Raw genomic sequence first — 230686 nt, 5'->3', positions numbered from 1 at the left:
GGTCCCGAACCCGATCAACCGCTTTGCCATCGGCGACCGCGACAATCTCACCTACAACGCCGACGGATCGCTCGACATCTATCTCCAGGCGGACTCGCCCGGAGCAGACAAGGAAGCGAACTGGCTGCCGGCACCGAAGGACGAGTTCCAGCCGACGATGCGCATCTATTCTCCGCGGCAGGAGGTTTTCGACGGAAGCTGGACCCCACCGCCCTTCAAACGCGTGAATTGAGACGCCACTTTCTTAGCGAAGAGTCGAGTTTCCCCACAGGAGGTACAATTGAGGAAAACACTTATCGCCGCATGCGCGTTGATGACGCTCGGAGCGCCGGCCGCCTTTGCGCAGCAGGCGGTTTCGCCGGACGAAGCCCGGGAGATCGCGCGAGAAGCGTATATCTATGCCTACCCGCTCGTCCTCATGGAGGTGAGCGGCCGCGTCTCGACGAATGTCGCCGAGCCACCCGGTAACACCGACGCGCCTGTCAACCAGTTCGGGCACGCGCGGGCCTTCCCCGATCCCTCCTTTATGATCGTCGTGCGGCCGAATGCCGACACTCTCTATTCCTCGCTGGTCTACGACGTGTCGAAGGAACCGCTCATCGTCACCGTGCCGGATTCCGGCAAGCGCTACTACCTGCTGCCCATGCTCGACAAATGGTCGGACGTATTCGCCGTTCCCGGCTCGCGCGCCACGGGCAGCGGGCCGCAGACCTTCGCCATCGTAGGCCCGGGCTGGACGGGTGAGCTGCCACCAGGCGTGACCCGCTATGACAGTCCGACGGCGGGCGGCTGGATCGGCGGGCGCGTGCAGACCAACGGCAAGGCCGACTACGAGGCCGTGCACCAATTCCAGAACGAAATGAAGGCCGTGCCGTTGAGCGCCTACGGCAAACCCTACACGCCGCCGAAAAGCGAGGTCGATCCAAAGCAGGATATGAGCTCGCCGCCCGAGCAGGTGGACAATATGGACGGCGCTGCCTTCTTCACGCTGTTTGCCGAATTGATGAAGGCGAATCCGCCGCATGCCAACGACTATCCGATCCTCGACCGGATGAAGCGGATTGGCATAGTGCCGGGCGAAAGCTTCTCGCTCGCAGACAAGTCCAAGGAAATCCAGGATGCGCTGAATGCTGCTCCTGCGGCGGCACAGCCGTCGATCAGGGCAGCATGGCAGAACGCAGGTGTCTCGCAGAATGGCTGGCGCACCAACCTCACCGCCATCGGCACCTATGGGGCGGACTATCTGCACCGGGCAGGCGTGGCCTATGGCGGGCTCGGCGCGAATGTGCCCGACGATGCGATCTACCCCAGGGCCTTCCAGGATGCGGACGGCCAGCCGTTCGAGAGCGACAAGCGTTACGTGATGCATTTCGAGAAAGATCAAATCCCGCCGGTGCGCGGCTTCTGGTCGCTGACGATGTATGACGAGCGCCAGCTCTTCACCGCCAATCCGATCGACCGCTATGCGATCGGCGACCGCGACGCGCTGGCCTTCAATGCCGACGGCTCGCTCGACCTCTACATCCAGCGAGAATCGCCAGGCAAGGACAAGGAAACCAATTGGCTACCGGCTCCGAAGAGCGGCTCCTTCACCATGAATCTGCGTCTCTACTGGCCCATGGCCGAGGCAACGAACGGCACCTGGGGGCCGCCGCCGGTGAAGCGGGTGGACTGAGCTTCACCGATCTGCTGAACACCGACCGATCCCCGCGCGTGACCCAGCCGAGGTTCAGGCTTGGGGACGGCGTGGATCGGAGGCTGCATTTGAGCTGAAGCGGGCCGTCTGAGACGGTTCGCTGGGGTCAACTTGCGACGGTGCCCACGCCAACCCGAATGTCGGCTCTTGAAGGTTCGCTGCCCGAAGCTTCCGGTCTGCTCTCGGCCCCGGATCGGTCACTCATCGACTCGATGCGAACGTCTCTGATGGGCGCTAGCCATACCTAATAGCGGCTAAATCAATCAATCGTGTTGTGACACCGGCATACAAAACTATGACAACTTTGATGTCTTTTACGCCAATGATTTCAAAGGGTTTTATTGGTTAATGTGTGGCAAAGTTCGTGTCATCCTACATTGAAAAACAAAGGCCAGCCCGAAGGAAACTTCGGGCTGGCTTGCGTATCGGAACAGACGGGGAACAATGAGTTCCTTGACGCTGAACCATTCCGCCCGACGAGGCCTGGTGCCCGTACCTCAAGTTGTTCCACCCGCCGCTCGAGAGCCCTCCCAAATGACAACTCCCATCATCGACATCATCCTCGAAGATCCAAGCAAGGACGATCTCCGCGCGATCGTCGCGACGCTCGATGCCTATAACGATGCGCATAGCGGCATGCTCGACCAGCAGGGTTTCGCCATTCTCATTCGCGATCCCGAAACGAAGGCGACAATCGGCGGGCTTTATGCGACGGATGGTTATGGCTGGGCTTTCATCCGCTATCTCGCGATACCGGAAAGTCTGCGCGGCCAAGGTCTGGGGCAGCGGCTGATCGCTGCAGCGGAGAAGATCGCACGGGACCGCGATTACATCGGCCTATGGCTCGATACGTTCGAATTCCAGGCGCGGCCTTTTTACGAGAAGCTGGGTTTTGTGGTTTTCGGCGAGCTGGAGGGCGGGCCGGGTGCGATACCGCGTTATTTTCTGAAGAAGCGGTTTGAGAACTAGCTGATTGTCAAAGACAGGTGGCATGCAGCTTCGCTGCGTATGATCAAGGCGGGATGGGATCAGCTACGCAGCGGGCCGCAGAGCTATGGCGAGTCGACAAGAGCTTTGCCGGTCGCGGCGCGAGTATTGCTTCGGTTGATCGGACCGTGGGAGATCGGACCCGTGCAACCGAAGCCTTTTTGGTGGAATGCCCATTCCCATGGGATTTCAGGCTGCCTTCACCGGATTATTTCGGTGAGACGATACCTTGGTAATAGTCGCCGTCGCCGCTGACATAATTCACACCACCGGCGCCACCCGTCGTTTGCGCACAGGCTGCCAAGGTGGAGAGAACGAGTAGCAACATCGCGGTTTTCATAGGCTTTTGCTCCTTCAGCGTCGTTTGATCTTCGGCCGTGCGCTACCGCCGAAGCGACGCATGACGATTTGACCCGCCAATTCTATGATACTCAATGGAGTGTCTATCAAGGGCATTGATTGTTTAAGGCTAATTTGTGCTTGCCTGTGATGTGTTCAACGCCTGCGCGTGCTGCTTGCGCGTCTTAGGTGTGTCAAGCGCCGGCGTTTTTCGGCTCACAAGCCAGCCTTTCAGCTTCTGAACTCAGTCGCCCCCGAGGGAAAGCCGAAACGAAATCTCACGTCGAAAGATGTTTTGCGGACTGTTCGCGCTCCCGCCAGTAACGCAGCCTGAGGCGTGGCGCCATCAGCCAGGCGATGAAGGGCGTTAGGATGAAACATGTGACCACCACAACAGGCAGAAAGTATTTGGCGTTGTCGGCCAGCACCGGGATGGAAAGCACGATCACCGCCCCGATGCCGAAGAGCACGGCGTTGATCATCAGTCCAACCATGATGGCAAGCTGCAGGTGTACGGACATGTCGGCCTCCGTTGAAAAACCACCCAATGGGAACGCTGCCTTTTTCGAATGGTTCCGAAGTCCCGATTGTAGCAGAAACGGCATACTCGCGAAATGAGAGCACAAACCGGCCGCTGTTCGTTTTCTCGCTGTCGTTTCCGCACGGGTGCCCTATGCTTGTAGTCAAGCGACCGATCACCCAACTGGATTGGGACATATGAGCTCTACCGCACGAATGTCCTCACTGCCGATCGCTTCAGTCTGAGGGAGACCCATGCCGAGCAGTCCATACGAAACCCTCGGCGTCAGCCGGGACGCCACGCAGAAAGATATTCAGAGCGCCTACCGCAAGCTCGCCAAGAAACTTCACCCCGATCTCAATCCCGGAGACAAGGGAGCCGAGGATCGCTTCAAGGCGGTATCGGCCGCCTATGCGCTCTTGAGCGATGAGGAGAAGCGCGGCAAATACGATCGCGGCGAGATCGACGAAACCGGCGCGGAGACGGCGCCTCGGAACTTCTACCGCGATTACGCCGGCGCCAACGACACCGCCGGTCGCTACGAAAGCGCTCACGGCTTTTCGGATTTCGGCGATGCGGACGATATTTTCTCCAGCTTCTTTTCTCGTCGTGGTCGGGGCCAACAATCCATGCGCGGGCGCGATGCACATTTCTCGATGGATATCAGTCTGCTTGAGGCGGTCAATGGCGCCAAGAAGCAGATCAGCCTGCCGGGTGGCGGGCCGGCCCTTGATCTGACGATCCCACCGGGCACGCGCGACGGCCAGACGTTGCGCCTACGCGGCAAGGGAGAGCCCGGCTCCAACGGCGCGGCTGCCGGTGATGCCCTGATCGACATCCGTGTGCGGCCGCATCCGCTGTTCCAGGTGGATGGCGAGGATGTGCGCTACGAGATCCCAATTTCGCTGAGCGAAGCCGTGCTTGGCGGCAAGATCCGCATTCCGACCCTGGATGGTGCCGTCAACGTCACGATCCCGCCGAACTCCAACACCGGCAAGGTCTTGCGGTTGAAGGGCAAGGGTATGCGCAAGCCGGGCGGTGGCCACGGCGATGCCTATGTGACGCTAAAGATCACGCTTGCCGCGCAAGCCGATCCAGCGCTCGCCGCATTCGTCGAGGGTTGGGCAGCCGGCAAAGCGGAGGATCCACGCAAGAACCTGGGAGGCAACGCATGAACGACAGCGAGTTTTGCGAACACCTCGAAATCGAGGTCACCGTGCTGCGGGTCTGGGTCGAGCAGCGCTGGCTTGTGCCACGCCAGGCCGACAGCGGTTGGATATTCGAGGACGATGATCTTGCCCGCGCTCGCCTGATACAGGACCTGACCGGCCCCATGGGCGTCAACGACGATGGCGTCGACGTCGCCATGCAGTTGCTCGATCAGATTCATGGCCTTCGCGCACGGTTGGGTGCGTTGATGACGGCAATTCGCAGCCAGGATCCAGATGTTCAAAGGCTGATAATGTCTCGGGTGGACGACGAATAATCGACCGCGATCACTGGCATCGCGACTAGACCGACGGTTTCGGCAACGAGCAAGGTGTCGACGAATTCCGTCAGGTCCGCCATCCGGCCGTCGCTGAAACTGAACCTGTCCAGGATTTCCGTATCGAACCATGTGTCGGAAGGAACGAAGCGGATGGGGCCAACCCGATGGGCGTAGACCGTGCTGCCGTCAACGTCGAGCTGAACCGTTTTCATTCGGCTCAAGTCCCAGGCGTCGACCAGGCCGCGAAAAGCGGAGCGCACTGATTCCGGATCACTGACCCTCTGGGTCATGGCCCCAAGACGGCCACTGCCGACAATCCGGAAACTGAAGGCCGGGTGCAAGCAGGCCAGCATGCCCTCAAGGTCGTTGGCATCGCGCGCTGCATAGAGCGAGCGCACGGTTTGCTCGAGCGCGGTGCGATCGGCCATCACATTGCTCCTTTGTGATATCTGGGCACGCCTTTGGTATCTGGGGCGAGTGTGCCCGTATTTAAGGGATGCTGCAAGTATATGCGAGGGCTGCAGCACAACCTCGGCCTGGCGTTGGCCTTTGCTGACATGCGGCGGCCGCGCCTGCCGTCGGGAGGACGAGTGACCCAAGCGTCGAGGCGAGAGGGCAATCAGGGTGGTTTTCAACATGTGCGTTCCTCCGTCGCGGGGTGACGCCGGAAATGTCCGGGCTTCATGCCCAAGGGATGGATCGCATGAGCGGCGCCGCCCCATGGACGCAATTGTTAGCATTCGACTAAAAGGCGACTGCCAATTTTCACCCGTCTTCAAGCGAAACGGCGCAAAAAGGAAAGGATTGATAACAAGTAAGGCGGGGGAAGAAGGTGGTACAGGTCGTCACGGTATCCGCGACCACAGCGGCTTATGCGGCGGAAGCCGTCAAGCCGAAGGCGCGCGTGTCCGGCGATGGCCCGGCCGACGAGGCGATCACCTTGCTTTCGGCCCGCCGTACCAGAGAGCCGGCGATAACGCCGGCATCTATCCCTAAGATGAAGGGCACCCTGCCCCTGTCGCTGATGCTGATGAGCGCCGACGGCCGCCTGCCCCAGCAGAGCGAGGCGGAAACCTTGCGCCGTTATCTCGAATATATGCGCGACGACGAGGACATGCCGGAAGAGCGCGAAAACGAAGGCCGGCAGGAAAATCCCGCCGGCCAGGAGGATGAGAACGGCGCCGCCGCCTGAGGCGAAGCCGTGCGTCAAATCAGGTTCTTCAGTGATGCTTTTGACCGCCGGCCGCGGCGCCACCGCTCGCCGTTCCCACGGCAAGCACGGCATCGACCTTGCCGGCCTTCTCGAAGACGAGCGTCACAGGCACCGTTTCACCCTCGGCAAACGGCTTCGAAACCTGCATGAACATCAGATGCAGGCCGCCGGCCTTGAGCTCCACGGTCTCTCCGGCGGGGATGGCAACGCCGTCGTCGAGCTTGCGCATCTTCATCACGTCGTTTTCCATCGCCATTTCGTGGATTTCGACGCGACCGGCGGCTGGGCTCTCAACGGCTACGAGACGATCATCAGCGCTGCCGCCATTCTTGATCGTCAGGAATCCGCCGCCGACCTTGGCGCCCGGCAACATCGCCTTGGCCGCGCCGCCGGAGATTTCGAGGTCGCCCAACTTGACCGGCTGGGGTGCTGCAATATGGCCGGCATGCTCGTCGCCGCCGGCAGCGAGCGTCACCGTCACCGTGGGTGCAGGGCTTTTAAGGTCATGGGCGCTCTGCCCGTCAGCGGCTACCTCGTTCCAGACCACCTTGCCGTCCGTGCCGCACAGCTGGACCGTCGGGAAGGCAAGCACGGTTTCCTTGTCGAAGCCCGAGATCTTACCCTTGACGACAAAGGTGTCATAGAACTCGTCAGGCAGATTGCCGCCCTTCCAGCGGATTTCGACCGGGCCGGACGAGACCTTGTCACCGTGATTGTCATAGGTCTTCTGGTAATCGCCCTTGATAATCTCCACCCCCCAGCCGGGCTTTGGCTGGGGCTTGGCGAAGACGAAGCCTTCGGGCAGCTTCATCTGCACTTCGGTCGTTGCCTTGCCGTCGCAGCCATGCGGAACCTGCAGCACCGCCTTGAAGCTCTTTTCCGATTGCGCGCTGTCGTTTTCGAACGTCGCATGAGCGTGGGCGATGCCTGCTGTTGCAAGTGCAATGCCGAGGGAAAGGCTAAGCGGAAGAGCAGTCTGTCTGGTCTTGTTCATGTCGTACACTCCTGACCACATGCCGGTGGGAGCCCGGTGCTGTCGTGGTCGATGCCGCCATCGCGGCGCATTGAAATTGAATGCGTGTGAAAGCGTTACGACTGGTGGGGAGGTCCGCGCGGCGGCGGCAGAAGGCGCAGGTGCCGGACGATGATTTCGTCTTGCACTGGATGTAGATCGGCGAGCCAGTTGCCGGTCTCGGCGCGTTCGCTGTGTTGCGGTGGCGTCGGCAGGAGGGCAGCGCCCGCAAGCCGGCATGCTTCGCAGACCGGCGCCATCGATTGCGACTTGCCGCTATCGTGGTCGATGCCATCCATGCCGAAGCAGATATCGGCGATGGTTCCGTCGGGGAGCTGGTAGGCTGCGATCTCTCCGGGCGTCAGGCTTTTCGCCATTGCCGGCTTGTGGGCGAAGGACAGGAAAACAAGCGCGAAGGCGGCGACGATCCGCACAGCGATCCGCAAATGTCCTTCGCACTTAGTCATTGTCGTCCCCGGTATCGATCCTGAGTTATCCTCAAGCGGAGGAGAATGCAAAGGCAGAATTGACGCACCCGTTTCCCGCGACGGAAAATCGCTGCGACAAAAATGTGTTTGACCGCGACACCTCCCCCTTGCCAAGTTCACGGGTTCGCCGTTATTTGGAGGCGATCTTGTTGGGAGAAACCGGTTCACTCCGGTGCCGAAGGAGCAACCGCCCCGGAAACTCTCAGGCCAAAGGACCAGCAAGGTGCCGGTAGGACTCTGGAGAGAAGCGTTTTTGCGCTCGCCGAAGGGATAACAATCTCAGGCAAAGGGACAGAGGGGGCTCGAATTTGACGGCGTCTGACGCCGGAAGTGTGAGCCGGCGCGCGTGCGCGCCAGACCTGGAGGCCGGAGTTGGAAGAGATTTCCCATTTGAAACATACGCCGCTGCGTGCGCTGCACCTGTCGCTGGGTGCCCGCATGGTGCCCTTTGCTGGCTACGAGATGCCGGTCCAGTACCCCGACGGCGTGATGAAGGAGCACCTGCACACGCGCACCGCGGCAGGCCTCTTCGACGTCTCGCACATGGGCCAGGTCATCGTTCGGCCGAAGTCCGGCAAGATCGAGGACGCAGCGCTGGCGCTGGAAAAGCTGGTGCCCGTCGACGTGCTCGGCCTTGGTGAAGGCCGGCAGCGCTATGCGATCTTCACCAATGCCGAAGGCGGCATTCTCGACGACCTGATGATCGCCAACCGCGGCGACCACCTCTTCCTGGTCGTCAACGCTGCTTGCAAGGATGCCGATTTCGAGCACCTGAAGAAGGGCCTCGCCGACACCTGCGAAGTCACGATGCTGGACGATCGCGCGTTGATCGCACTGCAGGGTCCCCACGCAGAAGCCGTGCTTGGCGAATTGTGGGCCGATGTCTCGGCCATGCGGTTCATGGATGTTGCCGAAGCCGACCTGCACGATGTTGCCTGCATCATCTCTCGCTCCGGCTACACCGGCGAAGACGGTTTTGAGATTTCCATTCCCTCGGTATCGGCCGCCGATGTCACGCAGCGGCTGCTTGAACACCCCGATGTCAAGCCGATCGGCCTTGGTGCGCGCGATTCGCTGCGCCTCGAAGCGGGCCTTTGTCTCTACGGCAACGACATCGACACCACGACCACGCCGGTCGAGGGCGCGATCGAATGGGCGATGCAGAAGAGCCGGCGTGCAGGCGGTGCTCGTGAGGGCGGCTTTCCGGGTGCGGACCGCATTCTTGACCAGTTCGCAGAGGGCGCCAAGCGCCGTCGCGTCGGCCTGAAGCCCGAGGGCCGTGCGCCCGTGCGCGGTGGTGCCAATCTTTTTGCCGACACCGAGGGCAAGACGCTTGTCGGCAAGGTGACGTCAGGCGGCTTCGGACCCACCGTCGATGGCCCGATTGCCATGGGCTATGTCGACGCCACCCATACCGACAACGGCACGACGGTTTACGCGGAGGTGCGCGGCAAATATCTGCCGGTCGTCGTCGCCGCCCTGCCCTTTGTCAAACAAACCTACAAACGCTGATCAGGAGAGAGCGCAAATGTTGAAGTTCACCGACGAACACGAGTGGCTGAAGGTCGAAGCTGGCGTAGCAACGGTCGGGATCACCGAACACGCGGCCGGCCAGCTCGGCGACCTCGTCTTTGTGGAACTGCCGGAAACCGGCTCCACCTTTGCCAAGGGCGAAACGGCGGCAACGGTTGAATCCGTCAAGGCGGCATCCGACGTCTATTGTCCACTTGATGGCGAAATCGTCGAAGTCAACCAGTCGATCGTCGACGACCCGTCGCTGGTCAACAGCGACCCGCAGGGCGCTGCCTGGTTCTTCAAGCTGAAACTCGCCGATCCGAACGCAGCCGACGCCCTTCTCGATGAAGCGGCCTACAAGGAGCTCGTCGCCTGATGAGCATGCCCAAGGACTTCACCTTTACCGACTACAAGCCGTATGACTTCGCCAACCGGCGTCATATCGGCCCGTCGCCGGCGGAAATGGATGAGATGCTGAAGGTCGTCGGTTATCCGTCGCTCGACGCACTCATCGATGACACCGTGCCGCCGTCGATCCGTCAGAAGACGCCGCTCGCCTGGGGCGCGCCGATGACCGAGCGCGAAGCGCTCGACAAGATGCGCGAAACGGCCAACCGCAACCAGAAGCTCGTATCGCTGATTGGCCAGGGCTATTACGGCACGATCACGCCGCCGGTCATCCAGCGCAACATCCTGGAAAATCCGGCCTGGTACACGGCCTATACGCCCTACCAGCCGGAAATCAGCCAGGGTCGCCTCGAGGCGCTGCTCAACTACCAGACCATGGTCTGCGACCTGACCGGCCTCGACGTCGCCAACGCCTCGCTGCTCGACGAGGCGACCGCTGCCGCCGAAGCCATGGCGATGGCCGAACGTGTCTCGAAGTCCAAGGCGAAGGCCTTCTTCGTCGACGAGAGCTGCCACCCGCAGACGATTGCTCTGTTGAAGACCCGTGCCGAGCCGCTCGGCTGGCAGATCGTCATCGGCAATCCGTTTACCGATCTCGATCCGGTCGACGTCTTCGGCGCCATTTTCCAGTATCCGGGCACGTATGGCCACGTGCATGATTTCACCGGTCTGATCGCCCGTCTGCACCAGACCGGCGCGATCGCGACGGTCGCTGCCGACCCGCTGGCGCTGGCACTCCTAAAGTCGCCCGGCGAAATGGGCGCCGATATCGCCATCGGCTGCACCCAGCGCTTTGGCGTTCCGGTCGGCTATGGTGGTCCGCACGCTGCCTACATGGCCGTCAAGGACGCGCACAAGCGCTCGATGCCGGGCCGCCTCGTCGGGGTCTCGGTCGATGCGCGCGGCAACCGCGCCTACCGCCTGTCGCTGCAGACCCGCGAACAGCATATCCGCCGCGAAAAGGCGACGTCGAACATCTGCACTGCGCAGGTGCTGCTGGCCGTCATGGCCTCGATGTATGCGGTCTTCCATGGACCGAAGGGCATCAAGGCGATAGCCCAGAGCGTTCACCAGAAGACCGTTCGCCTCGCCATGGGCCTCGAAAAGCTCGGTTACACCGTCGAGCCCGACGTGTTCTTCGACACGATCACCGTCGATGTCGGCAAGCTGCAGGGCATCATCCTCAAGACTGCGGTCGCCGAGGAAGTGAACCTGCGCAAGATCGGCGAAACCAAGATTGGCATCAGCCTCGACGAGCGCTCGCGCCCCGTCACGCTCGAAGCCGTCTGGCGCGCCTTTGGTGGCGACTTCAAGGTAGAAGAATTCGAACCGGGCTACCGCCTGCCGCAGCCGCTGCTGCGCACCAGCGAATACCTGACGCACCCGATCTTCCACATGAACCGCGCTGAAAGCGAAATGACGCGCTATATCCGCCGTCTTTCGGACCGCGACCTTGCGCTCGACCGGGCGATGATCCCGCTCGGTTCCTGCACGATGAAGCTCAACGCTACGGCGGAGATGCTTCCGATCACCTGGCCGGAATTCGCCGAAATCCATCCTTTCGTTCCGAAGGATCAGGCGGCCGGTTACCAGCACATGATCGAGGACCTGTCGGAGAAGCTCTGCGCCGTTACCGGCTATGATGCTATCTCCATGCAGCCGAACTCCGGTGCGCAAGGGGAATATGCCGGTCTCCTGACGATCCGCGCCTACCACCTGGCACAGGGCAACGACCATCGCGACGTCTGCCTGATCCCGACCTCGGCGCACGGCACCAACCCGGCGTCTGCCCAGATGGCCGGCATGAAAGTCGTCGTCATCAAGGTGAGCGACAACGGCGACATCGATATGGATGATTTCCGTGCGAAAGCCGAGCATTACGCCGAAAACCTCTCGTGCTGCATGATCACCTATCCCTCGACGCACGGTGTGTTCGAAGAGAACGTGCGTGAGGTCTGCGAGATCGTGCACAAGCACGGCGGCCAGGTCTACATGGACGGTGCCAACATGAACGCCATGGTCGGCCTTGCCCGCCCCGGCGACATCGGCTCCGACGTCAGCCACCTGAACTTGCACAAGACCTTCTGCATTCCGCATGGCGGCGGCGGTCCCGGCATGGGCCCGATCGGCGTCAAGGCGCATCTGGCGCCCTACCTGCCGGGTCACCCGGAAACGGACGGCAATGACGGTGCGGTTTCGGCAGCTCCCTTCGGCTCGGCTTCGATCCTGCCGATCTCCTGGAGCTACTGCCTGATGATGGGCGGCGAAGGCCTGACCCAGGCGACGAAGGTGGCGATCCTCAACGCCAACTACATCGCAGCCCGGCTGAAGGGCGCCTACGAAGTGCTCTACAAGTCGTCCAAGGGCCGTGTCGCGCATGAGTGCATCATCGACACCCGTCCGCTGGTCGAAAGCGCCGGTGTTACCGTCGACGACGTTGCCAAGCGCCTGATCGACTGTGGCTTCCATGCTCCGACCATGAGCTGGCCGGTTGCCGGCACGCTGATGATCGAGCCGACCGAATCGGAAACCAAGGCTGAAATCGACCGCTTCTGCGAGGCAATGCTGGCAATCCGCGAGGAAGCCCGCGCCATCGAGGAAGGCCGGATGGACAAGGTCAACAATCCGCTGAAGAACGCTCCGCACACGGTCGAAGACCTGGTCGGCGATTGGGATCGCCCGTATTCGCGCGAACAGGCCTGCTACCCGCCGGGCGCCTTCCGGGTCGACAAGTACTGGTCGCCGGTCAACCGCGTCGACAACGTGTTCGGTGACCGCAACCTCGTCTGCACCTGCCCGCCGCTGGAAAGCTACGCGGAAGCAGCTGAGTAAACGCATGAATAGCGGGGTGCGCTCCAATGGCGCGCCCCGTTTTCAGTCCTACTGATGATGTGCGGCACCGCTTGGTGGCAAGGTGTTCTCAACCCAGAAGCGGACGAACGCCTCGGCAAATTGCCGATAGCCTGAGAGCGATGACGGCTTGGCCGTATAGGCGTTTGCGCCGGCCTTGTAAGACCTGGCGACGTCGCTCGGATTGGTGGATGACGTCAGCACGATGACCGGCACCACCGACGTTCCCTCATTACTGCGAATGCGCTTCAGCAATTCCATCCCGTCGACGCCGGGCATCTTGATATCCAGAAGCACATAGTCGAAGTGCTCACGCTCCAGGAGTATCACGGCCTCGTCGGCGTGGGTGACATGGACGATGTCGAGCGTACCGTCGGTCTGCGAGAGCGCACGGGTAACGAAGCGTGCGTCGTGCACGTTGTCTTCCACCACAAGCAATCGCTTCGGTGACTTGGCCAATCTTGTCGCCCTACTTGGTCTTCCGCATGCGCTTGGGAAGCGTCACCACAAATCGTGCGCCTTCGGAAAAGCCCGTGTCAAGATGGATCGATCCGTTGTGGCTTTCGGCGATCCTCTTGGCCAGCGCAAGACCGATGCCCGTACCGCCATAAGTGCTTTCGTCGTGGTGCAGGCGCTGGAACACTTCGAAGATCCGCGTCGCGAATCGCGGGTCGATACCGATGCCATTGTCTTCGACGACAAGCTCCACCTGCTGGCCACAGGTGCGGCCGTTGACGCGCACGACGGGGCCGCGATCCGGATGGCGATACTTGATGGCATTGCCGATCAGGTTTTGCACCAGTCGGCGCAAGAGTTCCGGATCGCCCTGGACTTGCGGCAGCGCACCGATCTCGAAAGCCACATTCGCCTCGCGGGCATGGCCGCCCAGAACGCCCAGCGTGTCGGCGACGATGTCGCTGAGGTCGACATCGGACCATGTGCTGATCTGATAGGCGATCTGCGAATAATCGAGCAGGCTGTCGATCACCCGGTTCATCCGCTTTGCGCTGTCGCGCAGATGGCGCGCACTGGCAGAAACCTCATCCTGGTTGCCGGCGGCCAACTCGTCCTCGATCATTTCCGAGAACATCGAGATATGCCGCAAGGGTGCCTTCAGGTCATGGGAGACCGTCGCCGTGAACTGATCGAGGGCCTCGTTCTTGTGCTCAAGCTCCTGCCGTTGGCGTTCTAGCGCCAGTTCGGCGCGCTTCAGTTCGGTCACATCGACGCGCAGGACGACGGTGTTACCGTCCTTGGCCTTGATGTTTTCCACCCTCAGCCAGCGGTCGCCGGCGTAACGGTAGATCTTCGCCCTGTTGTCCGGTTGACGAAAGTCCTGCAGCCGGTGCGCCACCCAGGTCGGCCAGTCCGGGCTGCCGGGCAAGGCTTCGGGATAGTGACCCTCTTTCTGCGCAAGCAGAAGGATCTCTTCGGCGGTCATGCCAGGGTGAAGCAAGGGGCCGGCCGGGCCGCAGATCGTCACATAGGCGCGATTGTGGACCAGCAGCCTTTCCTCGGCATCGAAGATTGCGAAACCTTCGGGCATGACGTCGAGTGCAGCGTCGAGCATGTCGGACGCCTGCTGTCGCTCAAGCACGGCCTTCGCGAGATCCGACACGTCGCGAATGATACCGATCAGGGCCAGTTCCTGCCCGCCGCCATCGATAAGCGGCGTGGTGCGCAGGTGGCCCGAGAATGTCGAGCCGTCGCGCCTGATATAGGCGTAGGTCGAAGTGCGTGCGATCGTCTCGTCGACCTGCTCCGCGCGATTGCGCAGCCGCCTTAAGTATTCGTCGTCGTCCGCATAGATGAGGCGCGCCGGTTGACCGATGAAGGCATCGGCCGCATAGCCGAATTGCGCAAGTGCAGCCGGGTTGGCGGAGCGAATGATGCGTTCCGCATCGAGGATGATCACTGGATCCGGAAAGGTCTCATAGAGCGCCTTGAAGACAAGCTCCTCGTCGAACGCCGTCACGCCGATCTCCCCCAGTCACGCGCCCGCATATCAGCAGAAAAAAGGCCCGGCGAAAACCCGGGCCTGCTATCTCTCGAAACGCAAGGAACCTATCAGTTCGCGCGCACCACGGCATCGCCGCGCTCCGCAAGCGCGGCCAGATCGGCCGGCTTCAGCTCGACCGATTCGCCACATCCGCAGGCTGACGTCTGGTTGGGATTGTTGAAGGTGAAGCCGGAGCGAAGCGTCGTCACCTCGAAATCCATCTGCGTGCCGAGCAGATAAAGCACTGCCTCCGGCGCAACCCAGACCTTGGCATCACCATGCTCGATCAGATCGTCTTTCGGATTGGGCTCGGTGACGAGGTCCACGGCATATTCCATGCCGGCGCAGCCGCCCTTCTTGATGCCGACGCGGATGCCCAAGGCATCGCCACCTGCATTTTCAACGATCGACCTCACGCGCCCGGCGGCTGCATCGGTCAAGCTCATCACGGCAAAGCCCATCGGCCTTTTCTCCTTGTCGTCACCGGGGTAAAGGCCCGGCGCCTTCCAGAATCAAATGTAGTGTCCGCAGCTTAACGGATCAATACGGCGCCTTGCGGTCAGTACCAACCGATAGCCACCTGTGCCTCTTCCGACATGCGGTCAGGCGTCCACGGTGGGTCGAAGGTCATCGAGACCTCGACGCCCGACACACCTTCGACGGCGCCGACGGCATTTTCGACCCAACCGGGCATCTCGCCGGCAACAGGGCAGCCCGGCGCGGTCAGCGTCATGTCGATCTTGACCATACGGTCATCTTCAATGTCGATCTTGTAGATCAGTCCGAGCTCGAAGATGTCGGCGGGGATTTCCGGGTCGTAGACCGTCTTCAGTGCGCTGATGATATCGTCGCTGAGACGTGCCAGTTCTTCGGCCGGGATTGCCGAATGCACGATGCCCTCGCGGACGTCGATCTTGTCTTCCGTTGCATCCAGGCTCATGTCGGCCTCCTAGACTTTCTTTTTAGGTTCAGATGCTTGCGCAGAAAATCTGAACCATTTTGCAAATTCAATCAGGCGAAGAACTTCCGCGCGTGCTCCAGCGCGTCAGCCAATGCGTCCACTTCAGCCCGCGTATTGTAAAGGCCGAAGGATGCGCGGCATGTGGAGGTGACGCCAAAACGTTTCAAGAGGGGCTGCGCACAATGGGTGCCCGCGCGGACTGCGACGCCGGCGCGGTCGATCACCGTGGAGATGTCATGGGCGTGAACGCCTGCGATCTCGAAGGAAAAGATGCTGCCCTTGCCGGGTGCATCGCCGAACACTTTCAGCGAGTTGATCCTCGACAGGCGCTCGCGCGCATAGGCAGTGAGATCGGCTTCGTGGCTGGTGATTGCCGCCCGGCCGATCTTTTCCATGTAGTCGAGCGCATAACCGAGGCCGATCGCCTGAACGATCGGCGGCGTTCCGGCTTCGAAACGGTGCGGCGGGTCGTTGTAGGTGACACGGTCTTCGGTCACTTCCTCGATCATTTCACCGCCACCCATGAAGGGTCGCATTTCCTTCAGGCGGTCCATCTTGCCATAAAGCACGCCGATACCCGAGGGACCATAAAGCTTGTGACCGGTCATCACGTACCAGTCGCAATCGATGTCCTGCACGTCAACAGGCATGTGGACGGCGCCCTGGCTGCCGTCGACCAGCACCGGAATGCCACGCTCGCGGGCGATGCGGCAGATCTCCTTGACCGGTACCACGGTGCCCAGAGCATTCGACATGTGGGTAATGGCGATGAGCTTGGTGCGCTCCGTCAGGCACTTGACGAAATCTTCGATGTGGAACGCGCCATCGTCGTCGATCGGCGCCCAGACCAGCTTGGCGCCCTGGCGTTCGCGGATGAAATGCCAAGGCACGATGTTGGAGTGGTGCTCCATGATAGACAGCACGATCTCGTCGCCCTCGCCGAGCTTCGGCATGCCGTAGCCATAGGCGACAGTATTGATCGCCTCGGTGGAGGATTTTGTGAAGATGATGTTGTCGGCCGATGGTGCGTTCAGGAAGCGGCGCACTTTCTCGCGCGACGCTTCATAGGCCTCGGTGGCGGCATTCGAGAGGAAATGCAGGCCCCGATGCACGTTCGCGTATTCGTTGGCGTAGGCATGGCTCACCGCGTCGATGACTGACTGCGGCTTCTGCGCCGATGCGCCGTTGTCGAGATAGACAAGCGGTTTGCCATAGACGGTCCGGGACAGGATCGGAAAATCCTTGCGGATCGCTTCGACGTCATAGGCTGGCACCGGCACAGTGTGTTCCATGTCTTTCAATCCAATCAGTCGCGCCTGTCAGGCATGCTTCACGAGCCAGGCCGAGATTACGCCTTCCAGCGCCTCGACCAGCGGCTCGTCGTCGAGTTCCTCGACGATTTCGGCGACGAAGGCGTTGACGAGCATCGCTCGCGCCTTGTTTTCCGGGATGCCGCGCGCAAGCAGATAAAAGAGCTGCGTGTGGTCGATGTCGGTAACCGTCGCGCCGTGACCGCACTGCACGTCGTCGGCAAAGATCTCCAGCTCGGGCTTGGACGAAAGGTCGGCATCGTCCGAAAGAAGCAGCGTGTTGCACGCCATCCGCGCGTCGGTCTTCTGCGCGTCCTTGGCAACGAGGATCTTGCCCTGGAAGACGCCTTTGGCGCGATCGAAGACCACGTTGCGGATGATTTCCGTCGATGTGGTGTGCGGCACGTTGTGGCCAAGCGTGAAGGTCACGTCCGTGTGGCTTTCGCCGCCGAGCAGGTTGATGCCGCGCAGTTTGAAGTCTGCGCCTTCGCCGCTCGTCTTGCCGTGGATCTCCTGTCGCACCAGCTTGCCGCCGGCATTGATGACGAAAAGATACAGCTTGGCGTCCTTGGCGAGATCGAAGCGCATCTGGCCGAGATGGGTGTCTGCGGCTCCCTGCTGCTGCAGGATGATCCAGATGATGTCGGCGCCCTCGCCAACCGTCACGTCGCTGACCGTGGAGACCAGGCTTTCACCGGCATCGGTCGACAGGTGACGCTCGATCACGGTTGCCTTGGTGCGGGCACCGAAGGAAACCGGGAAGCGCGTATGCGACTGGCCGATGCTCTGCACCAGTTGGATTTCAAGCGGGTCTTCCAGCTCTGTGCCGTCTGCGATGGCAAGTTCCAGGCCGCCGCGCACAAGGCCGCCATTGATGCGGCCGATCGCGTCGTCCGAGCCGAGCACGGCAAGGCCGGCGGCGGCAGAACCGTCGAGCAGGCTGTCGGTGTAGGAACGGATCGTCACGCCCTCAGACGCGTTGCCCTTGAGGTCGGCATGGCCGTTGCGCACCGAAAGCACGGTCGAGCCGGCGACAAGTGCCTCGACGCGATCGGCGAACGCCGTCGGATCGGCGGCAGGCACCGCCCGCAGCAGTGTGCGGAGGTCCGTATAGTGCCAGGATTCGACGCGGCGCGTCGGCAGGCCGGCCGTCCGCAGTTCATGCACCAAGGTGTCACGAACCGACAGCACCGAGCCGTCGCCCGGCAGATCGCCGATCTGCGCGGTATAGGCATCGACGAGCGCCGTCTCGGCTGCCGTCATCTTGATTGCCTGTTGCATATTCATTCGAGCACTCCTTCAACAGGCCCTAGGCCGCCGCCTCGATGAGGTCCGCGTAGCCGTTGGCTTCGAGTTCGTGCGCAAGCGTCTTGTCGCCCGACTTGATGACCTGTCCCTTGTAGAGCACGTGCACGGTGTCCGGAATGATGTAGTCGAGCAGGCGCTGGTAGTGGGTGATGACGATCACGGCGCGGTCAGGCGAACGCAGCGCGTTGACGCCGTCGGCAACGATTTTCAGCGCATCGATGTCAAGACCGGAGTCGGTTTCGTCGAGCACGCACAGCTTCGGTTCGAGCAGAGCCATCTGCAGGATCTCGGCGCGCTTCTTTTCACCGCCGGAAAAACCGACATTCAGCGGACGGCGCAGCATTTCCGGCGCGATTTTCAGCTCGGCGGCCGCTTCCTTGACGCGACGCATGAATTCCGGCGTCGTCAGCTCGTCTTCGCCGCGATACTTGCGCTGCTCGTTCATGGCCACCTTCAGGAACTGCATGGTGGCAACGCCCGGGATTTCGACCGGGTACTGGAAGGCGAGGAAGATACCTTTGGCCGCGCGCTCGGAAGCCTCGAGCTCAAGGATGTTCTCGCCGTTGTAAAGGATCTCGCCTTCGGTGACTTCGTAGTCTTCGCGGCCCGACAGGATGTAGGAGAGCGTCGACTTGCCGGAGCCGTTCGGGCCCATGATGGCGGCGACTTCGCCGGCCTTCACGGTCAGGTTCAGGCCACGAATGATTTCAGTGCCGTCTTCGGCGATGCGGGCGTGCAGGTTCTTGATTTCAAGCATTTCTATCGTCCTCTTGGGAAACGAACGTCTGTTTGCGCGCAAAGCGGATGCGCGCCATTCAATAATCTGTTCAGGGCCTCAGCCGACCGAGCCTTCGAGCGAGATGCCGATCAGCTTCTGCGCCTCGACGGCAAATTCCATCGGCAGCTCCTGGATGACTTCCTTGACGAAGCCGTTGACGATCAGCGCGATCGCCGCTTCAGTCGGGATGCCGCGCTGCAGGCAGTAGAACAACTGGTCCTCGGAGATCTTCGAGGTCGTAGCTTCGTGCTCGAACTGTGCCGTCGAGTTTTTTGCCTCGATGTATGGCACGGTGTGCGCACCGCACTTGTCGCCGATCAGCAGCGAATCGCACTGGGTGAAGTTGCGGGCGTTCTCGGCCTTGCGGTGGGCCGAGACCTGGCCGCGGTAGGTGTTTTCCGAAACGCCGGCAGCGATGCCCTTGGAGACGATGCGGCTCGACGTGTTCTTGCCGAGGTGGATCATCTTGGTGCCACTGTCGATCTGCTGATGGCCGTTTGACACGGCGATCGAGTAGAACTCGCCGCGCGAACCGTCGCCGCGCAGGATGCAGGACGGATACTTCCAGGTGATCGCCGAACCGGTTTCCACCTGGGTCCAGGAGATCTTGGAGTTCTTGCCGCGGCAATCGCCACGCTTGGTGACGAAGTTGTAGATGCCGCCCTTGCCCTGTTTGTCGCCGGGGTACCAGTTCTGAACGGTCGAATACTTGATCTCGGCCTCGTCAAGGGCAACGAGCTCGACGACAGCTGCGTGCAGCTGGTTTTCGTCGCGCTGCGGCGCCGTGCAGCCTTCGAGGTAGGAAACGTAGGCGCCTTCTTCGGCGATGATCAGCGTGCGCTCGAACTGGCCGGTGTTCTTCTCGTTGATGCGGAAGTAGGTCGACAGTTCCATCGGGCAGCGAACGCCCTTTGGTACGTAGACGAACGAGCCATCGGTGAAGACGGCGGAGTTGAGCGTCGCATAGTAGTTGTCGGTCGGCGGAACGACAGTGCCGAGATACTTCTTGATGAGATCGGGATGCTCGCGGATCGCCTCCGAGATCGACATGAAGATCACGCCGGCCTTCTTCAGTTCTTCCTTGAAGGTCGTCACCACCGAAACGCTGTCAAAGACGGCGTCGACGGCGATCTTGGACTTCTGCACGCCCGCGAGGATTTCCTGCTCCTTCAGCGGGATGCCGAGCTTTTCGTAAACCTTCAGAATTTCCGGGTCGACTTCGTCGAGCGACTTCGGACCCGTCGTGCCCTTCGGCGCGGCGTAGTAATAGATGTCGTTGAAGTCGATCTTCGGGTAGTTGACGCGCGCCCACGTGGGCTCGTCCATCGTCAGCCAGCGGCGATAGGCCTCAAGGCGCCATTCCAGCATCCATTCCGGCTCGCTCTTCTTGGCCGAGATGAAACGGATGATGTCTTCGGAAAGGCCCTTCGGCGCCTTTTCGACTTCGATGGTGGTCTCAAATCCGTATTTGTACTGGTCCACGTCGATCTGACGGACCTGATCAATGGTCTCCTGCACGGCAGGCATGTCGTTCTCCAATCTTGCCGGATCCAAGGTCCGGTAGCTTGTCAACACGATGCGAACTTGGCGCACCGCTTATGTAATGGCTAAAAGGCGCTTTTCACCCCGTTTGCCAAGCGGAAAATTGCTTTTCCGCAATTTCGTTCAACCGCACGTTCTCATGCGGCCTGACCTGTCGTTCGGCGCCTTGCGGCGACCTTGGCGAACACCGCCGCGCACCGCGCGATCTCGGCTTCCGTCGTGGCCGGGCCGATCGAGATGCGCAGTGCTCCCTGGCGCGGGTCGTAACCCATGGCCGTCAGCACGTGGCTCTGGCCGACCTTGCCGGAGGAGCAAGCCGAACCTGCCGAAAGTGCGACGCCTTCGAGATCGAAGGCGATCTGTCCCGTTTCCGCCTTCATGCCAGGAAGCGTGAAGAAGATGGTGTTGCCAACGCGCGAAACGTCGCGGCCATGGATGACCACATCCGGCGCCGACGCCTGCATTTCCTGTTCCAGCCGATCGCGGAGCGCGGCAACCGATGCCATGCGATCGCTAAGGTTGTCGGCAGCCTTGCGCGCCGCTGCAGCAAAGCCTGCGATCGCAACCGCGTTCTCGGTGCCCGACCGATGGCCTTTTTCCTGGCCGCCGCCCCGGATCAACGGTGCCGGCATCATGATCTCACCCAGGGTGACAAGCGCGCCAGCGCCCTTGGGGCCGCCGATCTTGTGCGAGGAGATGATGAGAAAATCCGCACCCAGTTCTTCGATAGATAGCGGCAGCCGACCGGCCGCCTGTACGGCGTCGACGACGACAATACCACCATGGGTGCGAACGATCTCGGCAATCTCGGTGATCGGCTGAACGATGCCCGTTTCGTTGTTGACCAGCATCACCGCCACCATCGGCAACCCGCTTTCGCGGTCGTGGGCGGCGAGGAGCGCACGCAGGACTTCCAGATCGACGATGCCGGCGGTCGTCACCGGGATTTCCGAAACGTTCTCGCGCGCAAACCGCCCGCCTTCGCGCAATGCAGGATGCTCGATCGCCGAGGCATAGAGCCTGCCGATCTTCAGCGGCGTGCGGCCCATGCGGAAATCGGGCGTCAGCACCATGTTGGCCGCTTCGGTCGCGCCGCTGGTGAAGATCACGCTTGCCGCCTTGGCGCCGCAAAGCGCGGCCACGTCGCGTCGCGCATTTTCGATCAGCGTGCGGATCGTCCGGCCCTCGCCATGAACCGAGGAAGGATTGCCGACCAGGTCGAGCGCCGACAGGCACGCGTCGCGCGCTTCGGCAAGAAGCGGCGCCGTGGCGTTCCAGTCCATATAGATGCGCGAGGTCGACATAATTTCCTTCGCTAGAACAGTAGGCTCACCGCCGACAAGCACCGACGATGCATTTTCCTTGAATTTTCCGCACCGCTTGCCTTATGAGACGAAGCACACGGCGGAATGCCCGCACAGAAGTTTTGAACGGTTCTAAACTAGGTTTTAGAAAAGCTGAGTGCTTTCGTCAAGACTCATCGCGATCCGAAGCTTAAGATTCGAACCAGGAACACCCCCGGAGAGCCAATGCCCGAAATTATCTTCAACGGACCTGCCGGCCGCCTCGAAGGCCGCTATCAGCCTTCGAAGCAGAAAAGCGCCCCGATCGCCATCATCCTGCACCCGCATCCGCAGTTCGGCGGCACGATGAACAACCAGATCGTCTACCAGCTCTTCTACATGTTCCAGAAGCGCGGCTTTACGACGCTGCGTTTCAACTTCCGGGGCATCGGCCGCAGCCAGGGCGAGTTCGATCACGGCGCCGGCGAGCTTTCGGATGCCGCATCGGCGCTCGACTGGGTGCAGAGCCTGCATCCCGATTCGAAGAGCTGCTGGGTTGCCGGCTATTCCTTCGGCGCCTGGATCGGCATGCAGCTCCTGATGCGCCGTCCGGAAATCGAGGGCTTCATGGCCGTCGCTCCGCAGCCGAACACCTATGACTTCTCGTTCCTGGCGCCCTGCCCGTCCTCCGGCCTCATCATCAATGGTGATTCGGACAAGGTGGCGCCCGAGAAGGACGTGAACGGACTTGTCGAAAAGCTGAAGGCGCAGAAGGGTATTCTCATCACCCACAAGACCGTGCCGGGCGCCAACCACTTCTTCAACGGCCAGGTCGAAGGCCTGATGGCGGAATGCGAGGATTATCTCGACCGCCGCCTCAATGGCGAACTGACGCCGGAGCCGGCTGCCAAGCGCATCCGCTGATGCCGATGCGGGCGGCTCTCAGGGCCGCCCGATCCATTGTGGGACCAGTGGGTTGACCACATTCTGCGGCGCCACGGCGCACTCCACGCGATTGCGCCCGTTTTCCTTTGCCGCATAGAGAGCCTTGTCCGCGCGCTGCATCGCCTGTTCGAGCGGTTCGCCCTTGGCAATGGCCGCAACGCCGAAGCTCGCCGTCACTCTCGCCTGCTCGGCAAAACCGTCGATCTTCTGCGACATCATCGCAGCGCGCATTCCGTGCGCCACCACCCGCGCCTCCTCCAGATCGGTGGACGGTAGGAACACCGCGAATTCTTCGCCGCCCAGACGACCGGCAACCGCGTGGTTTGGCATCACATCCTTCAGGACGCGGGCAAACTGGCGGATCACTTCGTCGCCCGTGTGGTGGCCGTAGCTGTCGTTGACCAGTTTGAAGCGGTCGAGGTCGGCCAGTATCAAGGTGCCCGGCAGGCGGCCCTCGCGGAGCTGGAGCATGGGGATGACGCGCTCTGTGAAACCGCGCCTGTTATAGAGCCCGGACAACAGGTCGATTTCCGAGCGCGCGCGCGCGTCATCGACGATTTCCTTGACCATGACGCCGAGCATGGCAAGGCCGGTGCTGACGATCAGCACGGCGCCAAGCGCCTGGGAAATCAGCGCGAACGGGCTCAATACATAATCCTGGGCGGTTGCCCCGGAACCGGCCGCGACGGCCGCGTAGATTTTCAGAAGATGGTAGCCAGAGGTCAGTACCAGCAGCGAGAGCAGGATCCAATCGGCCGCCGAGCGCCGTTTGGAGCGGATGACGACGGAGGTCGACCACGCCTGGATGATGAAGAATGGCAGCTGGTAGAGGGCCGCATGCTGCAGTGTTCCCCTCGGCAGATCATAGATCGCGACGTCAAGCGCCACCGAAGCCAGGAAGAACGCGACAAGTATCTGCCAGTTGGCCGGTACGCGATAGAAAAGTCCGAGGCCGAAGCGCAGCAGACAGAAACCGGCAAGCACGCTCGCAAATGCACCGATAGCAAAAAATCGGGGAAAGGATGTAAAGGGCACGATGGCTTCGAACACCGCCGCGAGCGACGCAACGGCAAAGCCGCCCGCGCAAGAGAGCGCGGCGCGTCCGAACCGGCTCTTGGCGGCTATGACAAGAAATGCTGCAGTGAAAATCTGGGCGATGACGAAGTTCACAGCCAGCAGAGAAATCGCACCACCCATCGACGGAACCCGAATTGTCTGTTGCTACGGCAGGGCCGCTTTGCGCCACCTCACCTGGCAGCGCCGGACGATACTAGCCGCGGCAGGCGAAAATTTGATTAATCGGTCGAAGGGAACTGCGGTCCGCGGTACCTACCGTCAGCTGGCGGTACGAGATGCGTATTTGCCGCCGGTGACCGGCTGGCGCACCCCGGTCGTGCCGGGATAGGTCAGCGGCAATCCCCGCTGCGCACGCACCGCGAGATAGGCCCAGGCCTCGGCCTCCATCGAATCACCGTTGAAGCCGACTGCTTCGGCCGCAAGCACGCTTGCACCATGGGCTGTCGCCTCTGATGCCAGATCCCGCATGATCACCGGGTTGAGCCGGCCGCCGCCGCACACGATGTAGGTCCTGGGCGTCGTTGGCAGGTGACCGGCGGATTTGACGATCGCGGCTGCTGTCACATAGGCGAGCGTGCGCGCACCGTCTTCGAGATTGGCATCCTTTCCCTGTGGCGGTGCAAAATCGTTGCGGTCGAGCGAACGGCGCTTGTCCGAGGAGAAGAAAGGATTGAGCAGATAGCGTTCGGCAAGATCCGGCAGCACGTTGCCTTCGCTGGCGATCATGCCACCCTGGTCAAAGGGAATGCCGGCATGTGCCTCCACCCATTGATCGATCAGTGTGTTGCCTGGCCCGCTGTCGTAGGCAACCAGTCTGTCGTCCGATCCGATGAACGTCAGATTTGAGATGCCGCCGATGTTGACGAAGACGACCGGCGCAACCAGTTCGCCATTCGCTGCGGCGCTCCGGGCGAGCGCCGCATGATAGGCCGGAATGAGCGGTGCGCCCTGGCCGCCATGTTCCATGTCGTTGGCGCGCATGTCATAGACGACATCGATGTCCGTTTCGCGGGCGAGCAGCGCCCCGTCGCCGATCTGGACGGTCAAGGCGTCGTCTGGCCGGTGAAGCACGGTCTGACCATGAAAGCCAACGACATCAACATTCTCGTGCAAAATGTTGTTTTGTTGGAGAAAAGTTCGAACCGCCTCGGCATGCCTGAGCGTCAGTTCCCGTTCGAGATCGGCCAAAATACCCGGTCGTTGCTCGCGGCTCGCGATCGACTTTGCGTCCTCGAGTCCCTGTTTCAGCCGGTCGCGGAAGCGTGCCTCATAGGCGTAACCGTCCGAAGGACCCCGCTCGACAATCGCGTCGCCGTCGGTGCGTAGCAGCGCGACGTCGATACCGTCCATGCTCGTCCCGCTCATCAAGCCGATCGCGGTCATGATCTTGCCCATGCATTCCTCCAAGGCGTTGCCTGTCTACATAGCAAAAACATCGGCCAAGCAAAGACGTGCACTTTTGCCCAAACAGTGCTAAACGCCGCGCGCAGACGTTCTACCCAGCCGAAAGACACAGGTCATGTCCGAGTTCAAGTCCGATTTCCTCCACACCCTCAGCGAGCGCGGTTTCATTCATCAGAGTTCGGATGATGCCGGCCTCGACCAGTTGTTCCGGACGGAGACCGTGACTGCCTATATCGGCTTCGACCCGACGGCGCCTAGCCTTCACGCCGGCGGTCTCATTCAGATCATGATGCTGCACTGGCTGCAGGCGACCGGCCACCGGCCGATCTCGCTGATGGGCGGCGGGACCGGCATGGTCGGCGACCCCTCCTTCAAGGACGAGGCGCGTCAGCTGATGACGCCGGCGACCATCGACGCCAATATTGCCAGCATCAAGACGGTGTTTTCGAACTACCTGACCTACGGCGACGGCCCCAAGGACGCGTTGATGATCAACAACGCCGACTGGCTGCTTGGCATCAACTACCTTGAATTCCTGCGCGATGTCGGCCGCCACTTCTCGGTCAACCGCATGCTGTCGTTCGACAGCGTCAAGACGCGGCTTGATCGCGAGCAGTCTCTGTCATTCCTCGAATTCAACTACATGATCCTGCAGGCCTACGATTTCGTTGAGCTGCACAAGCGTACCGGCTGCCGGTTGCAGATGGGCGGCTCGGACCAGTGGGGCAACATCGTCAACGGAATCGACCTTGGCCACCGCATGGGAACGACGCAGCTCTACGCCCTCACCTCGCCGCTATTAACGACGTCGTCGGGCGCGAAGATGGGCAAGTCGGTCAACGGCGCCATCTGGCTCAACCCGGACATGCTGTCGGCCTACGATTTCTGGCAGTACTGGCGCAACACCGAGGACGCGGACGTAACGCGCTTCCTGAAGCTCTACACGACGCTGCCGATGGCGGAGATCGAGCGGCTTTCCAAGCTCGGCGGTTCGGAGATCAACGAGGTCAAGAAGATTCTCGCGACTGAAATCACCGCCATGCTGCACGGCCGCTCCGCTGCCGAGCAGGCGGCTGAGACGGCCCGCAAGACCTTCGAGGAAGGGGCCGTCTCCGAAAACCTGCCGTCGGTCGATGTGCCTGCGTCGGAACTTGAGGCCGGTATCGGCCTGCTGACGCTCGTCGTGCGTGCGGGGCTCGCCTCCTCCAACGGCGAAGCCCGCCGCCACGTTCAGGGCGGCGCGGTGCGCATCAACGATGAGGCAGTCAGCGACGAACGCCGGCTGATCGGCAGCGGCGACGTGACCTCGGATGGCATCGTCAAGCTGTCGCTCGGCAAGAAGAAGCACATTCTGGTTCGCCCGGCCTAAAGCATGGCGCGCAAAAGTGTGCAGCGGTTTTTCGATAACGACATGCGAAGAACAGGAGCTTGAAGCGCCACAAGCGAATCCTGGAGATCGCGACGCGCTTTAAGCCGAACGAACCTCAGCCAAAGGCCGGCCATTGCGCCGGCCTTTTTATTGAAACTCGAAGATGCTTCGGAAGACGCCGGGGGCGATGATCGAAAGCGGATTGATCGTCAGTCTTGGCTGGTTGAATGGGCCATTGAGCTTGAAGGTGATGCCGAGCAGGCCGCGGTCGCGGCCATTGCCGAGCAGGACGCCGATCAACGGTAGCTCCCCAAAGAGCCGGTTCAAGCCGTAGGCGGGCATGAAGGTGCCCGTCATGTCCATGATGCCGTTGCCATCGCGCACGGTACCCTGGAAAGTTGCGCCGACATCGGTTCCCCGGAGGACGCCGCCATCGACCCGAATGGCGCTGCGGTCGAGTGCAAGTTGCGCAAACCCCCGCTCGAAACGTGCCGTGCTGACGTCGATATCACGGCGGACCGCCTGATTGAGGCTTCGTCCGTCCTGTCCCGCCGGCGTCGACACCATCGACTGCAGGCGTTGTTCTCCGACAAGCGAAAACTTCCGAATATCGATCGAGCCGCGCCAGGACCGGCCGCCACGGTCACGCAGCTTCAGGTTCAAGAGACCGCCGCGCATGTTGCTGTAGATATCTGCAAAGCGGGCAAGCGAACCGGCGTCGCCAGTGGTCAGTTCAAGCGTGTTGTCGGCGCCTGATTTGGCCAGCCGCGCCACTACTGCTTGGCCGCTGCCGGTCACCGCGGACAGATTGATGTCTTCGATCTGCTGGCCGCGCTCCGAATACACCAGATTCACATTGGACAGCACTTCGCCGTTGAATCCGGCGACGCGACCGAGTTGGCCCTGGATAGTGATGTCGTCACCGCCGCCGCCGCCGTTGCCGTTCGCGCCGCTCTTCATCTGAGCAAGGATAGGACGGATGTCGGCTGCAGAGCCACTCAGCGTCACGACATGGACACCCTTGCGGCGATCGATCACGACATTGAAATCGTCACCCTGCGCCAGACGGACATTGGTGAGCTTTGCGCCGACCACGCCGGCACTGTCGACCTGCAGGCTGCCCCGTGCGCCGAAACCATCGCCGGCGATTGCGAAGTCCTTGATGGTTGTCACGCTGTCGCTGATGTCGGATGTGAAGCGCACCTCGGCGGGTATGCCTGCGCCCTTGTTCCAGCCGATCCAGGGTAGCGAGAGTTTGGCCCTCGTCAAATCGACGGTCACGTGCTGAACATCAGCCTCGTCGATCATCAGGTCCACGTCCATCGGGCCAAAGATGATTTTCGACAAGCCGGGTGTCAGCTTCTCCCGAGCTGCCTCATCGAGCGTCCCGCTGATTTCCCGTTTGCGCTTGACCTTCGATTTGCTGTCGACCGGCTCCGTGAGCGCAATCTTGACTTTTGCTCCCTCGACTACCGCATCGGCATCGAGAACCGCCTGTTCGTTGTCGACCCGGAACGTGCCTGAAAGATTGGAAACGCCGCGTCCGGCGATCGGGCGAGTGACCGTGACGTCTTCGAGTTGCATTTCTACCTGCCAGAGCGGTGGCGGCGGATGCTGGTCGGTGACAAGGCCAAAGCGCGCTCCGACCTGTGCCGTCAACGGACCAGCAAAGTCGCCCGGCACGAACGGTGTCTTTTGCAACGCCTGGATCGGCTTGTACGTGACAAGTTCGGCGATCGCGTCTGCCTCACCGCCAACTTGGATCTTCATCTCGGCGATCAGCGGTTTGGTGTAGACATCGGGAATGATGAAGTCGCCACCGTTGAGTGCGACTGATCGACCGGAGGGGAAATAGGCCGCCCCCTGCTTGACGCCCACGTCCATGCGCTGGCCGCTCAGCTTGAACGTGCCCGACGTGTCGCGCAGCGGTGGTATTTCGCCGGCAATGTTGATCCGCGTGTCGTCGATGTTGAACGTGATGTTCAATTCTTTCTCGCCGAGCTTCAACTCGCCTTCGTTCTGGGCGATCCGCCCCTCAGCGACCGAAACCTCGATGCGCGCGTCGGTGACCGTGCCGCCGAAGAGATTGCCGATCGCCCACCGGCGCGCGCCCTTGGCAAGCCACCACGGCCAGAGCTGCTTGACCGCTGTCGGCTCCATGCGATCGCTGATCGCGGCGAAGCTCACCTGCGGCGAAGTCTTGCCGAAGGCGACCGAAAGCGAGCCGAACATCGAACCGAGGGGGCTGGAAACGGCGAGCTGATCGAAGATCAGGCGGTGGCGCGCGTCGGAGGTGAAGCGACCGCTCGCCTTTGCGTCGAAGATCAAGGGGCGCTCTGCGATGTCTTCCGGCGCGGAGCTGGCATTCTTGAACAAAAGATCGATCGCAAACCCCTGATCGGTTGCGCCTGCTGTTCTGTCGAGATCCTTCACCGCGCCGGTAAACGGGAAGATCGAGCGACCGATGTTGACGGTCGACGGCAGGATCTCGACCGAAGCACGCTCGAAGTCATAGGCGATATCCATCTGGGACGGATTGATCGTCGAAATCAATCCGCCGGCATGGAACGCCCCTTCCGATGTCTTGACCGCCACGCGAAGGTCAGGCTTGGCACCTTCAGCGGCGCGCGTTGCCGTGAGCGTCAATCCCGCCGTGGCGTCGATGCCAAAGGCGGCCTCCTTGCCGAAGGGGCCGTGGTAGAAGAAGGGTTTCAACGGAACGTTCGAGATTGCCGCTTCGAAGCCGGACATATGACCCTTTGCACCAAGAGCGTTGGCGCTCAGATCGACATCGACTCCATCGACCGTGACGCTGCCTTTGACGTGCATGGAGCCATCGGCATCACGATTGAACTCGAGTTCCTTTGCATCGACCGGGACAACGCTGTCACGCGCACCAGCGACGGTGAAGGAAAAATTGGAAAGCAAGACCGTCTGGTCGCCACGCCCTGCCGCCATCTGCGACATGCGATCGACATGGGCAAAAAGCTGCTCCAGCGCGTCGCCGACATCCGCGATCTTGATCTTCGTCAGATCGATCGGTTCGCCGCGTGGCAGGAGGCCGGTGTCGAAATCGCCGCCTTCCGCTTCGAGCCGTGAAACCGCAATCCGCCCCGTCACCAACGCGAGAGGGTCGAGGGCGATGGATATCGAACTCAATTTTGCGACCGGCTGGCCGGATGTAGTTTCGCTCAGCGCCACTTCCCGCGCCTTTAGTGCCAGCGCACCGTTCGAGGTCATGCGTACGACGGTGCTGCCCACCTCGGCGCGATAGGCGCCGCCGAGCGCTGCGTTCAGCGCCGTGCGGGCGCGGGCATTGAGCGTGCTGTCGATCGCCCCGCTCTCGACAACGGCGATCAGGCTGGCTGCAATGATGAAGGCGAGCAAGAAACCGCAAAGGGCTATCTTGCTCAGAAGGCGCAGGAGCCCGCGTTTGTGTGGTGCATGCACGATGACAGGTTCGTGTGCCTGCGCCGAGGGCAACGCATGCAACGCGACGATGTCTTTCTTGCGAAAGCCGACTTTTTCGCCGCGGATCTCACTCATCGGCGCGGACGCCCTCCAGTTCAATACGGGAAAGCCCGCCTCTCCCGTCGACGCAGCATACGGCAACGGGTCGACGGATCATTTCACCGCCACGTAGACCACATCTAGCCGGACGGTGTCATCACGTCTCGCCGACCATGCTGTGGAAAGCATTCACACATCCGTCGGTTTCGTGTGCGCGAATGCCGGGCAAAGGGTCCTATCGACGCAACCCGTCCGGAACCTGTCAAATCTAGCACAAATCCGCTGGACTGCGGTTGGCGATTCTCGATATGCCCTAGCCGGCGATTGTTCACAAAACTTGGCGCAAGGAAGGTTTATTCATGGCAGGCCTTAACTCCGGAGATCTCGCTCCCGACTTCACGCTTCCCCGTGACGGTGGTGGCACGATTTCGCTCTCTGCCTTGCGCGGGCGCCCGGTCGTGTTGTTCTTCTATCCCAAGGACGACACAAAGAGTTGCACGCTGGAAGCGATTTCCTTCACTGAACTCGCCTCCGACTTTGCCGCCGCAGGCGTCGAGCTGATCGGGCTCTCGCCCGATTCGGTAAAGCGCCACGACCGCTTCGCGAAGAAATACGATCTGGCGGTTGCGCTTGCTGCCGATGAAGAAAAAACCGTCGTCAACGCCTATGGTCTCTGGGTGGAAAAGAGCCTTTATGGTCGCAAATACATGGGCGTCGAACGCACCACCTTCCTGATTGCCGCCGACGGCCGGATCGCGCGTGTCTGGGAGAAGGTCAAGGTCAACGGCCACGCCGATGAAGTGCTCCAGGCCGCCAAGGCGCTCTGAGTCAAAACGACGAGGCCGCAATGACGACGCTTCCCAACTTTCACAGTCTGCGCGGCGCCGCCGTCGAGGCGATCGGTGCCGCCGATCTCGCCGTCAAGACGGAACTGGCTCAGGAAGCTGCCCGGCGCTGGCAGCGCCGTGCGCTGTCGCTGCGTTCGCCGCTCGACCGTCCCGTTCCTCTGCGCCCGGGTCGGCCGGAAAAGCCTGTTCTGACGCCGCCCACCCAGGTGAAGAAGCGCTCGCTCGGCTCGCTCAAGGGTCGGATCGCGCTCTTGCATTCGATCGCCCACATCGAACTCAACGCAGTCGACCTGGCGCTCGATATTGTCGCCCGCTTCGCGTCCGAATCAGTGCCGAATTCGTTTTTCGATGGCTGGATGAAGGTTGCATTCGAGGAGGCCAAGCATTTCCGCATGGTTCGCCAGCGCCTGAACGACCTTGGCGCCGACTACGGGGACCTGCCCGCGCATGATGGGCTCTGGCAGGCGGCGCACGACACCCGCAACGATCTGACCGCCAGGCTGGCCGTCGTCCCGCTGATTCTCGAGGCGCGCGGGCTCGACGTGACGCCGGCGCTGCAGGCGCGCATGCGCGAGACGGGAGACTTCGAGACAGCCGCCGTGCTCGACGTCATCTACGAGGACGAGAAAGGCCATGTGGCCGTTGGCGCCAAATGGTTTCGCTTCCTCTGCGCGCGGGAAAGGAAGGATCCGGCGGCGACCTTTCAGCAACTCGTTCGCGCCAATTTTCGAGGCCCGCTCAAGGCTCCGTTCAACGACATAGCGCGCGCCGAAGCCGGGCTGACGCCGTCATTCTACCGCTCGATGACCGCTTCCACCAACCTCTCGTAGCGCGAGTGCTCAACCAAATATTAACCCTAACGAAGTGTAATGCCCGTCAAGCAATGCGAGCCAATTCGCAGGCAGCGGGAGTGGTGGAGTGTCTGAACGTTCGGCAAATCGCACCTTCGGAAAGCGCACGCAGAATCACGTTCTGATCCTGGCGAGCGGCGACAAGGTTCGTCACATGACCGTTCGTCCGTGGATGGCGGCCCTTGCCGTTTCTGCAGCCGGCGTCTTCAGCATCGGTTACCTCGCTGCCACTTCCTACCTCGTTCTTCGCGACGACCTGATCGGTGGCATGATTGCCCGTCAGGCCCGCATGCAGCACGAATATGAAGACCGAATCACGGCACTGCGGGCGCAGGTCGATCGCGTTACGAGCCGGCAGTTGCTCGATCAGCAGGTGGTTGAGGAGAAGGTCGAAAAGCTGCTTCAGCAGCAGCAGGCGCTTTCCTCTCGCAATGGCAAGCTTGGCGCGCTGATCGAACGGGCGGAAAATTCGGGTCTGTCGACCGATTTCATCCAGCCGGCACCGCTCGAGCCCCTCGCCTACGAAAAGCGTGCCGACGCTACTGGCGGTGTTCAGGCAATCGAAAAGCTGATGGGGCTAAGCAGCGCTCAGGGCGTCGTGCCTGCCCGCGTTGCAGCTCTTGCCTATGCTCGACCTGCGGCAAGCGAAAGCACCTCCGATCGCGCTGATCGGCTTTTCTCGAAAGTGACGCTCTCGCTGAAGGATGTGGAGCGCGACCAGATGTTGCGGCTTGAACAGCTGGCGGACGGAGCCGCGAAAACGTCCGAGGCGATCCGCAAGATCGTCGTTCGGACAGGCGTTGCCCTGCCGGAAAACGACGTTGCCGAATGGGTGCCCTCTGACGAAATCACGGGTGCGACGGATACGGCGATCGGCGGTCCCTTCGTTGAACCCGTCAATGACGGCGGTTTTGGCCGGTCGCTTGCCGCGCTCGATTCAGCCCTTGTCGAACTTGAACGGACGCGAGCGCAGGTTCGGGAGTTGCCATTCGGCAACCCGTCGCCCGCAAGCGATATCACCAGCGACTTCGGCAACAGGCTCGATCCTTTTCTGGGACGACTGGCGCTGCATGCAGGGATCGACTTTCGCGCCACGGTCGGCACCCGCATCCGTGCCACGGCTCCAGGCACCGTCACCAATGCCGGGCTGACGGGCGGCTATGGAAACATGGTCGAGATCGATCATGGCAACGGCGTATCCAGCCGCTACGCCCATCTCTCGGCGGTGCTGGTCAAGGTCGGCGACCGGATCAAGGCGGGTGATATCGTTGCCAAGTCCGGCAACACCGGTCGTTCGACAGGTCCGCACCTGCACTATGAGATCCGGCTGAACGGTCAGGCGGTCGATCCCATGCGGTTTCTCCACGCCGGCAGTAAGCTCGCGAGCTACATGAAATGAGCATCCCGCCGACCCGTTGCGTCGGCGCGACTTGACAAGAAACGCAACAGATTCGTTGTCGTTCACCTTTTCCTGCTTCAACGTGCTGGATTTCTTGACTTTCGACGGCATTCGGCTTAAGAGCCCGGCCACGCGGTGGTGTGTTTTCCACCGATCGAGCAGTGTTCTTACCGAACCGGAACGGAAACAGATTTCCCTTTGACCAATTTTGCTGACCTTGGCCTTAGCCAAAAAGTTCTCTCCGCAGTTACCGATGCGGGCTACACAATCCCGACCCCGATCCAGGCTGGCGCCATTCCCCCGGCACTTCAGCGCCGTGATATCCTCGGCATCGCGCAGACGGGAACAGGCAAGACGGCATCCTTCGTGTTGCCGATGCTGACCCTGCTCGAAAAGGGTCGTGCACGTGCGCGCATGCCGCGCACGCTGATTCTGGAGCCGACGCGCGAACTGGCGGCCCAGGTCGCAGAGAACTTCGACAAGTACGGCAAGAACCATAAGCTCAACATTGCGCTTCTGATCGGCGGCGTCTCGTTTGACGAACAGGATCGCAAGCTGGAGCGCGGCGCCGATGTGCTGATCTGCACGCCCGGCCGCCTGCTCGACCATTTCGAGCGTGGCAAGCTGCTGATGAGCGGCGTCGAGATCCTGGTCATCGACGAAGCCGACCGCATGTTGGACATGGGTTTCATCCCGGATATCGAGCGCATTGCCAAGATGATCCCGTTCACGCGCCAGACGCTGTTCTTCTCGGCAACCATGCCGCCGGAAATCCAGAAGCTTGCCGACCGTTTCCTGCAGAACCCGGAGCGCGTCGAAGTGGCCCGTCCGGCATCCACGGCCCAGACCGTGACGCAGCGCTTTGTCGCGACGCACGCCAAGGATTATGAAAAGCGCGCCGTGCTGCGCGATCTGATCCGCGCCCAGGATGAGCTGAAGAACGCCATCATCTTCTGCAATCGCAAAAAGGATGTTGCCGACCTCTTCCGGTCGCTCGAGCGTCATGGCTTCTCGGTCGGCGCTTTGCATGGCGACATGGACCAGCGCTCGCGCATGGCCATGCTTGCCGGCTTCAAGGACAACCATATCACGTTGCTCGTTGCATCCGACGTGGCGGCCCGCGGTCTCGATATCCCCGATGTCAGCCACGTCTTCAATTTCGACGTGCCGATCCATGCGGAAGACTATGTCCACCGCATCGGCCGTACCGGCCGTGCCGGCCGCTCTGGCGCGTCCTTCACGCTGGTGACCAAGCGCGACATGAAGTTCTCCGATGCCATCGAAAAGCTGATCGGCCAGAAGGTCGAATGGCTGAACGGTGATCTGTCGAGCCTTCCCGAGCCGATGGAAAGCCACGACACCGGTCGCCGCGACCGCGGTCGTGACGGTCGCAGGGACCGTAAAAAAGATGGGGACCGTGCACCGCGAGGCCGTTCCGATCACAAAACCGATACGGTTCGTGCCGATAGTGAGGCCGAAATTGAAGCAGTCGTGGAAAGGGTAGAATCGGTGAAACCGGCACGCAACGCAGAGACGAAGCAGGGCAACGGCCACCGTCCGGAACGCCCGGTCCGCGCGGCCAACCCTGCCAATGACGACAACCGTGATCGCCGCAATCGCCACCGTCGCGATCACGACGACGGCCCGACGCCTGTCGGTTTCGGCGACGAAATCCCCGCATTCATGCTGATCGCCGGCAAGGCCTGATCCACCCTATGGGTCGGCCAGGCATCGACTTTCCGGGCTTTGGCTGCGGACTAGCGATCATGCGCGACGGCAAGCTGCTGTTGTGCAAGCGTTTAAAGGCGCCCGAGGCCGGCCACTGGAACATTGTGGGCGGCAAGGTCGATCACATGGAGCGCAGCGAACTTGCTGCGCGCCGTGAGGCGGAAGAGGAAAGCGGCCTGTCGATCCATACGACCCGCTTTCTCTGCCTCAGCGAACAACTGATCGAAGCGGATCGTCAGCACTGGATCTCGATGATCTATGTGACCGACGATTTTTCGGGCGACCCGCAACTGACCGAACCGGACAAGCTGTCCGACATCGGCTGGTATGATCTCGATGCCCTGCCCCAACCGCTTTCGCGGTTTGCCGCCGACGCCGTCCGTGCCATTCGGGCGCAGACGAAGGCGCTGGTTGGCGCCGACTAAATCTCCTTCGTCGACCGCGTCAGATATCGGCGGGCGACTTTATTTCTTGGCCCGTAGCGCCGCCTCATAGGCGAGCCTGACCCATCGCGCCATTTCGTCCGGATCGTCGTATGCCTCTTCCGGAATGCTCCAATAGGGCATCTTCACCGGTTTTCCCTTGCCATTATAGGCCCACTGCCTGGATCCGGCTGCTTCGAAGGTCGCGCCCGTCCTGTCGTCGCCTTTCAGCAATATTTCGCCGTCGACTTCGAGCGCGAAGATGATGCCTTCGAAATAGACGCCCTTGCCCCCGAACATGCGTTTGATGGTGACCGGCCCGAGCGTTTCGAACATCTCTTCGATGGCAGTATTATCCACGCTTTCACTCCTCCAGAACGCCGCCGGCAGCGATGACCTGCTCCGGCGTGTCGAGGTCGAGCCGGGCGGCCGCACCGAGCTCGACGTCGATCACCGGCAGTCCGCATCTCTCGACGATATGTCTTGCGCCGACATCGCCAACCAGCAGGCTGACGGCGGCAAATGTCTGGCGCGGCAGGATTACCGGGTTGCCGCGCTGACCGTCGGCGGTTGCCCGGATTACCGCACGCCCACCTTCAGCGATAAATGTATCGACGAGCCGACGCAGGTCGCTCGCTGTTATCCCGGGCATGTCGGCCAGCATCACCAACATGCCGCCCGCTCCTTGATCGAGCGCTGCAAGGCCTGTTGTCAGTGACGACCCCATGCCGGACATGTAATCGGGATTGGAAACGAGCGTTACCGGCAGATCGCCCAGTGCTGCGCGGATTTCGGGCTCCCGGTGACCGGTGACAACGATCACGCGGCCGATATCGGCTGCAAGCGCGCTGACGACGGTGCGACGGATGAGCGGCACACCATCGAAGGTCGCGAGCAGCTTGTGGCCGCCCTCCGGCCCCATGCGGCTGGCGCGGCCCGCCGCCAGCACGACGGTTTCCATGGGGCCAAGTGCTGTGGAGGCGACTGGCTCGCGCGGTTGTGGTCGGGTGGGTATCTCCTTCAGCAGGCCGCCGACACCGAGCCCGGTAATGTCATGCGGGCTTGGCCATTCGCCGGCGAGAATGCGATCGAGTACCCAGTCGAAACCGTTTTCACGCGGGCTCCGCGCACAGCCGGGCGCTCCGACTACCGGCACCGTGCCGACGCGGCCAAGCACGATGAGATTGCCGGGATCAACAGGCATGCCGACATGATCGACAGTACCGCCCGCACGGCGGATGGCGGCCGGAATAACATCATGCGAATCGGCAACCGCTGCCGCGCCGAAGACGATGATGAGGTCGTGATCGACTTTCAAATCGCCGATGGCCACAGCCACGGCGTCTTCCGTATGGGCGACGCGCCGCTCGGTCGTTAGCCGGCTAGCGGATTGCCTCAGGCGCGCTGCGAGCACGGCATGGGTCTTGTCCATGACCTGGCGCTTCAGCGATGGCAGCTCGGTTGCTATTAGCGCCACGTCGCGCGGCGCGAAGGGTTTGACCTCGAAGGCTGCTTGTTGGCGCAGCAGCGTTTCCGCCTGCTGCACGAGCGAGCCTGCCACCGCGAGCGGTATGATCTTAATGGTCGCCACCATGTCGCCGGGCCGCACAGGGACGTGGTCTGCAAGGCAGGCGAGCGTGATGGCCGGATCGATGCGGTTCAGCCGGTCGACGGTTTCGCGGGTGGCGACGAACAGTCCGTGTACCCGCGAATAGATGTTCACGCGGCCGGTTGCCGCGGCCGAGAACCGCAGATGATCGGGAGCGATTGCCACGGCGATCCGTGCCGCCGCTTCATCCTCCAGTAGGTCGCCCTGCTCAGGCTGCGCAACGACAATCTCGTTGATCCCTGCCTGCGCAAGGGCCTCGATATCGGTTGAGGTCAGGACGTGCCCCTTCGGCAATCGCACATCGCCAGCCTTGACCGCATGTGCGAGTACTGCGGCTTCTGCCTCTGACGGCTTGAGGCTTCCAAATCTCATCGATGCTCCTCGCTGCCGGACATGATATCCCGACGCCGCAGCGCTTCGATGATTTCGGCAAGGATAGCAACGGCGATCTCCGCTGGGCTCGCCGCGCCGATGTCGAGGCCGATGGGCGCCCTGATCCGCGCGATCGCATCATCGGTGAGCCCCAGGCGACGCAGGCGTTCGACGCGGCTAACATGGGTCTTTCTGCTGCCAAGCGCACCGACATAGAAACAGCCGGCATCAAGGGCCGCCCGGATCGGTTCGTCATCGATCTTCGGATCATGCGTAACGGCGACCAGGGCCGTGAACCGATCAAGTGGCCGTACCTTGAGAACATCGTCGGGCCACTCCGCTATCAGTTCGACGCCAGCAAAGCGCTCGGCCGTCGCAAAGGCCGTGCGTGGATCGATGATGGCAAGGTCGAAACCCGCGACGGGCGCCATGCGCGCAAGCGCCTGGGAGATATGGACGGCGCCGACAATAAGGATGCGCGGCGGTGGGAGGTAGACATTGAGGAAAAAGGACCGCCCGCCTGCCACGGTTATTCCGGGTTTGCCGGAGCGAAGCGCTGTCGCCATCGCCTCGGTCCATTCGGCTGGACAGCGGTCACCTTCGACGCAGAGCACACTTTGGCCGGTCTCGAGATCGCTGAAGACGACAGCCGCTTGCCGCCCCGCACGGGCTGCATTCAATGCCTGAAGGGTTGTGAGATCCATGGTTCACCCGTCAACTCGCTCGACAAGCACCCGGATTCGGCCGCCACAGGAAAGACCGACACGCCATGCCATTTCGTCGGCAACGCCGAATTCGAGGATTTTCGGATTTCCCGTCTCAAGAATATCAGCGGCTTCGCTGATGACGGCACCCTCGACGCACCCACCGGAAACGGACCCTTCGAAATTGCCGGCGCCATCGATCACCAGGTGACTGCCGACTGGCCGCGGCGCAGATCCCCAGGTTTCGATCACCGTGGCAATCGCCACCTGGCGTCCTTCGCCGGCCCAGGTTTCTGCGACGGCGAGCGGATCAAGGATGTCGGTCGACCTCTGCATGTTACCTACCTTCCAGCACAGCGCGATGCTCGTTCATGAATCTTCGAGGGTCGGCCTCTCCTGATCTTTGACCCGACAGTGATTTGACCAGCTCGCCCACGGACTCAAGATTGTGCACGGCACGGAATTCGTCAACATGCGGCAGCATCGCCTTGACGCCGCGGGCCCGCGCCTTGAAGCCGTCGAACCGCAACAGCGGATTGAGCCAGATCAGCCGACGGCATGATCGATGCAGGCGATCGATCTCCTGCTCAAGCTCTGTCGTATCGTCCCGCTCGAGCCCGTCAGTAATCAAGAGTACGATGGCGCCCTGCCCCAAGACGCGCCGCGACCAGCGTCGGTTGAAATCATGCAGGGTTTCGCCGATGCGCGTGCCACCGGACCAGTCCTTGACGGCGGAGATGCATTCGTCGAGCGCGATATCCGGGTCGCGGTTTCGCATCGGCCGCGAAACATTGGTCAGCCGCGTGCCGAAGAGGAAGGTGTGAACGCGCTGGCGCCTTTCGCTCAAGGCATGGAGGAAATGCAGGAAGATGCGGGTGTATTGGCTCATCGATCCGGAAATATCCGCAAGCACGACCAGCGGCGGATGAACGAGGCGCCGTTCGCGAAAGCGCGGCAAGATCAGTTCGCCGCCGAAACGCATGGCGTCGCGCATCGTCGCGCGCGGATCGATTCGGATCTGGCGCGCGGAAGTGCGGTATCGACGCGTGCGCACCCGGTCGAGCGGCAGCACCAAAGACGATAGCGCCCGCCTCGCTTCTGTGATCTCGGTAGCCGTCATCTGGGCGAAATCGGCCTTGCGGAAAAGCTCCCGGCCCGAAACCGTGTAGCGCGCATCGACCTCGATCTCGGGTTCGTCGCGTGGCGGCCGCGCGTCATCGTGGCCGGACATCAGTGCGTCGCTGACGCGCGTCTCGCCGGCCCGTCGGCGCTGGCGCTCGCTCTCGCGTTCCGGTGCAAGCGGAGACATCATCGTGATCATTTTCTCGACGAGGCCGCGCGAACGCCAGAACAGGCGAAACGCCTCGTCGAAGACAGCCTGGTCCTCATGGCGTTTGACGAAGATGCATTGGAGGGCGGCGTAGAACTCGTCGCGGGCGCCGATGCCGATCAGGGTCACCGCGTCGATGGCGTCAGCCACGGCCCCGGGTCCGATCTTTATCCCGGCACGTCGCAAGGCGCGGGCAAAGTACACGATGTTGTCGGCCAGCTTTCCGTCGCCGGGCGGGATCGGCGGGAGAATGGCACCATCTGGCAGATGTTCTCCCGGCTCCATCGTCAACCAGCCGCCAGCAGTTCTGCCTTGACCTCGGCGAGTAGCTTGCGCCCCTCGGCTCCGTCGATCCTGGCTATGTCGTCCTGGTATTTGAGCAAGGTTCCAAGCGTATCCGCGATCGTTTCGGGGTCGAGTGCAAGCCGGTCGAGCTCCGTCAGGGCTGTTGCCCAGTCGATCGTCTCGGCGACACCCGGGTTCTTGAAAAGATCGATGGTGCGGAGTCGCTGCACATAGCCGATGATTTCGCGCGACAGGTCGGCGTTGCAGCCAGGAACTTTGCGGCGGATGATCTCGAGTTCCTGCGCAGCTCTGGGATAATCGACCCAATGATAGAGGCAGCGCCGCTTCAAGGCGTCGTGGATCTCGCGCGTGCGGTTCGTTGTGATGATGACAACCGGCGGCTCAGTGGCGCGGATGGTGCCGAGTTCCGGAATGGTCACCTGGAAATCCGAGAGGACCTCGAGCAAGAACGCCTCGAAGGCCTCGTCGGTACGATCGAGCTCGTCGATCAGGAACACCGGTGCTCGCCCGCTCTCAGCCGAAATGGCTTGAAGCACCGGGCGTCGGATGAGAAATCGTTCGGAGAAGATGTCGCTTTCGACCCTGCGCCGGTCGACCACTCCGGCCGCTTCCGACAACCGGATCTCCAGCATCTGCGCCGGGTAGTTCCACTCGTAGACAGCGGAGGCGACATCGAGCCCCTCGTAGCACTGCAGGCGTATCAAAGGTCGATCGAGGGCGCGAGCCAGAACCTTGGCGATCTCGGTCTTGCCGACACCGGCCTCGCCCTCGAGAAAGAGCGGGCGTTTCATCCGGAGCGCGAGAAACAGCACCGTCGCAAGCGCCGTGCCGGCGAGATAATCTTGTGCCTCCAGCATCGCCATCGTTTCATCGATGGATTGGGGCAATACGCCTGTCGCCGGTGCCGTCATGCATCCTCCGCCACGGCCAGTTTCAGTCATTAGGATCTGATATAAATTCTTTATATCAGATAGTTACAGGATTTCTCTTATGCTTTCCTAGAGGATGGATCGCTCCTCTTCAGAAACCTACAGCGAGTGATATCCGCGGTCTACATAAATGAGCGGCGGGCGTGCCGGGCCAAGCGCGACGTCTACGACCTCGCCGAACAGCACCAGATGGGTCGCAATGGTCTTGACTTCGATCAGCCGACAATCGAACGCGGCCGTCGCATTGACGAGGATCGGCGAACCGGTTGCCAGCTGCGTCCATTGGCCGAGCGCGAAGCGGCGATCCATGTCGAGCTGGTCACGGCCGGAAAAGGCGTGGGCGAGCGCGCGATGTCCGTCGCCGAGCAGGTTCAGCGCAAAGCTGTCTCCGCGCACAAAGATGTCGTTGCGCGGGTTGGCGCCGTTCAGGCAGACGAGAACTGTGGGCGGACTGTCGGAAACCGAGCAGGAAGCAGTTATCGTGACGCCGCGGCGCTCGCCGCCGTTGGCAGCGGTGATGAGTTGCACGTGGCCGGCCAAGCGGCTCATCGCGTCGCGATAACTTATCGGGTCCAGTCGGGTTCTCTCCAACACATCTCTCTCCGGGCGATGTCAGGCACATATAGCCGCTAGCGTAAAATATGAAACCCGCCGGCCGGAGATTCTTGCAGATCCGCGACATGGCCATGGCGCGGATCGGATGCCCGTTGTTTCCACTTGCATCTTTTCCTTTGACGCCGGTGGCCACATCCTTAAAACATGCGGCCACTACAGCGCTGCGGGTGATTGAGGTCATGCCAAGGTTTGCGGTAGCATTTTTGGACTCGCTGCATAATCTTTTCTTGAAACCAATCCGAGCTTGGGAATTATGCAGTAGCGGGGAATTGCATGCTTCGATCGATCGTTTTGAGCCTCATCGTAGCGGGAATGGCGCAAGCCGCACCTGCCGCCGCTGCCGGCGTCAAGGTCGCGGTCGTTGCCCCCGTGGAAGGCCCGTTCGCTCTTCTCGGCAAACAGATCATCGATGGCGCCTCTTTCCAGGCGGGCGATCGCGGCAGCGAAATCGTCGTCATCCCGGAAACATGCGACGCGGCCGGTGCCGAAGCCCTGACCAAGGCGCTTCTGGCAGCAGGTGCAGAGGCGGCCATCGGGTTCCTCTGCATCGAGAGCCTCGACGCGACGCTGCCGGCCCTCGCCGAGTCCAATATACCGGCGGTAACGCTGAGCGTTCGCTCCGACATCCTGATGGAAGACGTGCTCAAGAAGAACTGGCCGTTGTTCCGCCTGGCGCCGAGTGGCAAGGCCGAATCGGCAGCCGTCGTTGCTGCCATCACTGCGCGCTGGAAGGACAAGCCGATTGCTTTGATCGACGACGGGACGATCCATAGTCGCGAACTGGTCGAAAGCGTGCGCACAGCACTCGGCGAAATCGGGCTGACACCCGTCTTTACCGATACCTATCGCCCCGCCCAGGAACAGCAGATCAATCTCGTACGACGGCTCGTCAAGAGCGGCGCCACGCACGTCTTCACCGGCGGCGACCGGCAGGATACTGCGGTGATTGCGCGCGATGCGCAGGAGGAAGGCGCGAACCTGGTCTTGCTCGGCGGTGACACGCTGAATGCAGCCGACGTGGCCGTGCCGCTCACCGATGGTGTCCTGGCGCTGACGTTGCCCGATGCGGCGCAGTCGTCCGATGGCAAGCCCGTCGCGGACGCCATGCGTGCAGCCGGCATCGAGCCCGACGGCTATGTGCTGCAGGCATTCGGCGCCATGTCTGTTCTCGAGCAGGCCAAGGATCAGGCTGATAAGGATGAAAAACCGTTGGCGGAGGCGCTGCTCAAAGGCCCATACCAGACGGTTCTCGGGCCGATTGCTTTCAATGCGGGGCATGAGCGCGCCGATAATCCCTATCGCTTGATGCAATGGCAGAGCGGCCGCTTCGTGCCGGTTGCCGACGCCGCCGGAGTGCAATGATGCTGCCTGGACCACGTAACCTGATCACCGACGTCGCTGGCCTTTCTGTCGGCAATGCCGAAGATCATCGCCTGAAATCGGGCGTGACCGCTATCGTCTGCGATCCACCGGCAACGGCCGCCGTCCAAGTGCTCGGCGGCGCGCCTGGTACCCGCGAAACCGATCTGCTCGAACCGCACAACACCGTCCAGACCATCGATGGCATCATTCTGTCCGGCGGGTCAGCCTTTGGCCTGGACGCCGCCTCCGGCGCACAGGCGGCGCTAAGGGAAATGGGGCGTGGATTTGAAATCGGGCCGCACCGGGTGCCGATCGTGCCGACAGCCATCCTGTTCGACCTCATCAATGGCGGCGACAAGGATTGGGGGCAGTTTCCGCCCTACCGCGAACTTGGTTATGAGGCGGTGCAAAAGGCCGGCCAGAATTTTGCGACCGGTTCGACCGGCGCCGGCACGGGTGCGTTGACCGCGACCTTCAAGGGTGGTCTCGGTTCCGCATCGGTCGTTCTGCCGAACGGGGTCACGGTCGGCGCGCTCGTGGCCGTCAATGCCTTGGGTTCTGCGACGGTCGGCGGTACCAGGCACTTCTGGGCTGCTCCCTTCGAGAAGCAGGATGAGTTCGGTGGGCTAGGCCTGCCCCACCCCATGCCGGCTGACGCATCGGATATCCGCACGAAACTGCGCCCCAACCTGTCGGCTGCCGTCAACACCACGATTGCGGTCATCGCGACGGACGCGGTGTTGACCAAGGCCGAGGCCAAGCGCCTGGCGATCGCTGCGCATGATGGTTTCTCGCGGGCACTGTGGCCGGCACACACGCCGCTCGACGGCGACCTCATCTTCGCGCTTGCCACCGGCGCAAGCGGAAGGACATTGGAGCTCGAGGACTTCCTCGATCTCGGTGCAGCGGCCGCAGCGACCATGGCGCGCGCGATTGCCCGCGGTGTCCATGACGCCACGCCCGCCGAAAACGATCCTTTGCCGTGCTGGTCGAGCCGCGGCTAAAGCGCGATTAGCACGGCGCATGTTGTTTGCGCGGCTACGGAGTGCTATTGCGCGGGAAACAGCCGGAGCCTCTCATGACCCATCCCATCCGCATTGCACCGTCTATCCTGGCGGCCGATTTCTCCAAGCTCGGACAGGAAGTCCGCGACGTCGTCGATGCCGGCGCGGATTGGATCCATCTCGATGTCATGGACGGCCATTTCGTCCCGAACATCACCTTCGGCCCCGACGTGATCAAGTCGCTGCGCCGCTACACAGAAGCGACCTTCGATTGCCACCTGATGATCTCGCCCGCCGACAGCTTCCTCGAAGCCTTCGCCAAGGCCGGCTGCGATATCCTGACGGTTCACGCCGAAGCCGGGCCGCATCTGCACCGCTCGCTGCAGACCGTTCGGTCGCTCGGCAAGAAGGCCGGCGTTTCGCTCAATCCGGCAACGCCGGAAAGCGCCATCGAATATGTGCTCGACACCGTCGATCTGGTGCTGGTGATGACGGTCAACCCGGGCTTCGGCGGCCAGAAGTTCATCGACGCAACCGCAGAAAAGATCCGCCGGATCAAGGCGATGATCGGCGACCGGCCGATCGAGATCGAAGTCGACGGCGGCATTGCGCCCGAAACGGCAGCGATTGCGGCAGGCGCCGGCGCAAACGTGCTCGTCGCCGGTTCGGCGATCTTCAAGGGGGAGTCGGTCGATGCCTATCGCTCCGCGATCCAGGCAATCCGCACCCCCGCCGAAAAGGCCCGCTGATGATCTCGCGCCCGGCAGCGCCGGGGCTCTTCCTCCTGGCGGCGGTTACATTTGTCGCGTCGCCGGCATCGGCCGGTGACTATGCTGCATTCCAGCCGATCGGCTTTTCCTCCGACGGCAATGTCTTTGCTTTCGAGGAATACGGCGTTCAGGACGGTTCGGGTTTCCCCTATTCCACGATCTACGTCATCGATACCCGCAACGACACGTTTCTACCCGGTGCGCCGGTGCGAGCGGTCGGTCGCGAGGATGGCGCTCCGCTGCACCGGACGAGACACGAGGCGCATCGCCGCGCGGCCCCCTTGATCGACGCCTACAGGCTTGCCGACGCGCCGGGACTGCTTGCCGCCTACAACCCGATTACCGAAGCAAACGCAACGCCATTGGCTCTCACCTACGATGCCTTTGCTGCCGACGAAGCTTTCCGCGAAACCTACGGTCTGGTACTCGAGGAAAAAAGCTTCGAGCCCGGGGGGCTGTGCAAGGATTTCCTGAAGGAGGTCAAAGGCTTCCGGCTGTCGATGACGGTGAAGGCGGGAAAGCCGGCAAGCGATGTGCTGCAGGACGACACCCGTGTACCGGAAAGCCGTCGTTGCCCCACGGGCTATCGCATTGGCGGTGCGGTAACCCACATGAACGATGACGGCACGCAGACCCACATCGTCATGGTGTTGGTCAAATCGCTCGGGTTCGAGGGGACCACCGACGGACGATGGATTGCGGTTCCGACCCGGATCGCAAAATGAATGACGCGGGCGCCGGGGCTGACGTGAAATCAGCATACGCTTCTGCGCCGGCCCCGAAGCGATCGCGGTTCGTGCGGGCATTTCCGTCCGCGCCCGAACTTGTTTTCGGCACACCAGCCTGGGGCCTGGTGATGGTCGCGTCCGCCTGGGCAGCACTCTGGCTGCGCGAGAGCGGCTTGACCTTCCATCTGGCGGAACTGCTGGTGATGTATGGGCTCGGTGGCATGCTGGCCTGGCCGCTCGCCGTTTTCCTCGCGCGTTTCGCAACGCTCGGCCGTCCCGCCGAAACCCGGTTTGCCGCCTATTTGCTCTGTCTGTCTCTCGGCACGATCGCAGTGACGGCGATGCTGTTTGCGCTCGACTATCGCGTCTTCTACGCCCGCTGGCATGCCCATACCGGCACGCGAACCTGGTTTTACCAGTTCGGCTTCACCTCGCTCGTCGCCTTCTACCAGTTCCTGGTTCTTGGCGTCCGGCTCTATCTCCCCGTCGGTGGCGTCGCACTTCTGGCCGCCAGCCTGTGGCTTGCGGGCTCGCAAGGCCGTCAACAACGTTGAGCTTGCCGGGCATCTTTGCTAGAGGCACAGCATCCTCCACTGATGACGAAAGCTGAGAGCCCATGATCCCCCGTTATTCCCGACCGGAAATGGTGGCCATCTGGTCGCCGGAAACCAAGTTCCGCATCTGGTTCGAGATCGAGGCCCATGCCTGCGATGCGCTGGCCGAAATCGGCGTGATCCCGAAAGATGCTGCAAAGACGATCTGGGAAAAGGGCGGCGCTGCCAAATTCGACGTCGACCGCATCGACGAAATCGAAGCCGTCACCAAGCATGACGTCATCGCGTTCCTGACGCATCTGGCAGAGTTCGTCGGTCCCGACAGCCGCTTCATCCACCAGGGCATGACATCCTCCGACGTCCTCGATACCTGCTTCAACGTACAGCTGGTGCGCGCAACCGACCTGCTTCTGGCCGATATGGACAAGTTGCTGGAAGCGCTGAAGCGCCGCGCCTTCGAACACAAGGATACGGTGACGATCGGCCGCTCGCACGGCATTCACGCCGAACCGACGACCTTCGGCGTCAAGCTGGCGCTCGCCTATGCCGAGTTCGATCGCTGCAAGCAGCGCCTTATCGCGGCCCGTGAAGAAGTCGCGACCTGCGCTATTTCCGGCGCCGTCGGCACCTTCGCCAATATCGACCCGCGCGTCGAGGAACACGTCGCCAAGGCGCTTGGTCTGAAGCCGGAGCCGGTCTCCACTCAGGTCATTCCCCGCGACCGTCATGCGATGTACTTCGCCACCCTCGGCGTCGTCGCCTCGTCGATCGAGCGGCTGGCAACCGAAATCCGCCACCTGCAGCGCACCGAAGTCCTCGAGGCAGAGGAATACTTCTCGCCGGGACAGAAGGGCTCGTCGGCCATGCCGCACAAGCGCAACCCGGTGCTTACGGAAAACCTCACGGGTCTTGCCCGCATGGTCCGCGCCTTTGCCATTCCGGCCATGGAAAATGTGGCCCTCTGGCACGAGCGCGATATTTCGCATTCCTCGGTCGAGCGCATGATCGGCCCCGACGCGACGGTAACGCTCGACTTCGCGCTTGCGCGCCTGACCAACGTGATCGACAAGCTGCTCGTCTATCCCGACAACATGACCAAGAACATGAACAAGTTCCGCGGTCTCGTTCACTCGCAGCGCGTCCTGCTTGCCCTGACGCAGGCCGGCGTGTCGCGTGAGGATGCCTATCGCCTCGTTCAACGCAACGCGATGAAGGTCTGGGAACAGGGCAAAGACTTCCTCGAGGAGTTGCTGGCCGACGCTGAGGTTCGTGCGGCCCTGTCGGAAGCTGACATCCGTGAAAAGTTCGATCTCGGTTACCACACCAAGCACGTCGACACGATCTTCAGCCGGGTCTTCGGCTAACGCATGCCGCGCAAAAGTGCGTAGCGGTTTTGCGATAACGACATGCGCAAGAAATAAGAGCCGGGCGCGATAACCGCCCGGTTCGTGTCGGAACAAAGCACGTTTTTGTTGTAATGCTCTATTGTGCTCGCATTTGATGCAATTTGCTCGAATGCGGGCATTTTTGTTAGCAAGGAATTCAATCTTTGCGTGAGATGATCGAGGCTGATCAATTCAGATCGAGGGTTCACATGGCCTACAAGGACAGTGTTCAGCGCACGGCAGCGCGCACGCAGACGAAGATTACCGGAACGGTCACCTGCAAGACGGGCGCAAGCAACGGTATCGTCACGGATCTTTCCGCCGAAGGCATCTGCTTTCAGCTCTATTTCGACATCAATGCCCGAACCGGACAGGAAGTGACGATCCGCAGCGAAGAGCTCGGATTTCTGACCGGCATGGTGCGCTGGTATCGCGGTGACAAGATCGGCATCAAGCTCAATCTTTCGTCCAACACCGCCGCCCAGATTTCGTCCTACTACAAGTTTTTCAAGTAGTTCGAGCGATCATTGCGAGGCAAAGCGGCCAGCCTCCGGGAGGCTGGCCGTTTGTCGTTATCGCGTGCGGCTACGGGGGCCTGGCTCAACCATCTTGCGATACATGTGCCATGTCGCGTGGCCGAGGATCGGCATGATGACGGCGAGGCCGACAAAGACCGGGATCGACCCGATCAGCAGGCCGGCCGCAACGATCAGTCCCCAGAAGGCAACCGGTATGGGGTTGACGAGAGTTGCGCGGATCGATGTTTCGACGGCTGCCACTGCGCCGACGTCCCGATCGATCAGCAACGGGAACGACACCACGCTGATCGACAGCACGATCGCGGCAAAGACGAACCCGACGGCGTTGCCGACCAGGATCAGGTTCCAGCCTTGTTCCGTGCTGACGATGCCGTTCCAGAAGGCGACGATCGATGCCGGCGGTTCGGCGCTGAAGATCCTGATGTAAAGCGCCTGGGCCACCAATAGCCAGGCGATGAAGATGAAGAAGAGCATCGCTGCTACGGCCACGATGGAGGGCAGCGCCTTGGAACGATGCAGTCGGAAGGCGTGAGGCCACGACGTGTCCATGCCGAGTTCGCGACGCCTGCTGATCTCATAGAGTCCGATGGCCGCGACCGGCCCGATAAGGGCAAAGCCCGAGGCAAGCGGATAGAGCAACGGCAGCATGTTGGCGCCCGCGCTCCACGTCATGAGCACGGCACCGGCGATGGGATAGATCAAGCAGAGAAAAACGTAGTGAGACGGCTTTTCGCGAAAGTCGCTGAACCCAAGGCGCAACGCGTCCATCACGTCAGCCAGGCCGATCTTTCTTATTCCGGGATGGGCGACACTCGCGTCCGCTCCCGACAGAACATGGAATGTTGTCATGGCTCACACTCCTCAACCACCACAGAGCGGTCCCGGACCAGCGACAACGGCAAAACTCGAGCCGCATCGACCGCGACCTGCATTCTCGATTATACATAAAATGATGCCTCTGTCGCCTACGCCTTGACTTCGACGATTTTCGACGCCACATCGCGGCCATTATGAAACTTTCCGACGCCCATATCCTGATCGTTCCCGGCTACACCAACTCCGGCCCTGACCACTGGCAGTCCCGCTGGGAGAGAAAAATGTCGACCGCCCGCCGCGTGGAGCAGGCCGAATGGGCCAAGCCCGTGCGTGAGGATTGGGTGGCGCGCATGGTCGAGGAGGTCAATGCCGCAGAAAAGCCGGTGGTCATCGTCGCCCACTCGCTCGGCGTCGCGACCGCGGTCCATGCCCTGCCCCACGTCGAAAAGAAGATTGCCGGCGCCTTCCTGGTCGCCCCGCCTGATGTCGCCAATGCCGCGATCCGGCCGAAGCACCTCATGACCTTCGGCCCCTATCCCCGCGATCCGCTGCCGTTCCCATCGCTGATGGTCGCAAGCCGCAACGACCCGTTCGGCTCCTATGAGCATGCCGACGAAATCGCCAAGTGCTGGGGATCGCTGCTGGTGGATGCCGGAGAATCTGGCCATCTCAATACCGAGTCCGGGCATGGCCCCTGGCCGGAAGGCACGATGGTCTTTGCGCAGTTCCTCAGCCGCCTTCAATCCTGATCGCACTGCGAATAAGACGACACGGCATTAATCCGAAGTTCATGGTCCGCGATCATCATCGGCCGGCAACAAATGCTGGATCGTGGGATACGTGAGCGGACCGAAAGATCCCATCAGGAGCGAACGCCGCGCGTCGGCGAAGCCCAACATCGTCACGCAACCGACGCTGGACCAGCTGCCGGTGGCGGTCCTCGTTGTCGACGAAACAGGGACGCTCATTTCGGCAAACCCCTATGCCTGCGATCTTTTACGCCTTCTGCCGGCAGAGTTGCTCAATCGGTCTCTCCATGACCTTGTTCATGCTGACGATCGTCACCTGTTGATGCCCGCCGGTGCGTCGCAACCATCCTTGTCCGCCCAAACGATCCGCTTGCATGGCGCGGTCGACACCGTTTCACTGGTTTGCACCTGTTCTGCAATGGCGGGCAACCGCTTGTTGCTGATGCTGCCGGTCGACCACCTGATCGCCGAGATTGCGGGGCTTCGCAACGACGAGACGCGATGGAAGTATGCGCTGGAAAGTGCGCTTGAAGGCGTCTGGGATCACGATTTTTCGACCGGCAATCTCTTCTATTCCGCCACGTGGAAGCGCCTGCGCGGCCTTCCTGAAGACGCCCAGGTCGACGGCTCGCTCGATCGCTGGATCGAGAATGTGCATCCTGACGACCGTGCCCACGTGGTGGCCTCGATCGCACGCCAGGATTCAGGCGAAGTCACCTACAACACCTTCCAGTACCGCGAACGCCATGCGGACGGACATTGGGTCTGGATCGAAAGCCGCGGCGCATCCGTCGCCTATGGAGAGGACGGCAAGCCTACTCGCATCATCGGCACCGACACCGACATTACGCCGCGCAAGGAGGCCGAGGCGCGGCTGGAGGAAATTTCGCGGCGGCTGAGACTTGCCCTCGACGTATCGAAGATCGGGGTCTTCGACCATAATCTTGAAACGCAGGAGACGCTCTGGGACGAACGTATCCTCGGCATCTATGGCCTCGACCCCAAGGCCGGCGCGCCGAGCGGCCGCAACTGGGAAGACATGCTCCACCCCGACGACCGCGAAAAGGCGATCGCCCGCGTCAATGACGGCGTGGCGGCGGGTGCCCCCTTCACCAATGCGTTCCGCATCGTCCTGGCGAATGGAGAAATCCGGCACATTCGCGCCAACACGGCATTCTATGTCGACCGCGACGGTACCCGCAAACTGATCGGCGCGAACTGGGACGTGACCGAAGACATCGCGCTGCAGGAAGAACTGCGTAAGGCCAAGGCCGCAACCGAGGCCCGCAACCGCGAGCTTGAGGAAGCGCGCATCCGTATCGAATACAACGCGTTGCACGACTACCTGACGGACCTGCCGAATCGGCGCTATCTCGACCAGATCCTGGCGGACGATCCTACGCTCAACGCCATCCTCCACCTCGATCTCGATCGCTTCAAGCAGATCAACGACACGCTCGGGCATCAGGCCGGCGATGCGATGTTGACCCATGCGGCCGCAATCCTGCTGTCTCATGCCGACCAGGACGATTTCATCGCCCGCATCGGCGGCGACGAATTCGTCATTCTTTGCCGGCGCGGCCGTGGCCTGGATGAGCTTGGCGATCTGGCCGCCCGCATCGTGCATGCGTTCCGGCGGCCCATTCCCTATGACGGCCAGCTTTGCCGGCTCGGCGCCAGCATCGGTATCGCCTGGAGGGGCGACAGCGACACCGATCCAAAACAATTGCTGATGAATGCCGATATCGCGCTCTATCGGGCCAAGAGCCTCGGTCGCGACCGCTTCGAGGTGTTTTCCGAGCAGATCCAGAACCAGATCCTCAGCGCCAAGCGAACCGGCGACGACATCCGTCAGGCTATCGAAGAAGGGCAGTTCGTGCCCTACTATCAGCCGCAGTTCGACGCCCACTCGTTGGAGTTCACCGGCGTCGAAACCCTGGTGCGATGGGACCATCCCGAACGCGGCATCCTCGCTCCCATCCATTTCCTGAAGGTAGCCGAAGAGATCAACGCCCTGCCCGCGATCGACAGGAACATCGTCGAGATGGCCTATTCCGATTTTGCGGCCTGGCGGCGTGCCGGTCTCGCGGTCCCCAAGATCTCGGTCAATGTCTCCTCGCGCAGGCTGCGCGACCCGAGCCTGATCTCAGACCTTCGCGCCATGAACATCCCACCTGGTGTAATGTCTTTCGAGCTGCTGGAATCCATCTTTCTCGACGACCTCGAAGACGAGATTGCCGCGACGATCACCGCGCTCAACACGCTCGGTATCGAGATCGAAATCGACGACTTCGGCACCGGCCACGCCTCGATCATCGGCCTCCTCAACCTCAACCCGGCCCGCCTGAAAATCGACCGGGCGCTGGTGGGGCCGATCACCGAAAGCGCCAAGCAGGCAAAGCTCGTTCGCGCCATCATCGACATCGGGCATTCGCTCAATATCAAGGTGGTGGCCGAAGGTGTGGAGACGTGGGAGCACGCGGCGATGCTGAGGGAGCTTGGCTGTGATATTCTGCAGGGCTACGCACTGGCAAAGCCGATGAGCCGCACCGATTTTGAAGAACGCATCAGAAGCGGCTGGACACCGTCGCCGGCCGCCGAATCGACGCCGGAAAAAGGGCGCAGATACAAGGCAGCCAAATAAAAACCGCCCGGCTTTTCAGCCGAGCGGCCATGTCGCGAGCCGTCTGGCTGCCCGAAATTACTTGCTCTGAATCTGCTCGATCGCTTCGCCGAGAAGCTCGAGCATGCGCACGCGAATCTGCTCTTCGCTCTGCGCCACGCCGGCGGCATCGAAATCGGCCTTGATCTTGCGCACGACGTCCTCGTGGCCGACCTCTTCGAAATCGGCCGCAACGACTTCCTTCGCATAGGCATCTGGGTCGCTCTTGCCGAGCAAGCCGGCAGCCCAGAGACCAAGAAGCTTGTTGCGGCGCGCCTCAGACTTGAACCTCAGTTCCTCGTCCAGCGCAAACTTTGCTTCAAAGGCCTTTTCGCGATCCTGCATCGTCGTCATCAATTGATCTCCCGTGAGAATTCCATGCCGGAAATAGTTATGGCCATAAACCAAAACAGTGGTCAAAGTGCAATGCGAAGTTTTCTTGTTTCCTGACTTTCGTGGTACCGTAAGCATGTCGCGCAAAGGTGTGCAGCGGTTTTGCGATAACGGCATGCGGGAAATCAGAGATCTGAGTCGCAAGGAGCGAATCTGGCAGGTCGCGACACGCTTCAGGTAAATCAGGGGAAGGGAAGATACGCCGATTGTGAAATGCGTTCTTTTCAGCTATGGACCCCGTGAGAAGACTCCACTAGCGCGACCCAAGTGCGCCAACAACCACAGAGACAGTATCCATGAATCGTCGCCGCCGTATCTACGAGGGCAAGGCAAAGATCCTCTATGAGGGTCCCGAGCCGGGCACGCTGATCCAGTTTTTCAAGGACGACGCGACCGCCTTCAACAAGAAAAAGCATGACGTCATCGACGGCAAGGGTGTGCTGAACAACCGGATTTCCGAGTATATCTTCACGCATCTGAACCGTATCGGCATTCCAACGCACTTCATCCGCCGTCTCAACATGCGCGAGCAGTTGATCAAGGAAGTCGAGATCATCCCGCTTGAGATCGTCGTGCGCAATGTTGCCGCCGGCTCGCTGGCAAAGCGCCTCGGCATCGAGGAAGGCACCATCCTTCCCCGTTCGATCATCGAATTCTACTACAAGGCCGATGCTCTTGATGACCCGATGGTCTCCGAAGAGCATATCACCGCGTTCGGTTGGGCAAGCCCGCAGGAACTCGATGACGTCATGGCGCTTGCCATCCGCATCAACGACTTCCTGACCGGCCTGTTCCTCGGCGTCGGCATCCAGCTCGTCGATTTCAAGATCGAGTGTGGTCGCCTGTTCGAAGGCGACATGATGCGCATCATCCTGGCGGACGAAATCTCGCCGGACAGCTGCCGTCTGTGGGACATCGAGACCAAGGAAAAGCTCGACAAGGACCGCTTCCGCCGTGATTTGGGCGGGCTGGTCGAGGCCTATCAGGAAGTGGCTCGCCGTCTCGGCATCATGAACGAGAACGAGCCCGTGCGCGGCACTGGCCCCGTTCTGGTCAAGTAGTTTCTGGTCAAGTTAGTTCGGGGAAAGTGAAAGTGATCAAGGCACGTGTAACCGTGACGCTGAAGAATGGCGTTCTCGATCCGCAGGGCAAGGCAATCGAGGGTGCGCTCGGCGCACTCGGCTTCGACGGCATCGGCCAGGTCCGCCAGGGCAAGGTGTTCGATCTGCAGATCGAGACCGGCGACAAGGCCAAGGCCGAGGCCGACCTCAAGGCGATGTGTGAAAAGCTGCTCGCCAACACGGTGATCGAAAACTACACCATCTCCCTCGCCTAACGGCGGCGGAGCGCCGCGGATGGCCTGACGTGACGGCCAGCGTGATCTGGAAATAATGAGGGGGCCCATCTGGCATGGGCCATCCCCATTCAGATCAGCCGGACGACATCGAAGGCACATTCTGTCCGCGGCTCGATGGTTTCAAAGTAGCAGGATGCAGTGCATCCAATATCGGCCCCGAGCGCAGGCAACTGCGCTTCGGCCGCATCGGAAACCGCCTCGAATTGCATGAGCTTCAAGAGGCGCAGGCAGGGTTTGAACCGCACCATGAAGTCAGCCGTCGTCCAGCTTCCAGGCCTCAACCGCGATCGCGACATGATCGCTGCCCTCACCAAGATCTCCGGCAAGGCGCCCGTGACCGTCTGGCAGACGGAAACGGAGATCCCGGATGTCGACCTGATCGTCATCCCCGGCGGTTTTTCCTACGGCGACTATCTGCGCTGCGGGGCGATTGCTGCGCGCATGCCGGTCATGCAGGCGATCAAGGCGAAGGCTGAAAAGGGCGTCAAGGTTCTCGGCGTCTGCAATGGCTTCCAGATCCTGGTCGAGGCCGGTCTTCTGCCGGGCGCGCTGATGCGCAACGCGTCGCTCAAGTTCGTCTGCCGCGAGGTCAAGCTCGAAGTCGTCAACGCCGACACCGACTTTACCCGCGCCTATTCCAAGGGACAGATCATCCGCAGCCCGGTCGCTCACCACGACGGCAACTATTTTGCTGACGCGGAGACCCTGAAGACGATCGAAGGCAACGGCCAAATCGTCTTCCGCTACGCCGAAGGCACCAATCCGAATGGCTCGATGGGCGATATTGCCGGCGTGATGAACAAGGCCGGCAACGTGCTCGGCATGATGCCGCATCCGGAGAACCTGATCGAAGCGGCTCATGGCGGCGCCGACGGCCGTGGCATCTTCGCTTCCGCTCTCGAAGTAATCGCCGCTTAACCGTCCCGCTGATAGAAGGCATCCGACCATCCCCTTAACGCAAGCGAGACCGTCGATGCCTTCAATCTTCACTGGACGCCTGACCGGCCCCGCTTGCGCGGCATTCGCCTTGATGCTTCTGGCGTCGTGCCAATCGCCGCGCCCGCCGGCACCGACGGCAAGCTCGGCAGCCCTGCCGACGATGGAACGCGTTGCGCTTGGCGCCAACAGCTGCTGGTTCAAGTCAGGCGATCCGGCCTTCAAGAGCTACCGGCTCGCCCCTGAACTCAATTCCTTCTCGGGACGCCCCCGTATCCTGATCGTACCGCGCAAGTCACCCGAAGCACGGCCGCTTGCCGTCGTTCAGGCGGAAGGCCAGCCGGCACGACTCCAGGCATTCGGGCCGCTCATGAGCGAACCGGTCGGCACCCGCATGAGCGCAGATATCCGCCGTTGGGCTGCTGGCGGCCAGGGCTGCAACTGATCAAGCCACCGATTGAGCGTTCGGACGCTGCGGCCCTGGCGCGCTCAGCGTTCGCCAATGCGCGTCGCGATCTCTACTGCATGTTTCCTTAAATCGTATTCGATTTAAGGATAAAAACATGCAGCAATTCAATGTGCTACAGCGACCTTTGCGCGTCTGATAAGACGCGCGGCGCTGTAGGATACGCTTACTGCGCTTCGAGTTTTTGCCATTCGCATGCCGTTTCGCAAACCACTGCACAGTTTGCGCGGCGCCCGTTAACGCCAGAACGCCACAGACGATTCTCGCCGGGCATCCCTTTCGCAAACACCGATATCGCTCAATTGCCAGTCGCTCATTTCTTCGAGCGCCAAGCGGCTGCGTCTCTTGGCCGCCAGAAAACAATAGAGCCGCCAAAGGCGTTGAAGCGCGCTCTTCGCACTTCCCGAAAATTCGACGTCGAACCCGGCCTTGCGGCGCACGCGAGGGGCCTTGTCCACACTTGGCGAGCAAATTGTATCAATTGTACTCATTGTAGGCTCCAATGCATCGATTGAAATCATTGCATTGGTGATAATTGACATATTTCGCCCTGTAATCTAGATAATTGTCACTATGACAAATTGGCTCCCGGACATTCAGCAGGGTCATGGTCCGCTTTATGCGCGGATCGCCGACCAGATCGAACAGGCAATTGGCGAAGGCGCCCTGCCCGTCGGCGCAAAATTGCCGCCGCAGCGCAATCTCGCCTATGACATTGGTGTCACCATTGGCACCATTGGACGCGCCTACAATATCGTGCGCGAACGCGGCCTCGTCAGCGGCGAGGTCGGGCGCGGAACCTATGTGCTCGATCACCAGGAAAGCCGCCCGCCGGAACAGGCCGACCCGCTGACCACGTCCTTGGCCGGCACGCGGCCGCTCATCGCACCCGCGGGTAAGCTGCGGTTCGACAGCACTGCAGCACCGGATATCGGCCAGGGCCACGTCTTGAGTGAACTCTTGAGCGAAATCAGCCACGACCACCACGCCGACATTGCCAGCTACGCGCGCAATTTCCCGGATCACTGGTTCGAGGCCGGATGCCAATGGCTGGCACGTGGTGGTTTTCGTCCCTCGCCCGAAACGATTGTGCCGACGCTGGGAGCGCATGCGGCGGTTATCGCCGTGATCGCGGCAGTCACCTCGCCCGGTGATCGTATCGCCTTCGAGACATTGACCTATTCCCAGGTCAGTCGCAGCGCCGGCCTGATCGGGCGGCGCACGACCCTGATGGAATCGGATGAATTCGGCCTGATCCCCGACGATTTCGAGCGGGTCTGCGCGCAGCAGCATCCCAAGCTCGCCTTTCTGATGCCGAGCGCGCAGAATCCGACCGTCGCCGTCATGCCGCTTGCCCGGCGTCAGGCAATTGCCGACATCGCGCGCAAATACGGCGTCTGGCTGGTGGAGGACGATCTTTACGGTGCCATGACCGGCGATCCGACGCCGCCTTTGGCAGAGCTTGCGCCTGAACGGACCTTCCTGGTCGGAGGTCTTTCAAAGTCGGTCGCTGCTGGTGTGCGCGGCGGCTGGGTCGCCTGCCCTCCCCATTTCAGCCAGCGCATCCGCATTGCTCACAAAATGGTCAGCGGCGGCCTGCCGTTCATCCTGGCGGAGCTTTGCGCGCGGCTTGTTCTCTCCGGCTCGGCCACCATTCTGCGAAGCAAAGGTATTCAAGAGATCCGGGCGCGCGAGGCGATGGCGCGCGAAGTGTTCGACGGTATCGAGTTCAGCTCGCATCCGAGCGTTCCCTTCCTATGGATGAAGCTGCCGGAGCCATGGCTCTCCGGCACGTTCAAGCAGGCAGCACTACAGGAGGGCGTGCTCGTCGACGACGAGGACGAATTCAAGGCTGGCCGGGCGGACCGCGTCTTCCACCGTATTCGCATAGGCTTCTCCTCACCCGCCGACCGTGCCGAGGTGCGCCGTGGCTTTCAGACACTGAGGCGGCTGCTCGACAGCGGGCGAGCGGGCTACGATAGTTTCGACTGATAACCCGGATCCGTGGGGTGACTTTCGCGCAAGGCTGAGCATCATATGTTTTAGCAGTCTTGCGTAGATCGATTCACTTCAAGGATTCGGAATACCGAAATTGCTCATTTTCATTCGTCGTTCAGCCTCGCGACGGTGTCGCTTGTTCTTGCCAGTCTAGTTTCGACCGTACCTGCCATCGCCGGCGGCGGCATTTTTGATGAGATGCGGTTCGGAACGACCGCCTCGATCAGCAATGGTGACAAGCGCGAACACGGCGTCTTTCCCTCCGTCACCGTCTTCTTCGATCCGCTCGACGCTGACAGTGCCAAAGATCTCGGCGAGAAGTTGCTGCGACCGCGCATCCATGCGGGCGCTGCCATCGCGACTTCGTCCGACGGCGCCAATGAAGTCTATGGCGGTTTGAGCTGGACCTTCGATGTGACGAAACGCTTCTTCGTCGAGCTTGGCGCCGGCGGCACCGTGCATGATGGCGAATTGCACGCCGACGGCGCATCCGGGCCAAAGCTCGGCTGCCGCCTGCTCTTTCGCGAATATGCCGCGGCCGGCTTCAGATTCGACGAGCATTGGAACCTGTCAGCGACGGTGGAGCATGCCTCGCATGCCGAGCTTTGCTACGGTTCCAACGATGGCTTGACCCGTGCCGGCCTCGCGCTCGGCTACAAGTTCTGACAGGTCGGCACCACTGCGGCGCGTGAGGACCTCAAAAAGGGCGGCAACCGTTGTTGATCGCCCGTATTTTTCTGTCGCGCCGCGCCGCAGCATACGCTAAAGAAGCCGCAAAGCGCCCCCTGTGTCTGTTGCGGTTCGCACGCGCCATATCCCGTGGAAGGATTGCGCGCCGCCCGAAGGATTTGACGGTCGACGATGACGATTTCCAACACCCGCCCCATCACCCCGGAACTCATCGCCTCGCACGGGCTCAAGCCCGATGAATACGAGCGCATTCTCGGCCTGATCGGACGCGAGCCGACCTTCACCGAGCTCGGCATCTTTTCGGCGATGTGGAACGAGCACTGCTCCTACAAATCTTCGAAGAAGTGGCTGCGCACGCTGCCGACCAAGGGTCCGCGCGTCATTCAGGGCCCGGGCGAAAACGCCGGTGTCGTCGACATCGATGACGGCGACTGCGTCGTCTTCAAGATGGAGAGCCACAATCATCCGTCCTACATCGAGCCCTACCAGGGAGCTGCGACCGGTGTTGGCGGTATCCTGCGCGACGTCTTCACCATGGGCGCCCGCCCGGTTGCGGCGATGAACGCCTTGCGCTTCGGCGCGCCGGATCACCCGAAGACCCGTCACCTCGTTTCCGGCGTCGTCGCCGGCGTCGGCGGCTACGGCAATTCCTTCGGTGTTCCAACCGTTGGTGGCGAAGTCGAGTTCGATGCCCGCTACAACGGCAACATCCTTGTCAACGCCTTTGCCGCCGGCCTCGCCAAGAGCGATGCGATCTTCTACTCCAAGGCCGAAGGCGTCGGCCTCCCGGTCGTCTATCTCGGCGCCAAGACCGGCCGTGACGGCGTCGGCGGCGCGACAATGGCGTCGGCCGAGTTCGACGAATCGATCGAGGAAAAGCGTCCGACCGTGCAGGTCGGCGACCCCTTCACCGAAAAGTGCCTGCTCGAAGCATGCCTGGAGCTGATGCAGACCGGCGCTGTCATCGCCATCCAGGACATGGGTGCAGCCGGTCTCACCTGCTCGGCCGTCGAAATGGGCGCCAAGGGCGATCTTGGCATCGAGCTTAACCTCGACACCGTTCCGGTGCGCGAAGAGCGCATGACGGCTTACGAAATGATGCTCTCGGAAAGCCAGGAGCGCATGCTCATGGTGCTGGAGCCGGCCAAGGAAGAAGTCGCCAAGGCGATCTTCGTCAAGTGGGGCCTCGATTTTGCGATCGTCGGCAAGACCACCGACGACCTGCGCTTCCGCATCCTGCATCAGGGCGAAGAAGTCGCGAACCTGCCGATCAAGGAACTGGGCGACGAAGCGCCGGAATACGACCGTCCCTGGACCCCGGCCAAGGTCCCGACGGCACTTCAGACCAACGACATACCGCAGACGGATGTTGCCGACGCGCTCGTGCAACTGGTCGGTTCGGCCAACAATTCGTCGCGCCGATGGGTCTACGAACAGTATGACACGCTGATCCAGGGCAACTCCCTGCAACTGCCGGGCGGTGACGCCGGCGTCGTGCGGGTCGAAGGCCACCAGACCAAGGCGCTGGCCTTCTCCTCCGACGTGACGCCGCGCTACGTCGAGGCGGATCCGTTCGAAGGCGGCAAGCAGGCGGTTGCCGAGTGCTGGCGCAACCTGACGGCGACCGGCGCGTTGCCGCTGGCGGCAACCGATAACCTCAATTTCGGCAACCCGGAGCGTCCTGAAATCATGAGCCAGCTGGTCCATGCCATTAAGGGCATCGGCGAGGCCTGCACGGCCCTCGATTTCCCGATCGTTTCCGGCAACGTGTCGCTCTACAACGAGACCAATGGCCAGGGAATCCTGCCGACCCCGACGATCGGCGGCGTCGGCCTGATCAAGGACTGGTCGAAGATGGCACGCATCCGTTTTGCCGCTGCCGGCGAAACGATCCTTCTCGCCGGTGCGCCGGAAGGCCTCGGCTCGCACATCGCCCAGTCTGTCTATATGCGCGACGTTCACGGCCGCACGGACGGTCCGGCGCCGCATGTCGATCTGGCGCATGAGCGCAAGGTCGGCGACTTCGTTCGGAGCCTGATCGTCGACGGCCTGGCGACATCTGTTCACGACTGCTCGTCCGGCGGCTTGGCTCTCGCCGTCGCAGAAATGGCGATGGCTTCTGATATCGGCGCGAGGGTCGATGCGGTCGAAGGTCATGATCCGATTGCTGTTTTCTACGGCGAGGATCAGGGGCGCTATGTGCTGACGGTTGCGGCCGGCAACGTCGCTGCCGTTCGCACTCGTGCGGAAAAGGCGGGCGTTGCCCTGCCGGAAATCGGCATGACCGGCGGCGATGCCGTCAAGCTCGGCGCAGCGCGCGCCGTCGCAATTCAGCAATTGCGCTCGGCCCATGAATCGTGGTTCCCTGACTTCATGGACGGCGCCAGCAACGCTGCTGCCGCCGCAGAATAATAAAGGGAGTTGGCGTATCATGCCCATGGCACCAGGCGACATCGAAGACATGATCAAGGCAGGAATTCCCGGCGCCAAGGTCACGATCCGCGATCTGGCCGGTGACGGCGACCACTATGCCGCCGAAGTCGTGGCCGAAGCGTTTCGTGGCAAGACACGGGTGCAGCAGCACCAGATGGTCTACAACGCGCTGAAGGGTAACATGGGTGGCGTCCTGCACGCGCTCGCCCTTCAGACGAGTGCACCGGAGTAGGCCTAACATGGCCGACCTGATCAAGGAACTGGTCAGCGGCGTTGTCGACAGCGCGCTGAAGGAAATCCTGAAGAAGACCGGCGTCAAGCGGACCGCGACGAAGCGGACGAAGCGCCGGACGCGCAAGGCAGCGACTGGCGGCATTCTGGGCGATATCCTGGAAGCCGCCATCGGCAAGCCGGCCAAGAAACAGGTGAGCCGGCGGCGAACCGCCAGCGCACGCAGCAAGGCGCGGCGACGTTCGGCTTGAGCAGTTGTATTAAAACCACATCTTGAGGCCCATCAATATTTGTTGCACTCGGGTGATGAAAATCACCGATATGCATGCTATCTAAGGCCCAATCGATATCCGGTCCTTGAAACCGGGCGCAGGAAGGATGAAAAGATGAGCGAAATTCACGAATTCATCGCAAATGAAGTCAAGACCAACGACGTGGTGCTCTTCATGAAGGGTACGCCGCAGTTCCCGCAGTGTGGGTTCTCCGGCCAGGTGGTCCAGATTCTCGATTACATCGGCGTCGACTATAAGGGGGTCAATGTCCTTGCCGATGCGGACCTGCGCCAAGGCATCAAGGACTATTCGAACTGGCCGACCATCCCTCAGCTTTACGTGAAGGGTGAGTTCGTCGGCGGTTGCGACATTGTCCGCGAAATGTTCCAGGCTGGCGAACTCCAGTCGCATCTGCAGGAACAGGGAATTTCGGTCAAGGGCGCTGCTGCCTAAGTCAGGCCGCCACCTCCGATCTGGTCGGAAAAGGCGGGCGACCGCCTTTTTTGATTCCGGAAATAGATCCGGATCGTCTAATTTTCGTTGTTCTTTTCTAGGCGGAACACACTCTCGTTCTGTCATGAAGCGGTCGCGATAAATCGGCATAAGCAGCCTGAAAGGGCGTTCGCCCGTCCCCACGCTCCGGCTTGGCCCGGCTGCCCACCGCCGAAAGTCCCTTTCGCTTCAAATCGGATGCCGCTTGCACCGCTTTGCCGGACCAGGCCCGTCCCCTCAAACGACACTCGACATGCCGACCGGCATTTTGCCAGCCGACGTCGCCTCTTTCCGGAACAAACTCCGGTCTTGACCTATTTCGGTTGCGCTCGGCGCGCCGCAAGGATTTTGCCTATGACGACCATGACAGACGAAGCGGCCGCTCCCGGCCTCAGCAAGTTTCAGTTCATTGCCCTGATGGCGATGCTGATGGCGGTCAATGCAATCTCGATCGACATCATGCTGCCCGGTCTGCAGGAGATCGGTGCGAGCCTCGGCGTCACCGACGAAAACCATCGGCAATATGTCATCACCGCCTATCTCATCGGCATGGGCGTTGCGCAGCTGTTCTTCGGCCCGTTGTCGGATCGTTTCGGCCGCAAGGCGCCATTGCTCGCCGGGCTTGGCATCTACGGCATCTGCGCGGTCGCCATCGCCATCGTGCCGACCTTCAGCGCCCTGCTGGCGCTGCGTTTCGTCCAGGGCATCGGCGCTGCGGCAACCCGCGTCATCACCGTGTCGATCGTCCGTGACGTCTATGGTGGCCGTCGTATGGCCGAGGTGATGTCGCTGATCATGATGGTGTTCATGATCGTGCCGGTCATCGCGCCGAGCGTCGGACAGTTGATCATGATCTTTGCCGAGTGGCACATGATTTTCGTCGTCATCGCACTCTTCGCTTTTATGATGGCAACGCTCGTCGTGTTCCGGCTTCCGGAGACGCTCAATCCGGACCATCGCCGCGCCTTCACGCCGTCCGTGATCCTCAACGGCTTCAAGATCGTTCTGACCAACCGGTTGTCGCTTTTCTATACGTTGGCGACATCCGTCATCCTCGGTGCCCTCTTCGGCTTCATCAACTCAGCGCAGCAGATCTTCGTCGGGGTCTACGGGCTGGGTCTGTGGTTCCCGGTCGTGTTTGCGGCATTTGCCGGAATGATGGCGGTGGCGTCCTTCACCAACTCGCAGCTCGTTCGGCGCTTCGGCATGCGGGCGTTGTCGCATGCCGCGCTGCTCGGCTTCACACTCGCGAGCTTCCTCTGGATGGCGGCGTCGCTCTATGGCCCGGTGCCTTTTGCGCTCTTCGTGGTCCTTTATGGCGCTGCGATGTTCCAGTTCGGGCTGATCGCGTCGAATTTCAATGCGATGGCGATGGAGCCGCTCGGCCACGTCGCCGGCACGGCCTCCTCGGTGCTCGGCTTTACCCAGACCATCGGCGGCGGCGTCATCGGCGCCTTCATCGGCCAGGCCTTCGATGGGACGGCGACACCGCTTGCCATCGGCTACTTCACAGTGGCTGCGATCGGCGTCGTCTTCGTTCTCATCGCCGAACGCGGAAAGCTGTTCAAGGCACACAACCCGGCAGGCTGACCGCAGCCTGCCGTTCGGATTTCTCCTCCCAGATCTGCTCTTACGGGTACGCACAATGACCACGATCACCACACAGTCCGAACACGTCGATGGGGTTTCGGGCGCGGCCCGCCTCAACATGGGCATCCTCGAATTCATCATCACCATCGCCGTCATGACGGCGAGCGTGGCGATCGCCATCGACAGCATGCTGCCGGCATTGCCGAGCATCGGCCAGTCGCTGAACGTCGCCAACTCCAACGACACCCAGCTCGTCATTGGCGTCTTCTTCCTCGGCTTCGGCCTTTCGCAGATCTTCTTCGGTAGCCTTTCCGACACGTTCGGACGGCGCGCGGTGCTGCTCGGTGGCCTTGCCTTTTTCACCGTGTCGATGTTTGCCGCCGCCCTCACCCAGAGCTTCGAGATGCTGCTGGTGCTGCGCTTCGTCCAGGGCATCGGTGCTGCCGCCGTGCGCATCACCACCATGGCGATCGTGCGCGACTGCTTCGGCGGCCGCGAGATGGCGCGGGTGATGTCTTACGTCATGATCGTCTTCATGGTCGTTCCGATCGTCGCCCCGTCTATCGGCCAGCTCGTCATCCTCTATGCCAACTGGCACTGGATCTTCATCCTGATCGGTATCATCGGCGCCATCCTTTTCGTCTGGGCGCTGGCCCGCATGAAGGAATCGCTGCCCCACGAAGAGCGCCTGCCGCTTTCGGTCAAGTCGGTCACATCTGGCTTCAAGACGGTGCTGACCAACCACATCACCTGCGGCTATATGATCGGCATGACGATGTTCACCGCCGTCATCTGCGCTTACATCGTCACGGTTCAGCAGATCTTCGGCGAGGTCTATGGCCTCGGCGACTGGCTGCCGATCGCCTTTGCCGGTACTGCCGGCGGCATCGCCGTCGCCAACTTCGCCAACGGTTTCTTCGTGCGCAGCTTCGGCATGCGTCGCATCTCGCATGTATCGATGATCCTGTTCACGCTGATTTCCGCCATCGGCTTTGCCATGTCGCTTTGGGGCACGCCGGCCTTCGTCGTCAGCTACCTGATGTTCTCGGTGCTGTTGATGTTTTTTGCTGTCATAGCGACCAACTTCACCGCGATCAGCCTCGAGCCGATGGGACACCTTGCCGGTACCGCGACCGCGATCACTGGTTTCGTCTCGACGACCGGCGGTGCGCTGCTCGGGGGCGCCGTCGGCCAGTTGTTCAACGGCACGCTGCAGCCGCTGCTCGGGGGCTTTGCCCTCTTTGGCATCGTGACGATCCTTGCCACCCTCTGGGCCGAGAAGGGCAAGCTCTTCACCCATCCCGGTGACAAGGACGTGTCGCTCGACCACGGCGGCGGCCACATGTAATAGCGGCCAGACCAACAAAAAGCCCGCCTGGAGCGACCGAGGCGGGCTTTTTTGCTTTGATGATTTCGTCCGTTCAGACGGTGAAAACTTCGCGCCGCAGCGTTTCCCAGCTGTCCTTGTCGGTCGCCAGCAGCAGGCCGCCATTGAGATGAGCCGGCAGATAGGGCGAACCGTCGAAACGCGCGGCATAGGCGCCCGCCTCCTGTGCGATCAAGGTGCCGGCCAGGTGATCCCAGGGCATCAGCTTCTGGTACATCAGGAAGTGGATATAGCCGCCGGCAAGGATGCGGTATTCGTGTGCGGCACAACGGTAGCTCGTTGCAATCCGTACCTTGGCCATGTTGGCCATCACCTCGCGCCGCGCGTCTTGCTTGTAGAAGCCCGTCGATGCGCCGCCGACCATGCTTTCAAGCGGCACGCCTGCGGTCACCGACATGCGCTCCTGCGAGCCGTCAGGACGGCACATCCAGGCGCCTGAACCCTTCTCGGCGATTACCCAGTCGTTGCCGAGCGGATCATAGATGATGCCCGCAACCGTCTCGCCCTTGGAGACGACGCTCGCCATGACGCCGAACAGCGGCAGGCCGGCTGCGAAGTTGAAGGTACCGTCGATCGGATCGACGACGACGGCCAGATCGGCATCGGCCAGCTTGTCGAGCAGCGCCGGGTCAGCCGCGACGGATTCTTCGCCGATGAACACGGCGCCCGGCGCAATCTCGTCCATGCGCGCCTTGATCAGGCGTTCGGCTGCCTCGTCGCCCTCGGTGACGAGATCGATCGCTTCCGACTTCATCCGGACATCGCCCGCGCCGAGATTGCGAAACCGCGGCAGGATTTCTTTGACCGCGGCTTCCTGCAGCAGATTGGCAAGGGCGGCGATGTCGACGGAATGGCTCATTCTTTGGGCTCCGGTGAGAGGGACTGGAAGTCGAAAAGCTTGGGGTCGAGCAGATGCGACGGGTTCACATGGCCGAGCGCCCGCAGCATCGTGTCCTTGCGGCCCGGCATACGCCGTTCGAGGTCGGCAAGCATTGTCTTCATGGCATTGCGCTCGAGGCCATCCTGCGAGCCGCAGAGGTCGCAAGGAATGATCGGAAACTCCATCGCAGCGGCGAATTTCGCCAGGTCGTCCTCGGCCGCATAGGCGAGCGGCCGCAGCAGCATCAGATCGCCTTCGTCGTTCAGAAGCTTCGCCGGCATCGAGGCGAGCCTGCCGCCGTGGAAGAAGTTCATGAAGAAGGTTTCGAGAATATCTTCCCGGTGATGGCCGAGAACCAGCGCGTCGCAACCCTCCTCGCGCGCGATGCGATAGAGATTGCCGCGGCGCAGACGCGAACAGAGCGAGCAGTAGGTGGCCCCTGTCGGCACTTTTTCTTTCACGATCGAATAGGTGTCGCGATACTCGATGCGGTGCTTGACGCCGATCGAGGCCAGATATTCCGGCAGGATATGCTTGGGGAAGTTCGGCTGTCCCTGATCGAGGTTGCAGGCGACCAGCTCGACGGGCAACAACCCGCGCCATTGCAGGTCCATCAGCAAAGCCAGCAGGCTGTAGCTGTCCTTGCCGCCGGAAATCCCGACCAGCCAGCGCTTGGCGCCCTTCAGCATGCCGAAGTCGTCGAGCGCCTGCCGTGTCTGCCGCAGGAGCCGCTTGCGCAGTTTGTTGAAGGAGACCGACGACGGCATGCGTTCGAAGATCGGATGAAGACCCGTCTCGATATCGCCGTCTTCAACGGCATTGTCGATTGCGTCAGGCGAAAGGGCTGGCGAATGATCCATGGCAACGATCCTGGAATGGCCGGCTCGGGAGAAGAGAGCGCACGGCAAGTCACGGCCAGCACTTGCCCCGTTCCATCCTCAAGATCAAGGGAAAACGGCCCTTCGGCCGAAATCAGGATCCAAACACCGACCAGCCGGTGCGCGCGGCCAACATCTCGAGCGCCAGCGATCCCAGCAGCGAATTGCCGTTCTCGTTCAACCCCGGCGACCAGACAGCGACGGAGGCCTTGCCGGGCGCAACTGCAAGAATGCCGCCGCCGACGCCGCTCTTTCCCGGTAGGCCGACGCGGTAGGCGAAATCGCCCGAGCCGTCATAATGGCCGCAGGTCAGCATCAGCGCATTGATGCGTCGGGCGCGCTGCCGCGACACGACGGAGTGGCCGGTCAGCGGGTTGGTGCCGCCGGCTGCCAGAAACAGGCCGGCCTTGGCGAGCTGGCTGCAGGTCATCGCCAGCGCGCAATGGTGGAAATAGACGCCGAGCACATGCTCGACCGGGTGATCGAGCCGCCCGAAGGAGCGCATGAAGTTCGCAAGTGCGAAATTGCGGAAGCCGGTCGCCGTCTCGGAGCGGGCGACCTCGTGATCGATGACGATGGCATCGTCGTCTGCAAGATAGCGCACGAACTGCACGATCTCGCCGATCAGTTCCCGCGGCGTGTGGCCGGCAAGGATCAGGTCGCTGATGGTGATCGCGCCGGCGTTGATGAAGGGGTTGCGCGGCTTGCCGCCTTCCTGCTCGAGCTGGACGATGGAGTTGAACGCCGAGCCTGATGGTTCCCGGCCGACCCGGTGCCAGATGGTCTCGCCGTGTTTGCCGAGCGCCAACGTCAGCGTGAACACCTTGGAGACGCTCTGGATGGAGAACGGTACCTCGGCATCGCCGACTCGGTGCACCTGTCCGTCGGTTGTCACCACAGCCATGCCGAAGTGTTTGGGATCGACACGCGCCAGCTGAGGGATGTAGTCCGCGACCTTGCCCTCGCCGAGCCGTGGCGTCAGCTCTCGGTGGATGTCCTCGATGATCGCCTGCAGGTCTTGCGGCGTCTTCTGCTCCGGCATGCGATTTCCCCTTCGCCGCGCAAGTCATCGTCTCGTCCGCGACCACCGCGCCGCGCATCCATCTGGATATCCGACAGTCGCAGAAGCCGGACGAGTCGCGCGGCAGATCAAAGCGCCGCGATATCTGAAGAGACAAAAAAACCGCCCGTTTCCGGGCGGTTTCGATCGTTCACAAGGCCGAGACCTCGGATTAACGCGAGTAGAATTCGACGACCAGGTGCGGTTCCATAACGACGGCGTACGGCACGTCGGAGAGAACCGGAACGCGGACGAAGGTTGCAACCATCTTGTTGTGGTCGACTTCGATGTAATCAGGAACGTCGCGCTCAGCGAGCTGGACGGCTTCGAGAACCGTAACGAGCTGCTTGGACTTTTCCTTGACTTCGATGACGTCGCCCGGCTTGCAACGGTAGGAACCGATGTTGACGCGAACGCCGTTAACCTTGACGTGGCCATGGTTGACGAACTGACGTGCAGCGAAAACGGTCGGAACGAACTTTGCGCGGTAGACGATCGCGTCGAGGCGCGATTCGAGCAGGCCGATCAGGTTCTCCGGGGTGTCACCCTTGCGGCGGTCAGCTTCGGCGAAGATCGCACGGAACTGCTTTTCGCGGATGTCGCCGTAGTAGCCCTTCAGCTTCTGCTTGGCGCGCAGCTGCACACCGAAGTCCGAAAGCTTGGACTTGCGGCGCTGACCGTGCTGGCCCGGGCCGTATTCGCGGCGGTTAACCGGCGACTTCGGACGGCCCCAGATGTTTTCGCCCATACGGCGGTCAATTTTGTACTTGGACGATTCGCGCTTGCTCATCGCATTTCCTTTCAGTCGGTTACACCGGTCTGTTGCCAAACCGGATCAAGGAAACACGCCCTCCTCTGAACCCATTTTGAGAGTTCTGACAGGATTCTCACGATCACGCTGCCGGAGAAACCACGGGACATGTCTAATGAAACACCGGACATTTCTGCCCGGCGTTGGGCGGGTCTTTACTGAGAGAATGACGGATTGTCAACGGAATATGACAGTAAACGCAGGGATTTGCCCGCATTTCGCTGCGGCACGTCAGCTACTCCGCCGCGGCGCGGCCGGTTTCCGTGACATCGGGCCCGTTGGCGTCGCCCGGCGCCGTCTCGTGGCCGAGGTCAGGAAAGGCGACGATTCGCTTGCCGGAGAAATCGGCATGCACGACCACAAGGCCATTCTCCTCGAAATACCCGAGTAGACGCCGGGCGCGACGGGCGGAATGGGTGCCGTAGGCACGCGCAATCATCGCGTCCGATGGACAGGCAAGGCCGCGCACGGCCGCCTGCGCCATCATCAGGAACACGCCCTGCAGGTCCTCGGTGACGCGATCGGCAAGCCGGAGCGCCGACGCCCAGGCGTCTGTCGCCGCAGTCTCGGCATCGACGCCGGAGCGGGCAATTGCCATCTTGCGACGGAAGGCACTCAGGGACAGGGCTGCGCCCGGCACGCGACGGATGCGGCAGCGCACGAGGAAATCCTGGAACAGCTCGGCATCCGGCCGGAACGCGGCATCGGGATTGGAGAGAATCTCGGTAAACAGGCTATCGAGCAACGCACCGCGCTCTTCGGCCGACATTTCTGGCTGGGCCGGTCTGGCTTCAACCGGCGCGACCGGTTCGGGGCGCGGCCGCGACAACTCGGCGAGAATATCTGTTGTCGGGCGCGGCGGCGGCGCCGTGCGGCGCATGATCGGCCGTGTCAGCTCGTCGGCGTCGGGTGTGAAGATCAGGTCTTCCACATCCTGCGGCGCTTCCGGCAGCGGCATCAGCTTCGGGCTCGTCGAGCGCGCCGAGGTCTCGACGGCACCGATCGTCACCTTCAGCGGACGGCGCGACAGCGCCGGGCCAAGCGCGACGAAGGAGCCGCGTTTCAGATCGCGGAACATTTCGGCCGTGCGACGGTCCATGCCGAGCAGATCGGCGGCGCGCAGCATGTCGATATCGAGGAATGTGCGGCCCATCAGGAAGTTGGAGGCTTCAGCCGCAACGTTCTTGGCAAGCTTTGCCAGGCGCTGGGTGGCGATGACGCCGGCAAGCCCACGCTTTCTGCCGCGGCACATGAGGTTGGTCATCGCGCCGAGAGAGATCTTGCGGACTTCTTCGGTGACGTCACCGGCGACCGAGGGCGCAAACATCTGCGCCTCGTCGACCACCACGAGAACCGGATACCAGTATTCACGATCCGCATCGAACATGGCGTTGAGGAACACGCCGGCGCTGCGCATCTGCTGGTCGATATCGAGCCCCTCGAGCGACAGCACGCACGAGACACGATGCTGGCGAATGCGCGTGGCAATGCCGATCAGCTCTGCGTCGGTGCGTTCGCCCTCGACGACCACATGGCCGAACTTGTCGGCAAGCGTGACGAAATCACCCTCGGGGTCGATGATGCATTGCTGCACCCAAGGTGCAGACTGCTCGAGCAACCTTCTTAGAAGGTGCGATTTTCCCGAACCGGAATTGCCCTGCACCAGCAAACGGGTGGCCAGAAGCTCCTCGATATCGAGAGAGGCCGATGTCCCTTCGGACGTCGCTCCCATGTCGATGCCGACCTTCATTTCCACCTCTTCGTTTTGGATTGATTCGCGACCATGCCGAGTTCGCCAAACGAGCGACACCTAGCACGGTTTTGCCGGCGATCACGCAATCACTGCAGAAAACCCACAGGGAATACCGCGTTGCGGACGATCTGGAAAGATCCGTCTGCTCATCTGGTGCTTCGCGCGGAAAAGTTGAGTGAGACTATTGATACATCTTCCACAAGCGTCTGCCCCAGCCCATATATGTTTGAACGGCCGGGATTTTGCGGGCGAAAAATGGATCAGAACGAGACCGAAAACCATTTCCAGATGAACAATCTCGAGCAACGCATGCGCAAGGCTTACAAGGATGGGCAACGCATCGTCTCAAAAAAGGAAGCCGCGCAATTAGGCCGCGCGAACTTCCTGATTGCGATTGCCCTCGCCGCCTCGATTGGCGTGCTGCTCGCGATCTTCTTCTAGCCGATCGCTTCGCTGGCAGCCGTGGGTTCGGGGGCAATGACGTTCGACGTAACGGTCAAGCCGAAGCCCTGCATCAGCCGACGGGTCGAAAAATCCGGTTTTCCTGATGTGAAGATTGCCGGGTCCTCGCCGTTCAACGGCTCGAATCCGTTGGGCAGCGGCACCAGCGAACGGGCCCGTCGGGCGATGGCTTCGGCCGGATCCAGCCAGTCGACCGGCCACGGCGCCAGCTTGCGGAAAAGATTTGCCATGAAGGGGTAATGCGTGCAGGCGAGAACGACGATGTCGGTCTTGCGGCCGTCCATCTCGATGAAGCACGGCGTAATCTCGGCCAGCACCTCCGCATCGTCGAGCTGCTCGCCGCGGATATAGGCCTCGGCCATCTTGGCGAGGTTTTCCGAGCCGACCAGGCGAACATGGCATTGGCTGGCGAAGGATTGGATGAGGTCGCGCGTATAGGCGCGCTTGACCGTGCCCGGCGTTGCCAGAACCGAAACCAGTCCTGAACGCGTGCGCTCGGCCGCCGGCTTGATCGCCGGTACGGTGCCAACGAAGGTCATCTGCGGAAAGGCGGAGCGCAGATCAGCACCGACCAGCGTGAAGGCGGTGTTGCAGGCAATCACGCAGATTTCCGGATCATGCTCGGCCAAAAGCCGGCCAAAGAGCGCGATGACATGCGTGCGCAGCGCTCCTTCTTCCCAGCCGCCATAGGGGAAGCCGGCATCGTCGGCGATATAGATGAAGTGCCGCTCGGGCATCAGCACCCTCGCTTCGCGCAGGACCGTGAGTCCGCCGATGCCGCTGTCAAAGACGAGGATTGGTTTCAGGTCAGTCGCTGTCACCGCTGTCTGATGCTTTCTTGTTGTGCTCGGCCCTGCTGTGATCAGCGGGAGCGCCGGAACCTCGGGGATGTTCGCGCGAAAACCGATCGAGCGACGAGATCACGCCGCGCAGCACCCGGATTTCCGTTTCGGTAAAAGCTGGTCTGGTCAGAACCGTGCGCAGATTTTCGACCAATTTCGGCTTTTTGTCGGCGGAGCGGAAATAGTTGCGCGCTTCCAGCGCATCTTCCAGATGATCGAACAGGCCCTGCAGATCGTCCTTCTTCGCCGGTCGCTGCTCCAGCGCTTGGAAGGACGTCTGGTCTTCGCTTTCCATGCCGGTCTTCAGCCATTCATAGGACATAAGCAGCACGGCCTGGGCGAGATTGAGCGAGGCAAAGGCCGGGTTCACGGGAAAAGTCACGATCTCGTCGGCAAGCGCCACTTCCTCGTTGGTGAGGCCGGTGCGCTCGCGGCCGAAGATGATGCCGGTTGCCTCGCCGGCGACGAAGCGCTGCCTCAGCGTGCGCGCCGCCACGATCGGCGAGCGGACGGGCTTGTAGCCGTAACGGTCACGTGCCGTCGTCGCATAGACGAAGTTGAGGTCGGCGATCGCCTCCTCCAGCGTGTCGTAAAGCTTGGCGCCCTCGATGACATGGTCGGCGCGGCTGGCGGCAGATTGCGCCTTTTCGTTCGGCCAGCCGTCGCGCGGATTGACGAGGCGCAGTTCAGACAGGCCGAAATTGGCCATGGCGCGGGCAACCATGCCGATATTCTCGCCGAGCTGCGGATAGGCGAGAATGATCGCCGGTCCTTCGGTCAGGAGTTCTCGTTCGCTGTTGGTGCCTGCCATGTCTGTCGCCTTCGCCTTCTGTTCGGCGCTTCCCTCGCACAAAAGCCCGGAAAATTAAAGTCCGGCAAACATGTCGAGCGCCGCAGGCATCACGGTGTTGCCGGATGCAGACGGTTGAGGGAGATGCCGATCATCTCCAGCCCCAGTTCCGCATCGTCCTTCGATATCGGCAGATGCCGATCGACCGGCCCGGCGACGCGGCCGACGTCATAGAAATAGCCGGCCCCTTTCTCCTCGATCGCGTGAACCAGTGCGAGATTATCGTCGATGTCACTTTGGAAGGTCGAGCCGACGGCATCGGCTTCATCGGCGACGCGTCGGGCAAACACGCGGGCCCAATAGGTGCAGCCCATGAAGATCGCCAGCGTTTGCCGCACATGCCCCGGACGCGTGACGAGTTGCCAGGAAACGCCGAGCGGCTTTGCTGCAGCCGCAAGGTCGCGGTAGGCGCGGTCAAGCGCCTGCGACCGCACGATCAGCGCCATACCCGATGCACCGTCCCTCGCCGCCTGCAACAGCCCTGTGAGTTCGGTGCACCAGGCTTTCATGGCCGAATCCAGTGATGTCCGCGTTCGCGTCGGGAACACGACAAAGGCGACGCCGGCGCCGGCGATCGAGCCGATCAGGGTCTCCTCAAGGCGTAGCTGCAATAGCTCCGGCGTCAGCACGCCCATCAGGCTGTAAAGCAGCGACAGCACGACCGAGACGAAGAAGGTCATCGTCGCATAGGAAACGGCAAGGAAATAGAAGGCGAGAAAGATGCACAGCGCGCTCAGCGGCAGTACCAGATAGATGTTTCCGGCCACCACCGTGCCGGCGACGATGCCGACCACGATGCCGAACAGCGTTCCGGCCGAGCGCTGCAGTGCTTTCACCGCCGTATCGCCGCGCGAGCGGGTGTTGGTAAAGACGAGAAAGGCTGCCAGAACCGCCCAGAACCAGCGGTCGCGCGACAGCATCAGCCCGAAGACCATGGCAATGCCGGCGGCGAGCGTGATCTGGATGGCCGCCTTGAGGGCGGGATTTGACACCGTCAGCTTTGGACGCGCGGACGCCGGGCCAATGGTTGCCTCGATCGGATCATCGAGATCGCGCGCATCGAGTTTTTCCAGGCTATGGGCGAGGCGCTGGCGAACATTGCGCAGCCATGAAAGCGCCTTGACGGTCTCCACAAGCCTCTCGTTCGTGCGATCGATACGCGCCGTCTCCGCTTCGATCCCGACGGTATTGCGGGCGAGCATCGCTTCGACCAATGAAACCGGCGGCATGGCCTGAAGGCTCAGAACGATCACGCTCTCTGCCGCCAGATGCAGGTCGAAAAGGTTGATCACCACATCCGACGAGGCAAGGCCCGGCTCGGGTTCCGGGCGTCGGTTTTCTGTCGGAATGAAACTCTCTGCCATCAGCACCGCCTCCTTGAGGCGCTCCTCCCTCCGGTGCAGTCGGGTGCGATCCGTCTCGATCAGGGCTGGCTTGCGCGCGACATCAACCAGTTCCTCCAGCATCTGGTCGACGCGCTGCTGGACGCTGGCCGCGGCGCGCATGAGGTCGCGATAGCGGTTGTCGGGCAGAAGGACGGTGCGGACCAGGTGAGCGACCGTGGCCGAAACCGCCGCGCCGAAGACGAGTGCAGGCAGTTGGTCGATCGTCGGCCGAAGATAGGCTCCGATGAAATATGACATGAAGGCGAACATGCCGACGGCAAACCATCTGGGCCCGAATGTGCGGCAGTAGACCGCCAGGAAGATGATCAACAGGAAGACGACATCGGAGACATGGCGGTGGCTCTCCAGCACCGAAGCCAGCGCAACCATCATGACGCCGACGATGACGGCGATTACGCGTGTCACCAGCTGCGCGCCGTGGGTGCTGTCGCGCACGGCAAGACCGCCTTCGATCGAAAGGGAAACGGCAAGGCCGTAAGCTGCCGGCGGCAGCGGCACTACCAGAAAGTGGAAGGCCATCAGCAGGCAAACCGACGCAACGATCGTCGCAGTGATCCGCGTCGCCTGGCGCAGCCTGGAAAAGGCGGGGTCGTTGGCCAGAAGCCAGTCGCGCGCGCGGGAGCGAATTTCCATCGGATACCTTTTGCCTGCTGCGGCCACCATCGACAGGTGCTGCGTCACCGCTTCTTCCTGATTAACGCTGCCTCCAATCTTTTCAAGGCGCAGGCCAGCTAAAAAGCGATCAAAAACCGATCCTCGGCCCCTGCCCGTCGGGCGATGAAGTCTCCACCCAAAGTTTCAGCCAAGCATGCTTTGCCTTGCCGTTTCACAATGCTATAGGGCTCTGGATTTTTCTAAAGAGGAAGGGACATCGCTCCCGTTGTCCCGCTAAGCTACGAGGCATATTCATGGCAAAGATCAAGGTCGCCAATCCGGTCGTCGAACTCGACGGCGATGAGATGACCCGCATCATCTGGCAGTTCATCAAGGACAAGCTGATCCATCCCTACCTCGACGTCGATCTCGAGTATTATGACCTCGGCATGGAAAACCGCGACGCCACCGACGACCAGGTGACAATCGATGCCGCCAACGCCATCAAGAAGCACGGCGTCGGCGTCAAGTGCGCCACGATCACTCCGGACGAAGCCCGCGTCGAAGAATTCAAGCTCAAGAAGATGTGGAAGTCGCCGAACGGCACCATTCGCAACATCCTCGGCGGCGTCATCTTCCGCGAGCCGATCATCTGCAAGAACGTGCCGCGCCTGGTTCCGGGCTGGACCAAGCCGATCATCGTCGGCCGTCACGCCTTCGGCGACCAGTACCGCGCCACCGACTTCAAGTTCCCGGGCAAGGGCAAGCTGACGATGAAGTTCGTCGGCGAAGACGGCAAGGAAATCGAATACGACGTGTTCGACGCACCGTCGGCTGGCGTTGCCATGGGCATGTACAACCTTGACGATTCGATCACCGAATTCGCCCGCGCTTCGCTCAACTACGGCATCCAGCGCAAGGTTCCGGTCTACCTCTCGACCAAGAACACCATTCTCAAGGTCTATGACGGCCGCTTCAAGGATATCTTCCAGAAGGTCTTCGATGAGGAATTCGCCGACAAGTTCAAGGAACTGAAGATCTGGTACGAACACCGCCTGATCGATGACATGGTTGCTTCGGCGCTGAAGTGGTCCGGCGGCTACGTCTGGGCGTGCAAGAACTACGACGGCGACGTCCAGTCTGACATCGTCGCCCAGGGCTTTGGCTCGCTCGGCCTGATGACCTCGGTTCTGATGACGCCGGATGGCAAGACGGTCGAAGCAGAAGCCGCCCACGGCACCGTGACCCGTCACTACCGCCAGCACCAGAAGGGCGAGGAAACCTCGACAAACTCGATCGCCTCTATCTTCGCCTGGACCCGTGGCCTCGCCCACCGCGCCAAGCTCGACAACAATGCCGAGCTCGCCCGCTTCTCCGAGACCCTGGAAAAGGTCTGCGTCGACACCGTCGAAGCCGGCTTCATGACCAAGGACCTGGCGCTGCTGATCGGCCCCGACCAGCCGTGGCTCTCGACCACCGGCTTCCTCGACAAGATCGACGAAAACCTGAAGAAGGCAATGGCTGCCTGATCGGCACCAGCCTTTGACCCGAATGCGAAACCCGGCCTTGTGCCGGGTTTCTGTTGCTGTCTGTCTGCTTGGGCCTGCGGCCGGCTATTTCAGCGGCAGGTAGATCTCGCTCAGAAGCTCCGTGGGCGGTACGTCGCGCGGATTGTTGAGATATTTCTCGAACATCAGGCTGTCGCGTACCTCGCGGCCGGACTGCGGCAGCCAGGTACCGTAGAGCCATTGGTATGCCAGAGGCATATCTGCATAGGGGCCCTTGTGGCGTAGAACGGCGTAACGCCCACCGTCGAGCGTCTGCTGTGTCAGCGGTGCATCCGCTGGCAAATCCCCTTTGGCAGACACGCAGGCAAAGGAGCGCAGCTTGTCCGTTGGCACCAGCTCCGGATCATCCAGATAGATGCCGACCATCTCCATGTCGGGTCTAAAGAGGTTGCGCGAAAACAGCGTGCCGTAGAGCGTCTCGAATGCCTTGCCGATGCCCATATAGGAACCGGTATGGGCAACGCCGACGAGATCGAAGCCGTCGATCTCCTTGAGGGTGACTTCATACATGTCCGCAATTCCTTCCGATGAAGCGGTTTCGAAGGTTTTGTGGCTGCCCTCCCTCCGATACCGCGCCGGCGGCAGCCCGTAGACTGCCTTGAAGGTGCGGTTGAAGGATTGAATGTTCGGGTAGCCAGAGCGCTGCGCGATCGCTTCGACAGGAAGATCGGTCTGAACGAGATCGGCGGCGGCCCTCTGCAGCCGAAGCCGCTTGACGGTTGCCGCCAGCGTCTCGCCATGAACGGCCCGGTAGATCCGGTGCCAGTGATGCGGCGACAGGCAGGCGATTTCAGCGAGCCGATCGAGATCGAGCTCTTCGTTGAGATGGCCGTAAATGTAGTCGCTCACCCTGTGCAGCCGTCTTTCGTAGGTCGCCCAGGTTGCCTGCTCGTCCATGTCTAACCTTTCGCGTTTTGCTTACGGATCGGTAGACCATAGACGACTTTGACAAATCCTGCGGAGTTTTGCGGCGCAGGCAACAGACCGGACTGAAGGTCTATCGCTGCCATAAAAAAGGGCGCCCGAAACGGACGCCCCTTTGAGTTTCCTGTTTCTGTGCCCGGCCTTAGCCGGCCAGCGCCACGGCAACAGCCTCGATCGCTTCGGCTGCTTTCTCTCCGTCAGGGCCGCCGGCCTGCGCCATATCGGCGCGACCGCCGCCACCCTTGCCGCCGAGGGCGGCCGAGGCGACGCGCACGAGATCGACGGCGCTGACCTTGGAGGTCAGGTCGTCGGTGACGGCCACGACAGCACTTGCCTTGCCATCGCCGGAAACGCCGACGAAGGCGACGACGCCGGAGCCGAGGCTCTTCTTGCCGTCATCGGCCAAACTCTTCAGATCCTTCGGTTCGACACCGGAAACGACCTTGCCGAGGAAGCGCATGCCGGCGATGTCGCGGGCTGCATCGCTCGATCCGGCCTGACCGCCGCCACCGAGCGCCAGCTTCTTCTTGGCTTCCGTCAGTTCGCGCTCCAGCTTGCGGCGCTCGTCGAGAAGCGCCTCGACGCGACCGAGCACGTCGCCCGGCTGAACCTTGAGCGTGTTGGCAAGCGTCTTTACCCGCTCGTCCTGCTCGTTGAGGTAGGCGCGCGCCGCTTCGCCCGTCAGCGCCTCGACGCGGCGAACGCCGGCGCCGACAGCACTTTCAGAGACGACGCGGACGAGACCGATGTCGCCGGTCGCCGAAACATGGGTGCCGCCGCAGAGCTCGACGGAATAGGGACGATTGGCCTTGGAGCCGTGGATGCCCTGTCCCATCGAGACGACACGCACTTCGTCGCCGTATTTTTCGCCGAACAGCGCCATCGCGCCTTCAGCGATCGCATCATCGACGCTCATCAGGCGGGTGGTGACCGGCGTGTTCTGAACGATGATCTCGTTTGCCATTTCCTCGACGATCTTCAGCTCCTCGGCCGACATCGGCTTCGGATGCGAGACGTCGAAGCGCAGGCGCTCGGGCGCGACCAGCGAACCCTTCTGCGCCACATGAGTACCGAGCACTTCGCGCAGCGCCTCATGCAGCAGATGGGTGGCGGAATGGTTGGCGCGCAGGCGCGAGCGGCGGGCGTGATCGACTTCGAGCTGAGCCGCATCGCCGGTCTTGATCGTGCCTTCGGTAACGACGCCGAAATGAACGAACAGCCCCTCGCCGCGCTTCTGCGTGTCGGTCACGACAAGCTTGCCAGCATCGGTGATGATCGTGCCGGTATCGCCCATCTGGCCGCCCGATTCGCCGTAGAACGGGGTCTGATTGAGGACGATCTGGACGGTTTCCCCCTTGGCGGCCGACTGAGCGACAGCGCCATCGCGCACGATCGCCTGGATCACGCCTTCGGCGACTTCCGTGTCGTAACCGAGGAATTCGGTCGAACCATGCTTTTCACGCAGCTCGAACCAGATGGTTTCCGTTGCCGCTTCGCCGGAACCTGACCAACTCGCACGTGCCTCGGCCTTCTGGCGCTGCATGGCCGTCGTGAAGGCGTCGGTATCGACGGAGATGCCCTTGGCGCGCAGGGCGTCCTGGGTCAGGTCGAGCGGGAAGCCGTAGGTGTCATAAAGCTTGAAGGCGGTCTCGCCGTTGAACTGGTCGCCTTCGGAAAGGTCGGCCGAGGCCTCGGACAAGAGGTTGAGGCCGCGCTCCAGCGTCTTGCGGAAACGGGTTTCCTCAAGCTTCAGCGTCTCGGAGATCAGCGCTTCTGCGCGCATCAGTTCCGGATAGGCGCGGCCCATCTGGCCGACAAGCGCCGGCAGCAGCTTCCACATCAAGGGATCGCGCGCGCCGAGCAGTTGCGCATGGCGCATGGCGCGGCGCATGATGCGGCGCAGCACGTAGCCGCGGCCCTCATTCGACGGCAGCACGCCATCGGCGATCAGGAAGGCGGACGAGCGCAGATGGTCGGCAATGACGCGGTGGCTGGCACGCTGGTCGCCCTCGGCCTTGACGCCGGTTGCTTCCTCGGACGCGGCAATCAGCGCGCGGAAGAGATCGATGTCGTAGTTGTCGTGCTGGCCCTGCAGCACCGCTGCCAGACGCTCGAGGCCCATGCCGGTGTCGATCGACGGACGCGGCAGGTTGACGCGTTCTTCCTTGGTGATCTGCTCGTATTGCATGAAGACGAGGTTCCAGATCTCGATGAAACGGTCGCCGTCCTCATCGGCAGAACCGGGAGGTCCGCCCCAGATCTTGTCGCCGTGGTCGTAGAAGATTTCCGAGCAAGGACCACACGGGCCGGTATCGCCCATAGCCCAGAAGTTGTCGCTGGTCGGAATGCGGATGATGCGGTCGTCGGAGAGGCCGGCGATCTTCTTCCAGAGGTCAAATGCCTCGTCGTCGGTGTGATACACCGTCACCAGCAGGCGCTTGGCGTCGAGGCCATATTCCTTGGTGATCAGGTTCCAGGCAAGCTCGATGGCCTTTTCCTTGAAGTAATCGCCAAAGGAGAAGTTGCCGAGCATCTCGAAGAAAGTGTGGTGGCGGGCGGTGTAGCCGACATTGTCGAGGTCATTGTGCTTGCCGCCGGCGCGCACGCATTTCTGCGCGGTCACTGCCGTCGAATAGGGACGCTGCTCAAGCCCGGTGAAGACGTTCTTGAACTGCACCATGCCGGCATTGGTGAACATCAGCGTCGGGTCGTTGCGCGGCACCAACGGGCTCGACGACACCACCTCATGACCATTCCTGCGGAAATAGTCGAGAAACGTCGACCGGATTTCATTCACGCCGCTCATCTTGCGTCCTATCTGTGCACCAATTCAGGCCCAAGCCCCGGCATTTGCCGCGCCACTCGCCGTTGTCCTTCAACCCCGCAGCCATCGCTGACGGCTACGCCCTCCAACGCCCTCGGTCGCCGGAACCACAGGCTTTTATCGTTCGCGTATCATGCTGTCCAGACGCCAGCAAAAAACCGGCCGCCGATGAGGGCGACCGGTTTTGAAAGCTTGAACCTGGCTTGCTGCTTATGCTTCGGCAGCGTCGTCGCCGTCGTCCGGTTCCGGACCGCCATTCTCGAGGAACCGGTCGGCGATCAGGCCGGCGTTCTGACGCAGAGCCGTCTCGATCTCGCGCGAAAGATCCGGATTGTCCCTGAGGAACGACTTGGCGTTCTCGCGGCCCTGGCCGAGGCGCTGGCTGTTATAGGAGAACCAGGCGCCGGACTTCTCGACGATGCCGGCCTTGACGCCGAGGTCGACGAGTTCGCCGGTCTTGGAGACGCCTTCGCCATACATGATGTCGAATTCGACCTGCTTGAAGGGAGGCGCCATCTTGTTCTTGACGACCTTGACACGCGTCTGGTTGCCGACGACCTCTTCGCGCTCCTTGACGGAGCCGATACGGCGGATGTCGAGGCGAACCGATGCATAGAATTTTAGCGCGTTACCGCCCGTCGTCGTTTCCGGCGACCCGAACATGACGCCGATCTTCATGCGGATCTGGTTGATGAAGACCACCATGCAGTTCGACTTCGAGATCGAGGCCGTCAACTTGCGCAGCGCCTGGCTCATCAGACGGGCCTGCATGCCCGGCAGGCTGTCACCCATTTCGCCTTCGATTTCGGCGCGCGGTACAAGCGCTGCGACAGAGTCGATGACGAGAACGTCAATCGCCCCGGAGCGCACCAGCGTGTCGGTGATCTCAAGTGCCTGTTCACCGGTATCGGGCTGCGAGATCAGCAGGTTTTCGAGATCGACGCCCAGCTTGCGCGCATAAACCGGGTCGAGTGCGTGTTCCGCGTCGACGAAGGCGCAGATGCCGCCCTTCTTCTGTGCTTCTGCGATGGTCTGCAGCGCCAGCGTCGTCTTGCCCGAGCTTTCGGGACCATAGATTTCGACGATGCGGCCCTTCGGCAGGCCGCCAATGCCGAGTGCGATATCCAGGCTGAGAGAGCCGGTCGAAACCGTCTCGATCTCGATGATGCTGTCCTTCCCACCGAGCTTCATGATCGATCCCTTGCCGAACGACCGTTCGATCTGGGAAAGTGCCGCTTCAAGTGCCTTGCTTTTATCCACCGATTTGTCCTCTACGAGCCGCAAAGAGTTTTGTGCCATTTGGTCCACCTTTAGGTTATTGAAGCTACCGAGGCAATGAAGCCGCCGCATGAGTTTTTGTACATGTTTTGTTCCTGTTTTGCAAGGGCAGGACAAGGCATTGAAAAATATGAACTATTCGGATTGTGTTCGATTCATGTTCACGCTTTGCGGTGTAATTTTTTCGGCAGCGCCAGCCGCACCTTGAGATGATGAATGCTCGCGATCCGATTCGCCTGAGAGACAGCAGAGGAACATTCATGACGGAAGGCGAAATCGCCGTCTTCGGCGGCGCCCATATCGACCGGCGCGGCCGCATCACCGGCACGACGGCGCACGGTTCGAGCAATCCCGGCACCTGGTTCGAAGAGGCAGGTGGCGGCGGCTTTAATGCTGCGCGCAACCTGGCACGACTGGGCCACAGCGTCCGGATGATCAGCACGCGCGGCGGCGATGCGGCCGGAGAGATGGTCACGGCGGCTGCAGCGGCGGCCGGCGTCATCGACAATCCCCTCACCTTTCTCGACCGCCAGACGCCGAGCTACACCGCGATCATCGAAAATGACGGCAACTTGGTGATCGCGCTCGCCGACATGGATCTTTATCGGATATTCTCGCCGCGCCAGTTGCAGCGGCGCGCATTGCGTGACGCCATCACCGATAGCCGGGTTGTGCTGACCGATGCCAATCTGCCGGAGGAGACTATTGCGGCCCTCGTCGAGGCGGCTTCGACCAATGGGCGCATTGTCGCCGGTATCGCCGTTTCGCCGGCAAAGGTCGTCCGCTTCCAGCCGAGCCTGGCCAAGCTCAGTTTCCTCTTCATGAACGAATCCGAGGCCCGCGCCCTGACAGGCAAGGATGCCGCGGATGCCGAAGGCTGGCCGCCGCTACTGCGCGCGGCGGGTCTCAATGGCGGCATCGTCACCCGCGGCGGCAGGGCAGTGGTTGCCTTCGATCACGAAACCGTCTGCGTCACGACGCCACCGGCTCTGCCGGAGCTCGCGGATGTCACCGGCGCCGGCGACGCCCTGGCATCAGGCTTCCTCTCCGCGCGTCTTGCGGGGCGAGACCTCTCGGAATGCCTTCGGCACGGCATTGCCGCAGCCGGCATCACGCTGCGCTCTCCCTTGGCTGCCTCGGAACAAATGTCGCAGGCCAATCTCGAACAGGCGCTGGCCCTTGTGCCTGCACCTCAAATGCTGGCATGAACGCCGCCAGCCGAACTCCCAAGGAAAAACCATGACCAAACCCGCTTCTCCCTTCCTGCCGATGGAATATTCCGACGAGGTTGCAGCCGCCAAAGCGCGTGGCGCGCCGATCGTGGCACTGGAATCAACGATCATCACCCATGGCATGCCCTATCCGGGCAACCTGAACATGGCCCGCAGCGTTGAATCGATCATCCGCGACCAGGGTGCCGTTCCGGCGACGATCGCCGTCATTCACGGCGTTCTGCATATCGGCCTTGACGATGCGAAGCTGGAAGAGCTGGCAAAGACCGAAGGCGCTATGAAGGTATCGCGGGCCGATCTTGCCTTTGCGATCGCCGAGCGCCGCACCGGTGCGACGACCGTTGCCGCCACCATGATCGCCGCTGCCCGCGCCGGCATCCGCGTCTTTGCGACCGGCGGCATCGGCGGCGTGCATCGCGGCGCCGAACTGAGCTTCGACATCTCCGCTGACCTTGACGAACTGGCCCGCACGGCCGTCATCGTCGTTTGCGCCGGCGCCAAGGCCATCCTCGACATTCCGAAGACGCTCGAAGTCCTCGAAACCCGCGGCGTGCCCGTCGTCACCTATGACAGCGACGTGTTCCCGGCCTTCTGGTCGCGCGATTCCGGCCTCAAGAGCCCGCTGATGCTCAACAGCCCCGCAGCGATCGCCAACTTCCAGAACATGCGCGAACTGCTCGGCGTCGATGGCGGTATGCTGATTGCCAATCCCGTTCCGGCCGAAAGCGAGATCGCGCGCGAGGAGATGGAGATCTACATCGGCCGCGCCCTCGACAACGCCGAACGCGACGAGATTTCCGGCAAGGCGGTAACGCCCTACCTGCTCGACAACCTCTTCCATCTGACCGAGGGCCGCAGCCTCGAGACCAACATCGCGCTGGTCGAGAACAATGCTCGCCTCGCCGGTGAAATCGCTGTGGCGCTGACCGCCAAGTAAGAGCGACATTCAGTTAGATGACAAAAAGAAAGCCCGGCGCGCAAACGTCGGGCTTTTTGCTGGAGACGCCCTAGGAATCCAGCATCTCGCGCACGGCCACGGCCAGCTGCTTCAGCGAGAACGGCTTCGGCAGGAAGCCGAACTTGGCGTCAGCCGGCAGATTGCGGGCGAATGCATCTTCGGCGTAGCCCGAGACGAAGATGAATTTCAGGTCCGGGTATTTCTTGCGCAGCTCCGTCAAGAGCGTCGGCCCGTCCATCTCCGGCATCACCACATCCGAGACGACGATATCGACGGCCCCATCGAGCTCGTCCATGATCTCAAGCGCCTCGACGCCGGAGCCTGCCTCGTGCACGGTGTAGCCACGCGTCTCGAGCATGCGCTTGCCGCCGCGGCGGACCGCTTCTTCGTCCTCGACGAGCAGGACGACGGCCGAATCACCGGTGAGATCGGTGGGTTCCTCGGTCTTGGCGGCCGGCTTGACGACAGCTTCAACCGGCGGCGGCGACACCGCCCCATTGGATGCGCCCTGCGCCTGATCACCCGCGACTTCCGGAATGTCGACATGGCGCGGCAGCAGGATACGGAAGGTGGTTCCCTTGCCGACTTCGGATTCCGGATAGATGTAGCCGCCGGATTGCTTGACGATGCCGTAGACCATCGAAAGGCCAAGGCCCGTGCCCTTGCCGACTTCCTTGGTGGTGAAGAAGGGCTCGAAGATCTTGTCGAGAATCTCGGGCGGAATGCCGGTTCCCTGGTCGGAAACCTCCACCATGACGAAGTCTTCCTCCGGCAGTTCGCGCCGGCCGAGCGCAGCGATTTCCGTTGACGGCAGATTGCGGGTGCGAAGGGTGATGATGCCGCCTGTCGGCATCGCGTCGCGCGCATTGACGGCAAGGTTGAGCAGCACCTGCTCGAACTGGCCGAGATCCGTGCGCACCGGCCACAGATCGCGCCCGTAGTCGACTTCGACCTTGACGTTGGTTCCGGTCATGCGATCGACGAGCATGCGCAGGTCGCCGATCACGTCGGTCATGCTCAACACAGTCGGCCGCATCGTCTGCTTGCGCGAGAAGGCGAGCAACTGCCTGACGAGCACCGCCGCCCGGTTGGCGTTGCGCTTGATCTCCATCAGGTCGGCAAAGCTCGCATCCGCCGGACGCGCCGACAAAAGCAGGTGGTCGGAGGAAAGCAGAATGGCCGTCAGCACGTTGTTGAAGTCGTGCGCGATGCCGCCTGCAAGCGTGCCGACCGCATTCATCTTCTGCGTCTGCGCCATCTGGTTTTCGAGCGCCTTCTGCTCGGTAATCTCCAGCGCATAGATGATCGCTGCCTCTTCCGGAGCCTGATCGCTCTGGTCGATGACGGCATTGATATAGAAACGGAAATGGCGCTCGCCATCCGCCGGGTGCAATGCGTCAATCGGGGCGATGTCGCCCTGGCGGTCCTTGGCGGCGGCAAGCGCCTCGTGCAGGCGCCCCTTCTCGGTCGCGTGCACGACCGTTTCGATCAGTGCGCCGCGCTCGACATCGTCCTGGGAGACAAGGCCGGAAAACAGCTTGAGGAACGGCGCATTGGTGCGAAGGATGCGGCCGTTGCCGTCGACAGAGGCGATCGCCATCGGCGTATTGTTGAAGAAGCGGGTGAAACGCATTGCAGCACTCGACGCCGACTGGTCCTCATCCTCGCCGCCATCGCGCGACATGACGATGGTCCGGCTTTCGCCGGGCGCACCGTCGCGTGCCGATGACACCCGGTGCACCATGCGCACCGGCAGGCTCTGGCCGTTGGTCTTGCGCAGGTCGAGATCCAGTAGCTTGGTCTTCTTCAGCCCCGGCTCCGCCTGGACCGACTGCACCAGCGTCAGCCCCTCGCCGGCAACGAGGTCGCCGATGCTCATCGAGCCCGGCTGGAATTCCGTCAGGTCGATGCCCAGCCAATCCGCAAGTGTGGCGTTGATGTAGAAGATCTCGCCCTTGCGCCCGGCGGAGAAGAAACCGGCCGGAGCATGGTCGAGATAGTCGATGGCATTCTGCAGTTCCTTGAAGAACCGCTCCTGGTCGTCGCGTTCGGCGGTGATGTCGGCGATCTGCCAGAGGTACAGCGGATTGCGCTCGCTGTCTTCGAGCGGCAGCACCCGGGCCTTCAAGCGAAACCAGTGGGCACCGGAGCCGCTGGAGGCAGCAGCCGTCGCCAACGGCTTCAACAGCCGAAACTCCTCGTGCCCCTGCTTGCCTTCGTGCAGCCCGTTGGTAAGGCGGTAGATCGCTTCGGTCGCCTCGCGGTTTCGCGACAGGATCGTTTCGAGCGACTGGATGCCGGCAGAATTCTTCGCGCCGGTCAGTGCGCCATAGGCGGCGTTGGCATAAATGATGCGGCCCTTGCGGTCCGTGACGATCGTGCCATCTTCATGGGCGTCAAGAAACGCACGCGCCAGCTCGTCCGGCCGCGATTGCGGCATCACCTCGATGAAGCCGATGACCGACGAGACAAGGAAGAAGATCCCGACCATGGCGAGAACGCCAAGGATGCCGAGCACGATTTCGTTGTCCAACTCGTTCTTGAATATCACAAAGGCGATCGCAGAGGCGGTCAGAACGATCGCAAGCAGGACGATCCGCATGACGGTTCCCGGCCTGACGCCACGGTCCACAACCGGCATCTGGTAGTCACCTGACTGCCGCATTTTCGTCATCGGGTCCTCATCTGCCGCCAATACCGCCCGGCGCAAAAGCCGGCACGGTCCGGCGCTCCGGCCGGCATCCGCTCGATCAGCCAGGTGAAATCGGCCAATACCGACACGCCCTCGATCATTCGGATAGGAATCATCTTTAACGATCAGAGATAACAGCAAAAAGCACCTGTGCGGAAGCGCAGCGGTCAATTCACAGGGAATGTCGGCGAAGTGCTTGTCCAAGCCCGAAAAAAGCCGTCAAATACTGCCACTCGAAAGGCTAAAGGAGTTCAGCCTATGATGGAAACGATCGTCGGAGACAACGGTAGCCGATTCATTATCGCCGCCGGCGCCGTTGCGATCGGGCTTCTGTGCCTCGTGGCCGTGCTCTGGATCATGCGCAACAGGCCGTCGTCGCCCTTCATTCGCGGCGGCAAGAACCGGCAGCCTCGCCTCGCCGTGCTCGATGCGGCCGCTGTCGACACGCGCCGTCGCCTGGTGCTCGTGCGCCGGGACGACGTCGAACATCTGATCATGATCGGCGGACCAACGGATATCGTCATCGAAAGCCGGATTGCGCCGATCGATGAGAGCGCGTCTGCGAACGACGGTCCGGCAGTCGTCGAGCGCAAGCCGATCGAACCGTCGGTTGCCAACGGCAACCGCACAGAGACAAGGGCAGCAGCATCGGCGCAGTTGCGCCCTGTCGCTCAGCCCGAGGTGGCCGTCGTCGCGCCAGTGCGCCCGGTGGCGATACCGCAGGAGCAGCCGGTTGCGCGCGTCGAGCCGACCCCAGCGGTTCGCCCGATTGCCGAACAGCGCCCGGCCCCTGCGATGGCCATCGAGCCACGGCCGGTCGCAAGGGTCACGCCACAGGCACCCGAAATCGTCGCCCCTGTAAACTCGGCCGAGAAAGTGGAAGGCATCTTCGATGCTGCCCGCAGCCGGGTCCTGCCGACCCAGCCGTCAGTGCAGGAACAGCGTCCCGCACCGGTCGCGCAGCCGCAGCCTGCTGCCCAAGGCGCGCTTTCGGACTTCGAACGCATCCTTGATGCCGAAATCAGCGGGGACCTGCAGCGATTGGCGCCTGCTGCTGCAGCAGCACGTCCGGAAAATCGCGTGCCGGTGGCCGCTGCTGGCCGCCATGAGCCGGTGCTCGGCGCACCGCTCGACGATGTCCGCAAGGAGCCGACGATCGAGGAAGAGATGAACCGCATGCTCGCCGACATCTCCGCCGGTCGCAAGCCCTGACGCATGCAGCGTCACGGCTTCTTGAGGCAAACATTGAGCAAAAGAAAAAGGCGCGGTTTGACCGCGCCTTTTTCTCAAAACTGATCCGGAAACCGGATCTTATTCGTCCCTGTAGACCTTTTCCCGACGCTCGTGGCGCTCCTGCGCCTCGATCGAGAGAGTTGCAATCGGTCGGGCGTCCAGACGCTTCAAGCCGATCGGTTCTCCCGTTTCCTCGCAATAGCCGTAGGTCCCTTCATCTAGCCGCTGTAGCGCCGCATCGATTTTCGAGATCAACTTCCGCTGACGGTCGCGGGCTCTCAGTTCAATCGCCCGGTCTGTTTCGGAAGAGGCTCTGTCGGCGAGATCGGGATGATTGGCGCTCTCCTCGGCCAAGTGATCCAGTGTCTCGCGTGCTTCGCGAAGGATGTCGTTTCTCCAAGCATTCAGCTTGGCCCGGAAATAGGCCCGGTGGGTGGCATTCATGAATTCCTCATCCTCGGAGAGGACAAAGGTACTAAGATCGATCTTCTCACTCAACGCGATTCTCCTGAAGAACATCTCATTGCGGCGGTGTATAGCCCCATGGAAGCCGCGATTCAAGCCTCGGATTAGACACTCAACCGTATTTTAACAATGCTTGCAATTCAGGCTAACTGGCGAATATTTCATCAAAATTACAGATGAGATCTTAGTCGTAGAGATGATCACCTACCCGGCGCAAGAAGACCGGTCGTAACTTGGATGGTCTGCCGCCAGCGCGACGCTGCCCTTTTGCCGGGATTGGCGCACCCGGCGACAACCGGGCAATCCCCTGAAAAAAGCGGTTCACAGCTTGATCTTTGCATCATCGACGGGAAAAGGTGGTGATCCGCCGCGAGACGCGCAAGACCCCGATCCGGCGATATTCGATCCCGTCGCGACCCGCGGCGGGCAGCTAGCGGAACTCATATATGCAAGACAGTGCCGCCAGGCCCTTCCGTCTCTTCCTTCTGCGTCATGCCCGCTCCGGTTGGGCCTTGCCCGGCCAACGTGATTTCGATCGCGCGCTCGACGACGTAGGATATGCCGAGGCGGAACTGATCGCGCAGATGGCTGCCGATCGTGGCATCCGGCCGGAGCTGATCTTGTGCTCGACCGCCGTGCGTTGTCGCCAGACCGCTGAACCCTTCTTCCGCTCCGTCAGCGAAGACATCCAAATCCGCTATGTCGACGAGCTCTATACCGGCCCGGCAAGCGTCTATACCGACATCATCGAAGCAAACAGGCATCTGAATTCGCTGATGATCGTCGGACACAATCCGATGATCGACGAACTCTTCCACCGCTTTGCCGGAGACGAGGCGGCGACCGACGCCCTGCCGCATGGCTATCCGCCTGCAGCTCTTGCGGTCCTTGACTTGCGGGCAGGCTCCGGCGGCAGCATTACGGCGACGTTGGTGTCGCTGATGCGGCCGATCAGGGAACCGAAATGACATGCCGTTGTTGCGGTGCGGGAAATATTTCCTATATCGCCAAGGCAAACAGGGCCTGCCACACGTCTCGACGGCAGACATTCGCATGAACGAAAGCGGCAAGGTCCGCGAGGGATAGCACGACTTGGCGCCAAATCTGACCAGCTTCAAAGACGACGCCCTGATTGCATTCGACAATCTCACCGATCGTGCATCGGGCCTCGTCAATCCCTCGATCCGGCTGGGCGTCACCGGCCTTTCGAGAGCCGGAAAGACGGTCTTCATCTCGTCGCTGGTGCATAATCTCCTCAACGGCGGACGGCTGCCGGTGTTCGAAGCGGTGCGCTCCGGCCGCGTCTCGAAGATAAGGCTTGAGCCCCAGCCGGACGACGCCGTGCCGCGCTTTCAGTACGAGGATCACATTGCCGCCCTGGTGCGCGATCGTATCTGGCCGGATTCGACCCGTGCGATCTCGCAGCTTCGCATTACCCTCGACTTCGAGAGCGCCAGTGGCTGGAACAGACTGTTTTCGGCCGGCCGGCTGTCGCTCGATATCGTCGATTATCCCGGTGAATGGCTGCTGGACCTGCCGCTGCTCGCGCAGGATTTCAAGCAGTTCAGCGACAATTCGGTGGCCCGCGCCCGTGCACACGGCCGCGTCAACCTGTCGGCGGATTGGCTGACGCTTGCCTCGTCTGCGGGACCTAAGGCGATCGCCGATGAAAGCAGCGCGCGCCGGCTTGCCGAAAGCTTCACCGCCTATCTCAAGGCCTGCAAGGCGGACGCGAGCTCGCCGTCGACCTTGCCCCCCGGTCGGTTCCTGATGCCGGGCGATCTCGAGGGCTCACCTGCTCTGACCTTCTCGCCCCTGCCCGACCTGCCCGAGGGCCGTGCGCCGAAAGGCTCGCTCTGGGCGATGATGGAGCGTCGCTACGAGGCCTATAAGAAGCACGTTGTCAGCCCGTTCTTTCGCGAGCACTTTGCCCGGCTGGACCGGCAGATCGTGCTTGTGGACGCGCTGCAGGCGATCAATGGCGGACAGGAATCTCTGCTCGATCTGGAGCAGGCGCTGGCCGACGTGCTGGCCTGTTTCCGCCCTGGTACGAACAGCTGGCTCTCGTCGTTCCTCACCCGAAGAATCGACAAGGTGCTGATCGCCGCGACCAAGGCGGATCATCTGCACCACGAAAGCCACGATCGCCTGGAGCGCATTACGGCGCGTCTGGTCAGCCGGGCAGCCGCCAGCATCGGGATGAGCGGTGCGGGGCTGGAAGTCATGGCGATCGCCTCGGTCCGGGCGACCCGCGAGGCAACGGTCGATCATGGCGGCCATACGCTTCCGGTCATCGTCGGCACGCCGATCGCCGGCGAGAAGATCAACGGCGATACCTTCGACGGCGAACGGAAAACAGCGATATTTCCCGGTGACTTGCCGGACGATCCTGAAGTTCTTTTTAGGGCGCTTGATGCCGATGCATCGGCGACGACATTCGGCGACGTACATCCGATGCCCGAGTTGAGTTTCGTGCGCTTCCGGCCGCCGCATCTTGAAGAGACCGGTGGCGGATTGAAGCTGTCGGTGCCGCATATCCGGCTTGATCGGGCGATGCAGTTCCTGTTCGGAGACCGGTTGGCATGAGCGACGATTTCGACAGTCGAGGCCGAAAGCCTGGCGCCTTTTCGGTGAACCCGGATCCGGAGCCGAAGCCGGCGGAAAGCGCCCGCCCCCGCCGCGCGCCGGCGAGCTTCGATGACAAGGTGGTAATGACGCCGGACACGGAGGATCCCTTCCGGGAGACGACGCTTAGCGTCGAGAGCCTGGCTCTGCCGGAGGCAAGCCCGCGCAGGCGTCGCCTGTCCGTCGGCAAGATCGCTATGGGGGCATTCGGCATTCTCCTCTCGCTTGCGGTGGGCCTTTGGGTCGACCGCCTCATCCGCGACCTGTTTTCCCGCGCCGACTGGCTCGGCTATGCCGCGATGGGCGTTGTCGCCATCGGGCTCCTGGCACTCCTGGTGGTCATTGCCCGCGAGCTGTCAGGCATGATGCAACTGACGGCCGTCCAGACCTTGAAATCGGAGACGGAGAGTGCGGCAACCTCAGGCAACACCAAGCTGGCACGGTCCGCCTCGGAAAAGCTCGTCCATCTTCTCGCCTCCAATCCGCGCACCGCACGCGGTCGTACGCGCCTTAAGGAAACCGAGGGCGAGATCATCGACGGCCCGCATCTGCTCGACCTGACGGAGCGCGAATTGCTGACGCCGCTCGATCGCGAGGCCCGGCGCATCATCCTTGCCGCGTCCAAGCGCGTGTCGATCGTCACCGCCGTCAGCCCCCGCGCGCTCGTCGATCTCGGCTATGTGCTTTATGAATCCGCCCGCATGATCCGCGCGATGGCCGAGCTTTATGGCGGCCGCCCCGGTACGCTCGGCATGCTCAGGCTGATGCGCGACGTGATCGCCCATCTCGCGGTTACCGGCTCGATCGCCGCCGGCGACAGCCTCATCCAGCAGGTGCTTGGCCACGGCCTGGCGTCAAAACTCTCAGCGCGGCTCGGCGAAGGCGTGATCAATGGGCTGATGACGGCGCGCATCGGCATCGCCGCCATGGATCTTTGCCGACCGATGCCTTTCCAAGCGCTGAAACGTCCCGGGATCGGCGACTTTCTCTCGGACCTCGCGCCCGGCGCCGGCCGCGCGGCCAGTCAGAACGGCGACACTTAGAAACTAGAACTAGATGCCCGCATACCAGTCATAACCAAGGTCTTCCCAGAAGCCGCCGCGTCCACGACCGAATGGCGACAGGTCCGATACGACCTCGATGGCACTGATATACTTCGCCATTTTGTAGCCGAGTTGCCGCTCGATGCGCACGCGAAGCGGGGCGCCATTGGCGACCGGAAGCGGCCTTCCGTTCAATCCATAGGCAAGGATCGTCTGCGGATGACGCGCATCGATGAGGTCGATCGATTCGTAGTAGGCCGCCGGGCCGGAAAGCCCGAGATCCATGAGATCGAAGCAATGGAAGACAATGTAACGGGCTTCCGGCTTGATCTTGGCTTCATCGAGCACCGTGGCAAGCGGAACGCCGGTCCATTTGGCGATGCAACTCCAGCCTTCGACACAGTCGTGACGGGTGATCTGGGTCCGTGCCGGCATGTTGCGCAGCTCGGTCAATGTCAGGCTGAGGGTTTTTTCGACGAGACCGGTGATACCGAGGCGGTATCCGGCGAAATCCTGCTGCTGGAGGGCGATATACTCCGGGTCGGTCGGATCCGTCGAGCCGTTCGGCCGTTGCCCCTGCCGGATTTCGCTTTCGGCGAACTCAGGCGCCAGCCGGTCGGCGTCCATCAATAGCCGCTGCACCCGATAAGTCAGGTTGTTCGCCGATGCCAGGACATCGCGGACCGGCGATCTGTTTTGCAGGAAGCCGTCAAATGCATCGCAGCCGGCAAGCGGCAACGTCGAGGCAGCCATGCCGGCGGCCATCAGAAAGCGCCTGCGGTTGATCAGAAGCCGGCTCATTGCCCTGCCTCCTTGCGCTGCGGCTCGCCATCGATGCGATATCGCCCTGTTATCATCGAGCGCAATTCGTTGATCGGCCCGGCGGCAAAAACCATGAAGATGTGGATGGCAAAGAAGCCCACGAGCAGAAGCATGACGACGAAGTGGATCGTCCGCGCCGTCTGTCGGCCGGCAAAAATGTCGATCAACCACGGCCACGCTGCGTCCATACCCGGCGACATCGTCAGCCCCGTCAGGATCATTAACGGGAAAAATATCAGCAAAACAGCGACATAGGAGAGTTTCTGCAAGCCGTTGTAACTCCGGCCGTGATCGAAGCGGAACCGCAGATGGTTGAGGAAACTTTGCGGCAAGCCGCGGATGTCGGCTGCCGTCGGCACGATCTCGCGCCGCAGGTGCCCGTTGATGAGGCTCGCAACCAACCAAACAAGAAAGACCATGGCGAAAAGCCAGGCGAAGAAGAAATGCACAACGCGCCCCGTCGCCAGGTCCTGATAGGACGGGACCGTCAGCCAGGCCGGGAAGGCTCTGTAGACGCGGCGATCGTCGGGGCCGCTGACACCGAGAACGCCAGTCGTGTCGAACCTGTGGCCGAGCAGCGTGGTAACACCCCTGACGTTTCCGTCTTCTGTCCGAGTGGCGCTGATGGATAGCACGCCGTTGTCGAAGGCAAAGCCCGATTGCTGCCCGAGATAAAGCGTCGGATGGGCGTTGAATATCTGCAGGCCACTCAAAAGCAGGAAGAACAATGCCAGTGCCCACAGCCAATGGGTCAGCCGGGTGACAAGGCCGTGGCGGCGGATCGTGAGTGCCCGTGAGGCGTGCGTTTCCGGGGTGCCGTTGATCGCCGTTGCCATCGTGAAACCTCCGTGTTTCAAGTAGATACGTACGCCGGTGCAACAGAGTTTCATAAACACGTCTGCGCGCATCGTAGCACATGACGGTGAGGCCGCCGTGAGCGCCTTGCTGCCATCCGATCTGCTACGCGCAGAACGGTATCATCGACACAAAGAAGCCTTGATATCCGCCCGAAAGAAACCGTCCATTAACCATTTGCGCGCAAATGTGGCTCTTAGTTTCGGACGTTGACCCATCAAGGATCGTTTATGTTCTCGCGCCCTTCTTTGATCGCTCGCGGCGCTGCCGCCTTCGCGCTTGCAGCAACCGTCGGCGTTGCTACGCCAGCCATTTCCGGCGGCAAGGACAAGGCTTTCTTCGAGAAAGTCTCCGGCCAGTGGAAGGGGCCTGGCGAGATCGTCGCCGGAAAATACAAGGGCACCAAGTTCACCTGTGATCTCGCCGGCGAACCGGTTGCCGGCAATGATGCCGGAATCAAGCTGGATGGTTTCTGCCGCGTCGGCGTGTTCAAGCAGCCGATGTCGGCGCTGATCACCCAGAAGGGCAGCAGCTACACCGGAAAATTTCTCGACGGCGCTGATGGCAAGGGTCTCGACGTAGTCTCCGGAAACGTCGCCAAGGACAAGGTCGTCGTCGGAATCAACCGCAAGAAGCTGAACGGTGCGATGATCGCCCGGCTTCAGAACGACTCCACCATGAACATCACCATCTCGGTGAAGGTAGAGGATACGATGGTGCCGGTGATCGGCGTCAGCCTCAACCGCCAGGTCGACAACATCGCCGTCGGCTCGATCAAGTAGACGACCGTACAGATTACAGAGAAAAGCCCCGGTCAAACGCCGGGGCTCTTCTTTTTGCGTTCTACTCGGTCTCAGGCCCCTGCCCGCCACCAGTCCCTGTCTTCGTCCGCCACCTCGATCCCGGTGACGTCGGCATCCGCCAGCCAGTCTGCGACCCGCCGTCCGTTCACACTCATGCCGGAAGCGAAGTCCGCAAGCGGCATCAGGACAAAGCCGCGCTCGGTCATGCGCGGATGCGGCAACTCCAGCTTAGTCTCGGTCTGGGACAGGTCGCCGAAAGTCAAGACATCGATGTCGATCGTACGCGGCCCCCAGCGCTCGTCACGCACTCGCTTCATCTGTCGCTCGATATCGAGGCAGGCGTCCAGCAGTGCTTCCGGGCCGAGTGTCGTTTCGACTTCGGCGCAGGCATTGAAGAACCAGGCCTGATCGGTCTTGCCCCAAGGCGGCGTCCGGTACAGGCGCGAAACGGCTCGAACCGTACAATCCGGTCGGGCATCGAGCATCTGAAGGGCCTCGGCCATGGCCTTTGGCGGCTCGCCAAGATTGCCGCCGAGCCCCAGTGTCGCGATCGGTCCGCTCATGTCAGGCGACATGCTCGACAGTGACTTCGACATAGTCGAGTATGCCGGGTACCGGCGCATTCGGCTTGCGAACGGAAACCTTTGCCCGCCGGATCTGCGGGAAGCGGACACAAAGGGTCTTGGCGACCTCAAGCGCCAGTGCCTCGATCAGGTAGCGCCGACGTCCGGTGACGATGCGCTCGATTTCAGTAAAGGCGATGCCGTAATGCACGGTGTCGTCGATCGAATCGTCAACCAGCGCCGTGCCCTGCTCCACTTCGAGCTCCGCATCGACGAAAAACCGCTGGCCGAGGAACTCTTCCTCGTCGAGTACGCCATGGCGCGCAAAGAAGGCACAGTTTTTCAGGGTGATCGTATAGGTCGCGCTCATGGTTTTCCGTCCCGTCAGCTCTTCTTTGCATCCAGCATAGCATCCGCCATCATCAGCGCATCCCTGCTGTTTGCGACATCATGTACGCGGAAAATGGCGGCACCCGCCATGCGTAAGAGCGCCGTCGTCGCCGCAGTGGCAGCGTCGCGGTCCCCCGGCTCTCGTCCGGTGACAGCACCGAGGAACCGCTTGCGTGATGTGCCGACCAGAAACGGCCGTTCGAAACGGTGCAATTCGGCAAAACGCGCCATCAGTTCGAGGTTCTCTTCCGTGTCCTTGGCAAAGCCGAAGCCTGGATCAAGCACGATCCGTTCGCGTTCGATGTCGGCTTCCGCCGCGATCTGCAGCGAGCGATCAAGGAAATGGAACTGGTCCTCCACCACATCGGCGAGCTTCTGGCGATCGCGGCCTGTGTGCATGATGCAGAGGCCGGCGCCCGTCTGCGCAGCAATCCGCGCAATATCCGGTTCGCGCTGAAGGCCGTGCACGTCGTTGACGATATGGGCGCCCGCTTCGACGGCAAGCCGTGCGGTCTCTGCCCTGTAGGTATCGACTGAAATGAGCGCATCGGTGTCGCGAGCCAATGCCGCGATGACCGGAAGGATCCGGCTTTGTTCCTCTTTAGCACTCACGGGCGCTGCATCGGGCCTTGTCGATTCACCGCCGACATCGAGGATCAAGGCGCCATCGTCGATGCAGCGCTTGCCCTGGGCAACGGCCGCCGCGGTATCGGTGAAACGGCCGCCATCGGAGAAAGAGTCGGGGGTAACATTGATGATCGCCATCAAAACGCCACGTGGCCCCAGTTCGAGACTACGCCCATGCGCCAGTTTCCAGTGAAAATTTTGAAATGGATTGTAAGTCATTTCCCCTCACGATGCGCAGCAGGCAACCATTTCGATTTGCTGTTGCACCCGCGCTGGCTATGCCCCAAGCTTGATTGAAGTTCAACTAAAGAGAACTCCGCACTGATGTCTCGAGTACGCGTTCCGTTCAAAGCCGCCCTTCTTGCCCTTCTGGTTGCCATGCCCTTGGGCCCTGCGTCCGGCGAAACGGTGATAAACAAGAGCTTTTCCTATTTCTCGATCGGCGGTCGCACGGCAGCCGATCTCGACAAGGCTTTGTCCAAAGCCGGGCCGATGATGAAATCGACGGGCTCGCGCCATCCGGGCGCGACGCGCATCAAGTTTGGCGGAACGATCACCTACGTCAATCGCGGCGGACGCTGCGCAGTCGGCGTCGCCCGCGTCACGCTCAGCACCCGCATCATCTTGCCACGCTGGAAGTATCGCACGCAGGCAAGTCGCGACCTCGCCTTGGTCTGGGACACATTATCGAGCGATATCAAGCGGCACGAGGAACGCCATGCCGAGATCGCACGCAACCATGCCCGCAAGATGGAAAAGATGTTTCTGGCCCTGAGACCGCAGGCGACCTGCGAGCAAATGCAGGAAGACGTCACACGCGCCAGCGTCGAGGCGATCGCCGCCCACGACAAGGATCAGGCCCGGTTCGACCGGACTGAGGCGGCCAATTTCGACAAGCGCATGATCCGATTGCTGCAATATCGGCTGGAAACGCTGAAGAAAACGCAGCGCTAGACAGGTCCCTGTTCAACGGCCACGACCGGCATAAGCATAACGGGAATATACTTTACCACTACCTGATTAGCGCGTGCGCACCCACAGTATTTTATTGGTGAAATCTAGCGATAGCTGCAGCTGAGCGACTCACTTATATTCAGAATATGGAACGTGAGGGCGAATTGAAATCCAACCCTCCGTTGTCGTAAAGCGATTTTGCGGGCCATGATGGCTTTGCACGACGTATAAATATTGCCGTTACTTGAATTCAGCAGCGTCGTTTAGTTTCTTCAAGCGCAAAGTTCGACGGCGCAGCAATACAGGTTCTCCTGGCGTGTCTTTATGCAGCAGATGTTCCCTCCCTCATCTGCGTGCGATACGCCCTCCTAGCCTCGCTCGTCACACGACCAGCGAGGCGCTTTTTTGTCAAACATGGCAGCGATAGACTGAAAATGGACTGTGGCGCCGACGGCCAGCGATCAGGCCTGGCGTTCGGGCACGTGCACGACGAGCCCGTCCAGCGCATCGCTGACCTTGATCTGACAGGAAAGCCGCGAGGTCGGACGCACGTCATAGGCAAAATCGAGCATGTCCTCTTCCATCGCTTCCGGAGCGCCGACGACAGCCGTCCAGGCTTCGTCGACATAGACATGACAGGTAGCACAGGCGCAGGCCCCGCCGCACTCCGCTTCAACGCCGGGAACCGAATTGCGAACGGCGTTCTCCATGACAGTCGAGCCGTTCTCGACATCGAGTTCGTGGCGCGTGCCATCAAAGGCAACGATCGTAAGTTTTGTCATGTCACTTTCCGGAATAAGCTGATGGGACTGGCCGATTGCGCAAAGCCGCGTGCGGCGGCAGGCGCGAATTCAGGAAAAGTTCTTCCAACAATTCGGCCAGTCAGTCAACAAGAGCCGGCGGTTGCATCGCGGACGCGGCGTTTCGGCGCGGGCCGCGATGCACCTTTCTGGCGGGCCGCAATCAGCGGCAGAGCTTCAGGATAAACAGCTCGGCCTCAAGCACGCTCTCTGCGAGAACATCGGGCAAAGCCGCATCGGTGGGACGCTGTTCGATCGCGCCCGCTGCAGCCGCGACGTCGACGGCGCCGACGGCGAGTGCGGCCCCCTTCAACTGATGTGCGGCCTGGGCACGTCCATTCACGTCGCCATCGGTGATTTCCTTCATCACCTTGCGCGCCTGACGGGCGAACAATTGCAGCACTTCGATTTCAAGCGCCTTGTCGCCCATCGTCTGCGCGGCAAGATGGGCAAAATCGATGGGCTTCTTGCCGGAAAGAGAAGAGCTGCCCGGAGTGTCGGGAGCTTCGAAGGCAATTCTGAGGGCCGCCATGAGCCAATTTCCCTATTGTTTGTATGCTGTTGGTCTTTATCCGATGCCGTCCCGCTTCATTCGCGGTCCAACTGCCATGGGGCGGCACGGACGCCGTGACCGACGACGCCTGTTCACCAAGCTTCGTCGCCGGACGATCGCTACGGTTTGCGAGCTATCATCCTCCACGGGCGGGCGCTGCTATCGGCTTAAAACGGGGCGCAATATAGGCAGGAATCTGGGAAAATGGTTAACGCTCGTTAAACCTCCTGATTTCCTTGCCTTTTCCGACCTAAACCCCCTTGCTGCATTAAGAATTCATTAGGATTTTAATGAAGCTGGAGTGCTCTTAATTGTAAGAACCCGGCTAATGTGTCACTACGATACGGTTAGGAACGGGCTTGCGTACGAAAATGGCAACCGTTCCGGTGGATAAGCTGTGCGAGTGGTGCCCTCGAGGGTCAATTCCGACTATCCATCGAGGAAATGCAGTGGGTGTTCAGTAGGGTATTGCGTAGATGTGATGCGCGTATCTTGCCGTCACCGCCCCGGTGAAGACAGTGCCTTGCCGCAGTTGCGGATGACAAGGACACGCTTCGTCGGAGGCAAAAGGTAATGAGGCGTATCCCTATGGCGACGAAGAAGAGCAACGAGTCGATTGATGAAAAGGCCTTCCAGGCTCTGGAAGCGGCCCTTAAGATTGATTTTGACGAGCTTAAGTCGAGCCCTAACGACAAGACTTCCTTGGATGATCCGGAGGAAAATGTGTCTGACTCCACTAATCAGGCTGCTCAGCCCGATCACAGTCGAAAGGCAAAGCCTCAACAGGAAGCCCCCCGCGCCGCGCGAGCAAATGACGCCGCACGCGGGCTCGCTCCTGAACCTGCGCCGAAGTCGCCTCCCCTTTCTCCGGCAAACGACGATGGGCGCCGCTCTCCGGCTGCCATGTTGCGCGCCCTCGACGTTCGTTCGAACCGCGCCGCGATCCGTGTCGCTGCCCTCGTCTCGGTGGTCTGGGCCGTGGCCGGCCTCGGTGTCGCCAACCTGCTTTATGGACCGCAGATCTGGCAGATCCGCACGCTGGGCGATCTCGCCGCCACCCCGGGTGCAGTCGGCGTCGCCATCGGCATCGCGCTGCCCATCATGCTCTTCTTCTCCTTCGCCGTCATGATCGCCCGTGCGCAGGAACTGCGCAACGCCGCGCGCTCCATGGCTGAAGTTGCGCTGCGCCTGGCCGAGCCGGAAACCGCAGCGGCCGACCGGGTCATGACCGTCGGTCAGGCCGTTCGCCGCGAAGTCTCGGCTATGAACGAAGGCATCGAGCGCACCATCGCTCGCGCCACCGAACTCGAAACGCTGGTTCATTCCGAGGTCAACGCCCTCGAGCGCAGCTACAGCGAGAACGAACTGCGGGTGCGTACGCTGGTTCAGGAACTCGGCCTCGAGCGCGAAGCCATCATCGGCCATTCCGAGCGCATCCGCTCGACCATCGCCGGTGCGCATGGCAAGCTGAAGGACGAGCTCGACCAGGCGGGCGAAGACATCGCCTCCCGCATCGCGATCTCCGGCGAGGCCTTCGCCTCGTTGATCGATACGCGGGCAGCGGCTCTCAGCGAAAAGTCCGATACGGCGCTGCAGAACATCAGCACCATGCTGTCGAACCGCACGGACTCGCTCCTTTCCGGCCTGACGGCAGCCGGCCTCGGCCTCAGCAGCGAATTCGACACCCGGCTCGACCAGCTGAGCGATACGCTGACCAAGCGTGGCGAGCAGCTGCTCGGCCAGTTCGAGACCCGCGCCTCGTCGCTCGACGCCAATACCGAAAAGCTGAACGCGGCTCTGAACGAGCGCGCCCGCCAGCTCAATGAAACGCTCATTGCCCGCACCCGCGACCTCAACGAAAGCCTGAGCGTCGGCCAGCAGGCTATTGCCGGCGGCCTCGAAGACGTGCTCGCCACGCTCAACGCCACCCTCGATGAAAAGGGTGCGCATTTCCGCCAGAGCCTGCGCTCCAGCGCCGACGACGCGATCATGGATCTCGATCTGCGCGGCGGCTTCTTCGAAGAGAAGCTGCAGACGACAGTCGGCCACCTGGCCACCGCCTTCGACGAGCGCTTCCACGAGTTCGCGTCGGCCTTCGACAAGCGCGCCAGCTTGCTCGATACCAAGCTGATGGAAAGCCTGCACCGCATCAACGAGACCGTCACTGGCGGTTCGGATGCCATCGGTGGCGCGCTCGACAGCAGCATCGAGAAGATCGGCTCTGCCCTCTCGGATCAGTCGCTGACGCTTGCAACTGCGCTCGGCGCCACGCACGACTTCATCGAGGAAACGATCGGTAGCCGCACGTCCGATCTCAGCAACCTGATCGGCGGTGCCCATAGCCGCATCGACAGCGTGCTTTCCGAAAAGACCAGCAGCCTGATGGGCGCCTTGTCCGAGGCCCAGGATCGCATCGAGAACGGCTTCGGCCAGCGCGCAGATGCGCTTGCAAACGCCCTTACGACCAGCGAACAGCGCCTGACCGAGGGTCTCGACACCCGCACGGCACAGTTCGTCGACGGCCTGCAGGCGGCCCATGCCCGCATCGAGCAGACGCTGACCGGTTCGACCGACGAGATCACCAGCGCCATCGCCGCAAGCCAGCATCGTCTCGATAACACTCTGTCCGAGCGCACCCTTGCCCTTTCGACCGTGCTTTCGACAGGCACGGACGCGATCGAAGGCGCCGTCGGCGAAACGGCCGACCGGCTGGAGCGTGTTCTTTCGGAACGCAGCCAGGCGATTGCAGAGACCTTGTCGAGCCAGACATCAGCACTCGACGGCGTTCTGGCCGATCGTTCTGCCCACATCACCTCGACCATGACGGCCCGCGCCAACGAAATGGCGGACTCCTTGAGCCGGCATGCGGAAGACGTCGCCGACAACCTCACCTTCCGCGCCACGGCCGTTGCCGAAACGATGACCGACCGCGTTGGTGAAATCGAACAGAAGCTGTCGGACAGCGTGTCCCTCGTTGCCGAAAACCTCGGCGGCCGCGTCAGCCAGATCTCCGACACTCTTACCAACACCAGCGCTCGCATTGCCGAAGACCTCAGCGGCCGCGTTGGCAAGATCTCGGATGCGCTGACGGCCACAAGCGCCCAGATTGCCGAAGCGCTGACCGCGCGCACCACCGAGGCGACAGCCTCGCTCGCCGGCAAGGCGACGGAAATCGAACAGACGCTTACCGGCCGCGCCGAGCACCTGCGCGAGACCCTGTCCTCGACCCACGAGCAGATCCGCGCCACGCTCGACGACCGGATCAACGCGATCAACCTCGCCGTCGACCAGGGCCGCGACCAGCTGGAAGGCATGCTGTCCGACCAGTCGATGTCGATCGCCACCAGCCTTGCCACCAGCGCCAGCATGCTCGAAATGTCGCTCGAAGAGCGCCAGTCGGCACTTGCCGGCATCATCGACCGCAGCGGCGAAACGCTTGAAGCCCGCATGCGCTCGACAACCGGCAACATTGCCGAGCGCCTGGCGGAAACCGCGGGCCAGATCAGCCTCGCCGCTGACACGCTGACCAACCGCGTCGACTTGTCGATCAACGGCCTCAACGACCGCCTCGACGACACCGGTCTGCGCATCGAGACAAGCCTTGGCGCGCTTGAGGAGCGCATGCGCGACAGCGCCGAAAACGTCAGCACGATCGCCGATGCGGCAGGTGCTCGTGTCGAGACCCGGCTCGGCTCGCTGGAAGACCGCATGCGCGGCAGTGTCGATAATGTCAGCGCAATCGTCGATGATACCGCCGCTCGCATCGAGACCCGCCTGGGCTCGCTTGAGGGCCGGATGCACGGCAGCGTCGACAAGGTCGGCGCGATCGTCGATGAAACCAGCAACCGGATCGAAACCCGCTTGGGGACGCTGGAAGACCGCATCCGCGACAGCGTCGGCAATGTCAACGCGATCGTCGACGACACCGGCTTCCGCATCGAGGCCAGCATCGGCACCCTGGAGGATCGCATCCGCGACAGCGTCGGAAGCGTCAACGCCATTGTTGACGATACCGGCGCCAAGATCGAGACCAGTATCGGTTCCCTGGAAGGCCGTATTCGCGGCAGTGTCGGCAGCGTCAACGCACTTGTCGATGACACCGGCCTGCGTCTTGAGACGAGCCTCGGCTCGCTGGAGGATCGCGTCCGCGAAAGCGTCGGCAGCGTCAACGCCATCGTCGGCAACGCGGGCCAGCGCATTGCCGATAGCCTCGGTGAACGCGCCGGCGAAATCGACCGCGCCAGCGAAGAAGCGGCAAGCCGTATTTCCAGCGCCATCAATGCCGGCACGGACCGCATTGAAGAACGCCTCGGCACCATGGACCGTGCCCTCAACATCGGCCTCGAAAACGTCAACCGGACGATCGAAGGCAAGGCCGCGGTGCTTGTCACCAGCCTGCGCGGCGCCGTCAGCGACGTAACGCACGAGATCGACGCCGAAGCCGGCCGTATCGAGGGCAAGACTGCCGACCTCGTCACCAGCCTGCGCGGCGCCGTCAGCGAAGTAACGCAGGAGATCGACGCCGAAGCCGGTCGCATCGAAGGCAAGACAGCGGATCTCGTCAGCAACCTGCGCGGTGCAGTCGGCGATGTTGCTCAGGAGCTCGACGCTGAAGCCGCCCGTATTGAAGGCAAGGCCGCCGGTCTCGTCACCACACTTCGCAGCGCAGTCAACGACGCAGCGCAGGAACTCGACGCGGAAGCGGCCCGTTCCGCCGGCCTTCTTTCCAAGGCCGGTCAGGACTTCGCCAATGTGCTGGCGTCCCGAAACGCCGACTTCGCAAACGCGATCGAACAGACCGCAGCGGCAACGGCCGCACGCCATGCCGAACTCGCACGCTCGGTCGCCGACGCCTCCGACACTGCCACCGCACGCCTGGCCGCCACGCATGGCCAGGTGGCCAGCCACGCCCAGAACATCCAGCAGGGCCTTGCCGATGCCGAAAAGGCTCTGGAGGCCCGTGGCGAAGCGATCCGCAGCACGCTCGACGACCGGACCCGCGAACTCAACTCGATGCTCGCCGGCCGCTCGATGGAGCTGTCGCGCATTATCGACGAGCAGGCCCGTCCGGTCATCGATCAGTATGCCGCAACCGGCCGCGAAGCCGCCGAGCGCATCGCCAGCCTGACGCAGGACAGCACCGAGCGCCTGCGCGCGGAAAATGCAGCACTCGTCAATGCCATTACCGAACGCACCGGCGAGACGCTCAACGCCATCTCGCTGCGCGCCGAGGAAACGGCAAAGGCGATGAAGATGGTCGAGAACCGTCTGCAGTCGACCGCCCTCGGCCTGATCGATCAGCTCGCCGCCAACAACACGGCGATCGCAACCGTCATCGACCAGGCAAGCAACAACCTTGGCGACATGGATCAGCGGCTGGAGGCGACGGCCACCCGCTTCTCCGAAACCACACGTCAGGCTTCCGACATGCTGTCGACCTCTACCCGCCTCATCGAAGGCAAGGTCGACAAACTCTCGGATATCTCCGCCTCCACGCTGTCGCAGATCGGCGGCATCGTCGGTCGCTTCGAGGATCACTCCAAGGTGCTCGGCCAGGCCTCGGACCTGCTGGGCGCGGCCCAGTCGAACCTCGTCAGCACGCTCGAGGAACGCCAGGATGCCTTGCGCACCCTGTCCGTCGGCCTCGTGCAGCGCTCGGAAGAAATCGAGCGCACCATGCGTGCACTCGAAGGCTTCGTCGATGGCGCCTTCCAGCGCGCCGAAGAGCGCTCCGGCCTCGTTGCAGGCAACCTGCGCAGCGGCATCCAGCAATCCTTCTCGGATGTCGGCCGCCTGCTGTCGAGCACCGAGCAGCGCGCAGCCGAAGCCGCCGAATCCATGCGCAATGCGCTGGCACAGGCCGGCGACGAGGCTGGGGCTTCGGTTGAGGCGGTGTTCTCGCGCGCCGAAGAACGGTCGCGCCAGATTGCCGACACACTGCGCTCGGGCGTCGAAACCTCATTCGCCGACGTCAACAAGACGCTGTCGGCGGTCGAAGGCCGTGCGCTCGGCGCCTCCGAAGCGCTCCGCCAGGCGATCGCCAAGGTGGGCGAAGATGCCGGCTCCTCGATCGAGGGTGCTTTCGCAAACGCCGAGGAACGCTCCAAGGAGGTGGCATCCCGCCTGCGCGGCAGCGTTGCCTCGTCGGTCTCCGATGTCGAGCGCATGCTCAACGAAAGCGGCAAGAAGTCGGACGGCGTGGCCACCCAGCTGCGCGAAGCCGTTCGCGTGGCGATCGACGAAGCCATCGGCCGCTTCAGCGGTGCGACGGACGATATCCGTCGCTCGGCAGGCGAGATCCGCAAGGAACTCGACATGACCCGCGAAGAGCTGAAGCGCAGCGCCTTCGACCTGCCGGAAGAAGCCAAGGAAAACGCCGCCGTCATGCGTCGTGCCGTGGCCGAGCAGATCAAGGCCCTGCAGGAGCTGTCGGACATCATCGGCAAGTCCTCGACGCAGCTCGAAGTCGCCCAGCCGTTGCGCCAGCAGCCTGTTGCCGCCGCCCCTGTGGCCGCAGCGCCCGTCACCGTCGCCCGTCCGGTGCAGCAGCCGGTCGCAGAACCGCGCCGCGAGGACCCGGCGCCGGTGCTGCGCGGCAGCCTCGGCATCGAGCAGGCGACCGTTCAGCAGCCTGCCCCCATCCAGCCTGCCCGCGCCCAGCCGGCAACGCAGGCCGTCACCAGTGAGGTCGCAGAAGGCGGCGGCTGGATGCGCGACCTGCTGCGGGCTGCCTCGCGTGAAGAGGCTCCTGCTGCCGCACCGCAGCGCCCGGCTGAAAGCCAGCCGGTTGCCCGCAGCGGCGATACCCGCAATCCGCGCCACGTGGTGGAATCGCTGAACTCGCTTTCGGTCGATATCGCCCGCGCCATCGATCATGACGCATCGGTCGATCTGTGGCGCCGCTACCAGCGCGGCGAGCGCGACGTCTTCACCCGCCGGCTCTATACGCTGAAGGGCCAGCAGACCTTTGACGAGATCAAGCGCAAGTACGACCGCGAGCCGGAATTCCGCACCGCTGTCGACCGCTACATCGCCGACTTCGAAAAGCTGCTTGCCGATGTCGCACGCAACGATCCGGACAAGCGCATCACCCAGACCTACCTGACATCAGACACGGGCAAGGTCTACACGATGCTCGCCCACGCCGCCGGCCGCTTCAACTAAGGCAGCCCTGACCAACGAGATCCGACGGCCCCATCGCAAGGTGGGGCCGTTTTCGTATGTGCGGTCGACACCAGAAGCAAACGCCCCGCTGGCGTTAGTTTGGCTGCAGCGACACCTCCGGCGTCGGCAGCACTGTTTGCCGATTGTCGGCGCTATATCTTACCCACATACCACAGCTTACCTGCTTACCACACCGGAGAACCGATAACCCGCTCCGCAACTCTGCCGTCCTCCATCACCAGCCAATCGTCGCCAGCCACCTGTGTTGCAGCGGGGCTATTGAGGTGAAGGCATTCAAGAACGATGCAGTTCTCTGCGATGTCCGTTGGTGCCAGCGTCGATCCGTGACGGCCGCGAAACGCCTCCATTCATTGATGCGAGGCACGGGCATCGCTACTGCCCTTCGCCTTTGCGAGCGGCAAGCGCTTCACTGTCCCAATCCGATGTTAACAGGCGACCTCATACCTGGCATTCCAACGCTGCCAACGCGCGGGCGAAATCCTGCGCCACCGACGCGCGGCTCGGCGCGGGGGCCATTGCATCTGAACCTAAACACCAAGATGGAGCAGCGGGACCGCACGGGATCCGTCATGGTTCGAGTTGGAGGGTGACGCCAGTGGTCATAGATGACGCCTGCGACCGAGCTGGCGACACTGGCCGGATTGATGAAGGAAGGCATTCCACGCGCCTGCTGCCCAGCGTGGAAAAGGGACATCGTTCGCGTCCAACGAGTTGCCGGTCGTGTTTGCCCCATCAAAACCGAACCTGACCGGAGGCGCTTGACCATGCTGCGCTACGCTCATTGATCTCTGCGGTCGGAGGGGCGCCCTGCCCGTTTTCATACCGGGACAGGCACACCCTTCGCTGCAACCCCAGTTGCTCGCTCGCCATATGAGCGTGCGACATGGCGGCCCCCACCGTTGCACCGCGGACTTCCAGAGGCTTAACGGTTCGAGCGCAAATCGGTGCTCGGCGCTGCCGCATGTAGCTGAAGGCTTTGGTTTCTGGAGGCACTGGCGCATGGACTTCTGGGCCCTATGCGACCGATCGGGCTATGACGCCATCGCGCTACGGCTGGCACTTCTTTCGTCTGCGCTGACCCGATAAGCATTTTCGCGCCGACAAGCGAAAACAACGCCGCACAAAAGAAAAGGCCCCGGACGAACCGAGGCCTCTTGTCAGGTTTCGATCGAGCTGGCGAGCCAGCCGGCGATCAATGTTCCTTGTTGGCGTAGACCGACTTCTTGGTCAGATAGATGAGACCGGTAAAGATCAGCAGGAACACCATGACCATGAAGCCGGTGCGCTTGCGGTCTTCCAGGTGCGGCTCGGCGGCCCACATCAGGAAGGCCGAGACGTCCTTGGCATACTGGTCCACCGTCTGCGGTGCGCCGTCGTCGTAGGTAACCTGATCGTTGGAGATCGGCTGAGCCATCGCCAGCGCTGAAGCGCTCGCGAAGTAAGGGTTGTAGTGCGTGCCTTCGGCGACCTGAACGCCTTCCGGCGGCTCATGGTAACCAGTCAGCAGTGCGTGGATATAGTCCGGGCCGCCTTCCTGGTAGGGCCAGAACATATCGAAGACGAACTGCGGGAAGCCACGCTCGATGCCGCGCGCCTTGGCGATCAGCGAGAAGTCCGGCGGTGCAGCCCCGTTGTTGGAAGCAGCAGCTGCTTCCTTGTTCGGGTACGGCGACGGGAAGTGATCCGAAGGCACGGCCTTGCGGTTGTACATTTCGCCGTCAGCGTTCGGGCCGTCCTGAACTTCGTAGTTCGCGGCGAATGCCTTCACCTGGGCGTCGGAATAGCCGAGACCCTCAAGCGTACGGAATGCCACCAGGTTCATCGAGTGGCAGGCCGAACAGACTTCGGCGTAGACCTTCAGGCCGCGCTGCAGCTGGCCCTTGTCGTAGTTCCCGAACGGGCCGGCAAACGACCAGTCCTGCTGTTCCGGCTTGTGGATCGGATAGTGGGGCGTGCCGCCGCCATGCTCCTCGCCACCTGCCGCCTCTTCAGCGACAGCAGCTCCGAGACCGAGGCCAGCGACGACAGCAAGTGACAGAATGCCTGTTACAAGCTTTTTCATTGTTGTGGGTTCCTTATCAATCGCTGTTCTGATCACACGCGTGCCGTGGCAGGCTGAGCCTTCGCATTCTTCTTCTCCAGAACCGCTTCGGTGATGGAGTTCGGAATGCGCTTCGGCGTCTCGATCAGGCCGAGAACCGGCATGATGACGAGGAAGAAGCCGAAGTAGTACAGCGTGCCGAGCTGGGAGTAACCCACATAGTTGCCCGCGAGATCGCCGCCAAAGATCAGGCCAAATAGACCACTGCCTTCCGCCGGGCGCGAGCCGAGCCAGCCGAGCATGATGGCGTTGACCACGAAGATCCAGAAGAACAGCTTGTACCAGGGACGGTAGACAGCCGAGCGAACCTTGGACGTATCAAGCCAGGGCAGGAAGAACAGGATGATGATCGAACCGAACATCACCAGAACGCCGCCGAGCTTGGAGTCGATCGGGCCGACATTGAAGGTGATGGCGCGCAGCATCGCGTAGAACGGCAGGTAGTACCACTCCGGAACGATGTGAGCCGGCGTCTTCAGCGCGTCAGCCGGAATGTAGTTGTCCGGGTGGCCAAGGAAGTTCGGCATGTAGAAGACGAACCAGGCGTAAACGAGCAGGAAGACGGAAACGCCGAGTGCATCCTTCAGCGTCGCATAGGGCGTGAAGCGGACGGTGTCGGTCTTCGACTTCACTTCGACGCCGGTCGGGTTGGTCTGGCCGACGACGTGCAGAGCCCAGACGTGAAGCACGACAACGCCGGCGATCATGAATGGCAGCAGGTAGTGCAGCGAGAAGAAGCGGTTCAGCGTCGGCTGGTCGACGGCAAAGCCGCCAAGCAGGAACTGCTGGATCCACTCACCCACGAGCGGGAAGGCCGTGAAGAAGCCGGTGATAACCGTCGCACCCCAGAAGGACATCTGACCCCAGGGCAGAACGTAGCCCATGAAGCCGGTCGCCATCATCAGGAGGTAGATGACTACGCCGAGGATCCAGAGGATTTCGCGCGGTGCCTTGTACGAGCCGTAGTAGAGGCCACGGGCAATGTGCAGGTAGACGGCAATGAAGAAGAACGACGCGCCGTTGGCGTGCATGTAGCGCAGGAGCCAACCGTGGTTGACGTCGCGCATGATCTTTTCGACCGAGTTGAATGCAACGGTCGCTTCAGCCGCATAATGCATCGCGAGCACGACACCGGTCAGGATCTGGACGACCAGCATCACGGAAAGCATGGCGCCAAAGGTGTATGCGTAGTTCAGGTTCCGCGGAACCGGATAGGTGATGAAGCTGTCGTGAATCATACGCGGCAGCGGAAGACGGGAATCAACCCATTTCTCAATGCCAGTCGTTGGCGTGTAGGTTGAATGTTCAGCACTCATTATCAGTAGTCCCCTCAACCGATCTTGATAACTGTGTCGGAAACGAACGAGAAGGTCGGCACGGGGAGGTTTTCCGGCGCCGGACCTTTGCGGATTCGGCCAGCCGTATCGTAGTGCGAACCGTGGCAGGGACAGAACCAGCCACCGAAATCACCGGCCTGACCAAGCGGCACGCAGCCGAGATGGGTGCAGGAGCCGATCATCACGATCCAGTTTTCCTTGCCTTCGCCGGCGGAGCGATCGAGATCGTTCGCCTCGGCGTCGGTCGGAAGGTTGGCGTTGCGCGCAACCGGATCCTTGAGGTCGGCAAGAGCGACCGCCTTGGCCTCTTCCACTTCCTTCTCGGTGCGGTTGCGGATGAAGATCGGCTTGCCGCGCCATTTGGCCGTCAGCGACATGCCGGCCTGCAGGCTCGACACATCAACCTCGATCGAGGCGAGAGCGAGCGTCGAAGCATCCGGACGCATCTGGTCGATGAATGGCCAGGCCACTGCGCCAGCGCCAACGACGCCCGCCATGCCGGTGGCCAGGTAAAGGAAATCGCGGCGAGTGGGCTCGCCCGAGGTCTCGCTTGAAATGTCGTGTTCGCTCACGGCTAAACCATCCTCTCACGCAATGTTGCGGAAACCGCATCCGCCCAGCGAGATCCCTGCCCTTGCGGTTTGACCTAGGTCAAGGAAACACGCCCAATCAATGTGCTGACACCTTAGCCGGCTTGCTGTTGCAAACACGTTATCAGGCGACAGAATCCGTAAAGTTCTGCGCGCACATGGCTCGCAGATTCCCCGTCAATCCGGCGCGTTCTATGCTTGATCGCAAATTATGTCCAGCCTTGACAAGGGCGGGTGGGCAGATTGTCGCGGGGAAAAGCGCGGCCAATTGGCACAAGGACTTGATGGTTGGCGTCACCACCGGCCCACAGTCGTCGGAAGGGCGTGAAAACGGCTGTTGGACCGCCCTACTCCGCGGCTTCCTCTCGGGCGAGAAAGCCACCCGATTGCCGCGACCAGAGGTCGGCGTAAAGACCGCCCCGGGCGATCAGTTCGGCGTGGGTTCCGTCCTCGACGATCCGGCCCTTGTCCATGACGACGAGCCGGTCGAGAGCGGCGATCGTCGACAATCGGTGTGCGATCGCCAGCACCGTTTTTCCCTGCATCAGCCGATCGAGATTGGACTGGATTGCCGCCTCGACTTCGGAATCAAGCGCCGAGGTTGCCTCGTCCAGAACCAGGATCGGCGCATCCTTGAGCATGACGCGCGCAATCGCGATACGCTGCCTCTGTCCGCCTGAAAGCTTGACGCCGCGTTCGCCGACGTGAGCATCAAAACCCCTGCGGCCGCGCTGGTCCTGGAGATCGAGGATGAACTCGTAGGCCTCGGCTTTCTCCGCCGCCATGATCAGCTGCTCTTCGGTTGCATCAGGGTGCCCGAAGAGGACGTTGTCGCGGATGGAGCGATGCAAAAGCGACGTATCCTGGCTGACCATGCCGACCTGCGCGCGCAGCGATTCCTGCTTCACCGTCGAAATGTCCTGGCCATCGATCAGAATGCGCCCGCCTTCGATGTCGTAGAAGCGCAACAGCAGATTGACCAGCGTCGACTTGCCGGCGCCGGATCGGCCGACGATACCGACCTTTTCTCCAGGACGGACCACGAGCGAAAAGTCGTCGATGACGCCGGCGCCCCTGCCGTAGTGGAACTTCACATGTTCGAAGCGGATCTCCGGCTCACTGACCGACAACTCCTTGGCATCCGGCTTGTCGACAAGGCCGATCGGCTGGGAGACGAGTTCAGCCGAATTCTGGATCGTGCCGATGTTGCGCATGATCGAGTTGAACTGCGTCATCATGCGGCCGAGCAGCATGTTGAGCCGCAGCACCAGCGCCAGCGTGAAGGCAACTGCACCCGAACTGATCGCGCCGCCAAGCCAGAGGTGAATGGCATAGATCGCGATAGCAGCGATCATCATGCCCGACAGCAGCGCAAGCGAGGCGCGTACGGCCGTCAGCAGCCGCGTGAAAGGAATGACAGCCCGCTGGAAGCGATCGAAGCCGGCGCGGATGTAGCGATCGTTCTCGTCGTCGCGGCCGAAGAGCTTCAGTGTCTGGATGTTCGAGTAGGCATCCACCATCCGACCGTTCAGCATCGAGGCCATTTCGGCTGTATCGCGCGCATGCTTGCGGATGCGCGGAACGAAATAGCGCGCCAGCGCCAGGAAGAGGACGATCCAGAATGCGACCATTGCCGCCAGCCGCCAGTCGAGCTGGGCGACCAGCGCCATGGTCGAAGCGGTATAGATGACGATGAACCAGACCACCTGCAGCAGCGACACGATCAGATCGCTGGTCGCCTGTGCGCCCGACCAGACCTTCGTCACGATCCGGCCGGAAAAGTCATTCTGGAAGAAGGAAAGCGATTGCCGCGCGACGTGCGTGTAGGTTTGCCAACGCACCAGATTGAGGAAGCCGGTGATGATCGACTGTTCTTCGACGAGCGCAGCCAGCGACACTGCGACGAGGCGGAACACCAGCACCGTCAGCAACATGAACAGAAGTTCGGGGCCGTTGGCGGAAATCAGCCCGCTCCAGCCCGCCTCCGGCTTTACCGTGTCGAGCAGGTCGACGAGCCGTCCGACGAAATAGAAGAGCCCCGCCTCCAGCATGGCGACAAGGCCGCCGAGGATGGCCATCGCCAGAAACGGCCCCTTGGCCTGACGGGCATAGAACCAGGCAAAACCCCATAGCGATTTCGGCGGCTGCAATCGCTCCCGCGGCGCAAACGGCTTGATCCAGTTCTCAAAGATGCTGACGATGGCGCTGAGCATGGTTCCGATATAGGCGGTTCGGCGGCAACAGCAATCGCTTTCCGCCATCGAGCGCATTACAATTGCGTAACGTCAAGTGGCAAACCCCGCCGCCTGCATGCGCGGCGGGGCCGCAGCGGATCACTCCGCCGCTTCTTCCTTCTCGGCGTCGTCGGCGATGAAGCCGCCCGACTGGCGCGACCAGAGGTCGGCATAAAGGCCACCCTTGGCCACGAGTTCGGCATGCGAACCCGTTTCGACGATCCGCCCGGCCTCGAGGATCACCAGGCGGTCCATTTCCGTCAGCGTCGACAGGCGGTGGGCGATCGCGATCACCGTCTTGCCGGCCATCAGCGCGAACAGGTTCTCCTGGATCGCCTGCTCGACTTCGGAATCGAGCGCGGACGTCGCTTCGTCGAGGACGAGGATCGGCGCGTCCTTGAGGAAGACGCGGGCGATCGCGATGCGCTGGCGCTGGCCGCCGGAGAGCTTGACGCCGCGCTCGCCGACCTGGGCGTCGAGCCCCTTGCGCCCCTGGTTGTCCTCAAGCCCCTGGATGAACTCCCAGGCATTCGCCCTTTTCGCCGCAGCAGTGATCGCCTCGTCGTCCGCTTCCGGGTGTCCGTAGGCGATGTTGTCGCGAATGGAGCGATGCAGCAGCGAAGTGTCCTGCGTGACGACGCCAATCTGGGCGCGCAAACTATCCTGGGTGACGGTGGAGATATCCTTGCCGTCGATCCGGATTGCGCCCGATTCCACGTCGTAGAAGCGCAGCAGCAGGTTCATCAGCGTCGTCTTGCCGGCGCCCGAGCGACCGACCAGGCCAATCTTCTCGCCCGGCTTGATATCGAGCGACAAGTGATCGATGACGCCCTTTGCCTTGCCGTAGTGGAAGCGGACGTTGTCGTAGGTGATCGCACCCTTTTCCGCCTTCAGCGCCTTGGCATCCGGCTCATCGACAATGTCCTGCGCCTTGGTCATCATGCCGATGCCGTCATAGACCGTGCCGATGTTCTCGAACAGCGCCGAGACTTCCCACATGATCCATTGCGACATGCCGTTGATGCGCATGGCGAGGCCGACGGCGATCGCGATCGCACCGACCGAAATGGCGCTTGTCAGCCACAGGTGAATGCCGAGCGCGCTGATGGCAAACAGCGCGATGCTGTTGTTGACGTAGACGAGGATGTGGAACAGCGTCACCTTGCGCATCTGGCGGTGCACGGTGTCGAGGAAGCCGTCCATGCCGGCGCGCGCATAGCCTTCCTCACGGCCCGCATGCGAGAACAGCTTGACCGTGCCGATGTTGGTGTAGCTGTCGACGATGCGCCCGGTCATCATCGACCGGGCGTCGGCCTGCTCCTTGGAGATCTTCTGCAGCCGCGGCACGAAATAGGTGACGATGCAGATGTAGATCACCAGCCAGACGGCGAGCGGCATCACTAGCCGCCAGTCGGCGGCGGCAACGACGATCAGCATCGTGACGAAATAGCTGACGACATAGACGAAGACGTCGAGGATCTTCATCACTGTTTCGCGAACCGCAAGCGAGGTCTGCATGACCTTGGTTGCGACGCGGCCGGCGAATTCGTTGGCGAAGAACGTCATGCTCTGGCGCAGCAGATAGCGGTGCATCTGCCAACGGGCGATCATCGGGTAATTGCCGAGCAGCACCTGATGCATGATCAGCGAATCGATCGCCACCAGCAGCGGCAGCCCGATCAGGACCATGCCGCCCATCCAGATCAGCCGGTGACCTTCAGCTTCCAGGAAGGTGTCGCGATTGGCGTTCGACAGCCAGTCGACCATGTTTCCGAGAAACTGGAACAGCGCCACTTCGCCGATGGCTATCAGCATGGTGCAGACCGACATGATGAGCAGCCACGGAACCGCCGGCTTGGAATAGTGCCAGCAGAAGCCGAAAAGGCTTTTCGGCGGAAGCACGGGCTCTTCCGTCGGATAGGGATTGAGGCGGGATTCAAACCAGCCAAACATTGTCTTGCTCCTTCAGAGTATTTTGAAGGAAGGCGGGTATCTCCCCGCATTCTTTATCGTGAAAATTTCAGTCCGGAAATGCTGCCCCGCCATGGCGGGTTAATCTTCCGGAGTTCCGGAAGCGCGCATAAATCTCTTGAAAGATAGGTCGCGGAACCGGTTAGGCCAAACGGTGGCCCATCACTCCAGGAAGGCGTGTCAACATCAATACAGTCATCATTGCCTCCGTCGGTTCGCGTTGAAGAGAGGTTCTGTCTACCTCTATTCGCGCGAACATGCCAGATTGCCGCAGGGACTTTCTTGCCTGTTTTTTCATCGCTCAGTCGGATGTTGCCCATTCGGCACAGATTAGTCACCGTGAAATCAACCGGAAAAGACGCGTGGCGAACACGGCTGCGATTGGTAGGAAACGCACATGAACCCATCATCGACGGCTCCTCCCGATTTGCACGGACACGGCTTCCTGTTGAGGCGCCCACGAGACAGCGACGTCGAGACGCGGCTGGCGCTCGGGCGTGACCCGGAGATCTACCGCATGTTCGGCGGCGATGCATCCCTCGCCCGTCCTTACGGACAAGCGGACGCTGAAGCGTGGCTGCAGCACACCATCGAACATCCGGCCGCCTGGATCATCGATCGCGACGGGCTTGTCGGCGAAGTCAGGCTCGACAACATCAACAAGCACGACCGGCGCGCCTCCTACGCCATCGGCATCCTCGATCCGGAACTGCTGGGCAAAGGGCTTGGCACTGCCGTCACGAAGCTTGTATTGGCGCATGCGTTCGGCGAACTCGCGCTGCATCGCATTTCGCTGCGCGTGCTCGCCTTCAACGAACGCGCGATTGCCAGCTATCTCAAATGCGGTTTCTCGGTCGAGGGGCGCGAACGGGAGGCGGCGCTGATCGACGGCGCGTGGCACGACGACATCATGATGGGGATTCTGGCGCACGAATTCTCCGCCGCACCAGAAGAGCCGCAAGGAAAGTGAACAGACGTGAGTGACCTTCGCATCGCCCTCTACCAGCCTGACATCCCCGGCAATACCGGTACGATCCTTCGCCTTGCGGCCTGCCTCGGCCTTGCCGTCGACGTAATCGAGCCGGCGGGCTTCGATCTTTCCGACCGCAACCTCAAACGGGCCGGCATGGACTATATCGCCTCGGTCACCCTCACCCGCCACATTAACTGGGAACGGTTCGAGGCGTGGCGGGTGCCGACCGGACGAAGGCTGGTGCTTGCCTCCACCAGGGCCGCCGAGCCCTATACTCGCTTCAAATTCCGTTCCGACGATATCCTGCTGTTCGGCAGGGAAAGCGCCGGTGTGCCAGACCATGTGCATGATCGCGCGGAAGGCCGTATCCTCATCCCGATGGCCGAAGGGCAACGGTCGTTGAATGTCGCCATGTCTGCCGCGATGATCGCCGGCGAGGCGATCCGGCAAGTTCAATTGCTCTGAAAAACATCGCATGGCTCTGCCCCGCCTTTCCTGATGGGGGTGACGATGGGCGCCGCCAGCGGCAGCGCCCCAAAATTCAGGCGGCAACCTCGTTGTAGGGCGTTATCTTGCGGGCCTGCTTCAAGATTCGCGCCCACCAGATGAGCCGGTCCATCATCAGGAACAGTGGCGCCCGCATCTCCTCTGGTTTGTAGAGGTTGCCGGCCGCGTCGAATTTCGACCAGGCTTTGGCAAACTGGACGCCGTCGCGTAGCGTCACCGCATGCAACTCGCCAAAGACCTGGCGCAACTGCTCGACGGCGCGGATGCCGCCGGAAGCGCCGCCGTAGGAGACGAAGGCGACGGGCTTGGCATGCCACGGCTCGTAGACCGAATCGATCAGCTCTTTCAGAGCGGCCGGATAGCCGTGATTGTATTCCGGCGTCACCACCAGAAAGGCATCCGCTTCGGCCACCTTGCGCTCCAGCCACTCGCCGGGATTGACCGCGGCACCGACGCCGCGGGACGCCCTTAGCCGCGCCGGATCGATGACCGTGAGATTGAACACGGCGGATTCCGAAATCTCGCGGATCAGCCAATTGGCGACCGTGTCGCAGAAGCGACCCTGCCGGGCGCTGCCGTAGATCACCGCAAGCGTCATCTTCTCTGTCATGGGGATTAGCTCCTTGTTGTGAATTCCATGGAGCTCATGCTATAAAACCTCAACATTAGTTGAGGTCAATAGCTACCATGACGATTGTAAGAAACAGCGAAATGCGGCGTGAGCTGACGGTCGGCGAAGTCGCGGAGCGCAGCGGTGTCGCCGTTTCCACCCTCCATTTCTATGAGGCCAAGGGGCTGATCCACAGCAATCGCAGTCGCGGCAACCAGCGTCGTTATCCCCGCAGCGTGCTGAGGCGCGTGGCGGTGATCAAGGTCGCCCAGCGCACCGGAATTCCGCTTGCGGAAATTCAGGAGGCGTTGATGGTGCTGCCGGACGACCGGCCGCTGACGGTACAGGATTGGGCACGGCTCTCGGAGAGCTGGCGCGAGCAGCTGAACGCGCGCATAACCAGCCTGATGGCGTTACGCGACCATCTGACGAGCTGCATCGGCTGCGGATGCCTGTCGCTCAGGGAATGTCCGCTGCGCAATCCCCACGATGTGCTTTCGATGGAAGGCGCCGGGCCGCGGCTGATGGATGCCACGGAAGAGGACGGCCAGCCCTAGGAGGCGCCATGGCCGCGATTTTGCCCACTTGCCGCGGAGCCTGACGCAAACACCGACGTCATGTGACCAACTAGAGCATCCGACAACACGAGACGTCCCGGAAAAGGTCTTGCCGAAGCGTCAGTCGGCCGTCGGTAGTCGGCGCATGGTGAATTCGATCTCGTCACCGTCGAGCTGGCGCCAGCTTTCCACCTCGGTCCAGTAGGCGGCCTTCGGCCAGGTATCGAACCATTCGCGCGCCTTGGCGCGGGCAGCACTTCGATCGAGCCTAAAGGTTTCTCGCACGAAAAGGCCATCGCCTCGTGTCGGATTGTCCCGGCGATGCCGGGCGATCTGGCGCCGCAAACCATCAAGCGGCGGACCTGCGGGTATTCTTGCCATGGGCCATACCTCTAGAGGTAAAGATAGTGTGAGTATCGGGCCATTGCGAGTCCGTTTTACACCGCCCACCCGATGCGGCAGACTACAGCGCCGCGCATCAAATATGACGCGCAAAGGACGCTGTAGCACTTTAGACTTGCTGCATAATTTCTCCTTAAATCGAATCTGATTTAAGGAATTATGCAGTAGCCCGGTGACCCGTCCGCCGTTGCCAATCCGGAGGAAATATGAACTGTGGCGCACATCAACGAATCGGCGGCTTTCCGGCGTGCAAAGCCGCGAACAGGACAAATTTTCATGGAACGACCGCAACTACCCCAGGGGCTGCCTGCCGATATCGAAGACAAGAAGGCAGCAGCCAGAGCCTGGTTCGAAAGCCTGCGCGATACAATCTGCGCCGCTTTCGAGGCCGTCGAAGATGACCTGACCGGCCCGCTGTCGAACCGTGAACCGGGCCGCTTCGTCGGCAAGGAGTGGAGCCGCGACGGCGGCGAAGGCGGCGGCGGCCGCATGTCCATGATGGAAGGCCGCGTCTTCGAGAAGGTCGGTGTGCACACTTCGACCGCCTTCGGTGAATTCTCGCCGGAATTCCGCGAGCAGATCCCGGGCGCCAGCGAAGACCCACGCTTCTGGGCATCGGGCATCTCGTTGATCGCGCATCCCGTGAACCCCAACGTGCCGGCCGTTCACATGAACACCCGCATGGTCGTCACCACCAGCAACTGGTTCGGCGGCGGCGCCGACCTGACGCCGGTGCTCGACCGCCGCCGCGTCATGACCGACCCGGACACCCAGCTGTTCCACCGCGCCATGGAGATCACCTGCAATCGCCATCCGGTCGCCGATCACGCGAGGTACAAGCAGTGGTGCGACGACTACTTCTTCCTGAAACACCGCAACGAGGCGCGCGGTACCGGCGGTATCTTCTATGATTGGCTTCAGTCTCCGGCCGAGCAGGGCGGCTGGGAGGCGGATTTCGCCTTCACCCGCGACGTCGGCAAGGCCTTCGCACTCGTCTATCCCAAGATCGTGCGCACAAATTTCAATACGTCATGGACTGAGGAAGATCGCGACGAGCAGTTGGTGCGCCGCGGCCGCTATGTCGAATTCAACCTGCTCTACGATCGCGGCACCATCTTCGGCCTGAAGACCGGCGGCAATGTCGAGTCGATCCTCTCATCCCTGCCCCCGGTCGTCCGCTGGCCCTGACAAGGTGCGCGGACGTCATTTGCAGATGCGCACCTTCTTGATCACCACCCGGCCATAGGCGCCATAGGTCTTCACCGTCTTGACGACACAGGTCTGTCGATATCCGTAGCTGTAATTGCCGGCTATGGCCGGAATGGCGACGGCAAGCAATGTCGTCATCGCGAGCGCGACGGCGAGAAAAGAATGACGCATGGAGGGGCCCCCGTTCGAATACTGCGGCCAGAAACGACATGCGATCCGCATGTCCGAGCCATCGCATGAATGCCGGTCTGGCGCTGTTTCGATTGGAACAGCTGAACAAATCGGAGGGCGCCGCGTTGTCCTTCCATCGAGGAAAGGGGCCGGACCATGATCTTCAAGAAGCGCACGTTCCACGGCACCGAGCCAGAACGCAGCACCGCGGATCACCCCGCGGAGCTCGAACGCCGCGTGGCGCACAGCCTTGCGGTGACGCCCGGTCTCGATGCGGCCGACGTCACGGTTGTCTGCAAGGGAAATACGATCATGCTCGCTGGCCACGTCGCGACGAAAGCCGAAGTCGCCCGCGCCGAAGAGTCGGCGAGACTGATTGAAGGCGTGGCCGAGGTGATCAACCGCATCGAGGCGCCAGCAGCCACATAGAGCCGGGTCAGATAGAGCCGAGCGTCCAGCCGACGATCTCGGATGCGACGATCGCGAACGCCTGGTCGAGCGCCTTCACGAAAGCCGGGTTGCCAGTACCGTTGACGCCAGCTGTGGCACGGAACGCCTTCTGCGCTCGCACCGTCCCGTTCCGGTCGTTGACGAGTTTGGCAAAGATCTCGACGACCGCCGTGTCGGCGCCTTCCGTCGATATCTCGAACGAGCGAATTTCGCTGATTACCTGATAGTCGATCGCAAGCCCCTCGCCCGGCTTGCCGACTCCTGCGACCTTGCCGGTATTCTCGAACGCCTGGACCAGCTTTGCCTGCACCATGCGCGGCAGGCGGTCGCTCCATTGCGCCTTGGAGAGATATTGCAACTCCGAGCCGGAAAGGCGGATGACGATCTGGTCGCTGTCGAGCGCTTTCAGCGCCGTTGGTTCCGGCACGAGGATCTGCTTGCTGGTCGCACCCCGTCCTTCGACCACTGGCGACGAGGAAAGGTTGAACGTATCGTTGACGGCAGCACCGGCGCCGCACCCGGCCAACAAGACAGCCAGCGTGAAAATCAGGGCGGAGCGTTTCGCTCCCGTCTCACGCACACACACCAGCCCCGAAAAATTCATACTGCCCAAACCCTTGTCCAATACGCAGCACCTTAGAGCGCTCTTTAATGAAAGCAACCCGCCCGGCCCCACACCGGCTTTGTCTTACCCGACTCAGCGCCGGGTGCGACCATCGTATTGTTTGACCGTTTCGCCGCCAAACAGAAGGCGCTGCGGATTCTTGTCGAATGTCGAAATCGTGTTTTCGAGACTCTGCACGGTGCGACGTGTATCGGTCACCAGCGCTTCGACATCACGAAGGCCGGAGCTGGAGAAACGCTTCAGATTGTCGGCGATCGGGCCGATCTGGGCGTTGAGGTTGTCAGCCATCTTGCGGAACGATTCGAGCGTGGTGCGCGCCTCGGCTGAAAGCGACGGCGCGTCGGCATCGCCGAGGAAGCCATCCACCTTGACGAGGATGCTATCGACCCGGTTCGACGCAGCGTTCAGCTTGCTCGCCATCTGGGTCACGTCGGTGATCGTACGATCGATGTCCTGCTGGCGCGCCGTGATCTTCTCGGCAAACTGCGTGATGTTGGCGACCGTCTTGCGGGCGTCGGCACTTGCTGCCGAAATGTCGTTGACGACAAGTTCGACCTTCTGCTTGTCGACCGCGGCCACAAGCGTATCGACGCGCTCGAGCGTCTTCTGCGCGTTCTTGCCGAACTGGTCATAGGTCTCGACTGTGCGCTTGAACGCCGCGATGGTCTCGGAAACGCCGCCCGAGGCGGCCTTAAGGTCGTTGCTCAGCTGCTCGACATTGCTGACGATACGATCGATCTTCTTCGGATCCACCGATTTCACCAGAACATCGGCCGAGGCCAGGGTCGAATCGAGCTTCTTCGACGCGGCATTGATCGATGCCGAAAGCTCCGTCACGCTTTTCAGGAAGTCGTCGATCGCGCCAGAATTGTCAGCAAGCGCCTTGGAAAATTTCTCGGCATTGCCGATCGTGCCCGTCAGCGGCCCGCGCACATCCTTGACGAAACCCTGGATGTCGGTGATCGCGTCGTTGGCGCGGTCCATGATCGCGTCCGCCGTCGCGAGCAAGCTGGTAACGCTCGATTGGTCGGCGAGAATGCGCGCCTGCGTGCCCTTCTCGACCGCGTTCCTCAGGATGTTCTCGTCGCCCTTGTTGCCGCCACTGAGTTCGATATAGGCAGCACCTGTCAGCCCCTGCACTTCGAGCGTCGCCTTTGTCGATCTCAGCACCGGCGCGTCGATTGAAACTTCGGTTACGGCAATCGAATAGCGCGGATCGTTGGCGTCGATCGCCAGATTGCGCACGGAACCAACAGGAATACCGTTGAAGCGAACAGGCGAGCCGACGGAAAGCCCGTTGGCAGAGCCTGGAATGTTGACGACCAGCTCGACCATCTCGCCGCTGCGGCCATATTGCGACATCCAGTAGACGAAGCCGAAGGCCGCCGCGATCACGAACACCGTGAAGAACCCGACAATGGCGTAGTTCGCTTTAGTTTCCATTCGTTCCGACTACCTCAGTGGCCATCCTATCGGCCGTTCTTCTGCTTCGGGGCGTCCCCGGAGACATCCGGAAATCCCCGCCGGCTTCCCGGCGCTACTCGTCGTGCCGCACGATCGACCGCGCCCGCTTGCCCCGGAAATAGGACTTCACCCAGGGATCGTCACAGGCCAACATGTCCTCGACGGTCCCCTCGACCAGAACCTTCTTGTTCCCCAACACCGCGATGCGATCGCAGACAGAAAACAGGCTGTCGAGGTCGTGAGTCACCATATACACGGTCAATCCGAGCGTGTCGCGCAGCTTGGCGATCAACTCATCGAACTCGGCCGCGCCGATCGGGTCGAGGCCCGATGTCGGCTCGTCGAGAAAGACGAGATCTGGATCGAGCGCCAGCGCACGGGCAAGTGCTGCCCGCTTGATCATGCCGCCCGAAAGCTCGGACGGGTATTTGTCGGCCGCCTCCGGCGCCAGACCTACCAGCTCGATCTTCACGCGCGCCAGCTCGTCCATCAGGCTCTGTGGCAGGTCGAGATATTCGCGCATCGGCACCTGGATATTTTCACGCACCGTGAGGGCCGAAAAGAGTGCGCCGTGCTGGAAAAGCACGCCGAGACGCATGTCGAGCGCGATCCGCTCAACCTCGGACATCCGGTCGTATTCCGCGCCGAGGATCTTGATCGTGCCGGAGCGCTTGGCCAGAAGCCGCAGGACCGTGCGCATCAACACCGACTTTCCGGTACCCGAGGCACCGACGAAGCCGAGGATTTCGCCGCGATAGATCTCGAGGTTGAGCTTGTCGAGAACGATGTGGGAGCCGAAGCCGACCGTCAGTTCACGCACCGACAACACCGCTTCGTGCCCGTTGGCGGTGTCCGGCTGTCTTTCTTTGGCTGTTGTGTCCATCGTCCCATTCGCCTCAGAAATCGATCGCTGCGTAGAACATGGCAAACAGACCGTCGATCAGGATCACGACGAAGATCGATTTGACCACCGAGGAAGTGACGTGGCGGCCGAGCGATTCGGCGCTTCCGCCGACCTTCAGACCCTCGACTGCCGCGACCACGCCGATGATCAGCGCCATGAACGGCGCCTTGATCATGCCTGCCGCGACCGATGAAAAATCGATGGCCTCCTGCAGGCGCGACAGGAAGGTCGCAACCGTGATGCCCGAATAGGTCCAGGCAACCAGCGCCGCACCGGTCAGTGCCGCGAAGTTGGCAATGATGGTCAGGAGCGGCAACGCGATTGTCAGCGCCACGAGGCGCGGAAACACCAGGACGCCGACGGGGCTGAGGCCCATGACCTTCAGCGCGTCCACCTCCTCGCGCATCTTCATCGAGCCGATCTCGGCTGTGATCGCACTACCCGAACGCCCGGCGATCATGATGGCTGTCAGGAGCACGCCGATTTCGCGCAACTGCAGGATGCCGACCAGATCGACGACGAAGACTTCAGCGCCGAAGTAGCGCAGCTGGAATGCGCCTTGCTGCGCAATGATCGCGCCGATCAGGAAGGACATCAGCATGATGATCGGCACGGCCTTGACGCCCATGCGGTCAATCTGGTGAACGATGGCCGCCGGCGAGACGCCACTGTGCCGCCCGAACTTGAGCTGGGCACCGCGAACCGCCGAGCCGAGAATGTACATCGCTGCAACGATATCGTTCCAGGTGGCGACCATCACTTCACCGACTGGGGCAAACAGCCGCTGGAACAGTGGAGGGTGCTCGCCTTCGTCTTCCGGTGTCGGCAGTTCCGCCGGCAATGCGCCAATCAGCTCGACATAGCGCTGACCGCCATCGACGAACTGGATCTCGCCTTTTTCAGGTCCGGCAAGCCGCGTCATGAAGCGCCGGATGATCCAGGCGCCGGCCGTGTCCATGGCCGTCACACCCGACAGATCGAACTGCCTGACGCTGCTGCCCTTGCGTGCAAGCTGGTCGAGCTTGACGGCCATGGCTTCAGCCGTCTCGTGCCGCCAGACGCCGGAAAAGACGTAAGCGCCTTCAGCGTCGCCGGTATCTCCGCCGAGCGTGACATCCGCAACGATCTTGGTCTGTGAACGCGTCACCTGGTCTCTGTCATCCCGATTTGCTAACCGCTCGTAAAAGCTTGCTCCGTCATAACGGCTCACATCCTTGATGTCATCCTGACGAAGCCGGTAACATCAAGACCTAAGCGCCAGATAGGCCCCGCCGGAGAAGATTTCATGTCAACTGTGCTCGAAGCGACAACCGAAGACTTCCCGATTGCGGGCACATTCACGATTTCACGCGGCTCGAAGACCACGGCAAGCGTCGTGACATGCCGAATCACCACTGACGGCACGAGCGGTTGGGGTGAATGCGTACCCTACGGCCGCTACAATGAAACCATCGCCTCCGTACTTGCCGAAATCGAGACCATTCGACCGCGGATCGAATCGGGGCTGACGCGCCTGGAGTTGCAGTCGGCAATGAAGCCGGGTGCGGCCCGCAACGCCGTCGACTGCGCATTGTGGGACCTCGAAGCAAAGCAGAAAAGTAAATTCGTCCACGCGCTTGCCGGCCTTTCCTCACCCGGGATATTGACGACGGCCTATACGCTTTCGCTCGCCGAGCCGGAAACGATGCGTGCGCAGGCAGCGCAATATGCCCACCGCGATCTGCTCAAGATCAAGGTCGGCACGTCGGACGATGCCTCACGCATCCGCGCCGTGCGCGACGGCGCGCCGGAGAGCCGCATCATTCTCGATGCCAACGAGGGCTGGACGGCGGAGAGCCTCGCCTATCACTTCGCCGTCTGCGCCGAACAGCGTATCGACCTCATCGAGCAGCCGCTGCCGGCCGGCCACGATCAGGCGCTCGCCACGATCGCCCGCCCCGTTCCGGTCTGCGCCGACGAGAGCGTGCATGCGACAGGCGATCTCTCCGGCCTCGTTGACCGTTATGACGCCGTCAACATCAAGCTCGACAAGACGGGCGGCCTGACGGAAGCGCTTCGCATGCGCGATGCGGCAGCATCCCTCGGCCTCAAGGTGATGGTCGGCTGCATGGTGGGAACCTCGCTCGGCATGGCACCGGCAATCCTGGCGGCGCAGGGCGCGGATTTCGTCGATCTAGACGGTCCCCTGCTTCTGGCGCGTGATCGCACGCCCGGCCTGCGCTACGAAGCCTCGCTGGTCTTTCCGCCCGAGCCGCGCCTCTGGGGCTGAAGGTACCAGGCGGCAACGGCAAAGCAGCAGCCGGCAAAGGCGACGACCGACATCGAATAGAACCCGTTCACCCCGTACCAGGCGTAGAGATAGCCGGACAGGAAGGTGAAGATCGCCGTGAAGATGCCGGTGTAGAAAAAATAGAGCCCCTGGGCCGATGCCTCCTGCTCCTCGACGACGCGCTCCACCAGCTTGTTCTGCATGCCGGTGTGCATGATCGCATAGGTGAAGGCGTGAAAGCACTGCAGCACGAAATAGCCGGAAAAGCCGAGATCCATCGGGAAGATGATCCAGCGCACGACGGCCAGCGAGCAGCCGGACAGGATCATCGTCCAGACGCTGAAGCGGCGGATGATCGCCTTGGCGAAGATGAACATCGTCACCTCGGCAGCGACGCCGGCACTCCAGAGGATGCCGATCTCCGTGCCGCTATAACCGATATGCTGCCAGTAGATCGCCGAGAAAGCGAAGAGCATGGCGTGGCTGGCGTTCACCAGCGTCACGCCGATCAGCAGCAACTGCAGATCGAGCTGCCGCAAGGATTGCGGCGGAGGCTCGGTCAAGGCCGTGATCGGTGACGGGCGCCGCGGCCGACCGACCTTTGGCGCCGCAAGGGCCATCAGGATCGTCAGGCCGAAGCCGATGGCCATCGCCGGAAGCACCATGTCGCCACCAAAGATGCCGATCATCCAGCCGCCGAGCATGGTTGCGCCGATGAAGGCGACGGAACCCCAAAGCCGCATCTGGGCGTAATCGAAGCCCCAGCGGCGGACGCCGGAAAGCGCGATCGCCTCGACGATCGGCACATAGGGCGAATAGACCGCCGACTGCAGCGTATAGATGATCAGAACCGGCCAGAACTCCCGGGCGTAGAACAGCACGAAAGCCGTTGCCAGCGACAGGAAACCTGACCAGATCAAGACGATCGTGCGCTCTCCCAGCCGGTCGGCGATCACACCGGCAATCGGCGCGGTGATCACGCGTACGAACATCGGCAGCGCTAAGACGACGCCGATCTCGAAATCGCTCATGGAAAGCGTGGTCAGCCAGACCGGAAAATACGGCATCGCGAAACCGTTGACGATCAACGGTGCGCAGAAGAGCAAGGCGATGCGAAGCGCAAAATGACGCGGCGGAGGGCCCACAGTTGCGGGCGCTTGGGAGGGAATCATAGGAGAACCTGATGGCTATGGGCCAGCAATAGCATAGCCCGCTGCAGGATCGCCATAACCTAGATTTCGCTACACGCGACGCTTGCGCCCTCGCCGACGCCCCTGTCAGGCCGCCCGTTGCGTCAGCAACTGCGCCAGAAGCCGTTCCGCTTCGGCCGTTCCCTCAGCCTCTGCGACGCCGCCGCGCATCTGATGCCAGGTGATCAGTTCCATGGTGCCGTCGTGGTGCTCGGCGATCGCCGTGCAGCTTTCGACCCAATCGCCAGTGTTGATATAGCGCACGTCGCCGATATCCTCGATGACCGCATGGTGGATATGGCCGCAGATCACGCCCTGCGCGTCATGGCGGCGCGCTTCGTCGGCAACCACCTTCTGGAACTCGCCGATGAAGTTGACGGCGTGTTTCACCTGCAGCTTCGCCCACGATGAGAACGACCAATAGGGCATGCCGAGCCGGCGACGAATGGCAGCAAGGCCGATATTGATGGCAATTGCCGTATCGTAGGCCCAGTCGCCGAGATAGGCGAGGATGCGGGCATTGCGCACGACCACATCGAACTCATCGCCATGCAGCACCAGATAGTTGCAGCCGTCGGCGCCCTTGTGCATGTGGCGCTGCGCCACTTCGATGCCGCCGAAGTGAACACCGGGAAAATCGCGCATGAATTCATCGTGATTGCCAGGGATATAAATGATGCGCGTGCCCTTGCGGGCCTTGCGCAGCAGCTTCTGAACGACGTCGTTGCAGTTCTGCGGCCAGTACCAGCTGCGCTTCAACCGCCAGCCATCGACGATGTCGCCGACGAGGACGATGGTCTCCGCCTCGTGATGGCGCAGAAAATCAATGAGAAAGTCGGTCTTGGCGGCCTTGGAGCCGAGGTGGACGTCGGAGATGAACAACGTCCTGAGATGTCTTACGGAGTTGTTTTGCGGTGCCGCCATCATACCAGCCTCGTCTTGATTGAGCCTTCTGGGGCCCGTCAAAACCAGACTCGTGTTTCAGGAAGATGACACGGACGCCGGCCGCTTCGTCGCACTGGCTGAAAAGAACCGCGCAGAAACTGTACGCGGTTCGCAATTCATGCAACAAGGCCACGTCCAAAAAAGAGGAATGCAGACTATGAGCACGGGCGACAAAACCAAATCCCAAACAGGTCCGGTCAGCGGCGACATCGACCAGCAGGCCCTTTTCTTCCACCGTTACCCTCGCCCTGGGAAGCTCGAAATCCAGCCCACCAAGCCGCTCGGCAACCAGCGCGACCTCGCGCTCGCCTATTCGCCCGGTGTGGCTGCGCCCTGCATCGCCATCCGCGACAATCCTGAGACGGCTGCCGACTACACCGCACGCGCCAACCTTGTCGCCGTCATTTCCAACGGCACGGCCGTTCTCGGCCTCGGCAATATCGGCCCGCTTGCCTCCAAGCCGGTCATGGAAGGCAAGGCCGTCCTGTTCAAGAAATTCGCCGGCATCGACGTCTTCGACATCGAGATCGACGCGGCAAGCATCGAGCGCATGGTCGACGTCATCTCCGCGCTTGAGCCGACCTTCGGCGGCATCAACCTCGAAGACATCAAGGCGCCGGAATGCTTCGAGGTCGAGCGCCAGCTGCGCGAAAAGATGCAGATCCCCGTCTTCCACGACGACCAGCATGGCACCGCGATCATCGTTGCGGCCGCGATCCTCAACGGCCTGGAACTGGCCGGCAAGGACATTGCCAAAGCCAAGATCGTCACCTCGGGTGCAGGTGCCGCAGCGCTGGCTTGCCTCAACCTGCTGGTCACGCTCGGCGCCAAGTCCGAAAACATCTGGGTGCACGACCTCGAAGGCCTCGTCTACAAGGGCCGCGAAGTGCTGATGGATGAATGGAAATCGGTCTACGCGCAGGAAAGCGACAACCGCGTGCTGGCCGACAGCATTGGCGGCGCCGACGTCTTCCTCGGCCTCTCTGCCGCTGGCGTGCTGAAGCCGGAACTGCTGGTGCAGATGGCCGAAAAGCCGCTGATCATGGCGCTCGCCAACCCGACGCCTGAGATCATGCCCGAGGCAGCCCGCGCGGCGCGCCCGGACGCGATGATCTGCACCGGCCGTTCGGATTTCCCCAACCAGGTCAACAACGTGCTGTGCTTCCCGCACATCTTCCGCGGCGCGCTCGACTGCGGCGCAAGCACGATCAACGAAGAAATGAAGATGGCGGCCGTTCGCGCCATCGCCGGCCTTGCCCGCGAGGAGCCGTCGGACGTGGCCGCCCGCGCCTATTCCGGCGAGACGCCGGTCTTCGGTCCCGATTACCTGATCCCCTCGCCCTTCGACCAGCGCCTGATCCTCCGGATCGCACCGGCCGTCGCCAAGGCTGCCGAGGAAAGCGGCGTCGCCACGCGTCCGATCCAGGACTACGACGCCTATCTCGACAAGCTGAACCGCTTCGTCTTCCGCTCGGGCTTCATCATGAAGCCGGTCTTTGCCGCCGCCAAGAATGCGCAGAAGAACCGCGTGATCTTCGCCGAAGGTGAAGACGAGCGCGTGCTGCGCGCAGCCCAGGTGCTGCTGGAGGAAGGCACGGCCCGCCCGATCCTGATCGGTCGTCCGCAGATCATCGAGACGCGCCTGCGTCGCTACGGCTTGCGCATCCGTCCGGACGTCGATTTCGAGGTGGTCAACCCCGAGGGCGACCCGCGCTACCGCGACTATGTCGAGGACTATTTCACCCTCGTCGGCCGTCTCGGTGTCATTCCGGAAGCCGCCCGCACGATCGTGCGCACCAACACCACGGTGATCGGGGCGCTTGCCGTCAAGCGCGGCGAAGCCGATGCGCTGATCTGCGGTGTGGAAGGGCGCTACAGCAAGCACCTGCGCGACGTCTCGCAGATCATCGGCAAGCGCGACGGTGTGCTCGATTTCTCGGCCCTCAGCCTGCTGATCTCACAGCGCGGCGCCACGTTCTTCACCGACACCTATGTCAGCTACTGCCCGAGCGCAGAAGAAATCGCCCAGACCACCGTCATGGCAGCGCAGGAGATCCGGCGCTTCGGTATTACGCCACACGCAGCCCTGGTCTCGCACTCGAACTTCGGTTCGCGCGATTCCGAAAGTGCCACCAAGATGCGTCAGGCGCTGCAGCTTGTGCGCGAGCTCGCGCCCGAACTCGAAGTCGATGGCGAAATGCATGGTGATTCGGCCATCTCCGAAGTGCTGCGCCAGCGCGTCATGCCCAACAGCACGCTATCGGGCGAAGCCAACTTGCTGGTCTTCCCGAATCTGGATGCTGCCAACATTACGCTTGGCGTCGTCAAGACGATGACAGACAGTCTGCATGTCGGGCCGATCCTGCTTGGATCGGCGCTGCCGGCGCACATCCTGTCACCGTCCGTGACCTCGCGTGGCGTCGTCAACATGGCGGCACTCGCCGTCGTTGAAGCCAGCCATCCGGGCTGACGGCACCCTCGTTTGCAGGGCCGCCGCAACCGGCGGCCCTGTGCTGCTCCCGCGACCCGGGGCAACAACCATTGTTTGCAAGGGTCGACAATCCACAGCAAATCGGCTGTCGGTTCTGGACAAAAGGTGAACCCCCAACCATTGTGGGGTTCAGGGCAAGAATCGGTGTTGTGGCATGACTGAACAACAGGCTGTCCTCGACATGCTGGAAATTCTGGAATGCGGAGGCTGTGTCGAGCCGGCCCATTTCTTTACGTTGATGCGACGTACCTTTCGCATCGCTCATCTCCTATATCTTGAAGCCGAGCCCTATGCCGACGAGCTCAAGATCTGCCGATTGCACCACACGTTCGGTGCCTACGCGGCCGAGCTTTATCTGACGCGGGGGCTCTACCGCATCGACCCGATCCTCAAACTGGCGCTCGGCGGCGTCAGGCCGGTCGAATGGACGACCGCGCGCCATCGCTTTCCCGAATGCGAGCCATTGTTCAAAACGGCAGAGGAGATAGGACTTTCCAGCGAAGGCGTCGCCCTGCCGCTGCCCTCGCCGGCCGGCCGCACGGCGTTGCTCGCCATCAACGTCAATATGTCGGCCGCGGAGTGGTCGATCTATCGGCGCAACCACCTGCGCGACTTCCAGCTCGCTGCCAACCTGTTTCATGCCGGCATGCTTGAACACGCCGCCATGACCGGCGGACTGTCGGTCCGCGACATGCGCCTGACGAGCCGCGAAACCGAGGTTCTCACCTGGTCGGCGGCCGGCAAGAGCTATTGGGAGATCGCCACCATTCTCGGCATTTCCGAACGCACTGTGCGCTTCTTCATGACCAACGCCCGCCGCAAGCTCAACGTCGTCTCCAATACGCAGGCTGTGGCCCAGGCCGTTCGCCACGCACTGATCCCCACGGTTTGATCCGGGCTAAAGCCGCCCCCCTGCGCTCATCCGGAAACCCATCGAAATTTAGAGTAAAAAATCCGTTTCCGGTACTGTCACTAGTGCCAGTTTCTTCTCCACCGGCGGACTGACAGCATCACGCCATCCCCCAAAACAAGGATGGAGAAAACGATGATCAGGATCCTCAACGGCAGGACACGCGGACAGCACCCACAGGCCATCGACGAGATGTTCAAGCTGCGCAAGCGCGTCTTCCACGATTTCCTGAAATGGGACGTGCAGACCGATGGGGAATGGGAGATCGACAATTACGACAAGTCGAATCCGCTCTATATTCTGTCCTATTCGCCGGAGACGGGAAAGCTGCGCGGATCGCTGAGATTGCTGCCGACGCTCGGTCCCAACATGCTGGACGATACGTTCCCGATCCTGCTTGGTGACAACCCTGAGATCCGCAGCGCCTCGATCTGGGAATCGAGCCGCTTCTGCATCGACCCGGAGATTTCCCAGGATCGCGCCTCCAACCAGGTGACCGTGGCCGCTGCCGAACTGATGTGCGGCGTCGGTGAACTCGGGCTTGCCTCCGGCATCAGCCATATCGTCACGGTGACCGACGTCTTCCTCGAGCGGATGTTCCGCCGCATGGGTTGCCCGGGAGAGCGCATCGGCGAACCGCACCGGATCGGCTCGGTCTTCGCCGTCGCGGTCGCCTGGGAGGTAACGCCGTCGCTGCTCAGCGCTATGAAGGCCGTCGCCGCGATCGAAGGCACGGTTCTCGAACGGCCGATGTCGCTGGAAACGGCGCGCGCCGCCTGATCTCGAACGCTCCCTCCGTTCCTCCCACCGGACGGAGCTGTTAACGCAATGCGAGGCTTGTCGTTGCACCGGCGGCGACAAGCTTTATGATAGGGCGGAAACAGGAAGTGCCGACAGCGACCGATCCCGGACAACAAGGGTGGCACTGTGCGGTTGCAGGAAGAGACGTTCGCCCGTGTTCCGGAACATGAAAACCCTTGCCGCGGCGACCTTGCCGCTGCTTCTGGTTCTTGCCGATCAGGCGCTGGCCTCCAGCGTGTGCGACCGCCTGAACACTCGGCTCGCCGAACTCCCCGCCGCCATCGCCACCACCGCCGATACGCGTGATTATGCGAGCGCGATTTCCCGGCAGAACATCGAATTGCGCCGGGCGCGCAACGATCGCCGACGCGCCGGCTGCGGCACAGGCAGCGTCGTCGTCTTCAATGGTGGCGACCCGGATATCTGCTCCGACATCAACAGCCTGATCGCCGAGATGGAAGACAATCTTGATATCCTCAAGTCTGAGCGCCAGCAGCTCATCTCCGGCGATGGCGACAACACGCGCCGGCGCATCCTGGCCGCGCTCGAGATCAACGGTTGCTATGGCGACCGCGAGGAATTTGCGAACGCCGACCCGGACGAACAGCCGGAAACGCATCGCAACATCCTGCGCGATCTGCCGCCGGACGAATCTTACGGCCCAATGCTGCGGGACCGCGAAATGGGCACCTACCCGCCGGAAAGCGGCGTCTATTCCGGCACGCTTCGCACCATGTGCGTGCGCACCTGCGACGGCGCCTTCTTCCCGATTTCGTCCGAGGCAAGCCCTGTGGACTTCGCCCGCGACGAGCAGGCGTGCCGCGCCCGATGCCCGGGTGCCGAAACGCAGCTCTTTTTCCACGAACTTGCGACCGAAGAGAGCGACCAGATGGTTTCGGCGTCGACGGGGCGACCCTATACGGAACTGCCGAACGCTTTTGCTTACCGGACCCGTGGCGTCGGCAAGCCCGGCATCTGCGGCTGCCAGATCCCAAAGACGGCGGTGACGACACCCAAGGCAGGCGGCGGCAATGCTGGCGACAGCCAGTCCTCGATCATCGTCATCGAAGGCAAGAAGGAAGCGGCGGCCCCAGCCACCAAGGAGACCATGCCTGCGGAGGAGCGCCCTTACGATCCCGCCAAGAGCAAGGTGCGGGTTATCGGGCCGACGTTCCTTCCCCAGGAGGAAACGTCGATCGACCTTCGCCATCCGAAAGGTCCGGGCTACCAACCGGTTCAGAGCAACTGATCGCAGCATCTGCCTTTCGGCAGGTTCCCCAGCCCTCTTCAAACACCAGTTCCTCCAACGGCAGCCGTTGGCGCCAGCCTTTCACCGCAAGTTCCGGCTCCTGGTAGAGGTGATCGACGTAGCCCAGGCAAAGCCAGGCGACGATCACGACATGATCGGGAATGCCGAGGATCGCCTTGATCTCGCTCTCATGAAAGATGCTGACCCAGCCGACGCCGACGCCTTCGGCACGCGCGGCAAGCCAGAGGTTCTGCACCGCGCAGACGGTGGAATAGACATCCATCTCAGGATTATGGGTGCGCCCGAGAACGACCGCGCCGCCGCGGGTGCGGTCGCAGGTGACGCAGATGCTCAAGGGCGCCTTGCGGATACCCTCCAGTTTCAGGGAGCGGTACTTCGCTCGGCGGTCGGCTTCGAACATCAATGCCGCTTCATCGTTGGCCCGGGAAAAGGCCTGCCATATCCGCTCCCGGGTTTCGGCCTGCCGCACGACAACGAAGTTCCACGGTTGCATGAAACCCACCGATGGCGCCCGGTGGGCGGCGTTAAGCAGGCGCATTACCAAGTCGTCAGGCAAGGGCTTGGCCAGGAATTGATCCCGCACGTCCCGGCGTGTTTCGATGGCTCTATAGACGGCTTCGCGCTCGTCAGGTGAAAAGGCCTCTGCAGCCGCAAGGCCGCCATTCGCGTCAGTCAGCATCGTTCGATCCCCAACAATGCGCAACCTTCCGCCGTCCGCGCGGGTATCGGTCTATCTTGCCAGGCCGGTCTTCTGACTTCGGATCAACCGGCCACCTCACCTTCCCAGATCACATGAAGATCCAGTGGCAAGATCTTGAGGTAATTCAAGATCCATAGAGGCAGCCGTCCCCGTCACAGCGTTGGGCACGTTCCGGACTGACACCGGATTCCCGATTCTCCCGCATCGCGGGCACCTGACGTTGCCATAAGGACACAGCCCAGTGGGAATAACAAGCAAGCTCGATGTCACTTGCCCGCCACTCCACAGCGCCACGCGACAGCCTCAGACTTCAGAGCGGCGCGACCGGATGCGGCGAGCCGTCATAGCCGCCCCAGACCGACTGGTCGAAGCAGATGACCGAACCCGTCATCAATCCGGATTCGGCCGATGAGAGATAGGCGCAGGCCCGCGCGACCTCCTTCGGGTCGACAAGCCGGCCGAAGGGTTGGCTGGCGGCTGCCTTTTCCAGCCAGTCGGCAGCAGCACCATGAAACTCGCGTTGGATGCGGTCTTCGCCTTCGGAGGCCATCCAGCCGATATTGAGGCCGTTGACGCGAATGCGGTTGCGCAACAGCGCATAGGCGGTGTTCTTGGTCAACGTTTCGAGCGCGCCCTTGGACGAGCAATAGGCGGCGATGAACGGCTGGCCCGCCATCGCCGACATCGAGCCGATATTGACGATCGTGCCCTGCGTATCTTCCCGCCGCATCACCTTGACCGCCTCCTGCATCAGGAAGAACGGTGCGCGCACATTGACCGCGAACATCCGGTCGAAAAGTTCGGGGCTGGTGTCGAGAATGGTACCGCGATCAGTGATCGCCGCCGCATTGACCAGCGCATCGACGCGCCCGAAAGTGGTGTCGCAGGCGTTGACGACCTTTCGGGCGTCCTCGACCTTTTCGAGGTCTGCCTCGACATAAAGTACCTGCGCGCCGCTCGCCTTGCGGATCTCATCGGCCTTCGCTTCGCCCTTGGCAGCATTGCGCCCGCAGATAACGACCCCTTCAGCCCCGCGTTCCGCAAACAGGCTTGCGATCGTTGCGCCCAGCCCTTGTGTGCCGCCGGTGACGATGGCGATCTTGCCGTCGAGACGGCTGTATTGCTCGGTCATGAAAGTCCTCCCAGGAATGAAAGTCGTGTGAAAACAGGCAATGGTCCCCGGCACAGGGCGCCGGGGACCGAGGGCATCGATGTCTGCCGCTCAGCTCAGCTTGCGCTGCGTCTGCTCGTCAAGCGCGTTGCTGAAATCCTCGGGGCTCCATTTGCCCGAAAGCGCCTCATGCATCAGCTGCGCCTGGGTTTTCGGCGCGAGACCACCGAGCGGCGGGTCGCGATCGAGATTGGTCGGGAACGAATAGCCTTCTGCACAGGATGCAATTGCGTTGGCCGCCTCGCCCGTCGACAGCGCACCGGATTCCGTAAGACCCTTGAGCGCCGGATAGAGCGCTGCACTCATCTTCACGCGATCGACGGTCTCCATCGCCCGCCCGAAGGCCGACGAGACCTGAAGAAGGTTGGCAACGCGCTTGATATCAACCGAGCGATTGCTGCCGGCCGCATGAAACAATGCCGGATTGAAGAAGACGACATCGCCCTTTTCAAGCGGTAGCTGCACGTGATGCTCGTCGAAGTAGGCCCGGAACTCCGGGCGTTTCAACGCGAGATAGCCGGGCACGTAGCTCTGACTGTAGGGAAGGAAAAGCGTCGGACCGCTCTCGATCGGCATGTCGCAATGGGCAACCGCCCCCTGCAGCGTCAGCACCGGCGACAGCCGGTGCACGTGAGCCGGATATCGCTCGATGACATCGGAGGTCTGGAAGCCCAGGTGGTAGTCGCGATGGGCCGCCTGCGACGCCCCGCCCGGATTGACGCGATTGACCTGCGCCGTCATCTGATAGTTCGGACCAAGCCAGGCTTCGCTGACAAGCGCGATGATGGCATTGGCGTAGTAGCCGGCAAAATTTTCGGGGCTCTTCAGGCAGTGCTTTTCGAGCGAGTTCCAGATCCGGTCGTTCGCGCCGGGCTTGGCGAAATGGTCGCCACCACCGCTGTTGGTGCGGTGCTGCTCGTCGATGATCGCATCGAAAATGCCGCTGGCGGTATCGATCACGGTCGTATCGGCATAGGCGTGCTTGAACACCGCCACTCCAGGCCCGATCGCAAGCACCTCGCAAATTTCGGCCAAAGCAGCGCGACGCCCCTCGATCGTGGCGCAGGCGGCGACGAGGCTCGCGCTGTCATAGATCAGAACATTCTTCTCACAGGCGAGCGCGTGCGGATAATCAGCAACGTTTGTCTGACGCTCCACTTCAGCCCGAAATGCTTCGATGTCGCAGGCATCCTCGCTTAGCCAGACGCGGTCGAGCCGCTGGCGCGCATTGTTGTCGGTCTTCATCTCGCTCCTCCTCAGAAACATTCGATGCTCCGACTATAGGCGCCGTCAGATCGTGATATAGAGCAGGAATCCATCAAAAAACCATCAGGGGCAATCGCGTTGGCTCACCCGTTTCTGGTCAAGGACATCGCCTTTCAGGCGGGACTCAGCACCGCAACCGTCGATCGCGTCCTGAATGATCGTCCCGGCGTGCGCCGACAGACGGCAGCCCGCGTACAGGCGGCCATCCGCGAACTGGAGAAGCAGCAATCGGCATCAGAAATTCAAGGCCAGAAGCGCGCGATCGACATCGTGATGGAGGCACCGGAGCGCTTCACCGAGGCAGTCAGGCAGGCATTCGAAACCGAGGCGCCGACTTTCATGCCAACGACCTTCCGCTGCCGCTTCCACTTCGCCGAGACCATGCGTCCACACGACATCGTCCAGCTGCTCGACCGCATCCGTCTGCGCGGAACCGACGGCGTCGTGTTGAAGGCACCGGATGTGCCCGAAATCATTGGCGCCGTCGCCCGCCTCGAACAGGCGGGAATTGCCGTCGTCACGCTTGTCACCGATCTGCCGAACTCGGCGCGCACCGTCTATGCCGGGGCCGACAACCGTGCGGCCGGCGAGACCGCTGCCTACCTCGTCGGCGAGCGGTTCGCCGGGGACGCAGCAACCGTGCTCGTGACGATTTCAAGCAGCCGTTTTCGTGGTGAGGAGGAACGCGAAATCGGCTTTCGCCGGGTGCTACGCGAACATTATCCGGCAATCCGCATTGTCGAGATCAGCGAAGGCCATGGCAAGGACGCCGAGACGGGTGTGCTCGCTGCAAAGGCGCTTGCAGAGCACGCCGACATCAACGCCGCCTATTCGATCGGTGGCGGCAATCGCGCCGTGCTGGCCGCCTTCGAGCGCCTCGGTCGCGACTGCGCGCTGTTCATCGCCCATGACCTCGACCAGGACAATCTGGCGCTGCTGCGCCAGCGCCGGATCCATTTCGTCCTGCATCACGACCTGCGAAGCGATGCTCGCATGACCTTTCGGGCCATTCTCGCCCGACGGAGCGGTGCCGGCCAAAAACTGGGCGGCAGCCGGCTGTCGGCCGTCGAGGTGATCACGCCCTACAACGTGCCCGTCGCTTGAGCCGAGTACAGAAGCCGCGGCGACGCGGGGTATCAGACTGCTAACGAAGTCAGTTCTAACAATGGCAGGAAACCGGGAAGGCTCGGCGTTAGCCAACATCTCCCTCATGCCTGTGCCTGTCACAGGAATCTAGCCAGCCCAAGTCCTTGGGCTGAAGAGCCTTTTGCCCTGACGGACGTCAGCTCGCTGGATTCCGGCACAAGGCCGGAATGAGGGAGATCTGAACGAGCCTCCCGTCAAACAGGCATACTAAAGCTTTGTCCTCATGGGCCAGATCCCGCGCTACGCGCGGCCCTTTCTCATTCAGGCAAAAGCACGATCTTTCCGGAGAAACGTCGGTCCTCGAGCCGGGCATGCGCCGCCGCCCCGTCCGAGAGCGCGAAGGTCTCGATGCGCGGCGGCTCGATGACGCCGTCGCGCAGCGCCTGGAACAGCCGCTCTGCCCGGCTCAGCCGTTGCTGCCGATCGGTCAGAAAATCCCAGAGATCGCCGCCGACAAGGGTTTTGGAGTGTTCCATAAGATAACGCGGATCCACCAGGGGTGCCGGGCCGCCTGCCATTCCGAACGTTACGAGCGTTCCGCGCGAACGCACCGCCGAAAGACTGTCGAGCAGGGTTATTCCAACAGAATCATAGGCGACATCGACGCCGCCGTTGCTCAGGGCTCGAACCTTGTCCGGCCAGCCCTCGTCATAGCCGAGCGCATAGGCAGCACCCGCAGCCTTGGCGAGCGCCTGCTTCTCCAGTGTCGAGGCCATCGCGATGACGCTGGCGCCCCGCGCGATGGCCAGCCGGATCAGCAACTGCCCGACGCCACCGCCTGCCGCTTGCACCAGGACCGTTTCCCCCGCCCGCACACTGTAGCTGTCCTCCACCAGATATTGCGCTGTCAGCCCCTGCAGCAAAAGCGCTGCCGCCGCCTCGAAGCCGATATCATCAGGAAGCGGGATCGCCCGATCCAGCGGCACGGTCACCCGCGTTGCATTGGCAAACGGCACGTCGGCGAACCCGATCCGATCACCGATGGCGACGCCTTCGACGCCTTCACCGATGGCAATGACCTCGCCTGCCCCTTCGTAGCCGGCGATGTGCGGCGCCTTGCCCGCGAGGGTGTAGTTGCCCTTGCGCCGGTAGATATCGGCGAAATTCAGCCCGATCGCCCGCGTCGCCAGCTGGATGTGGCCCGATGGCACGGCCGGGTCGGCAACCTCACGGTAGCTCAGAACCTCCGGCTCGCCGAACGTGTCGAAAACCAATGCATGCATGGTCATTTCCCCCTATCGGATCAGTGTGCGGACGAAATCTTCGCCGAGCCCAACCGACTTACAGTGTGCCGCATACCGATCGAGCCTGACGAGCACGTCGTCATAACCTTCGGCGTTGCCGGCCTCATCGAGATAGACCAGGGGGCCGAACACATGAAACAGCGCCTTCATATGCCCGGCCTCTGGATGCACGTAGAGCGTATGGATGTCGCCTGCCGGCTCGAAGATGAAGGTGCCGGGACGTGCGATCCAATCGCGCTCACGATATCCCCAAGTGCCCTCCAGCGTCCAACCGGTGACCGGGTTGGAATGACGATGCCGCTCGATCGTGCCGGCTCCCTTCGCCTTGAAGATGCTGACCCAGCTGCCGCCGCGCACATCGAACAGCAAGGGCAGCGTGAAAGCGCTGTCGCCGAAGGGCAGCCATCGCCGCTCATCCGCCTCCGCATCGGCCACCAGCAATTCATCGACGCCGTATCTGCTTTCCTGAATGTTGATCACAGTTCGTCCTCCCGTTAAGTTTCGCAATCGGGATTTATCTACTATAGTGGATTTCGTCAACAGAATTGAGAATCGAGACGTTTGCTCATATGAAGGGATCGAGGAGACGCCATGCCAAATCTGACCATCACCCGCCGACCGGCCGAACAGCGATTGCGCTCAAGCGAGGAGCGGCCGAGCGAACTTGGCGCTCGGGTCAAGGAACTGAGGATCGCCCGCGACTGGACGCTCGATGAAGCAAGCCAGCGCATCGGTCTCTCCCGCTCGGCGCTCTCGAAGATCGAGCGCAACGAGATGTCGCCGACGTTCCACGCCATGCAGAAGCTGGCGGCCGGTTTCTCGCTCGATCTTCTGAGTTTTCTCGCCTCCGGCGAAGCGAGCCCGCCGGCGGGCCGCCGCAGCATCACCCGAAAGGACGATGGCACGCGCCACGAGACCCCGAACTATGGTCTGCGGCTGTTGATGGAGGAGGTACGCAACACCGCCTTCATGGTCGTGGAGGTTCAGGTCAGGGCGCGATCGCTCGACCAGTTTCCGGATTGGGACCGGCATGACGACGAGGACTTCATGTATGTTCTCGACGGCGAAATCACCCTCTACACCGAACACTACGCGCCAGCGGTGCTGAAGACCGGCGACGCCGTCTATTTCGATGCACGGCTCGGCCACGCCTGCATTTCGACCAGCGACAATGACGCCCGGCTTTTGTGGGTGACCGCTCCACTCGGCGGCCGTTTCAGCCGTTCAGACGACGACCATATCCACCAAACGAGACTCACCTGACAGTTCAGCCAGCTTGGCGTCTGTCAGTCTCTTTGTCCGGGGCTGCGTCACCAACTGCCGCGACGTCGTCTGCGGTCTGGACGCGGTTGCGTCCCCGTCGCTTGGCGAGATAGAGCGCCTCGTCGGCCGCAGCCAGCAGCGACCGAGCCGTCCGGCCATGCTTCGGCGCAAAGGCCACGCCGATGCTACCGCCGATACGCAGCAGCTGACCCTCGAACTCGATTGGCGTCTGCGCATCGTTGACGAGACCGGCGGCAAGCTCGGACGCATCCTTGCCGGTTGACCGCAGGATGACGGCAAATTCGTCGCCGCCGAGACGGGCAACAGTTCCCCGCGCACCAACCCGCTGGCGGTACCGGTCGGCCATCGCCACCAAGACTGCGTCGCCCGCCGCATGGCCGTGTTCATCGTTGACGGCCTTGAACTCGTCGAGATCGGCAAAGATCAGCGCGAACGGACGGTTCTTGACGTCGAGCAGAGCCGCAGCGAGCACTTCGTCGAAGCCGCTGCGGTTGAAGAGCCCCGTGAGACGATCGTGTTTCGCCATGTGGCGGTTTCGCGCCTCGCTCTGTTGCAGGGCGGTGAAAACGGTTGAGAACCTGAGCGCCACGAAGGCCATCAGCAATGTTGCCAGGATCGCGATGACGATGACACTCGGCAGGATCTCCGCGCGGACGAAGCCGCCGGGCGATTTGGGCGTCCAGGCGACCACCAGGCACGACACGTCCGCGCACCGGCCGGCGGAGACGTGCACGCTGTCGGCCGGCCGCTCAGACAGCGGCACGAAGGTAAGACCAGTCACGCCGAGCTTTGCCTCGATCTCCCGCAGCGACCGCGCCGTCAGCGGGCGAACCGAAACCATGAACACCGGCTTGCGGCGGTCGGCAGGAAGCTGCAGCGTTTCAGGGATCACGGCCTGAACGACCGCGATACTCATCTGCCCCTCGATCTGGCGCATATCGACAGAATGGATGCCGGGCACGATCGGCGTTACTGATTGTCGATCGGGCTTGGGAATATCGAGCGTGTAGGTCCCGTTGCTGTTTCTCAGCGCGTTGTCGTAACGGCGCTGGGCCTCGTCGAGCAGATCATCGACCTCCTTGAGCGGGGTGCGCGCCGCTTCGGCCTGCACGACCAGACCGTCCTTCAAGGCGGTAGAGACATGTCCCTCCGCATCGCTGAAGATCAGCCAGGAGAAGCCGTAATCCTCCCACAGCCAACCGGTCAGTTGCTGGGCCACAAAGCTATCGCTCAGGCGTCCCGCCGCAAGTTCGGCATAGGTGTCGTTCCAGAAGGAAATTTGCGCCTGGAATTGCACGGCGGCGTCCATCTGATGCCGAAATTCGTTGGTCACGAGCCGACGTTCCGCATAAAGGCCGTAACGATCGGCCTCGGCCACCGAACGATTGAGTACGTAGATGAGGCTGGCGATCGTCAGAATCGCGACCAAGGTACAGGCCGCGTGGATCGCCCAGACCGCTTTGTTGCGCTTCGATTGCCGAAACTTTTGCTCGATCACGCCAACGCCCCCTCACCGGACCAGCCGTCAAAGGCGAAGGGTGGCACCGGTCAGACGCCACCCTAAAGATCAAAGCAGAAATTTAGTTTAAGCAAGCTGGTATTAAAAGGTTTAAAGACTTCAACCGCCTAGTAAAACCGGCAATCAGCAGTCGTGCGACTGCTAGTTGGACTGCAGCACCTGACGCAACAACAAGACGATTTCGTCATTGCCTTCGTCCCGCGCCAGGTCGCGGATCGAGCGTGTGCCGGTGCCATCACGCAGGTTGGCGTTCGCGCCTTTTTCGAGCAGCAGCTTCACCACGGATGGCCTCCTGTTGACGACGGCAATGGCAAGCGGCGTCATCCAGTCGCTCTGCGGGGTTGGCCGCCCGCGACCCCGGAACTGACCGAAGGGGATGTCGAGCAGTTCCGGCTTTTCATCGACGATCTCGAGCACCCGTTCCCCCTTGCCGAAGGCGGCAGCGGCAAACAGGTCGAGCGGCTGGTTTTCGAGGAAGCGCACCATATCGGCCTTGCCGTTGTACTCCGCCCAGCCGATCGGCGGCGCATGATGGTACGGGTCGCGCGCCATGGCGTTGGCGCCGTGCTCAAGCAGCAGCTTCGCCATCTCGATATGCCCGTGCAACGCCGCCTCGTGCAGCGGCGTGCGCGAGGTCATGCGGTTGACGTCGAAGCCGAGCGCCAGCATCAGCGCCACCTGGGCCGGCTGGTTTTCACCCGCAGCCTCATGCAGGATCGCCGGATGGGCCGCCTGCGTGCGCGAAACGAGCGTCGCATCCCCGGCCGCCAGCGCCTTTGCCTCCGCCGCACTTCCCTCACCGATCGCCCGCGCGAGACGATCGACATCGGTGAGTTCCGTGACCGTAGCGCCATGACCCACCAGATAGTCGGCAAGCGACGCATCACCGCCGAGCCCGGCCCATTGGTAGGGCGTGCGGCCCTTCACGGTGCGGTTGACGTCGGCTCCATGTTCGACCAGCAGCCGCACGCGGTCCGCCATCTTCTTTTCCAGCGCCCAGGCCAGTTGATAGTCGAAGACCCTTTCGCTGTTCTCGATCAACTGGCCGTCCTCGCGGACAAGCCAGTTGTTCCTGTCCTTCGCACTCAGTCCGTGCCGCAAAAGAAGCCCGATGCAGGTGTTGTCAGGTTCGAACATGCGATTGTAGAGCGCCTGGCTGTCATTGGCCTTGGCACCGGCCTTGAGCAGGAGTTCGGCAAAGGCGATGCAATCCGGATGTTCCGGCTGCCGCTCCTTGCCCGCCTCGCCCTGGCCGAAGACGCCGGTCAACGCGGTAAAGCGATACTGTCCGTCATCCATCCAGAAGGCATTGGCATCGGCGCCACGCGCGATAAGCCGCTGACCCGCAGCAAGGGAAGACCTGCCGGGAACGCGAGCGTAGGCCGCATACAGCAGAGGCTCCCAATCGTAGGGGCCGCCACGCTTGCCGACGAGTTTCGGGTCCTTGTCGAGCCACCGGTCGATAGCTTCGCCGTCGCCGAGTGCGGCAGCGACGTGGATGCTTTCTCTAGCGATTTCAGGATGTTCTTCGAGCAGAGCTTTCGCCTGAACATACCGCTCCGGGTCAGCAGCGATGTCGGCGAAGTAGGACACAGTCGCCAAAGCCAGGAAACGGTTGGTAAGTTGTTCTGCCGCAGGCTTTCCCGGTTGGGCGCGTTCGAGATGCGCCTTCAACCTCGTCCAGCTGGAAAAGCCGAACTCCCGGGCGATGACCAGTTGGGCATCCTGCAGGCCGATCGCGGCCGGCTGGTTGAAATAGGGAAGCGTCCGCTGGCGGGCCGCGGCATCGCCGGCCTTCAGGGCTTTTAGAAAAGCCTTGGCCTGCTTGCGGATGGAATCGAGGGTAGCGTTCGCGGGAAGATCGCGCGTGATCATGAAAGACCTCCTTTCATTCACGTCCGGTATCCGCGCCCACAGACTGAAAAGAGGTGTGGCAACCAAGTTCAGTGAAACAGGTGGGTCTGGCCCTTCCCGCGGATCGGGTGCGCCCTGCGAACGACACGATCGCTAGCACGCAGCCCATATTCTTGTCCAGTCTTCTCAGCTTTCCGGTTCGTAGCGAACGAAAGCAAAGCGATCACCCTTGGGCGACCAGTTGGGAACGTTCATCATGCCCTGCCCGCCGAACAGTTCGAACAACTCCTGCGCGTTGCTGCCATCCATATCCATCAATCGCAGACGGACGTTGAGGTCGCGCGGATGATCGAAGACATCGCCGTCATAGGAGAGAACCAGAAGGTGCTTTCCGTCGGGCGACGGATGCGGGAACCAGTCGCCATAGGGGCTGTCGGTCACTCGCTGCACGTCGGTGCCGTCAGGACGAACGCGCCAGATCTGCATACGGCCGGTGCGGCTGGAGTTGAAGTAGATCCATGCCCCGTCCGGCGACCAGTCCGGCCCGTCGTTGCGACCCTCGCCCTGCGTCAGCCGCCGCTCTTCGCCGCCCTCGGCCGAGATCGCATAGATATCGAAGACCTGGTCGCGAATACCGCAATAGGTCAGTGTACCGCCATCCGGCGACCAGCCGTGCCAGTAGGACGGGAGGTTGGGCGTGACAAGCCGCGGAGTGCCGCCCGAAGCCGGCAGCAGATAGATTGCCGACTTGCCGAACTCGGTCTTGTCGCTGATCGCGATCGTGCTTCCGTCAGGTGAAATGCCGTGATCGTTGTTGCAGAGGCGGGCAAAAACGGTGTCGATCTCAGCCGGCGCCGAACCGTCGAGAGCCAGCCGGTAGAGCCTCCCGTCGCCGTTGATGATCAGATACTGCCCGTCGGGCGACCAGTTCGGCGCTTCGACCAGTCGCTCCGTCTGCCAGACGACGCGTGTCTCGGCGGTAACGATGTCATAGGTTTCGATGGAACTGCGCATACGCTTCTCCTGCCGCAACCGCAGCTATTTGCGTTCTTCGCCCGGCGGCAGCACCGCCAACACTTTGGCGCAGATCGACCGCATCAAGACGAAACTGCGCTGATCTCGCCAGGTCGAGACCAAACCCCAGGCCAGCAGCAGCAGGATGCAGACGAAGGCCACGCCAACGATGACATGACTGCCGGTCGCAAGACCATAGATCCCGAACACCGCCGGCGTAGCGAAATAGGCGATCTGCGCCGAAAGCTGCCCGCCGGCAGAAACGTCGCTCAGCGACCACAGCCGGATCAGTCGGATTTCCTCGTCCGTGAATTCCGGCCGGCTCTCCTTGCCGTCCCGCCCTTCGGGGAATGCGCTCACCGTCTATCCCCGATCGCGGAACCGGTTGGTGATCGGATAGCGCCGATCGCGGCCAAAATTCTTCTTTGTGATCTTCACACCGGGGGCCGACTGCCGGCGCTTGTATTCGGCGATGTAGAGCAGATGCTCGATGCGGTGTACCGTCGCCTCGTCGTGGCCGCGCGCCACGATCTCCTCCGTGCTCATCTCCTTTTCGACGAGGCATTCGAGAATGTCGTCAAGCACCGGATAGGGCGGCAGCGAATCCTGGTCCGTCTGGTTGGGGCGAAGCTCGGCCGAAGGCGCCTTGTCGATGATGTTTTGCGGGATGACTACGCCGGACGGACCGAGCGCGCCCGGCGGCACGGTGGTGTTGCGCCAGCGCGAGATCCCGTAGACCTCCATCTTGTAGAGGTCCTTGATCGGATTGAAGCCGCCGTTCATGTCGCCATAGAGCGTGGCATAGCCGACCGACATTTCCGACTTGTTGCCGGTGGTGACCACCATAGAGCCGAACTTGTTGGAGACGGCCATCAGGATCGTGCCGCGCGTGCGGCTCTGTAGGTTTTCCTCGGTGATCCCCGTCTCCGTGCCTTCGAACATATCCGCAAGCGCGCCGAGAAAACCTTGCACCGGCTCTTCGATCGGCACGATATCATAGCGGCAGCCGAGCGCCTTGGCGCAATCCTTGGCGTCCTTCAGCGAATCCTTCGAAGTGTAGCGGTAAGGCAGCATGATCGTGCGCACCCGCTCCTCGCCGAGCGCATCGACGGCAAGCGCCGCGCAGATCGCCGAGTCGATGCCGCCGGACAGGCCGAGCACCACGTTCTTGAAGCCGTTCTTGTTGACGTAGTCGCGGAAGCCGAGCATGCAGGCGCGATAGTCCGCCTCCTCCTGTTCCGGCAGGCGCGATTTCAGCCCACCGGCACAGTGCCAGCCATCCTCGCTCTTCCTCCACTCGACGATCGACAGCGCTTCCTCGAACTGGCTCATCTGGAAAGCGAGGGACTTGTCGGTATTGAAGGCGAAACTCGCGCCGTCGAACACCAGTTCATCCTGGCCGCCGAGCTGGTTGGCATAGATCATCGGCAGACCGGTCTCGATCACCTGTTTCAGCACCACCTGATGGCGCACGTCCACCTTGCCGCGATAATAGGGAGAACCGTTGGGCGACAGCAGGATTTCGGCGCCGCTTTCGGCCAGCGTCTCGCACACGCCGAGATCGCCCCAGATGTCCTCGCAGATCGGAATGCCGATGCGGATACCGCGGAAGTTGACCGGCCCGGGCATTTCGCCCTGGTCGAACACCCGCTTCTCGTCGAACTCGCCGTAGTTCGGCAGATCGACCTTGTCACGCACCGCAATGATCTTGCCGCCATCGAGAACGGCGACGGCATTGTGGCGCCCAGTTCTAGCCAGGCGCGGGAAGCCGATAATGACGCCTGGGCCGCCATCGGCGGTCTCCTCCGCCAGCTTTTCCACCGCCTGCAGGCAGGCCTTGAGGAAGGCAGGCTTGAGAACCAGATCCTCCGGCGGATAGCCGGAAATGAAGAGCTCGGTGAGAAGCAGGAGGTCGGCGCCCTGGCGCGCCGCGTCGGCGCGCGCCTCACGCGCTTTCGTCAGGTTTCCGGCGATATCGCCGACTGTCGGATTGAGCTGGGCGATTGCGATACGAAGCAGGGTGGGAGCGGCTTTATGAGCGGTCATGAGCGGGCCTGTCGGTCTGTTCTCGAACGAATGCGTCTGACTTTCGCCCCGATCTTTAGCGCAATCCGCGCCAAAATACCCACAGCCAATCGCGACGAAGAGAAAAATTCCAAAAAATTCTGCTTTTCCGGCTTGTTATGGCCGCAGGCTCGCACGCCCTCACGTCGCGAAAACCTGTTTCCAAACACCCTGAACAAGCCATTCATCCCCTGTTCAAAATGACAGTCGTATGACAGTTAAACGACACATTGATGAAATTGGAGAAGATGTTGGCCAATATCGATTCAGCCGTAGCGAGGAGATCACGAGTCTACGCTGGTAGACCCGGATTTGCCGCGCGGCACGCCAAAACGCTGACCTCCGCACGCAGTGCATTGTTCTCGCTGGCGATCGCGGCTGCGCTCGTTTTTGCAGTCGAGTTGATCGTGCGCCAGTCCATGGCCGACACGGTCGCCTATTTCATTGATCCAATGCGTCCCGCCTGGACCACCATCGGCGCATTCTTTCTCATCCTGCTCGCCATCGACGGCGTTTTCGGCCGCGAACACAAGTCCGCAGTGCTCCTTGCGCCGCTTGCGATCATTCCGGCCATCATCTGCCAGCAGAAACAGGTCTTCCTGTCCGACCCGCTCTATCCGACCGATTTCCTGTTCGGCCGCCAGATCCTCGAGTTGATGCCGGTTCTGGTCAAAGATCGTCCCTGGACTGCCGTCGGCATCGTTGTCGGTCTCATCGCAGCCGTTACCGCCATTGGCCTGTTGTTGCGCTACGCCTGGCGTAATTTCCCCAAGCTTTCGCGCCGCGAGCGCATCGCCCGTGCAGCCTTTGCGCTGCCGCTGCTCTTCGCCTTCTGGCACATCATGGATTACAACCAGTTCTCCTGGATCCGTGATCGCCTGAAGGTCATCCCGATCATGTGGGATCAGACCGAAAACTATCGTCACAACGGTTTTGCGCTGGCGTTTGCGATCAATCTGCCGATGGCCAACGTCAATGCGCCCGCCGGCTACATGGCCGACGCGATCGATCGCATCCCGGTCAAGCCGCTGCCGGCCGGCACCTCCCACCGCAGCAAGCCCGACGTCATCGTGCTGATGAGCGAATCCTTCTGGGATCCGACCCGTCTGCCGAACGTCAAGCTTTCGCCCGACCCGATGCCGACGATCCGCGAGATGCAGTCTGGCAACGTGTTCTCGCCAGAGTTCGGCGGCATGACGGCCAATGTCGAATTCGAAGCGCTGACCGGCTTTTCGAACGCCTTCCTGCCCTATGGCAGCATTCCGTACCAGCAGTATATCCGCAATCCGATCCCGTCGCTTGCCACCTTCTTCCGTGGCGAGGGTTACGTTTCACGCGCCATCCATCCGTTCCAGAGCTGGTTCTGGAACCGCACGGCCGTCTACAAGGCCTTCGGCTTCGATACCTTCAAGTCGGAGGAAAACATGCCGCCGATGCAGAAGCGCGGCATCTTCGCCTCGGACGAGTCCCTGACCAAGGAGATCATTCGCCAGGCCGATGCCATGGACGACCCGTTCTTCTTCTTCGCGGTCACGCTGCAGGGTCACGGCCCCTATGAAGCGAACCGCTATGCCAAGAATACCATCAAGGTCGAAGGCAACCTGCCCGAGAGCGACCGCCAGGTGCTTGCAACCTATGCTCAGGGCATCAAGGAAGCCGACCAGAGCCTGAAGAAGCTGATGGATTGGGCCAAGGAACGCGACCGCGAAACCATCATCGTGCTCTTTGGCGACCACCTGCCGCCCCTGAACACCGTCTATACCAACACCGGTTTCATGAAGGGCGTAACCGCGGAACGCAAGGGCCCGAAGGACCAGATGAAGGCGCAGCACGAGACTCCGCTCGTCGTCTGGTCGAACAAGACTGGCCCGAAGAAGAACGTCGGCACAATCAGCCCGGCCTTCCTCTCCTACCAGATCCTCAAGCAATCCGGTTACGAGCATCCCTACTACACCGGCTTCCTCGGCAAGGTGCACGACCAGTACCGCGTCGTCGACCGCTACATGCTGATCCGCAAGAACGGCAAGGATGTCGCCGAATGGTCCCGTCAGCCAAAGGTTCCGGCCCTGCTGCGCGACTATCGCTTCCTCCAGCACGACATGATGTTCGGCAAGCGTTACTCGACCGATCGCTTCTTCAAGTCGCACGCGGATCTCTACGCCGCGGGCCTCTAAACCGCACCCGAACACGTTCGTGCGACATTACTAGCCTCTGAACAGAGCCGGACGGTAAACCGCCCGGCTCTGTTCATTTGCATCTATCCCGTTGATTTTCTCGTGGAACTGATGCGCTACAGCGCCGCGCGTCTTATCAGACGCGCAAAGGTCGCTGTAGCACTTTGAATTGCTGCATGTTTTTATCCTTAAATCGGCTACGATTTAAGGAAACATGCAGTAGATATCATCGGATCCATTTCCGGAGATAGCCATGTCGCATTTCAACGAGCTTTCGCAGCACCTCTTCGGCAAACCGATGGCCGAACTCGGCGAGATCGAACGCAGGATCCTGACGCGCGCCAAGGAACGACGCACCGTTGCGACTGACACCAATGCCGAGTTCAGCGCGGAGCTTTCCGTCGGTGATCGGCTCGCCGACGCCATTGCCAGGATTGGCGGCTCCTGGGGCTTCATTCTCGGCTTTTGCGGCTTTCTTGTCGCCTGGGTGGTCATCAACACCGTGTTGCTCATGACCGGGGCCTTCGACCCCTACCCCTTCATCTTCCTGAACCTGCTGCTCTCGATGCTGGCGGCCCTGCAGGCGCCCGTGATCATGATGTCCCAGAACCGGCAGGCCGAGCGCGATCGCTTCGCCGCCGCAAAGGACTATGAGGTCAACCTGAAGTCGGAAGTCGAGCTGATCGCCCTGCACCACAAAGTCGACGACGTGCTGCTGCGCGAGATCGCCGAGCTGCGGACCGACATCGCCAATCTAAACCGCCAGCTTGCCCAATATCGGCAGACGCCCGACAACGAATAGTCGCTGCAAAGACCACTAAAGTGCGCAAGAATCTGCAAGATTCCTAAATCAATCACAAATTTGCATTTTGCAACAATAGGATATTTCTAACCATTAAAACAACCTATTAGCGTATCGAAAAATTAACACTTGGGGTGCAGCGTTAAAAGCGCAGGGACAAGAAAAAGCAGTCACGGTTCGGTCGGAGTTGCTGATATGTCCAAGTTAACGCGCCTGTTCGGCGGCCGCGATGGCGCTGCCGCAATTGAATTTGCAATCATCGCCCCGCTATTCTTTCTATGTGTGCTGACGTTGATCGCCTACGGCATCTACCTCAGCGCGGCCCACTCCATTCAGCAGATAGCCGCCGACGCAGCGCGCACCGCCATTGCCGGACTTTCCGAAGGCGAGCGAGAACGTCTTGCCACGGACTACATCCAGCGCACGACGATGGATCAGGCCTTCATCAAGCCATCCCGTATGACGGTCACAGTCAAGGACGATGCTGGTAACGCCAACCAGTTTACCGTGAGGATTACGTACGACGCTGGCGATCTCCCGATCTTCAATATGTTCACCTTTGCAATGCCGAGCGAACAGATCGAGCGCTTCGCGACCATACGCTTGGGAGGCATCTGAGATGGTTTTGACAGCGCCGGGAATAGGACTGCTCGCCCGATCGAGAGGTGGCAATGTCGGGATATCTGCCGCCCTCGTCATGCCGCTCGTGATCGCCTCCATGGGGCTTGGCATCGACTACGGTTACCTCACGGTCCAGAAGAAGGAAATGCAATCGACCGTCGATCTTGCGGCCATTGCCGCCGCATCCAACGTCTCTTCCGCCGAGCAGGCTGTCCTCAAGTACTTCTCCAACAACCATCTCAATTTCGCCGTTGCGACGCCCACCGGCCTGTTGACAATCGATGGCAAGGTTCTGCCGCCCGGCGACGTCGGCACAGCAAAGGTCGACGGAGTGGCAACGGTCACGCGTGGCCGTTATGTCCCCGATCCAGGGGTCGCAGCCGGCCAGCGCTTCATCAAGGATGCCGCCCCTTCGGATGCGGTCCAGGTACTCCTGGAAAAGAAGGGGCAGATCTTCCTTGCCTCTGTCTTCACCGCACCGCCGGATCTGAGCGTGGTCGGGACAGCGGCGAGTTCGAAGGTTGCTGCCTTTTCCGTCGGCTCCCGCCTCGCCAGCCTGAATGACGGCCTGCTCAATGCCATTCTCGGCCAGATGCTCGGCACCAACATTTCGCTGAAGGTCATGGACTACACCGCCCTGATCGACGCCGACATCGATATCCAGCCCTTCCTGAAGATCGTCGCAACCAAGCTCAACCTGACCGCCGCCTCCTATGACGACGTGCTCGACGCCAATCTGACCATGCCGCAGCTCCTGTCTTCGATGCGGCTGTTCCAGGGACTCTCCGGTACGGTAACCTCTGCCCTCAAGAGCATCGAGCTGGCCACGGCCAACAACAAGAAGACCTTCACCTTGGCGCAGATCCTCAATCTGGACCCGAAAAAGGATCTGAGGATCGATGCCGGCTCCGACTGGACGATGAAGGTGAGTGCGCTGCAGATCGTCTCGGCCGCCGCCGCCATCGCCAACGGCGAGAACCAGATCGCCCTTAACGCGGTTGCCGGGCTTCCGGGCATAGCTTCGGCCACGGTAAAGCTCGCAATTGGCGAACCGCCGGTCGAAACGCCGAGCCATCGTTTGGGCACCCCAGGGGCAGCAGTACGCACAGCGCAGACCAGGCTTGCCGTCGAGGTGGGCATAGACGGGCTTGCGGCCCTTGCCGGTATCCGCATTCGGTTGCCGATCTATGTCGAGCTTGCCCACGCAGAAGCCAAGCTCGCCGATATCCGTTGCTACGGCGGCAAGCCGGAGAACGCTGCAGTTGTCGTCGACGCGGTGCCGGGCGTCGCTGAGATCGCCATCGGTGACGTCAATCCGAAGGTACTTTCGAGTTTCTCCTCAGACGCTCGGGTCGAGCGCGCCCGCATCGTCGATGCGCTGGTGGTCAAGATCGACGCCATCGCTCACGTCGAGGCGCAGAACCTTCAAGCGTCCCGCCTCACCTTCAGCCCCACCGAAGTGGCCGCACGCTCGATCAAGAGCGTATCGACCAGGGACATTCTGACATCGACAACCCAAACCCTGCTCAACAATCTGGACCTGAACATTCAGGTGTTGTTCCTGACACTCGGCAGCCCCACGATCCTGCAACAGGCGCTTGCCCAGACCTTGGGCGCTGTCACGAAACCGGTAGACGATCTGCTCTACAATCTGCTGCTCCTGGTGGGGGTACGCGTGGGAGAAGCCGATGTTCGCGTCACCGGTGTCAAATGCCAGCCACCGGTTCTGGTGCAGTAACAGCCTCGCGGCAAACACAAACGGATTGGCAACGGAAAATCCGTTGCCAGTCCGTCCGAACAAAATGGTGGGCTCGCACGTTATGGGCAAGGTAGAGCTGCTACATGCAGTTGGGTTGAGTAGTATCGAAGCACACGTGGCAAGGGATAGGAACCCGAGACGTATGCAAGAGATCGTCGGGAGACGTGCGCGACAGATGCATTTGGTTGCAAAACAGGGGGATGCTGCGCCGGAAAAGCCGCTCGCCTTCACGGCGGACGGATTGCTGCGCAACCCGCTCCTGCGCGAGACACTGCAGATCAGCGCTCGCGATCTGATGGCGGTCTATGATATTTTTCCACGTGTGGCCCGTCTCGTTGCCTCCCACCAGAAATGGACGCTGACCCAGGCGGCTTACGCGCTTCATCTTGAGCGCGACCCGTCCCATCCCGATTCCGGAGTGACTGCCGCGCGGCTGCTGAAGTTCATGCGCGAGACCGGTGGCGCAAGCAGGAACACGGCAGCCGCATTCCTGTCCGAACTGCTCGCCTACAAGCTGCTGCGCGATGTCAGAGGCGAGCGGACGAACAAGAAGGTTCGCCCTCTCGAGCCGACGGAAGTCAGCGAGAGCGCCATGATGCGTTGGTTCATGAGCCAAATGGGCACGCTCGACCGCCTCGATGGCGGGAGACGTCTGGAACATGTCGAGGCCGATACCTCGGTTCTTGGACGCACGCAGCCGATCGCGGCGCGAATGCTTCTGTCCGACAAGAATTGGAGCGAGCCCCCCGAAGGCGTTGCCATCTTCGTATGGACCGAATGCGGAGGCTTGCTGCTCGATGACCTCATGGCGCGTCCGAAAAGCCTGACGCCCGTAGACGGAAAGGTCTGGCTGGACCTCAACCTCGCGGAGCTTGCGACCCACTACACCATCTCCAACACACACGTCCGCAGACTGTTCACCAAAGCGCAGGACACAGGCTTCATCGGCCGGTCGAACGACGGCTCGCGTGGACGCTTTTGGATGAGCGCCGGTCTGGTCGACGAATATTGTCGCTGGCAGGCTATAAAGCTCGCGGCCCTCGCCAATGCCTACGAGCGAGCGACGGACGGTGCAGTCCGGTTGGTGAAATAGGGTCACTGCCTTCACTACAACGCCGCGCGTCTTATTAGACGCGCAAAGGTCGCTGTAGCACTTTGAATTTCTGCATGTTTTTATCCCTAAATCGAATACGATTTAAGGAAACATGCAGTAGCGCGGCGGCAACCCTGCCGGCGCCGGCGCAACCGATCTCGACGAAGAACAGCGATACGTTCCCCTCTCACAACAAATGCGGAAATCTTTTCGGCTGGCCGGTTGACCCGTCCCCAGGGGCAGGACCGATAAGGGGTGCGGCCAACAGGACGAGGTGATTCGTGAGTTACTCCGCACAATTTTTGAATGCGACCGAAGCCGCCAACCGCCTGGGTGTCTCGATCAAGGCGTTGCGGCTTTATGAGCAACGTGGCTTGGTCGTCCCGGTCCGCACTTCCGCGGGGTGGCGAACCTATGGCCCGACGGAGATGGAGCGCGCGGGCGAAATTGTCGCGCTCCGCTCGCTCGGGCTCAGCCTGGCGCAGATCGCTCATGTTCTCGATGATGGGCCGCAAGAACTCGGCGCTGCCCTCGCTATCCAGCAGGCATTGCTCGAAACACGGGCGCATGGTCTGCGCGAGACCGTCGAAAAGGTGCGGCGCCGTCGGCAAGAGCTGCACGCCGATCATCAGGATGTACCTGCCGGGCATGCAGAGAGACAAGCAAAGCCACCGACAGGCGACACCAGCGTCGCATTTGAGCTTCCATGGCCGTGGGGCGGCGAGGAATTCACCCTCGGCCCCATTCGGCCGCTGACCTACATCACCGGCCCGCTCGGCAGCGGCAAGACACGTTTGGCCAAAGCCATTGCCACAGCCCTGCCCGGTGCCGTCTTCGTGAACCTCGATCGCTTGGAAGACAGTAACTGCGTGGCTGTCCGCCGTAGGCTCGATGCCGAATCTGAATTGAAATCGCGCATAGCGATCATTCTCGCGCGACTGGTAGACGATGGCGCCGTCGCTTCGTCAGCTCTCATCGCGCTGTTGGTCGGGCTGGATGCGGACGCCAGTGCGTTCGTTGTCGATATGGTCGAACAGGGACTCGACGCCGCATCGCAGACCGCGTTGATCGCTCACTTGCGCTACGGCCGCACCGACAAGCGGCCGATCCTGATGTTGACCCGCTCCAATGCCGTCCTCGACCTGGCCGTCCTCGGACCGCATGAAACCATCCTTCTGTGCCCCGCCAACCATAGCCCGCCGATTGAGGTCACGCCTTGCCCGGGCGCGCCCGGTTACGAGACGGTCGCCAACTGCCTTGCGTCACCTGAAGTCCGGGCGCGAACGCAAGGCGTCATTGCCTGGCGGCCGGAAATGGCCTGAGGACTCACGAGGTCCCCGCCTCGAACTTCGGCAGGGTGTCGTCGATCTCGTAGAAGTCGCCCTTGTCGGCGCAGTAGATGTGGTAGCCGGGCTTAAGATCCGTCGGCTTTTCGAAGGCACCGGCCATGATCGAGGTGTAGTCGAGTCCATCGGATTTCCAGAACAATGCTGAGCCGCATTGGCGACAGAACCCCCGTTGGGCACCTTCGCTCGACCGATACCAGGTCACAGCCTCCGCTCCCTCAAGCTCCATGTCGCGATCGAGCACATTGGTCGCGGCGTAATAGAGCCCCGTCTGCTTGCGGCATTGGGTGCAATGGCAAAAGATCAGCTTGCGAAGCTCGCCCCGCGTCTTGAACCGCACTGCCGCGCAAAGGCAGCTGCCGCTGTGAATGTCCGACATGGTTCCCCCGACCGTTCTCAAATGAAAAATGCCGGGCCAACTTCGCGAGCCGGCCCGGCATTGTCAATTTCATAGCGACGGCCCGAGGTTCAGAAAAGCTGAACCATGCAGCGCTGAGGCGGTATCAACCGTTGACGACCAGCTTCTTCTCGTCGCGGCCGCCCTTCATGCGTTCGGCAAGCAGGAACGCCAGTTCCAGCGCCTGGTCCGCATTGAGGCGCGGATCGCAATGGGTGTGGTAGCGATCAGCCAGATCGTCACCCGAAAGCGCACGGGCGCCGCCGGTGCATTCGGTCACGTCGTTGCCGGTCATCTCGATATGGATGCCGCCCGGATGCGAACCTTCCGCGCGGTGGATCTGGAAGAAGCTTTCGACTTCCGACAGGATCCGCTCGAAGGGACGCGTCTTGTAGTTGTTGAGCGTGATCGTGTTGCCGTGCATCGGGTCGCAGGACCAGACGACCTTCTTGCCTTCACGCTCGACCGCGCGGATGAGGCGCGGCAGGTGCTCGGCAACCTTGTCGTGGCCGAAACGGCAGATCAGCGTCAGGCGGCCGGCTTCGTTGGCCGGGTTGAGCAGATCGATCAGTTCGAGCAGGCCGTCGGCCGTCAGAGACGGACCGCACTTGAGGCCAAGCGGGTTCTTGATGCCGCGGCAATATTCGATATGGGCGTGGTCGGGCTGGCGTGTACGGTCGCCGATCCAGATCATGTGGCCCGATGTTGCGTACCAGTCACCCGATGTGGAATCGACGCGCGTCAGCGCCTGCTCGTAACCGAGCAGCAGCGCCTCGTGGCTGGTGAAGAAATCGGTCTCGCGCAGGCTCGGATGGTTTTCCGAGGTGATGCCGATCGCCTTCATGAAATCCATCGTTTCGGAGATCCGGTCGGCGAGCTTGCGGTAGCGCTCTGCCTGCGGGCTATCCTTGACGAAGCCGAGCATCCACTGGTGCACGTTGTCGAGGTTGGCATAGCCACCCATAGCGAAAGCGCGCAAGAGGTTCAGCGTCGCGGCGGACTGGCGGTAGGCCATGATCTGGCGTTCCGGATCCGGAACGCGTTCCGCTTCGGTGAACTCGATGCCGTTGATGATGTCGCCACGGTAGCTCGGCAACTCGACGTCGCCCTGCTTCTCGATGTTGGACGAGCGCGGCTTGGCGAACTGACCGGCGATGCGACCGACCTTGACCACGGGCTGCTGAGCGCCGAACGTCAGAACGACGGCCATCTGCAGGAACGCGCGGAAGAAGTCGCGGATCGTGTCGGCACCATGCTCGGCGAAGCTCTCGGCGCAATCGCCGCCCTGCAGCAGGAATCCACGGCCTTCGGCAACATTGGCAAGGGCACTCTTCAGACGCCGCGCCTCACCGGCAAACACCAGCGGCGGATACTTAGCGAGTTTCGCTTCCGTTGCCGCAAGAGCTGCAAGGTCCGGATAATCCGGCACCTGCTGGATGGGTTTCTGCCGCCAGCTATTCGGAGTCCAAGTCTGTGCCATTTCGATCACCTGTTGTCTGCCGCGGACGTCGGTCCGCGCGGGTCGCGCCCTGACGGTTTTGAGACCGCCCGGTATTCGGAAATTTCACTGCGTCCGCGCACCCTGCTTCAGCGCGTGACGAAGCCTTCGCGCCCGCCCGAAGCCGGTGACTTCGCGGATGCGGGCTTATAGACGTTAAGCGATGGCTTGGAAAGACATCCTACCAGAATTCATGGTTTCCGGCGTCGGCAAAGCAACCGCCCTGCTCAGCCGACCCGCTCGCCCTTGCGCACGCGATAGGATGGCGCATACATCGTCACAAGCTCTTCCGATGCTGTCGGATGCACCGCCATCGTCCGGTCGAAGTCGTCCTTGGTGCAGCCGGCCTTCAGCGAAATGCCGAGCAACTGTGCCATCTCGCCGGCATCGTGCCCGAGGATGTGGGCGCCCAGCACTTTGCGGTCGGCAGCGTTGACGATCAGCTTCATGATCATCTTTTCCTTCCGGCCGGAGAGCGTCGCCTTCATCGGCCGGAACTCGGCGCGATAGACTTCCAGTTCTTCGAACTGGCGTGCCGCCTGCTCCTCGCTGAGGCCGACGGTACCGATCTCCGGCTGAGAGAAGACGGCCGTCGCTATCAGGTCATGGTCAGGCGATACCGGGTTGTTCTTGTATTCGGTCTCGATGAAGCACATCGCCTCGTGGATCGCCACCGGCGTCAGCTGGACGCGGTCTGTCACGTCGCCGAGCGCATAGATGCCGGGCGCACTGGTGCGCGAGAAGGCGTCGACGACGATCGCGCCGCGCTCATCCATGTTCACACCGACGCTTTCAAGCCCCAGGCCCTTGGTGTTCGGCACGCGGCCAAGAGCCAGCATCACCTGGTCGACGACGATTTCGCCATGCTTCATGGTCTGCGCCACGCGCTTGCCGTCTGCCCCCATGGCTACCGACTGAATGAGGTCCTCGCAGAGAATGCGGATACCCTTTTCCTCCATCGCCTTGTGCAGACCACGGCGCAGATCCTGGTCGAAGCGCGAGAGAATTTCCTTGCCGCGATAGATCAGTGTCGTTTCGACGCCGAGACCATGAAAGACATTGGCGAACTCGACCGCGATATAGCCGCCGCCTGCAATCAGGATCGACTTCGGCAGTTCCGCCAGATCGAAGGCCTCGTTGGAGGAAATGCAGAGTTCATGACCCGGAAGCGCGTCATGTGGCGTCGGATGGCCGCCGACGGCAATGACGATGCGTTCGGCGGTCACGGTCTTGCCAGTGTCGAGCAGACGAACCGTGTTCGGGCCGACAAGCTCAGCCCGTGTACGCAGGATCTCCGCGCCGGCATTGCCGAGCCCCTTCTCGTAGAGGCCTTCGAGCCGCGTGATCTCCTGCTCCTTGGCTGCGACGAGCTTTTGCCAATCGAAGCGACTTTCGCCGACGGACCAGCCGAAACCGGCCGCATCCTCGAAATGTTCCGAATATTGCGACGCGTAGACATAGAGCTTCTTCGGAACGCACCCACGGATGACGCAGGTGCCGCCATAGCGGAATTCTTCGGCGATCGCGACCTTCTTGCCGAGGCTTGCCGCCAGCCGGCCGCTTCTAACGCCACCCGAACCGCCACCGATTACGAAGAGGTCATAGTCGAAAGCGGGCATAGGCGAACTCCTGAAGGTCATGCAGGCTGCAATTAGGACAATGAGGGGACAGCAGACCAGGCATTTCGCCGGCAGCACGCCCCCGCCCGGGGTCAGGCCCCGTCGCAGGCACATATAGTGTTGCACTGCAGAAAAAGAAAAGCCCGGATCGCTCCGGGCTCCCTAAAACGTGATGGTTAGCTCAGCTGACCCGAGCTCACTCCGACCGGCCTCGGATTATTGGGCCGGTGTCTGAACGGTGCCTTCGACGCGTGCCGGAGCCGAGGTGCCGACCTTGGAGTCGAGCGACTTCGTGGCTTCGGTGTTGAGGTCGCGCGACACGCCCGCTGCCCAGATGTCTGCCGCCTTCAACAATTCGCGCGAAGCGATCGGACCGTCGTTCAGGAGCTTCTTGCCGGCGGTCGAGTTGTAGAACTCGGTGATGGCGGTCAGCTCTTCAAGCGTAAAGGTCTTGGCGTAGATCGTCGCGGCTTCGTGCTCGAGGTCGGCGCGACGTGCAGCCAGGCTCAAAGCCTTTTCGTCGACAGTCGCGGTGATCAGTTCCTGGAAGTTCGGCGAAGCCTGGATCAGAGTATTCTTCAGACGCTCGGCGAGGTTCGGCAGAATATTGTCGAAGTTGTTGGTCACGCCGAGTGCAGCGATGGTAGCACGAGCGGCCTTGATCTGGGCGTCGGACACGTCCTGAGCCTGAACCGCCGGAATGGATGCAGAAAGGAGAACCGCGGTGGCTGCGAAAGTGCGGACAAGACCTGCGAGTTTGTTCATTTTTATCCATGCTCCTGTGTTTGTCGCATGCTGCCCGGGCGATTGCCGCCGCCAGGCCCGCATGTGTGGTAACCTGTTTTCTTCACCGCTCCCTGCCCCTCGCGGAGCGACGGGAACCGGCTCAGGACGCGGTCAGAATGCGTGCCTCTTCCGGTCCGGCAATAATTGCCAGCGACGCGATGCCGATGAAAAGTCCATGCTCGACCACGCCCGGAATGGCATTCAGCTCTCCCGCGAGCGCATCTGCATCAGGAATACGGCCAAAAGATGCATCAAGAATGAGGTGTCCACCGTCCGTCTTGAAGGGGCCGTCGCCTGAGTTGCGCACGGAGATATCACCGGAAAGACCCAGGCGCGAAGCCACCTTTTCGATGGCAATGCGCGTTGCCACCTGACCGAAGGGATTAACCTCGATCGGCAGCTTGAATGCGCCGAGAACATCGACGACTTTCGATTCGTCGGCGATGACAATCATGCGCTTGGAAGCGGCCGCGACGATCTTCTCGCGCAACAATGCGCCGCCGCCGCCCTTTATCAGTCGCAACTGACCATCGACTTCGTCGGCGCCATCGATTGTCAGATCCAGTTCCGGAAGTTCGTCCAGCGACTTCAGCTGCACGCCAAGCTCCAGGCACAGCCGCGCGGTGCGCTCGGAGGTCGGCACACCTTCGATGCGAAAGCCCGCGGCGACCTTCTCGGCCAGGAGCCGAACGAACTCCTCCGCAGTCGATCCCGTCCCGATGCCAAGACGCATGCCGTCTTCGACATGCTCGAGCGCCGCTGCCGCGGCTTTGATTTTCATTTGGCGGGCGTCCATACGCCAGTCGCTCCCTTTTACACCGGATGGCGAGCGGTCGCCCGCCTTCTCCATCCGTTTTCCGCTGAGACACTTACACGCCCGAAGCTGCAAACAAAAGCCAAAATCAGGGGCTCAGCCCGGATTCCTGGCCGCTTCCCACACGCACTTGCCATTGCATTCTCTTGCAACTTCGCCTACCCGAACGGCAACTCTTTCCGGCTACGCGAGGTTCACCTCTTGTCTTCTCCCATTGTCGTCTTTGATCTCGACGGAACCCTTGTCGATACGGCGCCGGATCTGGTGGCGAGCCTCAACCACGCGGTGACCCAAGCGGGCGTCGAGCCGGTCACCTACCGCGACCTCACCCATCTCGTCGGCCACGGCGCCCGCGCGATGATCGAGCGGACTTTTGCGCTTCGCAACAAGCCGCTCGATGAAGAAGCGTTGGCCTGGCAGATGAAGGAGTTCGTCGACTTCTACCATGGCTCGATGCCGGGTGATTCCCTGCCCTATCCGGGCATGCTCGACGCACTCGACCGGCTGTCGGCGGCGGGCTTCAAGCTCGCAGTCTGCACCAACAAGCCGGAGATGCTGGCTAACCGGCTGCTCGAGCGCCTCGGCCTCATCGATCGCTTCGCGGCGGTTTCCGGTGGCGATACGTTCGAAATCCGCAAGCCGAATGCCGACCACCTGCTGCGTACGATCGCCAATGCCGGCGGCAATGCGGCGCATTCGGTGATGATCGGCGACAGCCTCAACGACATTCTGGTGGCCCGCAACGCCGCGATCCCATCGATCGCCGTGCCGTTCGGCTACTCCGACGTTCCCATCGAAAGCCTGGGGCCGACGGTGATCATCCGCCACTTCGACGAGTTGACGCCGGCGCTGGTGACAGGGCTTTTCAACGGCAAGTGAGACACAGCGCGCGAGCCCAGGGCCTGAGGTCTTGGCCCGCGTCTGATCGAAGATAGATCCCTAAGATCGATCGTCATTGGCAGCGCGCACGTCGCAGATTTCTACGCCGCTTCTCTCGTCGTAGCGACACACTGCTTTCCTCTCGCGCTACCACCGCCCAAACGAAATACCCCATGGAGAAGCTCCATGGGGTCTCGAATTCTCTGGAAGAACATGGCGTCGCTCGTTCGTCGCGCCATGCACGCGGCCGAAGATTTAGCCTTCGGCCCTGCGGGCGTTGCGCGTCGCGTCGAAGGCACGGTTCATGTACATGTCGCGCTCATACACATCGTCGAAATACTCGATGACGCTGTCCTTGTTCGGCCAGGCGGTGAAGTAGGCGACGTAAACAGGAACCTTCTGCGGTACCTGCAGTGCCTTGTTGCCACCGCCGCCGATTTCCTTGCCGACATCCTCGACGCTGGTGCCAAGCACGGCCGCTGCCATCCGGCGCGGATCGGCAAGCCGCACGCAACCGTGGCTGAGCGCGCGCTGGTCACGCTTGAAGAAGCTCTTCGACGGCGTGTCGTGCATGTAGATGGCATGCGCATTCGGGAACAGGATCTTTAGTTCGCCAAGCGCGTTATCGCTGCTCGGCGGCTGACGCACGGCAACCGAGGCGGTCGATCCGTTCCAGTTGACGGAAGACGACGGCACCGAGCGCCCGCCGATCTCAACCTGATAGCCCATCCGATCGAGATAACCGGGGTCATTGCGCAGCTTCGGCAGCATCTCATTGATGATGATCGACTGCGGCACGCCCCAATATGGATTGACCTCGACGGTCTGGATCTCATCCTGGAAGAAATAGGTCTGGTTTGCCTTGGAGCCGACGACCACGCGCATGGAAAACTGCTCGGTGCCGTTGTCGGTATAGGACGCGGTAAAGGCCGGCTGGTTGATGAAGACATAGCGGTTGCCGAGACCATCGGGGAGCCAGCGCGCCTGTTCCATGGCGACCTCGAGCTTGTTGATCTTGCTTGCCACGGTGTCGCCACCGGTCAGGATTCGCAGCGACGCCTGGCCGACGACGCCATCGGCCTTCAGGCCATTTTCCTTCTGGAACGCTTCGACCAGCAGAACCAGCTCAGGCGTGTACTCAGGGGTTCCTTGATAGGCCGCGAGCACCGCCGCATGATCCACCTTCAGCGTCTCGGAGCCCTTGATGCGAATCCCGGCGACGATGTTGGCAAGTTCCGGATTGCTCTGGCCCGGCTTCAACAGCGTGCCCGGCGCGATTTCAACGCGCTGTTCCACGTTCTTTTCGGCGCGAAGGCGCTCGAGTTCCACCGACAACGCCGCGAACTGCTCGCTTTTCGGGTTCTGATCGTTGAGCAGCGTGGCAACATCGGAGCTTGCCGACATCTTGTCGAGGAAGGCTGAGAGGTCGACGGTCTTGCGCTTGAAATCGTGATAGCCGGAGATCTTGTTGGGATCGATGCGGCCACGCACCGTGTCCTCGACATAGGAAAGCGTTGCCGCCGACAGCGCGATTTCGAACTGAACAAGTTCCTTTTCACGCGCGATCATATCGCCGCGGTCGAATTCGTCTGCCGGGACCTGGACGGCATAATCCTGCGGCTCGAGACCGACCTTTGCCGCGTCGGCGAGAACGGCAATTGCCGCCTTCGCGCGCGCGTTGACGCCAGTGCCCTCGATCCAGACGAAATCCTCACGTGACCCGTAGTGGGTCTCGATGGCCTTTGCCACGTTCGAGGTCGCACGAACCTCGATTTCAGGCATGAATTGACGGGCATCGGCGAGCGGCGCACGCAGCATCGGCGGCAGCGCGCCGTTGCGCACGGAACCGGTGACGACCGGATCGAGCAGCTTGCCGGTATCGATCCGGCGCAGGGGCTCGGCCTTATAGGCGTAGTAGCGAGGGCCGGTCACCTTCGGCAGCGGCTTGGCAACCGTGTTCTGCTGCGGCTGAACCATGGAGCCGACGCCGGGCAACGGCTGAGCGGGCTGCATTTCCTGCTTCGGCGTCTTCTGCCTGCCGCCGCGGATAAGGTCCATCAACGTGATGGCCGCAGCCGGCCGCACATCGAAGGTTGCAATCGAACAGCTGCTCATGAGCGCTACGATCGCTGCCGTCTTGAAGATTCTCATGTAAAACTACGTCCCCGTATCGCGTTGTCGCCGAACTCGGCTTTAGCCAGATTCTCGCCACGCCCTCGTGCTCCAAAACTTATAGAAAAGGATGGTGAATGAAAAGGAAACGCGCCTCCCCGAACCTGCATGAAACCACCTCTGCGCAGCAAAAAACCGCTACATTTCCAGGACGTTCGAGGGGCCGTAAAAATTTGATTTGCATCGATATTAGTGCAGTTGCCACGCGGTCGCACGGCGAAGCCCCCGACGCAGCCCAGCAAGGAACGTAACGAATGTGACCGAAACGCCACAAGAAATCCGCCCCCCGCCGCAGGCGATCCGAATCACCCGCAAGAGAGCCGCAAAGGCCGCTCTCTGTCGCATGCCGGCCTTTCAAACGATTGTAGCATTGCCCCTCCGGGGCCACCTCTTTACAAGCCTTGCCAGCCGGGGCAGAGAGAGGCCCGGCACCTTGGGGAAGGGACAGCCGGTTGCGACCGCGTCCCCTCGCCCAGACTTCATGAACCGCATGACGAAGGCAGGGATCACGATGACATCGACGCGCACGGAAACAGATACGTTCGGCCCCATCGAAGTGGCAAGCGACCGCTACTGGGGCGCCCAGGCCCAGCGATCGCTCGGCAACTTCAAGATCGGCTGGGAAAAGCAGCCGGCGTCGATCGTACGCGCGCTCGGCATCGTCAAGCAGGCAGCGGCCCGTACCAACATGGCGCTCGGTCGTCTGGATGCGACCGTTGCCGATGCCATCGTGAGGGCATCGCAGGAAGTTATCGACGGCAAGCTCAATGACCATTTCCCGCTTGTCGTCTGGCAGACCGGCTCCGGCACGCAGTCGAACATGAACGCCAACGAAGTGATCTCGAACCGCGCGATCGAACTGCTCGGCGGCGTCATGGGCTCGAAGAAGCCCGTGCACCCCAACGACCACGTCAACATGAGCCAGTCGTCGAACGATACCTATCCGACGGCGATGCACATCGCCTGCGCCGAGCGGGTGATCCATGACCTGCTGCCGGCGCTCAAGCACCTGCATAAGGCGCTGGAAGCCAAGGTCAAGGCGTTCGACCATATCATCAAGATCGGCCGCACCCACACCCAGGATGCGACCCCGCTGACGCTCGGCCAGGAATTCTCCGGCTATGCGGCGCAGGTCGCTTCCTCGATCAAGCGCATCGAGATGACCCTACCCGGTCTTTGCGAACTGGCCCAGGGCGGCACGGCCGTCGGTACGGGCCTCAACGCGCCTGTTGGATTTGCCGAAAAGGTCGCCGAAGAGATTGCCAAGATCACCGGTATCGCCTTCACCACCGCTCCGAACAAGTTCGAGGCGCTTGCCGCTCACGATTCGATGGTGTTCAGCCACGGCGCGATCAACGCCGCTGCCGCAGCCCTCTTCAAGATCGCCAACGACATCCGCTTCCTCGGCTCCGGTCCTCGCTCGGGCCTCGGCGAACTCTCGCTGCCGGAAAACGAGCCGGGCTCGTCGATCATGCCGGGCAAGGTCAACCCGACCCAATGCGAAGCCCTGACCCAGGTCTGCGTCCAGGTCTTCGGCAACAACGCCGCGCTGACCTTCGCCGGCAGCCAGGGTCATTTCGAACTGAACGTCTTCAACCCGCTGATGGCTTACAACTTCCTGCAGTCGGTGCAGTTGCTCGCCGATGCCGCAGTCTCCTTCACCGACAACTGCGTCGTCGGCATCGAAGCGCGCGAAGACAACATCAAGGCAGCACTTGACCGCTCGCTGATGCTGGTGACGGCGCTGGCGCCGAAGATCGGCTACGACAATGCGGCAAAGATCGCCAAGACGGCGCACAAGAACGGCACGACGCTGCGCGAAGAAGCAGTCGGCGGCGGTTACGTCACCAACGAAGAGTTCGACGCGATCGTGCGTCCGGAAACGATGATCAGCCCGGCCTGATCCGTTTATCCCCTGCCGCGGCGCTTTAACCGGCGCGGCGGCGGGGTTCCTACCCCGATCGACGGGACATTGCATTGTCTGCATTAAGTCGAATTGTCTTCATTCGCAGAAGCAATCATTAAGGCTTCGCAAATCATTTGCCCCTAAAAATCAGTACCCGTAAGCAATGAGTAATATTGGGGGTTTGCGGATGCAAACGGCCACCTCTGGAAAAACGCAAGCTCCGGATATCGCAGCGCAGGTAACCCATGCGATGCGCATGATGGGCGTATCGCCGATACCGCGCAATTACGAGCTTTATTACGAAGCCTATCTCGGTTCGAATCCGCAACTGTCCAAGGAGCTAGCAGCCCTCGGCAGCCGTGCGACCCAGGAAGAACTCGACGCGATCGGCGCGCAATATTTCAGCCATATCCACCGTTCCACCGGTATCGAGCGCGCGCACACCAGTCTTGCTGCCAAGCTGGCCGAACTGGTCAACCTGTTGAAGGACGAGCAATATGCGCTCGAGAGCTACAACAAGGTTCTCGACGAAGCCTATGTCAACATAACCAGCAAGAGCGCCTCCAGCGCCGACATCCTGCGCCACGCCATCGGCATCCTCACCGAGGCGACCGCCGACACGATGAGCCAGGGCAAGGAGCGCGTGCAGACCGTGGTGCAGAAGTCCTTCGAGATGGAGGTCATCCGCCAGGAACTCGACGAATACAAGCGGATTGCCAATACGGATTCGCTGACGCGGCTCGCCAACCGCCGCGCCTTCGACGACAATCTCGCCGCCGTCTACAACAACGATCACCAGAAGAATTTCACCGGCCTGCTGGTCGCCGATATTGACCACTTCAAGAAGGTGAACGACACGTTCGGCCATCCCGTCGGCGACAAGATCCTGGCGACGGTCGGCAGCGTCATCCGCGCCAATGTCCGGCGCGACGCCTTTGTCGCCCGCACCGGCGGCGAAGAATTCGCCGTCATCCTCAACGATAGCAGCCAGGAAGAATGCCTGCAGGTCGCCGATCGCATTCGCACGGTTCTGGCCGGGACGCCCTTTAGAAACTCCAAGACCGGTGTGAACTACGGCCCGATCACCCTGTCGGTCGGCGTCTGCATGGCGACCGCCGCCGAGGATGCCGTCGACCTCTACAACAAGGCGGACATCGCGCTTTATTCCGCCAAGAATGCCGGCCGCAACAAGACGATGCTGTTCGAAGACGGCATGCGCAAGGAATCCGGCCGCAACTGGCTGATCTATCGACGCTAGAAAGTCGCCGGCAATCCCTTCGTGAAAATGGCGCCGATTGGGCGCCATTTTCGTGTCAGCGCCCCGTTCCCTTGGAAACAGCCAGATCGGATTGCAACCGCTACAACCCTAGCTATAGGGAACAGCGGCTAGAGAAAGCGCGATCGGTTCCCACGATCCGAGGGGGAGAACCGACATGAAGCGCATTCTTGCAGCCGTTTTAGCAACCGTGTTGGCGACAGGAGCGCCGGCAGTCGCCCGTGCGGCTGAAACCCGGCAGGATCCGATCACCGTCGCCTCCCTCGACAGCAATACCGCCAAGACAGGCTGGCTTCAGGTGCTGTCGCAAGGTGGCAGCAAACAGAAGGTGAAGCGCGGCGACATCAGTCAATCGCCGGTCGCCCGTGAACTCGTCGCCATCTCAGGGACCGCAGCGCCTGGCACCATCATCATCGACAATTCCGAGCGCCGCCTCTACCACGTCGTTGGCCGCGGCATCGCAGTCAAATACGCCGTCAGCGTCGGGCGAAAAGGATTTCTCTGGACCGGCACCAACACCGTCAGTCGCAAGGCCGAATGGCCGACCTGGGTGCCGCCGGAGGACATGCGCGTTCGTGAAGCCAAGAAGGGCAAGGTGCTGCCCGCCAGCATGGAAGGCGGCATCGACAATCCGCTCGGCGCCCGCGCCATGTATCTCGGCTCGACGATCTACCGCATCCACGGGACGAACCAGCCGCTGTCGATCGGCAAGGCGATGTCGTCCGGCTGCATCCGCATGGCCAACGAGGATGTCGAGCACCTCTATGCCAATGTCGAGATCGGCGCGACGGTGGTCGTTCGCGACTGACCGATCAGTCAAGGCAAGGCGCGTCCAAGTTCAGCGTTAGTCTATCGACAGGCGGAGGCATCCGCCTGCTTGGCAATGGCGATCAGTTCCGGCCGGTACTCGAAATGCATGGTGTCGAAATGGTACCAGCGCCCGCCCCAGATGAAGCCGTGCTTCTCGAAGACCTCGATGATCTCGAGAGGATAGCGGTTGCGGTAGGGCGCCGCGTCGCCCTTGCCCCTGCCCGCCCAACGCCAGTAGTCGGCATGGCCGGTATTGAGATCGATCGCCGCGCCGAAGCTGTGCACCGAGAGCGTACGTGCGCCGGCGATATTGCGCCAGTTGAAGGTGCCGGCACTGGGCACGAGATACGGCTTCAGCTTCGGCCGTGCAGCAAGCTCAGCCCCGACGGCCTGCAACGCCTTGGCCACACCGTGCCTGCTGGTGACGTTCAGAGCTTGGCCGAACCAGTCGACCACGACGAGATCGCGCCTGACGCTCGCAGCACTGCCGCCGTAAAGGCGTTTCATCAAAGCTTCATTGCGGATGCGGCCCGGATCGAAATCCAAGCCCGGCGGTTTTACGCAGGCGCCAATCGGATAGACCTGCGAAAGACTGTCCTCGATATCGCCGGATGCGAGCTTTTCGGCATGGCTCTTTTGCCTGCCATCATCGATCGGCAACGGCGCGCCGTTGTCGCGCAGGATCAGCGTGTCTTTGCCAATCTCCGCGATCGCCTCCGGGTAGGCCCCGGCGAGCAATTCGAGCTTCTCACGGAGCGTCGGCTCAGCCGCCAGGGTCTTGCCGACGCAAGCCGAGAGAAGCAGTGCCGCAGCACCAAGACACGCCCTCACACAACCACGTCGCATCACATTACCACCCTTGGCTTGCTTCTGCTCGGCAGTCGTTCGCGAACCCGCTCGGTCGTTCAGCCTACCACATGGTCTTGGCGGCGCGCTCCGGCCATTCGCGGTCATAGGTATCCCGGTCGAAATCGGCCTTGGCAGCCTTCAGCAACGCGCCGGGCGTGGGAAGCGTGGCGGGATCGATGAATCGGTCAGGGTTCCAGATCTGCGATCGCATCAAGGCGCGCGCGCACTGGAAATAGACCTCGCCGATGGTAACGACGATGACGCTGCGCGGGTTCTTGCCGTCGATCTCGAAGGAGCCGGTCAGGGCCGGATCGATGCTGACAACGGCTGTGCCGTTGATGCGCATGGTGGTGTTGGATCCGGGCACCAGGAACATCAGCGCAACGCGCGGGTCGCGCACGATATTGGCCAGCGAATCGACGCGGTTGTTGCCGCGCCAGTCGGGCATCAGCACTGTGTTGTCGTCGGCAACCCGGACGACGCATTCGTCATCGCCACGCGGCGAACAGTCGAGCCCCTCGGGGCCGACGGTGGCAAGTGCTACAAAGGGCGAAGCCTCGATCATCTGCCGGTATTCCGCAGTCAGCGCCTTGGTGACCTTAGCCACCGATGCCTCGCTGACGCCACCGTAAAGCGCGTTCAATTCCTCGACCGAAGTGATGATCGACATACCGTCCTCCCGCAAATGCACGATGTCCAAATCGTTATCCGGATTCATGCAGCCAGTTCAATATCAGCAGCAATGCTCGCCTCGCGAAAGGCGGGCAGCACCGCGGATCGAAGTGATCGTTTCGACGGATAGCATGACGGGCATATGACGGCATCAGCGAAATCTGCCTAAGCCGTATCGGACGCGAGAACGCGGATGCGCGACCGGCTTTCGCTCAGGCGGCGGCTTTTCGATCCTCGCCATGGACGAAGGCATTGATCCTGTCGATCACCGGGCCTGCCGATACGATACGGCGATGGCCGTAGCCGTTCGCCCAGTGAAGTTCGACATTGGGTCCGGCCGCCGCATATCGGCGCGCATGCTCGGCAGAAACCTCCTTGTCGTCTTCCGCATGGATGATCAATGTCGGCACGGCCCTGGCTTCAAGGATCTTGGCCGCATCGAAATCTTCCAGCCGACGACCGGCCAACCGCTCGACGACGCCTTCGAACGCTCGCTGCGTTTTCGGTGAAAGGCGAAGAATTTTGCCAAACCCCTTGAAAAGCCACGTCATCTCGCTCGGCGCACCGATGAGGACAAGCTTCTTTGCCACATGGCTAGGCACGTCACAAACGACGCCGCCGGCTGCACAAGCCAGGCTGCCGCCGCCAAAGGAATGGCCGACGCTCACATCAAACCCGCCGAAATGCCGCCAGGCGGCGTCAATGGCGCGCACGGCTGCCACCATCGTCAGCGTCCGGCCCGGCGAGGCGCCGTGCCCCGGCCAGTCGAGCGTCACCACTTCGGCGCCGCCGGCAACCAGACCCTCGATCATCGCAGCGAGATAGTCGCTGCGCGATCCCCAGCCGTGGACAAGCAGCACACGCTTGGTATTTGCTGCATTGCGGGGACCTGCGAAATGCCGGGCCATGACCCACCCGCCGGCGTAGGACAGCGTCACCGGCTTGCCCTTGGCGATGACAGGAACGGCAGCGGCGAGGGCCGCACGCTCCTTGGCGCTCTTCGGCTTACGGCCCGGCGTCAAGGTGAACAGCTTGAAGGCAAGCCGGCCGGCCGCCTCGGGCGAAATGAGCGACACGCCGGCAAGCGCATGGCGGATGACCTTGATCGCAAAGGATGCCATAGTGAGAATCTCTTAATATGTTCAATGCTGAACATTATTGTACAACGATGAACAAAAATCAAGTGATGGACGAACAGCATCATTTCCCCTGGGACCACCCACGTTTTCGCAGCTGGATTGCCGTTGCCCGCGCCTGTCAGCTGATGCAGCAGACGATGACGCGCTCGCTCGCGCATCTCGACATCAAGACGCCGCATCTCGACATCCTGATAAACCTCTATCGCTTTGATGGGATCTCGCAGCAGGAGCTTGCCCGCAAGCTACTGGTGGGGCGGTCGAACATGAGCATGCTGCTGCCGCAGCTGGAGAAACGCGGACTGATCGAGCGTCGCGGCGACGACAAGGACAAGCGCGTCCTGAGACTGTCGCTGACGCCAACCGGGCGCACGCTGACCGAAGAGGCGATGGAGGTTCAGACCGGCCTCATCGAAAAGTCGATGGAGGGCGCGCCGCTCGAGGATTGCATGGTCGTGGCGCAATCCATGGAGCGGCTGATCGCCGTTCTGCTGAGGGACGAGAACGAACTCGCCTGACGCCGCGCCGGCTGGTCAGCCAGGTGAGCCTTCCTGCGCCTCGCGGGCCTCCGCCTCCGCCCGCACGCGCGCGGTTCTGGAGGCGACGATGTCCGACGGCTGGGCGTTGCCGCGGATCAGCTGCCGCCCGGCATAGATGCCGCCGATGGTTTCGAGTGCAAAGCGCTCCTTGTCGAGGTCGCGGAACTCTTCGATCACATCCGCCGCGGTTTCCGCATCTTCGCCCAGAACGTTCAGCACCTGCGTACCGAAGACCAGCGCCGATTCGAAGGTTTCGCGAATCTCGAAGTCCACCCCGGCGTGCAACAGGTCGATGGCATGGCCGCGGTCGAAGGCCCGCGCCAGCACCGGCACCAGGGGAAACTCCTCCTTGGCGGTGTGGGCAATCTTGATTGCAGCCGCCTTGTCGTCGACGCAGATGAGGATTGCCCTTGCGGTCGCCGCACCGGCCGCATGCAGGATATCGCTGCGAGATCCGTCGCCGTAAAAGACGCGGAAGCCGAAGTTCGAAGCGTCGCGCACGAAGTCCGCATCCTTGTCGATCAGCGACAGCTTGTAGCCTCGCGCCAGCAGCGGCTGGCTGACGATCTGCCCGAAACGGCCAAAGCCGATCATCAGCACCGTGCCTTCGACATTTTCGGGCACTTCCAGATCGTCGGTCCTCGGAGGCTCGGGCTTGGCGAGCCGGCCATGAAGGAAGATCGCGATCGGGGTCAGCATCATCGACAGGATGATCGTCGCCGTCAGCGTCGCATTGGCTTCGGCGTCGATGATGCCGGCCGAAACGGCGGCGGCATAGAGCACGAAGGCGAATTCGCCGCCCTGCGCCATCAGCACCGCCCGCTCCAGGCTTTCGCTGTGGCAGGCTCGCAGCAGCCGGGCGACGGCATAGATCAGCACACCCTTCAGCGCCATATAGGCGAGCACGGAAATCACCACGACCTGCCAGTTGGCGACAATCACCGAAAGGTCGATCGCCATGCCTGCGCCAAGGAAGAACAGGCCAAGGAGGATGCCGCGAAACGGCTCGATATCAGCTTCCAGTTGATGGCGGAAAGCCGATTCTGACAGGAGCACGCCGGCAAGGAAGGCACCCATCGCCATCGACAGACCGCTCTGCTGCATCGCCAATGCCGAACCGAGCACCACGAGCAAGGCCGCCGCCGTCATCACCTCGCGCGCGCCGGCCGCCGCCAGAAGCCGGAACAGCGGGTTCAAGAGATAACGACCGGCGACCACCAATGCGACGAGTGCCGCAAAGGCAATGCCGATTGCCATCCAGCGCTCCGCCGGATCGCTGGCAGCGCCACTGCTGCCAAGCAGTGTGACGATCACCAGCAGCGGCACGATCGCCAGATCTTCGAACAGCAGGATCGCGATCATGCGTTGGCCCTTGAGCGTCGAGATCTCGTTTCGCTCCTGCAGCATCTGCATCACGATCGCCGTCGAGGTCAGCACGAAGCCGGTGCCGGCAATGAAGGAGGGAATGGGCTGAAACCCAAGCGCCAGGCCGACCGTCGTCAGACCAGCGATGCAGGCGAGCACCTGGGCAGCCCCAAGGCCGAAGATGTCCTTGCGCATGCTCCAGAGCTTCGACGGCTGCATCTCGAGGCCGATGACGAACAGGAACATCACCACGCCGAGTTCGGCCACATGCAGGATCGCCTGCGGTTCGGTGAAGAAGCGCAGGCCGAACGGCCCGATCACCAATCCGGCAAAGAGATAGCCGAGCACCGACCCGAGACCGATGCGCTTGAACAGCGGCACGGCAACGACTCCGGCAGTCAACAGCACGACCACCTGCGTCAGGTCATTCGCATTCGATGCATCGGCCAACAGACCGTCTCCTTTTCAAATGGTTCAGCTTTTCAAATGGTTCAGCGGGGCTTTTCGGTCTTGTCGCGCGACATGCCCTTGTCGGCCAGTTCCTGCTCGTAAGCTGCAAACAGCTCCTCGCCCTTTTCGCCGAGTTCGCGCAGATAGGTCCAGGTAAAGATGCCGGTATCGTGAAAGTCGTCGAAGCCGATACGCACGGCGTAGTTTCCCGTCGGCTGCACCGAGATGATCTGGACGTTGCGCTTGCCTGGCACAGTCACCCGCTGGCCCGGCCCGTGCCCCTGCACCTCGGCAGACGGCGAAAGCACGCGCAGCATCTCCGCCGAAAGGTCGAAGGATGCGCCGTCGTTGAAGGCGACGACGAGGCGGTGGCGATCTTTCGATACGCGCAGTTCCGTCGGCCAGATTTCACTCATGATGTCCGCTCCTGTTTTCAAGCCCACGCGTACAGTGTCGCGCGCCAAATAGGACGCGCAAAGGACGCTGTAACACTTTAGGCCTGCTGCATAATTTTCTCCTTAAATCGGATTCCGATTTAAGGGACTATTCAGTAGCGCAAGAATCGCCCGCCGAGAATTACCCGGCTTTTCCGATCAACACTTTGCGACAGGATATGCCTTGACGCGACCACGTTTGCTGACGACATTGAAGGGGCTGGGAGAAAGACGTTTGAACACAGCAGCGATAGTGCAAACCGGCGCCAGGCCGCTTGAGGACAGAACCGCCCCGATGATCGATCCGTTCGGCCGGGCGATCACCTATCTGCGCGTGTCCGTCACCGATCGCTGCGATTTCCGCTGCACCTATTGCATGGCGGAACACATGACCTTCCTGCCCAAGAAGGATCTTCTGACGCTGGAGGAGCTTCACCGTCTCTGTTCCGCCTTCATTGCCAAGGGTGTGCGCAAGCTGCGGCTGACCGGCGGCGAACCGCTCGTGCGCAAGAACATCATGTTCCTGGTGCGCGAACTCGGCCGCGAGATCGAGGCCGGACGCCTTGAGGAGTTGACGCTGACGACCAACGGTTCGCAGCTTGCGAAGTTTGCTGCGGAACTGGCCGATTGCGGCGTGCGCCGCATCAACGTCTCGCTCGACACGCTGGACCCAGCGAAATTCCACCAGATCACCCGCTGGGGCGATCTCGGCAAGGTCATCGAAGGTATAGACGCCGCCCAGGCCGCCGGCATCAAGGTCAAGATCAATGCCGTTGCGCTGAAGGGCTTCAACGATGCCGAAATTCCCGACCTGATGCGCTGGGCGCATGGCCGGGACATGGACCTGACGCTGATCGAAACCATGCCGATGGGCGAGATCGAGGAAGATCGCACCGATCACTACATGCCGCTATCGGAAATGCGCCGGCAGATCGAAGAGCAGTTCACGCTGTCCGACATCGCCTACAAGACCGGCGGCCCTGCCCGTTACGTCGAAGTCGCCGAAACCGGCGGCCGGCTCGGACTCATCACGCCGATGACCCATAATTTCTGCGAAAGCTGCAATCGCGTCCGGCTGACGTGCACCGGCACACTTTACATGTGCCTCGGCCAGAACGATGCCGCCGACCTGCGCACCGCACTGCGAGCCTCCGACGACGATGTCTATCTCGGCCAAGTGATCGACGAAGCCATCGGCCGCAAGCCCAAGGGCCACGACTTCATCATCGACCGCGAGCACAACCGCCCGGCCGTTGCCCGCCACATGAGCGTCACCGGCGGCTGAGCTGCTGTCTGCGCCGATATTTCTGCTTTGTTGGTCGAGGTTACCGCGGCATGCCGTGCCGGGGTCATGGCAGCAATGCGTCCGCCCCTCATCCGCCTGCCGGCACCTTCTCCCCGCCAGCGGGGAGAAGGACACGTGTGGCAACGCTCTCGCATCCCTTGAGCCTCGCGCCTGAAATGCCTCGCGCTTCGGGCACTGAACAATGCACTGTGGTTGGCGAATGATAAGGATTGTTACAACCGATACGCCAAGCTTGGCCACGACAATGGACACCGTCGAAGACCCATCGCGTGGCACGTCCCCTCTCCCCCGCAAGCGGGGAGAGGGTTAGGGTGAGGGGCAACTGGTACACCCTAGCGCCACCAACTCAAGCCGCGTAGTGCGCCCCATAGCCACGGCCATAAGCCTTGCTGGCGACCGCCGACGTGCCGGTCTTGAAACGTTCGATCTTTTCGTTGAGCGCCTCGACCTGGCGGCGCAGACCGTGAATCTCGGCGGTGTTTTCCTCCACCATGGCCGCATTCTGCTGGGTGATCAGCTCGACCTCGTGGACCGCCGAGTTGACCTCGTTGAGGCCGGTATACTGGTCGGCGGCTGCAGCTTCGATGTTGCTGACGAGTTGATGAATGGTGCCTATATGGCTGTTGATGACGGCAAGCGCATCGCCGGTCTCCTGCACCAGCGCCACGCCGCTTCGCACCTGTGCCGAACTGTCGGAAATCAGCCCCTTGATCTCGCGCGCCGCTCCGGCGCAACGCTGGGCGAGTTCCCGTACCTCTTGCGCGACGACGGCAAAGCCGCGACCCGCCTCGCCTGCCCGGGCTGCTTCAACGCCGGCATTCAGCGCCAGGAGGTTCGTCTGGAAGGCGATCTCGTCGATGACGCTGATGATCGTGCTGATCTTCTCCGACGAGCGGTTGATCTCCGCCATCGCGTCGATCGCCTTGGCGACAACCTGGCCGGAATGCTTGGCATAGGAATTGGTCTCGTCGACCGAGACCGTGGTCTTGCGGGCGCTCTCCGCCGTCGAGCGAACGATCTCGGTCAGCTGGCGCAGGGCACGCGAGCTTTCCTCGAGCGCTGCCGCCTGCTGTTCCGTCCGTCGCGCCAGGTCGTCGGCAGACGCCGAGAGGTTGCTGGTGCCGCCGGTGATCTCGCCAGTCACCATGCGCACGTCGCTGAGCGTGGCGCGCAGCGCCTCGACAGCGTTGTTGTAGGTGCGCGCCATGATCACGTAGTCGGCCGGCAGGTCTTCCGCCATGCCTTCTTCGAGATTGCCGGCGGCAAGTTCCGCCAGCACGTCCGAAAGCGCGTTCAGCGCCTGCATCTGTTCGGCCTCGATGCGGGCGCGTTCTTCGGCCCGGCGGGCTTCCTCTTCCGCCGAAAGATTGCGGGCGGCTTCCGCCTCGCGTCCCAACCGGACGTTTTCGACCGCGTTGTCGCGGAACACCGCCACCGAGCGCACCATGTCACCGATCTCGTCGCCGCGGTTGCGGCCTTCGATCGCTACGTCGAGATCGCCATTGGCAAGCCGGGTCATCGTCTCCGTCACCCGCTTCAACGGGCCGCGCAGGGTCTCGACCAGCATCAGGCCGCCGATGATTGCAAGCAGCGTTCCGGCCACCATCGCCACGATCGACATGTCAGCCGAACGTTGGCTGTCGACCTTGCCCGCCTCCTGGGCACTGCTGACGAAGCTTTCGAGCGTCGCGCTCGCGCCGGCAACCAGCGTCGAGGCGGCGACCTTGGCTTCCTGCCAGCGCCCGCCGACGTCGATCAGGGCGGCCGTGTCCTTGTCGATGTTGTCAAGCGAAGGCTTGAGCTTGGCCGGCAGGTCGCGCAGGGCGGCGTTTTTGCCACCAAGCTCCGACAGTTTCGCCGCGCTGTCGCGAACGGCCTGAATATCGGCCATCACCAGATCGCGGCTTTCCGCGTCGAGCTTGCGATGAAGCTCGCTGATATGCAGCCGCGTGCTGTCGAGCCCCTTGAAGGTGTCGCCCATCAGCGAAATCAGCGTCTTCAGCTGCGAGATCTCGCTATCCATGCCGACAAAGCGCTTGGCGGCCGTGTCTGAGTTCTTGGCCGCCTCCTTGGCAAAGTCGGCCTCGTATTTCGAGAATTTGCTGAGGATCGGAACAAGCGCGTTCTTCTTGGTTTCGCTATCATCAGCACCTGCAAGGATCGCCTGGACCTTCAGCGCCAGATCCTTCAGCTCGGCAATCGGCTTCTGAACCTTCTCGGAGGCAATCTGCTCGGCATCCTCGATCTGTTTGATGAGGTGCGGCAGCAGCTTGCCCGCCTGATCGATCTTGGCGTCCGCGCTTGCCGCCATCGTCACCGGCAGGCGGAATTTCTTGATCCGCTCGGCGATCCCCTGATAGGCGGCGGCATCGAAGAGCAGTGCCTTGGCGAAGGCTTCCTTCTCACCCGATTCCTTGCGGATGATGTCGATCTGCTTGTAGGCGCTGTTGCCCTGCGCCGTCATGTCGGTCAGCGCCGCCTCGAGCGAAGCCGTCACCTGATCCTGCTCGACCTTGATCGACCAGAGCTTTTCGGTCTGGGCGCGCATGGATTCACCGAGCGACAGCACCGATGCGATCTCCGACTTGTCCGCTTCGCGCGTCAGCAGACTATCAAGCGAACGGACGCCGCTTTCCTGCTCGTCGATCTGGGCGGTCAGCGCCGCTCTCGCTTCCTCGCTCGGCGCATCGGCAAAACCCTGGAGTGCGCTGCGCAGCGCCTGGAAATCCGAGAGATTGTTGATGGTTTCGCGCGTCACGGTCATGTGGCCGTTGAGCGTTCGCGCCGTGAAGAAGCCGATGAGGCCGATACCCGCGATCAGGGCCACCAGAGGAACCACGAAGAGCAGAACCTTTGTGACGATGCGCAGTCGCTGTAGTAGACGATCGATGAAAGACATTGCGGACCCCAGATTATTCTTATGAGAGACATGTCCGCGCGGTGGCTTCTTCTTACTGGAAGCACGGGTGAAATATCGGCGGAAGCACCTCCCGGGCACCGACCGACACCTCTGGAATGGCACGCCGCCAAGGTTCCGGCGCACGCCATCCACCGATCGCGTCATGCGATTGGAAGCGGAATCATCGAGACGATAGGCAGCGAAGCTTAAGATTCCGCGAATAGAAACCGGCCCAAGGCACCACGCTTTCTGCGACGGGAACAGTCTTCATCCAGGTTGATCTCACCAGTGGCGGGAAGCTCTACTTGCGATGGAAGAAAAAACGCCGGCCAGCGGGTTGGTGTTTGCACAAAATGGCGGCCGATGCTTAAACGGTATGCGAGATCCGGCAACGGATTCGCCTTTCCCATCCGCCGTCAGGCTCCCGCCCGATCCGGCGCCGCAGGACAGCCAGCATGCAAACCTCCAGCAATTTCCGCGGCATCGTCTTCATGTGCCTGGCAATGGTCGTTTTCTCCTGCAACGACGCATTGGTGAAATCGGTGACCGGCGCAATGAATGTCGGCCAGATCATCTTCGTGCGTGGGCTGCTGACCACCTTGATGGTCATTGTTATCGCCAGGCATTTCCGGGCATTTCGCCCGCTTCGCACCATCATGAAACCGGTGATCATCTTGCGCATCGTCATGGAGGCTTTGGCGTCAATCACCTATATCTCCGCGCTCGGCCAGATTCCGCTCGCCAACGCATCGGCGATCATGCAAGCGCTGCCGCTGGCCGTGACACTCGGCGCGGCCGTGTTCCTCGGCGAGCCGGTCGGCTGGCGGCGCTGGACCGCCATCTTCGCCGGGTTCATCGGTGTGCTGATCGTGCTTCGCCCGGGGCCGGAAGGCTTTACACCGGCCGCGCTCACGGTCGTCGCCTGCGTCTTCTGCACAGCCACGCGCGATCTCTGCACCCGCCGCATCGACCACGACATTCCCTCGCTCTACATAACCGTGACAACCGCGCTTGTGACGACCTTGGTCGGCGCGGCACTGATCGTGCCGCTTGGCGGCTGGCAGTCGATGTCCTCGACCACGTTCGCACACATCGCTGCCGCCAGCCTGCTTCTGATGATCGGATATCAGACGATCGTGCTTGCCATGCGCGAAGGCGATATCTCCGTTATCGCGCCCTTCCGTTACACCAGCCTGCTGTTTGCGATCGCGATCGGCATTTTCTTCTTCTCGGAAAAGCCCGATGCATGGATGCTGGCTGGTGTTGCCGTCATCATCGGCTCGGGCCTCTACACTTTCTATCGCGAGAGCCGGCGCGGCAAGAACCCGGTCGCCCAAAGCTCTCTGACCGGGCCTCTCGAATAGGAACGACGAAACCGCGATGCCAACAGTCAAGACCTCAGATGCGAGACACCCATTGTGGCCGGCCGTCATTCTTGCAGGCGGCCTTTCGCGCCGCATGGGCCAGCCGAAATCCGGGTTGAGCCTCGGCGGAAAGACGATGCTGTCGCGGATTGTCGGCAGGCTCCAGCCTCAGGTCGCAAGCGTTACTATCAATCTCAACGGCGCAGCCGAGCAGATAGCGATCGACGGGCATCCAGTCATCGCCGATACCGTGCCCGGCTTTCTCGGTCCGCTCGCCGGTGTTTTGACGGCAATGCGCCACGCGGTCGCGACCACTCCAGCGGCATCGCATGTCCTCATCGTTCCAACGGACACACCCTTCTTCCCGCACGACCTCACCCAACGCCTGGCCGATGCGATGACGGGACACGAGCAGATTGCCGTTGCGTCATGCGATGGCGCACTGCACCCGCTTTTTGCCCTATGGCCGGTCGCGCTCGCCGATGACCTGGAACACTGGATCACGACCGACCCAAAACGTCGCGTGCGCGCCTTCATCGAGCGCCATCCGAACGTCACGGTCGATTTCCCGATGACGACGACGACCAGTGGAGTGTTCGACCCCTTCTTCAACATCAACACACCGGATGATCTGCTGCAGGCCGAAAAATGGCTGCGCATCCTTGGGGAGAATGCTGCATGACTGCGACGAAAATCTTCGGCATTGCCGGCTGGAAGAACTCCGGCAAGACTGGGCTGATGGTCCGGCTTGTCAGCGAACTGACACGGCGCGGCTTCGTCGTCTCGACCGTCAAGCACGCTCATCATGACTTCGACATCGACAAGGTGGGCGCCGACAGCTACCGCCACCGGGAGGCAGGCGCCCACGAAGTCACCATTGTTTCGGGCACGCGCTTTGCGATCATGCACGAATTGCGTGGCGGGCCGGAACCAAGTTTCGAGGAAATCATCGCACGACTTGCTCCCTGCGATCTGGTCCTGGTCGAAGGCTACAAGCGCGAGCCGATACCGAAGGTCGAGGCCCGCCGCCAGGAATCAGTCAACCGTGAACCTTTGGCACCGAGCGATCCGCATATCTGTGCCATCGCCGCCGATCACCCGGTTGAAGACACGGAACTGCCCGTGTTCGATCTCGACGACACGAATGCAATTGCCGATTTTGTTGAGCGCATGACTGGCCTGCAACGCAACAGCGGCGCCAGCTAACGCCGGCGCGCCATTCCGAGAGGCCGAGTGTCACCTCTTCCAATGCGCGTCGAAGGGAATGCTGGGCGAGCCAAACACACGATTGCCCGCCCGAAGCGGCGATGAAAGGGTTGACCGGCGTCAGTTGGTGGAGCCGACGGTCATTTCATCGGGAATATCGTTGAGGCGCACGAAACTGTAGCCCTTGGCTTTCAGGTCGAGAATGCCGCGCGCGACACCGGCGCCGGCGGCGTGCGTCGGCTGATTGATATGGGCGATGATGACGTCGCCGTCCCGGGCGTTGCGGATGCGCTTCTCGGCCATGGCCGCCCCGAGCAGCGAGCCGCCGTCGCCGTTTACGGAATAACCGGCGATGCGGTAGCCCATCTCGCGGATCTGGCTCATCGAGGTATGGTTGTATTTCGCCGTCGCGCCGCGGAACCAGCGCGGTGCGGCAAGGCCATGCGCCTTGATCGCCGCCGCCCCACCGTCGACCTCGGCCGCAACGGCTGCGCTCGAGCCTGCGGCCGCCAGTCCCTAGACGGAAACCTTGATGTCGATCGGCGGCAAATGCATGGCGCCGTGATCCTCGATCTCGAAGAGATCCGGATGGGCCTTCATCACCTCGACCACCAGCCCGTTGCGCTTCAACCAGCGCGCCGTCACGAAGATCGTCGCCGGAATGCGGTTCTCGATTAGCGTGCCGAGGATGCGCATGTCGGTTGCGCCGCTGCAGGCGTCAAGCGTCAACGCCACGCGCGGCGGCTGGTCCTTGCCCAAGGGATTGCTCGGAAGCCGCAGGTCCGGCTCGACAAGCGCAGGTGCCGCCTGCGCGGACTGGGCAAACAGGACAAGAGAGGCAATGAGAAGAGCTGCGGTTTTCATGGCAATCCGGAAAGAAGAATGAAACAGGAAACGGCAGAAACCCGCCCTTTGACAGGCGGGTTTCGCAAGATTTACGCGGGCGGTCATGCCCGAGGCTTGATCAGCGCTGGGCGACCGGGCGAACGAGCGGCGTCACGCGGCGGATGGTAACGCGGCGGTTCTGCTGCTCGGCGACCTCGGTGCGGACTTTCAGGAAGCGCTCGCCATAGCCCTGCGTCACCAGGTTTTCGGCAGGAATGCCGTAGACCTCGGTCAAGAGCGAAGCAACCGATTCAGCGCGCTGGTCCGAAAGCACCAGGTTCGAGCGGTCGGAGCCGACAGCGTCCGTATGACCTTCGATGAAGAAGGTTTCACCCGGATCCTTGGCCAGCACCTTCTCCATGGCGGCGGCAACGCTGCGCATGGTCTTTGCCTGCGACATCGACACTTCGGCACTGCCCGTCGGGAAGGTGATGGTGTCGAGGTCGATACGGCGGACCTTGTCACGCAGGCGTGCCGAGTGACGGACCTCGTCGATCGTGTAGACGCGCTCTACGCGCTCCACTGGCGGCTCGGCCAGGAAGTCGTAGTAGTCGCGGTCCGGATCTTCCGAAACATCGGCGATATATTCGCGAACCGGGATGCGCAGGCGCATCGGCGGCAGCTCGTAGCCGACGTCGATGATCGCCGGACGCGGACCCTCGTCACGCTCGGGCGCGTAGATCATCAGGTACTCGTTGCCGTCACGATCGACACGCGAACGCTGCAGGATGTCGCCGTAGCGGTTGTAGACCGTGACGATCTGGTAGCCGCCGGGACGAACGATGGTTTCGCGGGTACGGCCGCGCGGCAGCTGGTCGTAGAAAGTCTCTTCCGCATCGCGACGAAGGCGCGGACGATCGTCGCCGCGAACGAAGATCTGATCGCCAACGCCGAGGATGACGCGGTTGTCGATCTCCTGCACCACCTCCACATTGGTGATGTTGTTCGTCACGTTGTTGACGGTCGTGTTGTTGTTGATCACCGTGTTGTTGACGATGGTGTTGTTGACGATGTTGGTCGTCTCGGGAACGGCGAACACCGGCACTTCCTCGACGCGAGTACCCTTTTCAGTCAGGTTCGCCTCGATCTTCTGCGGCAAGTCAGCCTGGATTTCGGCCGACATCTGCGCCTGGGAAGAAGCGTCGTCGGTCGGCGGCGGAGCTGCTTCCTCCTGTGCGCGCAGTTCTTCACGCAGCTTCTGGCGGTCCTCACGGGATTTATTGCCGCCGGCATTGTCGGCGTCCTTGTCGCTGTCGAGCACAGCAGCACCGTTTTCAACCGGCAGCACCACAGTTTCGTCGCTGGCTGCCGGATCGTCGGCGATCTTCTGCTTTTCTTCCTCGGTGCGAGTCTCGACGACTTCCGGTACAGGCTGGATCTGCGGCTGCTGTTCAGCCGTCGCCGGCTGCTCGGTGCCCGGAGCCGGCTGCCCCTCGCCCGTCTGCGGTTCGGTCTGCGGCTCGACGGCGGGCGCTACGGCTTCGCCGGTGTTCTGCCCGTCGGTTGCCGGCTGCTGTTCGCCCGCCTTCTGTTCGTCTGTTACCGGCGGCTGTTCACCGGCATTCTGACCTTCGGTTGCCGGCTGCTGGCCGGTCGTCGCTTCGCCGCCAGCCGGTGGGCAGGCGGTGGATGCGTCCTGGCCTTCCGGAACGACGCATTCGCCCTGCTGCGCCTTCTTGGCCTCCTGTCGTGCAGCTTCCGCTTCTGCAGCCTTCTGCTGCTCGGCAGCCTGGCGGGCCGCCTCATCTTCCGCAGCCTTCTGCTCTTCGGCGGCCTTTTGCTGAGCTTCGCCCTCGGCGGCCTTCTGGGCTTCCGCGGCTTTTTCCTGTTCGGCGGCCTGGCGGGCGGCTTCGTCTTCAGCGGCCTTCTGCTGCTCGGCGGCCTTCTGTTGTTCTGCGGCCTGACGGGCGGCTTCCTCTTCGGCAGCCTTCTGGGCCTCAGCAGCCTTTTCCTGTTCGGCGGCCTGGCGGGCAGCTTCTTCTTCAGCCGCCTTCTGCTGCTCTGCCGCTTGCTGTTCCTGCTGTTGGCGTGCGGCTTCCTCTTCTGCAGCCTTCTGCGCTTCTGCAGCCTTTTCCTGTTCAGCGGCCTGGCGTGCTGCCTCTTCTTCGGCCGCCCTCTGCTGCTCGGCAGCCTGCTGTTCCTGCTGCTGGCGCTGCGCCTCGGCTTCCGCCGCACGCTGCTGCTCTTCAGCGGCACGCTGTTGTTCTTCCGCCGCGCGCTGCTGCTCTTCGGCCTGGCGCTGCTGCAGCAGAAGCTCTTCGTCCGATGGCTGGCCGCTTCCTTCCTGCGCCACTTCGAACGGCTTCATCAGGCTGTCGGCAAGGGCTGGTTGCACCGCAAGCGACACCGAGAGCACCGGCAGCGCCACGGTTGCGAATAGTCTGGATCGAATCGACATTGTCTTCCTTCCTCGTCCTGGGAGGTCCCTGGCCTGCCACCGTCACCCACCGGATAGCCGGTTCGGAAACAGAAGGCAGACGCGAATTCTCAAGGGCCTTGATCCAAGCTTCCGGCTTTTTTGTGTTGCCCGTCATACGAGCCGCCAACGCAACGCCCGAACCTCGGATCGGTTCCCGTACTAGGGCTAGCCAAAGCAAGATTAACCGCCGCTGAACGCGCCGTTCATGTTCGTTCAGATCATGGCAACTGCAATCTCCGGTCGAAATTCTTTTCCGGTTGAGCGTTGTCGCTTTCCAGTTGATTTTTGCGGGAAAACCGTACGAATATCGCCGCAACCGGTGGCAAGCGCCCCGGTCAAGATAGGCATCCGTGAAGAACAAAAAACCGGATGTCGGCCAACAGAGAGGACTATCATGCGTATTTCCAGACGGCTGGCAGCCGCCGCATCGGCTGCCGTTTTCGTGCTCATGGCCGGCTCGGCCATGGCAGATGGCGAAAAGGTCGTTATCGGCACGGAAGGCGCCTACCCGCCCTTCAACAATCTCGAATCCGACGGCACGCTGACCGGCTTTGACGTCGACATCGCGAAGGCACTTTGCGTCGAGATGAAGGTCGAATGCACGTTCGTGACGCAGGACTGGGACGGCATCATCCCGGCACTGATCGCCAAGAAGTTCGACGCCATCATCGCGTCCATGTCGATCACGGCCGAGCGCAAGGAAAAGGTCGACTTCACCAACAAGTACTACAACACGCCGCCGGCGATCGTGGTGCCGAAGGATTCGCCGATCACCGAAGCGACCGAGGCAGCCCTTGCCGGCAAGTCGCTCGGCGCGCAGGGTTCGACCACGCACTCCAACTATGCCGAAGCGCACATGAAGGGCGCGGACATCAAGCTCTATCCGACCTCTGAAGAGTACAAGCTCGACATCGTAAACGGCCGCATCGACGCCGTGATCGACGACGTCGTCGTGCTTTCGGAGTGGCTGAAGTCGGCTGACGGCGCATGCTGCAAGCTGCTCGGCACGCTGCCGGTCGACCCGGTTATCAACGGCGAAGGCGCCGGCATTGCCGTGCGCAAGGGCGACGACGCGCTGCGCGAGAAGTTCAACAAGGCGATCGAAGCCATCCGCACCAACGGCAAGTACAAGGAAATCAACGAAAAGTACTTCCCGTTCGACGTTTATGGCAGCTGATCGACAGCTTCCGGCCTGTTTTCCTAGTGAATCATGCCGGCAGAACGTTGGTTGATGAAAAAAATGCAACGGCGGACGGCTTGCCCTTCCGCCGTTTTTGTTTGACAAGAACCTAAAACATAAGCGCGATCCATATGCATAAGAACAGCGCAAAGGGGAATTCTCTGACATGAGCGGGTTGTTTGCCGGCTTTTACTCGATCCTAGCCTGGATCGGCTCCATCGTGGATCCATTGTGCGGCCCCGTCGGCGTATTTCGCTGGCTGGCACCCGGTACGCTCCTCGCCTGCGGCGACGCTGGCTGGGGCGACGAGCTCGCCTATGGCTTCGTCGTCACCGCAAGCCTCGCCATTGCGACCTTGCCCGTCGGCCTTTTGATCGGCTTTTTCATAGCACTCGGTAAACAGTCCGAAGAGCGCACGGTCCGCCTCGCGTCGAACATCTACACCACCATCTTCCGCGGCCTGCCCGAGCTGTTGACGCTGTTCATCGTCTACTACGGCCTGCAGATTCTGGTGCAGCAGCTGCTGGCATCGTTCGGCTACGATGGGCCTGTCGAGATCAATGCCTTCTTTGCCGGCATGATCGCGCTCGGCGTGGTCTTCTCTGCCTATTGCTCCGAAGTCCTGTTGTCGGCCTTCAAGGCAATCCCGCATGGCCAGTACGAGGCGGGCGCTGCACTCGGGCTCCATCGGGGGCGCACCATGCGGTTGATCATCCTGCCGCAGCTGGTGCGCATCGCCCTGCCGGGCCTCGGCAATCTCTGGATGGCGCTGCTGAAAGATACGGCGCTCGTTTCGGTGGTCGGCCTCCCCGACATCCTGCGCCAGACCGGCATTGCCGCCCGCGTCACCAAGCAGGCCTTCGAATTCTTCGGCCTTGCCTGCATTCTCTTCCTCGTCCTGGCTATGGTTTCGTCGATCGTTTTCTCGAATCTTGAACGCTGGACCAAACGCGCGGAGATGGGCCGATGAGCTTCGTCGAAACCATGATCGCGCCACAAGCGCCGCCACCGGCGCCGCCCAAGCCCTATACGCTGGCGCGCTTTGTCGGCAGCGTCTCGCTTGGCATCTGGCTCGCCCTGGGCGTCGGCATATTCCTAACCGTGGTCAACGGCTGGGACCCGGCGAAATTCGCCAAGTACGGGCCGAGCTTTCTGTCAGGCCTTGGCGTCACCCTGATGCTGGTCGCCTGCTCGGTCGTGCTCGGCGCCATCCTTTCGCTGCCGGTCGCACTCGGCCGGATGTCGAAGAACAAGATCTGGTCGTGGCTTGCCTATGCCTACGTCTACTTCTTCCGCGGTACGCCGCTGATCGCCCAGCTGTTCCTGATCTACTACGGCCTCGGCAGCTTTCGCCCGCAACTGGAATCCGTCGGCCTCTGGTGGTTCTTCCGCGAGGCCTGGAACTGCGCGCTCTTCACCTTCACACTGAACACCGCTGCCTATCAGGCGGAGATCCTGCGCGGCGCGATCGAGAGCGTGCCGCGCGGCCAGCGCGAAGGTGCTGCCGCCCTCGGCCTGCCGGACCGCATCGCCTTCTACAAGATCATCCTGCCGCAGGCGATGATCGTGGCGCTGCGCCCGTACGGCAACGAGATCATCCTGATGATCAAGGGTTCGGCCATCGTTGCGATCGTGACCGTGTTCGACCTGATGGGCGAAACGCGCCGGGCGTTTTCGCGCACCTTCGACTACCAGATGTATGTCTGGGCGGCGATTCTCTATCTGCTGATGGTGGAACTGCTGCGCAATATCTGGGCGTGGCTCGAAAACCGGCTGACGCGGCATCTCAAGCGCTGAAGTCCTCATCTCGACAAGTTAAGACAGAATGGCTTGGCAGCACTCTTCATGGAGTGCTGCCAAGCCATTGTTATTCCTAAAGTTTCATATTGAAGCAAATATTAGAACTTGATTAATAAATCAAGCGTTTCATCATAAAGACCAACCTTTGCGAGAAGTGAGGTTCATATGACGAACGAAATGGAACTGCAGCTGAAGGGCTACGGCATGACCACGGCCCAGATCCTTTACCGCATGCCGGATCATCCGACGTTCCTGCAGACCTTTATCTGGCAGCACTACGACATTGCCCCGGATTTCCCGGAGATGCGCGGCTTCCTGAAATTCTGGCAGGAAAAGCTCGACGGTCCGTTGCATTCGGTCCGCTACGTGCATCGCAAGCTGATATCGGCCACCGAATGGCGGGCACTGAAGGGCGAACTCATTCTGCACTGAACCCGCCCTCGACTGCATAACGCCATAAACCGAATGCGATCCGGCGCGGGCATTGTGCAATTAAAGTGCTACACCGCACGTCATGCTTGACGCGCGGCGCTGTCGAGAACGACGCAATCAGACCGAGCGGGTAATGCCCCCGTCGATGCGGATGTTCTGGCCGGTGATATAGGCGCCGCGGTCGGTCGCCAGAAGCGCGATCAGTTCCGCCACCTCCTCCGACGTGCCGTAGCGCTTCATCGGGATGCGGTTGCGCCGCTCTTCCGTCTCCGGCAAGCTGTCGATGAAGCCGGGAAGCACGTTGTTCATGCGGATATTGTCAGCGGCGTACTGATCCGAGAATAGCTTGGTGAACGCGGCAAGCCCCGAACGGAACACACCCGACGTCGGAAACAAGGGATCGGGCTCGAAGGCCGCGTAGGTCGAGATGTTGACGATGCTGCCGGACTTCTGCTCGCGCATGATCGGCGTCACCAATCGCGCCGGCCGAACGGCGTTGAGGAAATAGACCTCCATACCCTTGTGCCAATCCTCGTCGGTCAGCTCCAGCACCGGCGCGCGCGGGCCGTGGCCGGCCGAGTTGATCAGCGCGTCGACGCGGCCCCAGGTATCATAGGCCTTGTCCACCAGAAGCTTCAGGTCGTCGTTGGACTGGTTCGAGCCGGTGACGCCGAGACCGCCGAGCTCCTTGGCCAGCGCTTCGCCCTTGCCCGACGACGACAGGATCGCCACGCGATACCCTTCGGCCGCCATGCGCCGCGCCGCGACCGCCCCCATGCCGGAACCGCCCGCCGTGATCACCGCTACTTTTTCGCCAGCCATAGTGTTGCTCCTGTTCGGCTTTTCTTCACCGGATAGAAGCAGTCGGCAGCAGCAATCTCAAACGACAAATTCTGAAGACAGCCACAAATGCACACATCCTTGGCGCTTATGGACGTCAGACATGAACCTCGCCATGGGCAAGCTCGCCCTCGCCCGGTTCCTTGTGCAGCGACCCGTAAAGCACCACGGCGTAGAACAGCACCACCACCAGGATGACCGGCCACCCCGGCAACGGGCCGAGCGCTGCATTCTCAGTCACGTCGATCCAGGAGCGCACGTGCCCGAAGGGCTCGCCATTGGTCGACATCTTCGGCGACGAGATCTTGAGCGCCCAGGCAAGCAGCAGGATCAGGTACATCCAGCAATAATTGCGCTGCAGCCGACGGCACAACGCCTCGCGGTAGCTCATCAGGAACGCCGGCTTGCGCAGGCTCTTGGCAATCGCCGCCGCCCAATTGAGGTTCGGCGCTCCGTCCGGCGCCAGGATCTGGGCGAAATACCCGCGCTCGAGCTGGCGGACCCGAGCACGATAGACGTCGAAGAAACGGTAGCGCCGCGCCTCGATCAGAAGCAGTAGCGTGATCAGCAGCATGGCAAACAACAGCACGCCGTGATGGGAGTTGGGCGTCGACAGCGATACCGACAGCAGGGCGGCGACCACGGTAATCGCCCAGTTGGACGTCCGGTCGATGCGATCTCGCCAGCCGGCCATCCGCCCCATTTCGCCGCGATAATAGTGCACGACGGCGTTGATCTGCTCCTGCGAGGTCTGTGGCAGCGGCGGGCCCTTCGGCTCCTTGATTTCCGTGCCCACAAGCAGCGGACTGAGTTCGGCGGCCATCGGCATTTCCTCCGTCTTTTCTTGTTGTTGCGATCATGAACCCTTTCCCCCTCCGGATAAATCCCGCGCCCGCCACCTGTAGTCGTTTTTTGCCTTTCGGCGCCCCGGAAACCCAAGGATCTCAGCGGGCCGCATCTTGCAGCGCATTGCCAAAAGCGGCCTTCGGACGTAAGAAGCGCGCATGACCCAGAACACGACGAAAATCGACGAGGAAGCGCTGGCGGAAGCCTACAACCGCGCCCTCTCCCTGGAAAAATCCGGCAACTTCGATGCCGCGGCCGATGCCTATGCCGAAGTGCTGGCGCTCGATCCCGAGGATCATGGCGGCGCTTCCGTGCGGCTCGCCTCGATGGGGCGGGGCGAAACGCCGGTGAAGGCGCCGGACGCCTATGTCGCCACCCTCTTCGACCAGCATGCCGATGTGTTCGACAACGTGCTCGTCGAGCAGCTTGGCTACTGCGTTCCGCTACTCGTGCGCCAACGTCTGCAGGCGCTCGAACTCGGTCCGTTCAACCGCGTGCTTGACCTTGGCTGCGGCACAGGCCTGACCGGCGGCGCACTGCGCGACATGGCGGAAGACATCACCGGCATCGACCTATCCGAAAACATGGTCGAGATCGCCCACGAGAAGGATCTCTACGAGACCCTCTACGTCGCCGAAGCGGTGGACTTTCTCGACGACAACGACGACGAGCCCTTCGACCTGATCGTCGCAACCGACGTTCTGCCCTACATGGGCGCACTCGAGGCGCTGTTCTTCGGCGCCGTTGACAATCTCGTGCCCGGCGGCCTGTTCATCTTTTCGAGCGAAACGTTGCCGGCCGATGCCTTCGCCGGTCACCCCTTCATGGTCGGCCCGCACCAGCGCTTCGCCCATGCGGAGACCTATCTGCGCGAACGCCTGACGGCGACGGGCTTCGAAGTGATCGAGGTCGGCGACATCACCGTGCGTTTGGAAGAGGGCGAGCCGATCGCCGGCCACCTCGTGATCGCCCGGTTCAAGCCTTAAGCAGCAACAAAGCTTCCGAGGGAACAGGCATCCACTTGTTCCCTCGCCCCTTTCCCGCACCGGCGCCATCGGCTAAACCTCACCCAAAGCAATCGGGAGTGTTTTGGAAATGGCAAAGGTCGCATTCATCGGTCTCGGCGTGATGGGTTACCCCATGGCCGGCCACCTTAGGGTACGTGGCGGACACGAACTGACGGTCTATAACCGCACCTTCGCCAAGGCCGAAAAATGGGCCACCGAGTTCGGCGGACGCGCAGTCAAGACGCCGGCGGAAGCGGCCGACGGCGCCGATTTCGTCTTCGCCTGCGTCGGCAACGACGACGACCTGCGCTCGGTCACGACAGGCAAGGACGGCGCCTTCGAAACGCTGAAGGCCGACGCCATCTTCATTGACAACACTACCGCCTCGGCTGAAGTCGCCCGTGAACTTTACGAGGCGGCCAAGGCCCGCGGCGCCCATTTCGTCGATGCGCCCGTGTCCGGCGGTCAGGCCGGTGCCGAAAACGGCGCGCTGACGGTGATGTGCGGCGGCGACGAGCCTGCCTTCGACCGCGCCAAGCCCGTGATCGAGGCCTTTGCCCGCATGGTCGGGCTGATGGGCCCGGCCGGCGCCGGCCAGATCACCAAGATGATCAACCAGATCTGCATTGCCGGCCTCGTCCAGGGCCTTGCCGAAGGCATTCACTTCGGCAAGAAGGCCGGTCTCGATATCGAGAAGGTCGTCGACGTCATCTCCAAGGGCGCCGCCGGCTCCTGGCAGATGGAAAACCGCCACAACACGATGAATGCCGGCAAGTATGATTTCGGCTTTGCCGTCGACTGGATGCGTAAGGATCTCGACATCGTCCTGGCGGAAGCGCGCCGCAACGGTGCCAAGCTGCCCGTGACCGCCCTCGTCGACCAGTTCTACGGCGACGTCCAGGCCATGGGCGGAAACCGCTGGGATACCTCCTCCCTGCTCGCCAGGCTGGAAAAATGAACCTTTCGCCGACCTCGAGTGCCGGCGACATCATCGAGCACCTGCGGGCGCAGCGTTCGCAGGAAAACCTCGCCGGCATGGCACGGTTTGGCATCGCCACCGAGACGGCCCTCGGATTGTCGAATGTCGAGCTCCGCCGCATCGCGCGGTTGGTGAAGACCGACCATCCCCGTGCGCTCGAGCTCTGGCGGTCCGGTATCCGCGAGGCACGGATTCTCGCCGCCTTCACCGCCGAACCGAAAAAGCTGATGCTCGATGACGCGAGACGCTGGGCTGCAGATTGCAATTCCTGGGAAGTCGTCGACACCGTCGCCGACGTCTTTATCACTGCCCGCTTCGACCAGGTGCTGATCCCGGAATTTGCGGCAGACACCCGCGAATTCGTGCGCCGCATCGCCTTTGCGATGATCGCGACCGCTGCGGTGCATCTGAAGAAGGAGCCGGACGCACACCTTCTTGCCTGGCTGCCGCTGATCGAGCGCCACGCCGAGGACGAACGCAACTTCGTCAAGAAAGCCGTCAACTGGGCGCTGCGGCAGATCGGCAAGCGAAATGCCGCCTGTCATGGACCGGCGCTGGCGCTTGCAGATAAGCTCGCCCAGAGTTCCAGCCGGGCGGCAAGATGGATCGGCAAGGATGCAGTGCGAGAGCTGAGCAGCAACAAGGTGTTGGCGAGGCTCGGCCTCACCGACGCCGGCGCGGATCGCGCGCAACGCTGAAGCGGATTGGCATTTTCGACAAGTTGACGAATCACAGTGGCAGCGCCATCCTTTCCGTGGCGTGACCTGCGCCTAACCTCCCAAGGCCCTCCCCAGCATGGTCTTAAACGGAGGCAAAGGGACTTCTGTCTCGGGTTACTTGTCTTGGTCCGACCGTCTCGGGCGTGGTTGCTGGGGAACTGACGTCCGCGACGTGAAAGGCCCTGACGATGACCAAAAATGGAAATCTCAAACGTCGTGTCCGCGCTCGCGCAGCCAAAACAGGCGAGTCCTATACATCGGCTCTAAGACACATCAGGCAAACAATCCCTGGCCATCCCGCTGCCAAATCGGTTCGGTTGGCCGTCGCGCAGACGTCGCTCTTCGACGACCCTCGCGATATTTCCGGACTTCAAGCCAGCGGAATGGAAATGCGGCGCCTGATGCGTGACGCACACGTCGCCGGAGCGCAGCTCATCCATTTCCCGGAAGGAGCAACGTGCTCGCCCAACAAGCGCATCATGTCTGAAACCGGCCCCAGAGAAATCGGAATTTCCGATTGGAGCCGGTTCGAATGGGCGGTTCTGCGCGAGGAGCTGGACGCAACCAGCAAGCTGGCGAGAGAGCTTGAGATATGGACGGTGTTTGGCTCGGCCCATCAACTTAGCTCACCGCACCGCCCGCATAATTGCCTCTATGTCGTCTCCAATCGCGGAGAACTGGTGACGCGCTACGATGAGCGCATGCTGTCGAACACGAAGATCTCCTTCATGTACTCCCCAGGCAAGATACCGGTGACGTTTGAGGTTGATGGAGTCCGTTTCGGCTGCGCGCTCGGGATGGAAACGCACTATCCGGAAGTATTCAGCGAATACGAAAGATTGGACGTCGATTGCGTTCTGTTCTCGACAACAGGCGAGAGCCCTTCCGCCGCGCCAGCTTTCGCGGCAGAGGCGCTGGGACATGCTGCGAGCAATAAATATTGGGTCAGTTACTCCTCCCATGCGCCGCAAAGTGTCGCCGTTCCCTCGGGAATAGCTGCACCCGATGGTCAATGGCTCGCGCAATGCGGGTCCGACGGCGTTCCTGCGATCGCTGTCGGCAACATCGAGATTGACCCGGAGCGCACAGCGCGACTGTGGAGACGAACAGCTCGCGCCGATCTTTACATGCCGCATCGGGTGCACGACGACCCACGAAGCGACGGTCGCAACACATTCTGAGAGGAATCAGGTCAATGGGGCGGCATTAACCGCCGCCCGGCACCTACAGCGCCGCGCGTCTATTTAGACGCGCAAAGGTCGCTGTAACACATTGAGTTGCTGCATAATTTTGCCCTTAAATCGATTCCGATTAAGGAATTATGCAGTAGCCTCAATCCTCGCTGGATTTCGCCTGATCAATCATCATGTAGTCGAGCGGAAGCTCGGTCGTGTACTTGATCTGCTCCATGGCAAAGGCGGAGGAGACGTCGCGGATCTCGATCTTGGCGATCAGCCGCTTGTAGAAGGCGTCATAGGCGGCGATGTCGGGGACGACGACGCGCAGGAGATAGTCGACGTCACCGCTCATGCGGTAGAACTCGACGACTTCGGGGAATTCGCCGACCACTTCCGAGAAGCGCCGTAGCCATTCGATGGAATGCGTGTTGGTGCGGATCGACACGAACACGGTCACCTTGGTGTTGATCTTGACCGGATCAAGCAGCGCCACACGGCGGCGGATAACACCGTCCTCTTCCATCTTCTGGATGCGCCGCCAGCAAGGTGTGGTCGACAGGCCCACCTTCTTGGCGAGGTCGGCAACAGCCAGCGTGGAATCCTCCTGCAGCAGGCGCAGGATTTTGCGGTCTAGACGATCCATGATGTCCCTCTCGAATTATTTTTCTTTCTATAGCGCGAAATCGGCAAAGATAAAGAATAATTTTTCAGGAAATCAACACCCTGATCCGTTCGCGCAGAAACGGCAAAACCTCCGCTTCGAACCACGGATTGCGCCTCAGCCAGCCGGTATTGCGCCAGCTTGGATGCGGCAACGGCAGGATCGCAGGCACGGCATTGCGCATGGCATACCGACGCCAGCCGGCAACAGTTTCCGTCATCGATTTCGGACAGTCCGGCCCGATGTGCCAGCGCTGGGCGTAGTGACCGATGGCCAGCACCAGCTCCACCTGCGGCATCGCCTCCATCACCGTCGTGCGCCAGAAGGGCGCGCATTCGCGGCGCGGCGGCAGATCGCTGCCATGGGCGTCGTAGCCGGGAAAGCAGAACCCCATCGGCACGATCGCCAGCTTGTCCCTGTTGTAAAAGGCCTCGCGATCGACAGCGAGCCATTGCCGCAGCCGGTCGCCGGAGGCGTCGTTGAAGGGCAATCCGCTTTCATGCACCCGTAGCCCCGGCGCTTGGCCCGCGATCAGCACTCGCGCGGCTCTGGAAATGACGGCCACCGGTCGCGGCTCGTGTGGCAGACGGTCTTCCGGCCCGCGCGCCGGCTGATCGCGACAGAGTCGACAGGCTGCGATGGCGGCGCGAAGCCCTCCAAGATCATCCTGCTCCTCATGCATCGCCGATCCTCGCAAACAGCGCCGAGAGCTGCTCGAACAGCCAAAGCCGGACGGCATCCAGCCAGCCGTCGACCACATGCGGCGCTTCCTCCGCATGGCCGTTGCTGCGGCGCCAGGCCTGTGGCCGAGTGAAATCGCCAGCCCAAAGCCCGACATTCTGCCTTTCCGCCGATGCCTCCTCCTTCTGATAACGGCCGAAGCTGACGGCATAGCCAGCCGCCACCATCTCGCGCCCGACGTCTCGCCCATTGGTTTCGCAGGTGCCGAGATCGCGGCCATATTTGTCGCGCCCATGCAGGCGACAAAGCGTCGTGCTGCCCGAGACCATGGCGCGCAGCCGCTTGCGGGCATCCGCCCCACAGTCCCACTCCGCGCCGTCGCGCCTGCAGGTCTGGCCCATCTCGGGTGCATCGATGCCTTCGAGGCGTATGCGCCGGCCATTAAGGCGCAAGCTGTCGCCATCGCTCGCGGTCGCCATGCCCGAAAGTTCTCCTGTCACGGTCCGCTCTGGCGGCGGCAGCTGCGAGGCGACATAGGCGCCGGCGCAGAGCAGCAGAAAGAGGCCCCAACCGCCGATGGTCCCCATGCGCCCGGCAGGCGCGCCCTTTCCGCCTCCACCCGTGAACCGATATCTCGATCTGCCCGATCTCAACTTGCCCGCATCCCTGGTTTTTCCGCGTCTCAAGGCGATAGCCAAACACGATCGCGCCACAATGGTTGTCGAATCCTTCACCTGAGCAGCAACTTCTTAAGGATTGCCACCTAGACTGCAACCAGCTGTAACCTTTGCATATATGAGCATGAGTATCGCCGTCAGCACCTCGACAGATAAGATCATCGTCGACAAGTCGCGAAGCCATCGAAACAAGGCTGTTTCGAAGACGGTACGCGCGACGCGCGAACGGCTGCAAACCGGTTCGTCCGCCCCTTCCGGCTTCGAACGCGAAATGCTCAATCTCTATATCGGTTCCGCCTTGCATGGTGCCATTGCCATGCCGTTGCTGGTCGCGCTCATCACCGCCGTCGGCATCTATCTTTCCGGCAATCTGAGCATCGTCGTCTGGGCCGTCATGACGCTCTCGGCTCACGCCGTCACCGTCTTCCTGGCGCGCAAGGCACGCAAGGAGGACATCGCTGCCGACAAAGTGCCGATGTGGCGACGCCGCTTCCTGATCGGCCAGTTGTTGATGGGCCTTTGCTGGGCGACGTTCGTCACGCAGGACTGTGCGACCTGCGGCGATGTCCGCTACGGCTTCTTCGAAGGAACGGGCCTGCTGATTGCGCTTGCCGCCACCGCCATGGGCACCTTCCTGCTGCGCAATGCCCTGCTCTATACCTTCCTGCCTGTTGTCGCCGCTCTCGCCTTTTCCTCGCTGACCACCGGCGACCCGGTGCATGTCGGCCTGACCGGCGTAATATCGCTGGCTCTGCTCTTCCTCGTGTTCATGACCGACCGCATGAACCGCGCCAATGTGCATATCCTGTCGATGCAATCGGAGAAGGACGACCTGATCGCCGAGCTCGAAGTGGCAAAATCGATGTCGGACGAAGCCCGCCGGCGCGCCGAGGAAGCAAATCTTGCCAAATCGCGTTTCCTCGCCTCTATGTCGCACGAGCTGCGCACGCCGCTCAACGCCATCCTCGGCTTCTCCGAGGTGATGTCGACCGAAGTTCTCGGGCCGCTCAACAACCCGACCTACAAGGAATACACCAGCGACATCCACCGCTCGGGCGAACATCTCCTGAACCTGATCAACGAGATCCTCGATCTGTCGCGCATCGAAGCCGGCCGCTACGACCTCAACGAGGAGGCCGTCAGCCTTGTCGATATCGCCGACGATTGCATCGGCATGGTTCAGCTTCGCGCTCGCGCCAAGACGATTGGCATCCATGCGCAGTTCGAGCAGGGCATGCCTGCCGTCTGGGTCGACGAAAAGGCCATGCGCCAGGTCATCCTGAATTTACTGTCGAATGCGGTGAAGTTCACTAGCTCCGGCGGCGAGATCACGGTCAAGGTCGGCTGGACCGCCGGCGGCGGTCAATATCTCTCGATCAAGGACAATGGCCCGGGCATTCCCGAAGAGGAGATCCCGATCGTGCTTTCGGCCTTCGGCCAAGGTTCCATCGCCATCAAGAGTGCCGAACAGGGCACCGGCCTCGGCCTGCCGATCGTCCAGGCGATCCTTGCCAAGCACAATGGCGAGTTCATCCTGCGCTCTAAGCTGCGCGAAGGCACCGAAGCCATCGCCATCCTGCCGGCCCGCCGCGTGCTCGAAAGCCTTCCTGCGGTCGAGGACGTGCCCGCCCCTGCTCGCCGCCGCAAGAGCTTCGCCTGATCCGTATCCGCTGAAACAGCTCGTGCCGCCACCTGCGGGCAGTGTGCGATCGCGACCTCCATCGGAGCCGCCAGCCTCCCCAAACGCCACCGCAATGCAACACCTTAATTCCGGAGCGAATTAAGGATAAATTGCACGATAAAAGTCGGATACCGCCACGCTTGCATTGCAACCGCGATAGCCGAAGGTCGGACATCCCTTCTGCCCCTCGCCAGGGGCATGTCGCTCGACCGCGTGGCGCGACGGAAGGAGCGCTGTGGCATGAACATATTCACTGTTGAAAGGGAACCGACGAGGCGTGAATTCCTCTATCTTTCGACCGGCATTGCGGGCGCAGTTGGACTGGGTGGTGCTTTGTGGCCGTTCTTAAACCAGATGAATCCTGACGCCTCGACGCTGGCGATGGCCTCGGTCGAGGTCGACGTAGCCTCGCTTGAGGAGGGGGCGTCGATGACGCTCAGGTGGCGCAGCCGCCCGATCTTCATCCGCCACAGGACGCCCAAGGAGGTCGAGGCAGCGAAAGCGGTCGCGATGGACGAACTCAAGGACCCGGTGGCGCGTAACGCCAATCTTCCCAAGGACCAGCCGGCCACCGATCTTGCGCGCTCGGCCGGAGAAGGACGAGAGAACTGGCTCGTGATGGTCGGCGTCTGCACCCACCTCGGCTGTATCCCGCTCGGCCAGGCCGGCGAATACGGCGGCTGGTTCTGCCCTTGCCACGGCTCGCACTACGACACGGCCGGCCGCATCCGTAAGGGTCCTGCCCCCGAGAACCTGGCGATACCGCCGATGGTGTTTATCTCCGATACCGTCATCAAGATCGGTTAGCGTCCGTTTCGCCGCGAGATGTGTCGTCTCAGTCGATGACGCCCGAGACAAAAATGACGTAGCCGGCATAGACCACATTCGCGACGATCAGGCACATGCAAGCGAAGGAGCCGAGGTCCTTGGCGTTCTTGCCCATCTCCGAAATTTCCGGCGAGACACGGTCGACGATCTCTTCGATCGCCGTGTTGATCGCCTCGAAGGCCATCATCAACAGGAACAGGATCGCCATGGCGACATACTGGAAGAAGGTGGCGCCGGCGATGGCGAACGCGACCATCGCCATCGCAAAGGCGATCAGCTCGTGCCGGAACGCCGCCTCGCCGATCAGCCGTTTGGCGCCGCCCAGCGAATAGCTGGCGGCAGCGAACAGATGGCGGATCCCGGTCTGCTTTTCGACCGGACCGGTCTGGCCGCGGCGGGGCGTGGTATTGTTGGCGTCCATTTCATCTCGACTGGCTATAAACTGCGCTGCTTCGACATCGTCATTGAGGCGAATGCAAGGCGGTCTCGGTTGCAGAGGCGCCGGCAGGTGGCTGCAGCGCGCATATGCGCCTGTGGATAGGCGAGAAGAATGCGACCAGCAAGCCCGCCGCAGACAAGTGTGGTGCCTGGGACAGGCAATCGACAGCAAACGGCGGGCTTTCGCTCGAAGGCCCGCCGTTTCTTCGTCAGTTCTTGTTGCTGACGCCGGCCTGCGCAAACGTCGCCATGCCGCCGTGGCAGGCAGCCGCCGCCTTGACGATGCCGGCGGCAAGGGCAGCGCCCGTGCCTTCGCCAAGCCGCATGCCGAGTGCCAGGAGCGGCGTCTTGCCGAGCTTCTCGATCGCCCGCATATGCCCGGGCTCGCCGGAGACGTGGCCGATCAGGCAATGGTCGAGCGCCGAAGGATTGGCAGCCTTGAGGATCGCGCCGGCAGCCGTCGCCACATAACCGTCGAGGATGACGGGGACCTGCTGCATGCGGGCCGCAAGGATGGCGCCGGCCATGGCGGCGATTTCGCGACCGCCAAGACGGCGCATCAGCTCGAGCGGGTCGGACAGATGGTTGCGATGCAGCGCGACCGCCTTTTCGACGGCGGCGATCTTGCGCTTCAGTACCTCGCCTTCCGAACCCGTGCCCGGGCCGACCCACTCTTCCGCAGTGCCGCCGTAAAGGCCAAGATTGATCGCAGCGGCGATCGTCGTGTTGCCGATGCCCATCTCGCCGATGCACAAGAGGTCGGTACCCCCGGCGACAGCTTCCATGCCGAAGGCCATCGTTGCCGCACAGTCGCGCTCGGAAAGGGCCGCCTCCTCGGTGATATCGCCTGTGGGATAGTCGAGCGCGAGGTCGAAGACCTTCAGGCCGAGATCGTGGCTGACGCAGATCTGGTTGATCGCAGCACCCCCCGCAGCAAAGTTCTCGACCATCTGCGCCGTGACCGACGAGGGAAACGGCGTAACGCCTTGACGGGTGACGCCGTGATTGCCGGCGAAGATGGCGACGAGCGGCCGATTGACCGCCGGCGGCTTACCCGTCCAGGCAGCAAGCCAGAAAGCGATCTCTTCGAGGCGCCCGAGCGCGCCCGGCGGCTTCGTCAACTGCGCGTCGCGATCACGGGCGGCAACCAGCGCGGCCGAATTCGGGCCTGGCAGGTTGCGCAACAATTCGCGGAAATCATCAAACGGCAGGCCGCTGGCGCTCATGGAGAAGAATCCTTGCATATCGTGAAGCTCAATCCACGCTCCTCATAGAGGGCGGGGAAATTTCGGGCAACGACATTTGCGCCAATCGGCGTCGCCGGAGCATGATCCGCCGAACGGGCGTCGATTCGGTGCGCCGCGGACTGGAGGGGCCATGACCTACCTTCGCGACCTTTGTGACGATCTGGCGCGCTCGGTCGCCTTCCTCAGCCGCATCCATATGCCGCAACGCCATTTCGTCGATTATGACGGACGGCTCAATCGTGCCGTCCGCGCCTTCCCGCTGGCGGGCCTGCTGATCGCTCTCCCCGCAGCCGCCGTTGCCTCCTTGCTGATTGCGCTCCAGGTCAGCTCCCTCTTCACCGCTTTCGTCGTCGTCGCCGTGCAGGCGCTCATCACCGGTTGCCTGCACGAGGATGGGCTCAGTGACACGGCCGACGGTTTCGGCGGCGGGCGCGATCGGGAGGCAGCGCTGGTGATCATGAAGGACAGCCGCATCGGCTCCTATGGCGCCGTCGCGCTGATCCTCTCCTTCGGTCTTCGCGTATCGGCGCTGGCGTCTTTCCTGCCGCTGTTCACGCCGACAAGCGCCGGCCTCATGATCCTTGGCGTCTCCGCCCTCAGCCGCGCGGCCATGGTCTGGCACTGGAAGCGCCTGCCGCCGGCACGCCGTGACGGTGTTGCCGCCTCGGCCGGCGAACCCGACCCGGACGCCACGTCCTTTGCGCTTGGCTCAGGTGTCCTTGCCGCCATGCTGCTTTTCTATTTCGCCAAGGCCCCGGCACTCGCCCTCGTTCTGTCGCTAGTGGCCTTCATCGCGACCGTTGCCGCCTTTGGTCGTCTCGCCACCCGCAAGATCGGCGGCCACACCGGCGACACCATCGGCGCCACACAGCAACTGACTGAGATCGCCATTCTCGGCGCCCTTGCACTGACAGTTTGAAACGCCGATATAATCAGTCGAAACAATGCCGTCAGGCGTGAAACCCAGGACCATCAGCACAGAACCATGGAATCTCCCTGTATTCTTGTCTGTTCGATCGATGACAACACCGGCTACTGTTTCGGCTGCGGTCGCACGCGAGACGAGATCGGCGCCTGGACGCTCTACACCGACGACGACAGACACGCGATCATGCTGGCGCTCCCGGCAAGACTTGAAACGATGGAGCGAAAGCCCCGGCGTGAAACGCGCCGCGCGCGCATGGCTAGGGAACGCGGCAACGCATGACACGCCTTTTTATCCTGCTCTCGATCCTTGCGATCGGCCTCTTGTTGCTGATCGTCAACCACGATGCCGGCCGCACCTTCGGACTGACGAATGACGATTTTGGCCAACTCGTCTCGCTCGGCGCAATTGCGACGCTCTTGAGCGCCGGCATCTGGCAAAGCCGCCACCGCTTTGGCGAAGGTGCACGGCAGGCGGCGATCTGGCTGCTGATCGTGCTCGCCCTCATCTCGGCCTATGTCTACCGTTTCGAACTTCAGGGTTTCGGCAACCGGGTGCTCTCCGGTCTGATACCCGGTCGCGCGACCGTCATTACCGACAGCGAAGGCCGCCAGGAGGTGGTGCTGCAGAAAATGATCAACGGCCACTTCGAGACCAATGCTGCGGTCAACGGCAAGCAGATTAACATGCTGGTCGATACCGGTGCCAGCAGCATTGCGCTGACCTATGAAGATGCCGAGCATATCGGGCTCGATCCGGCCAATCTGAGCTATACGATGACGGTCATGACCGCCAATGGTCAGGCAATGGCAGCGCCCGTGCGGCTTTCCGAGGTCTCCATCGGCCCGATCGTGCGCAACGACATCCGTGCGATGGTCGCCGCTGAAGGCAAGCTCGACCAGAGCCTGCTCGGCATGAGTTTCCTGTCGACGCTCGACTTCCTGCAGATGCGCACCGACGAGCTTCGACTGCGCGACTGATCGGCATTTGCGACGAACGCGTCTTCGTGCATGTGGCGATATGCGGCTTGCCGTCCGCAGCCATCCGCTCAAAGCGCGTCGCGATCTCTGGGATTCGCTCATTGCGCTTTAAGCTCTTGTTCTTGCGCATGTCGTTATCGCAAACCGCTGCACACTTTTGCGCGACATGCTTTCTGCACCATCCGCAGGCGATGATGCGCTATGCCGATGTGACCTGACAGACGAGCGACCCAAGCAACAGGCAGTACCTCACCATCATCAGTTCCGCAGCCGATAGCCCGTGCGGAAGATCCAGGCGAGTACCGACAGGCAGACCGTCAGGAACACCAGAATGATCGCCGCACTGAAGACCGGATTGACGTCGGATACTTCAAAGAAGCTCCAGCGAAAACCGCTGATGAGGTAGAGCACCGGGTTGAAATGGCTGACCGCCTGCCAGAACGGTGGCAGCATGTCGATCGAGTAGAAGCTGCCACCAAGGAACACAAGCGGCGGGATCACCAGCATCGGGATCAGGTTCAACTGCTCGAAGTCCTTGGCCCAGATGCCGATGATGAAGCCGAACAGGCTGAACGACACGGCTGTCAGCACGAAGAAGAACACCATGGCGATGGGGTGGGCTATCGAAAGATCGACGAACAGCGAAGCCGTCAACAGGATGATCGTGCCGATCATCAACCCCTTGGTCGCCGCCGCGCCGACATAACCGAGCACGATCTCGATCATCGACACCGGCGAGGACAAGACCTCGTAGATCGTGCCGGTGAACTTCGGAAAATAGATGCCGAACGAGCCGTTGCCTATGCACTGCGTCAGAAGCGTCAGCATGATCAGGCCCGGCGTGATGAAGGCGCCATAGGAGACACCGTCGATCTCCTGGATGCGCGCGCCGATCGCTGCACCGAAGACGATGAAGTAGAGCGAAGTGGAAATAACCGGCGACACCACACTCTGCAGCAGGGTGCGCCGTGTGCGCGCCATCTCGAAGAAGTAGATCGACTTGATCGCTTCGATGTTCATCGTCCTGCTCCCACGATCTCGACGAAAATGTCCTCCAGCGAGCTCTGCCGCGTGGAAATGTCCCTGAGACGCACGCCTGCTTCGGCGAGAGCCGCAAGCAGCGAGGTTATGCCCGTGCGCTCGGCGCTGGTGTCATAATCGTAGATGAGACAATGACCATCCCCCTCAAGCGTCAGATTGTAACCCGAGAGCGCTTCGGGCACGGCTTCCAGCGGATGCGACAGGTCGACCCGCAACTGCTTGCGCCCGAGCTTCGACATCAGCGCCGTCTTGTCCTCGACCAGCAGGATCTCGCCGCCGTTGATCACGCCGATGCGGTCGGCGATCTCTTCCGCCTCTTCGATGTAGTGTGTGGTCAGGATGATCGTCACACCCGAGGCGCGCAGCCGCTCCACGACTTCCCACATGCTCTTGCGCAGACTGACGTCGACGCCGGCCGTCGGCTCGTCGAGGAAGAGCACGCGCGGTTCATGCGACAGCGCCTTGGCAATCAGCACACGCCGCTTCATGCCGCCGGAAAGCTCACGCAGCATGTTGTCCTTTTTGTCCCAGAGGGACAGGTCTTTCAGCACCTTCTCGATATGGGCCGGATTCGGCTTCTTGCCGTGCAGGCCGCGCGAAAAGGTGACGGTGTTCCAGACCGTCTCGAAGGCATCCGTCGTCAGTTCCTGCGGCACCAGGCCGATCATCGACCGAGTCTGGCGAAAATCCCGCACGACGTCATGGCCATTGACCAACACGGTGCCGCCACTCGGATTGACGATGCCGCAGATGATGGAAATCAGCGTGGTCTTGCCCGCCCCGTTCGGACCAAGCAGGGCCAGGATCTCGCCCTGCTCGATATCGAGGCTGACGCCTTTCAGCGCCTTGAAGCCCGAGGCATAGGTCTTCGAAAGATTGGAAACGGAAACGATTGGCGCCATGAAGCTGATCCGGAATGCGGGGGGCGAAGTCGGCAGGTCTGGCCTATATGGGCCGATTCATCACGATTTGCAGCCCGCACCCCGCAAAAAACAAAGTGACAGAGCGTCAACATCAGGACAATCGGCCGCCTTCCATCCCAACCGGACCGCTGTCCCGCCCCTGCTCACTCGGCCCAACGCGCGGCAACCGGTCATGCAGCACCATGCCGGCAAGCATGGCGACCACGAAAAGTGCCGTCGCCGGCCACCCGAGCGAAAGTGATGTCACCGCTGGACCGGGGCAGAGACCGACGAGGCCCCAGCCGACACCGAAGATCGCCGAGCCAATGATGAGGCGACGGTCGATGACACGGTTCCCCGGCAGATGAAAGGCATCGTCGAGCAGTGGGCGCCGCATGCGCCGGGTCATAAGGACACCGAGCGCTGAGACGGCGACCGCGCCGCCGAGCACGAAGGCAAGGCTCGGGTTCCAATCGCGCGTGACGTCGAGAAAAGCGCGAACGCGGGCCGGATCCAGCATCCCGGAGAGCGACAGGCCAACACCGAAGATGATGCCGGAGGCAAGCGTTGCCAACGGGCGCAGGAAGGCGCTGCCGTTCATTGGACGAACCCTTGGAGGTAGACGGTGACGATGGCCGCGATCATGAAGGTGGCAACCGCTACGATCGACCGACGGGAAAGTCGGGCGAGACCGACGACACCGTGACCGCTTGTGCAGCCAGAGCCCATGCGCGAGCCAAAGCCGACAAGCAACCCGCCGACCACCAGCAATGGCCAGGAGGAGGTGACGGTCACGGTCGGCCAGGTACCGGAGAAAAGACGGTAGATCACGGGGCCCGCCATCAGGCCAAGAACGAAGACGATGCCGGTCGCGGCCTGCACACCTTGCAACAGTCTGCCGGTTATTCCGCTGACACCGGCCACACGCCCGTTGGCCACCATCAGCATCGCCGCCGACAGCCCGATCAACAGGCCTCCGGCAAGCGCATTCCAGTACTCATTCATTTTTTCGCGCCTTCGCGACAGAAGATTTGACAAAGCGTGCCCACGAGCCGGGCAACCTTATCATGGCTCAGGCGATAGAAAACCTGCTTGGCCTGCCGCCGCGTCGAAACGACGCCGGCCTCCCGCAGCACGGTCAGTTGTTGTGACAGCGTCGGTTGGCGGATTCCGAGCAATTCTTCCAGTGCCGCCACCGAATGCTCCCCTTCGAGAAGCGCCGTCACGATCAGCAGTCTGTTGCGATTGGCAAGCGTGCGCAGGATCTTCGAAACTTCTGTGGCATGCGCCGTCATGTCGGCGCGCACCCCTGGAAATCGCATCACAGTTCCCATGTCGGCCTCCCGTCGTGTCAAGGAGTGAGTGGACCAAAAACAATGCGTCCGGGACAAGCCCGGATTCTATCCATGATTGTTATATGAAGTAATATAATATCATATTACTTATGCGCAAGCCAGACGACACACAAACGCGTTACCGACAGACATCGGCCCACATCGATCTTGGCAGAGAAAATCATATAGCAAATTCAGCTTGTTACAATTGCGCACCACAGGAGAGCGATGCACCAAAATTGGGTCAAATCCTGAAATCAATCCGTGAGAAGGCGCTAAAACCTACAGTATAAAAACGACTTAACCGTAGAGGCTGTAGAAAAAACGGGCTGCAATCAGAATCATAAAAATGCCGAAACCTACCTCGAGCTGCCGGCGGTTCATGGCGTGAGCGGCGCGCACGCCGAGTGGCGCAACCAGCAACGTGATCGGTATGATCAGGCCAACGGCGATCCAGTTGATGAAGCCGGTCGAAAGCGGCGGCAGACCAGGCATGCCCCACCCGGCCCAGACGTAGCCGAACAGACCAGGGATAGAGATCAACACACCGACGCCCGCAGACGTCGCGACCGCCTGGTGAATCGGGCGGTTATAGAGCGTCATGAAGGTGTTGTTGAGAACGCCGCCACCGATGCCCATCAGCCCCGAGAGGGTGCCGATCGCCACGCCGACCAGCCACTTCACCGGATTGCCCGGCAGATCGGATCCAAGCCGCCAGCTCGCGCGGTTGAACAGCATGCGAAAGGCGACGGCAAGCGCGATCACCGCAAAGATCAGCCGAAGCGTTCCGCTGCTGACAGAGGCCGCGATGACCGATGCAAGGATGGCGCCAAGCGGCACGGCAATGGTCCAGTTTCGCAACAGCGCCATGTCGACGACGCCGCGTTTGTAGTGCAACAGGAAGGACCGCACGGAGGTCGGCACGATGATGGCAAGCGACGTTCCGACCGAAAGATGCATGCGAACCGCATCGTCGATGCCGAGCAGCCCGAAGACCTGGTAAAAAACGGGAACGAGGATCGCTCCGCCGCCAATGCCGAAGAGACCGGCAAGCAGCCCGGCGACCACGCCGGCGGCGGCCAGCGCCAGGGCAAACATCATCAGTTCCGAAACCGGCGGCACGGCGTGCTCCATCGTGGCAGTGGGAATCCGGCGAAGGAACGCAATATTGCCGCCGACGCGACAGTTCTGTCACGAAACGGTGATGGTTTTCAATCAGTTTGGCGTGGCACGCGGCCCGTCCGCCACGTGATTTGCACGCATCGCTTCAGTTCCGGAGCCCCCTCTCCGGACATAGGCCGGCTCCTCGCCGGCCTCTTTTTTTGCCGGCTCACGATAGGCATGGCGCCACCAGATGCTCAATCACAGTGACGATAACCAGTCTTGCGTGTCCGGAGATCGAAGTGGAAATGATCCTTGTGAAAGGGATCGCTGCCGGGGCCGAGAACCGTGTTGAAGTATTTGCAGCTATCGGTGCGAACAGCCTTCAAAAGCCCCTTCTCGCGAAAGGCGAAGAAGCCCTTCTTGCGCACGTCGATTTCCTTGCCGTTCTTCAGCACAAACTTGCCGACATCGATGGCGTTGCCATGCGCATGCTCGGACATCGGGTTGCCCCGGCGCGAGTTCATGGTGCGGCAGGAGTAACCGCCGAGCGGCTTGATCGTCTTGACGCCAGACCAGTAGCGGTAGCGCGACGATGGCGCCAGCTCGTACTTCACCCACTTCGCAAAGGCTTCCGTCACTTCGCAGTTGAGCTTGACTGCGGGCTTGACGCCGATGCCACCCGCCAGGCCGCTGAGTTCGATCGGATAATCGATGCCGCAGGAGGGCCCGTTGCTGATACGCGGGATATCGCGGAACTCGACGCCGAGCTTGCGCAGCCGTTGGCGGCAGGCAATCTCCGAGCCCGGCATCTGACCGGTATACTGTCTCTCGGGAGTCGACAGCGGGTTGCGCATGCGCGGCAGCATCGCCACCTGTTGCGGCTGCTGGGCCCGCTGCATCGCCTTCTGCCGTTCGAAGGCGCGGGTACGCTCGCCTTCTTCGGCTGCAATTTGTTCGGCCGTCAGCGGTGGCAGATCCGGGTCGCCGCCAAGGCTCGCCTGCGCCTCGTTCAAGGTCTGCGGCGGACTGCCGAGCTGGCGGACATTGTCCTCGCCGATGCCGCCGACCACAGGCTGGCTGGCGTTGCCCTCGGCAATCTCGTTGCTCTGCTCCTCGGCCAGCCCGACCACCGACTCCACACCAAGCATCTGATCCATGTTGACGCCTTCGGAAGGAATGGCGGTCGAGCCGGTGCTGACCTGCTGGGCGCCGGAAAGCGCCGCCTCTTCGCTGTCGATCATCGGCAACGCGCGACGTGTCTGCTGATGCGGCTCGGCGGGCATCGTTCTGCCGCCGCTGTTATTGAAAGTCGAAACCGGCTCGCCAGAAGGATAGGCCGCAACCTCCTGTCCGGGCACTGCATCAACCGGAACGGGCCTGATCGCACCGACGCGTTCGCCACCGTCGATACGGGCCGAGGGTGTCAGCACATCGGTCGTGCAGGCGACAAGAGAGAGCGACAGCGCGAACGCCGTCAACGGACGATGGAGTGAGGAAACATACGCCATACCGATTTGCCGCCTTCATCCAGAGCGATACCGAAGACATCGCCACGCCGCACCCACCCGTCATCAAAACGGTGCAGGCCGCCTGTGTCGCAAGCCGGGCACATCGACGAAAAAGCCCGATTTGGGACGTATTTTATGCAAACACGGTAAATGAAGCCTTGCAGTCTGCACCCGAAATTCAGCGGATCCGACGTTCGCAACGTCCTGACAGCCCGACGCAAGAAGGCCCGCGCAGGTTGCTCGGCGCGGGCCTTTGTTATTCTTACCGGCGGCGCGTGCCTAGCGGCACCCACCGGGATGCACGACCCGGAAGCCGGCGCCACCCGCCTCGCAGGAGTTCGGGAAGGTCTGCATCCGGTTGCCGCGCTGGCCGCAGACCGGCGCGTACTCGCGGGTGCAGAACTGGCCCTGTGGCGGACGATTGTCGTCGCGGCGGCATTCGCCGGGCGAAACCACCCGGAAGCCATCGGCCCGCGCCATGCAGGCATTCGAGAACGTCTGCTGCTGGCGGCCACGCTGGCCGCACACCGGAGCATATTCACGGGTGCAGGCCTGCGGCTCGCGCTCCGGCGGACGGTAATCCGGGCGGCACTCGCCGCGGTGGATGACGTTAAAGCCGTCGGCCCGTGCCTGGCACGAATTCGAGAAGGTACGCGTGCGGTTGCCCCGCGCCCCGCAGACCGGCGCATATTCCATCGTGCACATCTGGGGGCGGGTCGGCCGCGGACCAGGTCTCGGCTCGTCAACCACGACGGTACACGCGGACAGAAATCCGAACGCCAGCAAAATAGCCGCCCCCGGCCGCGTAAAAAGAAGTCTGAGAAGCGCCATGAATATCCCCTCTAGCACCGGCAGACGGGCGACCCGGCTCCATGCCGCATCATTCCAACTCCCGTTCAGCCGTATCTATCTCCGTACACGGATTGGTCAAGCCCGCCCCTTGCCCGACTGACCAGCGGTTGAACGGAACCCAAAACGTCAACGATCGGAGAAGGTCGAACCGCCCCCACCGCACATCGGCACTTCCGATCGATTCGCTCGCATCGCCCAAGGGCAGAAATGCCGAAAGGCCCGCGTGCTGCCGCACACGGGCCCATCGTTGATCACCGCTGGCGTCGTACTCAGGCAGCTCGGCCGTAAGCGGTCTGCCGGGCAGTTTCCTGCAGCCGGAACTTCGTCAGCAGCATCTTCAGTTCGCGGCTCTCGGCCGCAAGCGTCTGGCTTGCCGCCGTCGTCTCTTCCACCATTGCCGCGTTCTGCTGGGTCATCTGGTCCATGCTGTTGACGGCAGTATTGACCTCCGCCAGGCCGGTCGCCTGTTCGCGGGCCGCCGTTGCAATCGAGGCGACCTGTTCATTGACCCGGTTCACCAGCGCTTCGATCTCGGTCAGCGCATCGCCTGTCGAGCGAACGAGCTCGACGCCTGCGCCGACTTCGCGCACCGATGTTCCGATCAGTTCCTTGATCTCCTTGGCGGCACCGGCCGAACGTTGCGCCAGTTCGCGCACTTCCTGGGCAACCACCGCAAAGCCACGGCCGGCTTCGCCTGCCCGCGCCGCTTCAACGCCGGCGTTCAGCGCCAGAAGATTGGTCTGGAAGGCGATCTCGTCGATCACGCCGATGATCTGGCTGATCCGGCTCGACGAGGTCTCGATCCGCCCCATCGCGTCGATGGCGTTGCGCACGATGCCACCGGATTTCGCCGCACTCGCCCTGGTCTCATCGACCATGTTGCGCGCCTCGTTGGCCCGGTCGGAGGAATGGCGCACGGTCGAGGTGATCTCGTCAAGCGCCGCCGCTGTCTCTTCCAGTGCCGCCGCCTGTTGCTCGGTGCGGCGCGACAGGTTGTTGGCCGCTTCCGAAATGTCGCCGGCGCTGGCGGTGACGATCTCGGTCGAATGCGAGATCGAACCGATAACGTCTCGAAGAGCAGCAACCGCCGTATTGAAGTCCTGTCTCAACTTGCCGTATTCCGGCGCGATTTGGCCGATCTCGGCCGTCAGATCGCCGCTTGCCAGCAGCTCGAGCGCAGCACCGACGGTTTCCATCGCATCGGCCTGTGCGTCAGCGGTTGCCCGCTGGCGCTGTTCGTTGCCGCGACGCTCGGACTCCAGCCTGTCCTGCTGCTCGGCTTCGCGGGAACGCAGCTCCAATCGCTCGCGCACCGAATCACGCAGGACAACGAGAACCTTGGCCATCTGGCCGATCTCGTCGCCACGGTCGGTTTCCGGCACTTCGGACGAGAGATCCTCGTCGGCAATCGACCGCATCGACGCCTTCAGCTTTTCGACCGGCCTGACGACGCTGCGCACGATCGCCAGCGCCGCCATCACGATCGCCAACGCCGCGGCGAAAAGAATGCCGGCCACCTGCCAGGCGCGTTCGCGGAACATGGCCGCCAGATCGTCGGAATAGACGCCGGTGCCGACCACCCAACCCCAGGGCTTGAAGCCGGCGACATGGGAGTATTTCAGCACCGGCTCGTCGGCGCCGGGTTTCGGCCAGTAGTAGTCGACGAAGCCCTGCCCGCTCTTTTCCACCGTCTTGACGAATTCGACGAAGAGGTGCTTGCCGTTGGGATCCTTATTGGCTGTGAGATCGCTGCCATCCATTTCCGGCTTGATCGGATGCATGATCATCGTCGGATGCATGTCGTTGATCCAGAAGTAGCCGCTGCCCTGGTAGCGCATCGCCTTGATCGCTTCGAGCGCGCGCTTCTGCGCATCCTCGCGCGACAGCGTGCCGGCCACTTCCTGTTTGTGATAGGCGTCGAACACCGCAATGGCATTCTCGTTCATTGCCGACAGCATCGCCTTGCGTTCGCCGACGAGCTTGTCCTGCGCTTGAAACAAACCGAAGGTCAACGCCGCCGCCATGGTTAAAAGCGCGAACGCGACAAGCGCGTAGAGCCGCACCGAAATCCTGAATCTTTTCATCCCCAGTCCCCTGCCTCCAGTAGAAGCGTGCAGGATAGCGATGGCACTTTGCAAAGCCCCTAACAAACGATCCCTAAATTTTACAATGCTCAATTAATGCCTTCGAAAGAAATGGAGTTCGCCGCTATGCACCCGGCGCGAATTGTCGCCCGGCGCTCTTCCCTGACGAAGCAACCATGCGCTACATCTTTCCCGACACAGGGAGACAGGCCGCATGACCGCAGAAAACAAACCGACCGGCGAACTGACCTTGCGCACACTCGCAATGCCTGCCGATGCCAATGCAGCCGGCGATATCTTCGGCGGCTGGGTCATGGCGCAGATGGACCTTTCCTGCGGCATTCGCGCCGCCGAGCGGGCGCGCGGGCGCGTGGTGACGGCGGCAGTCAAGGAGATGGCCTTCGCGCTACCGGTCAAGATCGGCGATACGCTCTGCATCTACACCGATGTCGTCAAGGTCGGACGCACCTCGATGACGCTCAAGGTCGAGGCTTGGGCGCAACGCTATCTCTCGCATCTGATGGAAAAGGTGACCGACGCGATCTTCGTCATGGTCGCGCTCGACGAGAACGGCAAGCCGAAGGCAGTGCCGGAGGAATAGGAGGAGCGTTCATGGACCCGACGCAGCCCGATCCGGCGATTTTCTCGCATATCCGCGTCGTGATGGGCATGGTCGTCAGCCTCAGTCTCGCGAGGCTCCTGAGCGGGCTTGCGCTCTTCGTGCAGCATCCGGGAAAGACCAGGGTCTACTGGATCCACCTCGGCTGGGTCCTGTTCATGTTCGTTTTCCTCGTGCACTTCTGGTGGTGGGAATTCCATCTCCATGCCTTGCCCGTGCTCGACGTCACCGTCTATCTGTTCGTCATCCTCTATTGCTGCGTCTTCTTCTTTCTCTGCGTGCTCTTGTTTCCGACGACGCTGGAGGATTACAGCGACTACGAGCATTATTTCATGTCGCGGCGGAGCTGGTTCTTCGCCTTTCTGGCGCTCGCCTTTGCCGTCGATCTCGTCGACACCGCGCTCAAGGGCAAAGCCTATTTCGCGTCCTATGGACTCGAATATCCGATGCGCAACGTGACCTACATCGTGCTCTGCCTGATCGCCGCCTGGACGCCGAACCGGCGTTTTCATGCCGCGTTCCTCATCGGCGCGGTTACCTATCAGCTTATTTGGATGTACCGGGCTTTCGACCTGCTGGATTGAGAACGGCCGACCGCGGCTCGCCGCCGGACCCGCTCGACCGCCGCCGAAACCCGTTGAGCCTGTGCGCGCAAGCGCAGAACGGCCAAGCCGCAGCGATGATCGGTCGGCCTATGAAGAAATGTCGTGCGGTCGACGTTCGGCCAAAAACCGGCCGGGCGGTTTTCCCGTCTGCTTCTTGAACATGGTGGCAAAGGCGCTGACACTCTCGTAGCCGAGTTCATGCGCGACATTCTGCAACGTCAGTCCGTTACCGAGCAATTGCACGCCGGTGACGACATGCATCTGCCGTCGCCAATGCCCAATGCTCATTCCCGTTTCCTGCAGGAACAGCCGTCGCAGGTTGCGCTCGCTCATGCCGATATGACCAGCCCATTCGGTGACCGTGCGACGGTTTGCCGGATCTGCCAGCATGCCGTCGGTCATTGCGCGAAGGCGCGCATTCCCCGGACGCGGCAGGTGGATCTGCTCGACCGGGGAATGCGCCAGCTCATCGAGAAGCAGGCGAACGACGCAGCCGTCCGTACCCTCTTCGTCATAGAGCGCCGGCAATGCCGCCGCACGCATGAGAAGGGCCGCCAGAAGCGGAGACACGGCAAGACTGCAACAGGCACCAGGCAGCCCGTCCAGGGCACCCGGCTCGACGAAGAGCGCGACCCCGGTCATCTCCGCTCCGGAGCGCGACTTGTGCAGCAGGCCGCCGGGAATCCAGATGGCGCCCTGCGGCGGGATCACCCAGACGCCCTGCTCCGTTTCACAGGTAATGAGGCCGCTCTCGTTGTAGAAAACCTGCGAGCGCCGATGTCGGTGCCACGGCATCTCGCCACCGTCTGTCAGCATCGAGAAACCGGCAGCCGCAATCGGCCGGGCGCTGTCGTCCGGCTCGAAATCCTGCGTTGGCAAGGCGGTGATGAGCATGGCGTCCCGGTGAAATTTTCAGACCGAAGATTGGGGAGCGTCGAATTCCAGATCCGCCTCTTGCCCAAAAAACAGTACAGTTCGGACGATGGCCATGGCTTCATCCCTGTTAGCGGCGACGAACATCGGATACCCCCAGAACTTCTCGTAAACCAATGCAAAGGCTCTAGCGGCAATCCGCTTCGAGACATTCGGCTCGATATAGATCATTGCGCGAACCAAGGCCGTGATCGTCCGCTTGTTCCGTTTCATCCAAAGCGAGATCTTCTTCCTATCTGCCACATCCTGTGCAGTATTGTCGCCTTCGAAGTCGCCGCCTTCACCGAGAAAGACGAAGGGCTCGCCGCCTGCGAGCAAGTCCGTGTAGACCTCCAGCACCTCGTCTGTCGTCTGGCCGGCATCATGGGTAAAATCCATCCAGACGTGTGGAAACTCGGTGATATCGACGTGCATGGCCAGCTCCTTGCCTGTCCGGGAACGCCCGGACTTCAATCTCTCCGGCATGGAACTAGCACCGCCACGCCTCAAACGTCATTGTCTGGCCCGGCCAGATGAATGCGCGAACCGGCCAGAAAACCGTGAACTCGATGAGACGGGCGTCCACAAGCCGAGACCCTGCAAAAACCGATCCCTATCTTCGCGATGACGATTATTCCCGGCCGGCCTCTCCGGCCGCAAAAGCATTCCGCAAAGCGCGCCGACAACAAAATAAACAAACTCCATAAATTTTATATTCTTCTCTTACACTGATCCCAGTTCAGCGGACGGCGCCCTCGGCCCTCCAGCAAACAGGAGCGGGACAGATGTTCAAACTGACCAGACGGATTTTCGGCACCGGCCTCTTCACCGCCGCGGTGCTCGCCTCCTTCGGCGTCATGGCCGAAGACCTGAAGGAATTCCGCATCGGTTTTCAAAAGACCGGCCTGCCGGTCGTCGCCCAGCAGCAGAAGGTCATCGAGAAGGCGCTGGAGCCGAAAGGCATCGCCGTCTCCTGGGTCGAGTTCACCGCCGGCCCGCCGCTGGTCGAGGCGCTCAACGTCGGCTCCATCGATGTCGGTTGGACCGGCGACGCTCCGCCGATCTTCGGCCAGGCGGCCGGCTCGGCGATCGTCTATGCCGCAGCGTTACCATCGAACGGCAATGGCGAGGCGATCTTCGTCAAGCCGGGCTCGCCGATCCAGTCGCTCGCGGACCTGAAGGGCAAGAAGATCGGCGTCGGCAAGGGCACCAGCGCCCACAATCTCGTGGTCGCGGGGCTCGAGAAGGCCGACATCGGCTTTGGCGACGTCACCCCCGTCTATCTGAGCCCCGCCGATGCCGCAGCCGCTTTCGCCAGCGACAAGATCGACGCCTGGGCCGTCTGGGATCCGTTCTTCGCGATCGCCGAAACCCGTTACAAACCACGCATTCTGACGACCTCGGCCGAGACCTTGAAGGTCAACACCTATTTCCTCGCCAACCGTGATTTCGCAGCCAGCCATGCAGAGACCGTCACCACCACGATTGCCGCGCTGAAGGAGGCGTCGGTCTGGGCCGACGCCAACCGTGACAAGGTGGCGGCTGCCTTGCATGAGGTGACCGGCGTGCCACTCGAGGCCCAGACGATTGCAGCCAACCGCACCGTCTTTTCGATCGGCCCCATTACCGACGATATCGTCGTCGGCCAGCAGCAGACCGCCGATCGCTTCTTCAAGCTCGGGCTCATCCCCAAGCAGATCACCATTTCCGATGCCGTCTGGACGGCGCCGGGCAACTGATCCCTCTCCCTCCCAAGGCGAGAACCGGCCGGCGTCGAGACGAAAGTTTCGGCGCCGGCGCCGCGAAGACAGAAGGCTCTGAGCAACCGAGGACCCAAGCCATGGCGAAACCCGGAACGAACACCATTGCGCGAAACCTCGCGGGCTGGCTTCTACCGGCCGCGCTGATCCTCGCCTGGGAAGCCGCGTCCCGCGCCGGCCTGATTTCGGAAAGCGTGATGGCACCGCCGTCTGCCGTGTTTGCCGCCTTCGTCCGCCTGCTCGCCTCGGGAGAGCTTGTCGAAAACATCGGTATCAGCACGTTGCGGGCGCTCTCGGGCTTTGCCATCGGCGGCTCGATCGGTTTTGCCTTCGGGCTTGCCAACGGCCTTTCGCGCTTGAGCCGCGACCTGACCGACACGACGCTGCAGATGGTGCGCAACATTCCGCATCTGGCGCTGATCCCGCTGGTCATCCTCTGGTTCGGCATCGACGAAGAGGCCAAGCTGTTCCTCGTCGCGCTTGGCGTCTTCTTCCCGATCTACGTCAACACGCTGCTCGGCATTCAGGGCGTCGACCCGCAACTCGTCGAGATGGGCCGGATCTACGGCATGTCGAAGCGCAAACTTTTCTTCCGCGTCATCCTGCCGGGCGCGCTGCCGGCGATCTTCGTCGGCCTTCGCTATGCGCTCGGCATCATGTGGCTGACGCTCATCGTGGCGGAGACGATCGCGGCCTCCTCCGGCCTCGGCTACATGGCGATGCAGGCACGAGAGTTCCTGCTGATCGATGTCGTCATCCTGTCGATCCTGATCTACGCGCTGCTCGGCAAACTCGCCGACAGCTTCGCACGCCTGCTCGAGCGACTAACGCTGCAATGGCACCCGGCCTTCCAGTCGGCCTGATGCCGCTGAACCGGAAGAACCCGATCACGACGAAAAATGGAGTAACCCGATGTCCGTCATCGCCCTTCATCCGAAACAGCAACAGGAAGCGCGCGGCGCGCCCGCGACCGCCCGGCAGCCGTCGCCGGTATCGGCAACCGCCCCGCTCGCCTTTTCGTTGCGGGACGTTGCCAAGCGTTTCGGTGACAAGACCGTGCTCGATGGCATCGACCTCGACGTGCCCCAGGGTCAGTTCGTTGCCGTGATCGGCAAGAGCGGCTGCGGCAAGAGCACATTGCTGCGCATTCTGGCCGGGCTGGACAGCCCAACGAGCGGCATCCTGACCGTTGCGGGCGGTAACGCATCGGAGCGGCGCAGCCGCATCATGTTCCAGGAGCCGCGGCTTTTGCCCTGGGCGAGGATCGGCCGCAATGTCGAAGTCGGCCTGACCGGCATCGCCAAGGGCGAAGTTGCCCGCGACCTCTCGCTGCAGATCCTGCAGGAGGTCGGCCTGGCCGACCGCGCCGAGGAATGGCCGTCGGTGCTGTCGGGCGGACAGAAGCAGCGCGTGGCGCTTGCCCGCGCCCTCGTCGCTCACCCATTTATCCTGGCGCTCGACGAGCCGCTCGGCGCGCTCGACGCGCTGACGCGCATCGAGATGCAGCAGCTTCTTGAGCGCATCTGGCAGCAGCAGAACTTTACCGCCGTGCTCGTCACCCACGACGTCGCGGAGGCCGTGGCGCTAGCCGACCGCGTCGTGGTTATCGATGAAGGCCGCATTGCACTCGACCTGCCGGGCCCCGGCGCCACGGCAGCCCCGAAACCGCCAGGCTCGAAGGGCAGATCCTGGATCGATTGTTCGGGCGGGGATAACGTGCCGCTTTCGATCGCTGGTTAGTGCACTCGACATTGACGAACACAACCTTCCATGAATGCAATGCAATCATTGCCTGTATGGATGTTGTCACCACAGAGCATCCTAACAGGCCATGTGCTGCGCGGGGCAGCCTTCCCATCTCACCCCTTGAAGATGAACGAGGCACCGATTGCGATCAGGGAGAAGCCGACGAGATGGTTCCAGCCGATCGATTCCTTCAGCCAGAAGACCGAGAACGCCGCAAACACAAGCAGCGTGATCACCTCCTGCATCGTCTTCAATTGCGCTGCCGAATAGACCTCGTGGCCAATGCGGTTTGCCGGCACGGCCAGGCAATATTCGAAGAAAGCGATGCCCCAGCTTGCAACGATTGCCATGTACAGCGGTGACGACGTGTATTTCAGATGCCCATACCAGGCGAATGTCATGAAGACGTTGGAGATCAGGAGCAGCAGGATCGGCCAGAGATAGGCCGGATTGATGGAGAACGACATGAGTATCCTCGAAGGCGCGAATCGTTCGGGCAGAATGATCTTGCCGCACGCGCTGTGACAAGCGCGAACATCATCTGAGACGTGCGATCGGCAGCGCACGGGACCTGAATTGGTCTTTCAAAAAACCTTGATAAACTGCTGTAAAAACGTTGATTTGCGCCGACCGCGCAGCCATGCCGTCGATCATCGTCGCATGGACACCACGTTCGCGGAACAGCGACGCTCCGACCACCATCAACTTCTGCCGCCGGACCTCCGGCGGCTTGGCGCACGGTCGCCCGGCCTTTTGCGGCTGCCTGCGTCAATTCCTTTTCCATTCATGGCTTTGCCCGTTCTACCGCATTCGGCCAAAATTGAAATTGCTGCCTCAATTAGGACCCGAAGATGCGATCAATGGATCGCGGCACCTGCACCAGCGACCAAACAAAACACAAAAATAGCGCATCAAAGCCGCAAAACACGGCGATATCTAACCCAAATGGATTAGATTGCGCACGAAATCTCTCTCTTTTCGCACTTTGCCACAATTTTGCTCCAGCGCATGGGCAAAGTCCGCGCACCGTCCGACGGGACAGGCAGGGGAATACCACACTCCGACGGCAATCGCCGTGAAGTTGGCACCGCGTTTCATCGCGGTTCGCCGGCGCGCTGATGCTGCGTTCAAGGTGCAACGCGCAGGCGCGAACCGCCGATATCCTCGAACACATTGATCGATGCAGATGAAACCGGGGGCAGTGTCGGCGACCGCCAGACACATCCGGGATGCACGCACCAAACAACTCGGCAAGGAGACCTGACCATGAAGGTCCTGGCGTTTCTCGCGGCTGCCTATGTCGCGCTTTTGACACCGGATGTGGCCACGGCGGGCATGTTGGCCCAGGCCCAGCAATACAACGGCCTGCACGAGGTCAAGAACAACAGGCGGCTGCGCACCGCACTCGGCATCAATCCGGCCCGCACGCCCTGGTGCGGCCATTTCATGGGCCTGATTGCCCGTAAGGCCGGCCGAACGCCGCCGCAAAGCTTCGCCATCGCCCGCTCCTGGCTGCGCTTCGGCGCACCCGTCAAGCTGACCTATGCCCGTCCTGGCGATATCATCGTCGTGCGCACCGGCCGCAGCTACCACGTCGGCATCATCTCTGCGCTGTCGAAATCAACGGCGAAGGTGATCGGTGGCAACCAATCGGGTCGCGTCACGGTTTCGCAATTCAAACGCGGTCAGGTTGTCGCCGTCAGGCGTTAGCCGGCGAAGGAAACAGATCTGCGGTCAGCGAGCGCAAGCATGCCACGCAAAAGTGCGCAGCGGTTTTGCGATAACGACATGCGAAAAAACAAGAGCCTAACGCGCAGTAAGCGAATCCTAGCGATCGCAATGCCCGTTAGGCATCGTTGCCGGCGTCCTGTTGCCCGTCGTTGAGCGAAAGGCGCATTGCGCAGCGCCGCTCGGCCGGCAGACCATATGTCGCCTCCTTCGCCAGGATCTGTGCCAACCGCGCGTCAAGCCCTTCTTCGCCGAGCGTCAGGAACCCGAGTTTGCGGTAGAAGCACTCGTTCCAGGCGAGTTCGCGGAACGTGGTCAGCGTCACCTCGCCAAGCGAGCGGCCGCGCGCATGGGCGATAGCGGCTGCGATCAAGGCACGCCCAAGCCCAAAGCCCTGCCGCTCGTGCAGCACCGCGAGCTGCCAGATGTGCAGCGCGCCATCACTGATCTCGGCGCAGAGAAACCCAAGCGGACGGTCGCGATCGTCGACCGCCACCCAGGAGAGACCACAACGAACGAATTCCAGATGCGCCGCCACCGATTGCACGTCGTCGTCGGCAATCCAGGCGAGCTCTGGCACCACGCGAAAAGCCTCACCCGATGATCGCTCGATATCGGGCAGCGCTGGCGTGTCGTCTTCACGGGTCAGTCGAATCAAGGCGTTCATGGCGGCATCCCACCGACGGCACTCGCGCCGTCGATACAGTCTTTCGATCGGACTTACAGGTAAGATATGTAGACGATAGCGACTAGAGTTTTCGCCATGAAGACAATCGCTTATCCCCATCTCTTCGCCATCCACGTATCGTGGACGTCGATCCGCATCGGCTCCCCTCCTGGGCAAGTTGCCTTGGCCGCTAAACCAGCGCCAGCGCCATCAGCATCTCATCGAAATATTGCCCGTCGACGCAAAGGGCGCGCTTCTCGAGCCCGTAACCTACGAAGCCGAGTTTGGAATAGAGCCGGATGGCGGCGGCATTGGAGGACACGACGGTCAATTGCAATTGCTCGACCCTGCCCCGTGCCTCCTCGATCACCACCTCGACCAACCGTCGCGACAATCCGCTCCCGCGCGCCTGCTCAAGCACGTACATGCCCCAGAGGATACCCTTGTGCTTTGTCTTGATGGCACTCGGAACCGTCAGGCCCGCAACGCCCATAAGCCCGCCGGCGGCATCGAAACCACCAAAGACCGTAGCGATGGCCAGCCGGTTGGCGAACCAATCGAGCGGCTGCTTCGCCTCGTCCTCAAAGGACGCGCCGAACGCCTCGGGATGGAGCAACAGGCCATCCAGGCGCAGCGCGCGATACGCATCGACATCACGGGGTTCAAGGCGGCGGAGCTGAAAGGAAGACATGTAGGGTTCCAAAATCCGGTTCTGGGCGCGCGATCCTCTCTGCATCGACCCCGCTCTGTCAACGCTAATCAACGGGATCAGCAGCCGGATTCCGAACTTTAGATTTTCCTCCTAAAAGCCTGAATCGACTATCAAACGCCATGCTTATTATTGAATTCGCAAAGCCCGTTGCCCGATGCGCTCCAGCGCCGCGCTCAAGCCCGCCATCGGGCTCGTCAATGGACGCGGTCCTCGACGCACGAGGTCCGCCGCACCGGCCATGGAGGCTTGTGCGAGAGCGACGATTGCAGCGCCATCGTCATAGGCTGCGTCGGCAGCATCGGCGATCGCGGCAAGATAGCCATCACAGTGACCGGACTTGAACAGACCCCAGGCGCCATCAACGAGGCGCACCTCAATCGCGACACCTTTTCGCTTCGCCGCATCGGCAAAAAGCACGGTGGTCGGCGCCACGGTCGTTTCGACGGCACAGAGCACCACCACCTTGCCGCCGACTGACGTCGCCTTTTCGGCAAGCGCCGCATCGATCCGCAACACCGGCGCCGGCGCCTCATGGACCATCGCAATACTGGGCCCGAGCGTCGAACAGGTGAGGATCACGGCGCTCGCCCCGGCTGCCAGTTTCGTCAGGGCTGCGGCCGTCTCCCTGGCTATATCGTCCGTGAGCCCGCCTGCCCGCTCAGCAGCCTCGAGCAGGTCCGGGCGCACCGCGTGGCGAAGCACATCCGCTGCGAGACCGAGTTCACGCGCGGCGGCTTCGAAAACGGCGACGTTGCTATCAGCCGTGTGCAGACAGACGATGATCAAGATCGCTTTTCCTCATGCTGGTTACGAGCTTCGCAGCCACTGTCGGCGCGCTGCTGCCGGTATACCTCGCACGTTACGTCGCCCGGTGGAAACAGGGATTGAAGCACCCACAACGCAGACTCTTCGTCGTCTCAAGCGCGCAATCCACGAGCGAAAGCGCCATCGGCCCGCAAACGCCCCAAAATCGGCGCAGCAATCGATGCCGACACACGATCACCGCGCTTTTTCATGCTTCTAGATATTGCTAAATTACGTTACCCTTAATTTCCTCTAGCCGTACGCCGCAGGAGGGGCTCGCCCCCTTGGAACGGAAGCTCGCAGTCATCCTCGCTGCCGATGTCGCTGGCTATAGTCGCCTCGTCGCGACCGACGAGGAAGGTACGCTCGCAACGCTGGGCACCTATTGCGCCACGATCGGCGACCTCGTTGCCGAGCATGGCGGCCGCATTTTCAGCACTGCCGGTGACAGCGTCGTCGCCGAGTTCCACAGCGCAGTCCAGGGCGTTCGCGCCGCCGTTGCCATCCAGCGCGCCCTGCAACGCCGCAATGCCGACTTGGCGCCGGAGAAACGCATGGAGTTCCGCATCGGCATCAATCTCGGTGACGTCGTGGTCGAGGGCACCAACCTTTTGGGCGACGGCGTCAACGTCGCGGCGCGGCTGCAGCAGGTGGCGCGACCGGCCGGCGTATGCATCTCCGGAACGCTGCACGACCAGATCGAAGGCAAACTCGACTTCCCCATGGTCAAGCTCGGCGAGCAGACGCTCAAGAACATGCCGCGGCCGGTGCTGGTGCACAGCGTCGACTGGCGCGAAGACCCGACGATGCCCAACCTCCCCGGCATGCCGCTCCGCTTGCCGAACAAGCCTTCGATCGCCGTGCTTCCCTTCCTCAACATGTCCGACGACCCGGGCCAGGACTTCTTTGCCGACGGGCTGACCGAGGACATCATCACCGGGCTTTCGCTCTGTCGCTGGTTCTTCGTCATCGCCCGCAACTCCTCCTTCGCCTACAAGGGGCACGCGGTGGACGTGAAGCAGATCGGCCGCGATCTCGGCGTGCGCTACATCGTCGAGGGCAGCGTGCGCCGGTCGGGAAGCCGCGTGCGCGTCACCGGGCAATTGATCGAGGCGGAGACCGGTGTGCACCTCTGGGCGCAGCGGTTCGATCGCGAAGTCGCCGACATCTTCGCCATCCAGGACGAACTCACCCAGCACGTCGTCGCCGCCATCGAGCCGGAAATCCTCATCGGCGAAAACCGCCGCGCGCTGTTGCGCGGCACCGAGAATCTCGACGCCTACGAATGCCATATGCGCGGCACGCTGCTGCACAACGCCCAGGACACGGCTGCGCATTTTTCCGAGGCGATCGACTGGCATCGCCGCGCAATCGCGCTCGACCCCGACTTCGGCCGCGCCCACATGATGCTGGCACGTTCCCTCTACGCCCGATGTTTTTTCGGTTTCAGCGACGATATCGACCGCGACAGGACCGAACTGCTCACCGCTGCCGAGCGCGCCATCGCGCTCGAAGATCGGGATCCCTACTCACATTACGTCATGTGCCTTGCCAATTTCGCAGCCCACCGCCCGCATGCGGCCGTGGCCGAAGCGCAGCAGGCGATCGATCTCAACCCCAATCTCGCATTGGCCTATATGGCACTCGGCTGGGCCCGCATTTTCATCGGCCGGTTCGCCGAGGCGCTCGATCCACTGCACAAGGCCTTGCGGCTGAGCCCGCACGATCCGCTGACCTATCTCTTCCTCAATCGGCTCGCGCTTGCCCATTATCATCTCGGCAACTACGAGGAGGCGCAGCACCATGCCGAACGCGGCCTATTGTTGCGGCGCACCTATTTCAATCTGGTCGTGGTGCTCGCCTGTCTCGGCCAGCTCGGGCGCATGCAAGATGCCTGCAAGCTCATCGATGAGGCGGTCGCCAACGCCCCCTCTGACCTTCCGCGCTACTGGCAGATCTTTACCGCCTATGTCGACCCCGCCGATTACGCGCATTTCACCGACGGTCTGCGCAAGGCGGGCCTGCCTGCCGTACCGTGAGGCGCCATGACACGTGCGCAACAGCTCGGCGTCGTAATCGGTCTGGCCGTCGTCGCTGTCCTGACACTGCTGCGCGCCAGCGACCCGCAGCTTCTGAAACAGGCGCGCGACGTCACCTTCGATGAATTTCAACGGCTTTCCCCGCGCGCCTACGAGACCATGCCAGTCAAGGTCGTCGATATCGACGAAGCCTCGTTGCGCGCCTTCGGGCAATGGCCCTGGCCGCGAGACCGGCTGGCGAAGTTGACGGACAGGCTGGCGGAGATGGGGGCGTCGGCGATCGCCTTCGATATCCTGTTTGCCGAACCGGATCGGCTTTCGCCGCGCAATGTATTGCGCGACGTGCCAGAGATCGATCCCTCGCTGCTGGCGCGCCTGCCCGACAATGACGAGGTCTTTGCCCAGTCGATCACGGGAAAGCCCATCGTCCTCGGCTTCGGGTTGACCAACGAAGGAAGCTACCTGCCGCCGGTCAAAGCCGGCTTCGCCTTCACCGGCGAGAGCCCGATCGGCGCGCCGCCGCGCATCCTGTCGGCCACGCCGCTGCGACCGCAACTGGAGAGCAATGCCGCCGGTCTTGGCCATATCAGCCTCAACCCCAGCGGCTCCTCGGCCATCGTACGCGCGGTGCCCCTGTTCCTGAGCGACGGCCAGCAACTCTACCCCAGCCTCGCAATGGAGGCACTGCGCGTGGCGCAAGGCGCCTCGACCTATGTGCTTGCCGGCGCGCCCAACCTGCCCGATACGCTGACGGCTGCCAAGATCGGCGATTTCGTCGTGCCGCTGACCGCCTCCGGCGAACTCTGGCTCTATGTCAGTCCCGATACGACCGAGCGCTATGTCTCCGCCCGGCGCATTCTTGAGGATGGCGACATATCCCCAGACGTCGGGGCGGCGATCGAGGGCAGCATCGTGTTCATCGGCACCTCCGCCGCCGGCCTGCAGGACGTGCGCACGACGGCGCTCGGCCAGAACGTTCCCGGCGTCTCGCTGCACGCCCAGATGGTCGAGCAGATCCTCTCCGGCCGCTACCTCTCGCGCCCGGACTGGGCCAATGGCCTGGAAATCCTGTCGATCGCAATTGCCGGCTGTCTGCTCGTGCTGCTGACGACCTTCGTCAGTCCTGTCATGGCGCTCGCCTGCGGCCTGGCGATCACGGCGCTGGCGCTGGTCGCCTCCTGGCTTGCATTCACCTATGCCGGCCTGCTCTTCGATCCGCTGGCGCCGATCCTTGCCGCGTCCATCACCCACTTCTCCGCCACAGCCTTCCGCTTCCTCGTCACCGACCGCGAGCGCCGCGAGGTCCGCCAGGCCTTTGGCCGCTATCTCTCGCCCTTGCTGCTCTACCGCATCGAACACAATCGCAACGCCCTTCGGCTCGGCGGCGACGATCGAGAACTCACGGTCATGTTCGTCGACGTGCGCAACTTCACCGAGATCAGCGAGCGCATGGCGCCGACCGATGTCGTTGCCTTTCTCAACACGCTGCTCGACGCCCTCAGCCGGCACGTCATCGCCAACGAGGGCACGCTCGACAAGTTCATCGGCGATTCGATCATGGCCTTCTGGAACGCACCGGTCGATGTTGCCAACCATCCGCGAAAGGCGTTGCGGGCAGCGCTCGGCATGCGTGAGACCTTGGCGCGGCTCAATGCCGACGACGCCTTCGGTTTCGGCGCGGCGCACGAGGTCGGCATCGGCATCGGCATCCATACGGGGATCGCCTGCGTCGGCAACATGGGCGCCGAGACGCGCTTCAACTATTCGGCCGTCGGCGACACCGTCAACATCGCCGCCCGCATCGAGGCTGCCTGCAAGGAAGTGAGCTTCGACATCCTGGTGTCCGAAGCGACGGCGCAGGCCCTGCCCGGTTGCGCGCTGCTGGAAGCAGGCGCCCTGGGGCTGAAGGGAAAGACGACGCGAACCCGGCTCTTTGCCGTCGCCGGCGACGAAGCCGTCGCCTCTTCGATCGACTTCGGCGAACTGCAGAGACTGCATTCGCGCCTGATCGAAAACCTGCGTGCACGCGCCTCTTCAAGCCGTAGCCTCGCCAACGCAGCCAAGCTCAAGGCGTCGGCGATCACGCCGGGCCTCGTGTCGTTCTACGGCAGGATCACCCGTCGGGCGGAGCATTTCATCGAGGTGCCTGTGGATCAGGCAAGCCGCGTCGCCGAATAGCGCGCAACCGTCATCTCTACGCAAGTTTGTGACGGTCCTTGCCATGACGCATGCCAGAAGGACCTATTGTCAGCCTCCCTGGTTTTCGCGGTTGCGCTCGCCATTGCCGCGACCACGATCGCCACCGCTATCCTGGCTGCCGCCGACGCTCTGGTTGCCGCCACCCTGTTCCGACGTGTCGCGTCCCGTGTCATTGCCGCCGCCGCCCTGATCGTGTTTCTCACCGTTGCGATCGTGTTTGTCACCGCGATCGAATTTCGGACCGTTGCGATCGTGCTTGTCGTGGCCCCTTTCGCGAATCTCCTTCTGAGGTCGCGGTTGGTCCGGCTTCGGCTCCTCTCGAACCACGGGATCCGGCTTGCGCGCCGGCGGGCTCTCGAGCTCGTACTGGACCGCTACGCGCAGCCCGCAGCCTCCGCCGCCCCAACCCATGGCGCCGTTCAGCTTCTGGCCACCCGAGAGGAAAGGCAAGGCCTGGGCGTTGCCGAGCGCTTGCAGCGTACGGCGGTTGACACGGCTGGCCTGGCTGACGGCACCGCCGGGCTTTGCCACCACACAGTCGCAACGCTGCGTCAGCTGCCGGCACCCGCCGGCGCCGCAGAAGCTTGCTGCGCCGCTGAGCAGCACCACCGCGGTCGTGCCGTCGCGGCCGACATAGAAATCAAACGCCGTACCGCGCACGCCGATCGTGCCCGCCGGCGTGACGATTTCATAAGCCGAATGTTTGGATTTGCCGCTGACCCAGCGAAAGGTCCCCTTGGCCGCCATTATCGTCAGTTTCTTCACCGACTTGCTGCCGTCATAGACGAACTGGTCGATGACCACGGACGAACCCCAGCCGACAGCCAACTTGGTTCCGTCCTGAAAGACGAACTGCCCAAGGCCGGACTTTGACGTCCGGATCCGTTCATCCCGGTAGACCGGGTCCCTGACCGCCAACGGACCGCTCGCCCCGGAAACTTCCGTCCTGATCGAGACTGCCTGGCCAACAGGCTCGGCAGTAAAGCTCTGCATTGGACAAAAAAGCGTGGCACTAAGAGCGATGAGTGCGGCACTGCGCAAATGCGACATGGCCCCCTCCAAACCACTCTTTTTATCATGCTGCACGGCCGGATGTCTGCTCGCCCATTCGGGGTAACCGGCGGCAACCAGAACTCGCATGAGCTAATCCCCTCCCCAACGCCGGCGCGAAAGCCATACGTCCGAAACACCACATGCGCCGGGCATGCCACCTCGGAGACGGCATGCGCAAGCGCAAGGCCAGATTGCAAACCGGATGCAACGGCGCACCGGCAAACAGTCGTCCTTTGAGAGCTGCCGTGATCCGACAGCACGACGAGGAGGCGATGGGCGTTGCCCGGCAATGGCGAACGGGCTGGCCATGGCGACACTAGCCGGGGCGCTCGCCGGATGAACGCACAGGGTCCCACGCAATCGGTCGATGTCAACGCAGGTTGGTATTGGTCGGGAAAGCCAAGGCGCACACTATGCAATCGCGGCGCTGTCTGCGGCGGCTGGCACCGTTGCCCCGAGTCCGCTCATGAGCTTGGCCGTCAGAGCCAGGCTCGCAAAATCCGAGATCATCGGCAGAACCTCGGCTTCGCGCATCGCGACATAGGTGTTCGGCAATTCGAAAAAATTGCGCTTTGTCGGCAGCAGGACGTAACAGCTCTCCTCCCTAAGCAGCACATGCACGGACCCAAGCTCCCAGGTTTCCTCTAGAAAGGCGAGAGCGCTCGAAAGATCCCCAATCACGCGGGCACCCGCCTCCGGGTTGTCGGTCAAAAACTCATGGCGTTCCGCCAACTCGCTTCCGTCAGGCCATATCCGCGTCAGCTTCGCATCAAATCGATCTTCTGCAGGCAAAGCCTTGCCAAGGATCCCCCTGAGCTGCCGCGCCATCAGAGTGCCCGGAAACGGCGCCTGCAGCGCCGTGTGCAGGACAAGTCCGCGAAAAGCCGGCGCACCTGCCTCGTTGCTCATGTCCAACGTCAATTCGTCGAGCGAAAACGAGGCGCCTTGATATGTTCCGGAAAGGCTGTCGCCGCAGTCGACCACATCGTGGCGGATCATGCCTGTCTGGCGCAAAGCAAGGGTTGCCGGCGATGCTTCGCCATGCCGGTACGAAAGATTATCGACAAAGCCGAACAGCTCCGGCAGCAGCCTGTCGCGCGCATCCTGACGAAAGCGCTGGATCGAAGAGCGCGCCCTCAACAACATGCTCGCCGCCAAAAGTAGACCGACAAGCAGCGGCACTTCGGACCAATTCTTCCATCCGGCAAAGAGGAGCAGGCAGATCGTCGCGGGGGCCACGAACCAGACGATCCTGCGGAACCACAGCTTGCGGATCACCGCCGAACGTCCGCCGTTATACTGTGCGACAAGGGCGCCGATATGCGCCATCGCCTCCGGTCCCGGCAAAATACCGCGCGCCTCGGAATTCGCTTTCACTCCAGGCCCCGCCGACGACGCCATTTTCGTTCCCCCTCGGCCCAATCGGCCGCCATTGCCGGCTGTTTTCTCGAGCCGGAATCGATGACGGCAAAGATGCAGCAGCACTGGAACGGCCGCAAGCTCCAGCTGTTCGTCCTCAACCGTCGTTCGTAAAAGCGCCCGCGGACCGCCTCTCCTCGTTGGCTGGCAAGCTCGGCCAGCGACATGCGCAAACCGTGACGACAGGGCCGGTGAATCCCAGAAAAATCCACGTATTTCGTTTCCCTTTTGTACTCATTCCCCCTTTATTTTCGCAATGACTCTGTCCATATTCCCGCCATGGCCCAGGATCCGAAGAAGTCTGCAAAAAATCCCCCCAGAAAAACCACAGTGCCCGGCGGCTTCGAGGAAGCCCCGCAGGCGCCGCTGTCGGGAACGCCCCTATCAGGCAATGTCTCCGATTGGGTGAAACAGCTCGAGGCGGATGCCGAGGCCTCCGCCTTCGAGAGCCAGCGCGAGGTCGCCTCCAAGGCCGGCAAGCACCGCAAGAAGGTGGAGATCGCCGCGAAATCGGCCGCAGGCCGCAAGCCCGAAGGGGCGTCCGACCCGATGCGAGGCCCCCGCGACGCCGTAGGCGCGCTGTCAAAGAAGGCCGGAGCGAAGGCGCAAGGCGCCGACAGCGTGAGCGGAAGAACGTCTCGCGGCACCTCGATGGGCGGCACGACCGACCCGAAGACGCGCGCCGCGGCAGGCCTCAACCCGGTCGCCGGCCTCGACGTGTCGCTGGAAGATGCCGACAAGCTGTCCACCTCTGGCGTCACCGCCACGGTGGAGGCGCTGTCGGCGCTGATCGAGAGCGGCAATCCGCTGTTCAAGGACGGCAAGCTCTGGACGCCGCACCGCCCTGCCCGGCCGCCGAAATCCGAAGGCGGCATCGAGATCCGCATGGTCTCCGACTACGAGCCCGCCGGCGACCAGCCGACGGCGATCGCCGATCTGGTCGAGGGCCTGTCCTCCGGCGAGCGCAGCCAGGTGCTGCTCGGCGTCACCGGCTCCGGCAAGACCTTCACCATGGCCAAGGTGATCGAGGCGACGCAGCGCCCCGCCGTCATCCTGGCGCCCAACAAGACTCTCGCCGCCCAGCTCTATTCCGAGTTCAAGAACTTCTTCCCGGATAACGCAGTCGAGTATTTCGTCTCCTACTACGACTACTACCAGCCGGAAGCCTACGTGCCGCGCTCGGATACCTTCATCGAGAAGGAATCCTCGATCAACGAGCAGATCGACCGCATGCGCCACTCGGCCACCCGCTCGCTGCTCGAGCGCGACGACTGCATCATCGTCGCCTCGGTCTCCTGCATCTACGGTATCGGCTCGGTCGAGACCTATACCGCCATGACCTTCCAGATGAGCGTCGGCGACCGGCTCGACCAGCGCCAACTGCTGGCCGACCTGGTGGCGCAGCAATACAAGCGCCGCGACATGGATTTTCAGCGCGGCTCGTTTCGCGTGCGCGGTGACACGATCGAGATCTTCCCGGCCCACTTGGAGGATGCCGCCTGGCGCATCTCCATGTTCGGCGACGAGATCGACGCCATCACCGAGTTCGATCCGCTGACCGGCCAGAAGACCGGCGACCTGAAATCGGTAAAAATCTACGCCAACTCGCACTATGTCACCCCGCGCCCGACGCTGAACGGCGCCATCAAGGCGATCAAGGAAGAGCTGAAGCACCGGCTGGCGGAATTGGAAAAGGGCGGCCGCCTGCTCGAAGCCCAGCGGCTTGAGCAGCGCACCCGTTACGACATCGAAATGCTGGAGGCCACCGGCTCCTGCGCCGGCATCGAAAACTATTCGCGCTACCTCACCGGCCGCAATCCCGGCGAGCCGCCGCCGACGCTGTTCGAATATATCCCTGACAACGCGCTGCTGTTCATCGACGAGAGCCACGTCTCCGTCAGCCAGATCGGCGGCATGTATCGCGGCGACTTCCGCCGCAAGGCGACGCTGGCCGAATACGGCTTCCGCCTGCCCTCGTGCATGGACAACCGGCCGCTGCGCTTCGAGGAATGGGACGCTATGCGCCCCGACACGGTCGCCGTTTCGGCCACCCCCGGCGCGTGGGAACTGGAGCAATCCGGCGGCGTCTTTGCCGAACAGGTCATCCGCCCGACCGGCCTGATCGACCCGCCGGTGGAAGTCCGCTCGGCAAAAACCCAGGTCGACGACGTCCTGGGCGAAATCCGCGAGACGGCAGCCGCCGGCTATCGCACGCTGGTCACAGTGCTGACCAAGCGCATGGCCGAAGACCTCACCGAATACTTGCATGAACAGGGTATTCGCGTGCGCTACATGCACTCCGACATCGATACGCTGGAGCGCATCGAGATCATCCGCGATCTTCGCCTGGGTGCGTTCGACGTGCTCGTCGGCATCAACCTTCTGCGCGAAGGTCTCGACATTCCCGAATGCGGCTTCGTCGCCATCCTCGATGCCGACAAGGAAGGTTTTCTGCGCTCGGAGACGTCGATGGTGCAGACCATCGGCCGCGCCGCGCGCAACGTCGACGGCAAGGTCATCCTCTATGCCGACCAGATCACCGGCTCGATGCAGCGCGCCATGGACGAGACCAGCCGCCGCCGCGAAAAGCAGATGGCCTTTAACGAGGCCAACGGCATCACCCCGGAATCGGTGAAGGCCAAGATCTCCGATATCTTGGACTCCGTCTACGAGAAGGACCATGTGCGCGCCGACATTTCCGGCATCGCCGGCAAGGGTTTTGCCGACGGCGGCCATCTCGTCGGCAACAATCTGCAGGCGCACCTCAACGCGCTGGAAAAGCAGATGCGCGACGCCGCCGCCGACCTCGACTTCGAAAAGGCCGCCCGCCTGCGCGACGAGATCAAACGCCTCAAAGCCGCCGAACTCGCCGCCATGGACGACCCGATGGCCCGCGAAGAGGCAAAGGCGATCGAGGGCGGAAGCGCACGAAAGAGAGGCCAGGCAACAGTGCCGGACAGCGGCAAGGCCTCCTCCTCCTCTTCACAGTCCTTCACCGCGCAGTCATCCTCGGGCTCGACCCGAGGATCCACCACCGCCGACGACAACTCTTTGTTCCGCAAGCCCGACCTCGACGAAATGGGCCGCGACGTGGCAACCCCGGCCGGCCGCAAGGATACCGAGGGCCAAAGCCTCTTCCGCAAAAACAGCCTCGACGAAATGACCGTCGGCCGCACCGAAAAGCCTGTTATCGGCAAGGTGCCGGACAAGCCGATCATCCGCGCCAAACCCGGTGTCGGGTCCTACGAGGATCCGGTGGATGAAAAGCGGCAGAAGGGGCGGACGAAAGGGAAGACGGGGCGGCCGGGAAAATAGGCCCACTGATGGCAGTTAGCTCTTGCTCTTGCTCTTGCTCTTGCTCTTGTTTCGACCCGACGCCTCTTCAAATGCCTCTTCGTCCGCCCGCGCCCATCAGCGCTCTGCTACACCTTCATCTCCGCAAGCGCACGACGCAGCGGCGCATCCGAAATCTGGATCGCGCCGCTGAACGGTATGTCCATGTCGAGCACGACATAAACAGAGACGGCGATGAACATCGCCGAAACGACGAACATGGCGATAACCACGGCGTTTGGCGGTGCGCGGTAGCCGAAGCTGGCGAAGATCAACGACAGCCAGGCGATCAGCATGCCGATAACGGGCATGGGTATCGCGCCCTCCGATTGCTCGACGATCGTCCAGCGCTGCTCGACGATGCGGTTATATTGTTGGCGTGCGTCCGCCAGCATGGACTCATGCAGGCTGTCGGCGGGTTGAATGGCCGCCAGGCTGTTGCCAACCGTGTCCAGACGCTGCTGATCGGAATTGGGTTCCTGGTGCAGCGTAGCGTCGGCGCGCTCGGGATCGACAATCGCCCCCTCGACATAGGCGATCAGATATTGCCGCGCATCGTTGCCGGCAAGGCCATAGGTTCTGAGCGTCCGGTCGAGAAGGATCAGATTGATGGCGAAGGAATGCACATTGTCGTCGATGCCCTCGAACGTGTTCTTGGCCGAATTGATCATCAGGCCGAAGACCAGCGACGCCATGACCACGAAGATATTGGCAACGAGCCGCACGACGGTATTGGTATCGTCGTCGCGATGACGCGCCGGCAGCTTCGGATAGACGTGCATCATGCCAAGCGCCGCCACACTCAGGCAGAGGAATGCGGCAACGGCAATCAAGATCGCACTCATTCCGGCCCCGTTCCTGTTGTTCCGCTGCCCTCTGTACGCCTGGCGCGCGCCATGGGCGGCGACTGCATGTTTCCTTAAATCCCATTCGATTTAAGGATAAAAACATGCGGCAGTTCAAAGTGCTACAGCGACCTTTGCGCGCCTAATAAGGCGCGCGGCGCTGTAGGATAGGAGCTTTATCAAAGTCCGCAACGGCTGAGGTGTGCCCGATCTGTTTGCCGAGGTTCTCGAATCTGCAGCAGCCCGGTCGTCAGTTCACGATATCGCCGAGGTTGAGCCACCGTCTTGCGGGCGCGTGTCGCGCTTTAGCCGCCGGTGCCGGACGGCGCCTGCCCCAACACCCCAATCAACGCCATACCATCGGTAAAGTATGGATCGCCGCCGCCGTTGCGGCCGGTCTTGGTGGCGCCGATACCGGGGATGTCGTAGGTCGACGATACCTGCCCCGCCTTTTGCAGATCGCCGATCACCAGATCTCGTTCCGCATCAAGATCGGGGCCAATATGGTGGGTGATCTGGCCAGTGTCGTGGCTGAAACCGACGCCGCGGTCGAAGCTGGCCGAACCGAGAAAGAGCGGTTTGCCATCCGCGCCGGTTTGTTTGCTCAGCCAGAAGCGCACGTGATTACGCTCGTCGGCGCTGTTGCCAACAGGCTTTTCAAACGCCAGATCCTGTTTCCGGCCCTCGAAGAACAAAGGACTGACCGGTGCATCGAGGTCCGGCCGATCGAGGACCACGCTCAATCCGATGTCGACCGAAGAGCGCAGCGTGATCTTGTCGGCCGGATCCCAGCCGGCCGCTGCAAAGGCGCGGATCACCTGCTCCCTGGAGCCGACGAGGCCGACATTGATCGGATCTCCTGGGATATCCTGCTCGGTGGTGGTGACCATGGAGCTAAAACCGTCAACCCGGCTCCAGTCGCGAAAGATCCAGAACTCCGGCAGCAGGAAATAGCTGACCAGCAGATAGGAAAGCAGCAAGGCCGCCAAAACGCTCAGCGATTTCAGAAGTTTCCTGTGACGGGTCATCTGCGTTCACCCCAGTCCCGGTGCGGCGATACCAGTTAAACCTGACATGGAAAGCAGCGCGTGGCGACAATCATGTCAATCCTGACCCGCGGCCGCCTCCGAAAAACATGAAACGATTCAAAGTGCTACAGCGGCCTTTGTGCGCCTGAAAAGACGCACGGCGCTGTAGGCGACCGTCTGCCTGTTCAAGCGCCAAATACGATCGCGCCGACGTCCGCCCCTACACAGCGTTGATGAGCAATCCTAGGCCTCACCGAACCATGGTTCGCCGGCGCCTCAATGCATCCTGTCTACGCGAACCAGATCGACGCGTTTTCGATCGCAGTGGCAACCAGCGGGGGCAGAACGGCGGACCACTACCAGCGTTAGGCCCTTAACTGCAGGCGGCACGGCCACGGCCTGACCGCGCCTCCTTCCGCAAGATGCGAGCAGCGCCCCTATTCCGCCGCGTGCGCCTTAACCTCCAGCGCCTCGAGTTCGTAGGAATAGCCTTCCAGCATTTCATACGCCTGTTCGATCGTCTTGATCTGCTCCTCGGTGGTCTTGATCGCTTCGGCGATCGATCGCGAGCGGGCGCGCAGCATGGAGCCGAGGACGTCGGTTTCCGGCCGGCGGCCGAGGCGGTCGAGGTGCTTGCGCACGCGGGCGCGGTGGCGCTCGAGTTCGAGGATGTGGAAGCGGCTCTTGACGATATCGTCGGAGAGCTTGCGGCGCATGGCGGCCACGGGGTCAAAGCTGCCGGGTTCACGCTCGTCGAGGATGAAGTCGTTGACCAGCGTCTCGAGCATCATCAGGCCCTTGAGATCGCGCGGCTCGGCGAGTTGCGGATCGTAGCCGGTATCGTCAAAGACCTTCCGCCGCACCGGGTCCTTCAGGAGATCATAGACCGCCTGCAGCCGGGCAAATTGCTCGGCATCGCCGCCCGAGTCGGGATGGGCCGCCTTGGCCGCCTTGCGATAGGCCGTGCGGATGGCCTGGTCGTTCGCGTCGCGGTCCACGCCAAGCATCTCGTAGGGATCGATCACGCTGCCCCCTGTTCGTCTCGCATTCCGATTTCTCCGCCTGACCTAACGCACGCAACCGAAGACCGGAACCAATCACCGGTAAAGCCTGCGCGTTATCCCAAACTTGTTCAAGTGCTGATGCGGTGTGATGGCATCAGCACTGCACCCGGCCACCGCGTTCATCGAGCCCACGCGCCGAAGCGGTCACCCACCCGACGCGGCGGCGCGCACGTTCGGCTGCGGTCGGGACGAAATTGTGGTCGGAAACGGGCCGTCCCCGATTTTTGCATGCAGGGCCGATGGTTAAGGCGGAAGCCGACCGTCGCATTTGCCTCGCCCGCAAGACGAGCAGCCGTCGGGAGGCATCCCATCGACAAGGAACGGCGACGCACCTTGGTGCACTCCGCGATCTGACCCGCATTCGGCCCGCTTGATAGTCGGCTTACCGACCCTCGCGGAGCCGCGAAATCGCACGCAGTGGACGCCGCCATCAACGGCCTTCACGCGCAGTCCCTATCCGCCCCGCCGCGGGCTAGTTTGGCTCTCCTCCCCGGCGTGCCCTTGCCCGAAACCCCGGTGACCTTTTCAATCCTTGCCAACACAGCCGCCCGCTAAAGAATGACATCCTGGTTGCGATCATCCAGTGCCCGGCAGACATCGCCGGCAATGTGCCGCCGATACCGGGTCGCGCGATCACCGCGTCGCTCTGTCTGCGCCAAGCGGCAGCCGCTGGCGTGGCGGAAGCCCAAAACCCCTGAGAATGCTGTGGTTGGCGGCTCATTTTCCTGAAATAGACCGCGCGAATGGCTCTTGCGTTTTTTTGCAAATACTGTCACAGCTGCTACCGTTCGGGCGTTTTCAATCCCGGAGACTGGACTTTCTCTTTTGTGCCCGGCTTGCCGGGCCGGCCGGAAGCGGCAAATGGACGTTCTTTCCCCGTTATCGTGACTACTCGACGCCTATCCGCTTGCATGCGGAAGACGACACACCCACATCCTCACGGGGGCGCGGGTATAGCTTTAAGACTGAAGGAAAAGGACTTCTTCCATGGCCACTAAGGGCACCGTAAAATTCTTCAACCAGGACAAGGGTTTTGGTTTCATCACGCCGGACGGCGGCGCTAAGGACGTTTTCGTCCACATCTCCGCTGTACAGGCCGCTGGCCTTGCTACGCTGAAGGACGGCCAGGTTGTCACGTTCGACACCGAAGCTGACCGCATGGGCAAGGGCCCGAAGGCCGTCAACATCCAGGCTTCGTAAGCCGGATCGTCCGACCGGACTTTTTGGAAACGGCGCTCCCTCGGGGGCGCCGTTTTCGCTTGGGCTGCTGGTTTGTGTTGGGGCGGACGCCGACACGCTGACCGGGTGTCGCGAGCCCCCCATCAACGACGCGCTCGAACCGACAGCCGCCGAACGGCCATGGATCCTCGGCTCGAGGCCGAGGATGACGGCGGTTGGAGGCTGAGGCTGACGGAGCGCAAGAACCAGGACGATGGTGGATCTGGGCTTCACCAGTGATTTCAATCTGCGCTTCGGCGCTCTCGATCGCTTCGAGGAGGCACAACGCAGCATGTGGCCGGAAGGTGCGGCAACCAATCGGCCTCCAAGGTAACCGCCTCCCTCATTTCTGTGCTCGTCACAGAAATCCAGGCGCACCGCGTTCGCGGCTCGGAGGGGTGCTGACGATCGACCCAATGCGCGCGCGAGACTTCCCGCAGTGCCGGAGCACGCCGCCTGCCCCCGTGACCTGAATGGGGAGAAGCGGGCGCCGCGTCGTCAAGCAGACGGGCTCATGGTCGTCAGCCACACCAAATCGGGCGCTCTTCCGCCTTTCACCACCGGGCGCGACAGCCTCCCGACACAAATGCCGCGATGGAAACAGCCAGCCTCGGCGTTGATGCCGGGCCGAATTACTCCGCCGCCTGCTTCGCAGCTGCCGCCTCGAATACCGCATCGAACGCAGCGTGGATGACCTCCGGCCCAGCCCCTTGTCGGGTGGCGTCGGACGACAGGATCTGGCGGTAGCGCCGCGCGCCCGACCAGCCCTGGAACAGCCCGACCATATGCCGCGTGACATGGGCGAGCCGTCCGCCATTGGCGATGTGAGCGGCTGCATAGTCCGCCATCACGTCGCGCAGTTCCGCCCAGAAGGAGAGATCCAGCCGGTGGCCGCGCTCGGAGAAGCTTGCCCCGTCATGGACGAGCGCCGGTGCGCCGGTCAGCGGATGCGGGAAGAAGCCATCGACCGACGAGAGCATGGCGCTGTCGTGATAGGCCGCCCGGCCGAGCATCACGCCATCGAGATGCTTCAGCTCGTCCAGAGACTGACTCAAAGTCTGAAGTCCGCCGTTGAGGCCGATGAAAAGATTGGGGTTTTCATCCTTCAACCGATGCACGAGGGCATAGTCGAGCGGCGGGATGTCGCGGTTTTCCTTGGGCGAGAGCCCCTGCAGCCAGGCTTTGCGGGCATGGACCCAGACAGCGTCGGTGCCGGCGTCGACGACGCGCGACACCAGATCGCGCAATGCCACTTCCGGATCCTGCTCGTCGACGCCGATGCGACACTTCACCGTCACCGGAATGCCGACGGCAGCCTTCATCGCCGCGACGCATTCCGCCACCACGCCGGGCTCCTGCATCAGGCAGGCGCCGAAGGTGCCGGACTGCACCCGGTCGGACGGGCAACCGACATTCATGTTGATTTCGTCATAGCCGAACTCTTCGGCAATGCGGGCCGCCTCCGCCATCTTGCGCGGATCGTTGCCACCCAGTTGCAGCGCCACCGGACGCTCCGACGCATCATAACCGAGCAGCTTAACCCGATCCCCCCTGAGGATTGCGTCGGCGACGATCATCTCGGTGTAAAGCAACGCATGCCGCGAAAGCCGGCGCGCGAAAAAGCGGTAGTGCCGATCGGTCCAGTCGATCATCGGGGCCACGGCAAAAATGCGCCCCTTGCTGTACAGGCTTTTGCCCGGTTTTCCGGCCATTTGCGGCATTTCGTGCATGTCTGATCAGGTCTCGTTTGTTCTCTTCTTCGTCCGTTTCCATCGTGCTGGTGCGACAGCGCAGCACCGAAGCAAGGCCTGTAGCACCGCCATGGGAACCATATCAGAGCGAAAGCGTCGAAACGGGATATAGCCTTATATCGCGCAGATCCGATTAAAGCGAGATGGCAAGGTACAACACATCGAGGCGCAGACTTTCGAGCGTCGGCATGGGGCCGCTGCTTGACTTAAGAAGCGTGACACGGAACATGCCGAGATCGTCCGACCTGATCCTTCCATGCGATGTCGGTACAATAAGCGCGTCATTCACCTGCGCCTGCACGCTGCTCGACATCGACGATCTGCACTTTCAAGATTTTCGCCAACAAGGCGTTTCCCGCCTCTTTGAGCCAGGCTGGAGTATAACCGCATGTACCGACCCTCTCCTGGCTTCGTTCATGGAACTCGTTGAAGCGCTATTCGCACATCAAGCAGCGATAAATACGAGGGTTGGAAATGGCTGGACGCCATCGCGCCGCAAACGAATTGACGATCATAGAGGGCCGGAGAAGGTTCGACGAGATTTTGCTAGTCCGGGTATGATAATCCCATGCCATTGGCTGCCAGCTATCAAGCGTCATCGTGAACTGGTCCTTGGGCGACACGCAAATCTGGTCCGCCAAGGGGTGTTAGTTAGTCTCCATACCGGCTGCCGTAGTGGAC

The 230686-nt window shown here is 61.8% G+C and carries 211 protein-coding genes, 3 pseudogenes and 2 riboswitches (1 of these 216 cut by a window edge); of the genes and pseudogenes, 100 read left to right on the top strand and 114 right to left on the bottom strand.

From position 1 onward, the window contains the following. The 3 genes from ABIE33_RS20005 to ABIE33_RS19995 all read left to right on the top strand — a co-directional run. A protein-coding gene (locus tag ABIE33_RS20005) for a DUF1254 domain-containing protein (RefSeq protein WP_429128464.1) crosses the window boundary here: on the top strand, positions 1–232 show its end. Its footprint begins 1199 nt before the window's first position; the window shows 232 of its 1431 coding nt (coding positions 1200–1431); its start codon lies beyond the left edge, outside the window; the stop codon is at positions 230–232. Positions 233–280: 48 nt separating this feature from the next. After that, positions 281–1675, top strand: a complete 1395-nt coding sequence (locus ABIE33_RS20000) for a DUF1254 domain-containing protein (protein ID WP_429128461.1) — start codon at positions 281–283, stop codon at positions 1673–1675. Between the two features lie 555 nt (positions 1676–2230). Next, on the top strand, positions 2231–2665 hold the full coding sequence (locus ABIE33_RS19995; protein WP_429128458.1) for a GNAT family N-acetyltransferase: 435 nt from the start codon (positions 2231–2233) through the stop codon (positions 2663–2665). A 226-nt stretch (positions 2666–2891) separates the two neighbouring features. On the opposite strand, the gene ABIE33_RS19990 is transcribed toward ABIE33_RS19995, so the two are convergent. Together ABIE33_RS19990 and ABIE33_RS19985 are read right to left on the bottom strand one after the other, a co-directional pair. Continuing rightward, on the bottom strand, positions 2892–3023 hold the full coding sequence (locus ABIE33_RS19990) for a hypothetical protein (RefSeq protein WP_268750759.1): 132 nt from the start codon (positions 3021–3023) through the stop codon (positions 2892–2894). A gap of 277 nt (positions 3024–3300) precedes the next feature. Next, a complete protein-coding gene (locus ABIE33_RS19985; RefSeq protein WP_429128455.1) occupies positions 3301–3543 on the bottom strand; it encodes a hypothetical protein in 243 nt (80 codons plus the stop codon). Positions 3544–3796: 253 nt separating this feature from the next. Between ABIE33_RS19985 and ABIE33_RS19980 the strand changes: the two genes are divergently transcribed. Continuing rightward, complete coding sequence (locus tag ABIE33_RS19980; protein ID WP_429128452.1) at positions 3797–4717, top strand: DnaJ C-terminal domain-containing protein; 921 nt, start codon at positions 3797–3799, stop codon at positions 4715–4717. Beyond that, entirely contained in the window at positions 4714–5028 is a 315-nt protein-coding gene (locus ABIE33_RS19975; protein WP_429128450.1) for a chaperone modulator CbpM, read from the top strand. Before ABIE33_RS19980 ends, ABIE33_RS19975 begins: the two co-directional genes overlap by 4 nt. On the opposite strand, the gene ABIE33_RS19970 is transcribed toward ABIE33_RS19975, so the two are convergent. Then, entirely contained in the window at positions 4992–5459 is a 468-nt protein-coding gene (locus ABIE33_RS19970) for a nuclear transport factor 2 family protein (RefSeq protein ID WP_429128447.1), read from the bottom strand. The two genes, ABIE33_RS19975 and ABIE33_RS19970, sit on opposite strands and share 37 nt — an antisense overlap. Before the next feature lie 404 nt (positions 5460–5863). Here ABIE33_RS19970 and ABIE33_RS19965 point away from each other — a divergent pair, with 404 nt between their 5' ends. Continuing rightward, positions 5864–6223, top strand: a complete 360-nt coding sequence (locus ABIE33_RS19965; protein ID WP_429128445.1) for a hypothetical protein — start codon at positions 5864–5866, stop codon at positions 6221–6223. A 28-nt stretch (positions 6224–6251) separates the two neighbouring features. Here the strand turns inward: ABIE33_RS19965 and ABIE33_RS19960 are convergent, their stop codons facing one another. Together ABIE33_RS19960 and ABIE33_RS19955 are read right to left on the bottom strand one after the other, a co-directional pair. After that, positions 6252–7238, bottom strand: coding sequence for a copper chaperone PCu(A)C (locus ABIE33_RS19960; protein ID WP_429128443.1), 987 nt, complete (start codon positions 7236–7238; stop codon positions 6252–6254). 95 nt (positions 7239–7333) lie between these two features. Continuing rightward, positions 7334–7723, bottom strand: a complete 390-nt coding sequence (locus ABIE33_RS19955) for a hypothetical protein (protein WP_429128441.1) — start codon at positions 7721–7723, stop codon at positions 7334–7336. A 161-nt stretch (positions 7724–7884) separates the two neighbouring features. Next, positions 7885–7972: riboswitch (glycine riboswitch) on the top strand. Between the two features lie 144 nt (positions 7973–8116). Between ABIE33_RS19955 and gcvT the strand changes: the two genes are divergently transcribed. From gcvT to gcvP, 3 genes are read left to right on the top strand one after another with little or no spacing between them, the layout of a single operon-like run. Beyond that, the gene (gene gcvT / locus ABIE33_RS19950; protein WP_429128439.1) at positions 8117–9256 is read left to right on the top strand and encodes a glycine cleavage system aminomethyltransferase GcvT; all 1140 of its coding nucleotides are present in this window, start codon (positions 8117–8119) and stop codon (positions 9254–9256) included. A gap of 16 nt (positions 9257–9272) precedes the next feature. Next, complete coding sequence (gene gcvH, locus ABIE33_RS19945; RefSeq protein ID WP_429128437.1) at positions 9273–9635, top strand: glycine cleavage system protein GcvH; 363 nt, start codon at positions 9273–9275, stop codon at positions 9633–9635. After that, positions 9635–12499 (top strand): aminomethyl-transferring glycine dehydrogenase, encoded by a 2865-nt coding sequence (gene gcvP, locus ABIE33_RS19940; RefSeq protein WP_429128435.1) that lies wholly within the window; start codon positions 9635–9637, stop codon positions 12497–12499. The genes gcvH and gcvP overlap by 1 nt, the downstream gene beginning before the upstream one ends. Before the next feature lie 48 nt (positions 12500–12547). On the opposite strand, the gene ABIE33_RS19935 is transcribed toward gcvP, so the two are convergent. The 9 genes from ABIE33_RS19935 to ABIE33_RS19895 all read right to left on the bottom strand — a co-directional run bounded on the left by ABIE33_RS19935 (position 12548) and on the right by ABIE33_RS19895 (position 21719). Continuing rightward, positions 12548–12976, bottom strand: a complete 429-nt coding sequence (locus ABIE33_RS19935; protein WP_429128432.1) for a response regulator — start codon at positions 12974–12976, stop codon at positions 12548–12550. A 10-nt stretch (positions 12977–12986) separates the two neighbouring features. Then, the gene (locus ABIE33_RS19930; protein ID WP_429128429.1) at positions 12987–14492 is read right to left on the bottom strand and encodes a sensor histidine kinase; all 1506 of its coding nucleotides are present in this window, start codon (positions 14490–14492) and stop codon (positions 12987–12989) included. Positions 14493–14584: 92 nt separating this feature from the next. Beyond that, complete coding sequence (gene sufA / locus ABIE33_RS19925) at positions 14585–14977, bottom strand: Fe-S cluster assembly scaffold SufA (RefSeq protein ID WP_429128427.1); 393 nt, start codon at positions 14975–14977, stop codon at positions 14585–14587. Between the two features lie 98 nt (positions 14978–15075). After that, positions 15076–15456, bottom strand: coding sequence for an SUF system Fe-S cluster assembly protein (locus ABIE33_RS19920; protein WP_429128424.1), 381 nt, complete (start codon positions 15454–15456; stop codon positions 15076–15078). Positions 15457–15527: 71 nt separating this feature from the next. Next, positions 15528–16769 carry a cysteine desulfurase gene (locus ABIE33_RS19915; RefSeq protein ID WP_429128423.1) on the bottom strand — a complete coding sequence of 414 codons (1242 nt, stop codon included), beginning with the start codon at positions 16767–16769 and terminating at the stop codon, positions 15528–15530. A 27-nt stretch (positions 16770–16796) separates the two neighbouring features. Then, positions 16797–18074: a Fe-S cluster assembly protein SufD gene (gene sufD / locus ABIE33_RS19910; RefSeq protein ID WP_429128421.1), complete on the bottom strand. Its 1278-nt coding sequence runs from the start codon at positions 18072–18074 to the stop codon at positions 16797–16799. A 22-nt stretch (positions 18075–18096) separates the two neighbouring features. After that, positions 18097–18852 (bottom strand): Fe-S cluster assembly ATPase SufC, encoded by a 756-nt coding sequence (gene sufC, locus ABIE33_RS19905; protein ID WP_429128418.1) that lies wholly within the window; start codon positions 18850–18852, stop codon positions 18097–18099. A 78-nt stretch (positions 18853–18930) separates the two neighbouring features. Continuing rightward, complete coding sequence (sufB, locus tag ABIE33_RS19900; protein WP_429128416.1) at positions 18931–20400, bottom strand: Fe-S cluster assembly protein SufB; 1470 nt, start codon at positions 20398–20400, stop codon at positions 18931–18933. A 152-nt stretch (positions 20401–20552) separates the two neighbouring features. Then, positions 20553–21719 carry a cysteine desulfurase family protein gene (locus tag ABIE33_RS19895; RefSeq protein WP_429128413.1) on the bottom strand — a complete coding sequence of 389 codons (1167 nt, stop codon included), beginning with the start codon at positions 21717–21719 and terminating at the stop codon, positions 20553–20555. Between the two features lie 225 nt (positions 21720–21944). On the opposite strand from ABIE33_RS19895, the gene ABIE33_RS19890 reads away from it, so the two are divergent. Then, entirely contained in the window at positions 21945–22622 is a 678-nt protein-coding gene (locus ABIE33_RS19890; RefSeq protein WP_025427123.1) for an alpha/beta hydrolase, read from the top strand. An 18-nt stretch (positions 22623–22640) separates the two neighbouring features. Here ABIE33_RS19890 and ABIE33_RS19885 read toward each other — a convergent pair whose 3' ends face one another. Further along, entirely contained in the window at positions 22641–23840 is a 1200-nt protein-coding gene (locus tag ABIE33_RS19885) for a diguanylate cyclase domain-containing protein (RefSeq protein WP_429128410.1), read from the bottom strand. Positions 23841–23978: 138 nt separating this feature from the next. Beyond that, on the bottom strand, positions 23979–25115 hold the full coding sequence (locus tag ABIE33_RS19880) for an anhydro-N-acetylmuramic acid kinase (protein WP_429128407.1): 1137 nt from the start codon (positions 25113–25115) through the stop codon (positions 23979–23981). 124 nt (positions 25116–25239) lie between these two features. Here ABIE33_RS19880 and tyrS point away from each other — a divergent pair, with 124 nt between their 5' ends. Further along, a complete protein-coding gene (gene tyrS / locus ABIE33_RS19875) occupies positions 25240–26493 on the top strand; it encodes a tyrosine--tRNA ligase (RefSeq protein WP_429128404.1) in 1254 nt (417 codons plus the stop codon). A gap of 147 nt (positions 26494–26640) precedes the next feature. Here the strand turns inward: tyrS and ABIE33_RS19870 are convergent, their stop codons facing one another. Next, positions 26641–30039, bottom strand: a complete 3399-nt coding sequence (locus ABIE33_RS19870; protein WP_429128401.1) for a DUF3971 domain-containing protein — start codon at positions 30037–30039, stop codon at positions 26641–26643. Positions 30040–30362: 323 nt separating this feature from the next. Between ABIE33_RS19870 and ABIE33_RS19865 the strand changes: the two genes are divergently transcribed. The 5 genes from ABIE33_RS19865 (at position 30363) to ABIE33_RS19845 (ending at position 35254) form a co-directional block, all read left to right on the top strand. Next, entirely contained in the window at positions 30363–30830 is a 468-nt protein-coding gene (locus ABIE33_RS19865; RefSeq protein ID WP_429128398.1) for a peroxiredoxin, read from the top strand. 20 nt (positions 30831–30850) lie between these two features. Then, positions 30851–31681, top strand: a complete 831-nt coding sequence (locus tag ABIE33_RS19860; RefSeq protein WP_429128395.1) for a ferritin-like domain-containing protein — start codon at positions 30851–30853, stop codon at positions 31679–31681. Between the two features lie 88 nt (positions 31682–31769). Continuing rightward, complete coding sequence (locus ABIE33_RS19855) at positions 31770–33101, top strand: M23 family metallopeptidase (protein WP_429128392.1); 1332 nt, start codon at positions 31770–31772, stop codon at positions 33099–33101. Positions 33102–33299: 198 nt separating this feature from the next. Next, complete coding sequence (locus ABIE33_RS19850; RefSeq protein WP_429128391.1) at positions 33300–34808, top strand: DEAD/DEAH box helicase; 1509 nt, start codon at positions 33300–33302, stop codon at positions 34806–34808. Between the two features lie 8 nt (positions 34809–34816). Next, the gene (locus ABIE33_RS19845) at positions 34817–35254 is read left to right on the top strand and encodes an NUDIX hydrolase (RefSeq protein WP_429128388.1); all 438 of its coding nucleotides are present in this window, start codon (positions 34817–34819) and stop codon (positions 35252–35254) included. Between the two features lie 39 nt (positions 35255–35293). Here ABIE33_RS19845 and ABIE33_RS19840 read toward each other — a convergent pair whose 3' ends face one another. From ABIE33_RS19840 to ABIE33_RS19810, 7 genes are all read right to left on the bottom strand, one after another. Next, positions 35294–35611 (bottom strand): TfoX/Sxy family protein, encoded by a 318-nt coding sequence (locus tag ABIE33_RS19840; protein ID WP_429128385.1) that lies wholly within the window; start codon positions 35609–35611, stop codon positions 35294–35296. A 4-nt stretch (positions 35612–35615) separates the two neighbouring features. Beyond that, the gene (locus tag ABIE33_RS19835) at positions 35616–37232 is read right to left on the bottom strand and encodes an NTP transferase domain-containing protein (protein WP_429128383.1); all 1617 of its coding nucleotides are present in this window, start codon (positions 37230–37232) and stop codon (positions 35616–35618) included. Beyond that, positions 37229–37936 (bottom strand): XdhC family protein, encoded by a 708-nt coding sequence (locus ABIE33_RS19830; RefSeq protein ID WP_429128380.1) that lies wholly within the window; start codon positions 37934–37936, stop codon positions 37229–37231. Before ABIE33_RS19830 ends, ABIE33_RS19835 begins: the two co-directional genes overlap by 4 nt. A 3-nt stretch (positions 37937–37939) precedes the next feature. Further along, positions 37940–38272, bottom strand: coding sequence for an XdhC family protein (locus ABIE33_RS19825; RefSeq protein WP_429128379.1), 333 nt, complete (start codon positions 38270–38272; stop codon positions 37940–37942). Position 38273: 1 nt separating this feature from the next. Then, positions 38274–39551, bottom strand: a complete 1278-nt coding sequence (locus ABIE33_RS19820) for a vWA domain-containing protein (RefSeq protein WP_429128376.1) — start codon at positions 39549–39551, stop codon at positions 38274–38276. 2 nt (positions 39552–39553) lie between these two features. After that, a complete protein-coding gene (locus ABIE33_RS19815; protein WP_429128374.1) occupies positions 39554–40483 on the bottom strand; it encodes an AAA family ATPase in 930 nt (309 codons plus the stop codon). 117 nt (positions 40484–40600) lie between these two features. Next, positions 40601–41050 carry a flavin reductase family protein gene (locus ABIE33_RS19810; protein WP_429128485.1) on the bottom strand — a complete coding sequence of 150 codons (450 nt, stop codon included), beginning with the start codon at positions 41048–41050 and terminating at the stop codon, positions 40601–40603. Positions 41051–41389: 339 nt separating this feature from the next. On the opposite strand from ABIE33_RS19810, the gene ABIE33_RS19805 reads away from it, so the two are divergent. The 7 genes from ABIE33_RS19805 to ABIE33_RS19775 all read left to right on the top strand — a co-directional run bounded on the left by ABIE33_RS19805 (position 41390) and on the right by ABIE33_RS19775 (position 47434). Further along, complete coding sequence (locus ABIE33_RS19805) at positions 41390–42478, top strand: branched-chain amino acid ABC transporter substrate-binding protein (RefSeq protein ID WP_429128371.1); 1089 nt, start codon at positions 41390–41392, stop codon at positions 42476–42478. Further along, positions 42475–43482, top strand: coding sequence for a P1 family peptidase (locus ABIE33_RS19800; protein WP_429128369.1), 1008 nt, complete (start codon positions 42475–42477; stop codon positions 43480–43482). Before ABIE33_RS19805 ends, ABIE33_RS19800 begins: the two co-directional genes overlap by 4 nt. 74 nt (positions 43483–43556) lie before the next feature. After that, positions 43557–44231, top strand: a complete 675-nt coding sequence (rpe, locus tag ABIE33_RS19795; RefSeq protein WP_429128366.1) for a ribulose-phosphate 3-epimerase — start codon at positions 43557–43559, stop codon at positions 44229–44231. Then, complete coding sequence (locus tag ABIE33_RS19790; protein WP_429128363.1) at positions 44231–44977, top strand: DUF2259 domain-containing protein; 747 nt, start codon at positions 44231–44233, stop codon at positions 44975–44977. Before rpe ends, ABIE33_RS19790 begins: the two co-directional genes overlap by 1 nt. Continuing rightward, complete coding sequence (locus tag ABIE33_RS19785; RefSeq protein WP_429128360.1) at positions 44974–45534, top strand: hypothetical protein; 561 nt, start codon at positions 44974–44976, stop codon at positions 45532–45534. The genes ABIE33_RS19790 and ABIE33_RS19785 overlap by 4 nt, the downstream gene beginning before the upstream one ends. 62 nt (positions 45535–45596) lie before the next feature. Then, positions 45597–46898, top strand: coding sequence for an adenylosuccinate lyase (gene purB / locus ABIE33_RS19780; RefSeq protein WP_429128359.1), 1302 nt, complete (start codon positions 45597–45599; stop codon positions 46896–46898). 230 nt (positions 46899–47128) lie between these two features. Continuing rightward, on the top strand, positions 47129–47434 hold the full coding sequence (locus ABIE33_RS19775) for a PilZ domain-containing protein (protein ID WP_025427146.1): 306 nt from the start codon (positions 47129–47131) through the stop codon (positions 47432–47434). Between the two features lie 57 nt (positions 47435–47491). Here ABIE33_RS19775 and ABIE33_RS19770 read toward each other — a convergent pair whose 3' ends face one another. Beyond that, on the bottom strand, positions 47492–48307 hold the full coding sequence (locus ABIE33_RS19770) for a DUF2189 domain-containing protein (protein WP_429128355.1): 816 nt from the start codon (positions 48305–48307) through the stop codon (positions 47492–47494). Positions 48308–48468: 161 nt separating this feature from the next. On the opposite strand from ABIE33_RS19770, the gene ABIE33_RS19765 reads away from it, so the two are divergent. Continuing rightward, on the top strand, positions 48469–49023 hold the full coding sequence (locus ABIE33_RS19765) for an RBBP9/YdeN family alpha/beta hydrolase (RefSeq protein ID WP_429128354.1): 555 nt from the start codon (positions 48469–48471) through the stop codon (positions 49021–49023). A gap of 91 nt (positions 49024–49114) precedes the next feature. After that, positions 49115–51667, top strand: coding sequence for a sensor domain-containing protein (locus tag ABIE33_RS19760; protein ID WP_429128352.1), 2553 nt, complete (start codon positions 49115–49117; stop codon positions 51665–51667). A gap of 57 nt (positions 51668–51724) precedes the next feature. Here the strand turns inward: ABIE33_RS19760 and ABIE33_RS19755 are convergent, their stop codons facing one another. After that, complete coding sequence (locus ABIE33_RS19755; protein WP_429128350.1) at positions 51725–52039, bottom strand: DUF1476 domain-containing protein; 315 nt, start codon at positions 52037–52039, stop codon at positions 51725–51727. A gap of 335 nt (positions 52040–52374) precedes the next feature. Here ABIE33_RS19755 and purC point away from each other — a divergent pair, with 335 nt between their 5' ends. The 4 genes from purC to ABIE33_RS19735 all read left to right on the top strand — a co-directional run bounded on the left by purC (position 52375) and on the right by ABIE33_RS19735 (position 54816). Further along, positions 52375–53139 (top strand): phosphoribosylaminoimidazolesuccinocarboxamide synthase, encoded by a 765-nt coding sequence (gene purC, locus ABIE33_RS19750; RefSeq protein ID WP_077961137.1) that lies wholly within the window; start codon positions 52375–52377, stop codon positions 53137–53139. 32 nt (positions 53140–53171) lie between these two features. Beyond that, positions 53172–53414, top strand: coding sequence for a phosphoribosylformylglycinamidine synthase subunit PurS (gene purS, locus ABIE33_RS19745; RefSeq protein WP_025427152.1), 243 nt, complete (start codon positions 53172–53174; stop codon positions 53412–53414). Positions 53415–53681: 267 nt separating this feature from the next. Further along, positions 53682–54353, top strand: coding sequence for a phosphoribosylformylglycinamidine synthase subunit PurQ (gene purQ, locus ABIE33_RS19740; protein WP_429128346.1), 672 nt, complete (start codon positions 53682–53684; stop codon positions 54351–54353). Positions 54354–54408: 55 nt separating this feature from the next. Beyond that, positions 54409–54816 carry a hypothetical protein gene (locus ABIE33_RS19735; protein ID WP_429128343.1) on the top strand — a complete coding sequence of 136 codons (408 nt, stop codon included), beginning with the start codon at positions 54409–54411 and terminating at the stop codon, positions 54814–54816. Positions 54817–55073: 257 nt separating this feature from the next. On the opposite strand, the gene ABIE33_RS19730 is transcribed toward ABIE33_RS19735, so the two are convergent. Next, a complete protein-coding gene (locus tag ABIE33_RS19730) occupies positions 55074–55379 on the bottom strand; it encodes a DUF1127 domain-containing protein (RefSeq protein WP_429128341.1) in 306 nt (101 codons plus the stop codon). Positions 55380–55410: 31 nt separating this feature from the next. On the opposite strand from ABIE33_RS19730, the gene ABIE33_RS19725 reads away from it, so the two are divergent. The 8 genes from ABIE33_RS19725 to ABIE33_RS19690 all read left to right on the top strand — a co-directional run bounded on the left by ABIE33_RS19725 (position 55411) and on the right by ABIE33_RS19690 (position 63891). Further along, positions 55411–56829: a PLP-dependent aminotransferase family protein gene (locus ABIE33_RS19725; RefSeq protein WP_429128339.1), complete on the top strand. Its 1419-nt coding sequence runs from the start codon at positions 55411–55413 to the stop codon at positions 56827–56829. A gap of 135 nt (positions 56830–56964) precedes the next feature. Further along, positions 56965–57501: an acyloxyacyl hydrolase gene (locus ABIE33_RS19720; protein ID WP_429128336.1), complete on the top strand. Its 537-nt coding sequence runs from the start codon at positions 56965–56967 to the stop codon at positions 57499–57501. A 195-nt stretch (positions 57502–57696) separates the two neighbouring features. Continuing rightward, entirely contained in the window at positions 57697–59937 is a 2241-nt protein-coding gene (gene purL / locus ABIE33_RS19715) for a phosphoribosylformylglycinamidine synthase subunit PurL (RefSeq protein ID WP_429128334.1), read from the top strand. Between the two features lie 19 nt (positions 59938–59956). Continuing rightward, positions 59957–60190, top strand: a complete 234-nt coding sequence (locus tag ABIE33_RS19710; protein WP_053247510.1) for a BolA/IbaG family iron-sulfur metabolism protein — start codon at positions 59957–59959, stop codon at positions 60188–60190. A gap of 7 nt (positions 60191–60197) precedes the next feature. After that, on the top strand, positions 60198–60440 hold the full coding sequence (locus ABIE33_RS19705; protein WP_053247511.1) for a hypothetical protein: 243 nt from the start codon (positions 60198–60200) through the stop codon (positions 60438–60440). A 135-nt stretch (positions 60441–60575) separates the two neighbouring features. After that, the gene (gene grxD, locus ABIE33_RS19700; RefSeq protein ID WP_429128330.1) at positions 60576–60914 is read left to right on the top strand and encodes a Grx4 family monothiol glutaredoxin; all 339 of its coding nucleotides are present in this window, start codon (positions 60576–60578) and stop codon (positions 60912–60914) included. A 393-nt stretch (positions 60915–61307) separates the two neighbouring features. Further along, positions 61308–62543, top strand: coding sequence for a multidrug effflux MFS transporter (locus ABIE33_RS19695; RefSeq protein WP_429128327.1), 1236 nt, complete (start codon positions 61308–61310; stop codon positions 62541–62543). A gap of 118 nt (positions 62544–62661) precedes the next feature. Beyond that, on the top strand, positions 62662–63891 hold the full coding sequence (locus tag ABIE33_RS19690) for a multidrug effflux MFS transporter (protein WP_429128483.1): 1230 nt from the start codon (positions 62662–62664) through the stop codon (positions 63889–63891). 73 nt (positions 63892–63964) lie between these two features. Here ABIE33_RS19690 and ABIE33_RS19685 read toward each other — a convergent pair whose 3' ends face one another. The 5 genes from ABIE33_RS19685 to ABIE33_RS19665 form a co-directional block, all read right to left on the bottom strand. Continuing rightward, positions 63965–64789, bottom strand: coding sequence for an inositol monophosphatase family protein (locus ABIE33_RS19685; RefSeq protein WP_429128324.1), 825 nt, complete (start codon positions 64787–64789; stop codon positions 63965–63967). Continuing rightward, positions 64786–65670 (bottom strand): tRNA 2-thiocytidine(32) synthetase TtcA, encoded by an 885-nt coding sequence (ttcA, locus tag ABIE33_RS19680; protein ID WP_429128321.1) that lies wholly within the window; start codon positions 65668–65670, stop codon positions 64786–64788. Before ttcA ends, ABIE33_RS19685 begins: the two co-directional genes overlap by 4 nt. A gap of 112 nt (positions 65671–65782) precedes the next feature. Continuing rightward, entirely contained in the window at positions 65783–66730 is a 948-nt protein-coding gene (locus ABIE33_RS19675; protein ID WP_429128319.1) for a glutaminase, read from the bottom strand. 190 nt (positions 66731–66920) lie between these two features. Beyond that, positions 66921–67538 (bottom strand): 30S ribosomal protein S4, encoded by a 618-nt coding sequence (gene rpsD / locus ABIE33_RS19670; protein ID WP_025427166.1) that lies wholly within the window; start codon positions 67536–67538, stop codon positions 66921–66923. A gap of 256 nt (positions 67539–67794) precedes the next feature. Continuing rightward, positions 67795–69309, bottom strand: coding sequence for a helicase HerA domain-containing protein (locus ABIE33_RS19665; RefSeq protein WP_429128315.1), 1515 nt, complete (start codon positions 69307–69309; stop codon positions 67795–67797). A gap of 120 nt (positions 69310–69429) precedes the next feature. On the opposite strand from ABIE33_RS19665, the gene ABIE33_RS19660 reads away from it, so the two are divergent. Continuing rightward, positions 69430–69753: a hypothetical protein gene (locus ABIE33_RS19660; RefSeq protein ID WP_429128312.1), complete on the top strand. Its 324-nt coding sequence runs from the start codon at positions 69430–69432 to the stop codon at positions 69751–69753. Here the strand turns inward: ABIE33_RS19660 and murI are convergent. The 3 genes from murI to ABIE33_RS19645 all read right to left on the bottom strand — a co-directional run bounded on the left by murI (position 69750) and on the right by ABIE33_RS19645 (position 73505). Further along, complete coding sequence (gene murI, locus ABIE33_RS19655) at positions 69750–70595, bottom strand: glutamate racemase (protein ID WP_429128310.1); 846 nt, start codon at positions 70593–70595, stop codon at positions 69750–69752. The genes ABIE33_RS19660 and murI overlap by 4 nt on opposite strands. Next, positions 70582–71427, bottom strand: coding sequence for an RNA methyltransferase (locus tag ABIE33_RS19650; protein WP_429128307.1), 846 nt, complete (start codon positions 71425–71427; stop codon positions 70582–70584). The genes murI and ABIE33_RS19650 overlap by 14 nt, the downstream gene beginning before the upstream one ends. 89 nt (positions 71428–71516) lie before the next feature. Further along, a complete protein-coding gene (locus ABIE33_RS19645; protein ID WP_429128481.1) occupies positions 71517–73505 on the bottom strand; it encodes an FUSC family protein in 1989 nt (662 codons plus the stop codon). Between the two features lie 275 nt (positions 73506–73780). On the opposite strand from ABIE33_RS19645, the gene ABIE33_RS19640 reads away from it, so the two are divergent. Continuing rightward, positions 73781–74995, top strand: coding sequence for an NADP-dependent isocitrate dehydrogenase (locus tag ABIE33_RS19640; protein ID WP_429128304.1), 1215 nt, complete (start codon positions 73781–73783; stop codon positions 74993–74995). A gap of 84 nt (positions 74996–75079) precedes the next feature. Here ABIE33_RS19640 and ABIE33_RS19635 read toward each other — a convergent pair whose 3' ends face one another. The 3 genes from ABIE33_RS19635 to recA all read right to left on the bottom strand — a co-directional run bounded on the left by ABIE33_RS19635 (position 75080) and on the right by recA (position 80081). Beyond that, positions 75080–75931 (bottom strand): AraC family transcriptional regulator, encoded by an 852-nt coding sequence (locus ABIE33_RS19635; RefSeq protein WP_429128302.1) that lies wholly within the window; start codon positions 75929–75931, stop codon positions 75080–75082. A gap of 169 nt (positions 75932–76100) precedes the next feature. Then, the gene (gene alaS, locus ABIE33_RS19630) at positions 76101–78764 is read right to left on the bottom strand and encodes an alanine--tRNA ligase (protein WP_429128299.1); all 2664 of its coding nucleotides are present in this window, start codon (positions 78762–78764) and stop codon (positions 76101–76103) included. A 228-nt stretch (positions 78765–78992) separates the two neighbouring features. Further along, complete coding sequence (gene recA / locus ABIE33_RS19625; protein ID WP_025427176.1) at positions 78993–80081, bottom strand: recombinase RecA; 1089 nt, start codon at positions 80079–80081, stop codon at positions 78993–78995. Positions 80082–80320: 239 nt separating this feature from the next. Between recA and ABIE33_RS19620 the strand changes: the two genes are divergently transcribed. Further along, on the top strand, positions 80321–81268 hold the full coding sequence (locus ABIE33_RS19620) for a carbohydrate kinase family protein (protein ID WP_429128297.1): 948 nt from the start codon (positions 80321–80323) through the stop codon (positions 81266–81268). 31 nt (positions 81269–81299) lie between these two features. Continuing rightward, positions 81300–82229, top strand: a complete 930-nt coding sequence (locus tag ABIE33_RS19615; protein WP_429128295.1) for a pseudouridine-5'-phosphate glycosidase — start codon at positions 81300–81302, stop codon at positions 82227–82229. 70 nt (positions 82230–82299) lie between these two features. On the opposite strand, the gene cckA is transcribed toward ABIE33_RS19615, so the two are convergent. After that, positions 82300–84924 (bottom strand): cell cycle histidine kinase CckA, encoded by a 2625-nt coding sequence (gene cckA, locus ABIE33_RS19610; RefSeq protein ID WP_429128292.1) that lies wholly within the window; start codon positions 84922–84924, stop codon positions 82300–82302. Between the two features lie 276 nt (positions 84925–85200). On the opposite strand from cckA, the gene ABIE33_RS19605 reads away from it, so the two are divergent. Beyond that, positions 85201–86154, top strand: coding sequence for a flagellar biosynthetic protein FliO (locus ABIE33_RS19605; RefSeq protein ID WP_429128289.1), 954 nt, complete (start codon positions 85201–85203; stop codon positions 86152–86154). 99 nt (positions 86155–86253) lie between these two features. On the opposite strand, the gene dksA is transcribed toward ABIE33_RS19605, so the two are convergent. Beyond that, positions 86254–86673 carry an RNA polymerase-binding protein DksA gene (dksA, locus tag ABIE33_RS19600; protein ID WP_025427181.1) on the bottom strand — a complete coding sequence of 140 codons (420 nt, stop codon included), beginning with the start codon at positions 86671–86673 and terminating at the stop codon, positions 86254–86256. Between the two features lie 413 nt (positions 86674–87086). On the opposite strand from dksA, the gene ABIE33_RS19595 reads away from it, so the two are divergent. The 3 genes from ABIE33_RS19595 (at position 87087) to ABIE33_RS19585 (ending at position 90308) form a co-directional block, all read left to right on the top strand. Next, on the top strand, positions 87087–87608 hold the full coding sequence (locus ABIE33_RS19595; protein ID WP_429128287.1) for a SixA phosphatase family protein: 522 nt from the start codon (positions 87087–87089) through the stop codon (positions 87606–87608). 124 nt (positions 87609–87732) lie between these two features. Then, positions 87733–89226: a YcjX family protein gene (locus ABIE33_RS19590; RefSeq protein WP_429128284.1), complete on the top strand. Its 1494-nt coding sequence runs from the start codon at positions 87733–87735 to the stop codon at positions 89224–89226. Beyond that, on the top strand, positions 89223–90308 hold the full coding sequence (locus ABIE33_RS19585; protein WP_429128282.1) for a YcjF family protein: 1086 nt from the start codon (positions 89223–89225) through the stop codon (positions 90306–90308). Before ABIE33_RS19590 ends, ABIE33_RS19585 begins: the two co-directional genes overlap by 4 nt. Positions 90309–90317: 9 nt before the next feature. Here the strand turns inward: ABIE33_RS19585 and ABIE33_RS19580 are convergent, their stop codons facing one another. Both ABIE33_RS19580 and ABIE33_RS19575 read right to left on the bottom strand, forming a co-directional pair. After that, entirely contained in the window at positions 90318–91109 is a 792-nt protein-coding gene (locus ABIE33_RS19580) for a molybdopterin-binding protein (RefSeq protein WP_429128279.1), read from the bottom strand. Then, positions 91106–91966, bottom strand: a complete 861-nt coding sequence (locus tag ABIE33_RS19575; RefSeq protein WP_429128277.1) for a cytochrome b/b6 domain-containing protein — start codon at positions 91964–91966, stop codon at positions 91106–91108. The genes ABIE33_RS19580 and ABIE33_RS19575 overlap by 4 nt, the downstream gene beginning before the upstream one ends. A 249-nt stretch (positions 91967–92215) precedes the next feature. Between ABIE33_RS19575 and ABIE33_RS19570 the strand changes: the two genes are divergently transcribed. Next, positions 92216–92767 (top strand): hypothetical protein, encoded by a 552-nt coding sequence (locus ABIE33_RS19570; RefSeq protein WP_429128274.1) that lies wholly within the window; start codon positions 92216–92218, stop codon positions 92765–92767. 71 nt (positions 92768–92838) lie between these two features. On the opposite strand, the gene folK is transcribed toward ABIE33_RS19570, so the two are convergent. From folK to folP, 3 genes are read right to left on the bottom strand one after another with little or no spacing between them, the layout of a single operon-like run. Further along, complete coding sequence (folK, locus tag ABIE33_RS19565; RefSeq protein ID WP_429128478.1) at positions 92839–93363, bottom strand: 2-amino-4-hydroxy-6-hydroxymethyldihydropteridine diphosphokinase; 525 nt, start codon at positions 93361–93363, stop codon at positions 92839–92841. Next, entirely contained in the window at positions 93353–93721 is a 369-nt protein-coding gene (gene folB / locus ABIE33_RS19560; RefSeq protein ID WP_429128272.1) for a dihydroneopterin aldolase, read from the bottom strand. The genes folK and folB overlap by 11 nt, the downstream gene beginning before the upstream one ends. A 14-nt stretch (positions 93722–93735) precedes the next feature. Next, positions 93736–94587 carry a dihydropteroate synthase gene (folP, locus tag ABIE33_RS19555; RefSeq protein WP_429128269.1) on the bottom strand — a complete coding sequence of 284 codons (852 nt, stop codon included), beginning with the start codon at positions 94585–94587 and terminating at the stop codon, positions 93736–93738. Positions 94588–94692: 105 nt separating this feature from the next. Between folP and ABIE33_RS19550 the strand changes: the two genes are divergently transcribed. Beyond that, positions 94693–95322, top strand: a complete 630-nt coding sequence (locus tag ABIE33_RS19550; RefSeq protein WP_429128266.1) for a DUF922 domain-containing Zn-dependent protease — start codon at positions 94693–94695, stop codon at positions 95320–95322. 461 nt (positions 95323–95783) lie between these two features. Here the strand turns inward: ABIE33_RS19550 and ABIE33_RS19545 are convergent, their stop codons facing one another. Further along, positions 95784–96104: a 2Fe-2S iron-sulfur cluster-binding protein gene (locus tag ABIE33_RS19545; RefSeq protein WP_429128263.1), complete on the bottom strand. Its 321-nt coding sequence runs from the start codon at positions 96102–96104 to the stop codon at positions 95784–95786. A gap of 181 nt (positions 96105–96285) precedes the next feature. Continuing rightward, entirely contained in the window at positions 96286–96654 is a 369-nt protein-coding gene (locus tag ABIE33_RS19540; protein ID WP_025427193.1) for an Hpt domain-containing protein, read from the bottom strand. A 609-nt stretch (positions 96655–97263) separates the two neighbouring features. On the opposite strand from ABIE33_RS19540, the gene ABIE33_RS19535 reads away from it, so the two are divergent. Next, positions 97264–103839 carry a kinesin gene (locus ABIE33_RS19535; protein WP_429128475.1) on the top strand — a complete coding sequence of 2192 codons (6576 nt, stop codon included), beginning with the start codon at positions 97264–97266 and terminating at the stop codon, positions 103837–103839. A 1213-nt stretch (positions 103840–105052) separates the two neighbouring features. Here ABIE33_RS19535 and ABIE33_RS19530 read toward each other — a convergent pair. The 5 genes from ABIE33_RS19530 to ABIE33_RS19510 all read right to left on the bottom strand — a co-directional run bounded on the left by ABIE33_RS19530 (position 105053) and on the right by ABIE33_RS19510 (position 112075). Further along, positions 105053–105922: a cytochrome c1 gene (locus ABIE33_RS19530; protein WP_429128261.1), complete on the bottom strand. Its 870-nt coding sequence runs from the start codon at positions 105920–105922 to the stop codon at positions 105053–105055. A gap of 32 nt (positions 105923–105954) precedes the next feature. Beyond that, a complete protein-coding gene (locus ABIE33_RS19525; protein WP_429128258.1) occupies positions 105955–107277 on the bottom strand; it encodes a cytochrome b in 1323 nt (440 codons plus the stop codon). Between the two features lie 14 nt (positions 107278–107291). Further along, a complete protein-coding gene (gene petA, locus ABIE33_RS19520) occupies positions 107292–107870 on the bottom strand; it encodes a ubiquinol-cytochrome c reductase iron-sulfur subunit (RefSeq protein ID WP_077503655.1) in 579 nt (192 codons plus the stop codon). Positions 107871–108235: 365 nt separating this feature from the next. After that, the gene (locus ABIE33_RS19515) at positions 108236–110101 is read right to left on the bottom strand and encodes an ABC transporter ATP-binding protein (protein WP_429128473.1); all 1866 of its coding nucleotides are present in this window, start codon (positions 110099–110101) and stop codon (positions 108236–108238) included. Between the two features lie 120 nt (positions 110102–110221). Next, entirely contained in the window at positions 110222–112075 is a 1854-nt protein-coding gene (locus ABIE33_RS19510; protein WP_429128256.1) for an ABC transporter ATP-binding protein, read from the bottom strand. A gap of 415 nt (positions 112076–112490) precedes the next feature. Here ABIE33_RS19510 and ABIE33_RS19505 point away from each other — a divergent pair, with 415 nt between their 5' ends. Both ABIE33_RS19505 and ABIE33_RS19500 read left to right on the top strand, forming a co-directional pair. Beyond that, the gene (locus tag ABIE33_RS19505; RefSeq protein ID WP_429128253.1) at positions 112491–113063 is read left to right on the top strand and encodes a GNAT family N-acetyltransferase; all 573 of its coding nucleotides are present in this window, start codon (positions 112491–112493) and stop codon (positions 113061–113063) included. A gap of 6 nt (positions 113064–113069) precedes the next feature. Beyond that, complete coding sequence (locus ABIE33_RS19500; RefSeq protein WP_429128250.1) at positions 113070–113531, top strand: tRNA (cytidine(34)-2'-O)-methyltransferase; 462 nt, start codon at positions 113070–113072, stop codon at positions 113529–113531. Positions 113532–113607: 76 nt separating this feature from the next. Here the strand turns inward: ABIE33_RS19500 and ABIE33_RS19495 are convergent, their stop codons facing one another. Beyond that, entirely contained in the window at positions 113608–114183 is a 576-nt protein-coding gene (locus ABIE33_RS19495; RefSeq protein ID WP_429128247.1) for an NADPH-dependent FMN reductase, read from the bottom strand. Between the two features lie 77 nt (positions 114184–114260). On the opposite strand from ABIE33_RS19495, the gene soxR reads away from it, so the two are divergent. Then, a complete protein-coding gene (soxR, locus tag ABIE33_RS19490; protein WP_429128244.1) occupies positions 114261–114740 on the top strand; it encodes a redox-sensitive transcriptional activator SoxR in 480 nt (159 codons plus the stop codon). A 120-nt stretch (positions 114741–114860) separates the two neighbouring features. Here the strand turns inward: soxR and ABIE33_RS19485 are convergent, their stop codons facing one another. Next, positions 114861–115121, bottom strand: a complete 261-nt coding sequence (locus tag ABIE33_RS19485; protein ID WP_025427204.1) for a hypothetical protein — start codon at positions 115119–115121, stop codon at positions 114861–114863. Positions 115122–115418: 297 nt separating this feature from the next. Here ABIE33_RS19485 and hemF point away from each other — a divergent pair, with 297 nt between their 5' ends. Further along, on the top strand, positions 115419–116330 hold the full coding sequence (gene hemF / locus ABIE33_RS19480) for an oxygen-dependent coproporphyrinogen oxidase (protein ID WP_429128240.1): 912 nt from the start codon (positions 115419–115421) through the stop codon (positions 116328–116330). Positions 116331–116345: 15 nt separating this feature from the next. Here the strand turns inward: hemF and ABIE33_RS19475 are convergent, their stop codons facing one another. After that, positions 116346–116522, bottom strand: coding sequence for a hypothetical protein (locus tag ABIE33_RS19475; RefSeq protein WP_429128237.1), 177 nt, complete (start codon positions 116520–116522; stop codon positions 116346–116348). A gap of 156 nt (positions 116523–116678) precedes the next feature. On the opposite strand from ABIE33_RS19475, the gene ABIE33_RS19470 reads away from it, so the two are divergent. Further along, positions 116679–116951, top strand: coding sequence for a BON domain-containing protein (locus tag ABIE33_RS19470; RefSeq protein ID WP_429128234.1), 273 nt, complete (start codon positions 116679–116681; stop codon positions 116949–116951). Between the two features lie 7 nt (positions 116952–116958). Here the strand turns inward: ABIE33_RS19470 and ABIE33_RS19465 are convergent, their stop codons facing one another. The 4 genes from ABIE33_RS19465 to ABIE33_RS19450 all read right to left on the bottom strand — a co-directional run bounded on the left by ABIE33_RS19465 (position 116959) and on the right by ABIE33_RS19450 (position 121112). Then, entirely contained in the window at positions 116959–117576 is a 618-nt protein-coding gene (locus ABIE33_RS19465; protein ID WP_429128470.1) for an ABC-type transport auxiliary lipoprotein family protein, read from the bottom strand. A gap of 93 nt (positions 117577–117669) precedes the next feature. Continuing rightward, the gene (locus tag ABIE33_RS19460; protein WP_429128231.1) at positions 117670–119040 is read right to left on the bottom strand and encodes an MlaD family protein; all 1371 of its coding nucleotides are present in this window, start codon (positions 119038–119040) and stop codon (positions 117670–117672) included. Between the two features lie 94 nt (positions 119041–119134). After that, the gene (locus ABIE33_RS19455) at positions 119135–119944 is read right to left on the bottom strand and encodes an ABC transporter ATP-binding protein (protein ID WP_429128228.1); all 810 of its coding nucleotides are present in this window, start codon (positions 119942–119944) and stop codon (positions 119135–119137) included. A 13-nt stretch (positions 119945–119957) separates the two neighbouring features. Continuing rightward, positions 119958–121112 carry an MlaE family lipid ABC transporter permease subunit gene (locus ABIE33_RS19450; protein ID WP_429128225.1) on the bottom strand — a complete coding sequence of 385 codons (1155 nt, stop codon included), beginning with the start codon at positions 121110–121112 and terminating at the stop codon, positions 119958–119960. A 138-nt stretch (positions 121113–121250) separates the two neighbouring features. On the opposite strand from ABIE33_RS19450, the gene dgcA reads away from it, so the two are divergent. Continuing rightward, the gene (dgcA, locus tag ABIE33_RS19445; protein ID WP_429128223.1) at positions 121251–122234 is read left to right on the top strand and encodes an N-acetyl-D-Glu racemase DgcA; all 984 of its coding nucleotides are present in this window, start codon (positions 121251–121253) and stop codon (positions 122232–122234) included. On the opposite strand, the gene ABIE33_RS19440 is transcribed toward dgcA, so the two are convergent. Continuing rightward, complete coding sequence (locus ABIE33_RS19440) at positions 122186–123406, bottom strand: MFS transporter (RefSeq protein ID WP_429128220.1); 1221 nt, start codon at positions 123404–123406, stop codon at positions 122186–122188. The two genes, dgcA and ABIE33_RS19440, sit on opposite strands and share 49 nt — an antisense overlap. 105 nt (positions 123407–123511) lie before the next feature. Continuing rightward, positions 123512–124351 (bottom strand): UDP-2,3-diacylglucosamine diphosphatase, encoded by an 840-nt coding sequence (locus tag ABIE33_RS19435; RefSeq protein WP_429128217.1) that lies wholly within the window; start codon positions 124349–124351, stop codon positions 123512–123514. A 175-nt stretch (positions 124352–124526) separates the two neighbouring features. Between ABIE33_RS19435 and ABIE33_RS19430 the strand changes: the two genes are divergently transcribed. From ABIE33_RS19430 to ABIE33_RS19415, 4 genes are all read left to right on the top strand, one after another. Then, entirely contained in the window at positions 124527–126839 is a 2313-nt protein-coding gene (locus ABIE33_RS19430) for an NADP-dependent malic enzyme (RefSeq protein ID WP_429128214.1), read from the top strand. 175 nt (positions 126840–127014) lie between these two features. Then, positions 127015–127752 carry a helix-turn-helix transcriptional regulator gene (locus ABIE33_RS19425; protein ID WP_429128212.1) on the top strand — a complete coding sequence of 246 codons (738 nt, stop codon included), beginning with the start codon at positions 127015–127017 and terminating at the stop codon, positions 127750–127752. A 153-nt stretch (positions 127753–127905) separates the two neighbouring features. Then, positions 127906–128550 (top strand): acyl-homoserine-lactone synthase, encoded by a 645-nt coding sequence (locus tag ABIE33_RS19420; protein ID WP_429128210.1) that lies wholly within the window; start codon positions 127906–127908, stop codon positions 128548–128550. A gap of 187 nt (positions 128551–128737) precedes the next feature. Then, complete coding sequence (locus ABIE33_RS19415) at positions 128738–129820, top strand: DUF2865 domain-containing protein (RefSeq protein WP_429128207.1); 1083 nt, start codon at positions 128738–128740, stop codon at positions 129818–129820. Here the strand turns inward: ABIE33_RS19415 and bluB are convergent. From bluB to ABIE33_RS19400, 3 genes are all read right to left on the bottom strand, one after another. After that, positions 129729–130520 (bottom strand): 5,6-dimethylbenzimidazole synthase, encoded by a 792-nt coding sequence (bluB, locus tag ABIE33_RS19410; RefSeq protein ID WP_429128205.1) that lies wholly within the window; start codon positions 130518–130520, stop codon positions 129729–129731. The two genes, ABIE33_RS19415 and bluB, sit on opposite strands and share 92 nt — an antisense overlap. A gap of 45 nt (positions 130521–130565) precedes the next feature. Beyond that, a riboswitch (cobalamin riboswitch) is annotated at positions 130566–130774 on the bottom strand. A 77-nt stretch (positions 130775–130851) separates the two neighbouring features. Next, positions 130852–131673 carry an SDR family oxidoreductase gene (locus ABIE33_RS19405; RefSeq protein WP_429128203.1) on the bottom strand — a complete coding sequence of 274 codons (822 nt, stop codon included), beginning with the start codon at positions 131671–131673 and terminating at the stop codon, positions 130852–130854. A 90-nt stretch (positions 131674–131763) separates the two neighbouring features. Next, positions 131764–132957, bottom strand: a complete 1194-nt coding sequence (locus ABIE33_RS19400; protein ID WP_429128201.1) for a phytanoyl-CoA dioxygenase family protein — start codon at positions 132955–132957, stop codon at positions 131764–131766. Positions 132958–133056: 99 nt separating this feature from the next. Between ABIE33_RS19400 and ABIE33_RS19395 the strand changes: the two genes are divergently transcribed. Beyond that, positions 133057–134082, top strand: coding sequence for a LacI family DNA-binding transcriptional regulator (locus ABIE33_RS19395; RefSeq protein ID WP_429128198.1), 1026 nt, complete (start codon positions 133057–133059; stop codon positions 134080–134082). Positions 134083–134381: 299 nt separating this feature from the next. On the opposite strand, the gene ABIE33_RS19390 is transcribed toward ABIE33_RS19395, so the two are convergent. After that, positions 134382–135347 (bottom strand): quinone oxidoreductase family protein, encoded by a 966-nt coding sequence (locus ABIE33_RS19390; RefSeq protein WP_429128195.1) that lies wholly within the window; start codon positions 135345–135347, stop codon positions 134382–134384. Positions 135348–135359: 12 nt separating this feature from the next. Next, complete coding sequence (locus tag ABIE33_RS19385) at positions 135360–135848, bottom strand: 2,4'-dihydroxyacetophenone dioxygenase family protein (protein ID WP_429128192.1); 489 nt, start codon at positions 135846–135848, stop codon at positions 135360–135362. Positions 135849–135959: 111 nt separating this feature from the next. Between ABIE33_RS19385 and ABIE33_RS19380 the strand changes: the two genes are divergently transcribed. Continuing rightward, entirely contained in the window at positions 135960–136631 is a 672-nt protein-coding gene (locus tag ABIE33_RS19380; RefSeq protein WP_429128189.1) for a helix-turn-helix domain-containing protein, read from the top strand. Positions 136632–136635: 4 nt separating this feature from the next. On the opposite strand, the gene ABIE33_RS19375 is transcribed toward ABIE33_RS19380, so the two are convergent. From ABIE33_RS19375 to ABIE33_RS19355, 5 genes are all read right to left on the bottom strand, one after another. Next, the gene (locus ABIE33_RS19375; RefSeq protein WP_429128187.1) at positions 136636–138150 is read right to left on the bottom strand and encodes a diguanylate cyclase domain-containing protein; all 1515 of its coding nucleotides are present in this window, start codon (positions 138148–138150) and stop codon (positions 136636–136638) included. A 162-nt stretch (positions 138151–138312) separates the two neighbouring features. Next, positions 138313–140046, bottom strand: coding sequence for an ankyrin repeat domain-containing protein (locus ABIE33_RS19370; RefSeq protein WP_429128184.1), 1734 nt, complete (start codon positions 140044–140046; stop codon positions 138313–138315). A 165-nt stretch (positions 140047–140211) separates the two neighbouring features. Further along, on the bottom strand, positions 140212–141039 hold the full coding sequence (locus tag ABIE33_RS19365) for a TolB family protein (protein ID WP_429128182.1): 828 nt from the start codon (positions 141037–141039) through the stop codon (positions 140212–140214). A 24-nt stretch (positions 141040–141063) separates the two neighbouring features. Next, positions 141064–141399 (bottom strand): hypothetical protein, encoded by a 336-nt coding sequence (locus tag ABIE33_RS19360; RefSeq protein ID WP_429128180.1) that lies wholly within the window; start codon positions 141397–141399, stop codon positions 141064–141066. Positions 141400–141402: 3 nt separating this feature from the next. Beyond that, a complete protein-coding gene (locus ABIE33_RS19355) occupies positions 141403–143085 on the bottom strand; it encodes an NAD+ synthase (protein ID WP_429128178.1) in 1683 nt (560 codons plus the stop codon). Between ABIE33_RS19355 and ABIE33_RS19350 the strand changes: the two genes are divergently transcribed. From ABIE33_RS19350 to ABIE33_RS19320, 7 genes are all read left to right on the top strand, one after another. Further along, positions 143074–143307, top strand: a complete 234-nt coding sequence (locus ABIE33_RS19350; RefSeq protein ID WP_429128175.1) for a hypothetical protein — start codon at positions 143074–143076, stop codon at positions 143305–143307. The genes ABIE33_RS19355 and ABIE33_RS19350 overlap by 12 nt on opposite strands. Before the next feature lie 47 nt (positions 143308–143354). Beyond that, a complete protein-coding gene (locus ABIE33_RS19345) occupies positions 143355–145277 on the top strand; it encodes an LTA synthase family protein (RefSeq protein WP_429128172.1) in 1923 nt (640 codons plus the stop codon). A 253-nt stretch (positions 145278–145530) separates the two neighbouring features. After that, entirely contained in the window at positions 145531–146079 is a 549-nt protein-coding gene (locus ABIE33_RS19340; RefSeq protein WP_429128169.1) for a DUF1003 domain-containing protein, read from the top strand. 195 nt (positions 146080–146274) lie between these two features. Beyond that, positions 146275–146697: a TadE/TadG family type IV pilus assembly protein gene (locus tag ABIE33_RS19335; RefSeq protein WP_429128166.1), complete on the top strand. Its 423-nt coding sequence runs from the start codon at positions 146275–146277 to the stop codon at positions 146695–146697. A gap of 1 nt (position 146698) precedes the next feature. After that, positions 146699–148438, top strand: a complete 1740-nt coding sequence (locus ABIE33_RS19330) for a TadG family pilus assembly protein (RefSeq protein WP_429128163.1) — start codon at positions 146699–146701, stop codon at positions 148436–148438. 196 nt (positions 148439–148634) lie between these two features. Continuing rightward, the gene (locus tag ABIE33_RS19325) at positions 148635–149552 is read left to right on the top strand and encodes a hypothetical protein (protein ID WP_429128160.1); all 918 of its coding nucleotides are present in this window, start codon (positions 148635–148637) and stop codon (positions 149550–149552) included. Between the two features lie 281 nt (positions 149553–149833). Next, entirely contained in the window at positions 149834–150874 is a 1041-nt protein-coding gene (locus ABIE33_RS19320; RefSeq protein ID WP_429128158.1) for a MerR family transcriptional regulator, read from the top strand. Between the two features lie 4 nt (positions 150875–150878). Here ABIE33_RS19320 and ABIE33_RS19315 read toward each other — a convergent pair whose 3' ends face one another. From ABIE33_RS19315 to rpiA, 5 genes are all read right to left on the bottom strand, one after another. After that, positions 150879–151277 carry a GFA family protein gene (locus ABIE33_RS19315; protein WP_429128155.1) on the bottom strand — a complete coding sequence of 133 codons (399 nt, stop codon included), beginning with the start codon at positions 151275–151277 and terminating at the stop codon, positions 150879–150881. 124 nt (positions 151278–151401) lie between these two features. Continuing rightward, positions 151402–152775, bottom strand: a complete 1374-nt coding sequence (locus ABIE33_RS19310; protein ID WP_176352360.1) for a class II 3-deoxy-7-phosphoheptulonate synthase — start codon at positions 152773–152775, stop codon at positions 151402–151404. 245 nt (positions 152776–153020) lie between these two features. Beyond that, on the bottom strand, positions 153021–154412 hold the full coding sequence (gene gor, locus ABIE33_RS19305; protein WP_429128152.1) for a glutathione-disulfide reductase: 1392 nt from the start codon (positions 154410–154412) through the stop codon (positions 153021–153023). Positions 154413–154628: 216 nt separating this feature from the next. Continuing rightward, positions 154629–155177 carry a DUF2059 domain-containing protein gene (locus tag ABIE33_RS19300; protein WP_429128149.1) on the bottom strand — a complete coding sequence of 183 codons (549 nt, stop codon included), beginning with the start codon at positions 155175–155177 and terminating at the stop codon, positions 154629–154631. Between the two features lie 121 nt (positions 155178–155298). Continuing rightward, on the bottom strand, positions 155299–155994 hold the full coding sequence (gene rpiA, locus ABIE33_RS19295) for a ribose-5-phosphate isomerase RpiA (protein ID WP_025427240.1): 696 nt from the start codon (positions 155992–155994) through the stop codon (positions 155299–155301). Positions 155995–156213: 219 nt separating this feature from the next. Here rpiA and ABIE33_RS19290 point away from each other — a divergent pair, with 219 nt between their 5' ends. Continuing rightward, positions 156214–156891 carry an HAD family hydrolase gene (locus tag ABIE33_RS19290; RefSeq protein WP_429128146.1) on the top strand — a complete coding sequence of 226 codons (678 nt, stop codon included), beginning with the start codon at positions 156214–156216 and terminating at the stop codon, positions 156889–156891. Positions 156892–157146: 255 nt separating this feature from the next. On the opposite strand, the gene ABIE33_RS19285 is transcribed toward ABIE33_RS19290, so the two are convergent. Continuing rightward, positions 157147–159042, bottom strand: coding sequence for a L,D-transpeptidase family protein (locus tag ABIE33_RS19285; RefSeq protein ID WP_429128143.1), 1896 nt, complete (start codon positions 159040–159042; stop codon positions 157147–157149). 532 nt (positions 159043–159574) lie between these two features. Between ABIE33_RS19285 and fumC the strand changes: the two genes are divergently transcribed. The 3 genes from fumC to ABIE33_RS19270 all read left to right on the top strand — a co-directional run bounded on the left by fumC (position 159575) and on the right by ABIE33_RS19270 (position 163053). Next, positions 159575–160966, top strand: a complete 1392-nt coding sequence (gene fumC, locus ABIE33_RS19280; RefSeq protein ID WP_429128141.1) for a class II fumarate hydratase — start codon at positions 159575–159577, stop codon at positions 160964–160966. A gap of 190 nt (positions 160967–161156) precedes the next feature. Next, positions 161157–162227 carry a GGDEF domain-containing protein gene (locus ABIE33_RS19275; RefSeq protein WP_429128138.1) on the top strand — a complete coding sequence of 357 codons (1071 nt, stop codon included), beginning with the start codon at positions 161157–161159 and terminating at the stop codon, positions 162225–162227. A 175-nt stretch (positions 162228–162402) separates the two neighbouring features. Further along, entirely contained in the window at positions 162403–163053 is a 651-nt protein-coding gene (locus tag ABIE33_RS19270; protein ID WP_429128136.1) for a L,D-transpeptidase, read from the top strand. A 41-nt stretch (positions 163054–163094) separates the two neighbouring features. Here ABIE33_RS19270 and ABIE33_RS19265 read toward each other — a convergent pair whose 3' ends face one another. The 3 genes from ABIE33_RS19265 to ABIE33_RS19255 all read right to left on the bottom strand — a co-directional run bounded on the left by ABIE33_RS19265 (position 163095) and on the right by ABIE33_RS19255 (position 165697). After that, entirely contained in the window at positions 163095–163901 is an 807-nt protein-coding gene (locus ABIE33_RS19265) for a M15 family metallopeptidase (RefSeq protein WP_429128133.1), read from the bottom strand. A gap of 64 nt (positions 163902–163965) precedes the next feature. Beyond that, positions 163966–164574 carry a pyridoxamine 5'-phosphate oxidase family protein gene (locus ABIE33_RS19260; RefSeq protein ID WP_429128131.1) on the bottom strand — a complete coding sequence of 203 codons (609 nt, stop codon included), beginning with the start codon at positions 164572–164574 and terminating at the stop codon, positions 163966–163968. 214 nt (positions 164575–164788) lie between these two features. Beyond that, positions 164789–165697 (bottom strand): alpha/beta fold hydrolase, encoded by a 909-nt coding sequence (locus tag ABIE33_RS19255; protein WP_429128129.1) that lies wholly within the window; start codon positions 165695–165697, stop codon positions 164789–164791. 47 nt (positions 165698–165744) lie between these two features. Between ABIE33_RS19255 and ABIE33_RS19250 the strand changes: the two genes are divergently transcribed. Continuing rightward, positions 165745–166230 (top strand): MarR family winged helix-turn-helix transcriptional regulator, encoded by a 486-nt coding sequence (locus ABIE33_RS19250; protein ID WP_429128127.1) that lies wholly within the window; start codon positions 165745–165747, stop codon positions 166228–166230. A gap of 15 nt (positions 166231–166245) precedes the next feature. On the opposite strand, the gene ABIE33_RS19245 is transcribed toward ABIE33_RS19250, so the two are convergent. Together ABIE33_RS19245 and ABIE33_RS19240 are read right to left on the bottom strand one after the other, a co-directional pair. Further along, positions 166246–168066, bottom strand: coding sequence for a monovalent cation:proton antiporter-2 (CPA2) family protein (locus ABIE33_RS19245; RefSeq protein WP_429128124.1), 1821 nt, complete (start codon positions 168064–168066; stop codon positions 166246–166248). 41 nt (positions 168067–168107) lie between these two features. Continuing rightward, entirely contained in the window at positions 168108–168482 is a 375-nt protein-coding gene (locus ABIE33_RS19240; protein ID WP_077503705.1) for a gamma-butyrobetaine hydroxylase-like domain-containing protein, read from the bottom strand. A 253-nt stretch (positions 168483–168735) separates the two neighbouring features. Here ABIE33_RS19240 and moaA point away from each other — a divergent pair, with 253 nt between their 5' ends. Further along, entirely contained in the window at positions 168736–169785 is a 1050-nt protein-coding gene (gene moaA / locus ABIE33_RS19235) for a GTP 3',8-cyclase MoaA (protein ID WP_429128122.1), read from the top strand. A 367-nt stretch (positions 169786–170152) separates the two neighbouring features. Here moaA and ABIE33_RS19230 read toward each other — a convergent pair whose 3' ends face one another. Further along, positions 170153–172705: a methyl-accepting chemotaxis protein gene (locus tag ABIE33_RS19230; RefSeq protein ID WP_429128119.1), complete on the bottom strand. Its 2553-nt coding sequence runs from the start codon at positions 172703–172705 to the stop codon at positions 170153–170155. A 455-nt stretch (positions 172706–173160) separates the two neighbouring features. Between ABIE33_RS19230 and ABIE33_RS19225 the strand changes: the two genes are divergently transcribed. From ABIE33_RS19225 to mobB, 3 genes are read left to right on the top strand one after another with little or no spacing between them, the layout of a single operon-like run. Then, positions 173161–174069 (top strand): DMT family transporter, encoded by a 909-nt coding sequence (locus tag ABIE33_RS19225; RefSeq protein WP_429128117.1) that lies wholly within the window; start codon positions 173161–173163, stop codon positions 174067–174069. A 16-nt stretch (positions 174070–174085) separates the two neighbouring features. Further along, positions 174086–174751: a molybdenum cofactor guanylyltransferase MobA gene (gene mobA / locus ABIE33_RS19220; RefSeq protein WP_429128114.1), complete on the top strand. Its 666-nt coding sequence runs from the start codon at positions 174086–174088 to the stop codon at positions 174749–174751. Then, the gene (gene mobB / locus ABIE33_RS19215; RefSeq protein WP_429128111.1) at positions 174748–175275 is read left to right on the top strand and encodes a molybdopterin-guanine dinucleotide biosynthesis protein B; all 528 of its coding nucleotides are present in this window, start codon (positions 174748–174750) and stop codon (positions 175273–175275) included. Before mobA ends, mobB begins: the two co-directional genes overlap by 4 nt. Before the next feature lie 120 nt (positions 175276–175395). Here the strand turns inward: mobB and ABIE33_RS19210 are convergent. After that, a pseudogene (locus ABIE33_RS19210) lies at positions 175396–176139 on the bottom strand (polysaccharide deacetylase family protein). 100 nt (positions 176140–176239) lie between these two features. Next, a complete protein-coding gene (locus ABIE33_RS19205) occupies positions 176240–178558 on the bottom strand; it encodes an OmpA family protein (RefSeq protein WP_429128108.1) in 2319 nt (772 codons plus the stop codon). Positions 178559–178973: 415 nt separating this feature from the next. On the opposite strand from ABIE33_RS19205, the gene ABIE33_RS19200 reads away from it, so the two are divergent. The 4 genes from ABIE33_RS19200 (at position 178974) to ABIE33_RS19185 (ending at position 181991) form a co-directional block, all read left to right on the top strand. Then, a complete protein-coding gene (locus ABIE33_RS19200) occupies positions 178974–179756 on the top strand; it encodes an ABC transporter substrate-binding protein (RefSeq protein ID WP_429128106.1) in 783 nt (260 codons plus the stop codon). Between the two features lie 169 nt (positions 179757–179925). Beyond that, positions 179926–180729, top strand: coding sequence for an ABC transporter permease (locus ABIE33_RS19195; RefSeq protein WP_429128103.1), 804 nt, complete (start codon positions 179926–179928; stop codon positions 180727–180729). Next, positions 180726–181556, top strand: coding sequence for an ABC transporter permease (locus tag ABIE33_RS19190; protein ID WP_429128099.1), 831 nt, complete (start codon positions 180726–180728; stop codon positions 181554–181556). Before ABIE33_RS19195 ends, ABIE33_RS19190 begins: the two co-directional genes overlap by 4 nt. 168 nt (positions 181557–181724) lie before the next feature. Continuing rightward, positions 181725–181991 (top strand): usg protein, encoded by a 267-nt coding sequence (locus ABIE33_RS19185; RefSeq protein WP_429128096.1) that lies wholly within the window; start codon positions 181725–181727, stop codon positions 181989–181991. A 117-nt stretch (positions 181992–182108) separates the two neighbouring features. Here ABIE33_RS19185 and ABIE33_RS19180 read toward each other — a convergent pair whose 3' ends face one another. Both ABIE33_RS19180 and ABIE33_RS19175 read right to left on the bottom strand, forming a co-directional pair. Beyond that, complete coding sequence (locus ABIE33_RS19180; RefSeq protein WP_429128094.1) at positions 182109–182813, bottom strand: SDR family oxidoreductase; 705 nt, start codon at positions 182811–182813, stop codon at positions 182109–182111. 115 nt (positions 182814–182928) lie between these two features. Beyond that, the gene (locus tag ABIE33_RS19175) at positions 182929–183654 is read right to left on the bottom strand and encodes a DUF2270 domain-containing protein (RefSeq protein WP_429128091.1); all 726 of its coding nucleotides are present in this window, start codon (positions 183652–183654) and stop codon (positions 182929–182931) included. Positions 183655–183835: 181 nt separating this feature from the next. Between ABIE33_RS19175 and ABIE33_RS19170 the strand changes: the two genes are divergently transcribed. The 4 genes from ABIE33_RS19170 to ABIE33_RS19155 all read left to right on the top strand — a co-directional run bounded on the left by ABIE33_RS19170 (position 183836) and on the right by ABIE33_RS19155 (position 187563). Then, the gene (locus ABIE33_RS19170; protein ID WP_429128089.1) at positions 183836–184663 is read left to right on the top strand and encodes a methyltransferase; all 828 of its coding nucleotides are present in this window, start codon (positions 183836–183838) and stop codon (positions 184661–184663) included. Positions 184664–184772: 109 nt separating this feature from the next. After that, positions 184773–185642 carry an NAD(P)-dependent oxidoreductase gene (locus ABIE33_RS19165; protein WP_429128086.1) on the top strand — a complete coding sequence of 290 codons (870 nt, stop codon included), beginning with the start codon at positions 184773–184775 and terminating at the stop codon, positions 185640–185642. Then, the gene (locus tag ABIE33_RS19160; protein WP_429128083.1) at positions 185639–186361 is read left to right on the top strand and encodes a DNA alkylation repair protein; all 723 of its coding nucleotides are present in this window, start codon (positions 185639–185641) and stop codon (positions 186359–186361) included. Before ABIE33_RS19165 ends, ABIE33_RS19160 begins: the two co-directional genes overlap by 4 nt. A 209-nt stretch (positions 186362–186570) precedes the next feature. Further along, on the top strand, positions 186571–187563 hold the full coding sequence (locus tag ABIE33_RS19155) for a carbon-nitrogen hydrolase family protein (protein WP_429128080.1): 993 nt from the start codon (positions 186571–186573) through the stop codon (positions 187561–187563). Between the two features lie 151 nt (positions 187564–187714). On the opposite strand, the gene ABIE33_RS19150 is transcribed toward ABIE33_RS19155, so the two are convergent. From ABIE33_RS19150 to ABIE33_RS19140, 3 genes are all read right to left on the bottom strand, one after another. Beyond that, positions 187715–188203: an Lrp/AsnC family transcriptional regulator gene (locus ABIE33_RS19150; RefSeq protein ID WP_025427268.1), complete on the bottom strand. Its 489-nt coding sequence runs from the start codon at positions 188201–188203 to the stop codon at positions 187715–187717. A 64-nt stretch (positions 188204–188267) separates the two neighbouring features. Next, entirely contained in the window at positions 188268–188903 is a 636-nt protein-coding gene (locus tag ABIE33_RS19145; RefSeq protein WP_429128077.1) for a uracil-DNA glycosylase family protein, read from the bottom strand. Further along, on the bottom strand, positions 188896–189555 hold the full coding sequence (locus ABIE33_RS19140) for a thermonuclease family protein (RefSeq protein ID WP_429128074.1): 660 nt from the start codon (positions 189553–189555) through the stop codon (positions 188896–188898). Before ABIE33_RS19140 ends, ABIE33_RS19145 begins: the two co-directional genes overlap by 8 nt. A 148-nt stretch (positions 189556–189703) precedes the next feature. On the opposite strand from ABIE33_RS19140, the gene ABIE33_RS19135 reads away from it, so the two are divergent. After that, positions 189704–191239: a sensor histidine kinase gene (locus tag ABIE33_RS19135; protein ID WP_429128071.1), complete on the top strand. Its 1536-nt coding sequence runs from the start codon at positions 189704–189706 to the stop codon at positions 191237–191239. 261 nt (positions 191240–191500) lie between these two features. Next, on the top strand, positions 191501–192067 hold the full coding sequence (gene petA, locus ABIE33_RS19130) for a ubiquinol-cytochrome c reductase iron-sulfur subunit (RefSeq protein ID WP_429128069.1): 567 nt from the start codon (positions 191501–191503) through the stop codon (positions 192065–192067). Positions 192068–192095: 28 nt separating this feature from the next. Here petA (ABIE33_RS19130) and ABIE33_RS19125 read toward each other — a convergent pair whose 3' ends face one another. Both ABIE33_RS19125 and cobT read right to left on the bottom strand, forming a co-directional pair. Next, positions 192096–192509: a diacylglycerol kinase gene (locus ABIE33_RS19125; RefSeq protein ID WP_429128066.1), complete on the bottom strand. Its 414-nt coding sequence runs from the start codon at positions 192507–192509 to the stop codon at positions 192096–192098. 226 nt (positions 192510–192735) lie between these two features. Then, positions 192736–193752, bottom strand: coding sequence for a nicotinate-nucleotide--dimethylbenzimidazole phosphoribosyltransferase (gene cobT / locus ABIE33_RS19120; RefSeq protein ID WP_429128063.1), 1017 nt, complete (start codon positions 193750–193752; stop codon positions 192736–192738). Between the two features lie 151 nt (positions 193753–193903). On the opposite strand from cobT, the gene ABIE33_RS19115 reads away from it, so the two are divergent. The 3 genes from ABIE33_RS19115 to ABIE33_RS19105 all read left to right on the top strand — a co-directional run bounded on the left by ABIE33_RS19115 (position 193904) and on the right by ABIE33_RS19105 (position 195678). Next, entirely contained in the window at positions 193904–194692 is a 789-nt protein-coding gene (locus ABIE33_RS19115; protein WP_429128060.1) for an adenosylcobinamide-GDP ribazoletransferase, read from the top strand. Between the two features lie 66 nt (positions 194693–194758). Next, positions 194759–194980 carry a DUF1289 domain-containing protein gene (locus ABIE33_RS19110; protein WP_429128057.1) on the top strand — a complete coding sequence of 74 codons (222 nt, stop codon included), beginning with the start codon at positions 194759–194761 and terminating at the stop codon, positions 194978–194980. Next, the gene (locus tag ABIE33_RS19105) at positions 194977–195678 is read left to right on the top strand and encodes a TIGR02281 family clan AA aspartic protease (protein WP_429128054.1); all 702 of its coding nucleotides are present in this window, start codon (positions 194977–194979) and stop codon (positions 195676–195678) included. Before ABIE33_RS19110 ends, ABIE33_RS19105 begins: the two co-directional genes overlap by 4 nt. Positions 195679–195936: 258 nt before the next feature. On the opposite strand, the gene ABIE33_RS19100 is transcribed toward ABIE33_RS19105, so the two are convergent. The 9 genes from ABIE33_RS19100 to ABIE33_RS19060 all read right to left on the bottom strand — a co-directional run bounded on the left by ABIE33_RS19100 (position 195937) and on the right by ABIE33_RS19060 (position 204503). Further along, on the bottom strand, positions 195937–196698 hold the full coding sequence (locus tag ABIE33_RS19100; RefSeq protein WP_429128051.1) for an ABC transporter permease: 762 nt from the start codon (positions 196696–196698) through the stop codon (positions 195937–195939). Continuing rightward, positions 196695–197621 carry an ABC transporter ATP-binding protein gene (locus ABIE33_RS19095; RefSeq protein WP_429128049.1) on the bottom strand — a complete coding sequence of 309 codons (927 nt, stop codon included), beginning with the start codon at positions 197619–197621 and terminating at the stop codon, positions 196695–196697. The genes ABIE33_RS19100 and ABIE33_RS19095 overlap by 4 nt, the downstream gene beginning before the upstream one ends. 112 nt (positions 197622–197733) lie before the next feature. Next, entirely contained in the window at positions 197734–198222 is a 489-nt protein-coding gene (locus ABIE33_RS19090) for a DUF6691 family protein (protein WP_429128046.1), read from the bottom strand. Continuing rightward, complete coding sequence (locus ABIE33_RS19085) at positions 198219–198626, bottom strand: YeeE/YedE family protein (protein WP_429128045.1); 408 nt, start codon at positions 198624–198626, stop codon at positions 198219–198221. The genes ABIE33_RS19090 and ABIE33_RS19085 overlap by 4 nt, the downstream gene beginning before the upstream one ends. Next, positions 198623–198955 (bottom strand): metalloregulator ArsR/SmtB family transcription factor, encoded by a 333-nt coding sequence (locus ABIE33_RS19080; RefSeq protein ID WP_429128042.1) that lies wholly within the window; start codon positions 198953–198955, stop codon positions 198623–198625. Before ABIE33_RS19080 ends, ABIE33_RS19085 begins: the two co-directional genes overlap by 4 nt. Before the next feature lie 300 nt (positions 198956–199255). Further along, the gene (locus ABIE33_RS19075) at positions 199256–200077 is read right to left on the bottom strand and encodes a sulfite exporter TauE/SafE family protein (RefSeq protein ID WP_429128040.1); all 822 of its coding nucleotides are present in this window, start codon (positions 200075–200077) and stop codon (positions 199256–199258) included. A gap of 236 nt (positions 200078–200313) precedes the next feature. After that, a complete protein-coding gene (locus tag ABIE33_RS19070; protein WP_429128038.1) occupies positions 200314–201567 on the bottom strand; it encodes an extensin family protein in 1254 nt (417 codons plus the stop codon). Positions 201568–201846: 279 nt separating this feature from the next. Further along, positions 201847–202398 carry a Kazal-type serine protease inhibitor domain-containing protein gene (locus ABIE33_RS19065; protein ID WP_429128035.1) on the bottom strand — a complete coding sequence of 184 codons (552 nt, stop codon included), beginning with the start codon at positions 202396–202398 and terminating at the stop codon, positions 201847–201849. Positions 202399–202688: 290 nt separating this feature from the next. Then, a complete protein-coding gene (locus ABIE33_RS19060) occupies positions 202689–204503 on the bottom strand; it encodes a methyl-accepting chemotaxis protein (protein ID WP_429128032.1) in 1815 nt (604 codons plus the stop codon). 214 nt (positions 204504–204717) lie between these two features. On the opposite strand from ABIE33_RS19060, the gene ABIE33_RS19055 reads away from it, so the two are divergent. Beyond that, positions 204718–205104, top strand: coding sequence for an acyl-CoA thioesterase (locus tag ABIE33_RS19055; protein WP_429128029.1), 387 nt, complete (start codon positions 204718–204720; stop codon positions 205102–205104). Positions 205105–205115: 11 nt separating this feature from the next. Further along, positions 205116–205706, top strand: a complete 591-nt coding sequence (locus ABIE33_RS19050) for a hypothetical protein (RefSeq protein WP_429128027.1) — start codon at positions 205116–205118, stop codon at positions 205704–205706. A gap of 108 nt (positions 205707–205814) precedes the next feature. On the opposite strand, the gene ABIE33_RS19045 is transcribed toward ABIE33_RS19050, so the two are convergent. Both ABIE33_RS19045 and ABIE33_RS19040 read right to left on the bottom strand, forming a co-directional pair. After that, entirely contained in the window at positions 205815–206621 is an 807-nt protein-coding gene (locus tag ABIE33_RS19045; RefSeq protein WP_429128024.1) for an AraC family transcriptional regulator, read from the bottom strand. Between the two features lie 18 nt (positions 206622–206639). Beyond that, positions 206640–207074 (bottom strand): hypothetical protein, encoded by a 435-nt coding sequence (locus tag ABIE33_RS19040; RefSeq protein WP_429128021.1) that lies wholly within the window; start codon positions 207072–207074, stop codon positions 206640–206642. 350 nt (positions 207075–207424) lie between these two features. Here ABIE33_RS19040 and ABIE33_RS19035 point away from each other — a divergent pair, with 350 nt between their 5' ends. From ABIE33_RS19035 to ABIE33_RS19025, 3 genes and pseudogenes are all read left to right on the top strand, one after another. Further along, positions 207425–208378, top strand: coding sequence for an aliphatic sulfonate ABC transporter substrate-binding protein (locus ABIE33_RS19035; protein ID WP_429128020.1), 954 nt, complete (start codon positions 207425–207427; stop codon positions 208376–208378). A gap of 101 nt (positions 208379–208479) precedes the next feature. Beyond that, the gene (locus ABIE33_RS19030) at positions 208480–209262 is read left to right on the top strand and encodes an ABC transporter permease subunit (protein WP_429128017.1); all 783 of its coding nucleotides are present in this window, start codon (positions 208480–208482) and stop codon (positions 209260–209262) included. A 49-nt stretch (positions 209263–209311) separates the two neighbouring features. Beyond that, positions 209312–210114: pseudogene (locus tag ABIE33_RS19025) on the top strand (ATP-binding cassette domain-containing protein). 144 nt (positions 210115–210258) lie between these two features. On the opposite strand, the gene ABIE33_RS19020 reads toward ABIE33_RS19025, so the two are convergent. Both ABIE33_RS19020 and ABIE33_RS19015 read right to left on the bottom strand, forming a co-directional pair. Beyond that, positions 210259–210612 (bottom strand): DMT family protein, encoded by a 354-nt coding sequence (locus ABIE33_RS19020; protein WP_025427294.1) that lies wholly within the window; start codon positions 210610–210612, stop codon positions 210259–210261. A 70-nt stretch (positions 210613–210682) separates the two neighbouring features. Continuing rightward, the gene (locus ABIE33_RS19015) at positions 210683–210847 is read right to left on the bottom strand and encodes a hypothetical protein (protein WP_429128014.1); all 165 of its coding nucleotides are present in this window, start codon (positions 210845–210847) and stop codon (positions 210683–210685) included. A gap of 564 nt (positions 210848–211411) precedes the next feature. On the opposite strand from ABIE33_RS19015, the gene ABIE33_RS19010 reads away from it, so the two are divergent. After that, positions 211412–211855 (top strand): TIGR02594 family protein, encoded by a 444-nt coding sequence (locus ABIE33_RS19010; RefSeq protein ID WP_429128012.1) that lies wholly within the window; start codon positions 211412–211414, stop codon positions 211853–211855. A 136-nt stretch (positions 211856–211991) separates the two neighbouring features. Here the strand turns inward: ABIE33_RS19010 and ABIE33_RS19005 are convergent, their stop codons facing one another. The 3 genes from ABIE33_RS19005 to ABIE33_RS18995 form a co-directional block, all read right to left on the bottom strand. After that, entirely contained in the window at positions 211992–212540 is a 549-nt protein-coding gene (locus tag ABIE33_RS19005) for a GNAT family N-acetyltransferase (RefSeq protein WP_429128009.1), read from the bottom strand. Positions 212541–212730: 190 nt separating this feature from the next. Further along, on the bottom strand, positions 212731–213231 hold the full coding sequence (locus ABIE33_RS19000; protein ID WP_429128007.1) for an N-acetyltransferase family protein: 501 nt from the start codon (positions 213229–213231) through the stop codon (positions 212731–212733). A 147-nt stretch (positions 213232–213378) separates the two neighbouring features. Beyond that, complete coding sequence (locus ABIE33_RS18995; RefSeq protein WP_429128004.1) at positions 213379–214038, bottom strand: aspartate/glutamate racemase family protein; 660 nt, start codon at positions 214036–214038, stop codon at positions 213379–213381. 302 nt (positions 214039–214340) lie between these two features. On the opposite strand from ABIE33_RS18995, the gene ABIE33_RS18990 reads away from it, so the two are divergent. Together ABIE33_RS18990 and ABIE33_RS18985 are read left to right on the top strand one after the other, a co-directional pair. Continuing rightward, the gene (locus tag ABIE33_RS18990) at positions 214341–216095 is read left to right on the top strand and encodes an adenylate/guanylate cyclase domain-containing protein (protein WP_429128001.1); all 1755 of its coding nucleotides are present in this window, start codon (positions 214341–214343) and stop codon (positions 216093–216095) included. Positions 216096–216101: 6 nt separating this feature from the next. Continuing rightward, complete coding sequence (locus ABIE33_RS18985; RefSeq protein WP_429127999.1) at positions 216102–218273, top strand: CHASE2 domain-containing protein; 2172 nt, start codon at positions 216102–216104, stop codon at positions 218271–218273. Positions 218274–218342: 69 nt separating this feature from the next. Here ABIE33_RS18985 and ABIE33_RS18980 read toward each other — a convergent pair whose 3' ends face one another. Together ABIE33_RS18980 and ABIE33_RS18975 are read right to left on the bottom strand one after the other, a co-directional pair. Continuing rightward, positions 218343–219344, bottom strand: a complete 1002-nt coding sequence (locus ABIE33_RS18980; RefSeq protein ID WP_429127996.1) for a FecR domain-containing protein — start codon at positions 219342–219344, stop codon at positions 218343–218345. A gap of 414 nt (positions 219345–219758) precedes the next feature. Beyond that, positions 219759–220724, bottom strand: a complete 966-nt coding sequence (locus tag ABIE33_RS18975; protein ID WP_429127993.1) for a hypothetical protein — start codon at positions 220722–220724, stop codon at positions 219759–219761. Between the two features lie 321 nt (positions 220725–221045). Here ABIE33_RS18975 and uvrB point away from each other — a divergent pair, with 321 nt between their 5' ends. Next, positions 221046–224081, top strand: coding sequence for an excinuclease ABC subunit UvrB (uvrB, locus tag ABIE33_RS18970; RefSeq protein ID WP_429127990.1), 3036 nt, complete (start codon positions 221046–221048; stop codon positions 224079–224081). Positions 224082–224188: 107 nt separating this feature from the next. Here uvrB and ABIE33_RS18965 read toward each other — a convergent pair whose 3' ends face one another. From ABIE33_RS18965 to ABIE33_RS18955, 3 genes are all read right to left on the bottom strand, one after another. Continuing rightward, on the bottom strand, positions 224189–224944 hold the full coding sequence (locus tag ABIE33_RS18965; protein WP_429127988.1) for a hypothetical protein: 756 nt from the start codon (positions 224942–224944) through the stop codon (positions 224189–224191). Positions 224945–225249: 305 nt separating this feature from the next. Continuing rightward, positions 225250–225972, bottom strand: coding sequence for an LssY C-terminal domain-containing protein (locus ABIE33_RS18960; protein ID WP_429127986.1), 723 nt, complete (start codon positions 225970–225972; stop codon positions 225250–225252). 437 nt (positions 225973–226409) lie between these two features. Next, positions 226410–226979 carry a J domain-containing protein gene (locus ABIE33_RS18955; protein ID WP_107027611.1) on the bottom strand — a complete coding sequence of 190 codons (570 nt, stop codon included), beginning with the start codon at positions 226977–226979 and terminating at the stop codon, positions 226410–226412. 1044 nt (positions 226980–228023) lie between these two features. Between ABIE33_RS18955 and ABIE33_RS18950 the strand changes: the two genes are divergently transcribed. Beyond that, entirely contained in the window at positions 228024–228236 is a 213-nt protein-coding gene (locus tag ABIE33_RS18950; protein WP_025427309.1) for a cold-shock protein, read from the top strand. A gap of 650 nt (positions 228237–228886) precedes the next feature. On the opposite strand, the gene dusA is transcribed toward ABIE33_RS18950, so the two are convergent. Continuing rightward, entirely contained in the window at positions 228887–229984 is a 1098-nt protein-coding gene (dusA, locus tag ABIE33_RS18945; RefSeq protein ID WP_429127983.1) for a tRNA dihydrouridine(20/20a) synthase DusA, read from the bottom strand. A gap of 293 nt (positions 229985–230277) precedes the next feature. Between dusA and ABIE33_RS18940 the strand changes: the two are divergent. Then, positions 230278–230513, top strand: a pseudogene (locus ABIE33_RS18940) (site-specific integrase); the annotation flags it as partial. Between the last annotated feature and the right edge of the window lie 173 nt (positions 230514–230686).

The sequence above is a fragment of the Ensifer sp. 4252 genome (genome assembly GCF_050434565.1).
Classification (GTDB): Bacteria; Pseudomonadota; Alphaproteobacteria; order Rhizobiales; family Rhizobiaceae; genus Ensifer.
The sequence above is the reverse complement of the archived record's forward strand: the minus strand, read 5'-3'. Positions and strand labels throughout refer to the sequence as shown.

Coding starts and splice junctions, on each gene's coding strand:
- ABIE33_RS19995 (WP_429128458.1), top strand. CDS start 2,231: ATGACAACTCCCATCATCGACATCATCCTCGAAGATCCAAGCAAGGAC.
- ABIE33_RS19990 (WP_268750759.1), bottom strand. CDS start 3,023: ATGAAAACCGCGATGTTGCTACTCGTTCTCTCCACCTTGGCAGCCTGT.
- ABIE33_RS19985 (WP_429128455.1), bottom strand. CDS start 3,543: ATGTCCGTACACCTGCAGCTTGCCATCATGGTTGGACTGATGATCAAC.
- ABIE33_RS19980 (WP_429128452.1), top strand. CDS start 3,797: ATGCCGAGCAGTCCATACGAAACCCTCGGCGTCAGCCGGGACGCCACG.
- ABIE33_RS19975 (WP_429128450.1), top strand. CDS start 4,714: ATGAACGACAGCGAGTTTTGCGAACACCTCGAAATCGAGGTCACCGTG.
- ABIE33_RS19970 (WP_429128447.1), bottom strand. CDS start 5,459: ATGGCCGATCGCACCGCGCTCGAGCAAACCGTGCGCTCGCTCTATGCA.
- ABIE33_RS19960 (WP_429128443.1), bottom strand. CDS start 7,238: ATGAACAAGACCAGACAGACTGCTCTTCCGCTTAGCCTTTCCCTCGGC.
- ABIE33_RS19955 (WP_429128441.1), bottom strand. CDS start 7,723: ATGACTAAGTGCGAAGGACATTTGCGGATCGCTGTGCGGATCGTCGCC.
- gcvH (WP_429128437.1), top strand. CDS start 9,273: ATGTTGAAGTTCACCGACGAACACGAGTGGCTGAAGGTCGAAGCTGGC.
- gcvP (WP_429128435.1), top strand. CDS start 9,635: ATGAGCATGCCCAAGGACTTCACCTTTACCGACTACAAGCCGTATGAC.
- sufA (WP_429128427.1), bottom strand. CDS start 14,977: ATGGGCTTTGCCGTGATGAGCTTGACCGATGCAGCCGCCGGGCGCGTG.
- ABIE33_RS19920 (WP_429128424.1), bottom strand. CDS start 15,456: ATGAGCCTGGATGCAACGGAAGACAAGATCGACGTCCGCGAGGGCATC.
- ABIE33_RS19915 (WP_429128423.1), bottom strand. CDS start 16,769: ATGGAACACACTGTGCCGGTGCCAGCCTATGACGTCGAAGCGATCCGC.
- sufD (WP_429128421.1), bottom strand. CDS start 18,074: ATGAATATGCAACAGGCAATCAAGATGACGGCAGCCGAGACGGCGCTC.
- sufC (WP_429128418.1), bottom strand. CDS start 18,852: ATGCTTGAAATCAAGAACCTGCACGCCCGCATCGCCGAAGACGGCACT.
- sufB (WP_429128416.1), bottom strand. CDS start 20,400: ATGCCTGCCGTGCAGGAGACCATTGATCAGGTCCGTCAGATCGACGTG.
- ABIE33_RS19895 (WP_429128413.1), bottom strand. CDS start 21,719: ATGTCGACCTCGCGCATCTATATGGACTGGAACGCCACGGCGCCGCTT.
- ABIE33_RS19890 (WP_025427123.1), top strand. CDS start 21,945: ATGCCCGAAATTATCTTCAACGGACCTGCCGGCCGCCTCGAAGGCCGC.
- ABIE33_RS19885 (WP_429128410.1), bottom strand. CDS start 23,840: ATGGGTGGTGCGATTTCTCTGCTGGCTGTGAACTTCGTCATCGCCCAG.
- ABIE33_RS19880 (WP_429128407.1), bottom strand. CDS start 25,115: ATGGGCAAGATCATGACCGCGATCGGCTTGATGAGCGGGACGAGCATG.
- tyrS (WP_429128404.1), top strand. CDS start 25,240: ATGTCCGAGTTCAAGTCCGATTTCCTCCACACCCTCAGCGAGCGCGGT.
- ABIE33_RS19870 (WP_429128401.1), bottom strand. CDS start 30,039: ATGAGTGAGATCCGCGGCGAAAAAGTCGGCTTTCGCAAGAAAGACATC.
- ABIE33_RS19865 (WP_429128398.1), top strand. CDS start 30,363: ATGGCAGGCCTTAACTCCGGAGATCTCGCTCCCGACTTCACGCTTCCC.
- ABIE33_RS19860 (WP_429128395.1), top strand. CDS start 30,851: ATGACGACGCTTCCCAACTTTCACAGTCTGCGCGGCGCCGCCGTCGAG.
- ABIE33_RS19845 (WP_429128388.1), top strand. CDS start 34,817: ATGGGTCGGCCAGGCATCGACTTTCCGGGCTTTGGCTGCGGACTAGCG.
- ABIE33_RS19835 (WP_429128383.1), bottom strand. CDS start 37,232: ATGAGATTTGGAAGCCTCAAGCCGTCAGAGGCAGAAGCCGCAGTACTC.
- ABIE33_RS19830 (WP_429128380.1), bottom strand. CDS start 37,936: ATGGATCTCACAACCCTTCAGGCATTGAATGCAGCCCGTGCGGGGCGG.
- ABIE33_RS19825 (WP_429128379.1), bottom strand. CDS start 38,272: ATGCAGAGGTCGACCGACATCCTTGATCCGCTCGCCGTCGCAGAAACC.
- ABIE33_RS19820 (WP_429128376.1), bottom strand. CDS start 39,551: ATGGAGCCGGGAGAACATCTGCCAGATGGTGCCATTCTCCCGCCGATC.
- ABIE33_RS19815 (WP_429128374.1), bottom strand. CDS start 40,483: ATGACGGCACCGGCGACAGGCGTATTGCCCCAATCCATCGATGAAACG.
- ABIE33_RS19810 (WP_429128485.1), bottom strand. CDS start 41,050: ATGAGCCGCTTGGCCGGCCACGTGCAACTCATCACCGCTGCCAACGGC.
- ABIE33_RS19805 (WP_429128371.1), top strand. CDS start 41,390: ATGCTTCGATCGATCGTTTTGAGCCTCATCGTAGCGGGAATGGCGCAA.
- ABIE33_RS19800 (WP_429128369.1), top strand. CDS start 42,475: ATGATGCTGCCTGGACCACGTAACCTGATCACCGACGTCGCTGGCCTT.
- rpe (WP_429128366.1), top strand. CDS start 43,557: ATGACCCATCCCATCCGCATTGCACCGTCTATCCTGGCGGCCGATTTC.
- ABIE33_RS19790 (WP_429128363.1), top strand. CDS start 44,231: ATGATCTCGCGCCCGGCAGCGCCGGGGCTCTTCCTCCTGGCGGCGGTT.
- ABIE33_RS19785 (WP_429128360.1), top strand. CDS start 44,974: ATGAATGACGCGGGCGCCGGGGCTGACGTGAAATCAGCATACGCTTCT.
- purB (WP_429128359.1), top strand. CDS start 45,597: ATGATCCCCCGTTATTCCCGACCGGAAATGGTGGCCATCTGGTCGCCG.
- ABIE33_RS19775 (WP_025427146.1), top strand. CDS start 47,129: ATGGCCTACAAGGACAGTGTTCAGCGCACGGCAGCGCGCACGCAGACG.
- ABIE33_RS19770 (WP_429128355.1), bottom strand. CDS start 48,307: ATGACAACATTCCATGTTCTGTCGGGAGCGGACGCGAGTGTCGCCCAT.
- ABIE33_RS19765 (WP_429128354.1), top strand. CDS start 48,469: ATGAAACTTTCCGACGCCCATATCCTGATCGTTCCCGGCTACACCAAC.
- ABIE33_RS19755 (WP_429128350.1), bottom strand. CDS start 52,039: ATGACGACGATGCAGGATCGCGAAAAGGCCTTTGAAGCAAAGTTTGCG.
- purC (WP_077961137.1), top strand. CDS start 52,375: ATGAATCGTCGCCGCCGTATCTACGAGGGCAAGGCAAAGATCCTCTAT.
- purQ (WP_429128346.1), top strand. CDS start 53,682: ATGAAGTCAGCCGTCGTCCAGCTTCCAGGCCTCAACCGCGATCGCGAC.
- ABIE33_RS19735 (WP_429128343.1), top strand. CDS start 54,409: ATGCCTTCAATCTTCACTGGACGCCTGACCGGCCCCGCTTGCGCGGCA.
- ABIE33_RS19730 (WP_429128341.1), bottom strand. CDS start 55,379: ATGTCAATTATCACCAATGCAATGATTTCAATCGATGCATTGGAGCCT.
- ABIE33_RS19725 (WP_429128339.1), top strand. CDS start 55,411: ATGACAAATTGGCTCCCGGACATTCAGCAGGGTCATGGTCCGCTTTAT.
- purL (WP_429128334.1), top strand. CDS start 57,697: ATGACGATTTCCAACACCCGCCCCATCACCCCGGAACTCATCGCCTCG.
- ABIE33_RS19710 (WP_053247510.1), top strand. CDS start 59,957: ATGCCCATGGCACCAGGCGACATCGAAGACATGATCAAGGCAGGAATT.
- ABIE33_RS19705 (WP_053247511.1), top strand. CDS start 60,198: ATGGCCGACCTGATCAAGGAACTGGTCAGCGGCGTTGTCGACAGCGCG.
- grxD (WP_429128330.1), top strand. CDS start 60,576: ATGAGCGAAATTCACGAATTCATCGCAAATGAAGTCAAGACCAACGAC.
- ABIE33_RS19695 (WP_429128327.1), top strand. CDS start 61,308: ATGACGACCATGACAGACGAAGCGGCCGCTCCCGGCCTCAGCAAGTTT.
- ABIE33_RS19690 (WP_429128483.1), top strand. CDS start 62,662: ATGGGCATCCTCGAATTCATCATCACCATCGCCGTCATGACGGCGAGC.
- ABIE33_RS19685 (WP_429128324.1), bottom strand. CDS start 64,789: ATGAGCCATTCCGTCGACATCGCCGCCCTTGCCAATCTGCTGCAGGAA.
- ttcA (WP_429128321.1), bottom strand. CDS start 65,670: ATGGATCATTCGCCAGCCCTTTCGCCTGACGCAATCGACAATGCCGTT.
- ABIE33_RS19675 (WP_429128319.1), bottom strand. CDS start 66,730: ATGCCGGAGCAGAAGACGCCGCAAGACCTGCAGGCGATCATCGAGGAC.
- rpsD (WP_025427166.1), bottom strand. CDS start 67,538: ATGAGCAAGCGCGAATCGTCCAAGTACAAAATTGACCGCCGTATGGGC.
- ABIE33_RS19665 (WP_429128315.1), bottom strand. CDS start 69,309: ATGAAGGTCGGCATCGACATGGGAGCGACGTCCGAAGGGACATCGGCC.
- ABIE33_RS19650 (WP_429128307.1), bottom strand. CDS start 71,427: ATGGCAGGCACCAACAGCGAACGAGAACTCCTGACCGAAGGACCGGCG.
- ABIE33_RS19645 (WP_429128481.1), bottom strand. CDS start 73,505: ATGGAAATTCGCTCCCGCGCGCGCGACTGGCTTCTGGCCAACGACCCC.
- ABIE33_RS19640 (WP_429128304.1), top strand. CDS start 73,781: ATGGCAAAGATCAAGGTCGCCAATCCGGTCGTCGAACTCGACGGCGAT.
- ABIE33_RS19635 (WP_429128302.1), bottom strand. CDS start 75,931: ATGGACGAGCAGGCAACCTGGGCGACCTACGAAAGACGGCTGCACAGG.
- alaS (WP_429128299.1), bottom strand. CDS start 78,764: ATGAGCGGCGTGAATGAAATCCGGTCGACGTTTCTCGACTATTTCCGC.
- recA (WP_025427176.1), bottom strand. CDS start 80,081: ATGGCACAAAACTCTTTGCGGCTCGTAGAGGACAAATCGGTGGATAAA.
- ABIE33_RS19620 (WP_429128297.1), top strand. CDS start 80,321: ATGACGGAAGGCGAAATCGCCGTCTTCGGCGGCGCCCATATCGACCGG.
- ABIE33_RS19615 (WP_429128295.1), top strand. CDS start 81,300: ATGACCAAACCCGCTTCTCCCTTCCTGCCGATGGAATATTCCGACGAG.
- cckA (WP_429128292.1), bottom strand. CDS start 84,924: ATGACGAAAATGCGGCAGTCAGGTGACTACCAGATGCCGGTTGTGGAC.
- ABIE33_RS19605 (WP_429128289.1), top strand. CDS start 85,201: ATGATGGAAACGATCGTCGGAGACAACGGTAGCCGATTCATTATCGCC.
- ABIE33_RS19595 (WP_429128287.1), top strand. CDS start 87,087: ATGCAAGACAGTGCCGCCAGGCCCTTCCGTCTCTTCCTTCTGCGTCAT.
- ABIE33_RS19585 (WP_429128282.1), top strand. CDS start 89,223: ATGAGCGACGATTTCGACAGTCGAGGCCGAAAGCCTGGCGCCTTTTCG.
- ABIE33_RS19580 (WP_429128279.1), bottom strand. CDS start 91,109: ATGAGCCGGCTTCTGATCAACCGCAGGCGCTTTCTGATGGCCGCCGGC.
- ABIE33_RS19575 (WP_429128277.1), bottom strand. CDS start 91,966: ATGGCAACGGCGATCAACGGCACCCCGGAAACGCACGCCTCACGGGCA.
- ABIE33_RS19570 (WP_429128274.1), top strand. CDS start 92,216: ATGTTCTCGCGCCCTTCTTTGATCGCTCGCGGCGCTGCCGCCTTCGCG.
- folK (WP_429128478.1), bottom strand. CDS start 93,363: ATGTCGCCTGACATGAGCGGACCGATCGCGACACTGGGGCTCGGCGGC.
- folB (WP_429128272.1), bottom strand. CDS start 93,721: ATGAGCGCGACCTATACGATCACCCTGAAAAACTGTGCCTTCTTTGCG.
- folP (WP_429128269.1), bottom strand. CDS start 94,587: ATGACTTACAATCCATTTCAAAATTTTCACTGGAAACTGGCGCATGGG.
- ABIE33_RS19550 (WP_429128266.1), top strand. CDS start 94,693: ATGTCTCGAGTACGCGTTCCGTTCAAAGCCGCCCTTCTTGCCCTTCTG.
- ABIE33_RS19545 (WP_429128263.1), bottom strand. CDS start 96,104: ATGACAAAACTTACGATCGTTGCCTTTGATGGCACGCGCCACGAACTC.
- ABIE33_RS19540 (WP_025427193.1), bottom strand. CDS start 96,654: ATGGCGGCCCTCAGAATTGCCTTCGAAGCTCCCGACACTCCGGGCAGC.
- ABIE33_RS19535 (WP_429128475.1), top strand. CDS start 97,264: ATGGCGACGAAGAAGAGCAACGAGTCGATTGATGAAAAGGCCTTCCAG.
- ABIE33_RS19530 (WP_429128261.1), bottom strand. CDS start 105,922: ATGAAAAAGCTTGTAACAGGCATTCTGTCACTTGCTGTCGTCGCTGGC.
- ABIE33_RS19525 (WP_429128258.1), bottom strand. CDS start 107,277: ATGAGTGCTGAACATTCAACCTACACGCCAACGACTGGCATTGAGAAA.
- ABIE33_RS19515 (WP_429128473.1), bottom strand. CDS start 110,101: ATGCTCAGCGCCATCGTCAGCATCTTTGAGAACTGGATCAAGCCGTTT.
- ABIE33_RS19510 (WP_429128256.1), bottom strand. CDS start 112,075: ATGTTTGGCTGGTTTGAATCCCGCCTCAATCCCTATCCGACGGAAGAG.
- ABIE33_RS19505 (WP_429128253.1), top strand. CDS start 112,491: ATGAACCCATCATCGACGGCTCCTCCCGATTTGCACGGACACGGCTTC.
- ABIE33_RS19495 (WP_429128247.1), bottom strand. CDS start 114,183: ATGACAGAGAAGATGACGCTTGCGGTGATCTACGGCAGCGCCCGGCAG.
- soxR (WP_429128244.1), top strand. CDS start 114,261: ATGACGATTGTAAGAAACAGCGAAATGCGGCGTGAGCTGACGGTCGGC.
- ABIE33_RS19485 (WP_025427204.1), bottom strand. CDS start 115,121: ATGGCAAGAATACCCGCAGGTCCGCCGCTTGATGGTTTGCGGCGCCAG.
- hemF (WP_429128240.1), top strand. CDS start 115,419: ATGGAACGACCGCAACTACCCCAGGGGCTGCCTGCCGATATCGAAGAC.
- ABIE33_RS19475 (WP_429128237.1), bottom strand. CDS start 116,522: ATGCGTCATTCTTTTCTCGCCGTCGCGCTCGCGATGACGACATTGCTT.
- ABIE33_RS19470 (WP_429128234.1), top strand. CDS start 116,679: ATGATCTTCAAGAAGCGCACGTTCCACGGCACCGAGCCAGAACGCAGC.
- ABIE33_RS19465 (WP_429128470.1), bottom strand. CDS start 117,576: ATGAATTTTTCGGGGCTGGTGTGTGTGCGTGAGACGGGAGCGAAACGC.
- ABIE33_RS19460 (WP_429128231.1), bottom strand. CDS start 119,040: ATGGAAACTAAAGCGAACTACGCCATTGTCGGGTTCTTCACGGTGTTC.
- ABIE33_RS19455 (WP_429128228.1), bottom strand. CDS start 119,944: ATGGACACAACAGCCAAAGAAAGACAGCCGGACACCGCCAACGGGCAC.
- dgcA (WP_429128223.1), top strand. CDS start 121,251: ATGTCAACTGTGCTCGAAGCGACAACCGAAGACTTCCCGATTGCGGGC.
- ABIE33_RS19440 (WP_429128220.1), bottom strand. CDS start 123,406: ATGATTCCCTCCCAAGCGCCCGCAACTGTGGGCCCTCCGCCGCGTCAT.
- ABIE33_RS19435 (WP_429128217.1), bottom strand. CDS start 124,351: ATGATGGCGGCACCGCAAAACAACTCCGTAAGACATCTCAGGACGTTG.
- ABIE33_RS19430 (WP_429128214.1), top strand. CDS start 124,527: ATGAGCACGGGCGACAAAACCAAATCCCAAACAGGTCCGGTCAGCGGC.
- ABIE33_RS19425 (WP_429128212.1), top strand. CDS start 127,015: ATGACTGAACAACAGGCTGTCCTCGACATGCTGGAAATTCTGGAATGC.
- ABIE33_RS19420 (WP_429128210.1), top strand. CDS start 127,906: ATGATCAGGATCCTCAACGGCAGGACACGCGGACAGCACCCACAGGCC.
- ABIE33_RS19415 (WP_429128207.1), top strand. CDS start 128,738: ATGAAAACCCTTGCCGCGGCGACCTTGCCGCTGCTTCTGGTTCTTGCC.
- bluB (WP_429128205.1), bottom strand. CDS start 130,520: ATGCTGACTGACGCGAATGGCGGCCTTGCGGCTGCAGAGGCCTTTTCA.
- ABIE33_RS19405 (WP_429128203.1), bottom strand. CDS start 131,673: ATGACCGAGCAATACAGCCGTCTCGACGGCAAGATCGCCATCGTCACC.
- ABIE33_RS19400 (WP_429128201.1), bottom strand. CDS start 132,957: ATGAAGACCGACAACAATGCGCGCCAGCGGCTCGACCGCGTCTGGCTA.
- ABIE33_RS19390 (WP_429128195.1), bottom strand. CDS start 135,347: ATGCATGCATTGGTTTTCGACACGTTCGGCGAGCCGGAGGTTCTGAGC.
- ABIE33_RS19380 (WP_429128189.1), top strand. CDS start 135,960: ATGCCAAATCTGACCATCACCCGCCGACCGGCCGAACAGCGATTGCGC.
- ABIE33_RS19370 (WP_429128184.1), bottom strand. CDS start 140,046: ATGATCACGCGCGATCTTCCCGCGAACGCTACCCTCGATTCCATCCGC.
- ABIE33_RS19365 (WP_429128182.1), bottom strand. CDS start 141,039: ATGCGCAGTTCCATCGAAACCTATGACATCGTTACCGCCGAGACACGC.
- ABIE33_RS19350 (WP_429128175.1), top strand. CDS start 143,074: ATGAGCGGTCATGAGCGGGCCTGTCGGTCTGTTCTCGAACGAATGCGT.
- ABIE33_RS19355 (WP_429128178.1), bottom strand. CDS start 143,085: ATGACCGCTCATAAAGCCGCTCCCACCCTGCTTCGTATCGCAATCGCC.
- ABIE33_RS19340 (WP_429128169.1), top strand. CDS start 145,531: ATGTCGCATTTCAACGAGCTTTCGCAGCACCTCTTCGGCAAACCGATG.
- ABIE33_RS19335 (WP_429128166.1), top strand. CDS start 146,275: ATGTCCAAGTTAACGCGCCTGTTCGGCGGCCGCGATGGCGCTGCCGCA.
- ABIE33_RS19330 (WP_429128163.1), top strand. CDS start 146,699: ATGGTTTTGACAGCGCCGGGAATAGGACTGCTCGCCCGATCGAGAGGT.
- ABIE33_RS19325 (WP_429128160.1), top strand. CDS start 148,635: ATGCATTTGGTTGCAAAACAGGGGGATGCTGCGCCGGAAAAGCCGCTC.
- ABIE33_RS19315 (WP_429128155.1), bottom strand. CDS start 151,277: ATGTCGGACATTCACAGCGGCAGCTGCCTTTGCGCGGCAGTGCGGTTC.
- ABIE33_RS19310 (WP_176352360.1), bottom strand. CDS start 152,775: ATGGCACAGACTTGGACTCCGAATAGCTGGCGGCAGAAACCCATCCAG.
- gor (WP_429128152.1), bottom strand. CDS start 154,412: ATGCCCGCTTTCGACTATGACCTCTTCGTAATCGGTGGCGGTTCGGGT.
- ABIE33_RS19300 (WP_429128149.1), bottom strand. CDS start 155,177: ATGAACAAACTCGCAGGTCTTGTCCGCACTTTCGCAGCCACCGCGGTT.
- rpiA (WP_025427240.1), bottom strand. CDS start 155,994: ATGGACGCCCGCCAAATGAAAATCAAAGCCGCGGCAGCGGCGCTCGAG.
- ABIE33_RS19285 (WP_429128143.1), bottom strand. CDS start 159,042: ATGAGAATCTTCAAGACGGCAGCGATCGTAGCGCTCATGAGCAGCTGT.
- fumC (WP_429128141.1), top strand. CDS start 159,575: ATGACATCGACGCGCACGGAAACAGATACGTTCGGCCCCATCGAAGTG.
- ABIE33_RS19275 (WP_429128138.1), top strand. CDS start 161,157: ATGCAAACGGCCACCTCTGGAAAAACGCAAGCTCCGGATATCGCAGCG.
- ABIE33_RS19270 (WP_429128136.1), top strand. CDS start 162,403: ATGAAGCGCATTCTTGCAGCCGTTTTAGCAACCGTGTTGGCGACAGGA.
- ABIE33_RS19265 (WP_429128133.1), bottom strand. CDS start 163,901: ATGCGACGTGGTTGTGTGAGGGCGTGTCTTGGTGCTGCGGCACTGCTT.
- ABIE33_RS19260 (WP_429128131.1), bottom strand. CDS start 164,574: ATGTCGATCATCACTTCGGTCGAGGAATTGAACGCGCTTTACGGTGGC.
- ABIE33_RS19255 (WP_429128129.1), bottom strand. CDS start 165,697: ATGGCATCCTTTGCGATCAAGGTCATCCGCCATGCGCTTGCCGGCGTG.
- ABIE33_RS19250 (WP_429128127.1), top strand. CDS start 165,745: ATGAACAAAAATCAAGTGATGGACGAACAGCATCATTTCCCCTGGGAC.
- ABIE33_RS19240 (WP_077503705.1), bottom strand. CDS start 168,482: ATGAGTGAAATCTGGCCGACGGAACTGCGCGTATCGAAAGATCGCCAC.
- ABIE33_RS19230 (WP_429128119.1), bottom strand. CDS start 172,705: ATGTCTTTCATCGATCGTCTACTACAGCGACTGCGCATCGTCACAAAG.
- ABIE33_RS19225 (WP_429128117.1), top strand. CDS start 173,161: ATGCAAACCTCCAGCAATTTCCGCGGCATCGTCTTCATGTGCCTGGCA.
- mobA (WP_429128114.1), top strand. CDS start 174,086: ATGCCAACAGTCAAGACCTCAGATGCGAGACACCCATTGTGGCCGGCC.
- mobB (WP_429128111.1), top strand. CDS start 174,748: ATGACTGCGACGAAAATCTTCGGCATTGCCGGCTGGAAGAACTCCGGC.
- ABIE33_RS19205 (WP_429128108.1), bottom strand. CDS start 178,558: ATGTCGATTCGATCCAGACTATTCGCAACCGTGGCGCTGCCGGTGCTC.
- ABIE33_RS19200 (WP_429128106.1), top strand. CDS start 178,974: ATGCGTATTTCCAGACGGCTGGCAGCCGCCGCATCGGCTGCCGTTTTC.
- ABIE33_RS19195 (WP_429128103.1), top strand. CDS start 179,926: ATGAGCGGGTTGTTTGCCGGCTTTTACTCGATCCTAGCCTGGATCGGC.
- ABIE33_RS19190 (WP_429128099.1), top strand. CDS start 180,726: ATGAGCTTCGTCGAAACCATGATCGCGCCACAAGCGCCGCCACCGGCG.
- ABIE33_RS19185 (WP_429128096.1), top strand. CDS start 181,725: ATGACGAACGAAATGGAACTGCAGCTGAAGGGCTACGGCATGACCACG.
- ABIE33_RS19180 (WP_429128094.1), bottom strand. CDS start 182,813: ATGGCTGGCGAAAAAGTAGCGGTGATCACGGCGGGCGGTTCCGGCATG.
- ABIE33_RS19175 (WP_429128091.1), bottom strand. CDS start 183,654: ATGGCCGCCGAACTCAGTCCGCTGCTTGTGGGCACGGAAATCAAGGAG.
- ABIE33_RS19170 (WP_429128089.1), top strand. CDS start 183,836: ATGACCCAGAACACGACGAAAATCGACGAGGAAGCGCTGGCGGAAGCC.
- ABIE33_RS19165 (WP_429128086.1), top strand. CDS start 184,773: ATGGCAAAGGTCGCATTCATCGGTCTCGGCGTGATGGGTTACCCCATG.
- ABIE33_RS19160 (WP_429128083.1), top strand. CDS start 185,639: ATGAACCTTTCGCCGACCTCGAGTGCCGGCGACATCATCGAGCACCTG.
- ABIE33_RS19155 (WP_429128080.1), top strand. CDS start 186,571: ATGACCAAAAATGGAAATCTCAAACGTCGTGTCCGCGCTCGCGCAGCC.
- ABIE33_RS19150 (WP_025427268.1), bottom strand. CDS start 188,203: ATGGATCGTCTAGACCGCAAAATCCTGCGCCTGCTGCAGGAGGATTCC.
- ABIE33_RS19145 (WP_429128077.1), bottom strand. CDS start 188,903: ATGCATGAGGAGCAGGATGATCTTGGAGGGCTTCGCGCCGCCATCGCA.
- ABIE33_RS19135 (WP_429128071.1), top strand. CDS start 189,704: ATGAGTATCGCCGTCAGCACCTCGACAGATAAGATCATCGTCGACAAG.
- petA (WP_429128069.1), top strand. CDS start 191,501: ATGAACATATTCACTGTTGAAAGGGAACCGACGAGGCGTGAATTCCTC.
- ABIE33_RS19125 (WP_429128066.1), bottom strand. CDS start 192,509: ATGGACGCCAACAATACCACGCCCCGCCGCGGCCAGACCGGTCCGGTC.
- cobT (WP_429128063.1), bottom strand. CDS start 193,752: ATGAGCGCCAGCGGCCTGCCGTTTGATGATTTCCGCGAATTGTTGCGC.
- ABIE33_RS19115 (WP_429128060.1), top strand. CDS start 193,904: ATGACCTACCTTCGCGACCTTTGTGACGATCTGGCGCGCTCGGTCGCC.
- ABIE33_RS19110 (WP_429128057.1), top strand. CDS start 194,759: ATGGAATCTCCCTGTATTCTTGTCTGTTCGATCGATGACAACACCGGC.
- ABIE33_RS19105 (WP_429128054.1), top strand. CDS start 194,977: ATGACACGCCTTTTTATCCTGCTCTCGATCCTTGCGATCGGCCTCTTG.
- ABIE33_RS19100 (WP_429128051.1), bottom strand. CDS start 196,698: ATGAACATCGAAGCGATCAAGTCGATCTACTTCTTCGAGATGGCGCGC.
- ABIE33_RS19095 (WP_429128049.1), bottom strand. CDS start 197,621: ATGGCGCCAATCGTTTCCGTTTCCAATCTTTCGAAGACCTATGCCTCG.
- ABIE33_RS19090 (WP_429128046.1), bottom strand. CDS start 198,222: ATGAACGGCAGCGCCTTCCTGCGCCCGTTGGCAACGCTTGCCTCCGGC.
- ABIE33_RS19085 (WP_429128045.1), bottom strand. CDS start 198,626: ATGAATGAGTACTGGAATGCGCTTGCCGGAGGCCTGTTGATCGGGCTG.
- ABIE33_RS19080 (WP_429128042.1), bottom strand. CDS start 198,955: ATGGGAACTGTGATGCGATTTCCAGGGGTGCGCGCCGACATGACGGCG.
- ABIE33_RS19070 (WP_429128038.1), bottom strand. CDS start 201,567: ATGGCGTATGTTTCCTCACTCCATCGTCCGTTGACGGCGTTCGCGCTG.
- ABIE33_RS19065 (WP_429128035.1), bottom strand. CDS start 202,398: ATGGCGCTTCTCAGACTTCTTTTTACGCGGCCGGGGGCGGCTATTTTG.
- ABIE33_RS19060 (WP_429128032.1), bottom strand. CDS start 204,503: ATGAAAAGATTCAGGATTTCGGTGCGGCTCTACGCGCTTGTCGCGTTC.
- ABIE33_RS19055 (WP_429128029.1), top strand. CDS start 204,718: ATGACCGCAGAAAACAAACCGACCGGCGAACTGACCTTGCGCACACTC.
- ABIE33_RS19050 (WP_429128027.1), top strand. CDS start 205,116: ATGGACCCGACGCAGCCCGATCCGGCGATTTTCTCGCATATCCGCGTC.
- ABIE33_RS19045 (WP_429128024.1), bottom strand. CDS start 206,621: ATGCTCATCACCGCCTTGCCAACGCAGGATTTCGAGCCGGACGACAGC.
- ABIE33_RS19040 (WP_429128021.1), bottom strand. CDS start 207,074: ATGCACGTCGATATCACCGAGTTTCCACACGTCTGGATGGATTTTACC.
- ABIE33_RS19035 (WP_429128020.1), top strand. CDS start 207,425: ATGTTCAAACTGACCAGACGGATTTTCGGCACCGGCCTCTTCACCGCC.
- ABIE33_RS19030 (WP_429128017.1), top strand. CDS start 208,480: ATGGCGAAACCCGGAACGAACACCATTGCGCGAAACCTCGCGGGCTGG.
- ABIE33_RS19020 (WP_025427294.1), bottom strand. CDS start 210,612: ATGTCGTTCTCCATCAATCCGGCCTATCTCTGGCCGATCCTGCTGCTC.
- ABIE33_RS19015 (WP_429128014.1), bottom strand. CDS start 210,847: ATGGTGGTCGGAGCGTCGCTGTTCCGCGAACGTGGTGTCCATGCGACG.
- ABIE33_RS19010 (WP_429128012.1), top strand. CDS start 211,412: ATGAAGGTCCTGGCGTTTCTCGCGGCTGCCTATGTCGCGCTTTTGACA.
- ABIE33_RS19005 (WP_429128009.1), bottom strand. CDS start 212,540: ATGAACGCCTTGATTCGACTGACCCGTGAAGACGACACGCCAGCGCTG.
- ABIE33_RS19000 (WP_429128007.1), bottom strand. CDS start 213,231: ATGTCTTCCTTTCAGCTCCGCCGCCTTGAACCCCGTGATGTCGATGCG.
- ABIE33_RS18985 (WP_429127999.1), top strand. CDS start 216,102: ATGACACGTGCGCAACAGCTCGGCGTCGTAATCGGTCTGGCCGTCGTC.
- ABIE33_RS18980 (WP_429127996.1), bottom strand. CDS start 219,344: ATGTCGCATTTGCGCAGTGCCGCACTCATCGCTCTTAGTGCCACGCTT.
- uvrB (WP_429127990.1), top strand. CDS start 221,046: ATGGCCCAGGATCCGAAGAAGTCTGCAAAAAATCCCCCCAGAAAAACC.
- ABIE33_RS18965 (WP_429127988.1), bottom strand. CDS start 224,944: ATGAGTGCGATCTTGATTGCCGTTGCCGCATTCCTCTGCCTGAGTGTG.
- ABIE33_RS18960 (WP_429127986.1), bottom strand. CDS start 225,972: ATGACCCGTCACAGGAAACTTCTGAAATCGCTGAGCGTTTTGGCGGCC.
- ABIE33_RS18955 (WP_107027611.1), bottom strand. CDS start 226,979: ATGCTTGGCGTGGACCGCGACGCGAACGACCAGGCCATCCGCACGGCC.
- ABIE33_RS18950 (WP_025427309.1), top strand. CDS start 228,024: ATGGCCACTAAGGGCACCGTAAAATTCTTCAACCAGGACAAGGGTTTT.
- dusA (WP_429127983.1), bottom strand. CDS start 229,984: ATGCACGAAATGCCGCAAATGGCCGGAAAACCGGGCAAAAGCCTGTAC.